This is a genomic window from Collinsella aerofaciens (genome assembly GCF_020709435.1).
GTDB lineage: Bacteria > Actinomycetota > Coriobacteriia > Coriobacteriales > Coriobacteriaceae > Collinsella > Collinsella aerofaciens_AU.
In genome coordinates this window covers 172,600-382,494 of the sequence record NZ_JAJFDP010000001.1, presented here as the reverse complement: position 1 = coordinate 382,494, position 209,895 = coordinate 172,600, and the positions used below count along the sequence as shown (strand labels likewise).

At 58.9% G+C, this 209,895-nt stretch carries 156 protein-coding genes, 3 tRNA genes and 2 pseudogenes (1 of these 161 only partly in view); 51 read left to right on the top strand and 110 right to left on the bottom strand.

The window, feature by feature from the left end; genetic code table 11:
* Window positions 1-697: 697 nt before the first annotated feature.
* The 12 genes from LK493_RS01615 to LK493_RS01560 form a co-directional block, all read right to left on the bottom strand.
* Window positions 698-1,054, bottom strand: a complete 357-nt coding sequence (locus LK493_RS01615) for a DUF2304 domain-containing protein (RefSeq protein WP_117840743.1) — start codon at window positions 1,052-1,054, stop codon at window positions 698-700.
* Window positions 1,054-1,800, bottom strand: coding sequence for a glycosyltransferase family 2 protein (locus LK493_RS01610; protein ID WP_117840741.1), 747 nt, complete (start codon window positions 1,798-1,800; stop codon window positions 1,054-1,056). The genes LK493_RS01615 and LK493_RS01610 overlap by 1 nt, the downstream gene beginning before the upstream one ends.
* Before the next feature lie 605 nt (window positions 1,801-2,405).
* The gene (locus LK493_RS01605) at window positions 2,406-3,551 is read right to left on the bottom strand and encodes a glycosyltransferase family 4 protein (protein ID WP_084591857.1); all 1,146 of its coding nucleotides are present in this window, start codon (window positions 3,549-3,551) and stop codon (window positions 2,406-2,408) included.
* 33 nt (window positions 3,552-3,584) lie between these two features.
* The gene (locus LK493_RS01600) at window positions 3,585-4,445 is read right to left on the bottom strand and encodes a LicD family protein (protein WP_158558654.1); all 861 of its coding nucleotides are present in this window, start codon (window positions 4,443-4,445) and stop codon (window positions 3,585-3,587) included.
* A 4-nt stretch (window positions 4,446-4,449) separates the two neighbouring features.
* Complete coding sequence (locus LK493_RS01595; protein WP_147326478.1) at window positions 4,450-5,694, bottom strand: MATE family efflux transporter; 1,245 nt, start codon at window positions 5,692-5,694, stop codon at window positions 4,450-4,452.
* A gap of 44 nt (window positions 5,695-5,738) precedes the next feature.
* Window positions 5,739-6,686: a glycosyltransferase gene (locus tag LK493_RS01590; protein WP_158554631.1), complete on the bottom strand. Its 948-nt coding sequence runs from the start codon at window positions 6,684-6,686 to the stop codon at window positions 5,739-5,741.
* Between the two features lie 108 nt (window positions 6,687-6,794).
* Window positions 6,795-8,864, bottom strand: coding sequence for a L,D-transpeptidase family protein (locus LK493_RS01585; protein WP_117655880.1), 2,070 nt, complete (start codon window positions 8,862-8,864; stop codon window positions 6,795-6,797).
* 42 nt (window positions 8,865-8,906) lie between these two features.
* Complete coding sequence (locus LK493_RS01580) at window positions 8,907-9,719, bottom strand: NlpC/P60 family protein (RefSeq protein ID WP_227789889.1); 813 nt, start codon at window positions 9,717-9,719, stop codon at window positions 8,907-8,909.
* Window positions 9,677-10,036 carry a response regulator transcription factor gene (locus LK493_RS01575; RefSeq protein ID WP_227789882.1) on the bottom strand — a complete coding sequence of 120 codons (360 nt, stop codon included), beginning with the start codon at window positions 10,034-10,036 and terminating at the stop codon, window positions 9,677-9,679. The genes LK493_RS01580 and LK493_RS01575 overlap by 43 nt, the downstream gene beginning before the upstream one ends.
* 19 nt (window positions 10,037-10,055) lie before the next feature.
* A complete protein-coding gene (locus LK493_RS01570; protein ID WP_227069889.1) occupies window positions 10,056-12,128 on the bottom strand; it encodes an FtsX-like permease family protein in 2,073 nt (690 codons plus the stop codon).
* Window positions 12,118-12,885, bottom strand: coding sequence for an ABC transporter ATP-binding protein (locus tag LK493_RS01565; protein WP_110442442.1), 768 nt, complete (start codon window positions 12,883-12,885; stop codon window positions 12,118-12,120). Before LK493_RS01565 ends, LK493_RS01570 begins: the two co-directional genes overlap by 11 nt.
* A 14-nt stretch (window positions 12,886-12,899) precedes the next feature.
* Window positions 12,900-14,258 (bottom strand): hypothetical protein, encoded by a 1,359-nt coding sequence (locus LK493_RS01560; protein ID WP_227789881.1) that lies wholly within the window; start codon window positions 14,256-14,258, stop codon window positions 12,900-12,902.
* A 165-nt stretch (window positions 14,259-14,423) separates the two neighbouring features.
* Between LK493_RS01560 and LK493_RS01555 the strand changes: the two genes are divergently transcribed.
* Window positions 14,424-16,196, top strand: a complete 1,773-nt coding sequence (locus LK493_RS01555) for a phosphotransferase (protein WP_227789880.1) — start codon at window positions 14,424-14,426, stop codon at window positions 16,194-16,196.
* A gap of 2 nt (window positions 16,197-16,198) precedes the next feature.
* Entirely contained in the window at window positions 16,199-17,140 is a 942-nt protein-coding gene (locus tag LK493_RS01550; RefSeq protein WP_117798349.1) for a DMT family transporter, read from the top strand.
* Between the two features lie 61 nt (window positions 17,141-17,201).
* Here the strand turns inward: LK493_RS01550 and LK493_RS01545 are convergent, their stop codons facing one another.
* The 10 genes and pseudogenes from LK493_RS01545 to LK493_RS01500 all read right to left on the bottom strand — a co-directional run bounded on the left by LK493_RS01545 (window position 17,202) and on the right by LK493_RS01500 (window position 32,213).
* Complete coding sequence (locus LK493_RS01545; protein WP_227789879.1) at window positions 17,202-19,343, bottom strand: C39 family peptidase; 2,142 nt, start codon at window positions 19,341-19,343, stop codon at window positions 17,202-17,204.
* 99 nt (window positions 19,344-19,442) lie between these two features.
* Window positions 19,443-20,396 carry a hypothetical protein gene (locus tag LK493_RS01540; RefSeq protein WP_227789888.1) on the bottom strand — a complete coding sequence of 318 codons (954 nt, stop codon included), beginning with the start codon at window positions 20,394-20,396 and terminating at the stop codon, window positions 19,443-19,445.
* Between the two features lie 27 nt (window positions 20,397-20,423).
* Window positions 20,424-20,987, bottom strand: a pseudogene (locus LK493_RS10320) (glycoside hydrolase family 25 protein); the annotation flags it as partial.
* A 454-nt stretch (window positions 20,988-21,441) separates the two neighbouring features.
* The gene (locus LK493_RS01530) at window positions 21,442-23,652 is read right to left on the bottom strand and encodes an N-acetylmuramoyl-L-alanine amidase family protein (protein WP_117786532.1); all 2,211 of its coding nucleotides are present in this window, start codon (window positions 23,650-23,652) and stop codon (window positions 21,442-21,444) included.
* An 80-nt stretch (window positions 23,653-23,732) separates the two neighbouring features.
* Window positions 23,733-24,989 (bottom strand): hypothetical protein, encoded by a 1,257-nt coding sequence (locus tag LK493_RS01525; protein ID WP_227789878.1) that lies wholly within the window; start codon window positions 24,987-24,989, stop codon window positions 23,733-23,735.
* A gap of 313 nt (window positions 24,990-25,302) precedes the next feature.
* Complete coding sequence (locus LK493_RS01520) at window positions 25,303-27,789, bottom strand: glycosyltransferase family 2 protein (RefSeq protein WP_227789877.1); 2,487 nt, start codon at window positions 27,787-27,789, stop codon at window positions 25,303-25,305.
* Window positions 27,790-28,857, bottom strand: coding sequence for a glycosyltransferase family 2 protein (locus tag LK493_RS01515; protein WP_117746658.1), 1,068 nt, complete (start codon window positions 28,855-28,857; stop codon window positions 27,790-27,792).
* Window positions 28,858-28,869: 12 nt separating this feature from the next.
* Window positions 28,870-29,988: a glycosyltransferase family 2 protein gene (locus LK493_RS01510; protein WP_158554610.1), complete on the bottom strand. Its 1,119-nt coding sequence runs from the start codon at window positions 29,986-29,988 to the stop codon at window positions 28,870-28,872.
* A gap of 74 nt (window positions 29,989-30,062) precedes the next feature.
* Window positions 30,063-31,103 (bottom strand): glycosyltransferase family 2 protein, encoded by a 1,041-nt coding sequence (locus LK493_RS01505; protein ID WP_195246958.1) that lies wholly within the window; start codon window positions 31,101-31,103, stop codon window positions 30,063-30,065.
* Window positions 31,104-31,109: 6 nt separating this feature from the next.
* On the bottom strand, window positions 31,110-32,213 hold the full coding sequence (locus tag LK493_RS01500; protein WP_195544759.1) for a glycosyltransferase family 2 protein: 1,104 nt from the start codon (window positions 32,211-32,213) through the stop codon (window positions 31,110-31,112).
* Window positions 32,214-32,469: 256 nt separating this feature from the next.
* Between LK493_RS01500 and LK493_RS01495 the strand changes: the two genes are divergently transcribed.
* Window positions 32,470-33,489 (top strand): glycosyltransferase, encoded by a 1,020-nt coding sequence (locus LK493_RS01495; protein WP_217750375.1) that lies wholly within the window; start codon window positions 32,470-32,472, stop codon window positions 33,487-33,489.
* 24 nt (window positions 33,490-33,513) lie between these two features.
* On the opposite strand, the gene LK493_RS01490 is transcribed toward LK493_RS01495, so the two are convergent.
* The 5 genes from LK493_RS01490 to LK493_RS01470 form a co-directional block, all read right to left on the bottom strand.
* Window positions 33,514-35,310 carry an AAA family ATPase gene (locus LK493_RS01490; RefSeq protein WP_227789876.1) on the bottom strand — a complete coding sequence of 599 codons (1,797 nt, stop codon included), beginning with the start codon at window positions 35,308-35,310 and terminating at the stop codon, window positions 33,514-33,516.
* 202 nt (window positions 35,311-35,512) lie between these two features.
* Complete coding sequence (locus LK493_RS01485; RefSeq protein ID WP_227789875.1) at window positions 35,513-37,315, bottom strand: VgrG-related protein; 1,803 nt, start codon at window positions 37,313-37,315, stop codon at window positions 35,513-35,515.
* Window positions 37,316-37,443: 128 nt separating this feature from the next.
* The gene (locus LK493_RS01480; protein ID WP_227789874.1) at window positions 37,444-37,863 is read right to left on the bottom strand and encodes an HI0074 family nucleotidyltransferase substrate-binding subunit; all 420 of its coding nucleotides are present in this window, start codon (window positions 37,861-37,863) and stop codon (window positions 37,444-37,446) included.
* Window positions 37,850-38,137: a nucleotidyltransferase family protein gene (locus LK493_RS01475; RefSeq protein ID WP_022094823.1), complete on the bottom strand. Its 288-nt coding sequence runs from the start codon at window positions 38,135-38,137 to the stop codon at window positions 37,850-37,852. Before LK493_RS01475 ends, LK493_RS01480 begins: the two co-directional genes overlap by 14 nt.
* 8 nt (window positions 38,138-38,145) lie before the next feature.
* Entirely contained in the window at window positions 38,146-38,577 is a 432-nt protein-coding gene (locus tag LK493_RS01470; RefSeq protein ID WP_117770222.1) for an RrF2 family transcriptional regulator, read from the bottom strand.
* A gap of 224 nt (window positions 38,578-38,801) precedes the next feature.
* Between LK493_RS01470 and sufC the strand changes: the two genes are divergently transcribed.
* From sufC to sufU, 5 genes are read left to right on the top strand one after another with little or no spacing between them, the layout of a single operon-like run.
* Window positions 38,802-39,602: a Fe-S cluster assembly ATPase SufC gene (gene sufC / locus LK493_RS01465; RefSeq protein ID WP_006235561.1), complete on the top strand. Its 801-nt coding sequence runs from the start codon at window positions 38,802-38,804 to the stop codon at window positions 39,600-39,602.
* Window positions 39,603-39,614: 12 nt separating this feature from the next.
* Window positions 39,615-41,027, top strand: coding sequence for a Fe-S cluster assembly protein SufB (gene sufB / locus LK493_RS01460; RefSeq protein ID WP_227789873.1), 1,413 nt, complete (start codon window positions 39,615-39,617; stop codon window positions 41,025-41,027).
* Window positions 41,027-42,298 carry a SufB/SufD family protein gene (locus LK493_RS01455; protein WP_215673612.1) on the top strand — a complete coding sequence of 424 codons (1,272 nt, stop codon included), beginning with the start codon at window positions 41,027-41,029 and terminating at the stop codon, window positions 42,296-42,298. The genes sufB and LK493_RS01455 overlap by 1 nt, the downstream gene beginning before the upstream one ends.
* Complete coding sequence (locus LK493_RS01450; protein ID WP_227789872.1) at window positions 42,295-43,620, top strand: aminotransferase class V-fold PLP-dependent enzyme; 1,326 nt, start codon at window positions 42,295-42,297, stop codon at window positions 43,618-43,620. Before LK493_RS01455 ends, LK493_RS01450 begins: the two co-directional genes overlap by 4 nt.
* A complete protein-coding gene (gene sufU / locus LK493_RS01445; protein WP_117770218.1) occupies window positions 43,613-44,047 on the top strand; it encodes a Fe-S cluster assembly sulfur transfer protein SufU in 435 nt (144 codons plus the stop codon). The genes LK493_RS01450 and sufU overlap by 8 nt, the downstream gene beginning before the upstream one ends.
* A gap of 661 nt (window positions 44,048-44,708) precedes the next feature.
* Here sufU and LK493_RS01440 read toward each other — a convergent pair.
* Window positions 44,709-45,521: a transposase gene (locus tag LK493_RS01440; RefSeq protein ID WP_227789871.1), complete on the bottom strand. Its 813-nt coding sequence runs from the start codon at window positions 45,519-45,521 to the stop codon at window positions 44,709-44,711.
* Window positions 45,522-45,924: 403 nt separating this feature from the next.
* Between LK493_RS01440 and LK493_RS01435 the strand changes: the two genes are divergently transcribed.
* From LK493_RS01435 to LK493_RS01425, 3 genes are all read left to right on the top strand, one after another.
* Window positions 45,925-46,659: an iron-sulfur cluster assembly scaffold protein gene (locus LK493_RS01435; RefSeq protein ID WP_006235554.1), complete on the top strand. Its 735-nt coding sequence runs from the start codon at window positions 45,925-45,927 to the stop codon at window positions 46,657-46,659.
* A gap of 18 nt (window positions 46,660-46,677) precedes the next feature.
* On the top strand, window positions 46,678-47,682 hold the full coding sequence (locus LK493_RS01430) for a GGGtGRT protein (protein WP_006235553.1): 1,005 nt from the start codon (window positions 46,678-46,680) through the stop codon (window positions 47,680-47,682).
* A 256-nt stretch (window positions 47,683-47,938) separates the two neighbouring features.
* On the top strand, window positions 47,939-49,465 hold the full coding sequence (locus tag LK493_RS01425) for an FAD-binding protein (protein ID WP_265333224.1): 1,527 nt from the start codon (window positions 47,939-47,941) through the stop codon (window positions 49,463-49,465).
* Window positions 49,466-49,682: 217 nt separating this feature from the next.
* On the opposite strand, the gene LK493_RS01415 is transcribed toward LK493_RS01425, so the two are convergent.
* Together LK493_RS01415 and LK493_RS01410 are read right to left on the bottom strand one after the other, a co-directional pair.
* Window positions 49,683-49,755: transfer RNA gene (locus tag LK493_RS01415), tRNA-Lys, on the bottom strand.
* 22 nt (window positions 49,756-49,777) lie between these two features.
* Window positions 49,778-49,854, bottom strand: a tRNA-His gene (locus tag LK493_RS01410).
* 166 nt (window positions 49,855-50,020) lie between these two features.
* On the opposite strand from LK493_RS01410, the gene LK493_RS01405 reads away from it, so the two are divergent.
* On the top strand, window positions 50,021-51,202 hold the full coding sequence (locus tag LK493_RS01405; RefSeq protein ID WP_227789870.1) for a pyridoxal phosphate-dependent aminotransferase: 1,182 nt from the start codon (window positions 50,021-50,023) through the stop codon (window positions 51,200-51,202).
* A 141-nt stretch (window positions 51,203-51,343) separates the two neighbouring features.
* Complete coding sequence (locus LK493_RS01400; protein WP_118405868.1) at window positions 51,344-52,234, top strand: ROK family protein; 891 nt, start codon at window positions 51,344-51,346, stop codon at window positions 52,232-52,234.
* A gap of 114 nt (window positions 52,235-52,348) precedes the next feature.
* Here the strand turns inward: LK493_RS01400 and LK493_RS01395 are convergent, their stop codons facing one another.
* The 4 genes from LK493_RS01395 to argS form a co-directional block, all read right to left on the bottom strand.
* Window positions 52,349-52,798, bottom strand: coding sequence for a VanZ family protein (locus LK493_RS01395; protein ID WP_227789869.1), 450 nt, complete (start codon window positions 52,796-52,798; stop codon window positions 52,349-52,351).
* Between the two features lie 7 nt (window positions 52,799-52,805).
* Window positions 52,806-54,206 (bottom strand): hypothetical protein, encoded by a 1,401-nt coding sequence (locus LK493_RS01390; RefSeq protein ID WP_227789868.1) that lies wholly within the window; start codon window positions 54,204-54,206, stop codon window positions 52,806-52,808.
* 313 nt (window positions 54,207-54,519) lie between these two features.
* Entirely contained in the window at window positions 54,520-57,075 is a 2,556-nt protein-coding gene (gene rho / locus LK493_RS01385) for a transcription termination factor Rho (protein ID WP_227789867.1), read from the bottom strand.
* A 528-nt stretch (window positions 57,076-57,603) separates the two neighbouring features.
* A complete protein-coding gene (gene argS / locus LK493_RS01380) occupies window positions 57,604-59,457 on the bottom strand; it encodes an arginine--tRNA ligase (RefSeq protein ID WP_118206450.1) in 1,854 nt (617 codons plus the stop codon).
* A gap of 342 nt (window positions 59,458-59,799) precedes the next feature.
* Here argS and LK493_RS01375 point away from each other — a divergent pair, with 342 nt between their 5' ends.
* Together LK493_RS01375 and LK493_RS01370 are read left to right on the top strand one after the other, a co-directional pair.
* Window positions 59,800-60,285 carry a CarD family transcriptional regulator gene (locus LK493_RS01375; protein ID WP_006235480.1) on the top strand — a complete coding sequence of 162 codons (486 nt, stop codon included), beginning with the start codon at window positions 59,800-59,802 and terminating at the stop codon, window positions 60,283-60,285.
* A 108-nt stretch (window positions 60,286-60,393) separates the two neighbouring features.
* Entirely contained in the window at window positions 60,394-60,993 is a 600-nt protein-coding gene (locus LK493_RS01370; protein ID WP_227789866.1) for an HD domain-containing protein, read from the top strand.
* A 70-nt stretch (window positions 60,994-61,063) separates the two neighbouring features.
* Here the strand turns inward: LK493_RS01370 and LK493_RS01365 are convergent, their stop codons facing one another.
* Window positions 61,064-62,350 (bottom strand): glutamate-5-semialdehyde dehydrogenase, encoded by a 1,287-nt coding sequence (locus LK493_RS01365; RefSeq protein ID WP_227789865.1) that lies wholly within the window; start codon window positions 62,348-62,350, stop codon window positions 61,064-61,066.
* A gap of 113 nt (window positions 62,351-62,463) precedes the next feature.
* Between LK493_RS01365 and LK493_RS01360 the strand changes: the two genes are divergently transcribed.
* Complete coding sequence (locus tag LK493_RS01360) at window positions 62,464-63,882, top strand: alpha/beta fold hydrolase (RefSeq protein ID WP_227789864.1); 1,419 nt, start codon at window positions 62,464-62,466, stop codon at window positions 63,880-63,882.
* 209 nt (window positions 63,883-64,091) lie between these two features.
* On the opposite strand, the gene proB is transcribed toward LK493_RS01360, so the two are convergent.
* The 5 genes from proB to LK493_RS01335 all read right to left on the bottom strand — a co-directional run bounded on the left by proB (window position 64,092) and on the right by LK493_RS01335 (window position 68,598).
* Window positions 64,092-65,219: a glutamate 5-kinase gene (gene proB / locus LK493_RS01355; protein WP_227789863.1), complete on the bottom strand. Its 1,128-nt coding sequence runs from the start codon at window positions 65,217-65,219 to the stop codon at window positions 64,092-64,094.
* 103 nt (window positions 65,220-65,322) lie between these two features.
* Window positions 65,323-66,828, bottom strand: a complete 1,506-nt coding sequence (locus LK493_RS01350; protein WP_227789862.1) for a nicotinate phosphoribosyltransferase — start codon at window positions 66,826-66,828, stop codon at window positions 65,323-65,325.
* A gap of 84 nt (window positions 66,829-66,912) precedes the next feature.
* Window positions 66,913-67,371: a hypothetical protein gene (locus LK493_RS01345; protein ID WP_227789861.1), complete on the bottom strand. Its 459-nt coding sequence runs from the start codon at window positions 67,369-67,371 to the stop codon at window positions 66,913-66,915.
* 64 nt (window positions 67,372-67,435) lie between these two features.
* A tRNA-Ala gene (locus tag LK493_RS01340) sits at window positions 67,436-67,508 on the bottom strand.
* A 151-nt stretch (window positions 67,509-67,659) separates the two neighbouring features.
* Window positions 67,660-68,598 carry a radical SAM protein gene (locus LK493_RS01335; protein WP_227789860.1) on the bottom strand — a complete coding sequence of 313 codons (939 nt, stop codon included), beginning with the start codon at window positions 68,596-68,598 and terminating at the stop codon, window positions 67,660-67,662.
* Between the two features lie 525 nt (window positions 68,599-69,123).
* Here LK493_RS01335 and LK493_RS01330 point away from each other — a divergent pair.
* A complete protein-coding gene (locus LK493_RS01330) occupies window positions 69,124-70,323 on the top strand; it encodes an MraY family glycosyltransferase (RefSeq protein ID WP_195568758.1) in 1,200 nt (399 codons plus the stop codon).
* 170 nt (window positions 70,324-70,493) lie between these two features.
* Window positions 70,494-71,543 (top strand): tryptophan--tRNA ligase, encoded by a 1,050-nt coding sequence (gene trpS, locus LK493_RS01325; RefSeq protein ID WP_227789859.1) that lies wholly within the window; start codon window positions 70,494-70,496, stop codon window positions 71,541-71,543.
* A 393-nt stretch (window positions 71,544-71,936) separates the two neighbouring features.
* Here the strand turns inward: trpS and LK493_RS01320 are convergent, their stop codons facing one another.
* From LK493_RS01320 to LK493_RS01295, 6 genes are all read right to left on the bottom strand, one after another.
* Window positions 71,937-72,257: an MGMT family protein gene (locus tag LK493_RS01320; RefSeq protein ID WP_035137247.1), complete on the bottom strand. Its 321-nt coding sequence runs from the start codon at window positions 72,255-72,257 to the stop codon at window positions 71,937-71,939.
* 79 nt (window positions 72,258-72,336) lie between these two features.
* Window positions 72,337-73,191: a DegV family protein gene (locus LK493_RS01315; RefSeq protein ID WP_227789858.1), complete on the bottom strand. Its 855-nt coding sequence runs from the start codon at window positions 73,189-73,191 to the stop codon at window positions 72,337-72,339.
* 119 nt (window positions 73,192-73,310) lie between these two features.
* Window positions 73,311-73,760 carry a MarR family winged helix-turn-helix transcriptional regulator gene (locus LK493_RS01310; protein ID WP_055310682.1) on the bottom strand — a complete coding sequence of 150 codons (450 nt, stop codon included), beginning with the start codon at window positions 73,758-73,760 and terminating at the stop codon, window positions 73,311-73,313.
* A gap of 170 nt (window positions 73,761-73,930) precedes the next feature.
* Entirely contained in the window at window positions 73,931-74,650 is a 720-nt protein-coding gene (locus tag LK493_RS01305; RefSeq protein WP_227789857.1) for a B3/B4 domain-containing protein, read from the bottom strand.
* Window positions 74,651-74,877: 227 nt separating this feature from the next.
* Window positions 74,878-76,548, bottom strand: coding sequence for a phosphoenolpyruvate carboxykinase (ATP) (pckA, locus tag LK493_RS01300; RefSeq protein WP_227789856.1), 1,671 nt, complete (start codon window positions 76,546-76,548; stop codon window positions 74,878-74,880).
* Window positions 76,549-76,826: 278 nt separating this feature from the next.
* Window positions 76,827-78,398 (bottom strand): L-lactate permease, encoded by a 1,572-nt coding sequence (locus LK493_RS01295; RefSeq protein ID WP_227789855.1) that lies wholly within the window; start codon window positions 78,396-78,398, stop codon window positions 76,827-76,829.
* A 180-nt stretch (window positions 78,399-78,578) separates the two neighbouring features.
* On the opposite strand from LK493_RS01295, the gene LK493_RS01290 reads away from it, so the two are divergent.
* Window positions 78,579-80,159, top strand: coding sequence for a lipopolysaccharide biosynthesis protein (locus tag LK493_RS01290; protein ID WP_321573255.1), 1,581 nt, complete (start codon window positions 78,579-78,581; stop codon window positions 80,157-80,159).
* Window positions 80,160-80,467: 308 nt separating this feature from the next.
* On the opposite strand, the gene LK493_RS01285 is transcribed toward LK493_RS01290, so the two are convergent.
* Window positions 80,468-81,307, bottom strand: coding sequence for a metallophosphoesterase family protein (locus tag LK493_RS01285; RefSeq protein ID WP_227789854.1), 840 nt, complete (start codon window positions 81,305-81,307; stop codon window positions 80,468-80,470).
* A gap of 253 nt (window positions 81,308-81,560) precedes the next feature.
* Here LK493_RS01285 and LK493_RS01280 point away from each other — a divergent pair, with 253 nt between their 5' ends.
* Complete coding sequence (locus tag LK493_RS01280) at window positions 81,561-83,162, top strand: potassium/proton antiporter (protein ID WP_227789853.1); 1,602 nt, start codon at window positions 81,561-81,563, stop codon at window positions 83,160-83,162.
* A 721-nt stretch (window positions 83,163-83,883) separates the two neighbouring features.
* Here LK493_RS01280 and LK493_RS01275 read toward each other — a convergent pair.
* Window positions 83,884-84,075, bottom strand: a complete 192-nt coding sequence (locus LK493_RS01275; protein ID WP_227789852.1) for a hypothetical protein — start codon at window positions 84,073-84,075, stop codon at window positions 83,884-83,886.
* Window positions 84,076-84,190: 115 nt separating this feature from the next.
* Between LK493_RS01275 and LK493_RS01270 the strand changes: the two genes are divergently transcribed.
* Window positions 84,191-84,547: a nucleotide pyrophosphohydrolase gene (locus LK493_RS01270; protein WP_227789851.1), complete on the top strand. Its 357-nt coding sequence runs from the start codon at window positions 84,191-84,193 to the stop codon at window positions 84,545-84,547.
* Window positions 84,540-86,282, top strand: a complete 1,743-nt coding sequence (locus LK493_RS01265; protein WP_227789850.1) for a DNA/RNA helicase domain-containing protein — start codon at window positions 84,540-84,542, stop codon at window positions 86,280-86,282. The genes LK493_RS01270 and LK493_RS01265 overlap by 8 nt, the downstream gene beginning before the upstream one ends.
* Window positions 86,283-86,368: 86 nt before the next feature.
* Here LK493_RS01265 and LK493_RS10270 read toward each other — a convergent pair whose 3' ends face one another.
* The 3 genes from LK493_RS10270 to LK493_RS01250 are packed head-to-tail and all read right to left on the bottom strand — an operon-like array spanning window position 86,369 to window position 96,504.
* A complete protein-coding gene (locus LK493_RS10270) occupies window positions 86,369-88,102 on the bottom strand; it encodes an ATP-binding domain-containing protein (RefSeq protein ID WP_227789849.1) in 1,734 nt (577 codons plus the stop codon).
* A 2-nt stretch (window positions 88,103-88,104) separates the two neighbouring features.
* The gene (locus tag LK493_RS01255; protein WP_227789848.1) at window positions 88,105-93,420 is read right to left on the bottom strand and encodes a DEAD/DEAH box helicase; all 5,316 of its coding nucleotides are present in this window, start codon (window positions 93,418-93,420) and stop codon (window positions 88,105-88,107) included.
* A gap of 12 nt (window positions 93,421-93,432) precedes the next feature.
* Window positions 93,433-96,504: a hypothetical protein gene (locus LK493_RS01250; RefSeq protein ID WP_227789847.1), complete on the bottom strand. Its 3,072-nt coding sequence runs from the start codon at window positions 96,502-96,504 to the stop codon at window positions 93,433-93,435.
* Between the two features lie 703 nt (window positions 96,505-97,207).
* Between LK493_RS01250 and serC the strand changes: the two genes are divergently transcribed.
* Window positions 97,208-98,332 carry a 3-phosphoserine/phosphohydroxythreonine transaminase gene (gene serC, locus LK493_RS01245; protein ID WP_227789846.1) on the top strand — a complete coding sequence of 375 codons (1,125 nt, stop codon included), beginning with the start codon at window positions 97,208-97,210 and terminating at the stop codon, window positions 98,330-98,332.
* 72 nt (window positions 98,333-98,404) lie between these two features.
* Window positions 98,405-99,568: a phosphoglycerate dehydrogenase gene (locus LK493_RS01240; protein ID WP_138374917.1), complete on the top strand. Its 1,164-nt coding sequence runs from the start codon at window positions 98,405-98,407 to the stop codon at window positions 99,566-99,568.
* 349 nt (window positions 99,569-99,917) lie between these two features.
* Here the strand turns inward: LK493_RS01240 and LK493_RS01235 are convergent, their stop codons facing one another.
* A complete protein-coding gene (locus LK493_RS01235; protein WP_227789845.1) occupies window positions 99,918-100,967 on the bottom strand; it encodes a hypothetical protein in 1,050 nt (349 codons plus the stop codon).
* 142 nt (window positions 100,968-101,109) lie between these two features.
* Between LK493_RS01235 and LK493_RS01230 the strand changes: the two genes are divergently transcribed.
* Both LK493_RS01230 and LK493_RS01225 read left to right on the top strand, forming a co-directional pair.
* A complete protein-coding gene (locus tag LK493_RS01230; RefSeq protein ID WP_227789844.1) occupies window positions 101,110-102,342 on the top strand; it encodes a M20 family metallopeptidase in 1,233 nt (410 codons plus the stop codon).
* A gap of 39 nt (window positions 102,343-102,381) precedes the next feature.
* Window positions 102,382-103,065, top strand: coding sequence for a DUF1015 family protein (locus tag LK493_RS01225; RefSeq protein ID WP_227789843.1), 684 nt, complete (start codon window positions 102,382-102,384; stop codon window positions 103,063-103,065).
* Between the two features lie 129 nt (window positions 103,066-103,194).
* Here LK493_RS01225 and LK493_RS01220 read toward each other — a convergent pair whose 3' ends face one another.
* The 3 genes from LK493_RS01220 to LK493_RS01210 all read right to left on the bottom strand — a co-directional run bounded on the left by LK493_RS01220 (window position 103,195) and on the right by LK493_RS01210 (window position 105,145).
* Window positions 103,195-103,830 carry a histidine phosphatase family protein gene (locus tag LK493_RS01220; RefSeq protein ID WP_227789842.1) on the bottom strand — a complete coding sequence of 212 codons (636 nt, stop codon included), beginning with the start codon at window positions 103,828-103,830 and terminating at the stop codon, window positions 103,195-103,197.
* 18 nt (window positions 103,831-103,848) lie between these two features.
* A complete protein-coding gene (locus tag LK493_RS01215) occupies window positions 103,849-104,391 on the bottom strand; it encodes a histidine phosphatase family protein (protein ID WP_227789841.1) in 543 nt (180 codons plus the stop codon).
* Between the two features lie 82 nt (window positions 104,392-104,473).
* Window positions 104,474-105,145: a nitroreductase family protein gene (locus tag LK493_RS01210; protein ID WP_227789840.1), complete on the bottom strand. Its 672-nt coding sequence runs from the start codon at window positions 105,143-105,145 to the stop codon at window positions 104,474-104,476.
* A gap of 235 nt (window positions 105,146-105,380) precedes the next feature.
* Between LK493_RS01210 and LK493_RS01205 the strand changes: the two genes are divergently transcribed.
* A complete protein-coding gene (locus LK493_RS01205; RefSeq protein ID WP_227789839.1) occupies window positions 105,381-105,983 on the top strand; it encodes an HdeD family acid-resistance protein in 603 nt (200 codons plus the stop codon).
* On the top strand, window positions 105,984-106,466 hold the full coding sequence (locus LK493_RS01200; RefSeq protein ID WP_227789838.1) for a YaiI/YqxD family protein: 483 nt from the start codon (window positions 105,984-105,986) through the stop codon (window positions 106,464-106,466). It abuts the gene before it with no gap.
* Window positions 106,467-106,634: 168 nt separating this feature from the next.
* Here LK493_RS01200 and LK493_RS01195 read toward each other — a convergent pair whose 3' ends face one another.
* Window positions 106,635-107,735 carry a putative manganese transporter gene (locus LK493_RS01195; protein ID WP_227789837.1) on the bottom strand — a complete coding sequence of 367 codons (1,101 nt, stop codon included), beginning with the start codon at window positions 107,733-107,735 and terminating at the stop codon, window positions 106,635-106,637.
* Between the two features lie 171 nt (window positions 107,736-107,906).
* Here LK493_RS01195 and LK493_RS01190 point away from each other — a divergent pair, with 171 nt between their 5' ends.
* From LK493_RS01190 to LK493_RS01170, 5 genes are all read left to right on the top strand, one after another.
* Entirely contained in the window at window positions 107,907-108,875 is a 969-nt protein-coding gene (locus LK493_RS01190) for a 3'-5' exonuclease (protein ID WP_152073679.1), read from the top strand.
* A 350-nt stretch (window positions 108,876-109,225) separates the two neighbouring features.
* Complete coding sequence (locus tag LK493_RS01185) at window positions 109,226-110,416, top strand: hypothetical protein (RefSeq protein WP_227789836.1); 1,191 nt, start codon at window positions 109,226-109,228, stop codon at window positions 110,414-110,416.
* 419 nt (window positions 110,417-110,835) lie between these two features.
* Window positions 110,836-111,201, top strand: a complete 366-nt coding sequence (locus LK493_RS01180) for an ArsR/SmtB family transcription factor (RefSeq protein WP_055285819.1) — start codon at window positions 110,836-110,838, stop codon at window positions 111,199-111,201.
* A gap of 63 nt (window positions 111,202-111,264) precedes the next feature.
* Window positions 111,265-111,483, top strand: a complete 219-nt coding sequence (locus tag LK493_RS01175) for a cation transporter (protein ID WP_006235433.1) — start codon at window positions 111,265-111,267, stop codon at window positions 111,481-111,483.
* Between the two features lie 100 nt (window positions 111,484-111,583).
* Complete coding sequence (locus LK493_RS01170) at window positions 111,584-113,536, top strand: heavy metal translocating P-type ATPase (RefSeq protein WP_227789835.1); 1,953 nt, start codon at window positions 111,584-111,586, stop codon at window positions 113,534-113,536.
* A gap of 279 nt (window positions 113,537-113,815) precedes the next feature.
* Here LK493_RS01170 and LK493_RS01165 read toward each other — a convergent pair whose 3' ends face one another.
* The 9 genes from LK493_RS01165 to LK493_RS01125 form a co-directional block, all read right to left on the bottom strand.
* Window positions 113,816-114,205 carry a metal-dependent transcriptional regulator gene (locus LK493_RS01165; RefSeq protein ID WP_006235431.1) on the bottom strand — a complete coding sequence of 130 codons (390 nt, stop codon included), beginning with the start codon at window positions 114,203-114,205 and terminating at the stop codon, window positions 113,816-113,818.
* Between the two features lie 182 nt (window positions 114,206-114,387).
* On the bottom strand, window positions 114,388-115,158 hold the full coding sequence (locus LK493_RS01160; protein WP_195363826.1) for a Cof-type HAD-IIB family hydrolase: 771 nt from the start codon (window positions 115,156-115,158) through the stop codon (window positions 114,388-114,390).
* 6 nt (window positions 115,159-115,164) lie between these two features.
* Window positions 115,165-117,024, bottom strand: a complete 1,860-nt coding sequence (locus LK493_RS01155; RefSeq protein WP_227789834.1) for an ABC-F family ATP-binding cassette domain-containing protein — start codon at window positions 117,022-117,024, stop codon at window positions 115,165-115,167.
* Window positions 117,025-117,187: 163 nt separating this feature from the next.
* Entirely contained in the window at window positions 117,188-118,060 is an 873-nt protein-coding gene (gene pstB, locus LK493_RS01150) for a phosphate ABC transporter ATP-binding protein PstB (RefSeq protein ID WP_227789833.1), read from the bottom strand.
* Window positions 118,057-118,983 (bottom strand): phosphate ABC transporter permease PstA, encoded by a 927-nt coding sequence (gene pstA / locus LK493_RS01145; protein WP_227789832.1) that lies wholly within the window; start codon window positions 118,981-118,983, stop codon window positions 118,057-118,059. Before pstA ends, pstB begins: the two co-directional genes overlap by 4 nt.
* Entirely contained in the window at window positions 118,976-119,884 is a 909-nt protein-coding gene (pstC, locus tag LK493_RS01140; RefSeq protein ID WP_195919138.1) for a phosphate ABC transporter permease subunit PstC, read from the bottom strand. Before pstC ends, pstA begins: the two co-directional genes overlap by 8 nt.
* A gap of 24 nt (window positions 119,885-119,908) precedes the next feature.
* Window positions 119,909-120,862, bottom strand: a complete 954-nt coding sequence (locus tag LK493_RS01135; RefSeq protein WP_227789831.1) for a phosphate ABC transporter substrate-binding protein — start codon at window positions 120,860-120,862, stop codon at window positions 119,909-119,911.
* A gap of 369 nt (window positions 120,863-121,231) precedes the next feature.
* Window positions 121,232-122,668, bottom strand: coding sequence for a M20 family metallopeptidase (locus LK493_RS01130; RefSeq protein ID WP_227789830.1), 1,437 nt, complete (start codon window positions 122,666-122,668; stop codon window positions 121,232-121,234).
* Between the two features lie 54 nt (window positions 122,669-122,722).
* Window positions 122,723-123,385: an HAD hydrolase-like protein gene (locus LK493_RS01125; protein ID WP_227789829.1), complete on the bottom strand. Its 663-nt coding sequence runs from the start codon at window positions 123,383-123,385 to the stop codon at window positions 122,723-122,725.
* 156 nt (window positions 123,386-123,541) lie between these two features.
* Here LK493_RS01125 and LK493_RS01120 point away from each other — a divergent pair, with 156 nt between their 5' ends.
* The gene (locus LK493_RS01120) at window positions 123,542-124,402 is read left to right on the top strand and encodes a DegV family protein (protein WP_138112862.1); all 861 of its coding nucleotides are present in this window, start codon (window positions 123,542-123,544) and stop codon (window positions 124,400-124,402) included.
* Window positions 124,403-124,570: 168 nt separating this feature from the next.
* On the opposite strand, the gene LK493_RS01115 is transcribed toward LK493_RS01120, so the two are convergent.
* Complete coding sequence (locus tag LK493_RS01115; protein ID WP_212746029.1) at window positions 124,571-124,714, bottom strand: hypothetical protein; 144 nt, start codon at window positions 124,712-124,714, stop codon at window positions 124,571-124,573.
* Between the two features lie 431 nt (window positions 124,715-125,145).
* On the opposite strand from LK493_RS01115, the gene LK493_RS01110 reads away from it, so the two are divergent.
* On the top strand, window positions 125,146-128,073 hold the full coding sequence (locus tag LK493_RS01110) for a TOTE conflict system archaeo-eukaryotic primase domain-containing protein (RefSeq protein ID WP_195234903.1): 2,928 nt from the start codon (window positions 125,146-125,148) through the stop codon (window positions 128,071-128,073).
* A gap of 121 nt (window positions 128,074-128,194) precedes the next feature.
* Here LK493_RS01110 and LK493_RS01105 read toward each other — a convergent pair whose 3' ends face one another.
* The 5 genes from LK493_RS01105 to LK493_RS01085 all read right to left on the bottom strand — a co-directional run bounded on the left by LK493_RS01105 (window position 128,195) and on the right by LK493_RS01085 (window position 132,210).
* The gene (locus tag LK493_RS01105; RefSeq protein ID WP_055285799.1) at window positions 128,195-128,503 is read right to left on the bottom strand and encodes a type II toxin-antitoxin system RelE/ParE family toxin; all 309 of its coding nucleotides are present in this window, start codon (window positions 128,501-128,503) and stop codon (window positions 128,195-128,197) included.
* 2 nt (window positions 128,504-128,505) lie between these two features.
* Window positions 128,506-128,805: a type II toxin-antitoxin system RelB/DinJ family antitoxin gene (locus LK493_RS01100; protein ID WP_227789828.1), complete on the bottom strand. Its 300-nt coding sequence runs from the start codon at window positions 128,803-128,805 to the stop codon at window positions 128,506-128,508.
* 114 nt (window positions 128,806-128,919) lie between these two features.
* Complete coding sequence (locus tag LK493_RS01095) at window positions 128,920-129,678, bottom strand: LOG family protein (protein ID WP_227789827.1); 759 nt, start codon at window positions 129,676-129,678, stop codon at window positions 128,920-128,922.
* A 213-nt stretch (window positions 129,679-129,891) separates the two neighbouring features.
* Window positions 129,892-131,031, bottom strand: coding sequence for a tRNA guanosine(34) transglycosylase Tgt (gene tgt, locus LK493_RS01090; RefSeq protein ID WP_055285790.1), 1,140 nt, complete (start codon window positions 131,029-131,031; stop codon window positions 129,892-129,894).
* Window positions 131,032-131,409: 378 nt separating this feature from the next.
* Window positions 131,410-132,210, bottom strand: coding sequence for an SDR family NAD(P)-dependent oxidoreductase (locus tag LK493_RS01085; RefSeq protein WP_006235414.1), 801 nt, complete (start codon window positions 132,208-132,210; stop codon window positions 131,410-131,412).
* Window positions 132,211-132,504: 294 nt separating this feature from the next.
* Between LK493_RS01085 and LK493_RS01080 the strand changes: the two genes are divergently transcribed.
* Window positions 132,505-134,280 (top strand): coiled-coil domain-containing protein, encoded by a 1,776-nt coding sequence (locus tag LK493_RS01080; protein WP_227789826.1) that lies wholly within the window; start codon window positions 132,505-132,507, stop codon window positions 134,278-134,280.
* A 335-nt stretch (window positions 134,281-134,615) separates the two neighbouring features.
* Here LK493_RS01080 and queA read toward each other — a convergent pair whose 3' ends face one another.
* The 3 genes from queA to LK493_RS01065 all read right to left on the bottom strand — a co-directional run bounded on the left by queA (window position 134,616) and on the right by LK493_RS01065 (window position 137,050).
* A complete protein-coding gene (gene queA, locus LK493_RS01075; protein WP_055285786.1) occupies window positions 134,616-135,827 on the bottom strand; it encodes a tRNA preQ1(34) S-adenosylmethionine ribosyltransferase-isomerase QueA in 1,212 nt (403 codons plus the stop codon).
* Window positions 135,828-135,897: 70 nt separating this feature from the next.
* Complete coding sequence (locus LK493_RS01070) at window positions 135,898-136,473, bottom strand: epoxyqueuosine reductase QueH (protein ID WP_117770603.1); 576 nt, start codon at window positions 136,471-136,473, stop codon at window positions 135,898-135,900.
* Window positions 136,474-136,483: 10 nt separating this feature from the next.
* Entirely contained in the window at window positions 136,484-137,050 is a 567-nt protein-coding gene (locus LK493_RS01065) for a DUF3267 domain-containing protein (RefSeq protein ID WP_227789825.1), read from the bottom strand.
* Between the two features lie 132 nt (window positions 137,051-137,182).
* Here LK493_RS01065 and LK493_RS01060 point away from each other — a divergent pair, with 132 nt between their 5' ends.
* Window positions 137,183-139,333 carry a methionine--tRNA ligase gene (locus LK493_RS01060; protein ID WP_117770605.1) on the top strand — a complete coding sequence of 717 codons (2,151 nt, stop codon included), beginning with the start codon at window positions 137,183-137,185 and terminating at the stop codon, window positions 139,331-139,333.
* 59 nt (window positions 139,334-139,392) lie between these two features.
* A complete protein-coding gene (locus LK493_RS01055) occupies window positions 139,393-140,496 on the top strand; it encodes an RsmB/NOP family class I SAM-dependent RNA methyltransferase (RefSeq protein WP_227789824.1) in 1,104 nt (367 codons plus the stop codon).
* A gap of 24 nt (window positions 140,497-140,520) precedes the next feature.
* On the opposite strand, the gene LK493_RS01050 is transcribed toward LK493_RS01055, so the two are convergent.
* A complete protein-coding gene (locus tag LK493_RS01050) occupies window positions 140,521-140,691 on the bottom strand; it encodes a hypothetical protein (RefSeq protein ID WP_156327664.1) in 171 nt (56 codons plus the stop codon).
* Window positions 140,692-140,882: 191 nt separating this feature from the next.
* Here LK493_RS01050 and LK493_RS01045 point away from each other — a divergent pair, with 191 nt between their 5' ends.
* Window positions 140,883-141,974, top strand: coding sequence for a beta/alpha barrel domain-containing protein (locus LK493_RS01045; protein ID WP_117770607.1), 1,092 nt, complete (start codon window positions 140,883-140,885; stop codon window positions 141,972-141,974).
* An 80-nt stretch (window positions 141,975-142,054) separates the two neighbouring features.
* Here the strand turns inward: LK493_RS01045 and LK493_RS01040 are convergent.
* A pseudogene (locus LK493_RS01040) lies at window positions 142,055-142,945 on the bottom strand (DegV family protein).
* A gap of 320 nt (window positions 142,946-143,265) precedes the next feature.
* Between LK493_RS01040 and LK493_RS01035 the strand changes: the two are divergent.
* From LK493_RS01035 to LK493_RS01025, 3 genes are all read left to right on the top strand, one after another.
* Window positions 143,266-145,182 (top strand): fructose-1,6-bisphosphatase, encoded by a 1,917-nt coding sequence (locus tag LK493_RS01035; protein WP_227789823.1) that lies wholly within the window; start codon window positions 143,266-143,268, stop codon window positions 145,180-145,182.
* Window positions 145,183-145,260: 78 nt separating this feature from the next.
* The gene (locus LK493_RS01030) at window positions 145,261-145,656 is read left to right on the top strand and encodes a GtrA family protein (protein ID WP_227789822.1); all 396 of its coding nucleotides are present in this window, start codon (window positions 145,261-145,263) and stop codon (window positions 145,654-145,656) included.
* A gap of 219 nt (window positions 145,657-145,875) precedes the next feature.
* A complete protein-coding gene (locus LK493_RS01025) occupies window positions 145,876-146,283 on the top strand; it encodes a GtrA family protein (RefSeq protein ID WP_035137329.1) in 408 nt (135 codons plus the stop codon).
* 159 nt (window positions 146,284-146,442) lie between these two features.
* Here LK493_RS01025 and LK493_RS01020 read toward each other — a convergent pair whose 3' ends face one another.
* From LK493_RS01020 to LK493_RS00985, 8 genes are all read right to left on the bottom strand, one after another.
* Entirely contained in the window at window positions 146,443-147,345 is a 903-nt protein-coding gene (locus LK493_RS01020; RefSeq protein WP_227789821.1) for a DUF4430 domain-containing protein, read from the bottom strand.
* Window positions 147,335-151,141: a DUF4430 domain-containing protein gene (locus tag LK493_RS01015; RefSeq protein WP_227789820.1), complete on the bottom strand. Its 3,807-nt coding sequence runs from the start codon at window positions 151,139-151,141 to the stop codon at window positions 147,335-147,337. Before LK493_RS01015 ends, LK493_RS01020 begins: the two co-directional genes overlap by 11 nt.
* Window positions 151,142-151,572: 431 nt before the next feature.
* Window positions 151,573-153,336: an ABC1 kinase family protein gene (locus tag LK493_RS01010; protein WP_195361059.1), complete on the bottom strand. Its 1,764-nt coding sequence runs from the start codon at window positions 153,334-153,336 to the stop codon at window positions 151,573-151,575.
* A gap of 8 nt (window positions 153,337-153,344) precedes the next feature.
* Window positions 153,345-153,761 (bottom strand): hypothetical protein, encoded by a 417-nt coding sequence (locus LK493_RS01005; RefSeq protein ID WP_227789819.1) that lies wholly within the window; start codon window positions 153,759-153,761, stop codon window positions 153,345-153,347.
* A gap of 99 nt (window positions 153,762-153,860) precedes the next feature.
* Window positions 153,861-155,384, bottom strand: a complete 1,524-nt coding sequence (locus LK493_RS01000; RefSeq protein WP_227789818.1) for a C69 family dipeptidase — start codon at window positions 155,382-155,384, stop codon at window positions 153,861-153,863.
* Between the two features lie 434 nt (window positions 155,385-155,818).
* Window positions 155,819-157,138: an IS256 family transposase gene (locus LK493_RS00995; protein WP_227789817.1), complete on the bottom strand. Its 1,320-nt coding sequence runs from the start codon at window positions 157,136-157,138 to the stop codon at window positions 155,819-155,821.
* A gap of 66 nt (window positions 157,139-157,204) precedes the next feature.
* Window positions 157,205-158,107 carry a bifunctional 5,10-methylenetetrahydrofolate dehydrogenase/5,10-methenyltetrahydrofolate cyclohydrolase gene (locus tag LK493_RS00990; protein WP_227789816.1) on the bottom strand — a complete coding sequence of 301 codons (903 nt, stop codon included), beginning with the start codon at window positions 158,105-158,107 and terminating at the stop codon, window positions 157,205-157,207.
* 2 nt (window positions 158,108-158,109) lie between these two features.
* Window positions 158,110-158,742, bottom strand: coding sequence for a cyclodeaminase/cyclohydrolase family protein (locus tag LK493_RS00985; RefSeq protein WP_227789815.1), 633 nt, complete (start codon window positions 158,740-158,742; stop codon window positions 158,110-158,112).
* A gap of 377 nt (window positions 158,743-159,119) precedes the next feature.
* On the opposite strand from LK493_RS00985, the gene LK493_RS00980 reads away from it, so the two are divergent.
* The 4 genes from LK493_RS00980 (at window position 159,120) to LK493_RS00965 (ending at window position 163,342) form a co-directional block, all read left to right on the top strand.
* Window positions 159,120-159,413, top strand: a complete 294-nt coding sequence (locus LK493_RS00980) for a hypothetical protein (protein ID WP_227789814.1) — start codon at window positions 159,120-159,122, stop codon at window positions 159,411-159,413.
* Window positions 159,410-159,715 (top strand): hypothetical protein, encoded by a 306-nt coding sequence (locus tag LK493_RS00975; RefSeq protein WP_227789813.1) that lies wholly within the window; start codon window positions 159,410-159,412, stop codon window positions 159,713-159,715. Before LK493_RS00980 ends, LK493_RS00975 begins: the two co-directional genes overlap by 4 nt.
* Before the next feature lie 241 nt (window positions 159,716-159,956).
* Window positions 159,957-160,550, top strand: coding sequence for a hypothetical protein (locus LK493_RS00970; protein WP_227789812.1), 594 nt, complete (start codon window positions 159,957-159,959; stop codon window positions 160,548-160,550).
* Between the two features lie 305 nt (window positions 160,551-160,855).
* A complete protein-coding gene (locus LK493_RS00965; protein WP_227789811.1) occupies window positions 160,856-163,342 on the top strand; it encodes a phosphatidylinositol-specific phospholipase C in 2,487 nt (828 codons plus the stop codon).
* 94 nt (window positions 163,343-163,436) lie between these two features.
* Here LK493_RS00965 and LK493_RS00960 read toward each other — a convergent pair whose 3' ends face one another.
* Complete coding sequence (locus LK493_RS00960; protein ID WP_227789810.1) at window positions 163,437-163,706, bottom strand: hypothetical protein; 270 nt, start codon at window positions 163,704-163,706, stop codon at window positions 163,437-163,439.
* A 228-nt stretch (window positions 163,707-163,934) separates the two neighbouring features.
* Window positions 163,935-165,272 (bottom strand): hypothetical protein, encoded by a 1,338-nt coding sequence (locus LK493_RS00955; protein WP_227789809.1) that lies wholly within the window; start codon window positions 165,270-165,272, stop codon window positions 163,935-163,937.
* Between the two features lie 218 nt (window positions 165,273-165,490).
* Here LK493_RS00955 and LK493_RS00950 point away from each other — a divergent pair, with 218 nt between their 5' ends.
* Window positions 165,491-166,672, top strand: a complete 1,182-nt coding sequence (locus tag LK493_RS00950; protein WP_227789808.1) for a cation diffusion facilitator family transporter — start codon at window positions 165,491-165,493, stop codon at window positions 166,670-166,672.
* A gap of 12 nt (window positions 166,673-166,684) precedes the next feature.
* On the opposite strand, the gene LK493_RS00945 is transcribed toward LK493_RS00950, so the two are convergent.
* The 12 genes from LK493_RS00945 to LK493_RS00890 all read right to left on the bottom strand — a co-directional run bounded on the left by LK493_RS00945 (window position 166,685) and on the right by LK493_RS00890 (window position 189,646).
* Complete coding sequence (locus LK493_RS00945; RefSeq protein WP_227789807.1) at window positions 166,685-167,677, bottom strand: hypothetical protein; 993 nt, start codon at window positions 167,675-167,677, stop codon at window positions 166,685-166,687.
* A 179-nt stretch (window positions 167,678-167,856) separates the two neighbouring features.
* Window positions 167,857-169,524: a formate--tetrahydrofolate ligase gene (locus tag LK493_RS00940; RefSeq protein ID WP_117655592.1), complete on the bottom strand. Its 1,668-nt coding sequence runs from the start codon at window positions 169,522-169,524 to the stop codon at window positions 167,857-167,859.
* 144 nt (window positions 169,525-169,668) lie between these two features.
* Window positions 169,669-170,736, bottom strand: coding sequence for a Holliday junction branch migration DNA helicase RuvB (gene ruvB, locus LK493_RS00935; protein WP_227789806.1), 1,068 nt, complete (start codon window positions 170,734-170,736; stop codon window positions 169,669-169,671).
* Entirely contained in the window at window positions 170,736-171,356 is a 621-nt protein-coding gene (ruvA, locus tag LK493_RS00930) for a Holliday junction branch migration protein RuvA (RefSeq protein WP_195621073.1), read from the bottom strand. Before ruvA ends, ruvB begins: the two co-directional genes overlap by 1 nt.
* Window positions 171,356-171,877: a crossover junction endodeoxyribonuclease RuvC gene (gene ruvC, locus LK493_RS00925; protein WP_118405685.1), complete on the bottom strand. Its 522-nt coding sequence runs from the start codon at window positions 171,875-171,877 to the stop codon at window positions 171,356-171,358. Before ruvC ends, ruvA begins: the two co-directional genes overlap by 1 nt.
* 137 nt (window positions 171,878-172,014) lie before the next feature.
* Window positions 172,015-174,000, bottom strand: coding sequence for an NAD(+) synthetase (locus tag LK493_RS00920; RefSeq protein ID WP_227789805.1), 1,986 nt, complete (start codon window positions 173,998-174,000; stop codon window positions 172,015-172,017).
* Window positions 174,001-174,117: 117 nt separating this feature from the next.
* A complete protein-coding gene (locus tag LK493_RS00915) occupies window positions 174,118-174,480 on the bottom strand; it encodes a desulfoferrodoxin family protein (protein ID WP_089572163.1) in 363 nt (120 codons plus the stop codon).
* A 150-nt stretch (window positions 174,481-174,630) separates the two neighbouring features.
* Window positions 174,631-178,104 carry a DEAD/DEAH box helicase gene (locus LK493_RS00910; protein WP_227789804.1) on the bottom strand — a complete coding sequence of 1,158 codons (3,474 nt, stop codon included), beginning with the start codon at window positions 178,102-178,104 and terminating at the stop codon, window positions 174,631-174,633.
* Between the two features lie 162 nt (window positions 178,105-178,266).
* Window positions 178,267-182,070 carry a DNA polymerase III subunit alpha gene (dnaE, locus tag LK493_RS00905; protein WP_117637344.1) on the bottom strand — a complete coding sequence of 1,268 codons (3,804 nt, stop codon included), beginning with the start codon at window positions 182,068-182,070 and terminating at the stop codon, window positions 178,267-178,269.
* A 272-nt stretch (window positions 182,071-182,342) separates the two neighbouring features.
* A complete protein-coding gene (locus tag LK493_RS00900; protein WP_227789803.1) occupies window positions 182,343-185,975 on the bottom strand; it encodes a UvrD-helicase domain-containing protein in 3,633 nt (1,210 codons plus the stop codon).
* 3 nt (window positions 185,976-185,978) lie between these two features.
* The gene (locus LK493_RS00895) at window positions 185,979-189,128 is read right to left on the bottom strand and encodes a PD-(D/E)XK nuclease family protein (RefSeq protein WP_227789802.1); all 3,150 of its coding nucleotides are present in this window, start codon (window positions 189,126-189,128) and stop codon (window positions 185,979-185,981) included.
* Window positions 189,129-189,346: 218 nt separating this feature from the next.
* Window positions 189,347-189,646, bottom strand: coding sequence for a YerC/YecD family TrpR-related protein (locus LK493_RS00890; protein ID WP_022094855.1), 300 nt, complete (start codon window positions 189,644-189,646; stop codon window positions 189,347-189,349).
* Between the two features lie 323 nt (window positions 189,647-189,969).
* Here LK493_RS00890 and LK493_RS00885 point away from each other — a divergent pair, with 323 nt between their 5' ends.
* The gene (locus LK493_RS00885; protein WP_227789801.1) at window positions 189,970-190,335 is read left to right on the top strand and encodes a phage holin family protein; all 366 of its coding nucleotides are present in this window, start codon (window positions 189,970-189,972) and stop codon (window positions 190,333-190,335) included.
* A 137-nt stretch (window positions 190,336-190,472) separates the two neighbouring features.
* Here the strand turns inward: LK493_RS00885 and LK493_RS00880 are convergent, their stop codons facing one another.
* Complete coding sequence (locus LK493_RS00880) at window positions 190,473-190,901, bottom strand: RrF2 family transcriptional regulator (protein ID WP_055250949.1); 429 nt, start codon at window positions 190,899-190,901, stop codon at window positions 190,473-190,475.
* 253 nt (window positions 190,902-191,154) lie between these two features.
* Between LK493_RS00880 and cysK the strand changes: the two genes are divergently transcribed.
* Both cysK and mnmA read left to right on the top strand, forming a co-directional pair.
* On the top strand, window positions 191,155-192,093 hold the full coding sequence (gene cysK, locus LK493_RS00875; RefSeq protein ID WP_195502781.1) for a cysteine synthase A: 939 nt from the start codon (window positions 191,155-191,157) through the stop codon (window positions 192,091-192,093).
* Window positions 192,094-192,150: 57 nt separating this feature from the next.
* The gene (gene mnmA / locus LK493_RS00870; protein ID WP_227789885.1) at window positions 192,151-193,374 is read left to right on the top strand and encodes a tRNA 2-thiouridine(34) synthase MnmA; all 1,224 of its coding nucleotides are present in this window, start codon (window positions 192,151-192,153) and stop codon (window positions 193,372-193,374) included.
* 136 nt (window positions 193,375-193,510) lie between these two features.
* Here mnmA and LK493_RS00865 read toward each other — a convergent pair whose 3' ends face one another.
* From LK493_RS00865 to LK493_RS00855, 3 genes are all read right to left on the bottom strand, one after another.
* The gene (locus LK493_RS00865; RefSeq protein WP_227789800.1) at window positions 193,511-194,554 is read right to left on the bottom strand and encodes a M42 family metallopeptidase; all 1,044 of its coding nucleotides are present in this window, start codon (window positions 194,552-194,554) and stop codon (window positions 193,511-193,513) included.
* 607 nt (window positions 194,555-195,161) lie between these two features.
* Window positions 195,162-196,328, bottom strand: a complete 1,167-nt coding sequence (gene fucO / locus LK493_RS00860) for a lactaldehyde reductase (RefSeq protein ID WP_022094861.1) — start codon at window positions 196,326-196,328, stop codon at window positions 195,162-195,164.
* Window positions 196,329-196,493: 165 nt separating this feature from the next.
* Window positions 196,494-197,210 carry a YoaK family protein gene (locus LK493_RS00855; protein WP_055310199.1) on the bottom strand — a complete coding sequence of 239 codons (717 nt, stop codon included), beginning with the start codon at window positions 197,208-197,210 and terminating at the stop codon, window positions 196,494-196,496.
* A 250-nt stretch (window positions 197,211-197,460) separates the two neighbouring features.
* Here LK493_RS00855 and LK493_RS00850 point away from each other — a divergent pair, with 250 nt between their 5' ends.
* Window positions 197,461-199,608 (top strand): YgiQ family radical SAM protein, encoded by a 2,148-nt coding sequence (locus tag LK493_RS00850; protein WP_227789799.1) that lies wholly within the window; start codon window positions 197,461-197,463, stop codon window positions 199,606-199,608.
* Here LK493_RS00850 and LK493_RS00845 read toward each other — a convergent pair.
* The 8 genes from LK493_RS00845 to LK493_RS00810 form a co-directional block, all read right to left on the bottom strand.
* On the bottom strand, window positions 199,605-200,516 hold the full coding sequence (locus LK493_RS00845) for a CPBP family intramembrane glutamic endopeptidase (RefSeq protein ID WP_227789798.1): 912 nt from the start codon (window positions 200,514-200,516) through the stop codon (window positions 199,605-199,607). The two genes, LK493_RS00850 and LK493_RS00845, sit on opposite strands and share 4 nt — an antisense overlap.
* A 23-nt stretch (window positions 200,517-200,539) precedes the next feature.
* Window positions 200,540-200,761: a type II toxin-antitoxin system RelB/DinJ family antitoxin gene (locus LK493_RS00840; protein WP_161144799.1), complete on the bottom strand. Its 222-nt coding sequence runs from the start codon at window positions 200,759-200,761 to the stop codon at window positions 200,540-200,542.
* Between the two features lie 215 nt (window positions 200,762-200,976).
* Window positions 200,977-202,353 (bottom strand): ATP-binding cassette domain-containing protein, encoded by a 1,377-nt coding sequence (locus LK493_RS00835; protein WP_227789797.1) that lies wholly within the window; start codon window positions 202,351-202,353, stop codon window positions 200,977-200,979.
* A gap of 3 nt (window positions 202,354-202,356) precedes the next feature.
* Window positions 202,357-203,412, bottom strand: coding sequence for an ABC transporter substrate-binding protein (locus tag LK493_RS00830; RefSeq protein WP_227789796.1), 1,056 nt, complete (start codon window positions 203,410-203,412; stop codon window positions 202,357-202,359).
* Between the two features lie 2 nt (window positions 203,413-203,414).
* On the bottom strand, window positions 203,415-205,226 hold the full coding sequence (locus tag LK493_RS00825; protein ID WP_227789795.1) for a [FeFe] hydrogenase, group A: 1,812 nt from the start codon (window positions 205,224-205,226) through the stop codon (window positions 203,415-203,417).
* Window positions 205,220-207,052, bottom strand: a complete 1,833-nt coding sequence (locus LK493_RS00820) for an NAD(P)-binding protein (protein WP_227789794.1) — start codon at window positions 207,050-207,052, stop codon at window positions 205,220-205,222. The genes LK493_RS00825 and LK493_RS00820 overlap by 7 nt, the downstream gene beginning before the upstream one ends.
* Window positions 207,053-207,392: 340 nt before the next feature.
* Window positions 207,393-208,094 carry a 4Fe-4S dicluster domain-containing protein gene (locus tag LK493_RS00815; RefSeq protein WP_227789793.1) on the bottom strand — a complete coding sequence of 234 codons (702 nt, stop codon included), beginning with the start codon at window positions 208,092-208,094 and terminating at the stop codon, window positions 207,393-207,395.
* A gap of 680 nt (window positions 208,095-208,774) precedes the next feature.
* Window positions 208,775-209,895, bottom strand: partial view of a DEAD/DEAH box helicase gene (locus LK493_RS00810; protein WP_161144803.1) — the final stretch only. Its footprint extends 1,129 nt past the window's final position; 1,121 of the gene's 2,250 nt are visible here — the last part of the coding sequence; its start codon lies off the right edge, out of view; the stop codon is at window positions 208,775-208,777.

The following is a 209,895-nucleotide window of genomic DNA, read 5'->3' as shown; positions in this document are numbered from 1 at the left end:
TCACGGTGCTTATTTCCCAGTGATCACTCGGACCACTTCTTAGTGAACATCAACACTCGAGCCTGGACCAGGCATCGAGGATCTGTACGGAAGGCCGCTCGAGGGCTCGCCAGTGCCCTACGTCTGGCTCGACGCGACCTACGTCAAGGAGCCCACTCTTCTTCGAGATTGTTTTCCGCAAGATAGCCAAAGCAATATCATTCCAAAGGCGTATTTAAAACCCAGCCCCACTGGGGCGTAGCGGTAGTGTGGTAGTAGTTCAGCCATCAGACCAGTGATATCGTCCTAATAAATTTAACGGGTTAAAGGGCTAGCAAAAACCGATACATCATCTGCATTATGCATTACAAAATGATGCGTAACTACACACCACATCGAAATTAACCCAAATGGCTCGATAATGGAATTACGCTCTTCTGTAATGGAGTCCTCCGGCTGATTCTATTATCTGTTCTACATTATTAATACAAAACTATTCGACCACGACATAACAGCTGAAACAACATTACAGCCGGAGCAGGGATATCGCCTCCATTGACAAGCAAATGGCAACCCGCGATGAGAATCATCGGATTTGGTACCGATCCAGACCTCAGCAAGGGGTATAAGCAACGTTTGTATAAGGCAGATTTCCACTTTCCTCAACTAGCAACATTGAAGAACTAAAAGTAAACTGAATCAAATAATTGTATCAAGCTCAGTCATAATAATCCAACCGATTCTCAAGCTCTTTTTCGAGCAAGGCAATCCTTTGTGTAAGGCTTTTGATTGCCAAAACATGACGGCTCACCGCAACGCTAAGGGATAGAGAGATTGCAAGCAACAACACAATTGCACCCAGGAAGAGGAAATTGGCCGGGTTAACAAACCCAATAGCCGTGGAGCAATAAAAAATAAGCTGAGGGAATAAATCACAAAGCAAGGCCGCCATGCACATTAAAATCCAAAGCAAAGAATACTTAAGAAGCATCTTTCCTTTGGATACGAGTCGAAGAACATAAACGAGGAACCCACCAAAAAAGATGGCTGCCCCAATCCTTAGAAAAAAATTCATTATTGGTCTCCCCTATGGATCCAACACACAAGGACAATAGCAAGCGTAACTTTAATCATGTAGTAGACGGAAGAGAGAACCCCAATGGATGAACGCCCGCCCTGGCGCTCATTCATCTTTACAGGTGCCTCCATAACGGGGAGACCAAGCTTCATAGCCAAAGCTATCGATTCCGGCTCCGGATAATCATCAGGATAGCTCTTGCAGAATAAGTCGATGGCGTCTTTATTGCAGGCTCTAAAGCCAGAAGTGGGATCGGTGACCGCCTTACCTGTAAGCAACTTAAGCAAAAAAGAGAGCCACCTGATTCCAACACGACGCATAAAGGTTGATTGGAAACCGTCGGTCTCGACCAAGAATCGAGAGCCTATCGCCAGACTCGCCCCACCCTCAATCAGCTTAACAAGCTCAGGTATATAAGAAGGATCATGTTGGCCATCGCCGTCAACCTGAATGTCAATATCATAACCAAATCTCTGAGCATACTTATGCCCCGCCTGGACCGCCCCACCGATACCAAGGTTCTGTGGGAGATCCAATATGTTGACATCATGCTCTCGACAAAGCCTAAGTGTCCCATCCTGTGAGCCGTCGTTAATTACGACATAGTCATATCCAGCAGCCTTAATAGAAGCAACGGTATTGAGAATGCATTCCTGCTCGTTATAAGCGGGAATAATTACCAGAACACGCGGATATCCTTTTGAATCTTTTGTTAAAGCAAATGACAATCGAGTTTCATCCATTCCAAATAATAGTTGGCCCTTAGCGACGCTCGAAGAAAATGCGGCCCTTACAGTCCAACGCACTGTCTAGTAATGAATAAAGTTTACAGCATCCGGACTAACCATCGCGAAGTTACATCTCAAGCTTGGATATTTAGTTTGCACGGCTGGCATACAGCTGACGTTCACCTGGAGCCCCCATCTGCCATCGCGAGATACAAATCCGCTGCGGCTCTCGCCCAATTGCGCGGTGCATAAGACTTCGACGCCATTCTAATCGGACAAAACTGCTCCAACTATCCCCCCCATCCCAACGATAGCCTTAATCTTTGGCACTAGCTTAAGGAAACGCGGTCTGGGTTGATACAGGCGAGGCCAACATGCAGCAGCGACGCGACGCCGGACGCTAGCAATAAATAGGCGCCGAGACCCATGTCGGCCCCAAAGCCAGGCGCAATAACAGCGGCGTGCTTCTTGATATTCAGCGGTGCTCAAGCGAGCAAATATTCATGAAATAGGAGGAATCGACAATACCAAAATCGGCACTTATATCCAACTTCACGCAAAAGCCGAACAAAAGCCCTTGATTATCAACTTCATCCGAACAAAAGCCAGCCAAGTATCACTTAGCAAATACAAAACGCCTTCTCGACATCCATAGCAGTGGCATCCCAGTTATATCGATTTTCAACAAGCGCCCTAGAGTTTCGAGACTGAAGAGAAAGCAGCTTTCGATCATCAAAAAGCCTGCATAATGCCGAAACCACCTCATCAGATGCCATGGACCGAATTATTGTGCCGTAGCTATCATCTAAGATAAGCTCGCGTGCCCCGCCCACGTCTGTTACCACTGCAGGCGTTCCGCAGGCTGAAGCTTCAAGAAGTACCGTTGAAAAGCCTTCGGAACGAGTTGGAAGACAAAGCACATCTGCTTGCTGAAGTAAGGAGGAAATATCCTCTGTGTTACATCTCCCAAGCCAAAACAAGTTAGACGAACAAGCTTCCTTGACCTCATTAGCCAGCGGACCATCCCCTGCAAGAACAAAACAAATATCACGCTTGGTAATATCTTTTGTGCGAGCCGCCTCAATAATTGAATAAATTCCCTTTTCAGGAATAAGCCGCCCGACAAAAGCTACAACCAAAGATGACTGAGGGATACCTAATTCAGATCGGAAATCTCTCCCCGAAGAAATACTCCTATAGAATGAGGCATTGATTGAGTTTGAAATTACGCCTTTTGCAGTGATATTAAAGTGCTGAAGCCATTCAACACTTTTAGAAGAAATCCCATAGAAATCAGGTTCAAACGACTTTACGCGATCAGTAATCCAATCTTCATATCGGCGAACAAAATAATCAAGAAATGGCTGATTGAAAGAGAGATACGCTGAGCCGTGGTCGAGAACAACAGCCTTAGCACTATGATCCGCAGCAAACTTCAGCCCTTCGAGCGAGAGAGGGAAAAGTCTCGTGTTTATCAGAACACCATTCCACTCATAATCATCAAGGGTTTGCAGGAGTCGGTAATAATCACTGGTTTTTTTGGGAAGAGGAAGTCTTCCATCAAGTAACGGAATGCAAGGAAGACGAATTACCTCCAGGCCGTTTTCGACTGAATGACCGACTCCCACGCGCATCGAATCATTAGTAACGATAACCACCCTATCGCCGCGTGCAGTCAAGGCGTGAGCGAGACCATCGACAAAATTACCAATTCCACTAAGTTGCGGGTGATAATGGTGAGTGAAAATACAAATAGAGGAGCTCATCACATAACCTCATCTGATATAGATGTCATATCCTTAATTCTGTGCCGTCCAGACTTCCCCATCTCCAAAGTCGAGCAAGAGCGGAAGATGGGTATGTCGATTATCCGGTGACGGTATTTTTTTCCAATCGCCATACATCGTTGTAAGATATTTATCCGTCATACGAGGAACAGGGAATTCACTGCCTTCGAAAACCGCACTGCTCAGAGGGAAAATCTCTGAAATAGGCACTGGCGCCATATTCGGCCAGCTTAACGTCAGACAGTAATCAGAGACCTCACCCGTATTTGAGTCGGCAATACAGGAATCGAACAAATCCTGGTAAGAGCATGCGCCTCGAGAAACCAGTTGTTCCACCACGTGCATAGCAGAACAACCAATTTGCTCGAGTTGACCAAGGAACCCTTTATGAGGGACAACAATGGAAGAAGAATGATATAAATAGGCTCTTTTCTGTGCAATTGATGCAGTTCGGACTTGCTTTGCACGAAGGCGTTTATCTGTATAGAGCTGGTCATATGGAAAGATGTCGACAAAAATGCCCATCGAACTGGAAGCCTCTCGAGCCTCTTGATTCTCGAAGCGAGTTCCATCGCGATACACCTTAGCAAACATCGCAGCATAGCCAGTAGTATTCCGCGATGTATGGAGCGAATATCCTTCCGGTAACCCACCCTCGGCTAAAGAGCAAAAGCGGTCATAATCTGAACGCATCATTCCGATATCTATATCATCATCCCAAGGGATAAACCCCCTATGACGCATTGCTCCTAAACATGTTCCACCGTCAAGCCACCACCTGATGCCGTGCTTAGAGCAGAATGCGGCGACAACCTGAAGGATATCCAATTCAGTGTTTTGAAGCTTTAATAGCGCGTGAGCTTTAGACATCATCGGCCTATCTCTTTTCCCCGAACCATTGTTGCGTCTGTTTCCCCAAAACAGAAGACTGATAAATAAGGCAAATGGCATTGGATATAAGCGCCGATACAGTAGGGCCATTTAAGCCAAACAGCATTTGCGCAGGAGCCATAACAGCGACAGCACTAATTAAGGACAGCATGCTGCCAACAAATACCCCTCGGTAATTATCAAGAGAAACCAACAAATCGTTGACAAACCAAGCGATGCCAGTCAAAAAGGCACAAGCCAACATAGGCTGAAGGAGATCGGTATGTTTAGCTATTCCAGCGCCATAAAACAGTGACAGCAATAATTTACCGAAAAAGAAAAGGGCAACTGAAGATATGACACCGACAAAAAAGATGCCAGCAAGTATTTTACCTATGAGCGAAAAAAAGGACTTTTCTCTAGAATGGTAACGCTCTACTAGATAACCTAATAAAGGATTATAAATATAGGTCGCACCCATTTGGATAATTGCCACAGGTGCAGCAACTGATGCATAAATACCCAGAGCAGAATCTCCGAATGAATAAGATAAATACTGCCTGGGAATATTCGGCGCCGCAGAAGCAGCAATGCCGCCCAGAACGATGGGCAAACAGCTACATAGGAAGGCTCTGACCTTCGCTCGGCTAATTCCAAGCTTGATTGCAGAAATCCGATTTGATCTTGGATAATCGTAAATAACTCCGATGCCTATTGTCACTACCGTCATAAGCAACAGTGCACCTTCGAGGCTATTAAAAAATCCAAAGACAAGAATGAATGAAAGGAGAGAGCCGATGCCCTGCATTATGAGGGATTTCCCAATATAGTCCATCCTATGACCAACCTGATCATTAGCATGCATGACATCAATGACTAAGCCAGCGGTTTTATAGAGAGCATACAGAAGAATAGCGGGCACCGTACCAATACGACACGTTGCAATGGAATAGACGGCTAACATTGCAAACGCTATAAAAGTAGTAAAGAAACGAAAAGTCAGGTATTCACCAGCAGAGTTTTTCCTTTCAACATCTGCAATTTGCACCGTGTACATCCTGTATTGGGCTAATTGAGAAAACATGTTGAAAATAGACATAGCCAGCGAATAAATGCCTGCAGCACTATATCCATCAGACAGCCGAACGACCAAAATGGTGATAAGCCACTGACAGCCTAAATTAGTCAACGAACCGACGGTATTCCAGAACATATTATGTTTAATCGAAAGAGTCTTCTCTGTGGCCTTCACAAATATAAGCGCCCTTCTAAACCTGTCGAAATGAGGATACGGAGCTATCTCGCAGCTTTAAGTTCTTTTAAAATCAAAATAAACAGCCAATTCGGCATAAGACGTATAATGATATCTGCTTTAGCGATAGACGGGCAAGCTCGTCGGTATTTAAGTAAACCAATTATGGAGCGCCGCTCCCTTGCTTCAGCGAACCCCAATATTTCCTTTAGATGCGGTGAATCGGGAAATCTATCGGCAAATCGCCTAGCAGTATCAACCCTGTTTTTAACTCTTGTCGAATACCAATCATCTTTTGAAGAAACACCTGCAAGGAATCCAGTTTCGTTACCACCATGTCGACGATACTTAACCAAAGGAGTCATAGTAAAGCTGCACTTCCCCAGTTCACTGCAACCCAATGTCAACCACAAGTCATGTGCAGTCGATTCCGGAAAGGGAATCATCGACTTCGCCGCACTCGCATCTAACATGAGAGCCATACCAATGCCGTAACATACGCTTGCGGCCTGTACAGTAATATCCTCTCCAGAGCACCAATTTACTTCCGGCGAATTAGGATGAGCTTTCCTATAACTCTTTACCAGAATATTTCCGTTTTCGTCAATTACCGATCTATCACAAACATCTAGAATTGAGCCTTCTTCTAGCATATGGTTGAGCGAAACTTCAACTCTATTAGGCTCCCAAATATCATCCTGATCGCAAAGTACTACGTAATCCCCTTCCGCCAAGGAGAGCAGCGCCTCGAACGATTTGACATAACCGAGATTATTATCACCGTGATAATACCGATAGGCGTTTTTCGTTATATGCGCTTGGATAAACCGCTCTAATGAATCCGATTCAGGGCAGTCATTTCTAACTAGAAGCGTAAGCGGAAACGTTTGTTTATCAATCGAATCAAGTTGTTCCGCGAAAAACTTAAGATCGGGTTTATAAGCTGAGAGAAGTACGCATACGCCAATATCATTTCCCATTTCTATTTCCAAAAATCCTCCCAAATTCATTGCTTAAAGATTATCAAAGCACCCTCAGTTAAAAGAAACTCTTTTAAAAATAGAGTATTTATCCCTGTCTCTTAAAACGAGTGCCTAATATCAATAAGTAACAACCTTTGTTCCATAAGGAATGTTATCGTAAATCCATTTTGCATTCTGAATCTCAAGGCGTACGCATCCAGCAGAGGATGGAACGCCCATCGTGGGATCCATCACGCGGTTGCTGTTGACGTAGTAGGGTGAGGAATGGAATAAGTAATCACCATAGAACTGCGTGTAGTAATAGCAAGTATATCCATGCCCAAAGGAGTATCCCTTACCGTAGACTTGATACTCCCCTATCACCGTAGGCGTGCTAGCTTTTCCCGTCGAACATACATATCGACGGTTTAAGGACCAGTTATTCCAGGATCCAGTGTAAATACTCGTAACGCAACGTGACGTATCGACAAGTATCAGCCAATTTGTATTGCTTGAATAACTTTGAGCCTTAGCATCCATATAGTCTGACACCCACGCGCCGTTAGCCATAAAGAAATTCCAGGATCCGTCCACAACGCGCCAGCCAGTAGCCATAGCTCCACTAGCATCAAGCCAATACCAGGTGGCGCCCAGATTGAGCCATCCTGTCTGCATATAACCAGACGAATTCAAGTAATACCAAGATCCGTTAACGGCAACCCAACCGGTTTTCATAGCATAAGTGGACGGATCTAAATAGAACCAGGAGCCATCCTTGTACAGCCAGCCAGATCGTGCATAGCCAGCGGTCTCATCAAAAAAGTACCATTTTCCGTTAACGTTCTTCCATCCAGCGCAGGGGGAGCCATCGGTTGAATCAGCATAGAACTTACAGCCTCCAAGCATCACAAACCCGTGAGCTTCGACCAATTCGCCATCGCCGTTTGATGTAAACAGTTTTCCATTACGCAATGCTCCACACAATGAGCAATCAGAACCAGCAAAAGCCTTAGATGGCTCATCCTGAACCGAGTCCTGGACATCTACCCATTCACGACAAGCAACAGCGCCTGAAGCTTTTGCATAATAGCTTTTCCCATTTACAGAAAAATGACCAAGAAGCATTTTACCGTCGGCGGCAGGATCGAGATAATAGTATTGACCACCGTCCTTCAGCCATTCAGTCTTTATAATGCCCGACGCTTGAGAAGGCTCAGCGTAATACCAGTCTCCATCGCTCATAAACCAGCCAAGTGACAACGCTCCCGTTGAAGAAAAATGATACCGGTTGGATCCGATGACATAAAAGCCGGTAGCCATTCTATTGTCATTTGCGACATCGAGCCAATACCAAACGCCATTCACCAAACGCCAGCCCGATGCAAGTGCGCCGGAACCGTCAGCGTAATACCAGTCCGTCCCATCAAACGCCCAACCAACAGTCATTGCGCCGGAATCCGATAAATAGTAACGAGACGAACCGACAGAAACGATTCCTCTAGACATAACACCATCATTGGCGGGATCAAGCCAATACCAGTTATTGCCAGTTTGAAGCCAGCCGGTTAAGACTTCACCATTGCTACCCCAATACCATAAACCGTTATCAAGGTACCATCCATTAATCAGTCCATAGGTTCCAAGAAGATAAGGGTGCCCATCAATAACACGTCGACCAGTAGCCATAGAACAGCTGTTAAGGGAGTCAAACCAGTACCATTGGTCTCCAATAAACTGCCAGCCACTTGCCAAAGCGCCTGACGGACCCGCGTAATACCACTTATTTTCAGTAAAAATCCAGCCGCAGCTCATTGCGCCGTCACGAGCGGGGTCCAAGTAGTACAGCAAGTCGTCAATATTCTGAATTCCGGTCAAACGACAGCCATCTAGATAGTAATACCAGGACAAACCGTTCCATTGCCATCCAGATAGTTGTTCTGTAGTCGACGGGTCATGGCTATCGACAACCTGTAGGCTCGAATCTTCCGTTGTTTTGCCGGCACAATCGCTGGAGTCTTGAGAGCAACCGCCACCGACCAATGCTCCCGGCCCTCCTGTCGAGTCGCGCTCTACGACACCGTTATCCGCCCCCTCTTCCACGGCATAAGCAGTGCAAGAAAATGCGGGGGCTGTAACTGAAAGTAAGGCGGAAAATAGCATCAAGCCAATTACTCGCCAGCAAATTCGATGATCAATCCGAGCATTCATTTCAAGCCCCCAACCGGTACCGACTGTCTTGCAGGGAATCTATTAAATAAACGGACGAGCTGCGCCGATTACATTTCCCCTTGCGCTAATAGGATGAATTCCGACACCTTGATGAGGCCAGGAATCAATCATCAAGCCGCCGCCAAGTGCAATTGCAATATGACCGCGGTAATAAATCACATCGCCGCGTTGAATCGAGCTCGTGCTCACGGGCATAAAGATATTGCTTCGATACCAATTCATGGAATTGTAGGTTTGGCTTGGATCCCAGCGATGGTTATAAGGGTTGTAAACACCCATATCCATGCCAGTAGCATAAAGGCACTGCAAGACAAAACCAGAGCAATCAACAGCTCCACCGGGAGCGGTAGACCAAGGCTCAATATATTGCGTACCGATATACTCATAGGCGCGCTGGATAAAGGCGTTCACGCAATCTTCCCGCGTTGCTTCGACAGAAATGCGAGAAGGGATCACATAGGTAAAGTATCCGGTGCAATAGCTAGGCAGCTGAACAGTCCAAGAACTGACCTGAGGATACTGGGATGGATTTTGCCAGCCAACTTTGTCGCACTGGCCATCGCTCCAGAAAATTCGGCGAACACCGTCGATGGTCCTTGCGCCCGTTGCCATAGCGCCGCTGCCGTCTAACCAATACCACTTACCCGAATCTTTAAGCCAGCCAACATGCATGCTTCCATTGGACTCAAGGTAATACCATGTTCCATTCAGGCATTTCCAACCAGTTGCCATTTTTCCGTCAGCGTTTAGGTAATACCATGAACCACCAGTAAAAACCCATCCGGTCTTCATCACGCCAGAATTGGCATCAAGCCAATACCAATCGCCGTCAATCTGCAGCCATCCAAGATGAATGGCACCCGTTCCGGGCTCAGCGTAAAACCTTGCAGTTCATCCTTTACCTGATCTCTGGAAGTCAGCACCAGGACGGGGATAGCAGTTTTATTCTTTAGCTCCTGGCAGATTTGAAAGCCACTGATCTCCGGCAAGTTCAGGTCTAAGATCACAAGGTCAGGGCGGAGGGCTGCCAGGAGCCGAGCGGCATCTTCAAACTCGGTAATTGCCTCCACAAGATAGCCGTCCTTTTGGAGCATATCGCAGAGTTCTTCCCGCATATAGACTTCATCTTCCACAACAGCAATTCTTTTCATGACAGCACCTCCTTCCAAATTATTCTTCTCTCTGCGGCTGCATCAGTGTCAGCAAATACCGATCACTGGAGCGCTTGACCACTCTCATATAAATATATTCTATCACGCAAAGTAGTAAAATCATAGCAGCAGATACAAGCAGCATTTCAGACACTGTCCCACGGGTTCGGGACGAGAGTATCCCTGTAAATAACGCCCTGACTCCAAACAGACTGCTGACAGCCGCAACCAATACAGGAAGTCCCATAAACCAGGTAATTTGCTTTCCAGCAGACTGGCAAAGGGTTTCGTAAGTAGCTCCCAGGCGGATCAGGGTCTGGTATCTGCGCCCGGTTTTCTGCTGACTCATCAGGAACTGAACACCCACGATGGTGTTGGCAACTACCAGGAAAACAATCGCAAGATAGAGGGTAATATAACTGGATGCTATGGTGTAGAAAAGCTGACGACCTATATTCTGAAGATAGCTTTCATATTCAATGCCAGTTTCGTCCAGCTTCTCGTTCAAATCCAAATATGCAGTCATAAGGCTATTTCCATCCAGAGCCTGCTCACTGAGCACCGCATTGACATAGGTATCATACATTCCCTGGCTATAATATAGGAATGCTTCATCCGGAAGAATCAATGCAAAGGACAAGGTTATAGAACGGTCCGTGACCAAATTCACAGACTGAACCTCTCCTGTAAGATGAATCGGACTACCATCCAGTTCCACCTTGGGCTGTCCGGCCAATACTTGGTTCAGCATTGCGGTACGACTTACCGTAGTAAACTCTGTATCAATATAGACAGCGGCCTCCTTTTCGCCTAATTGGAGAGCCGGTTTGCCGGACAATTCCAACAAACGATTATAGTCCGATAAACAAATCAAATATGGGTATGTGGCATAACCAAGATTGTTCAGAAGGACATCCCGGTCTTCCGACTGGGGCAGGCTCCGAAGAGAGTCCATAACAGCGTCCATGCTGTAGGCATTATCATAATCTTCTGTGGTGCGAATACGCCCAACCCTCATTTCAAAAAGCTCTGAAAATTGATTTTCCAAACCGTTTTCTTTCAGGGCTGCCTTTATATTCGGAAGAACCTGCGATGAATCTTCTGCAGTATGATCTTCAAAAGTATAGTCGATTACATGGCCAGAAGACAGGCTATTCGTTCCTGCAATTCCTACGCCCGCACCAAAACAACACAGCGCCGCCAGAATCAGCAGGGAGCTGATGGCCATGGAGGTTGACTGATGAATAACATTCTCCTGAATCTGCCGGAAGGTAAATACATGAAGCTGCTTATTTCCTTTTCCTTTCTTAACAATCAAAGCAATCAGCGCACGCATCCCATAGAAAAGCAGCATCGTACCAACTATGCCCAACAGCAAAGTCAGTCCCATCATACTTACCTTTGTCCATGCAATTCCCTGAATCGCCATGTAGTAAGCCACTGCCAACATCACACTTCCGCATATAGCAGCCAGTCCATAGATAACAGATGGCATTTGCTTTTTGGGGCGGTTCGTTGGCTGGGATAGCAAAGTACCGATCTCCTGGCGGCTGATTCGTCCACTCAAAATCAGAAGTGCCGTCAGCTTAATTGCCAGAAATCCTGCCAGCGTCCATTCAATTGCAGACCAGGATAAAGAAAACTGATGACCGATGATCCCCATGCCTACCAGCTTGGCGGTGACAAGACTGACAATTTCTGAAAGCACCACAGCCACAGGTAAGCCTATGAGCATGGCAAGAATACTGGTCAGGAAATCTTCCGCCAGAAGCATACCAAACAGTTTACTTCTACGCATCCCCAACATTAGATAAACACCAAGCTCATGCCGTCTGCGCTCGAACTGATACTTGCAGGCAAAATAGATCAAAAAGAACAGAATACCGAGGGTCATTCCATAAAACGCAGGAATCAGAAGCAGGAGTTTGTCAACTGCGTCACTCTCCATTTTCTGCAAAAAGAGCATCACATCTTGAGTGGAGATGGAAAGAATCATGTAAAAGGCAACAATAGAAATCACCAGGGAGCTGAAAAACAGACCGTTTTCCTTTCGGCTGCGGCGGCTGTTCCGAAGAATGAGATTAGAGAACATTTGCGCTGCCCCCTCCCAGTTGCGCCATCACCTTCAGGATGCGCCCGTAGAACTCCTGCTGGCTTTCGTCTCCACGCCGAAGCTCATGAAAGATCACGCCATCCTGGATGAACAGGATGCGCTTACAGAAGCTGGCGGCATTGGAATCATGGGTTACCATCAGGATCGTAGCTTGTTCGTCACGATTCAGGCCGGACAGCTTCTCCATAAGACTTCTTGCGTTCTTAGAATCCAGCGCACCCGTCGGTTCATCGGCAAGGATCATTTGGGGATGTAAGATCAGAGCCCTTGCTGCCGCAACACGCTGACGCTGGCCGCCGGACATCTTGGACGGAAACTTATCCAGAACATCAGTGATTTCCAGATAGTCAGCCAACTGCTTCAGCCGCTGGCTGCTTTCTGCTTCGGATACCCCATGCAAGGAAGTCGGGAGCAGGATGTTTTCCCTGCCAGTCAGGTTGTCCAGCAATTCAAAGTTCTGGAATAGATAACCAACTTTTTTGCCACGGTACTCTGCAAGAGCCTTTCCCCTGAGGGATTGCAGAGTATCGCCCTCCACCTGAATGCTTCCACCGGTGGGCTGAATCACAGTTGCAATACAGTTGAGAAGCGTGGATTTACCGGAACCACTGCTTCCCATAATGCCGAGAAACTCTCCCGGCATCACCTGGAGGGTGATCCCATTCAGTGCATTTGTTTGACTTGGCACATTGCCATAGATTTTTGTTAAATTTTCAATATTCAAAATGGGTTTCATGTGAATACCTCCTATCATTTGTAATAAAATGATAGCATGGGAACACAGCAAATACCACTTACAGTTAGATTTGCGACATTAACCCAGCCGGACGCAACCTGCCAACCATCAGCTCCAGCGGTTTTTAGAATAGCGCCGTTTTCGCGAATCACATCCTTGCAAAGATATCCATTATCATCGGCATATCTTTCAACGCCATCATTAACGGTAACCCAGCTTGAAACCACGAGCCTACCGCTCTGGTTTGCAAAACAATCGTTGCCGCTCACCTCAAATAAGCCCGTTTTCATTAGATGGCTAACAGGGTCCAGGTAATACCAGCTAGCGCCTTCTTTATACCAGTCAGAAATAAGCGCACCAGATTGAGAGGCTAGATACCAGCCGTTCTCGGACTGAGCCCAGCCAACAGCCATAACCCCATTGGGGTTCAAATAATATGCTGCATTGCCAAGGTCTAAATACCCAACGGACATCTTACCATCGGAGGCTGGGTCGAGATAATACCAAGCGCCGTTAACGAGTTTCCAGCCAGTGGCCGCAATACCGTTAGAGCAGTAATACCAATCTGCTCCGTCTTTGTACCATCCATTTGCGAGGCCATAGTCACCAAAAATGTAGGTTCTTCCATCAATCTTTTGACGACCCTTAAACATGATGAACGTCTGTGGGTCAAAATAATAGCGAGCCCCACCTATCGTTTGCCATGACGAAGCAAGGGCACCCGATGAATAAGCCCAGTACCAATTCCCGTCAACGAGAATCCAGCCGGTTTTCATAGCACCAGTGGCATCTAAATAGTATTTCCCGCTCCCGAGGTCGACAAAACCAACCTGCATTATATGGGTGGCAGGATCCAGGTAATACCATGTGCCGTCTTGATAAAACCAACCAGCAGCTAAATCGCCTCCAGCATTGGCATAAAACCAATTTCCATCTGAGTTACGTAGCCAGCAGTTCTGATATAGCGCGCCAAAAGGCGTTGCGGCATTGCCGTCATTCGCATAAAACGAAGCAGTCGATCCGCCAGCATCGGTCACATTGAAATAACGTGTCTGCATTGCACCATCATTGGCTGGATCAAGCCAATACCAATAGCCCCCGCTTTGCAGCCAGCCAGTTTGGTGTTTACCGTTTTTTCCGTAATACCAAACTCCAGACGACTCGTCTCGTTGCCAGCCATCTTTTATGACGGAAGAATTATCAGGTTGCAAATCATCGGAAACCACAGAAGAAAAATCCGCTTTTGACTCAATACTCTGAGCCTCAACGGAATCCTGTGCAAGCGCGACATTCGCACTCAGGGGCAAGCAGCAAGCAGTGATTAATGACGCAGCAGCACAAACAAGCGTGGCCTTCTTTTCGAATCGATACATAAGCGACCCTCCCAGATATCTCATTTATTTATTTTAATCCACATTCCAGGATTGATTTTCGTTACTGTCTGTTCAGTCTATGTAGATAAATATATTAAATTGAACATAACGTTCAATCATTCTATTCTTTCCCTAAGCAATGAACATCTTAATTGGAGGCCTGCAGTGGAACTGACCAAGCGTAACTTTACTGTTCTGTACGAATACCTAAAGAACCCATATGCCAGCCAGCGAGAAGTTGCCGAGCGCACTGGCCTCTCACTTGGATCGGTAAACGCAGCAAATAAAGAGCTTACGAATGAAGGCCTTCTCGAATCGGACAGCCTAACCGACAACGGTTACGAAGCACTTCACCCCTATAAGGTTGAAAACGCAGTGATATTGGCTGCGGGGCTTTCGAGCCGCTTTGCTCCCATTTCGTATGAAAAGCCCAAAGGCCTTTTAAAGGTACGTGGTGAGATTCTCATCGAACGTCAGATTAGGCAGCTGCAAGACGCAGGTATCAGCAATATCACCGTCGTTGTCGGCTATAAAAAAGAGTATTTCTTCTATCTCGAAAGCAAGTTCGGCGTTTCGATTGTCGTCAACAACGAATATGCATCCAAAAATAACCACGCATCGCTTATGTGCGTAAAAGAGCGGCTTGGCAACACCTATATTTGTTCAAGCGATGATTACCTTCTAAACAATCCGTTTGAAGCATACGTTTGGAAAGCATTTTATTCTGCTCAATATGCTGAAGGCGCCACCAAAGAATGGTGCATTCAAACCGGAGCAATGGACAGAATCACCAATGTTATGATTGGCGGTTCCGATGCTTGGTATATGCTCGGACATGTCTACTTTGATAAAGCCTTCTCGCTTGCATTTAAGCAGATTCTCGAAACGGAATATAACAAGCCCGAAACAACGGACAAGCTTTGGGAAGATCTATATATCGAGCACATCAAGGAGCTCGATATGGTGATCAAAAAGTATCCTGAGGGCGAGATCAACGAATTCGATTCTCTTGATGAACTGCGTGCCTTTGATCCGCATTTTATCGAAAACGTTGACTCCGATATTTTCGATAACATCGAGCAAGTGCTCGGCTGCTCCAAATCAGAGATTCACGACGTTTATCCCCTTAAACAAGGTCTTACGAATCTATCGTGCCACTTTAGAACCAATGACGGAGAGTACGTTTACCGCCATCCGGGAGTCGGGACCGAACTGCTTATTAACAGAAATGGAGAAGTAGCCGCACTTAAAAAGGCCAAGGAACTCGGCCTTGACGACACGTTCATTCATGAGGACCCAAAGCGCGGTTGGAAAATTTCGAAGTTTGTACCCAACGCAAAGCAGCCTGATCCGCATGATGATGCCCAAATGAATCGAATGATGCAGATGTGTCGTTCGCTTCACGAGAGCGGTGCAAATGTCGAAACCGAATTTGACTTCTACCTCGAAGCGAAGCGCTACGAATCACTTCTTTTGGAAAAAGGCCCTATCGACATTCCAGGCTACAGGGAAATGGCCGCCGAAATCGATGAATTGGAGCACTTTGTCCAGGCCGACAATGCGCCAAAATGCCTTTGTCACAATGACTTCTTTTACCTCAATTTCCTTATCGATGAAAACGACAAGTACTATCTCATTGACTGGGAATATGCTGGCATGAGCGATTATGCAAACGATTTTGGAACGTGCAGTGTCTGCTGCGAGCTTTCCGAAGATGAAGTCGACCGCGCGCTTGATGCATATTTTGGGCGCAAGGCAACAAACAACGAAGTTGCACATAACTATGCGCACATTGCCCTTGCAGGATGGTGCTGGTACCTCTGGTCTCTTCTGAAAGAAGCCGAAGGCGACTTCGTAGGCGAATGGCTCTATATCTACTTCAATTACAGTGCCAAATACCTTAAAAAGGCACTGGAGATCTATCGAAAAGGTGAGTAACGATGCAATTCGGCTTTTTTAGCGGTCTTCTTTGGGGCCTTGATACAGTAATACTTGGAATCGGTTTGGCGCTCGCGCCCTATATTGGATCGGCGGAAGCGCTTGCATGTGCCTCCATTGCGGGATCTTTTCTCCATGATGCCTTCTGTGCGATCTGGCTCTTTGGGTACATGGGAGTTCGAGGCAGATTAAAAGACACGCTCGCTGCACTTAAAACTCGTTCGGGCAAGGTCGTCATCGCCGGCGCACTGCTCGGTGGACCTATCGGAATGACCGGATACGTATTGGCGATTAATAATATCGGAGCAGCCTACACGGCAATTATATCCGCCTTCTATCCCGCTGTCGGAGCATTCCTTTCTTTCGTGCTGCTGAAGGAGAAAATGGGCAAAGGACAGATTCTTTCCCTTCTCGTTGCTCTTTGCGGCGTAATGACGATGGGCTATCTATCGGCCGGATCGAGCGAGATTGCAAATGCCCCCCTCGGCTTACTCGGCGCGGTGCTTGCTGTTATCGGATGGGGATCCGAAGCGGTGCTGTGCGCATGGGGAATGAAAGATGATGCCGTTGATGACGAAACGGCTTTGCAAATCCGCGAAACTACAAGTGCGCTTGTTTATGGAGTGCTTGTACTCCCCCTCTTCGGAGCATGGCATTTCACGTTGGGCGCTATCCCAAGCATGCCCACATTGATTATTGCACTCGCCGGACTCGCAGGAACTGCATCCTATCTGTTCTATTACAAGGGCATTGCGGCAATCGGAGCAGCGCGTGCGATGGCTCTGAATATCTCCTATTCGGCATGGTCAGTGGTCTTTGGCCTGATCTTGCTTGGAACAATTCCCGACATGGCATCCGTAATCTGCTGCGTTGTAATTGTATGCGGAACAGTTTTGGCAGCCAGTAACTGGGACGAACTATTTGGACGTAAGAAGACGGCGTAGCTAGATTAACAATGTAGCAAAAGGGGAGAGCTCGTCGAGCTCTCCCCTTTTAGCATCATGGCTATTCAATTACCACGGCCTGGCTATCCATCTGTTGCCACGTGCCGAAGAACACTTGGGCATTTCGCGTAACATTGCCGTTAATCGAATCCGAAAGATAGACAATTCCCTGCTCGTCATCATAGCCTTTAAGGACTACGGCATGATTACCGCCCCACAGACCATAGGAATGCCCGTTATACCAACGCGCAGCATAACGGCCTCCTGGCCAACTTCCCCATTCGGTATTCCACATCTCAACAGGTTGACCACAGGTCAGCCTGTTCTTAATGGAAGAAATTGACGAGAAAGAGACGTCTTTTGCCTGCTTGCCACTTCCAGCAGCACGCAGAAAGTTATTACCAGCAATAGTAATCGCAGGTGCGACGCATCCCATGAGACCCCCGCTGCTACGCCTTGGATTGCCATCAAAAGCGGTAACAAAATTGCCATTACTTCCCTTGGGCAAATAGTAATCCGCAATAATCGTCTTACCTAAACCGAAACCATAGTAGTTAAGCAAGTTTGTAAGGGCAACCGACTCACAGCCAGTAGGAAGTTCCGGGTACTGCGAATAGCACGGGACATCGACCCAAGCGCCAACCATTGCGCCGGATGAACTGAACTTGTAGTCAGTAGAGCCGATCCAATACCAACCGTTGCTCAACATTACTCCCCCACGTGCGGCATCAAGGTAATACCATGTGCCCCCACGGGAAAGCCATCCCGTTTTCATTATGCCAGAAGCGGAATCTAGCCAGTACCAGTTACCGCCATCGTTAAGCCAGCCGGTCGCCATTCGACCATCCGAGTTAAAGTAATACCAAGACCCAGCAATTTGCTGCCATCCAGTCAGAATTACCCCATTAGCAGAACAATAATATCGAGAACCCTGACTCTCAATCCAGCCCGTTCTGGCATTACCGTCATCGTCAATCAGCTGGATTCCCGAATCGGTCATTATGCCTTTAAGGTCAATTGCGCCGCTGGATGACGAATGATACATCCAAGACCCATCACCGTTTGACCAGCAATTAGCCATCATCTTGCCGGTACTATTAAATATGTATTCACATGATCCGATAGTTTGAACGCCCGTGGTCATGGCATGCGTCGAGGGGTCGAGCCAGTACCATGCACCGTTTAGGCTGAGCCATCCGGAGGCGAGGGCACCGGAGCCCGTCGCGTAGTACCAGGTCCCGCCGTCGAGCACCCATCCGGTCGCCATCGCGCCGGAGGCGCTGAACCAGTACGCTGAGTCGTTGCACACGTGAAGGCCCGTCACCATGGCGCCGCCCGCGTCGGGGTCGAGCCAGTACCAGGAGCCGCCGGTGTAAAGCCAGCCGGTCGAGGCGATGCCGTTCGCAAACCAGTACCAGGAGCCGTCGACGAGGCCCCATCCGTTAAGGGGGCCGCAGCTGCCGAAGTAGCGGCGGACGCCCTGCGCATCGGTCTGGTAGCCCGTCAGCATGGCCCCCGTCCGGGCGTCGAAGCAGTAGGGCACGCCGCCGACGGATACGGGGCCGCGCGCCAGCGCGCCGGATCCCGTCGCGTAGTACCAGGTACCGCCGTCGAGGAGCCATCCGGTAGCCATCGCGCCGGACGCATTAAACCAGTACAGTGAGCCGTTGCACTCGTGAAAGCCGGTAGCCATGGCGTGCGTCGAGGGGTCAAGCCAGTACCACGTACCGTTTAGGTTGAGCCAGCCGGAGGCGAGGGCGCCGGAGCCCGTCGCGTAGTACCAGGTGCCGCCGTCGAGCACCCACCCGGTCGCCATCGCGCCGGAGGCGTCAAACCAGTACGCGGAGCCATTGCACTCATGGAGCCCGATGGCCATGGCATGCGTCGAGGGGTCGAGCCAGTACCAGGCCCCATTGGTATAGAGCCAGCCAGAATGCAGCGAGACCGGATTAACTGAATCCACATAGAACCAGTTACCGTCAAACGAATTCCAACCCTGATTCCATTTAACGGATTCTTGAGCAGACCCATCATTGATTGAATCGGAAGAATTAAGAGTCGAGGAGACGGATTGCTGCTCAAAATCAGTAGGGATGGAGGAGCTTATGGATTCTGCGTTCGCGATATCAACCACACCGGGCCCAGCGAGCAGTAGAGTTGAAAGAATGATTAGGATTAATGTTATTCGCTTTTTCCTTGCCATGTCAGCCCCCAGTAGTAACCAATTTTTACATAAACATAGTCTACAAATGGATAGCTAAGAGCAATATGTAATTAGAAAAAAGCAATTAAAGAAGAGTTGCTAGCCGAGCCAAGCACCATTACTAGCAAAAGAGTATTGTGCCCCGTCGATCTGCTGAACACCAGTAACCATAGCGTGCGTCGAGGGATCGAGCCAGTACCAGGCGCCGCCGACATATGCCCAGCCGGAGGCCAGCGCGCCGGAGCCCGTCGCGTAGTACCAGGTTCCGCCGTCGAGGACCCATCCGGTCGCCATCGAGCCGGAGCCGTTGAACCAGTACATGGAGCCGTTGCACCCATGGAGCCCGGTGGCCATGACGTGCGTCGAGGGATCGAGCCAGTACCACGTACCGTTTAGGTTGAGCCAGCCGGAGGCGAGGGCACCGGAGCCAGTCGCGTAGTACCAGGTCCCGCCGTCGAGGACCCACCCGGTCGCCATGGCGCCGGAGGAGTTGAACCAGTATGCGGAGCCGTTGCATGCGTGAAGGCCCGTCACCATGGCGCCGCCCGCGTCGGGGTCGAGCCAGTACCAGGAGCCGCCGGTGTAAAGCCAGCCGGTCGAGGCGATGCCGTTCGCAAACCAGTACCAGGAGCCGTCGACGAGGCCCCATCCGTTAAGGGGGCCGCAGCTGCCGAAGTAGCGGCGGACGCCCTGCGCATCGGTCTGGTAGCCCGTCAGCATGGCCCCCGTCCGGGCGTCGAAGCAGTAGGGCACGCCGCCGACGGATACGGGGCCGCGCGCCAGCACGCCGGAGCCAGTCGCGTAGTACCAGGTCCCGCCGTCGAGGACCCACCCGGTCGCCATGGCGCCGGACGAATTGAACCAGTACAGGGAGCCGTTGCACTCGTGAAGGCCGGTTGCCATGGCACCGCCCGCGTCGGGCTCGAGCCAGTACCACGTGCCGCTCTGAAACAACCATCCGGCATACGCCTTGCCGTTGGAGGCTGCATAATACCAGGTGCTGTCAATTAGTTGCCAATGATAAAGGGAGACATCAACATACGCGTAGTTCATATCAACGTTGCCGTTGATTCCAGGGACTTTTCCGTTGCTCTTATACTGCCAAAAACTGTAATTGCCGGTATAGTCACATTGCGAGTTATATTGAGCAATCCAATGATCCCAAGAGCTACTCTTAAATACAGAGTCAGTCAAAATGTTGTTAAACCAATTTAAATTTGCATAAATACCAGGCTCATATCCTGCGGCAGAAATCCTATTACAAAAAACCTGCGCCCTCGATGCAATTCCGGTTTGACGTCCATTTGCAATTATCGAGTTATCCTCAAGATCGTAATACACCGGCAATCTTGGATTATGTCCAGAAAGGCAATTGATCACCATTGATGCCTCATCGGCTGCCTGCTGATTATCAAAAGCATATGAATAGATATAGACGCCGTAGGGAATTCCGAGTCGCTCGCACTCAGAAATATTTCGATTAAATTGATAGTCAACTCGACCGCCCCAAGATGGAGCGCCAAATCCAACACGCAGAATAGCGAAATCGATACCAGAAGCCTTAACAGCATTCCAGTCAATACGTCCTTGATGCTCACTGACATCGATGCCCTGCGCCGTAGCCCCATCGGGAAGAATGTCCATGGACAATAAGGCTATTCCATCTTCTTCGGAAGAAGCATCCTCTGCGACCAATTGCCCATCCTCATAACGCCAGGAATTCTCAACTAGGGACCGCGCAGCTTCCGCGTTCGAGGGGAAAACAAACACAGAAATGGGCGCAAGGACCATCAGCACCAACAATGCCGAAAAAAACTTAAGATGTTTGCTCATGTAAACCTCGTCATTCGTTCTTGTTTGCGTTTAGCTTACAGCATGGCTGTGAAAGATTTCCGAACATCCAACTGGACAAGATGCCATCTAGGACAATAAATAGTTGGGCGCAATGCTGCAAAGAAAAGAAGAACTTACCGGCAGGGTTGAACCCGCAGGCTCATTGCCCCCTCCTCTTGCCCCCAAGAATACCGACTTCAAATAAACTTTCAAACCAGATGTCAAAAAGGTAGGGGGCCCAGAGAGTCCCCTACAACTCGGAATTCTAACGAATCAGTATTACTTTCGATGGGCCCAAAGCGGTCAAACCGGAGATGCGATTTCCATAACCATCACTATGCCAGAACAAATTTTCGCTCGGCGAATTGCCCCAGAAAAAGCCAATGTGGCTATCGTCCGCATATGGGTTGTAAGGATTGAAGAACACAATGTCCCCCTTACGAGCCAAACCACTACGTAACAACTCATCAATAGAGTTGAAATAAGTCACGTTCGCACACGTATCGATAGCGTAGCCGTACCAACGATAAGCGTTTACGCAGCCGCCCCTTCCGGGACCTCCACTCCAAGGGGAATGGCTCTGCTCGGCGGCAATGGGAGCTAAATTCCCGCCCGCCTTCATATATGCATGCGATACAAATCCACCACAATTCATGCCCGTATAACCGTCCCAACGCGGATCACCCTTTGGGTACATGCACGTTTCCTGGCTGAGATGCGTGTCGTAGCGTGTTCCACGGTAATAGCCGTCGTTTTCGTGGCTCATAAGCCAATTGACCAAGCTGGACCTATTGACCCCCAAAACAGAACCAGACGTATTCAACCATGCACCACTTGCATTGAAGTAATAGTCAACGCCATCGATTTTCAGCCACCCGTTAGCAAACATGGCACCCGAAGGCTGGAGCCAGTACCACGTACCGCCGTCATTAAGCCATCCAGTTTTCATCTTGAATGTGGAAGGGTCCATCCAATACCACGCACCGTTGACATATTGCCAACCAGACTTAAGGACACCATTGGAAGATGCGTAGTACCAAGTATTGCCACTTTCGTCAGAAGCGTCTTTCGACATAATCCAACCAGACGCCACGTTAACGACACCATTCGCATCCGCATAGAAAACCGCATCTCCAATATGAATCACACCTGGCAATGAAGACGAGTCAGTACGATCAGCGACTACAGGAGATCCATCAGATGAAGTAGGCAACGGCTCGCTCAGTGCTCCAGACGAATTCGCCCATGCCATACCATCGTTCAAGTTGATCCAGCACGAAGATGCCATTGCACCGGAATCATAAGAAAAATAGCGCTTGCTTCCTACCGCAAATTCACCAGTACGCATTGCGCCGGATACATCATCAAGGTAATACCAGGCGCTTCCGGACTTTATCCATCGCCCTCGTTGAATAGCTCCGTTTGATGCGGCGTAATACCAAGTACCATCAGCAAGTGCCCAGCCTGTTGCCATGGCACCTGAGCTCGTAAGGAAATAGGTGGACGAGCCCACTTGCACAAAGCCCGTGAGCATAATATGGCTTCCTGGATCCAGGTAATACCAAGAATTCCCTAGAAGTAACCAACCTCCATGCAGTAAGCCGTTGGAGTCAGCGTAATACCAGTTGTTGTCAATAAGTGCCCACTGGGAGGATAGCATGGCCCCTGAACTGTTAAAGATATAAGAGGTGCCATTGCATTCATTCAGCCCGGTGGCCATAGAACCGTCTGCAGGATCAAGCCAGTACCAACGACCCCCATCCGAGAGCCAGCCCTTTACCAGAGCGCCAGAGCCGGAAAAATAATGCCAGACAGAAGCATCAAGATGCCATCCGATAAGCATTGCACCAGAAGAAGAGAATCCATACGTGGCTCCCCCAATCTGCAGCATCGCATCGTGGACCATCTTGCCCTCATCATCCAGCCAATACCAGTTGCTGCCGTCTGAAAGCCAGCCTTTTACCATGGCGCCAGAACCGGAGAAATAACGCCAAGCAGAAGTGGAGCCCGTAGAATCTAGGTACCAGCCGACACGCATTGCGCCCGAAGAGGAGAAGGCATACGTCGCACCCCCGACTTGAACCAACCCATCCTGAGCCATTCGACCTTCGTCGTCGAACCAGTACCAGCTACCGTCTATATGTCTCCAAGAAGAAACAGCGATTGTTCCGTCGGACAAGCCCCAACGCCAAAAACCAGCCCCTTCTTCGGGTGATATCCACCCCTGATGCCAAATAATTTGATTCGAAACCTCGGAAGGGGTCTCATTATCCACCTGAGAGTTCTGCTCGACAGCGAAGGTCGATTCGCGCTGAGCATCAACGCCTGACTCGACAGAAGCAATAGCAACGTTAGATGCGGGACCTTCGTCAGTGTTATTCGAATCAAGGGCGTATAACATCGAGGGCGAACCCAAAAGGAGCCCCAAAGAAACAAGGCCCGAAAAGACCAGCACCCCGAATGACCATTTCTTCATAGCAGCACAGTATCCAATCACGCAGTGGCCCCGTCACCTCAGGGCAACGGGGCCTCAATCAAAACTAGCTCAGTAATGTACTAGCCAATTTGCTGGCAGTTTTTGCACTCTCGTGAAGCGCCACGCCTCTGGGCCTCCTGGATAGAGATCTGCGAATAGCCCTTTGCGTCCTTGCCAACGGTACGGCACTTATGCGTATGGTAAACATGGCTACCGCTCTTATACCAAACTAAACCATAGCCCGGAATCCACTTGCCGTCCTCGCCGACATAGTAGGAGCCAACCCAGGCATTCGTAGCCATGGCACCGGAAGACTGGAGGTAGTAGTCGCCGACCCAGGCGTCGTGGGCCATAGCGCCGGAACCGCTAAAGTAGTACCAGGCGCCGCCGACCTGACGCCAGCCGGTAACCATCGCGCCGGAATCGTCGAACCAGTACCAAACTCCACCAACGTTAGCCCAAGAGTTAGAGGCCATAGCGCCCGAACCTCCGAGCCAATACCACGTGCCGCCATTGCTGAGCCAGCCGGTTGCCATGGCGCCCGAACCGCTCGCATAGTACCAAGAGCCGCCTGCCAAGAACCAGCCAGTGGCCATTGCACCGGAGTCGCCGAACCAGTACCAGGAGCCGCCGAGGCTGCGCCAGCTGTTAGCGACCATGGCGCCCGAACCGTCGAGGTAGTACCACGTACCGCCGATGTTGAGCCAGCCAGTGGCCATCGCACCGGAAGCGTTGGCGTAGTACCACGTCCCCGAAACGTTGATCCAGCCGGTCAGCATGACACCATACTCGTCGAAATAATACCAAGTTCCACCGATATTATGCCAACCGGTCAGCAGTTCGCCACTGGAGGTCGCATAGAACCACTTTCCATAGATGGAGTCATAGAGCCAGCCGCTATGCTGCATGCGGCCATCGGCGTTGGCACCAGGGGTGTTCAGGAAGTAGTTCTTGCCGTCAATCTGAACTCGGCCGTATGCCATATCATGGCTTTCGGGGTAGAAGTAATACTTGTCCCCACCGATAGACTGCCAGCCCGACACCGCGATCCCGTCAGCGCCAAAATAGTACCAGACAGCTTCGTATTCGTTATGCCACTGGTTCGTGACCATGGCGCCAGTTTCGGGATCGAAATAGCGAAGGTTGCCGTCCTCGCACCGAACGAGTCCAGTCTTCGGACGACCGTCGGAACACCATTCCGTAATCGGTCCACCGCCTCCGCCACCGCCAGCAATATCAGCAAATGAGGGCGCCGGGGCAACCGTCATGCAGACAGCGGCAAATGCAACAACTCCCAGCACTGTTAGTCCGCGCCATCTTTCTCGAACGTTTTTCATACGACATCCTTTCTCCGAGATTTAAGGCTCTCTTAAGTTATTTTTAAACTATCAATTCAGTATTTCAACGGGAAATCGATAAAAGGTGTCTTTGTGACTGCAATTTAAATATGAGTCGCCGAACCCCAACCGTTACGCCAAATAGCTTCTAAGGCAAACTGAGCGCATGAGCGAACCGATTTAATACAACCACCTGTAAAAATCTTGAGGCACGTTTTCGATATGACAAGAGCTGCTTGAACGAGGAGTACCTGAACCCCACCGCTCTTGCAGCTCTGGAGGATACTTTGCCGGACCTTGGCATTACTTCGCACTAAAACGAGAAGTACTCACTGTCGGAGGATAGGTTTGGTCCGAGCCACGGGTCGCCATCGAGGAAGAACTCAGGCCAGCGCTGCGTGAACAGTGCCTGTTCGCGTTTCCAACGGCGCAGCTTCTCCTCGTTGGCCTCTTCCCTGCCGCGCGAGGTGAACTCGTAGTGGTACAGCTCGGCATAGGGCGTAAAGATGGTGCGGTAACCCGCCTCCCACACGCGCAGGCAAAAGTCTGCGTCGTTAAAACCGACGGCGAATTCCTCGTTGTAGCCGCCGACGCGCTCAAATACGTCGCGTCGCACCATCTGGCAGGCACCCGTCACGGCGCTAAAGTTGCCCGGGCGCACGGCACGGGCAAGATAGCCCTCGCGCTTTGCCGAGAAGTCCTGGTTGGCATGGGCAAGTGCGCCACGCACGCCAATCAAAATGCCGGCATGCTGCACCAGATGATCGGCAAAGTAGAGTTTGGCGCCCACCACGCCCGCATCGGGACGCTGCAGATAGCCCATCATCTCTTCGATAAAGTCCGGGCTTATGACCTCGGTATCGTTGTTCAGCAGCAGCAGGTAGTCACCCTTGGCGTGCTTCACACCAAAATTGATGATCTGAGAGTAATTGAACTCGCCCGGCCAGTACACAACGCGCGCGATGCCCTTGCCTTCGGATGCTGCAGCCACGCGCTCTGGCAGGGTTTCGTAATACGCAAACGTCTCCGGGGCTTCGCTGTTGTTCTCCACCAAGACGATCTCGAAGTTGGCATACGTTGCCTTCTGGGCGATCGACATCACACAGGCATCGAGCGTCTCAATGTGATCCTTGGTGGGGATCACAATGCTCACCAGCGGCGCAGGCTCCGGCAGCGCATGGCGCATGCGGTAGACAAACGGCGTCTCGGTCTCCTCGACCGTTCCGTGAACGCCCAGCGCGTTAAAGTGGCGCTGCAGCGCAAGACGACCCGCTTCAATGGCATACGGCTTGCTATCGGCAGAGCCATCGGCGGTCGATCCCGGATGCACGCGCCAGTGATACAGCACATGCGCAACGTGCTCAAAGCGCGCGCCGGCTGCAAGGCAGCGAAGCGTCAAGTCGTAGTCCTGGGCGCCCGCAACGTCTTCTGGGGACATACCAATGTGATCGATGAGCGCCTTCTCCACCATCAGGAAATGCGTCACGCAGTTATGGCTATAGAGCAGGTCGACGTTGAGTACGGTCTTAAAGACCGGTTGGCCCCACTCCCCCGTTTTCTGGAACATGTCCTCATCACAGAACAGGACCTGGGGACGCTCGCCCTCGGCCGCCTTGTTCAGCGCGGAAACATACTGGAATAACGCGTCCGGTTCCAGAATGTCATCGTGGTCCAAGAAAGCGATGTAGTCGCCTGTCGCTTGCTCGATACCTGCGTTGGTGTTGACCACAATGCCGCCGTTGCCGGGAAGCTCGATGCGACGGATGCGCTCGTCGTTGGCACCTGCCGCAAGGGTGGCCACCGCGTCCCATTCGGGCGAGGCGTCCATAAGCAGCAATTCCCAGTTGTCATAGCTCTGGGCTTGCACCGATTCCAGCAGCTCGCGCAGGTAGACCCGATCAGTCTTGTAGCACGGCACCACAATGCTCACGAGCGGTCTATAGGCAAAGGCCGCCGAAGCGACACGCTGGCACGCCAAATCGCCCGGCTTTGCGCGATGCTGCTCAAACCAACGTCGATAAGCTGCGTCGTCTGCACGCGCGTCCTTCATACGGTTCCAGCTGTCGTCGACCATGCCGTTGTACAGGCGACCATCCATGGCGCAAAACCCGCTTTGGATCCGCTCTGTGGGATCGCTCACGATCGCGACAAAATCTCGTATATCCTGAGGCATCTCAACACTCAGATACGATTTATTGATGCGGCATCCGTTCTGCTGCGGAACATCGACCTGCGATTCAAACACATGCACGGTAACATCGATGGCATTCATATGCGTATCGAAGATCTGGAGCTCAGGCGCGCACTGGGGGTCTCCCGCCCAGGTAACCTCATAGCGCCACACCGCGCCGACGTCTGCCGGCAAATAGCGAATGGCATCGATCTCGTAGCGGCCGCAGTGTTCGCCACGCTGCGCATCGCGGATAAGCGCGCACAGCGCAGGCTTTGCTTTGTAGTTAATCTTGGATTCCAATTTGGCCACGCGGCTATCGAGACGAATAGAGCCCAACCTTTGGCCACCGGATGCAAAAACGGCATCCATCGACGAGCCATCCAAAAACGGAAGCACCAAAACGGCGAGCTCGCGCTCGTAATCGGAAACAGAAGGGCATAGCGCCAGCACACGGCCATGATCGACCGGGAGCACCAGTGACGGCAAACAAGAACCGCTCGTAGTCGCATGGGCAAACGCCTGAGAGGCCTCCCGCTCAATAAGCGCGGCGACATCCTGACCGGCAAAACGAAGCAGCACAAAAAGACGGCCCTGGCTGCGGCAAAGTGCCAAACGCTTGATACTCATCTACACTTCTCGCTTTCCCAGGGCGTTCGCTGCCACGCGCTTGCAGGCACCCAGGCGCCCAAACCTCAAGACATCGTAATCGAACATGAGCTTTTTGCACGCACGGACATTGGGGGCCTTGCTGGTAAGCGCCGCACGCACCATAGCAGCAACAGAAGGAGCGCATTGTGCGAGCGCAGCATCGCTGCCCACGGCAGAACCGGCAAGCGCCGTGGCAACGGCAGCAAACACCTTGCCGCAATCCGTACTCAACAGCCTGAGCGCATCGTACAGCACCAGATCGCAGAGGAAGTACGCCAGGTCATCGGCATGCTGAGCATCGAGACCGTCGCGCTGCCAGTCAGCCAGCACCGCAGAGTAAATCTTCACGTGCTCCAGCAGACGCGTCTCGTCGTCGTAGCGCATGGTGTCCATGAGCGAACCCTTGCGCGCCACGCGGTAATCATACAGCTTGTTCGAGATAAGCGCGGTCTTGTGCGAACGACCGTACACGGCAAAATCGAAGACCTGGTCCTCGCCATACTTAACGGTTTCGTCGAACACGATCCCGTTGCCCAGCAAAAACTCACGCTTGCAGGCGGTGCGCCATGCAAACGGGCGAGATGCTTCCTTAAACAGTAGGTCGGAGCTATAGCCTTCAAACGACACATCGCGCGGGCTCAGCACATAGTTAAGCCACGGATACCCCGCCTCAAGCGGATACGGATTCGCGCCAAAGGTCAAAACGTCGCAGTCCTCGCGCTCAAAGGCATCGACGATCACGCGGCATGCATCGGGCGTAAATCGGTCGTCGGAATCCAAAAACGCAACGATAGGCGCCGTGGACGCGGCGATGCCTGCATTACGCGCACTCGACAGGCCGCCGTTCTCCTTATCGACCAGCGTAAAGCGCGCGTCCTTTTCGCAATAGGCAGCCGCAATATCGCGCGAGCCGTCCGGCGAGCCATCGTTGACCAGCACGCCTTCCCAATCGGGCATGTCCTGCGCAAGCAGGGAGTCCAGGCACCAGGCCAGGCACTCCTCCACTTTATAGATGGGAACGACAACGGAAATCTTGGGGGTAGCCATAGTCACTCGCTCCTACTGTGCGGCCGGAACGTCATCGGGGTGCGGGTTGTCGCCGTAGGTGCACTGATACGTCAGCACACGCCAGACCAGCGGCAGGCCGCCAATCTTAAAGTAATGTTTAAACGTATTGAGCTTGCCCGGCTTCTTAAAGTCAAAGCGCGAATCGATATAGGCGCGGGGCGACTTGACCATCAGGCGCAAGTCGGTCTCGCCACGCGGATCAAACAGCGACAGATCAAAGCGACCGGCATCCCAGTCGGCCTTGAGCTCGGACGAGGCTTTCTTCCAAAACTGCTCGCGCAGTTCATCGACCAGGCGCTCATCGTTCCAACGGTACGTATCGACCTTCATGCGCATTAAAATACCCTGAAGCTGAGCCTTAAGCTCGGGGCGTTCATCCAAAAAGCGCTGCATCTCGGCGTATTCGTCGCACACGCAAAATACCTTGTTGGGCGAATTAACGGAGCTCTTCTCGTTGTCTTGGCGATAGCACAAAATGGGGTCCGCGATAAACGCAGCACGCTCGGCGCATGCCCAGACCTTAAAGTTAAAACCCGCATCCTGATACGAGGCACCCGGCGTGGGAAGGAAGCGAATCTGATTGTCGTTGAGGAACGCGCGCCGATAGATAGCCGACCAAATGGAAGGTTTGCGGTAGAAGATGCCCGGGCGATCGACGGGGCGATACGCGGCGCCCGTCATATGCTCGTCGATAATCCCAAACAGCTCACGTCGCTCGCTGGGCGTGGACCAATACAGATAAAAGTCGCCCTTTACCGCATCGGCATGCTCAGCATCGGCCTTGGCGACCAGCTTTTGAAGCGAATCCTCAAACATAAAGTCGTCGGACTCAAGGATGCCCACGTACTCACCGCGCGCCATCTCCAGGCCACGGTTCATCGAGTCGCCGTAGCCGCTGTTGGCCTTGTCGATCATCTTTACACGGGGGTCGTGCTCCATGTACTCGCGGATGATATCCGGCGAGCTATCGGTGGAGCCGTCGTTGATGCAGATGATCTCGATGTCATTGAGCGTCTGCGCCACGGCGGAATCGAGGCACACGCGCAGATAGCGCTCGACATTGCAAATGGGGACAAGCAGCGAAACTTTAGGGGTATCAGAGTTCTGCAAGAGAACCTCCCGTTGAATAGCGTGTAACAGGGTTATTTTAGCAGCCGAGTTGCGGCGGGCGGCAGCGCTTGGAATTATAGAAAGCGCTCCAGGCAGGCTTTGAGACCGCGAGTCGAAAGATAGAACAGCGTGGCGTCTGCCATCGAAACGCCCGAGGTCGCCGCAACGAGCTTGTGGGCAACACGGCGAACGGCACCCTTAGCAGGCATATCCGCCCACTCCGTTCCCAAAAACGTCGTGAGGTCCATGTTGACGCGAGCCGCCACGCGATGGAAGTCATCGGCATCCAAGCGCGCCAGATCGAACACAATTAGGTCCAAAAACCAAGTTATCAGCTCACCGGGACACAGGTCCAAAAGACCATAGGCCGCCCAGTCTTCCAAGACCTCCTCGAGCATCTTCATGTGGGCGTCAAGCTTTTTGGCGCGCGCCTCGGCACTGTTGAACTCGTGCGTCGCCGATTCGCTCTCCATCACGTAGTGGTAGAACTTGTCAGGCATGACGACGGTCCTGCGGGCAAGCGCATAAGCCGCAAATTGGAAGACGACGTCCTCGCCCAAAGCCAAACCGGGGGCGAAGCGAATGCCTTCGCGATTGAGCAGCTCGCGCGAAAAAGCCGCACGGCAGGCATAGGGCTGCGCATTCGAATGGAACAGCAGTTGAGGATCGCGGGCGCCGAAGGTACCAGCTTTGGGGCTCATGAGTTGCTGGACGCGTTTGGGGGCAGCATCGGCAGGTTCACAGACGCCGCCAAAAACGGCGGCCTCGGCATCCGCAGACTCCATGGCATGCAGCACGCGCTCGACCGTCTGGGCATCGATGTAATCGTCGGCGTCCACAAAAAAGACGGTCTCGCCCTCGGCGACATCGATACCGGCATTTCGAGCACACGAGACACCCGCGTTTTCCTGGTCAATCACCAGTACGCGATCGTCGGCCTGCGCGATCTGGCGCAACACGTTCAACGAATCATCAGTCGAACCGTCGTTGACGCAGACAACCTGAATCGAACACTCAGACTGGACCAACAGCGAATCGAGGCATCGCTGAATGGAGCGTGCAGAGTTGTAAACGGGGACGACAATGGTAACTTTAGGACACGAGGCCTCTCCCATGCCGACCTACCCCCTCAGCGATTCGATGAGGAAGGCGGCGACCACGCCTGGGCCTCCAACCGAGGCGTAATACTTAGCACGCCCCAAGGCACCATCCGTCGCAAAACTCGGATGCTCGTCAACCCAGCCCTCGGGATCTTTGAGGATGGCAGCGAGATTTGCGCGCTTCCACGGTTTGAGGTCGTCAAGCAAAAACTCCCCCGCGTCCAAGGCCGCCTGAAATTCCTTAGCCATCTGAACCAGGAACTCCTTATAGAACTTAGGCGCCAGGCGCACGTAGTTCCACATGTATGAATCGTACTTAATGAGCTGGTTGAACTTGAGCATGCGCGCGACATCGCCGCTTGCGTGGTCGCGGGCATAATCCTCTCGAATCCAACGCTCAATCTCGGCATACTCGGTATTGACGCAAAAGACCTTAGCTGAAGAATTGACCGAGGAATTCTCGTTGTCCTGGCGATACGACAACACGGCATCGTGCAGGTAAATAGCCTTATCGGCGCACGCGATCACCTTAAAGGCAAATGACGTGTCCTGAAAGGATGCCCCCGGAGTCGGCAGGAACGTAATGCCGTTGCGCTCAAGAAAATCGCGACGGTACACGGCCGACCAAATCGACGGCTTTTGCTTAAAGAACTGCGTCGTATCGCTCGGGTGCACTGGCTTGCCACAGTCCTTGGCTTTAAACATCTCGTGCAGCGAACGGCGCTCCTCGGGCTTAGACCAGTAGAAATCAAAGTTCGCCTTCGCAAAGTCGGCATTATTGCTATCGGCGGCCGAGACAAGCTTTTCGAGTGCGTCGGGCGCCATAAAGTCATCGGACTCCAAGATACCAACGTACTTGCCACGTGCCATCTCCAGACCGTGGTTCATCGAGTCGCCGTAGCCGCTGTTGGCCTTGTCGATCATCTTGACGCGCCCATCGCGCTCCATATACTCGCGGATTATCGCCGGCGAGTTGTCGGTCGACCCGTCGTTAATGCAGATGATCTCAATATCCTTGAGCGTCTGCGCCAGGGCGGAATCGAGGCACTCGCGCAGGTAGCGCTGAACATTGTAAATGGGAATAAGCAGCGACAGAACAGGGCTGCCAGAGGCGTTAGTAGACAAATGTGCTCCTTAGGAAATACCTGTCGTTTCATGGTATCAAAGGGTCAGCGCGCCAGCGGGCGTTTATATAATCTATGGAGCCTCTTGCGGGCAAAGCAGCCCCACGTCATGCGGCGGGCCCGTGGCAGGTTCCTGCGTTTTATTCAAAGCTTGCCGCCAAGGTGCGCCGAGCCTTTACAATAGGACAGTCCCAAGGACGTATTCGATAGCTTCCGCGCAGCACTCGCCCGCCGCGCGTGAAAGGATATATTGCCCCATGCCTTCAACCCTCCCCGCTCCCATCGATAAGCTCGCCATCGTCGTCGTTACGTACAAGCGCCAGGAACTCCTGGCCAACTTGTTCGACTCCATGACCGAGCTCACGGCAACGCCCTGGCGCATCGTGATTGTCGATAACGAGAATTCGCGCGAGACCGAGGCCATGTGCACCGCATTCAACGAGCGCTTGGCCAACCTGTGGGGCATCGACACCGAGCAGCCCGACGCGCAGGGCGGCACCGACCGCGTCATCTACGCACCGCAGCTCGAAAACGGCGGCGGTGCGGGCGGCTTCTCCGCCGGCACTAAATGCGCCTACGACCTGGGCGCCCAGTGGTTCTGGGTGATGGACGACGACGTGCTCGTCATCCCCGAAGGCATCGAGCGCTTGGCCAAGTGGACCGACCGCTACGATGTCATCCAGGGTTCGCGCCTGGACTTCGACGGCGGCGCGTTCTTTTGGCAGTACCAACTGATCCTTTCGCTCGGCATTCCAAACCCTGTCGCCAAGTGGGATCTGGGTCCCGAGGGCTACCGCACCATGAACCAGCTGTGCTTTGAGGGCGGCATGTTCTCGCGCCGCGTGGTCGACAAGATTGGCCTGCCCGACGCGCGCTTCTTTATCTACGGCGACGATGCCTGCTATGGCTACGTGGCCAGCCAGCACTTCCCCGCCGCCGTTGTTGCCGACGTGGTTCTCAAGCGCGCCCGCGCTGTCTCTAACTGGGATATCGCCGGCAAGCGCCAGCTCAACTCTACGAGCGACACCAACCGTTACTACATCATGCGCAACCGCGGTTATCTGGCCCGCTACATGCAGATCTACGGCGACTATCACCCCGTGCTGTTCCGTCTGGGCAACGCCGCGACCTTCTGCAAGGAATTTATTCGCCTGGCCGCCGTTGACAAGTGCTTTAAGACCGGAATTCCGGCGCTGCGCCGCGGCATGAAGGACGCCCGCAAGATCATCAAGGACCCCAACTGGAAGCCCATGCCGCCCATGAAGGACACCGAGTAACGGAAGTCGGAAACACCTCGGCGCTTAAAGCCGCTGGCACACCGTAGCCACATGCTGCCCATCAAAACCGAACCCCCAGCGCATGCGACCCACGCCGGGGCGTGGCACACGGATTTCGTCGATGCCGTCGCGCTCTATGTCGAGTAGCGACTGCACGGCCAGCAATTCCAGGCCCAGCGCATCCACACCGGGGTCATACATCATGTTGATCGTTATCAGCGGACGTTCATCGAGCATACCGATCGTATCGGCTATGTCGAACACGGCGCCCGTAGGAAAAACCTGGATGTCCCAGCGACCCGCGCCACACTTTCGCCTCGAGGCAGGATTGGCATAGCCCGGCAATCCAAAGCAGAGTCCTTGCAAGAGTAGGTGATATGGCAGCGGTGTATCTGGGTCGGTCGCACCGATTCCCGCATCTCCCAAGATGCGGCTTAGCGCCCGCCTCACGGTATCCTCGTTCCCATGGCACAGCCCGTCGCGAAACGCATCGACGTCTCGAATGTCTTCTGCAGCGCACTCAAACCACTCAATAATCACTAGACGCAAGGCCTGGCGAAGCTCGTTATTGGGCAATCGCAAAGCACGGAAGCGATCGCCATGCTCTGGCTCCTCAGTCATATCCGTCGTGAGAAAACCGGACAGATACAGCGCTGTCCACATGCCATCGTCAGGCGAGACATCTGGCTCTGCAGTGCCCAAACAAAGCGGGGCCTCAGCGCACCCATGGGCCTCGAGCAAATCAAACAAGACCGAAAGGCGGTCGAGATTCCACCCGGCAACTACCCTACTCAGGCAATCGGCATATCCATACAGATCGGCACGCACAGGCGCCGTGCAGCCTCGGCCCAGAAAACCGATCACACGCTCTGGACTCGAGCAATAGGCCCTGCCAAACCGATACCCCTCAAGCCATTCACGCGCATCATTCAGGTATTCCTCGCGCCCAGCATGATTCAAAAGAGCCTCGACCTCGGCATCCGAAAAACCGAACCAACGGTCACACCACGCCGACAGCGGCGTCGTCAGACAATACGAGCAGCCGCGCGAAGAAAGCGCCGCTTCGGCAGGACCGGGACACTCCCCCATCAGACACGTCAGCCGCAACGAACCGCGCGCAGTGGCAATGGCGTCAAACAGCGCACGGTCAAGTAGTTCTGCCGGATCGGCGTCGGAAGCGTCCCTCGCGCTCGCACGGCGAGACCACGCCGCATCGTACCCATCAACGAGCAATACAACCTGCTCATCGCAGGCAATCTCCAGCAGCTCTATGAGCACACCGAGCACCGAGTCAACCTCGTCCGCGCTCGCCACGCCACGCGCGACACGTTCGATGTGACGCACCTTATCTCGAGCTAAATCCGGAGCCTCCAAGAGCGCCAACAAGCGAGCGCACTCGCCCGAAAGGGCATCGCGCACGACGTCGGCAACAGCGGGGCCACGCCTCGCAGCGCCAGAAAAGTCCAGCGATATCACCGGATAGCAAGCGTACTCATCCCGATAGCGCCCGCCGTTCGCATCCCAAATCTGAGCATCGGCAAACAAACGCTGACCAGAGCGACCGACCGCTGGACGCTCCAGAAAAGCCCTGAGCATCGACAAGTTCATGCTCTTGCCAAAACCCTCGGGTCGACAGCACACCACAACGGACGCGTCGCAGTCCAACACATCGGCAATAAACATGGTCTTGTCAACCAGCATGCAGCAACCAAGGGCCTCCGCATAGTCGTGCATGCCAATGGGCAAAACCGCATCGTCGGCACAGCCGATCAAGCGCACGCCAAAGCCAGCAGCACAATCAACATTTGCCTGTTCAGACACCAAAACGTTCCCCCTAAATCGCTGCACGATGCCAATTGTAATGACCGCCTCGCGCGTACCGACGACGCCGCGCGAACATATCGGGCAACGGTAGCAACAAGAGGTGTGAGGGGGCATAACTAATCGTTGCACAACAAAACGGGGCCCAATGTATTAGCACCAGACCCCGTCCCAACTCTTTAGTTATCTAGCAACCGAGAGGCTACTCCTCCGAGCCGTCCTCCCCAGAAGTCTTCTTCTGCTGATCGAGCTTATGCTTACCACTTACGATAGACGTAGCGCCCAGTGTGGCCAAGCTTGCGCTGGCAAGGCTCGCCATCACAATCAGATCGCCCGTCTTGGGCATATTGCCGCCCGAAGTCTTAGTCGTTGTAGTGGTCACCGTCTTGGAGTCATTTTGCTCCTGGTTCTGGTTGTCGGTGTTGCCCTTACTGCTGTCCTCGCCCTGCTGCTTTCCGTCCTCGGTCTTGTCCTTGTTCTTGTCCTTCTCCTCAGATTCAGACTTCTTGTCCTCGTCCTTCTTCTGAGCGGACTTGTCGTCCTTCTCATCAGAGCTAGAACCCTTATCGGATTCAACCTTCTCGGAAGCCTTATCCTTGGAATCGCCCTTTACGGCTTCGGTCTTTTCCGCGGAAGCCTGATCAGAGTTGTCCTTGTTCTGGGTCGAGCCGTTATTGACGCCAGCCATCAGCGAAGAGCCCAGCGTAGAACCAAGCTGCACGGAGAAAGAAGGCTTCTTGTCCGGCGAAGCAACGGGAGCGTCCGGCGCCTTATTCGAGTCGTCCTTGGAAGCATCGGAATCAGGGGTTGCGTCAGAGCCGGAGCCGTTGTTAGAGCCGGTGTCAACGGACGAATCGCTCGAGCCGGTGGATGAGTTAGAGGTGCCAGCGCCGGTCGAACCAGAAGCGTCGCTGTCCGTATTGCCGGCAGAGCTTGAAGACGAATCGCCCGCAGCAGAGCCGTTCGAATCGGAGCCGTTCGAGGTAGAGCCGTCGTTGGTAGTGCCACCAGCAGAGCCATTACCGTCAGCATCGGTCGAGGGCGCATCCATCCTGTCATCGTTGGCATCGTCACTCGAGTCGTCATTCGAATCAGGTGTCGGCGAGGGCGCCGGCGTAGGCTCGGGCTGCACGGGCGTCGCAGCGGCAGCCTCATCCTCGGCGATAAAAACCAAGCAGTCCTTCAGCTCATTCTTATAACGATTCTTCCAGCCCTCATGATACTGGGGCTGACTCGAAAACTTAGTGGCGACATTGTTGGCCACGCTATTGGAGAGCGCCGTCACAAACTCGCGGTCGGACATATCGTTGGAAAGATTCGCCCAGCGGAAAAAGTCCCTGCAGCCACCGGTGCCGCACATGTTGGTAATGCTCCACACCATGCCCTTGACGCAATCGGCGCGGCCCGAAATATCAATACCCAGGCCGCTCTTGAGCCACGCCTCGGTCACCGCATAGTACGAGTTGTACGCATACGCATCCTGAAGTGCTGAGAACTCAACAGGATCGGTGTTGTACGCGCCTTGGAAGGCATCCTGCGCGATATAGCCCAGCTCGGTGAGCTGGCCGTTCTCGTACATAGCATTGCTCGCGTTAGAAATCTCGCTGCCGCGATCAATCGCATCCTTGAGCATGCTGTATTTTTCGGGGTTGTAGTTGTAGGCCTGCTTCATAAACGGGATGAGCGACCAACGCCGGTCGAACTGGTAATAGCCCAGCGCGTTATAACCGTCGCCATACGAGAAGCCCTGGTTGTAGTTGCCATGGCTCTCGTACTTGGTAAAGTACTTCATCTCGGGAGTCACGTTGACAAACGAAACGCCCTGGACCGACCTCAGCACGCCCGAGAAGGACTGCTGGGTGTAGAGACCCTTATCGATATCGGTGGCATCCGAGGCAACGCCCGGCGTGGGCTCCTCGGCAGCGGCGGGTACCGGCGCGGAAACGGCGCCAAACGAAAGCGCCAGCGTCAGGCCCGCGACAATCGCGGAATGCTTGGGCTGCATAAGATCCTCCCTGCTTTGGTGTAGTTAAAGTGCAGTTTGCAAAGATAAGAGTAAGTATTGCAGCTCGCCCGTTGTTGCACAACAACCCCTCGGTAAACGGCAACAACCCTCCGCGAAATCGTAAGGAATTAAACAAACTGGTCGTCGGGCGCCAACAGAAGCTCGCCGTAACGCTCCATCAGCCCGTCCCTCAACTGACAGAAAGCGGGGATATAGACGTTCAAGATGCGCTGAATCAAATCTTGAGCGAGCTTGTTGTCATAGATATGGACGTTCGTATTACGGTCTCTGAGCATGTCTAGCCAGGCCGCCTCATCAATAAAGTCGTAGAATCGGTACGACTCCTTCAAGATGGCACGAGGAGACCCCGACGCGGCAAGCGTGGCGCCCTCATACTCGAGCAGACGCTTAAGGAGCTTCCAGCTCAGTTCAAATTGAAGATTGAACTTATTAATCAATCCACTCTGAACAAAATCATTGTTGAGATCCTGATTGGGCGCATCCTCAAGATTCGCCAAGGCACTGGCAAAGTTCTCATATTTTTTCATACAGAATCACACCATCCCTGGCAATTTCATCGAGCAATTGCTGCGACAAGGACTCGTCGAGATTGACGACATCTACATCTAAAAGAGTATCAAGACGCTCCTCGATCAAATATGAGAAACGGCCGAAATCCCGACAACCTGCTACGGCGATGTCAATATCGCTCTTGGGTAAGTTGTCGCCTCGAGCACGAGAACCAAACAGCACAACCTTCTCGGCGTCACATTCCCGAGCAAAAACTTCGATTTGTTTGTACACCTTGTCGAGAGATGCCATTTGCAGCCCTACAGCTTAATGTCAAAGTTGATCTCGGGAACGGCGGCCAGGTCGGCCAACGTCACGCCGTCAACGTACTTTTCGATCACGTCGTCCAGACCGCGCCAGAACTTGACGGTCGAGCACAGATCACTGCGGGCGCAGCTGTTGTCGATGCCGTCGCACGCCACCGGAGCCGTGCTGCCCTCGACGGCGCGCAGGATGTCGCCAGCACGCACCTCGGCCGGGTCCTTGGCCATCATGTAGCCGCCGCCCTTGCCGCGCACGCTCTTAAGCAGGCCCGCCTTCATAAGCGGACGAACCAGCTGCTCCAAATACTTTTGCGAGATATGCTCACGGTCGGCAACCTCGCGCAAGGCAATCTTGCCCTCGGCGTCACCGAGCGCCGCAATGTAGATCATCAGCCGGAGGGCATAGCGGCCCTTGGAAGAAATGAGCATACCTACCCTCCCATCGTTCCTGGGACAACATAACCAGGTTTGTTTGTCCCAAATCTTAAGTAAGTGGGACAAACACAACAGGTTATTTTGTCCCAGAATTTGAAAAGTCGAGTGGATTAGTCGGGTTTTCCCTTGACTAACGCCGAACCCATAGTAACTTTATTCCGAGAAGATTCCTAGGGTTTAGTACACCTATGAGTACACCATATACAGAGAGGGACAGCATGAGCGCAAATCCGCTGCTTTCCATTGAAGGTCTTACCGCCTCCGTGGACGAGAAGACCATCCTCCACAACGTCAACCTTAACGTCGCCGCCGGCGAGACCCACGTGCTGATGGGTCCCAACGGCGCCGGCAAATCCACCCTTGGCCACCTGGTCATGGGCGACCCCGTCTATACCGTCAATGACGGCCGCATCGTCTTTGACGGCCAGGACATCACCGAGCTCACCACCGACAAGCGCTCGCGCGCCGGCCTGTTCCTGAGCTTCCAGGCCCCAGTCGAGATCCCGGGCGTGCCGCTGTCGAGCTTTTTGCGCGCCAGCATCGCCGGCCGCCCCGGCCTGGAGATGAAGGGCAAGGAGTTCCGCCGTCGCGTCAAGGAGCTCGCGGCCGAGCTCAACATGGATACCGCCTACCTCAACCGCGAGTTGGGCGTAGGCTTCTCGGGCGGCGAGAAGAAGAAGGTCGAGATGCTCCAGCTTCTGCTGCTGCAGCCCAAGCTCGCCATCCTGGACGAAACCGACTCCGGCCTGGACGTCGACGCCCTGTCCACCGTCAGCCACGGCATGGATGCCTACCGCAAGAGCTGCGACGGTTCCATGCTCATCATCACGCACAACACGCGCATCCTGGAGCACCTGGATGTCGACCGCGTCCACGTTATGGTCAAGGGCCATATCGTGCGCGAGGACGACGCCTCGCTCATCCCCTGGATCGACAAGAACGGCTTTGAGACCTTCGAGCGCGAGGCAGCCGAGCAGCGCGCCCAGGCCGAGGCCGCCGCTGCCGAGCAGCAGGCGTAAAGGGGCGACGCAATGACCAAGAACCGCACCGAGGTCGCGGACATCGACCGCAGCCTCTACGACTTCACCTATGGCGAGGAGGGATTCGAGCGCCTCGACGCCGGCATCACGCCCGACATCGTGCGCGAGATCAGCGCCAAGAAGGACGAGCCGCAGTGGATGCTCGACCTGCGCCTCAAGTCCCTCGAGATCTTCAACCGCTTCCCCGATCCGACTTGGGGCCCCTCCATCGAGGGTCTGGACATGGACAACATCGTCACCTACGTCAAACCCAACACCGACCAAAAGCACGACTGGGAGTCGGTGCCCGACGACATCAAGAACACCTTTGAGCGCCTGGGTATCCCCGAAGCCGAGCGCAGCTACCTGGCGGGCGTCGGCGCGCAGTACGACTCCGAGCTGGTCTACCACAACATGCAGGACACCGCGTCGAAGATGGGCATCGTGTACTCCGGCATCGAGGAAGCCCTGCACGACCCGCAGTGGGAGCCGCTCATCCACGAGAAGTTTATGACGCTCATCCCGCCCACCGACCACAAGTTTGCGGCCCTGCACGGTGCCGTGTGGTCGGGCGGCTCGTTTGTCTACGTGCCCAAGGGCACCAAGCTCGATTTCCCGCTGCAGAGCTACTTCCGCCTTAACGCCAAGGGCGCCGGCCAGTTTGAGCACACGCTCATCATCGTCGAGGATGACGCCGACCTGCACTTTATCGAGGGTTGCTCCGCGCCCAAGTACAACGTGGCCAGCCTCCACGCCGGCGCTGTGGAGCTCTTTGTGGGCAAGCGTGCGCACCTGCGCTACTCGACCATCGAGAACTGGTCCAAGAACATGTACAACCTCAACACCAAGCGTGCGCGCGTGGACGAGGACGGCGACATCGAGTGGATCAGCGGCTCCTTCGGTAGCCACGTGGGCTACCTCTACCCCATGAGCGTGCTCAGCGGACGCCGCGCCCGCTCGAGCTTTACCGGCATCACCTTTGCCGGCGCCGGCCAGAACCTGGATACCGGCTGCAAGGTCGTGCTCAACGCGCCCGATACTTCGGCAACCGTCGAGACCAAGGGCATCTCCAAGAGCGGCGGCATCCAGACCTTCCGCAGCTCCATCGTGGCCACGCCCAAGGCCGAGGGTTCCAAGGCAACCGTGAGCTGCCAGTCGCTCATGCTCGACGACCAGAGCCGCTCCGACACCATCCCCGCCATGGACATCCGCGCCAAGAATGTCGACATCGGCCACGAGGCCACCATCGGCCGTATCGGCGACGATAAGGTGTTCTACCTGATGAGCCGCGGTATCTCGGAGGAAGAAGCCCGTACCATGATCGTCAACGGCTTTGCCAACCCGGTCTCCAAGGAGCTACCGCTGGAGTACGCCGTCGAGATGAACAACCTGATCAAGCTCGAGATGGAAGGAGCGATCGGATAATGAAACAGACCACGAACACCGCTGCTACCACCCTTGAGCAGGTCAATGCGATGCCGGCTGCCACATGGGGCTGGCTGAAGATGAACCAGACCAAGCTCGAGCTCTCTGACGAGCTTGCCGCCGCTCCCGCCGAGACCGTTAAGGTTGAGGGCTTGGACGAGCAATTTGCTGGCGTGGCAGACGCGTTCGACGCCGCCATGGACGCCATGGCCGAGCGCTTCCCCGAGCGCCGCGCCTCCGCGCCCGGCGATGCCGCCGACCGCGCCCGCATCACGCCCGAGACCGAGCTCGACGTGCCCGCCACCTCCGTCTACCAGGCCGGTGCCATTAAGCTGGAGGAGGAGCTCTCCCCCGCTGAGGCCTTCGAGACTGGCATGGGCGAGGCTGCCTACACCTACCTGGCCGACCACGCCACCAAGCGCGTCGTCATCGATGTGCCCGCATACAAGCACGCCACGGTTACCGTGCGTGTGAGCGGTGTCGATGCCGCCGCGGCCATCGCCGCCATCGACGTCGTCGTCCGTCCCCAGTCGACGCTCGACCTGCAGATCGCCCTGGACTCCCCCGTTGCCGGCGAGGGCGTCGTGGGATCCGTGCTGCGCGTGTGCGCCCACGAGTACGCCACCGTCAACGTGGCCTGCACGCAGACGCTCGACGATAGCTGGATCGCACTCGACGATACCGGCCTGTTCCTGGACGAGGGCGCGCGCGTCAACGTGCAACACACCGTCCTGGGTGCCGGCGCCAGCGCCACCGGCCTTGCCGGCGACCTGCTGGGCGATACCGCCAAGGTCACCATCGATACTGACTACCTTGGCGCCCGTGAGCAGGTGCGCGACTTTAACTACGAGCTGCGCCACCGCGGTCGCAAGACCGAGTGCGAGATCGACGCCAACGGCGTGCTGACCGGCACGTCCAAGAAGGTCTACCGTGGCACCATCGACCTCGTGCACGGCTGCAAGGGTGCAACCGGCACCGAGCGCGAGACGGTGCTTTTGGCCAACAAAGGCGTCGACAACAAGACCATTCCCGTCATTCTCTGCGACGAGGACGACGTCGCCGGCAACCACGGCGCCACCATCGGTCACGTCCGCGACGAGCAGCTGTTCTACCTCGCCTGCCGCGGTCTTGACCAAAACGCCGCCGAGGACCTGTTCATCCGCGCCAAGCTGGAGGACGCCGCGCTTTCCGCCACCGACGAGCGCACCCGCGCCGGCATCGTCCGCCTGGGCAACAACCTGATCGACAACTTTGAAGAGGAGCTCGCATGATCGACACCGAGCACGTTAAATGCGACACCTGTACCGCACCGGAGCCTATGGAGCTCGACGCCAGCGACGAGGCCTCGCGCGGCTGGCCTACCGTCGACATCGAGACCAATCCCTACAAGGCGCAATTCCCGCTTTTCCAGCAGCACCCCGAGATCGCCTTCCTCGATAGCGCCGCCACCGCGCAGCGCCCCGCCTGCGTGCTTGACGCCGAACGCGACTTCTACCAGCGCATGAACGCCAACCCCCTGCGCGGCCTGTACTCGCTGTCCGTCGAGGCAACCGACGCCATCGCGAAGGTCCGCCAGCAGATCGCCGACCTCATCGGCGCCTCACAGGCCAACGAGGTCGTCTTCACCCGCAACACGAGCGAGTCGCTCAACCTGGTCGCCAAGAGCTTTGCGCCCACAGTGCTCAAACCGGGCGACGAGGTCGTCATCACCATCATGGAGCACCACTCCAACCTGATTCCGTGGCAGCAGGTCTGCCGCGAGACCGGCGCCAAGCTCGTCTACCTCTACCCCACCAAGACCGGCCAGCTCACCACCGAGGAGGTTCTTGCCAAGGTGGGTCCCAAGACCAAAATTCTGGCCGTGGGTCAGGTTTCTAACGTGCTGGGCGTCGAGAACCCGGTCAAGAACCTCGGCAAACTCGTGCACAAGTACGGCGGCTACCTGGTCGTCGACGGTGCGCAGTCGCTGCCGCACATGCCGGTCGATGTGGCCGACCTGGGCGCCGACTTCTTTGCCTTTAGCGCGCACAAGGCCATGGGCCCCATGGGCATCGGCGTGCTGTGGGGCAAGATGGACCTGCTCAACGCCATGCCGCCCATGCTCACCGGCGGCGAGATGATCGATTCGGTCACCGAGCAGGACGCCGTCTGGGCGCCCGTCCCCGAGAAGTTCGAGGCCGGCACGCAGGACGCCGCCGGTATCTTCGCCACGGGTGCGGCACTCGACTACCTGGTCAACACGGTTGGCTACGAAAACATTCAGGCCCGCGAGCAGGCACTAGTCCACTACCTGATGGGCGAGCTCATGCAGCTCGACTTTGTCCAGATCATCGGCTCCATCTATTGGGATAACCACCACGGCGTCGTGAGCTTTAACGTCAAGGACATCCACCCGCACGACGTCGCGAGCATCATGGACATGGACGGCGTCTGCATCCGCGCCGGCCACCACTGCGCGCAGCCGCTGCTTACCTGGCTGGGTGTCGAAAACCTTGCTTGCTGCCGCGCCAGCGTGGCCTTCTACAACGACAAGGCCGACATCGACAAGTTCATCGCCGGCCTGCATCACGTTTGGAGCACGTTCAATGGGTAATCTGTACACCTCCACCACATTTATGGAGCACAACTCGCACCCCGACTATAAATACGAGATGGATGCTCCCACGCACGAGCACGACGGCATCAACCCCAGCTGCGGCGACGAGCTCACCTTGCAGCTGCGCGTCGAGAACGGCGTGATCGAGGAGGCCTCCTTTACCGGCCACGGCTGCGCCATCAGTCAGGCCAGTGCCGACATCATGGCCGACCTCATCACCGGCGAGACCGTCGAGGAAGCTCACCGCCTGGCAGAGCTCTTCCTCGCCATGATCCGCGGCGAGCAGCTCTCCGAGGAGGACCTGGAAGACCTGGACGAAGCCGCCCAGCTCCAGGACATCTCGCACATGCCCGCCCGCGTCAAGTGCGCCGAGCTCGCCTGGCGCACCCTCGACGGCATGCTCGAGGGGCAAACAAACCAGTAGTTTATGCCCCGAATCCAAGGTTTTTGATTGCCGAGCCGCCCGATACGGGCGGCTCTGTTTTTACCTAATGAGCGCGAACGCACAAAGTCCGCGCGTCCGGCGCCCCGTCTGACATTTGCCACACAGCCAGACGCGAGCACGGGCGTTTTCCACAGCACCAAAGGCCTGCGGCAGGGCCCCGGGCCCGCCAAGCAATGCGCCAAGCCCCGTTCTGCGAAGCTCCGACTCGCTTCGCGCCTGCCGCAGACGGGTCCCATAGGGAGCGGCGTGCATATTTGCGAGTATTCAGCACGCCAAGCTGTGTGTATACGCATCGAAAGCGTTAATCAACGTCTTTAGGCGCATATATATTGTGTTTTAGAACAAGCATCGCGGTCTCAGGGATCACATACATGCGCTTCGGAGGCGCATCGGAAGGCATAAATAGCTTCGGAACCTGTATGTTGCAAGATTGCGGCAGTGCCGACAGCACCACGATGCTGAAAACTCCGTTTTTTGCACGGCGCAGACGGGGGTAGGCACGGGCAAACCCGGACTGAGCTGTTATTTTATGCAAGATGACGATTGTTCTATGCATATTAAGAAGTGCAGTTACCGTACCAAGCTTTTAGAACAATGGTTGTGGCATATGGGCGACCCCAGCTGCGGTGCACAGGCAGTCCTACGCCACGTTTCGGCCAGTCTGCACCGCCGTTCGTGCACAGGCACGCACGATACGAGAAACGGTACTTTTGCCAATCCCCGTATATCGCTCAATCTGACGCACCGTAAAACCGGCATCGTGCAATCCAAGAATGACGATATTGCGCTGCGCCGACGGCGCGGCTTTAACCCCGTGGAGCGGAACCCCGAGGCTCTTCGCCATCTTGTCGGCAAAGGCGTGGCGTTCCCACTCTGTCTCTTTCATATCGCACAGCGCCGGCTCGCTACCGTCGGGCGTCGAAAGCGAATAGGCAATAAAGCCCTCGGCAGAACCAAAAAGTTCAAGCACGCAAGAAGGATCAGAAAATCCCCTCGCGGCATATGCCGCATCACTGTCGTAAGCGCGCAGATGCTCCGCAAAGCTGCTCCAGGGGTAACGCTCGATTAGGCTCATGCCCGCCTCCTGCGGATCGGCGTGAACGGAGCGAATAGCCTCCATCACCTGCCAGTCGGTATCGAGCGAGCGCCGGTCAAAACGGTTCTGGAACAGATGGCCTGTGCGCCTCGTGCGTTTCTTGAACCGCCGCGCGTACGTCAAAAGCAGCCGGTGCATCGCCGCGCTCATCCTGTCCTCGTAATCTGCAAGCACCAAATGCACGTGATTGCCCATAAGGCACCAAGCGATAACCGTCACACCCTCCTCGCGGCAGCACTCGCGCATCAGCTCCAAAAACTCCCACCGGTCCTCATCGCCCTCAAAGATGAGCTGCTTGCCCGTACCGCGGGCACAGACATGGTAAAAGCCGGTAACCGTTCTCCAAACGCGCTGCATGGCGCTCCCTTCGCCGGGATCTGCTTGCCATCCAATACAGCACGATTGAAGCGTGCCATCAAAACATTCACGCAAAACAATACACTCGCGCGGCCAAAGGCAGTAATCAGGCGGCGAACGGCATCGTTGCAACAGGTCAACCCCCGCAATGCTTACAAGAGCTGACCAATAGCTTGCCCAAGACGGACCCCCTCTACGGAAGTTCACGACCACAGAACATAGAGTTAAACCGTTTCAATTAAAACTTCCGGACTTCTCGCTACGAAAACTGAGCCGTTCGCCGAATATTCCGTGCATTTCGCGGTATTATAGGGGCTGCATGTCATGTCCCTTTCGAAGGGTCGCCCGGCAATCGCCAGCCACGGCCCCCAGACGGGACGCCAACACGATAGAGAGGAGAGGCATGCAGTACTCACAGGAAGTGGAGAACATGTGCCCCGTTGCCAAGGGTGCATACCACGGCCCCGCACCCATCCCCGAGGAGGGCAAGTGGGTCCAGGCTAAGGAGATTTCCGACATCTCCGGTCTTACGCACGGTGTGGGTTGGTGCGCACCTCAGCAGGGCGCCTGCAAGCTCACGCTGAACGTCAAGGACGGCATCATCGAGGAGGCCCTCGTTGAGACCATCGGCTGCTCGGGCATGACCCACTCTGCCGCCATGGCTTCCGAGATCCTTCCCGGTAAGACCATCCTCGAGGCCCTCAACACCGACCTCGTCTGCGACGCCATCAACGTTGCTATGCGCGAGATCTTCCTGCAGATCGTTTACGGCCGCAGCCAGACCGCGTTCTCCGAGGGCGGCCTGCCCGTGGGCGCCTCCCTCGACGACCTCGGCAAGGGCCTTCGCTCTCAGGTCGGCACCATGTTCGGCACCAAGGCCAAGGGCGCTCGTTACCTCGAGCTCGCTCAGGGCTACGTCACCCGCATGGCTCTCAACGACAAGAACGAGATCATCGCGTTCGAGTTCCTGAACCTCGGCAAGTTCACCGACGCTGTCAAGGCCGGCAAGACCCCCGAGGAGGCCATCGCTGGCGCTATGGGCCACTATGGTCAGTGGGAGAACGCTGCCAAGTACATCGACCCGCGCACCGACGAGGAGACTCACTCCGTCGCCAGCGTGTTCCCGGTTCACGAGTAGAAAGGGAGGGAAATAACTATGACTGTTACGTTCGAAGGTTACGAGCGCCGCGCTGACAAGATCAACAAGTGCCTCGCCGACAACGGCATCGCCTCCCTCGAGGAAGCTCTGCAGATCTGCACCGACAAGGGCTTCAACCCGCGTGAGATCGTCAACAACACCCAGTCCATCGCCTTCCAGAACGCCGAGTGGGCCTACACCCTCGGTTGCGCTCTCGCTGTCAAGCGTGGCGCCAAGTCCGCTTCTGAGGCTGCCGCCATCATCGGCGAGGGCATCCAGGCCTTCACCGTTCCCGGCTCCGTCGCCGAGGACCGCAAGGTCGGTCTGGGCCACGGCAACCTGGGCGCTATGCTGCTCTCCGACGACACCGAGTGCTTCGCCTTCCTGGCAGGTCACGAGTCCTTCGCTGCCGCTGAGGGTGCTATCGGCCTGGCTCTGAACGCCAACAAGGCTCGCAAGAAGCCGCTGCGCGTCATCCTCAACGGTCTGGGCAAGGACGCTGCTCAGATCATCGCCCGCATCAACGGCTTCACCTACGTGAAGACCCAGTTCGACTACTTCACGGGCGAGCTCAAGGTCGTCGAGACCATCCCATACTCCGATGGTCCCCGCGCCGCCGTCAACTGCTACGGCGCCGACGACGTCCGCGAGGGCGTTGCCATCATGTGGCACGAGAACGTCGACATCTCGATCACCGGTAACTCCACCAACCCCACGCGCTTCCAGCACCCCGTCGCTGGCACCTACAAGAAGGAGCGCCTCGAGGCTGGCAAGAAGTACTTCTCCGTCGCTTCTGGTGGCGGCACTGGCCGTACCCTGCACCCGGACAACATGGGCGCCGGCCCTGCCTCTTACGGCATGACCGACACCATGGGCCGTATGCACTCCGACGCCCAGTTCGCAGGTTCTTCCTCCGTGCCTGCGCACGTCGACATGATGGGTCTCATCGGCATGGGTAACAACCCCATGGTCGGTGCCACCGTCGCCTGCGCTGTCGCCGTCGAGGAGGCCCTCAAGGCCTAATCGCGCCCGTGCGATGCTCATATAGCTGAGCTTTGGAGCCGCTACCCACCCGGGTAGCGGCTCTTTTTGTTTGCGCTGTCGCAGGGTAGCTAATGTCGATATATCAGCTGGGGCGAAATACGAGATGTGAAGAGATGGAGCGCCAGAGCGTCCATGACGCCCACCTGCCATATTTGCCCTTTACCGATTTGCCGGGTCTTTGCGGCCCCATTGCCGATCACCCGTGCGACAATGCGCCGGACGAGAAAGGAATCCGATGGAATCGACTGATGTACTGGTAATTGGATCTGGCATTGCGGGCCTTTGCGCCGCCATCGAAGCGGCACGCACGGGCGCAACCGTCACCGTGGCAAACGCCGGCAAGACTATGAGTGGATCGAGCTTCTTCCCCGGAACCTGGGGCCTGGGGCTTATCGGACCCGTTAACGAAGACGACGAACAAGACCTCATCGACACCATTCAGACCGTTGGTGGCGGCGTCGCCGACCCCGAGCTTGTCCAGACGTTTGTCCACGGCATTCCCCATGCAATTGAATGGCTCGAGCAAGACCTGGGCGTTGAGCTTCAGCGTCCGCAAAGCGCCGAGAGTGCTCAGCAAAAGCAGTTTATCCCCTGCTTTGACCACAAGACGCGCATGTGGCGCGGCCTCACCCGCAAGCCCCTTGAGGACGCTCTGACGACCTGGATCGAGTCGCTCGGCATTCGCCTGCTCCCCCGCCATGAGCTTATTGACCTTGTTGAGGACACGAACGGCAGAATAACCGGAACCGTACTCTACGACCTCACCGAAAATCGAATCGTGCCCTTTGCTGCCAAGGCCACGATCATCGCAGCCGGTGGCACAGGCGGCCTGTTCGAGCGCAGCCTTACGTCGGCTGATGTGCTCAGCTCCTCGCAGGCCATCGCGCTGGCGCACGGCGCAACACTTACTGATATAGAGTTCATGCAGATGATGCCCGGCTTCATCGAGCCCAAGCGCAACCTGGTCTTCAACGAGAAAACCTGGCGCTACGTACATGTAGACCAGCCGGTAGATATTGCCGACGACAAGCTGGACGACCTGCTCGAGCAGCGCTCTGGATATGGTCCCTTCACGTCATGCTTGGCCTCCCGCGCTATCGATCTCGTCATCGATCAGGCAGGTGCCGAAGGCCTGGCACTCCACTACGACTTCCCCCGCGAGGATGTCCCAGAGTTTGTGCAGACCTTTGCCACCTGGCTGCAAGACGAGCACGGCATCGCCCCGACTGACGAGATGCGCGTTGCGATGTATGCCCACGCCGCCAACGGCGGCATCAAGATCGATAAGACCGCGCACACGGGCGTTGAGGGCCTCTACGCTTGCGGCGAGGCGACAGGCGGCATGCACGGTGCCGACCGCATTGGTGGCTTGTCAAGCGCCAACGGCATCGTGTTCGGACGCATCGCGGGCGCATCGGCAGCCCTTGCAGCGCAGAAAGAGCCTGAGACAGCCCTGAAGGCGGATATCGCCCTCCCCCACTACGGCATTGCCACAACAGATGCCGAACGCCTGACACACGGCCTTAAGCACACGATGAGCACCTATTGCATGATCAACCGAACCGAGACGGGCCTATCCGAGGCTCTGCAACAGCTTGAAAGCCTGCAAGACAAGGCCATGGCGCTGAGCAAGCCGCATGCCGATGACAGCGAGATCGCAGCCCTCGCCCGCCTACAGTCGCAGATTCGACTAGCACAGGAAATGGTCAAAGCCATGCGCAAGCGAACTGAAAGCTTAGGTTCGCACTATCGAGCAGACTAAATCGATTCTCACTTTGAGTTTGATCACAACTTCTCAACATGCATCGAGCCCCGTAAGCATGATTCCCCTAAGGAGAACACGCCTACGGGGCTTTAGCCGTGTTTCCCTAAGGGAATCACGGTGCAGATTACTCAGCTCCGTGCCCTTTCGGGTTCGCCCCATGCGTGGTCAACAAAAAAGCGACCAGCCTGAGCCAGTCGCTTTAACAATCTTTGGGTGGGCCGTCAGGGGGTCGAACCCTGGACCTTGGGATTAAGAGTCCCCTGCTCTACCAACTGAGCTAACGACCCGATATCAACACGAAGCAAGAACTGGGGTGGGTAAAGGGACTCGAACCCTCGACCTACGGGACCACAACCCGTCGCTCTAGCCAACTGAGCTACACCCACCGTGTCCTGTGCGCTTCGCGCTCGACTATTATTGCAAGGAACGCCACGCGATGCAAGCCCCAATTTTCAAGAATTTTGAAAAGAGTTTTTCGAGACCATTTCGAGCAAATCCCACCGGTTTCATGGGAGTAAACTTGCCCCACTGCAAATCCTCGAAAGGACCGTCATGAAAGAACTCTCCAACCGCACGGCAAGATTTACCGATTCGGTCATCCGCCGCATGACACGCATCTCCAATAAGTATGGCGCTGTCAATCTCTCGCAGGGCTTCCCTGACTTCGATCCCCCAGCGCAGCTGCTCGATAGCCTCAGCGCCATCGCCAGCGACCCCAAGCCGCTCTATCACCAGTACTCCATCACCTGGGGCTCCCAGGCCATGCGCGAGGCGCTCGCCGCCAAACAGGGGCACTTTATGGGCATGCCGGTGAACCCCAACGAGAATATCGTAGTCACCTGCGGCTCCACCGAGGCCATGATGGCCGCCATGATGACGGTTGCGAACCCCGGAGACAAGGTCGTCATCTTCTCGCCGTTCTACGAGAACTACGGCGCTGACACCATTCTCTCGGGTGCCGAGCCCATCTACGTGCCGCTCAACCCGCCCACATTCGACTTTGACCGTGAGGTGCTCGAGGCGGCCTTCCGCGACAACGACCCCAAGGCCATCGTCCTGTGCAACCCTTCCAACCCCTGCGGCAAGGTCTTTACGCGCGAGGAGCTCACCTTTATCGCCGACCTCTGCAAAAAGTACGACGCCTACTGCATCACCGACGAGGTATACGAGCACATCGTCTACGCGCCCCACGAGCACGTCTATATGGCCACGCTGCCCGGCATGTTCGAACGAACCATCAGTTGCAGCTCGCTGTCCAAGACGTACTCCATCACCGGCTGGCGCCTGGGCTACACCATCGCCCCTGCCGAGATCACCGAGCGCATCAAGAAGGTCCACGACTTCCTCACCGTGGGTGCCGCCGCTCCCCTGCAGGAAGCCGTCGTCACCGCCCTCAATTTCGACGGCAGCTATTACGATGAGGTCCTTGACCTCTATACCGCCAAACGCGACCTGTTCTGCCAAGGGCTCGATAGTATCGGACTTAAGCACAACGTACCGCAGGGCGCCTACTACGTGATGATGGATATCTCTGAGTTTGGCTACGACAGCGACCTCGAGTTCTGCAAGGACCTGGCCTCAAAGGTGGGCGTGGGCGCCGTGCCCGGCTCGAGCTTCTTCCGCGAGCCCGTCAACCATCTGATTCGTTTCCACTTTGCCAAGCGAGACGAGACGCTTAACGCGGCGCTGGAGAACCTCAAGTCGCTACGTGATAAAATCAAGCCGCGCGGGTAAGGACGGCCCGGCAACTAAAGCAACCAAAGAAGCCCCGCACCGCCCGCCGCGTTGCGAGGCTTCTTTTTATAACGCTTTCTTAAATAGTTTAGAGCCCTATACTCTAGTCACGGAGCAACTCGTCCCAGAGAGAGGAATACTATGGCAGAACAGCAGCTTATCGGAGCGCTCGAGGCCGGCGGCACCAAGATGGTCTGCGCCACGGGCTATGCAGACGGTACGGTCCTGGAGCGTGAGCAGATCGCGACCACGACCCCGCAGGAGACCGTTGAGGCCGTCAATGCATGGTTTGCCGACAAGGGCATCACCGCGCTGGGCATCGGCGCCTTTGGCCCCACCGCAGTCAACCCCGCGTCGCCCCAATACGGCAAGATCCTGGAGACGCCCAAAACGGCATGGCGCTACTTTGATCTGCTGGGCACCATCCAAAACGAGCTCAATATTCCCTGTGGCTACGACACCGACGTCAACGTTGCCTGCTTGGGCGAGGTCACCTTTGGTTGCGCCCAGGGCCTCACCGACGTGGTCTACCTGACCATCGGCACCGGCGTGGGCGCCGGCGTGCTCTCGGGCGGTAAGCTCGTGCACGGCATGATGCATCCCGAGGCCGGCCACATCCTGGTCACGCGCGACCCGCGCGACACCATCGGCGAGCATAGCGCCTGCCCCTTCCACGACAACTGCCTAGAGGGCCTCATCGCCGGCCCCGGCGTTAAAAAGCGCTGGGACGGCAAAAGCGCCGGAGACATGGCCGATGACCCGGAGGCCATGGACCTGCTCGCCGGCTATCTGGCGCAGGCGCTCATGACCTACACGCTGTGCTACGCGCCGCAAAAGATTATCATCGGCGGCGGCGTGGCCGACCACACTCCCATCGTGCCGCTCGCGCGCAAGAAGTGCGCCGAGATGCTCAACGGCTATATCGTCACGCCCGAGGTCAACGACATCGATAACTACATCGTCAACAACAGCCTCGAGGGCAAGCAGGGCATCATGGGCTGCCTGGCCCTGGGCGCACAGGCGCTTCAGTAGCAGACGCACCCACAGGGCGTGGCGCGCTCGGCAAATCCAACCTACGGAACGACGCCACCACGCCTCATATAAGCCCTCAAATAAAAAAGGCCGCCTAGGACCAAACAATACGTCCTAGGCGGCCTTTTTGGCGCATATGAGGGATTGTAGTAGATATCGGAGCACAACGCCCGTTGCCGCTCCACAGTAGTCGATCATCACATCGGTGATCATGCCGGCGCGTCCCGGCACAAAGAGCTGAATCGTCTCGTCGATCGAAGGAATCAGCAGCAGGAACACCGCCGTGGGCAGCAGCACGTCAAAGGTACGCCGGCCCTCAAAATCAAAGGCGTGCGTTGCCAAGATGCCGAGCACCATATACTCGGTAAAATGCGCGCACTTGCGAACAACAAAGTTGGTCACCCATTCATATGGAAGTCCCACGCCGTGCAGGAAACCGCGGATAGCTTCCATGACCGTCAGGCTCAGCGAGCCCGACCCCGAGCCGGGAACCAGCGAATTGCCCCAGATCAAGAGCGCCGTCAGGCAGGTTACAACCGCCCATTTTCGATTGATCTTAACCATGCAGAAGTTATGCCTCCGCGCGGAGCGGCGCGAAGCTGGCGGTACCGCCCTCGATAACGCTCAGATAAGCACGGCCCGTACGCTTGGCGGTAGAGGACTGTAGGCGCTCGATCTCTTCCTCGAGGATCTGATTGACGCGCTCGTGACGACGATTTTCCATAATGCCGGCGGCAATAGCCTCGGCCCGCTCGATGCTCTCGCGCGAGATGCGGGCGGTATCCTCGGGGAACACAGCGCTGTGACGGCCGACATAGGCGGGGGCAGCAGGCTGAGGGGCAGCAACGGGAGCGGGCGCTACAACAGGAGCGGGCTCGTCAATCTCATCCAGAATCGCGGTGGCGGCGGCCCACATGTCCTCGTGGCCCGAGTAATCGGCCATGGGGACATCAACCTCGAGCGAGGCGTCCGGAAGGTCGCCGGTGTCGATGCGATCTTGGGCATCAATCGATGCGGTGATGGCTGCAGGCTCATCGAGGTCATCGAGATCGATGTCCGCGGCACCGGAGATGATAGGCATGCTGGCGAGGTTTGCGTTGTACGGCGCAGCCTCAGCCGCCTGCTGCTGGGCAGGAGCGCCCCAAAGCGAGCTTTCGGCGGCACGGCGGGCGGCAACGGCCTCCTCGTCCGCGGCCATGGCTTCATCAACGTACGAATTGTCGGCAGAAGCGTTCGCGTCCGCCGAGGTAGCGCTGTAGGCGTTATTGGCTGCCGCGTTGGCGACGAGCGCCACGAAAGCCGCCGTGCTGCCCGCAGGGGCGGCCTGGGAGCCAGACACGGCGCGTGCCGCGGCGGCGATGTCGTCGCGATTGAAGGAGTCGGTCTGCCCGCCGTTGGTGAGCTCGTCGATGGCGACTTGATAGACGTCGCGCGAGTGTGCAGGGTCGCAGCTCACCGGCGAATCGTCGTCGAGCATACTGTCGATCATGGACCAAGCCTCGTCCTCGTCCATAGCATCTGCGGCTCGAGCGATGGTAGGGACACCATCATCGGCATGACGGCGCTGGAACGCACCAGTCAGGCCGGAAAGGAATGCCGAGGTAGACTGCTCCGCCTGAGCCTGAGAAGCAGAAGCCGCAGCGTAAGGAGTCGCATCCTGCTGCTGAGCTGGAATCGAGGCGGTCTTGAACTCGCTTTGATGCTGATTGAGATTGGCGGCACCGCCCATGGCATCGGGCTGGAACAGACGCTCTTCACGCTGCGCACGATACTCGGAGATACCCAGCGAGGCGGCATAGATACCCACGCCCGCCACTGCGCCCACGGCGAAGGGAACCGCACCCGCCACGACCGTCTCGTTCACCGACGAAAACGGCAGCGTCGCGGCATACATAACCACGGGAGCGGCAAGGCCGATCCCGCACGAAAGTCCGGCAAGGACTGCTCGTTGTGTTGCATCAGAAGAAGCCATGAGCTCTCCCCATCTTCCAGCACCCAAATCGCATCATTCAGTTGGCTGCGCGAGAGAAGATGAAGCGGGGCTATGCCCCAAAGCAACGGTATATGGTTCGTTTCATCTGCGTTTTCCGTCGCGAAGCTTAAAAGCTATTATGCGAAACCGCCCTGTCGATTGCAAGCGACGATGTCGGATTGAAACGGGAAACCTGCTGCTTGCAAGTCTTATGGTCAAAAATAAGTGCGAAGCGGCGATATAGAAAAGGGCCGAGGCTCAAAGCCCCGACCCTTTATCGCATTGATGATTAACGCTGCGTGTGGATGACAACCTAGAACGTCTGCTCGTAGTCGCTGTGCTTTTTGGCCGAACGCACCAGGAACTCCTGGTTGCTGTTGGTGCCCTTAAGACCCTTGATAAATGATGCGGCTGCGCGCTCGGTGTTGTTCATGCCAGCAAGAATGCGACGCAGGCCAAAGACAAACGGGCGCATCTGCTCGTCAACCAACAGGTCCTCGTTACGCGTACCGGAGGCAACGGGGTCGATAGCTGGGAAGATGCGGCGATCGGCCAAGTCGCGGTCGAGCTTAAGCTCCATGTTGCCGGTGCCCTTGAACTCCTCGAAGATGACTTCGTCCATCTTGGAACCGGTGTCGATGAGGGCAGAGGCCAGGATGGTGAGCGAGCCACCGTTCTCGATATTACGGGCTGCGCCCAGGAAGCGCTTGGGCGGATACAGGGCCGCCGAATCGACGCCGCCCGAAAGGATGCGGCCTGAGGCGGGCGCCGCCAAGTTGTAGGCGCGGGCAAGACGCGTGATGGAGTCGAGCACCACCACAACATCGCCGCCCAGCTCCACGATGCGCTTGGCGCGCTCGATAACGAGCTCGGCCACGCGAGTGTGGTTGTCGGCGGGCATATCGAAGGTCGACGCCACAACCTCGCCCTTGATGGAACGCTGCATATCGGTGACCTCTTCGGGGCGCTCGTCGACGAGCAGGCAGATGAGGTGCACCTCGGGGTTGTTAATCGAGATAGACTGGCAGATTTTCTTGAGGATCGTCGTCTTGCCGGCCTTAGGCGGGGACACGATCAGGCCACGCTGACCCTTGCCGATCGGCGACACGATGTCGATGGCGCGACCGGTAATGGAGTCCTTGCCGTGCTCCATGCGCAGCGGCTCGTTGGGATAGACCGGGGTAAGGTCGCCGAACTTGGGACGATTGCGAATCTGCTCGGGGTCCAGACCGTTGACGGTCGTGATTTTGGCGAGGCCGGCGCGCTTGTCGCCGCCGCGCGAAGGACGGAGCGAGCCCTCGATGACGTCGCCCGTGCGCAGGCGCGCGGAGCGGATGAGGTAGGCGGGCACGAAGGCGTCGTCATTGGACTTCATGTAGCCATGGGCGTGGATGATGCCGGAGCTGTCCGGGCGAATCTGCAGGATGCCCTTGATGTCGCGGAAGCCCTCGGCCTTCGCGGCAGTGGTGTAGATCTCCTCGACGAGCTCGGCCTTCTTCTTGCCGGTCGTCTCGATCTCGAACTCCTTGGCCTTCTCGCGCAGCTCGGCGACCTTCATGGCCGCGAGTTCCTCGCGCGAAAGCGTGGGTTCGGTGGGGGCGGCGTTACGCTCCTTGTTGCGCTGTTTGCGATCGCGCTGGCGGTTGCGACGGTCGTTGTTGCGGTCGTCCTTGCGCTCATTGCGCTCCTCGTTGCGCTTGTGCTGGCGACGGTTGGGGCGAGCGCCGTCTTCGGCCTCGGCGGGCGCGGCGCCATCGGTTGCGGCGGCATCGGCGTTAGCCGCAGCGGCGTCATTGGCCTCGGCGCCGGAATCGACCTGTGCTTCGACATCAGTCTGCTGCTCGGACGCCTTGGCCTTAGCGGACTTCTTACGACCGCGCTTGGGCTTCTCAGACGCAGGCTGTTCGACGTCCTGGGGCTCGGCGGCATCAGTCGATGCATCGGCGGTCGTCTCGGCGGAATCCTCGGACGCACCCTTCTTGGCAGCCTTGGCCTTGGACGTGCGCTTAGCAGCAGTACGATGGCTGCGACCAGGACGGACGTCGGCGGGCTCGGCATCGGCAGAAACGGCCTCGGAAGTCGTAGCATCCAGGACGGGCGCGTCGGCAGCGGTTGCAGACTCGGCGGTCGCAGCAGCATCCCGAGCGGCTGCGGCTGCGGCTGCGGCCTTCTCGGCCTCGACGAAGGCCTTGGGCTTGCGACCGCGACGGTGCGGGCGCAAAGCCGGATCGACAACGGGAACTTCGCTGGCCTCGACAGGCGCAGCGGACTCAGCAGGCGATGCGCCCTCCCCTGCCGCGGAACGAACCGAAGCCTCGGTGAGCTCGAGGGTTACCTGATCGGCAACCTGCTCGGCCTTAGCAGCCGTGCGACGGCGTGTGCGCGGTGCCGGCTTCTCGGTCGGCTGGTCGGCGGCAGGTGTCTCGGGCGCAGACGGAGCTGCAAGCTCGGTCAGAGCCGCGGCCTCGCGCTCGGCAGCACGACGGCGGGCGCGCACCACCTGAGCCTCGCTAATCTGCGCCAACGCACGCGCCTGCGCGACCTCATCGGAAATCGGCTCCGAGGAGTCAGCTGCAACGGTGCGCTTGACGCGCGTCGTGCGCGTGGTACGGCGCTTGGGCTTGGTGACCTCCTCGCCGTCAGCAGCAGACTTGGCCGTGCGGCGCGTACGCTTGGGCTTTGCCGGAGCAGCCTCCTCACCAGTTGCAGGCACGGCCTTCTCAGCCGCTGAAGGCGTAGGCGTCGAAGCAGCCTTGGGCGTCTCAGGAGCCGAGGCTTGCGCGGGCGCCGCGACCTGGTCCAACGCAACCGGTGCAGCGGGAGCGGCTTGCGTCGTCGTTATTTCGTTTTCTTGCTGTTGATCAGACACAGTGTTTGCTCAACTTTCTTTTCAAGCCCTGTGATCACATGCTCCCTGCATAAACCTTCAGGGCGGCTAAACAGTCTAGCTCCGTCAAATACCGACGGACATCATTGATCTGTATCGAGATATTTGCGTCATATACGCAGCGTTAGTGTAACACAACCGCAACCACCTGCAACTTAGTCATTGAGGACGTTCTTAAACGACTAGTCAAAAGGGACAATCTTTGGTTTAACACCCACAAATCTGACTGCCTCCGCCAAAACTGTGGCGGTTTACTACGATGAATCGCTCAACCGCGATCACTCCGAAACTTGTTGAACTAAAACCACAGGTAGATGCCTTGCACTTTTTTGCGAAAAGCCGGCGTAGTTGGAATTTCTCATTTCATCGTAGTAAACCGGCATAGTTTCGTATTTCCAGCAGTTCCAAATTCGTCAATACGTCGGCGTTTGCAAAAAGCCCGACCTCCGTGGGAGATCGGGCTTTCAAGGCTTAGTTAAACCAAGTCTGTACGGTCAAATGACCCGTAGCTTACATCTGCTCGGGCGCGGAAACGCCAACGAGGGTGAGCACCAGGGCGAGCGTCACACGGACGGCATCGCAAGCGGCCAGACGGGCACGCGAAAGCTCGGGGTCGACGGGACGGCCCTCGCTCGGCAGCACCTGACAGGCAGCGTAGAAGCTGTGGAAGTCGCCGGCGAGTTCCTCAGCAAAGTGCGTCAGACGGAACGGGGCGCGGTCGCGAGCGCAGCTAGCGATGAGGTCGGTGAGCTCGTTGAGCTTGCGCGAAAGGGCGAGCTCGGTCGGGTCGGTCAGCAGCGAGTAATCGACGTTCTCACCGATGGCCTTGGCGGCGACGGCCTTCATGCCCATCTCGTCAGCCTGCTCGGGCGTAACGTCAGCGGCACGGCGCAGGATGGAGCACACGCGGGCGTGAGCGTACTGCACGTAGTACACCGGGTTGGAGTTGTCGCGCTTCTTGACGGCCTCAATATCGAAGTCGACCATCTGGTTGGAGCTCTTGGAGATGAGGGTGTAACGGGCAGCGTCGGAGCCGACCTCGTCGACGAGCTCCTGCAGGGTCACCATGGTGCCCTTACGCTTGGACATACGGACGGGCTTGCCGTTGCGCAGCAGGTTGACGAGCTGGCCCAGCAGAACCTCAAACTTGCCGGGGTAACCCAAGGCATCGCATACGCAGCGGACGCGCTCGATGTAGCCGTGGTGGTCGGCGCCCCAGATGTCGATGACGTGGTCGACGCGCTGGAACTTATCCCAGTGATAGGCAACGTCGGAGGCGAAGTAGGTGTACTCGCCGTCGGACTTGATCAGAACGCGGTCCTTGTCATCGCCCAGGTCGGTGGAGCGGAACCACAGGGCGCCGTCCTTGGTGTAGAGGTAGCCCATCTTGTCGAGCTTCTCAAAAGCGCGGTCGACGGCAGAGGTGCCGGCGGTCTCGCCCTCGGTGTCCTTCACGTACAGCGAACGCTCGGAGTACCAACGATCGAAGTCGCAATTGACGGCGTGGCAGAGGTCGCGCATGTTGTCGACCATCTTCACATAGCCGCGCTCGCGGAAGCTCTCCATGCGCTCCTGAGGATCGGCCTCGACCCACTTATCGCCGTCGGTGCGCCAGAACTCGGCGGCCTCGTCGATAATGTAGTCGCCGCCGTAGGAGTCCTTGCCCAGGGTCTCGGCAAAGTTGTCCTGATACGGATGGGTCTCGGGATGCTCGTCGTTCTCGTCGGCAACAAAGGCGTCGCGGTCGGCGATCAGCAGCTTGTGAGCCTCGTCGATATCCACGCCCTGCTTGGCGATGATGTCGGCAAGCTGCATATAGCGCGTGCTGATGGAGTTGCCGAAGGTGTTCATCTGAGAGCCGTGGTCGTTGATGTAGAACTCACGCTGGATGTCGTAACCGGCGTGATCCATAACGCGGCAGAGCGAGTCGCCCAGCGCGGCCCAGCGGCCGTGGCCGATGTGCATGGGGCCGACGGGGTTGGCGGAAACGAACTCGACCTGGGTCTTCAGGCCACCACCGACGTTGGACTTAGCGAAGTCCATACCCTTCTCACGAGCCTCGCCAAAGATGGCATTCTTGACGGCAACGGAGAGGTAGAAGTTGATGAAGCCGGGGCCTGCGATCTCGACCTTCTCGATCGCGGGGTCCTCGGGCATATGGGCAACGATGGCCTCGGCGATCTTGCGCGGGGCGCAGTGGGCCAGCTTGGCGGACTTCAGGGCCATGGTAGAGGTCCACTCGCCATGAGAAGTGTCAGCCGGTCGCTCGATAGCGCAATCGTCAAGTTCAAATGCGGAAAGGTCGCCGGCCTCCTGGGCCGCAGCAAGCGCAGCGCGTACCAGCTCTTCAATCTTCTCGGGCATAGATCCTCCTTGTGTTAAAGCCCCCGAGCTCTTGGTCACTCGTAGGGCAAAAGCCAGAGTTTGTAGCACTCTATCACAAGCGACGGGCACTGTCGCAGGGTAAAGCCAATCGATATTGCATATGCACAAAATTGACTACAGCTTGTATGGAGTCACTCAAAGATGCCAGTCTGCCTGCAAATTATGCACGCGTTGAAAATGCATAAAGGTGTGAATGAGCTGCGTCTGTTATCGAATACTCTTACCTATCAGAGTTGTGTGCTTTTCCTGCATAAAGTAAGGGTTTGAGCACGTCAGCGTGTTATTCTAAACATACGTAAATTCGTATAAGTTGGAGGTAGCATGTTCTCAATCGGTCAACACGTCATTCATCCGGGTCAGGGAGTCTGCACCGTCGTCGGCTTTAGGGACGACACACCGCAGCCCATGCTACTGCTCGAGACCAAGCAGGGACATGCGCAGACGATCCTCATGTACCCCGTGGCGCAGGCCGACCGTCTGCACGCCGCCATCTCTCAGCAAGATGCCGAGCACCTGCTGAGCCACTATGACGAGCTGGAGTGCGACACCTTTACCGAGCGCAACAGCTCGCTTGAGGAGACACACTTTAAGCAGCAGCTCAAGCTGGGCGCGCCCGAGACGGTCCGCGTGGCAAAGACCATGATGCACCGCATTCGCCAGGCCGAGGAAGCTGATAAAAAACCCAGCTCCTACTACATGCGCGTACTCAAGGAGGCCAAACGCCGCTCCATCGAGGAGTTCGCCGTGGCCTTGGGCGTCACCGAGGAGGCCGCCGAAGCCCGCCTAGCCCAAGCCGCCCTCAACTAACCCATCCGCGCCAAAAACCACCACAAAGGGAACAGGCACCTTTGTGGTGGTTTTCTTGTTCTAGTAGTATTCATTCTTATCGATACCCACGAGCACAAGGAGTCTCTTATGGCAGAGCCGCTTACCGCCGGAATCACCCGCGACCGCGCGTTCGAACTGCTCAATGAGCACAACAAGGACCCGTTCCATATCACCCATGGCGAGACGGTCGAGGGCACTATGCGCTACTTTGCGCGCGAGTTCGACCCCGAGAACGAGGAGTTTTGGGGCATCGTCGGTCTGCTGCACGACCTGGATTGGGAGGAGCATGAGGACGGCCCCATTAACCACACCATCTATGCTGCCGAGATTCTTGAGGGCGAAGGTGCGTCTCCCGAGCTCATTCGCGCCATCCAGACGCACACGTCGGACTTCAACACCTCACTACCCAAGCCCGAGCTGCAGATGGAAAAGATCCTGTTTGCCTGCGATGAGCTCACCGGCCTGATCGGCGCTGCCGTCATCATGCGCCCGAGCAAGAGCGTTATGGACTTTACGACTAAGTCGCTCAAGAAGAAGTTCAAGGACAAACGCTTTGCCGCCGGCTGCTCGCGCGACGTGATTTCGCAGGGCGCCGAGATGTTGGGCTGGGAGCTTCCCGAGCTCTTTGACCGCACCATCGCGGCCATGCAGTCCTTCGCCCCCGACCGAGATACCTTCCAGGCCTAACCGTCAACGCCACCTAAAACCACCACAAAGGGGACAGGCACCTTTGTGGTGGTTTTTGTTTGCGCGGGCGTTAGGGACGGACCTGGCCGGTGCCGCGGAGCTTGTATTTGTAGGTGGTGAGGGCCTCGGCGGCAAAGGGGCCACGGGCGTGGAGCTTTTGGGTCGAGATGCCGATCTCGGCGCCCAGGCCAAACTCGCCGCCGTCGGTGAAGCGCGTGCTGGCGTTGGCGTACACGGCCGAGGCATCGACCGCATCCAGGAAGCGCTCGCAAGCATCCGTGTCCTCGGCAACGATGGCCTCGGAGTGCATCGTGCCGTAGCGATTGATGTGTGCGATGGCCTCGTCCTCGTTTGCCACGACCTTCACGCTCATCTCGAGAGCCAAGTACTCGCGACCCCAGTCCTCCTCAGTCGCGGCGACGTAGTCATCGCCCTCCACAAAGCCGGCGTCGGCGCACGCGGCGCGCGTGGCCTCGTCACCGTGAATGAGCACGCCGTGGTCGTGCAGCACGGCAACGACCGCAGGCAAAAACGCATCGGCCACAGCACGGTCGACCAGCAGCGACTCGGCGGCATTGCACACGCCTACGCGCTGGGTCTTGGCATTAACGATAATGTTGAGCGCCTTATCAAAGTCGGCGGATTCATGCACGTAGATGTGGCAGTTACCCGTGCCCGTCTCGATCACCGGAACGAGCGACTCGCGCACGCAGCGCTGGATCAGGCCCGCACCGCCACGCGGAATGAGCACGTCGACGATGCCGCGGAGCTTCATGAGCTCGCCGGTGGCCTCGCGGTCGGTGGACTCGATCATCGACACGGCCTCGCGCGGGAAGCCCTTGGTCTCGAGCGCATCGGCCAGCAGCTCAGAAATCATGGCACACGAGTGATAGGCCAGCGAGCCGCCGCGCAGAATGCAGGCGTTGCCGGTGCGGATGCAGATGCCCGCGGCGTCGGCCGTCACGTTGGGGCGCGCCTCGTACACCATGGCAACCAGGCCCAACGGCACGCTCACACGGGTGAGGTCCACGCCGCTTGCGAGCACGCGGTGGTCGAGCACGCGGCCCACAGGATCGGGCAGCTCGGCGAGCTTCTCCAGGCCGGCGGCCATACCCTCAACGCGCTCGGGCGTCAGCAGCAGACGGTCAAGGAGCCCCGCCGAGGTCCCCGCATCACGCGCGGCGGACATATCGAGCTCGTTGGCGGCGACGATGGAGTCTACACCGTTGCGCAGTGCTGCGGCCATGGCGCGCACGGCCTCCTGGCGCTGCTCATCGCTCGCCGTGGCAAGCGAGGCCGACGCTGCCTTGGCGGCAACGGCAAGATCGTGGACATACGTGGCTATATCGACCGACATGGGCGGCCCTTTCTCTTAGTAGTTTGCCCACCATGGTAGCCGATTTGTGCATGCCCTCGCGCACGGCGGTAGAATTGGTCAACCCGAAACACCGCAACGAACGGAAGCATCACATGGCGCTCATCACTTCGTACCACGTCCCCGGCCTGTATGTCGAGGACCACAGCATCGACGTCCCCCTTGACTGGCGCGGCCTGGAGCCGATGCTCCTGGCCGTCGGCAGCACCATGCGCCGCGGCGCTATGCCGGCACCAATCGCCGGCGCGCCCGAGAGCATCAAGCTCTTCTATCGCGTGGTTTGCGCGCCCGACCGCATCAACGACGATCTGCCGCTGCTCCTGTTTTTACAGGGCGGCCCCGGCGGCGAGAGCCCGCGTCCGTTGTCGCCCACAAGCGATGGCTGGATCGAGGAGGCCGTCAAACACTTCCGCGTGGTCCTGCCCGACCAGCGCGGCACCGGACGCAGTAGCTGCGTGGACGGACGCACGATCGCGGCCTTGGGCGAGCGCGCCGAGGCAGCCGGCGCCGATGCGGACCGCTCGCAGGCAGACTTCCTCAAGCGTCACCTCGCCAGCTCTATCGTGCGCGATTTTGAGTACCTGCGCCTGGTGGGCTTTGGCGGCAGGCCCTGGGTCACGCTCGGGCAGAGCTACGGCGGCTTTTTGACGCTGAGCTATCTGTCGCTCTTCCCCGAGGGCGTGGCGGCAAGCTTTACCTGTGGTGGCATTCCGCACGTGCCGGCGAGCGCCAGCGAGGTCTACGCGCACACCTTCCCGCGCATGGCCGCCAAGACGCAGCAGTATTACGACCGCTACCCCGCTGACGTCGAGCGCGTGGCAGCCCTGGCCGATGCGCTCGAGGCTCAGAAGCCCGTGCTGCCCGACGGCTCGCCGATGACGGTTGAGCGCCTACAGCTCATGGGCAGCGACTTTGGCATGAAGCCGAGCTTTGAGCGCATGCATTGGATTATCGATCATGCTTTTGCTGACGGCGACGGCACGCTGAGCTGCGGTGCCTCAGTATCCGATAGCTTTTTGATGCGCGCCTTCGAGCGAACCAACACGCGCACGAATCCACTGTACTGGACGCTGCAGGAGTTCATCTACGCCGACGGCGACACCATGCCCATTCGCTGGGCCGCGGCAGAAGAGAAAGCTCATCGTGCCGAGTTCGACACACTCGCGCGCCCGCTCATGTTTACCGGCGAGGCCATGTTCCCGTGGATGTTTGAGCAGATGCCCGAACTTAAGCCCTTCAAGCCGGCGATGGATCTGATGATGGAAGACACCAGCTGGGACAAGATCTACGACCCGCAGCGCCTGGCCTGCAACGAGGTGCCGCTCCAGGCCGCCGTGTATTTCGACGACATGTACGTGGATTCGGGTCTGCAGCTCAACACGCTCAGCCGCGTGGGCAACTCGCATGCCTGGGTGACCAACGAGTTCGAGCACGACGGTCTACACGGCGGCGTGGTGTTCAAGCACCTCTTCAACGAAGCCCTCAACCGTGGAGATCTGCGCCAAATCTTCTAGCAAAGGAGTGTCCCCAACTGCCGGCACCAAAGGAACGTCCCCAAGTGCCACCCAAGTGCCGGTAACAGCAACATCGCAGGCAGAGGACGGAAAGCGAAAACGCCCCTAAGCGAGCAAGGTGACGTGAAAGAGGAGGGCATTGACCTTTTGGTCATGCCCGACGATTGAACGTCAGATTGCCGCTTAGGGGCGTTTGCAGCGTCGACCCGTTAGGCGAAGACGATCAGATTATCCCTGTGTATCGCCGGCTTCTCGGCCAGATCTGCGAGCAGGCGGTTGCTGGCAATCTGGTCCTGGCGGCGTCCTGCCGCAAGCTCCAGCACGTCCGAATCAGCCTCGGCGATACCGCGAGCAACGACCATGCCGCTCGGGTCGCACACGTCGAGCACATCGCCCTCGGCAAAATCTCCATCGACCTGGCGAATGCCCACCGCGAGCAGCGATGAGCCACGGCTGACCAGCGCCTTCGCAGCGCCGTCGTCAACCGTTACCGAGCCATGTGCCTTGTCACCCAGCGCGATCCACAGCTTGCGGGGCGCAATATCCAGGCGCTCCGCCGGCGGGTCGAACAGCGTGCCCACGCTCTCGCCACGGGCCAGACGCACGAGCGCATCGGGCTCCTCGCCCGAGCAGATCACGCTCTGAATGCCGGCCGTCATCAAAATGCGGCTCGCGCGAATCTTGGTGATCATGCCGCCGGTGCCCACCGACGTCGAAGAATCGCCCGCCGAGGCAATGATCTTGGCATCGATCTTATGCACGACCGGGACGAACTCGGCCGTGGGGTCCTCGTGCGGATTGGCGGTATAGAGGCCATCGATGTCCGAGAGCGTCACGCACAGATCGGCAGAAACCAGGCAGCTCACAAGCGCCGCCAGCGTGTCGTTGTCGCCGAACTTGATCTCATCGACGGTAACGGTGTCGTTCTCGTTGACGACCGGCACCACGCCCAGCTCCACCAGGCGCAGCAGGGCGTCGCGCGCGTGCAGGTAGGACGTGCGGCGCGCCGTGTCGTGACGCGTGAGCAGCACGAGCGAGGTGAGCAGGTCGCGCGCATGGAACTCCTCGTCGTAGGCCGACGAGATGATGCACTGACCGGCCGAGGCGCAGGCCTGCAGGCTCGGCAGGTCGCCGACCGGCTTGCGGTCGAAGCCCAGCACGGGATAGCCGCAGGCAATGGCACCCGAGCTCACCACGACCAGGCGCCAGCCAAGCTCGCGCAGCGCTGCGGCCTGGTCGGCAAGCCCGCCGATAAAGGCGCGGTTGACCTTGCCGTCGGCGCCCACCACCGTGGACGAACCGATCTTTACCACCATCGTTTTATAAGAAGTCGTCATACGTCAAACCAATCGAATGTCGAGCGTTCGGGCGAGCTGGGGCAGTCGGGGCGCCTAGTGCGGAACGGACGAAAATGATCCGTTTTCCTCCGTCCCCTTCGGATCATTTTGCCCAGGGGAAGGCCGAAGCCGCAGCCATGTTCTTGCGCACGAGCTCGTCGCGCACCTGAGCCAGGCCCTGCTCCATGCCCACCACATAGGTCTGCGGGTACAGGAAGCGCTTAAAAGCTGCGTCCAGATGATCGAACGCCCAAGCACAGCGCTCGCGCGCGTCCTGGATGCTCTCACGCGGAGCCACCGCACTGCCATCGCGCACGATCGGCACCAGCAGCTCGCGATACTCAAGTTCGGACACGTCGGTCACCAGGGCGGCATCATTCACGGCCACAAGGGTATTGCCGCGCGCGGCGCCCTCCCCCGCCAGATGGTCCTCGTCGTAGATCATGTCGCAGACCGGGCCGCCAAAGCCGTCGTAATAACGGCGCACGCGTTGCACACCCGGGATCGTGCGCTTGTAGGGCTGCTCGGAGAGCTTGACAACCGGCGTCCATGGATCTGCCTCGCTCGCACGGCGGGCGGAAAGCTTGTACACGCCGCCCAGCGCCGGCTGGTCGTAACAGGTCGCAAGCTTGGTACCCACGCCAAAGCTGTCGATGGGCGCGCCCTGGTCGAGCAGCGACTGAATCGTGTACTCATCCAGATCGTTGGAAACCGAAATCCCCACATAGGGCAGGCCCTCGGCATCAAAACGGCCGCGAACATACTTGGAGAGCTTGGCGAGGTCGCCGGAGTCGATGCGAATGGCCGACAGACGCTCGCCCACCGCCTCCATCTCCTTGGCAACCGTAATGGCATGCTCGCAGCCCTCGCGCACGTCATAGGTGTCGATAAGCAGCGTACAGTTCTTGGGACTCGACTTGGCAAAGGCGCGGAAGGCCTCGAGCTCGGAATCGAAGCTCATCACCCAGCTGTGCGCATGCGTGCCAAAGACGGGAATACCGTAGCGGCGGCCGGCGAGCACATTGGACGTAGAGGAGCAGCCGGCAACGTAGCTCGCGCGCGCAACGGCCAGGCCGCCATCGGGACCCTGGGCTCGGCGCAGGCCAAACTCCGCCACGGGGCGACCGTCGGCGGCGAGCACCACGCGCGCCGTCTTGGTGGCGACAAGCGTCTGGAACCCGACAATGTTGAGCAGCGCCGTCTCGAGCAGCTGGCATTCCAGCGCGGGACCGGTGACGCGCACCATGGGCTCGCGCGGAAAGACGAGCTCGCCCTCGGGAACGGCGTCGATGTTTACATGCGCTCGAAAATCGCGCAGGTAGTCGAGGAATGCAGGCTTGAACATCGCGCCGCCGGCCGGGGCCTGGAGTGAGGCGAGGTAGTCGATATCCTCGGGTGTAAAGCGCAGATTCTCGACCAGCTCGGGCAGCTCGGCGGTGCCGCACATGACGGCATACGCGCTGCCAAAGGGATGGTCGCGGTAAAACGCCGTAAAACAACCCTGCTCATTGGCCTTGCCGTTCTCCCACAGGCCCTGGGCCATAGTGAGTTCGTACAGATCAGTGAGCATTGCAATGTCGGTGGGATGCGAGATGTCGGTCAAAGCCATGGGGCGACCTTTCGGATGCGTTGTGCAGAGGTTGAGGGTTGGAGAAGGGCAGAGTGTTCGGGCATGGCACCCGGCGCGAATCGGCTAGAGCAGGCCCATGCTGGTCAGGATCGTGTAGCCCATAAAGATGACAAACGCGATGAGGGCAAGGACAATGATGATTTTTTGAGCCGGCGCCATGCCAGGGATCTCGTTCTCGCCCGTAGGCTCCTTGGAGGTAACCATGCGCTGGGCAAAGCTCATCTCGTCGCGGCTCGGCTTGGGATCGACGGACTTGGGACGAGCGGCCTTTTTAGGCTGAGGTTTGTGCGCGGCAGGTGCAGGCTTCGCAGAGGCGGGCTTGGGTGCGGGCGCAGGCGCCGGTACGGCTGCGCCCTTCGCAGCAGCCTCCTCGGCCTTCGCACGCTCGGCACGCAGGGCGGCCAGCTCCTCACGCTCGCGGCGTGCCTCTTCCTGGGCCTCGCGACGAGCTTTCTCGGCGCGGAGCTCTTCCAACTCGGCGCGTTCCTCGGCAGACAGTGGTTGGGACTCAAGCTCGGCCATGGTACAGCCCTTTCTTTTAAAAAAAGCCGCCGACACAATGTCAGCGGCTTATCAAATCCAAGGGTGGAGACGAAGGGAGTCGAACCCTCGGCCTCTGCCATGCGACGGCAGCGCTCTCCCAACTGAGCTACGTCCCCAGGACAAGTTGATATTTTACCTACGGCTCGCCAACTGTCAACGCCCAATACCCAGTCTTTTTGGAGCGCGGCTATTTTGACAACTTTTCGAACAGGCGATCCTCTCGATGATTTTTTAATCCCCGTCCCAGAAAAATCATCGACGAACGTCCTACTTTGCGCTGGTGAGGACGCCGGTGGTGTCGAAGGCCGGGGTGAAGCTCTCGTCTACCGCGCCGCCCTCTTGCCAGAACATCGTCGTAAAGCCCAGGTCGTCGGCATGGTCGAGCACCTGCTCGTACTCCTCGCGCGTCACGGCGCGTGCCAAGTCGCCGCCCTGCTCGCGCATAAGCGCATTGGGCGTGTACTGGTTCATGACCGAGATCGGCACATCGCCCACCGTCTGCCACACTAGGTCCAGTACGCGACACGAATCGTCCGCATGCCCCGGAAGCACCAGGTGGCGCACGATGATGCCGCGCTTCATGAGCCCGTCCTCATCCACCAACTCTCCCCCGCGGCGCTCGATCTCGCGCGCCATCTGGGCCAGACCCGACACGGCCACGCGCGGGTAGTCCTTAATATGAGAAAGCGACTGCGCAAGCCCGGCATCGGCATATTTAAAGTCGGTGAGCCACACATCGACCAGGTCGCCCAGCGCCGCCACGGCACTCGCACGCTCGTAACCACTCGTGTTGTAGACGATCGGGATGACCAGCCCGCGCGCCCGTGCCGCGGCAATCGCGGCAGGCAACAGGTGCGCATAGTGCGTCGCCGTCACCAAATTGATGTTGTTGGCACCCTGGTCCTGCAGTTCCAGCATAATCTCGACCAGACGCTCAGACGAAATCTCAAGGCCAAAATTGCTGGTCGAGATCTCGTGGTTCTGGCAGTAGATACATTTAAGCGAGCAACCGCTAAAGAAGATCGTGCCCGAACCGGCCTCGCCCGAGATAGGCGGCTCCTCCCACATATGAAGCGCCGCGCGAGCGACCTTAAGCGTGTCGTCGGCACCGCATACGCCGCGCGCGCCCTCATCGCGCGCCGCACCGCAACGGCGCGGACACAAATGGCAGGCGGGCGAAAAAAGTTCGGTCAACGACATCAGCATAAAAAAAATGCTCCAAAACAACGATTCAGCAGCTCAAACGTAAAGGGCCAGACCGGGTAGACGGCTCCGTCCCTAAGGCGCCGTAATCGTCCGACACGATTTTTGTAATGTCAAGACTGGAATCGATAAAGTGCCGCTTTATAATGTAGGTATTCCGCCCCCCGCGGAGCAACTGGGTGAACCGTCGCGTTTATTTAGGGAGCCCACACAGTCGTACCCAGTACAGGTATCCTTCGTTGTTAAGGACGCTGGAACAGTCGATGAGGGCACCCACCTGTTTTAGGTGGGTTCATTTTCGTAACGTGGGGGGTGGTTTTCTTTTGCCGAAAATCACCATTACAGTCCATATGGATCCCCGCCGGCATCCCGACAAGCCATCGACAACATCCCAATATCTGGTATGCGCGTGATAATCGCACGGTGCAAACCTCCGCACCCCCTCGGTCGAGTATCATGGGACAGCTATGCCATTTCCGCGTAGCAACCTTTGACCTTTTCCTTCGACGCTTGGCGGTTTTTAGATTCATGGCTTCATCCCCGAGCTACATACCGTACCTATGCGTGGCAGCGGCGGCCTTTATCACGACCTTCCTCGCGGTGCCCCTGGTCAAGCGCTTGGCAATTAAGCTCGATGCCGTCGACTATCCTTCTAAGCGCCGCATCAACACCAAGCCCATCCCGCGTTTGGGCGGAACGGCGGTGTTTTTGGGCCTGGTCGTTGCCTGCATTGTGCAAATCCTAGGCACCTGGTACCTGGGCTGGCCGCCCGTTTTGGTGCCGCACCCGCGCCTTCACATTAGCTATCCCATGCTGGCGCTCTCCTTTACCGTCATCTTTGCGACCGGCGCTATCGACGACGTCTTCCAGCTCAAGCCCAAGCAAAAGCTGGCCGGACAGGTCCTCGCCGCGCTTATCGCCTGCATGGGCGGCCTAAAAATCGGCGTCATCGTCAACCCGTTTGCCCCCGGCGAAATCATGCTCGGATGGCTCGCCTACCCCATCACCGTGATCTATCTGGTGGCATTCACCAACATCATTAACCTCATCGACGGCCTTGACGGCCTGGCGACGGGTATCTGCGGCATCGCGTCGTTCACCATGTTTTCGATGGCCGTTCTCTCGGGCCGCATCGACGCCGCCGCGCTCTCCATTGCGCTCTTTGGCGCCTGTCTGGCCTTTTTGCGCTACAACTTCAACCCCGCAAGCATCTTCTTGGGCGACTCGGGGTCGCTGCTTCTGGGCTTTGCGCTGGGCTCCATCTCGCTGCTCAACGTGAGCCGCACCGCCGCGCTCACCTCGCTCATCATCCCGCTCATCGTTGCCGGCGTGCCCATCATCGACACGTTTAGCGCCATTGTGCGCCGCAAGCGCGCCCACATTAGCATCGGGCAGGCCGACAAGGGCCACATCCACCACCGCCTGATCCAAGAAGGCTACAACCAAAAACAGGCTGTGCTGCTCATCTATGCCTGGTGCATTATGCTTTCGGCCGGCGCCGCCGCGATTAACCAGGTCGAGGTGCCCATGCGCGTGCTCATCTTTACCGTGCTCGCCATTGGCTCGGCGGCCTTTGCCAAGCATCTACATCTGTTTGAGCCCGTACTGCGCCACCATTACAACAAGCGCACGCACGAGGACGAGCTGGTCACCCCCGACGACCCCGCTTTTAAGCAGGAGGAGCAGGCAGCCGAGGAGCGCAAAGAAGAGCGCCACCACAAGCTCTAGGGCAAGCTGCCGAGGATGTGCCAAGGCACCGTTAGCCAAGCGCGGCCGCGCCGCACCCATCGCACATGCCGCACCACGCGCGCCCCTCTCCCGCCCCTCGCCTACTTACGCACCACCCCTCCAATAAACGCGTTATCATCTTGACCCATGAACATACGTTAGGAGCAATCATGCCAAACGAGAACAGCTACGAAGTCACGCTGCAAAAGAGCAACGCCATTCGCGAGGGCCTGGCCAAGACGCCCGAGAAGTTCACCATGCTCACCGGCGACCGCCCCACCGGCCGCCTGCACCTGGGCCACTACTTTGGCACCCTCAAGGGCCGCGTTGAGCTGCAGAACATGGGCGCCAAGACCAACGTGCTCATCGCCGACTACCAGGTCATCACCGACCGCGACACGACCGAGCACATCCAGGACAACGTGTACAACATGGTCATGGACTACCTTGCCTGCGGTATCGACCCCGACAAGACCATGATCTACGCGCACTCCGCCGTGCCCGCAGCAAACCAGCTCATGCTGCCGTTCCTGTCGCTGGTGTCCGAGGCCGAGCTGGCGCGCAACCCCACCGTCAAGGCCGAGATGGAGGCCTCGGGCCACGAGCTCACCGGTCTTCTGCTCACCTACCCGGTGCACCAGGCCTGCGACATTCTGTTCTGCAAGGGCAACGTCGTGCCCGTCGGTCGCGACCAGCTGCCGCACATCGAGCTCACCCGCACCATCGCCCGCCGCTTTAACAACCGCTACGGCAAGGTATTTCCCGAGGTCGACGCATTGCTGTCCGAGACCCCGCTGCTTCCCGGCCTTGACGGTCGCAAGATGAGCAAGAGCTACGGCAACGCCATCAATATCTCGATGACCGCCGAGGAGACGGCCAAACGCATCAAGAAGAGCCAGACCGACTCCGAGCGCATGATCACGTTCGACCCCGAAAACCGCCCCGGCGTGTCCGGCCTGCTTTCGACAGCCGCCATCTGCACCGGTCGCTCCGAGGTCGAGATTGCCGAGGAGATCGGCATGGGCGGCTCCGGCCAGCTCAAGAAGTACGTGACCGAGGCCGTCAACGAGTACTTCGCACCGATCCGCGAGCGTCGCCAGCGCTACGAGAACGATCTGGACTATGTGAAGGACGTCCTGCACGAGGGCAACCGTCGCGCCAACGAGATCGCCGATCAGACCCTGGCAGAGGTTCAGGACGCCATGGGCATGGTGTACTAGACCGATCTACTGGCTTGAGCTTTCGATTGCTATAGGGCGGGCGCTGCGGCGTCCGCCTTTTTTGGAGCCGGACCGCTTCGGCTCCGTCCATCGCACCCCCTCGACAAACGGGAACAGGCCCGCCGGCAGTTAGCTGCCAGCGGGCCTGTTCCCGAAGTACACCGTTGAATCGCACAGAGGGGAGGGATGCGAATCAAACTCAACAGGGCAGGCTTTTTCATCGCCTATTGCCTGCTCCGTTGCTGAAACCAATATAGTTCACCGTGGTTTACTTTCTGACGGCAAAGTACGCCGCCACACCTTCTCCATAAGTTAGCTCTGGTAAACCTACAGTGTAAAACCACCACAAAGGGGACAGGCGCCTTTGTGGTGGTTTTCGCCACGGCAGAACCGCTAGAGCCCGGCAGGCCAGCGACAGGCGGCCAAGTCGACGTGCATGTCGTCCTTAAACGCCACACCTTCCCCTAGCAAAAGCTCACGTTGAGCATCGGGACCGCCAAAAGCGAAGCCCTCGCATATGTGCCCGTCGGCAAACACCACGCGGTGACAGGGAATCTCGCCGGGGCGCGGATTACTATGCAGGGCATACCCCACGTACCGCGCACTTCGTGGACGACCGGCAAGCAGCGCCACCTGGCCATACGTGGCGACCATCCCCTCGGGGATCTGCTCGACCACCTCGTACACCCGTTCAAAAAAGCCCTCAGACGCCATTGCTCGCTCCCTTCCACCCGGAAAAGCATAAACCACCACAAAGGTGCCTGTCCCCTTTGTGGTGGTTTTGACCGGAAAGCTAGTTGGCGGGGCGGAAGAAGGCTACGGCTACGGCGCCGGGGCCCACGTGGGTGCCGATGGTGGCGCCAATGGTGTGGATGGACAGCTCGCCCTCGGTGTGACCGGCCCACAGTGCCGCGCTGTCCTCGATATATTTCTTGAGCACGGCGTCCGAAAGGCCTGTATAGCCCAGCGCCAGCGGCATGGAAAAGTCGACGCCGCCCGCCTTTTCTACCTTCTGGTTGAGCAGGTTACGACCGTTCTTGGAACCGCGCGCCTTGCCCAGCTGCACGATCAGGCCGTCCTCGGCGGCCACAACGGGCTTTACGTTGAGCAACGTGCCCACAGCGCCGGCCGCAGCAGACAGGCGACCGCCGCGCACCAAGTACTCCAGCGTCTCAAGCAGACCGATAACCACCACGCGGTCACGGACTGCCTCGACGGCCGCCGCGATCTGGGCCGCACTACGGCCCTCGTCCACCAAGCGCAACGCATACTCGACCAGGACACGCTCGCCCAGGGTGACGTTATTGCTGTCCACCACGAACACGTCGCCGCCCGGCGCCTCGGCAAGTGCGGTACGGGCACTCTGATTGGTGCCCGAAAGCTTGGCGCCCACGGTAATAATCACTGCCTCGTCGCCGGCCTCACGTGCCTCGGCAATCGCCTGCGAAAACGCGTACGGGTTGACCTGGCCGGTCTTGGGCAGCTCATCGCGCTCCACGAGCATCTCGTAAAAGCGCTGATGATCGATGTCGACGCCATCCATATACACATCGGTGCCAAAGGTGACGGACAGCGGCAAAACACGCAGAGCGGGGTGCTCCGCCGGCGACATATCGCTTGCGGAATCGGTAATAATACGAATGGACATAACAAATCCTTTCTTGCGCGGAGCTCGCGCGGGGAATTTTGACAGCAATGCCCCGGCACGGTATACGCGCTCAAACGGGACTATGCAGTTGTTAATGGGAAGCAAATGCCTTGGCGGCCTTAGATCTCGCGCAGGGTGTCGAGAATCGTACGCAGCGATGCATACATCTGCTCGCGCTGCTCCACACCCATAGCCTTACCGGTGGTATCGAGCACCTCGCGAATGATGCGGTCCGCCTCGCTCATGCTCTCGCCGCCCAGAGCGGTCAGGCGAACCGGAGCACGATACTTAACGGCGGCATCGCCCGAATCATCGACTTCGACGTAGCCGCCCTCCTCCAGATGCGCGAGCGTACGCGAGACGGCGGCGCGGGTCACGCCTGCCATGCGAGCCAGGTCGGCACCAGTCAGGCCGTCCTTGCTGCGCTCAAGATAGTACAGGCACATAACGTCGGAGCCCTTGAGGCCCAGCCTTGCGCCCTCAGACGTCTTAATGCGCTGGATCTCCTTGTAGAGACCGCTGATCAGTCCGACAAAGTCCTCGAAACGTGTCTCGTCGCTCTGCTGCATGGGAGACGACCGCCTTTCGCTTGCATAATGCTAACGGGTAAACATCTTAGTCGCATAAGGCGACACCCGTACCCAAATACCCCATTTGTTAACCCATCAACATAAAAACCACCACAAAGGGGACAGGCACCTTTGTGGTGGTTTGGGGCATCAATAGGTTCTAGGCGCCGCTACAGCTCCACGCAAGGATTGTCGCGGGTCACAAGCGTCTTAATGACAACCGTCGCTCCCAGATAGCGCTCAAGCAGCTCGGCTAAGCGATCGATCGCAGCCTGGCAATCCCCCATCCGCTCGGGCTCCACGCACTCAATCGCTAGGAACGCATCGGCCGAATCATCGGACAGCGCCGTGCGAACGCCGTCGCGCCAGTTCCAGCAGCGGCACACAGCGCCCGCATCATCGATGTAGGCGAGCTCGCCGGGCAGCGTCGGATCGTCCGTCTCCTCGCCAAGCGGCAAGAACGCATCGCCACCGTCGGTCACCTTCAGGCGAAGGTCCCCCTCGATCGCATGCAGATCCTCGCCTCCCACGGGCAGCGCGTAGGTCAGCGACACCGTGTTGTAAATATCCACCGCGGGCGTAATGTGGCCCACCGGCTTGCCTTTGAGCACGCGTTTGAGCAAGTTCTCGATCGAGCAGCGCGCGCCTTTCTTGGTCTTGAACAGACGATAGGCCTCGCGCCATGCCCTGACCGGTGCGTTCTCGCTGATAGTGTCGCTGGTCAGATGACGCTCCGCATCGATATTGGCGCGGTCGAGCAACGCGGCGATCGCATCCACGTCCTCCTGGGGAATCTGAGCCGCGGGCTTCATGCCCTTTACGACCACCACACCGACCGCTGCCTGCGGAAACAGCTCCCAGAATGAATCCTCAGCAATAAAGCCCTTCATACGTGCTCCCTTCATCGTGCGCGCCCGAGCGAGGGCGCCTAAACAAAAAGCGCCCTCACGACGGCCACCTTCAAAGTCCTACGGTGCCGTCACAAGAACGCTTGCGCTGTCCCCATCCGGAGAAGGGGACGATATGTCAGGCGTATTGTAACCCGAGTCATCCACGCGAGCAAAACCACCACAAAGGTGCCTGTCCCCTTTGTGGTTGATATGGACTCACGGCGAAGCTAGTGGCGAAGTCCCAGCAGCCCGCGGCCGCGATGACGGGCGTCGGCGTGTACTTGAGCGTGCGGACCGGCGGCCTTGACGGACTCGGGCAGGTGCGAGTACTTCTTCTCGAAGTTCTCCTCGAACATCACGGCCAGGTTGTGTGCAGCCTCGTCGTAACGAGCGGTGCTCTGCCAGTACCGGCGCGGCGCCAGGATGCCGTCGGGCACACCGTGGCACGTGGTGGGAATGTCGACGTTAAAGATGTCGTCGTGCACGAACTCGCTGTCCTCGATGGTACCGTCGAGGGCGCGCGCAACCAGCGAGCGCGTGTAGGCCAGCTCGATGCGATGGCCTACGCCGTAGCCGCCGCCGATCCAGCCGGTGTTGACCAGGTACACGCGCGTGCGGCCGTCGGCAATGCGCTCGCCGAGCATCTTGGCGTAAACCATGGGGTCGAGTGGCATAAACGGCTCGCCGAACAGCGAAGAGAACGTGGGCGTGGGCTCGGTGACGCCGACCTCGGTGCCGGGAATCTTAGCCGTAAAGCCCGTCACAAAGTGGTACATGGCGGCGTCGGCCGTCAGACGCGAGATGGGCGGCAGCACGCCAAAAGCGTCGCAAGTCAGGAACAGCACGACACTCGGAGTGGTGCCCATGCCCTTAGTCCACGCGTTAGGAATGTGCTCCACGGGATAGGCCACGCGCGTGTTGTGCGTGATCGAGATGTCATCGTAGTTTGGCTTGCGGTTCTCGTCGAGCACCACGTTTTCGCAGATCGCGCCAAAGCGGACAGCGTTGAAGATCTCGGGCTCGTGGAAGGCGTCCAGGCCCTCGCATTTGGCGTAGCAGCCGCCCTCGATGTTGAAGATGCCCATGTCGGACCAGCCGTGCTCGTCGTCGCCGATCAGCAGGCGCGTGGGATTGGCCGAAAGCGTGGTCTTGCCGGTGCCGGACAGGCCAAAGAACACGGCGGTCTCGTGCGTGACGGGATCCATGCTGGCCGAGCAGTGCATGGGCAGCACGTCGTCCTCGACGGGCAGCAGATAGTTCATGACGCTAAAAATCGACTTTTTAATCTCGCCGGAGTAGCCGGTGCCGGCGACCAGAATCACGCGTTCCTGGAAGTTGATGACCACGGCAGCGCTGGAGTTGAGGCCCTTGATGGCAGGGTCGCACTGGTAACCGGGCGCTGCGAGCACGCAGAAGTCGGGCTCGCCGGTGCGCGCGATTTCGCGGGCGAGCGGGCGGGCGAGCATCTGCTTAATAAAGAGTGCCTGGCTGGCACGCTCGCAGGCAACGAGCAGTCGACGCGTGTGGTTGCGGTCGGCGCCTGCCATGCCACGGGTGACGAACACGTCGCGCTCGTTGAGATAGTCGACGATGCCGGCCTTGATGGCCTCATAGCTCTCGACGGACAGCGGACGGTTGACCGCGCCCCAGGCAATCTTGTCGTGAACATCGGGGGTGTCAACGATAAAGCGGTCATTGGGGGAACGGCCGGTACGCTCCCCCGTCTCGATCACCAGCGCGCCGTTGGACGCCATGCGGCCTTCTTCGCGGCGGATAGCGTGCTCGACGAGCTCCGCGGCGGGTAGATCGACCAGCAGGCGGGGCTGATTCTCGGCGGGATCTTCAACGAGCGTAATACCAAAGTTGGACAAAACTTCTGCAGGGGTAACACCAGGCATGGGGCCTCCTTTAAAAACGCGACACGTGGACGCGGCGCGCACTTTACTCACGTAAAGCCCGTTGTACCCGATATGCAAAAACGTTTTTGCGACAAGGGCGGCAAGCCCGCCCAACGGTCAAAAATCGCAGGCAAGCGGCCTAGTCATTGGGGACGTTTTTAAACGCCTAGTCATTGGGGACACTCTTGAACAGGCAACATTCAAGGAGTGTCCTCGGATGCCGGCACTTAGGGACGTTCCCAAAGTGCCGGCACATAAGGAACGTCCCTAAGTGCCGACTACAGCGGCAGGTTTTGGCCGAGTATGGCTATGACGCTCATGAGGACCAGCATGCCGGCAGCGTAGGGTAGCACCGCGCCCAGGAGTTCGGCATCCTTACCGCGCACGTGCACGGCGGCAAGACCAATGGCGAGGGTCTGCGGCGAGATCATCTTACCAGCGGCGACGCCCAGGGCGTTCAATGCGACCATCCAGTAGTCACTCACGCCCAGCGCGGTGGCAGCCTGGCTCTGGATGGGGCCAAACAGCATGCCCGAGGACGTGCCCGAACCGGTCACGAAAGCACCGACCGCACCAATCCACGGAGCCAGAATCGGGTACAGACCGCCAGCGACCGCAATGCAAAATGCGCTGATCGACGAAATCATGCCGGCATAGCCCATCACCTTGGCGCAGCCCAGCACCGAAAGCATGGTGATAACCGTCGGCATCATCTGCTTCACAGTCGCGGCCAGCACCTCGCCCATCATGCGCGGCGAAGCGCCCTGAATGGCACCGCCGACAAACGCCGCCAGGAAAATCCAGACGCCTGGCGTGTTGATCCACGAAAACGTAAGCATACCGGGATTCTCACCGCAATACACCTGCACATGGCTCGCAAACGGCGCGAGCGCAGCATGTACAGCGGGCACCAGGTTGGACGTACCCAGCAGCAGTACAAAAATTAGAATGAAGCACGACCAGGCCGAAAGCGCCGATTTAACGGTGAGCTGTTCGCCGGCCTCGATATTCATATGGAAGCGTGCGTCCAGATGCCCCGACTTCTCGGCACGCATGGCAAGCGCAGCTGTCAGCGCGAGCGAAACGATGGATCCTACGACCACGGCCAGCTCGGGGCCCACAAACATGGCAACGACCAGAGCCGCGCCGACAAACGACACGCCGGAGAGCAACGCCACGCCGGCAACACCGTGCAGACGCTCGCCCACACTCGCGGCATTGCCCTGGTCATCGGCAACACGGCCCGCAACCAGCACAATAAATAGCGGCATCACCACAAAGAACGGTGCGAGCTGCACCAGCTGAACGGTCGCTAGGTGAAGGGAATCCAAACCCACCAGGTCGGCAACGGACACCGTGGGGATGCCGATGGAGCCGTAGGGCGTGGGCACGCCGTTGGCCAGCAGGCAGATGAGCACGGCAGGCACGGCCTCAAAGCCCAGGCCCGCGAGCATGCCGGCGGGAATGGCGACAGCGGTACCGAAGCCGGCCATGCCCTCCATAAAGCCACCGAAGCACCAAGCCACGAGCAGCGCCAGCAGACGGCGGTCGCTGCTGATGGAGGTGATCATGCTGCCGATCACGTCCATGGCGCCCGTACGAACGCACAGGTTATACGTGAACACCGCGGCGATGATCACCAGGACGATGGGCCACAGAGCCATCAAAAAACCTTCGAGCGAGGCGGTCGCGATCTGCGCTGCCGGCAGGTGCCACCATGCGAAGGCAAGCAAGCACGAAAGGACAAACGATCCGATAGCGGCCTTCCAAGCTGGCCATTTAAAGCACAGCAGCATCACGACCAGCCAAATAATCGGCACAAGAGCCAGTAAGAATGCGGCGACGTCCATAGGTAGAAGCTCCTTGGTACCGCATGGGCGGCATCGGGGGTGTCACAAAACTTCAACAGGATACCGCACGTTTACCGACAAATTACAGCCGCCCGCCGAAATTATTGAACAATCCGTTCAAAAACACGAACGAACACCGTCGCGTCTATACTAAAGCGCAGCAATAGAAAGGACTCCGCTTTGAGCATCACGCCCCTCGATAGCATTCGCCGCGCCATCGCCCGCCGCAACGGCGTCTCCAACCCCGCTGCATCGAGAGACGGCGCCGCGAAGGCCCAGGGCGGCCGCATCGAGAACGGCCTCTTCCCTGCCTCGCACACTGCCGAGGAACTCGCACGCATCCAAGAGCTGAGTCAGCGCAACGCCGGCGGGCCCGATAGCAGCCAAGCCACACGTCGCCGGCGCGAACGCGATCGCAAGCCCGGCCCCGTCCGCCGCATGGTCAACGCTTGGTGGAACCGTCTGCTCGGCGCCGTCTACGGCGGCGGCTTCTCCATGCAGGAAGCGAAATACGAGGAGCACGCCACCAGTCGCGACTATCTTTGGAACACCCTGGGCACCGCCGTATGGGGCATGGCGTTTCCGCTGCTCACCATTGTGTCGACGCAGCTCGTGGGCGCCGAGGAGGCCGGCAAGTTCTCCATCGCCTTTGTTACCGGCACGCTCATCATGATCGCGTGCAACTACGGCGTGCGCAACTTTCAGGTCTCGGACATCGACGAAAAAACCTCCTTCGCCTCCTACCAGCTCAACCGTTGGCTTTGCGGAGCGCTCGCACTAGGCTGCGGCCTCACGTACAGCAGCGCACGCGGCTACGATGCGCAGATGGCCACGATCGGCCTGGGCGTCTACCTCTATAAGGTGATCGACGGCATCGCCGACGTGTACGAGGGCCGCCTGCAGCAGGCCGACAAGCTCTATTTGGCCGGCATGAGCCAAACGCTGCGTTCCGCCGGCGTCATCGCGGTCTTTAGCGTGGCACTGTTCCTCACGCGCAACATGCCCATCGCGGCCATGGCCATGGGCATCGCCGCGATTGCCTCGCTCGTGCTGGTCACCGCCCCGCTCGCCCTGCTCGAGACCGAAAAATCACGCCGCATGAGCCTGCGCGAGGCTGGCCACCTGTTTATCCAGTGCGCCCCGCTCTTTGGCGCACTGTTCCTGTTTAACCTTATCGAGAGCATGCCCAAGTTCGTGATGGAAGGCGCGCTGGCCTACAAGTATCAGCTGTACTTTAATGCCCTGTTCTTTCCGGCGCAGGGAATTTTGTTGAGCATTGGATTTATCTATAAACCGCAGCTCCTGCGTCTGTCGAGCATTTGGGCGAATCCGCGCAAGCGTCGCCGCTTTGACCTGATTATTGTTGCCGTTATGGCGCTGATCGTGGTCATCACCGGCGTGTGCGCCGCATTTATGGCAGGTCCCGGTATTCCCCTCATGAGCTTTATGTACGGTCTCAGCTTTGAACGCTACCGTACGCTGGCGCTGCTGATGGTCGTCGCCGGCGGCGTCACCGCGGCCATCGACTTTATCTACGCCATCATCACGGTGCTGCGCCACGCTGGAGATGTCACCAAGATCTACCTGATCTGCTTTGCCGTGAGCGTGGTGCTCCCGGTGATTCTGATCAATCTGCTCGGCCTGATGGGCGCCGTCGTGAGCTACCTAGCCATCATGGCCCTACTGCTGGTACTGTTGATTATCGAGTACGCCCACATCCGCCAACGCATAGAGAGGGACCGGAATCCGTACGGCGCCTAATTGCGGCGATGGGAGAAGCAAATTTGCGGTGGAATCACCCCGGCTGGAGTCTCGTTGCGGACACGCAAAACTAAGTGAGTAGACTTTTACCGAATCCCGGACCACACCGACAAAGCACAAGTCCGTGACCAGCGGTTTTATTGAGGCAAATATGTTGGGTGCTCGGCATTTCCAAAAAAGTCTACTCACTTAGCCAGCGGGCAGCCAAATGATTATTTAATCCCCGTCCCTGAAAAATCAATTTGCGGGCAGAAGGGCAAAAGTAGTCAAAAAAGGCCCCGTCCAAAATTAGCTACCCCTTGCACCGATTATTCGCCCGGGTTGATATTCGCGTAGAACTCCGCCCCATCATCGAGCCGCAGGATGCCCACGCGACCGAACTCGGAGCCGGTGGCGGCGGCGCAATCGATATCGATGCGATCGGGCACGCCGGCAGTGTCCTCGCCGCCCAAGCGCACGATCTGCCCTCGTCCCGATTCCTCATCGAGCCCCGCAAGACCACCGACCTCGCAATAACGCCCGAGCGACACCGTTGGCGTGTGGCCACTCACCACGACCGGGCCCTTGCCCTCGGCAGAAAGCAGCCCGGTCGGCGCATCCCAATAGCCGTGACGAATCCACAGCAGGTCATCGGCCGACTGCACCGCGAGCATCTGCTGCAGCAGCTCGCGATCGGCACCCACCGCTCCAACGCCATCGGCACAATCGACGCCATGCTCAAGCAAAAACGCGCGCGCCGCCTTCATCTCGATTCCAGCATGTACCAGCAGATACGGGCGCTCCTCGGTCTCGGCCACCGCGTAGAGCGGCAGCGCGGCCATCCATCGCACGAGCTCCTCGTATGCCTCAAATTCCATGTCGTTGAGCTGCTCGCGCGTCGTCCAGCCACCGTTGATATCCCAGGTCTCGGCATCGAGCGGATCCTGGCCAATGATGGCATCGAGCATGATCTGCTCGTGATTGCCCTTGAGAACGCGGGCGTTAGGCAGCGAGCGCACGAGCTTAATAACGCCGACCGGATCGGGCCCGCGATCGATCATGTCGCCCAGCACGTACAGCGTGTCGTCGGACGTCAACGAGATCTTAGACAGGGCCTCGTCAAGCGCATGCACGTGTCCGTGAGCATCAGATGTCACATAGATCGCCATGGAACGCCTTTCCCTACCTTGCGACCGAAGCCCGGAACCGCAACTAAAACTTCAAGTTGAACTTAAACGTTACCCATTGTACTCCGTTGCAATAAAGCTGGAAAGGGTTTCCGAGCAGAGGCAAAGACGGAAGCCGTCTATGACGATATCGCGCACGCCCGCAATCCAACCCCATAAACCCACCATCTTTGGGTACAAATAACCGCAGACAACTGACCGTGCCACGCCAACCACCCAGGAGCGGACACTACCCATGAACCAGATCCTTCTTTTTATCGGCCTCGTCATCATTTTGTGCCTGACCATCAAACCCGTCGGCAAAAAGCTCCCCTTCCCCACCCTGCTTATCTTTATCGCGCTCGGCATGCTGCTGGGCGTCAACGGTCCGGCGCACATCGACTTTAGCGACTATGCGCTCACCGAAACCGTTTGCAGCACGGCGCTGCTGTTCATCATGTTCTACGGCGGCTTTAACACCAACATCGACCGCGCCAAACCTGTCGCCGTGCCAGCGGTGCTGCTGAGCACGCTCGGCGTCGTCATCACCGCTGGCATCACCGGCGTGTTCGCGCACTTCGTGCTGGGCTTCGACTGGATCGGCGGTCTGCTGCTGGGCTCGGTCGTGGCGTCGACCGATGCGGCGAGCGTCTTTAGCGTGCTGCGCGAGCACAGTCTTTCGCTAAAAGGCGGCACCGACTCGCTGCTCGAGGTCGAATCGGGCTCCAACGACCCCGTCGCCTACATGCTCACCGCCGTGCTCGCGACCCTCGCGGCGGGCGGCGACGTTAACATCCCCGTGCTGCTGGCCAAGCAAATCATCCTAGGCGTGGGGCTGGGTCTTGCCATTGGCTGGACATCCAGCCGCCTGATCGAACGCGCGCAGGCAACAGCCGAGGGGGCGCAGACCATCTTCTTGTTTGCCGTGGCCATCGTCGCCTACGCGCTGCCGAGCTACCTGGGCGGTAACGGCTTTTTGGCCGTGTACCTTGCCGGCATCGTGCTAGGCGCGAGCGACATCACCGGCAAGGTCGAGCTGGCGCACTTTTTCGACACCCTCACCGAGATGGCCGAGATGACAATCTTCTTTTTGCTCGGCCTGCTCGTGACGCCCGCCCGTCTGCCGCAAATGCTGCCGACGGGCTTGGCACTCATGGCGTTTATGCTCTTTGTGAGCCGCCCCATCGCCGTCGGCCTGCTGTTGGTGCCCTTTAAGACGAACCCTCGCCAGGTGGCGCTCGTAAGCTGGGCGGGCCTGCGTGGCGCGGCTTCGGTCGTCTTTAGTCTCTTTGCCGTGGTGGCCGGCGTTCCCGGTGGGCACGATCTGTTTGACCTGGTTTTTGTAATTGCCGTGTCGAGCATTGTGGTGCAGGGCTCGCTGCTGCCAGCAGTGGCGAAGAAACTCGATATGATCGATGCGGAAGGCGACGTGCGCCGCACGTTTAACGATTACCGCGACGAGGACGGTATGTCGTTCGTCAAGCTCAAGGTGGGTGCGGGCCATCCGTTTGCCGGTCGCTCGCTCGCCGATATTGGCAGCGCTACGAACATGCTCGTCGTCCTGGTGCTGCGCGATGGGGCGCACCCCGTGCTGCCCAACGGTGATACCGTCATCGAGGAAGGTGACCTGCTGGTGATGGCCGCGCCGACGTTTGAAGAGCGTGCCGAGGTTACGCTGCGCGAGGTCACCGTGATGCCCCACGGTCGCTTAGCTGGACAGCGTCTGCGCGATGTGCCGCAAGGCAAGCACCCGTTTATCGTGGTGATGCTCAAGCGCGACGGCCAAACCATCATCCCCGACGGCAACACCCTCATATACGCCGGCGACGAAGCCGTCATCGCCACGCTGGCGTCGTAGCCATCCCCACCCATAAGTTGCGGTGAAATAGCGACTGAATAGGCCTCCTAGCAGCCTAAACAGTCCCTATTTCACCGCAAGTTATTAAGGGGATGGGTTGAAAAACATTTGAATTGACACCGAAATGAAAAAAGCCGGGAAAACGTCCCCGGCACTTGGAAGCATTCTCTTTTGAGATGACCGACTTCTTTATATCACGACCGCTAGTTAGATGCCATTCATTGAGGGCTTTATCAGGCGCGCCATCCCATCCACATGGCGCCATTTGAAAGCCGTCCGATCTCATGCTATAAAGAAATCGGTACCCTCCAAAAAGAGGGGCCTCCAAGAGCCGGGGTCTTACCCCCGGCATTTTTTGTGCGCAAAGTCACCGCAACCCCTGCCTTGTCCCTAAGAGGGGCGGGGCGGCCGTCCCGAATTGGCCACTCTTGAGCATCAATCGCCCCGGCTGGGGTCTCGTTGCGGACAATTAGCGTCTCTCAAAACTAAGTGAGTAGACTTTTGTCGAATCGCCGACCACGTCACCAAAGCACAAGTCTGTGACCTGCGGGTTTGTTGAAGCAAATTTGTCGGGTGTTCAGGATTTCCAAAAAAGTCTACTCACTTAGCCAGCGTGCAGTCAAAACAGAACCGTCGCGAGGTCATTAGACTCCATTGCGCCGGCTTATCGTGCATTTTCGCGCAGCTGCGGGTGCAGACGCCCCATCCCAAATTAGCTACCTTAGTCGTCGTCGACGGCAAAGTCGCGGAGGTCGAGACCTTCGCGTTCGGCTCGGTCTAGAAGCTCTTGAGGGGACTCATCCTCGATATCCATCATGTCGAGCATGGCAGCAGGAAAACCCACGCCCGCCGCGCTCCCCGCGCGGTCGAGCTGGCTCTCGCGCAGCTGATCTACATCGACTTCGACCTTCATGGTGAAACCTCCTACCGGGCAATCGCGACCGAACAAACCGTACGCCCCAAATGATGTGCAATAAACCCCAAATATGGCCATAATAAAACAATGGACATCAGGGAGGCTGCGGACGATGGATAAGCTCGATGCCATGACGGCACAAGTCAGGGACTTTTGCGATGCACGCGACTGGCGCAAATATCACACGCCAAAGGAGCTTGCCATCGGCATGGCAACTGAGTCCTCCGAGCTCCTTCAGCTCCTTCGTTTTATGAGCGACGAGCGCATTGCGGAAATGTTCGAAGACACCGAGCAACGCCAAGCCATCGAAGACGAAGTCGCTGACACGCTCATCTTTCTCCTACGTTTTGCCGATTTAAACGGAATCGATCTCCCAACTGCGCTCTCGTCCAAACTGATGCGCAATGGCAAGCGCTACCCCATCAACGCATCATCTGTCGAATACAGAAAGGCGGGCCACCGTGAGTAATGAGTTCGCCCTTCGGCAATACACGCTTCCCCTACCCCAGCCCTTTGAGACAAGCGAATCGCTTCAGGACTTTGGCACACCAAGGCCCGGATCCCACCATGACGAGAGTTGGCCCGTTCTCTACATTCTGACCAACAGTAAAAAGAAGACGGCATACATTGGCCAAACAACCAACTATCAACGCCGCATGAAGCAACACGCCGCAAACGTTGACAAGGATTTCGATCGAACGCTTCTGATCGACAACCCGACCTTCAATCAATCAGCGACATTTGAATTTGAAAACAGACTCATCGAACTGTTCTGCGCTGACGAAAAATACCAGGTAACCAATGGCAACAATGGCTATGCCCAATTCGATTACTTTGAGCGACCTCAGTACCGCCAGAAGTTCCGAACGCTATGGACAAAACTACGCGAAGAAAACTATGCAATTCACCCCATCGAAGAGCTCGAGAACTCCGATCTGTTCAAGTTCTCGCCTTTCAAAACGCTCACGCCCGATCAATATGAAACGATTGAGACGATTTACAAGCGTCTCGAGCAGGAACAGAAAGACGTTGAGCACGGCAGTCCCAAGAAGAAACGCGTAACCGTCGTAAACGGCGCGCCCGGAACAGGCAAAACCATCCTTGCCATCAGCCTCATGTTCAAAATCAAAAACGAACCCAAGCTATCCGGCCTGCGGGTCGGTTTCGTGACACCCATGGAGTCTCTGAGCAAGACACTCAAAAAGCTTACGCACTTCCTTCCCGGGTTAAAGCCCGGAGATATCCTGAGCCCCAGCGATGTTACCAAAAACGATCGGTATGACATCCTGCTTGTCGACGAGGCACATCGACTAGGAAACTGCTTAACCGCCGGCGCCGGCATCGGGGCTTTTTACAACACCTGCGATCGCCTCGGCCTTCCGCGTACGAGCAACCAGGTTGACTGGATATTCAAATGCTGTGACAAGGCGTACCTGTTCTATGACCCCAAACAGCAGGTTCGCGCATCCGGACTCAATCGAGACGGCCTTGAGCAGCGACTTAATCAGCTCGAAGAAAAGGACATTGAAACTGAAGAGTTCAGTCTGAGCACGCAAATGCGCGTGCGCGGTGGTGACGAATACCTCGATTTTGTCTACGACTTACTCGACAACAAGGCATACATGCATGCCGGCATGAAGTTCAAAGAACTCTTTTCATCGGAGCCTTACGATTCGCGAGCCGGCGATCCGGACAGCGATGTTCCCAGATACCAGTTTGGAATCATCGACCGATTTGAGGATTTCTGTTCCCTGCAGCAAGCCAAGGAAGAAGAAGTTGGTCTATCCCGCATGACGGCAGGTTTTGCGTGGAAGTGGGAAACGAAGAAACACAAAGACGCATTCGACATCGTCATTGAGGGCATCCCCAAACGTTGGAACTCGAGTCAAAAGGATTGGGTTAACTCCACCAACGCCATAAACGAAGTTGGATGCATCCACACGGTGCAGGGCTACGACCTCAATTACGGCTTCGTAATTCTGGGGCCAGACATTTACTACGACTACGACAAGGGGGCCGTCTGCATTAACAAGGCAAACTTCAAAGATGCCGTCGCCAAGAAAAAGGCGAGCGACGAAGACCTGCGAAAGATTATCGTCAACGCCTACTACGTCCTGATGACGCGCGGCATGCTAGGAACGTTTCTTTATGTATGCGACCCGGCGCTCAAGGAGTATTTGTCACGGTATATCCCGGTGATTTAGCGGCTGCCCACGCATGACATGAACAGCAGCGAAACCCCCAGGACACAATCCCGGGTTCACGAAGGGCTGCGGGGCGCGCCGGCACCCTATCCAACCAATACTGCCCCCAGAAGATTTGCGAACTTCTTGGCGGGGCGCCTATTCGCTTTTTCGCCCATCGCCACGAGCGCGTGGTTGCAGGCATCCTCATTCATGTCGCAAACAATTCTGAGCTCATGCCGCGCCCTTGAAGCAGCCGTATAAAACAAAGTTCCAGGCTCTGGCATGTAGCTCATGGACGGCTGTTCCCATAAGGCTTGATCAACATCAATCATAATTACCGCAGCAGCCTCCATCCCCTTGAACTTCCTCACCGTATGGACGGGAATCTTCTGACCTTTCCACCTCTTTAGGTTCTGGTCACCAGCGAAACAGCACGACAGCTTAGAGTTTTCCAGTGTCTTGCATGTGATAACCACAATGTCATTAATACCGGCGTTCTTGAGTAAATCAATGTGCTTATCCACAAATGCCTCTTGCGCGGCGGCGTCACAATTAATCATAAGCAATGGAGGTTTTCCGAGCCTAGCCATAACCTGCATTCTAAAACCGTGCGCTTCACCAAGAGCACTCAGGGAAGACTTCTCGATAGCCTCCGTATTCCGGCAGTTTACATAAAGCGTTAGCTTGCAATCGGCATCCATAAGGAAGCTGGGCATAGTTGAGCCTTGGACAAACTGCCTTTTATCGTAAAAGAGATACATCGTGCTTTCCGGCCTCGAATCCACGATAGAACGCAAGGTTTCGAGCACCATCGCATCTTCAATGGCTTTGAGGCCAAAGTCTTGGCCTTCGTCTATTACGATGTGCTGATAGGGAAACGAGTCAGGGTGCTCCATGAGCTCTTCGGTCAGGCAGGCATAGTTTGGCTCGAGAGAATTGCAGGCCTTGCAGGCGTAGCCCGGAATTGTATAGACGTCAATTTCCGGGACATCGTTGCACCTTCTAGTAATCTCTTCCTTCAAAAGCGAGTTAAAGCACAAAAAGAGAACCCTGCCCGTACAGGCGGCCTGCTTAGCTCTCTCAATTGCAATGAGAGTTTTGCCAGTTCCTGCCGCCCCGTTAATTACCGCTGTCTTCTGATCCTTTATGAAATTCAACACGCGAGCCTGCGAGTCCAGCAGCCTTGCGAACACGAAGTCGTTATATCGATAGTCCACCGAATTCGTCGGGACGATATCGAACTCCGGCAGGAGCACTTTATGCAAGACCTCTTTAGCCTCATCATTGGAAAGCCTCGTCTCCCTTCCTCCGACATCCATGCTCATGATGCGAACTATTTGTTGAGTTGGATCCCCAAGGTCCGTCTTGCACAGAGTAATATCGCGAGAAGCCTCGGGAGAGTAATCAATAAAACCAAGTTCATGTGCCCCCAGGGACGGAAGCCAAACCGCATGAGCGACCTTGCACCTACCGCAAAGCTCCCCTAATCCCACATCCTCAAAGCGTTTAATAAGCTTCCATTTAATACTATCAGCCTGTCGGAAAGGGCCACCGTGCCTCCTCATCGATATGCCACTTCCGTACAGCCACTCACCGTTTTCGCAGCGAATTCTCCCCGCTTTCGCCTCGATAACAAGAATGCCGAGCTTGCGATTAAACACGACGAAATCGGCTTCCCTCTGTTCAATAGCGTTTCCATCCACAATATCCAACATCTTGTATGAATGGATAACCGTAAAATCATCGGGAAGCTTACTCAACGCGTAATAAATCTCCCCTTCACGACTCCGATCGTCGAATTCAGCCGGGCCAAGGCTCGGTATCATTCTTGCAGCCACAGTTATGCCTCTTTATAAATCGCGCCCATCACATCTTCGGCAGAGCACTCGCCAACGACAAACAGGCTCCAGCCCGAAACGTTGCGCCAGGCGGACCCAAATACCTTTTTAAAATCGCCCGCTGACTCCTCGTCAAGAAGAATGACCTTGGACTTGCGCCAAACAAGCGTGGCGTAAGCGCTGTCGCCGTCAGCATCAGATAGCTCCACATCTTTGTCCGGAGTCTCCCAGCGCAAATGCGAATCGCAGCTCGTCATTTCACGAATCAACTCGATCCACTCCTCCGAAGAATTAGATCGGATTGACAGCTTTATCGCTTCAGCCAGCGACAGCGCCTCGTTGTTCGCACCTTCATCAGAGGCCCATAGCTCAAATCCATCAACTGGGTTGGGGACACCAGCCTTGTAATCGAGCTCTTTATCCTCATCGGCATTACCAGCAAAACGGCCGGATGACGAGGCAGTAAGAAGAGCTCCCAAAATTCGTTTTGCAGCCCCGCGGGAAAGATTCGCCTGCACAACTTGGTTGTAATAATTTGCAATACAACCGTAGCAGCAAGTTTCTTCACCACAACCGCAATGGCCATCTACGACCTTATAGGCTTCTTCAATTAGATCCGTCACCTCTTTGCTGAGCTGGCGTACATGACCGGCTCCTCCGGGCACGTCATCATAGATGAGTATTGAGAAGCTGCCTGCATCATTTTTGTATGTAGTCCCTCCGAGTTCGGTCTCGGGAACCTCGAGGATTTTGGCCGCAGCGGTAAACAGTGCCCACATCACAGCTTCCCAGTCGCCATCGCTGCAAACTGTCGCCTCATCGAAATCAAATACGAGCTCGAGGACGTCGCTCACAAATGCCGTACCCAGTGCACTGAACCTATTAATCTTTGGAGCAGTGCCGCTCTTCTCGCACCAGTAGGTATGTTGGATCTTCTCCCCACCAACAGCAGCGCGATTGCAGTAAGAGCAGACTTGGAAGCCCTTAGCAGGGCTATTGAGCACACAAAGTTGCCCGTTCTCGGCATATTTTACTTTCACCGCACCGCCAGGAAAACAAAACTCCCTGGTCGCAGTCTCGTTAGGCCAGTGCTGGCTAAAGTGCACCGATGCATACCCCTTTGGCCTCGGCCTTCTAAGCCCTATGCCTTTTTTGTTTTCCGTGCCGACAAAACCATAGGAAGGTATGAGCATATTCTTTTCGAGAGCAAACTCGGTATGGCAAACGGGACACTCGCCTTTATCACTGTAGTTTTCAATGGGCCATACAAATGTTTCGCAATTTGGACACTTTCCATACCTGCGCTTTCGCAACTCTTGCCCTTTCGGCTTTCTGAGTCCAACGGACTTCCAAAGCGTCTTGCCGGCAACGATTTCCGCCCCCGGTGCATATTCCCTAATGGCTTGACGCATACCCCTAGAAAGCTCGAGCCTGTTCTCACCTACAGAATTCTCGATATCAAGAAGATGGAGCTCTACGAGATCAGTCGGAAACCCGTACTTAGGCAATACTCCGCTCTCGGCAAGAATTGCGATAGTTCTCTCCTTCTTGAGCGCATCCCTAGACTTTAGAAGCTTGGATGCGAGAATGTCGTTGACGCCCATATTCAGCTCAATACCATCCTGAATACGCTCAAAATCAGCATGCTTAAGGCTATGCGCAAGGAGAAGCCTGCCACCGCTTCCGCTCTCAGCCGAATCGATTGGCCCAACGAGCTTTGCTATCCACCCCCACTCGTTTACGCCAACTTCTTCCGCCACAGGCATGCCTTGCGGAACAACGCGGACGAGCTGTTCATAGACACTCTTTGGCCGCGATGCAAGGAAGCGGCGAAGATCTTCGAGGCCTTCCGGCTCCGATTTAGAAAGATCCATAAAGTCGTTGTATCCATGAGAGTAGTCTTTGCCCAAGCTCCGGCTCGCGTAGCGAAAGAACTCAGACATAGCGACGGCGAAAACATGCCGTATCGCAATGGCATCGTTATTCAGATAACACATTGGCACTCTCGTGTTGCCGCCAATTATCTTGGCTGGGTCCTCAAAGTACGCGACATCATGGGGCCGCAAGCGAGCAAACGTGATGGCATATCCAGGCTTGCCAGCGCGGCGTCCAACGCGACCGGCTCGTTGCGTATAATTCGCGGTACTAGGTGGAACGTTTCTCATAAAAATGGCCCTCAAATCGCCAACGTCCACACCCAGCTCAAACGTAGTCGTGCAACTCAAAACATTAACGTTGCCTTTGATAAATTCGCTCTGTATTTCTCTAGCCTTTTTGGATGACAGCTGTGCCGTATGTTCCTCAATGTCGAGGGGAAGCGCCTCATCTTGATATACCGTTTTATAAAAGCGGTCCTTGTTTTTTGCCTCTGCGAAGCTCATTTTCACCATCGTACCGTTGCATTTCGTTGTCGTGCAAACGCCACGTGTATCTAGGTGAGTCTCACATCCACACGCATCGCAACGATAGACAATATCATCGTTGGAGTGCGGATACATAGTCCAAATATCTCTGCTGAGCCTAAAGTGTTCAGGCGAATCAATCAAATATCCTTCGCCCTTAAATAGCCTGCAACTCAGATACTCCCCCATAAACTGGAAAAGACTTTGCAGAATCGGGCGAACGTCCTCACGGGTCAGCTCGATACCGTGGACCCTTTTGACGTACTTGCGAATAAAGGCGCTGCGCTTGTTTTCTGTACCACGTACAGCATCTCCCGCGAAATAAACGATATCCCTAGACGCAGAGCTGCCTCTCTCAAGCACGACAAGGTTGCCGCGCTTCTCATGATTGTTTCTGAGCTCAGGGACCCCTTCAGGAACCTCGATAACGTTTTTCTCTCGGAGCAGTTCAAGACAGGTCCTTACAAACAAAATGTAGTCTTCGCATGAAAGCCAGGTGACCCCATCGGCATTAAGTATATCCACTTGCCTTGCGACAAGCTTTTTCGCCCCAGGATGGGAAAACCCCTCGTTAAATTCAGTAGGCTCGATCCTTACAACGCCAAGGCCTTCAAGGCTGTTCCGCGAATCCTCAGCCGCAAGCTCATCGAGAATCCAGGCCGTCGCCTGGCCCCTCTTGTTGGAACCCAAGACCCCCGGATATCGCCTCTTTGCAACACTTGTTATCCAATCAATAACTGAGCTCGGCTTACAGCCCTCACCGTCGCGGGACAGGGCCTCCACCGCTTCTCTTATCAGCTGACGACGTGTGATGTTTCCATAAGTTCTGTCCATTGCGGGCGCGAAGAAAGCCGCGTCCTGGCGCTTGTCCAAGAAGCAAATAACACTTCCGGCCCTGCGCTCTTCATCGAGGTCTGCGAACAAATCATCCTCGTCAGCTTCCTCCTCATCAAAAGGCGGAATATCCCTGACCAGGTCGTAACAGACGACACTGCCTGCAGCTTCAGGCGAAACGCGCATTGGCTGAATTGCCACAACGGACTGATATCCACAATGACGACAACGCGCCTCTGCTTCATCTGCTTGTTTTTTCTCGTTTTGGTTGAGCGCAATTGGGATGCGCGCAACAATCTCATGCTCGAAACGATGAGCACCACCCTCGGCTTCATGATACAAAGACCCGCATATCGGGCACAGCCATTGGATCTTCTCATCGGGATCTCTCTCCGATTCGCCAGAGAGAAGACGGTAGTAGACTCTCGGAAGAAACTCGTCGTCGGAATCCGTTCCTTCGTGTCGAGGACTTAGCCACGCAGTCTTCACCTCGGGATCAGAGCTCTCCTCACCAAGGATGTATGCCTGCCCACAATGGCGACAGACCGACACCTCATATACAGGAGTATCGTTTTCATCGTCATAATGCTCCGCAATCGTTTTATGAGGAGTCAGCTTACGTGTATGCAGATTTAAATAGATGCCCTCAGGAGCACGCAAGAAGGAATGGTAGCGACTCGTAAGAATGGGAACATCCTTGGAGCGCTGCGCAGAGGAAAGCACCTCAACCATAGCAGTGAGGATTTCCACACCCCTCTTATCTCCCGCGAGCTCTTCGATCTCAAGCTCCTCAATGGTGTCAAGATCAGTGAGGTCGAAAAGACGCTCGCAGCGTCTCACCAGTTTTGCCGCAGACGATTCACCCAGAAGGATCTTTCCTAGTCCCATTAGGGGGGACTCGCCGTCTAGTCTCGCTACAACCTCTTCAGGAGCTCCACCAGACGTGAGCGTGCTGCGAATGTCTTCTACGCTTGCGTTTTCAGGATCGGAAAGTTCCCTGCGAAGTTCCGCCCAAGTGTCTAAAGAAAGCGTGCCCCAAGGCTTTTCGTCAAGGGCATCTTGGGGCTGATCTTTCTCGCTCGTGATGACGTCAAGATTCGCGGGGTCACTTGAGAAGACCTCTCCAAAAAGATCCTGAGCAAATATAGCTACCTTAGGCATATCCTCTTCTGAGCCAATTGTTGCGGAGGTTGCATAACAATGAAGCTTGGGCAGTTCTCCCGTTTCCGATTCGATACGAGCCTTTACTCGTCGCAGCAAATATGCGATTTCGGTGCCAAGCGCGCCTGAATAAACGTGCGCCTCATCGATGGCGACATGCCGCCAGTTTGCACCAAATGCCCCTTCGAACAGCGGCGCATCCTCCGGACGTAGAAGGAGATACTCAAGCATAGAGTAGTTTGTAAGCAAAATGTTGGGTGGGTTCTCACGTATTTTCTCGCGAGAGATGATTTCATTTGGCAGTCTAGTTTGATCCGGGTTTTCGTCTTTCCACTTACGGAGAGCCACGGACTCTTTCTCCTCAGTGTCGCCGGTATAACGCCCGAAGGTGACATCGGTCCCCTTCAGCAACTGACGCAATCGTTTAAGCTGATCGTTTGCAAGGGCGTTCATCGGGTAAAGAATCATGGCACGGACGCCAGCGGAACGCCCGCTCTTTTCGAATTCTGAGAGGATGTCATTCAGAATCGGAAGCAAAAAGCACTCAGTCTTGCCCGAACCCGTACCCGTAACGACGGCGTAGTTACGTTCGGCAACGCTCTTTTCAATAGCCTTAACTTGATGCACATATAAGGGGCGATAGGGGTCAAAGTTATGCGTCTCCCCTCCGCCTAAACTCATCATGCCCTTGCAAAGTAGCCCCTCGTCCACCAGTTCGGCCACAGTTTTATCCTTGCGGTACGGAGGCGCCGCCTCAAGAAAAGGTCCCTTTGCAAGATATCCCGGCTCGCAAAGAATCGTCTCAAGCTGCTTCTGCAAATCCGCGTCATCAAAGTGAATAGTGGTAGCGATGTACTCGCGATAAGAGTCCTCCACTTTGCGCGCGGTCTCAATGGGATTGAATTCTTTCACATTCGTCATTATTTGCTCCCGCTAGTTAAGATTGATTCTTGTCGCATATTCTCTCCGGGAGTCCCCAAAGAAGTCGCTCGGAGACATTTCGACGGCAACCCCCCTCTTGCTGCTCAGCTGCCTTACCACGCTGGGTGGAAGAAAGACCTCTGTAGAGCCCTTTTCTGCAGAGGCTGTAGCAATTGGCTTATCGTCACTTTCCTCATACTTAGAAATCCTAAAGAACCTGAAATGGATGTCGCATAAGGGCTTGCCTTCAAACCGAAGAACATATCCAAGGGATTCGGCTGGCAATAGCTTCCACCCGTTAATGCCGAGCCCTTCGGCACAGTCAAGCATTTGAACATCGGTCCAGGCTTGCTTCAGTTCTCCCGTTGACACGTCATCGCCGTAGCACAGAGACAGCTTCAGGGGAAGACTGACGGACGCCTTATAATCAGCTTGTTGAAAGAGGCTTGCATGCCTAAAGAGATTGAATCCGTATTCGCCAGGCTGCATGAGGTTCTTGAAGAAAAGAGGTTTTGAACCGAGCATCACTAGCACGGCCCTGTTGTACCTCCAACCATAGGAGACAATCTTGAAGTTTGCCGCACTGGGACCGAGCTCCAACGCATCTGCCAAACAGATTGGGCGCTCTTCGGACAGATTCGCAAGTCTGCCTGGCATGTCAACGTCTATTGCAGCAAGGGCCAGTTTGGCATCGGTCTCTTTACCACTTTCTCTCGACCTAATGCGAACATGCAAGAAATCATCCTTCAGAAGCGCCTTCGCTTCATAGTGCTCCCATGCATTGAGAGAATCGAGCCTCCCACATTCGCCTTTCGCGTCGTCGTCTTCGTAAACGGGCGCGACATCAATGGGGAGGCACGCTTGGAAGCCATATTCCGCCACAGCGCGCCCATGATCAATGCTGATGGACAGAGGCCTAAAAGCTTGTATGGGCACCACCGTAAATCGGTAGCGAAAAACGACCTTGCCAGCGGCAGATTTCTGCCTCGCCTCAATGATGCACTCTTCGATATGCCGACTGAATAGACTCGTTTTTGAGGGATCGAATACTATTCTTGCAGAACCCGAATTATCAGCATCGTCTTCCCATATGGCAGAACGCGGCATCGACACCCGCTCTCCATCGCAGCAGCATATAATGTCCAAGTCTTTTAGGGCACTCGCGCCATCAAGCGCCTCAATGCTCACAGAGGGAAGGCCGTCGTTTGTATTAAGCTCGTTCGGAATACACCCATACAAGTCAACGCCGTCGCTCGTCTCTCCGATAATGCGTTGTTTATCAATCTTTGCGACATATCGTTCTTGCCAAAAGGCAAGCTCCTCGCCCGAAAGCACGTTAACAACCGAACCTGACGAACCGGGTTCAACGTCATAGATATAAATCTGATTATCGTCCCAATCACCAGAAGTCTCATACTCCGAGACGGCTTTCATGCCTTGACCGGGAACGATTTTGTACCCATCTTTTACAATATACGCGATGCGACGCTTTTTCGTTAACCGCTCGCTCTTGCCGCGCAAACGGTAAAAGCCCTTACCATCCTTTATAAATTCAAAACACCCGGGCTTATTCCTACTAAACGACTGGCTCAACGAACTAAGCTCGATATAGTCACCTGCTCGCTCATCTTTATGCATGAGCTTCAATTCCACGTCGTAACGAGCGCGAGGGTTAACGGCAATGCTAACGGCATTTAAAATGCATTTTCCGACACTCATATCGAATTCAGAACTTGCCTTTAGCTCGCCGTCAACATAATAGTCGATCTTGTCGCCAGCAAAACGCAGCGGAAATTGTTGACGCGGCCAGCGCATGGTCACAACACCCTCGGATAAATCCAGCTGCAAGCTGGCAATAGGAAGATAGATCAATCGATGGGCGCCATTTCTCCGTCCTTGGGAAGAACCAGTGGCCTTTCCTTCGGTCGTCGAGGACGGCACGCGTTCTTGATTGTCACGAAGAGCCTGCATTGCGGCTTCAGGCAGACCGAAACTAGACAGCATCGTGTAGCGGCTTCCGACCCTATTTGAGTCCACAATTTGCGCCGCCACACGCATGGACGCCTCAAATAATGGAGCAATGGTTGAATCGGGAGCTTTCTCAAGAATGTTAAGAACCGCCTTTTCGGGAGCATACCGACTCTCAGGGTTCTTTAGCTCCCTAAGAACAGAGTGACCGTCCATCTCTCCGCCAAAACCTAAACCGCCTTGAGAGACTTCCCGCGCGAGCGGAAGTAATTTTTCCCACAGGTTTGACCAGGAATCTTCCGATAAGCCTCCGTGGAGAAGAGTAGTGTAGAAGTAGTAATTAACCTCCTCATCGCGGCCATACAAAGGCATTCCACGCTCTTCAACATGTTTAATAAAAATGTGCTTTACTATCCCCTGCACGCCGCCGTCGCGAATGCCAAGACTGGCAAAGAAGTTGCCCCACAGATTATGGCCATTGAATACCCTACGCGCCTTGTCGGCAACATAAACCATAAAAGCGTTAGGCAAACACCTATCAATCAGCATCAGAACAATGCAAGGTTTTGTTGGATAACGTTTTATGAGCTCTTCAAAAGCTGCGCTGAGGTCATCAAGGTCTGTTGAGAATTCCTCAAATACCTGATAAACCATGACGTTTTCAGACCTAGATTCCAGGTCGTCGAAGGCACCCCGAGATCTTTCTTCAAATTCCTCCAGCTTTGCTGAAAACAGCCCATGGGAGCGCGTAAGCGGAAAGCGGCTCAAGTCATATTCATATTGCTCAATCGAAGACGTTGCCTCGGCCTTTGGCTCGTGAGGAAGTCGGCATTTCAGCGGGGCCTTCACGCTCGCTGGTTTCTCGACCATCTTGGGCTGAAGCATAGAAGCAGCAAAGGCGTCCGGGGCCGCACGGTATTTCTTTCGCATCTTAATGATTGAATCGGCATATCTGCTATCGAAACGAGCGTCTATCTCTTTATCGGTAAGAGACAAAAGATCGGGCAAGTAGCAAAAACCAGCATTCTGGATTGAACGCTTTAGCCGCACATCGTCAAAACTAAGCTCCGAGATGGGCGCCTTCTCCAGACTCTCCAAGTAGTTCGCTTCGCTCATCAGCATCCCCTATGCCACAATCGCATTTGATGCCACCATTTTTGACCTTTTATTAACACTGGTCTGGCGCAACGTGCTTTTAATCATACCGTGAGGCACTCATGTAGCCCGAAGAACAAAGACGCCCAATAGGGCTGTTTCTGCAGACGGTCGCTATCATCCGGCGAACAGCCTATGGGAGTGCCGGCCATAACTCGAGCGCACTTTTATTGCGCAACAAAACCGAAGCAAATATGATCCAATTATGAAGCTAGGAACGTAAATCAGCAGTCCGGGAGCCCGAGTACTCCCAGTGGCACTACGTTTTGCCCCATGTCTGCGCGATACCAGCGCGTTATCATCGATATCGATTGAAGAGGACGGCGTTACAGAGGGATTCCGTATGCCAGTTGAAAGAACAGATCCATTCTTGCCAAACATCCCTGGCTTAATAATCGACAACCGCCACGGGATGAATAGAACCATCCAGCAATCCATCGCTCGTGGCTACGACGACCTCACCAACGGCCGCGTGCGTCCTTGGAAGCAGGCGAAGGTCGAGGCGGATCGGATGCGAGCCATCAGGTAAGGTCACCCCTCCCCCATGTAACCATCCTGTAAATCATAGCGGCGCAGTCCAGTTTTACCGTGATACGGTCGCGCCTTGCGCTCCACTATGCTAAAGTATCCCGAACGTTCAAACGACTACGAGGGGAACTAGAAGATGGCACGTGTGCACAACTTCTCAGCTGGCCCGGCCGCACTGCCCACAAGCGTGCTCGCCGAGATCGCCGACGAGATGATGGACTACCGCGGTTGCAGCATGTCCGTGCTCGAGATGAGCCATCGATCTAGCATGTACCAGCAGATCATCGACGACGCCGAGGCAACCCTGCGCCGCCTGCTGAGCATCCCCGACAACTACCGTGTCCTGTTTTTGCAGGGCGGCGCCACGCTACAGTTTGCGGGCATCCCCATGAACCTCATGCGCCGCGGCCGCGCCGGCTACGTCGTGACCGGCAACTTTGCCAACAAGGCGTACAAAGAGGCCGCCAAGTACGGCGAGGCCGTGCTGCTCGCGAGCTCCGAGGACACCAACTTCGACCGCATCCCCGACATGGCCGACATCAACACGTGCATTGCCGCCGAGGCCGCGGGCGACGGGCTCGACTACGTCTACATCTGCCAGAACAACACCATCTTTGGCACCATGTTCCACGAGCTGCCCGATTGCGGCGACGTACCGCTGGTCGCCGATGTCTCGAGCTGCTTTTTGTCGCAGCCGCTCGACGTCGAGCGCTACGGACTCATCTACGCCGGCGCGCAGAAAAACGCCGGCGCCGCGGGCGTAACCGTGGTTATCGTGCGCGACGACCTGATCGCTGACGGCCCGGCCTTTGCGCAGACGCCGCAGTACCTGGACCTTAAGACCCAGGCCGCCAAGGGCTCCATGCTCAACACGCCCAACACCTTTGGCATCTACGTGTGCGGCAAGGTGTTCCGTTGGGTGGAGCAGACCGGCGGACTTGCCGCCATGGCCGAGCGCAACTGGGCCAAGGCCAACCTGCTCTACGACCTGCTCGAGCAAAGCGAGCTGTTCCATGGCATCGCGCAGGAGGACAGCCGCTCCATCGCCAACGTCACGTTCCGTACCGGCGACGCCGAGCTCGACGCCGCCTTTGTTGCGGGCGCGGCAGAGCACCAGATCCAAAACGTCAAGGGCCATCGCCTCGTCGGCGGCATGCGCGCCAGCGTGTACAACGCCGTCACCATGGAGGACGTGCAGGCACTGGCCACGTACATGAAGGACTTCGAAGCGCAGCATGGTTTGAGCCCGCGATCTAACTAGCCCGCAACCCGCGGGCCGACCAGCCACCTCAGACCACCCTGTTTAGATCAAAACCTGCTAAGGAGTTTTTCCATGCGTAAGATTAAGACCATCGACGACATCACTAAAGACGGCAAAGTCGAGTTTGGCGAGGGCTACGAGTTTGTAAGCACCGCCGAGGAGGCCGACGCGATCCTGATGCGCTCGACCGACCTGCACGGCTACGAGCTGCCCGAGGGCATCCGCGCCATCGCCCGCTGCGGCGCCGGCGTCAACAACATCCCCGTCGAGGAGTACGCCAAGAAGGGCGTCGTCGTCTTTAACTCCCCCGGCGCCAACAGCAACGCCGTCAAGGAGCTCGTCCTGGGCATGCTGGTGCTTTCGAGCCGCGGCGTCGTGCAGTCGATGAACTGGGTGCGCGACAACGCCGACGACCCCGAGATCCAGGTCGACGCCGAGAAGGCCAAGAAGGCCTTTGTGGGCCGCGAGCTCAAGGGCAAGCGCATCGGCGTCATCGGCCTGGGCAACGTGGGCTCCAAGGTCGCCAACGCCTGCGTCGATCTGGGCATGGATGTCTACGGCTACGATCCGTTCATTTCCGTTGAGCACGCGTGGGTGCTGAGCCGCGAGGTGCAGCGCGTGGGCACGCTCGAGGACCTGTGCCGCGGCTGCGATTACCTCACGGTGCACGTGCCCAGCAAGGCCGACACCATCGGCATGATCAGCACCGAGCAGATCAACCTGCTGGCCCCGGGCGCCGTGCTCATCAACTACGCGCGCGAAACCATCATTGACGAGGACGCCGTCGACGCCGCCCTGCGCGAGGGCAAGCTGAGCTGGTTTAGCTGCGACTTTGCCACGCCCAAGACCGTCAAGATGCCCAACACGTTTATCACCACGCACTCGGGGGCCGGCACTGGCGAGGCCGAGGCCAACTGCGCCGATATGGCCATCAGCGAGCTCAAGGATTACTTGGAGAACGGCAACATCGCGCACAGCGTCAACTACCCCGCCTGCAGCATGGGCAAGGCGCGCGCCGCGAGCCGCATCGCCTGCCTGCACGCCAACGTGCCCAACATGATCGGCCAGATCACGGCCATCCTGGCCAAGGACAACGCCAACGTGCAGCGTATGACCAACGAGTCCGCCGGCGAGAACGCCTACACCATGTTCGACACCGACGAGCACCTGGACAGCAGCACCATCGAGGCACTCAAGCAGATTCCGTCGATGTATCGCGTGCGCGTGATCAAATAGCGACGGCGCCAAGCCTGCTAGACAGGCCATGAAGCCCATTCGCCCCCCGTTTTCACGAAACGGGGGCCGATTTCTTTGCTCCGGCTGGTTTTGAAAATGCTACCAAGAAGAAGTTTTTTCGGATAATCGACAGTCATGTCCAAATCACTGAGCGCACCTGCTTTGATAAACAGATTTATCAGGGGCTTTAGTAGGTAAAAATCGATCTCTATATACCACATCCAAGTTGACTGTCTATTTTCCGAAACAACTTGTTCTGGATAGCATTTTTAAAGCCCTTCCAAGGCGAAACTGAAGCCTTTTTTGCGCCCAAAACTCTAGCTCGCGCGACCGTTTTCCACCCGCACGACTACATTCCCGCCCAATCGATAAAAATCTCCTCACGAAGCCGACGTTCAAGCTCCTGCTGCCGCGGCGTCTTGTCTTTCAACGGCGCATCGAGATAGGACATGATGAGCTCCATCACCACGCGGAAGGCATCGGGGTCGGCCAGCTGGCCATAGGTCATCAGAACGACGGGATATCCCATCGCTTGCAAGGCCGTCGTTCGGTCGGAGTCAGAGATCTTGGATTCTATCGATCCGTGTATGGCTTTACCCTGGCATTCAACAAGGCACTCTCGGCTGCCGTCCTTATTTGCCAGCAGGATATCGGCATAGCGCCTATCAAGCCCCGAAATCAGGCGGGCGCTGCGCGTCATACGAATCTCAACGTTATTGGTAAGGCGCAGCCCTTCGCCGCCGCGCAACCTCGTAAGGCCAAACAGCATCGAAGCCTGGACCTCGAGCGGCGATGCCGCCACCCCCGTAATGCATTTCGCGGCTCGTATGAACGATTTAGCGCCGCGGAGCCCCCGGATCTTATCGACGAACTCTGCAAGCTCAGAGAGCTCGATCAAGGGCGGTCGTTTCCACAAGTCCGTTGGATTCCCCGAGACGTCCTTTACGTTTTCCCAGCCCAACCGTGCGTCACCCCACCGGCCCCCATATGCCTGCACAAGTGCCGACTTTACCTGAGGCGCAATCTTGCACACGGCAAAGGTGCCGCACATCTCATACATGCACATGATCAGGCGCTCATTTGAGACCGAGGAAGCCAGGGTCAGCAGGGTAAAGAGTGGAGACGCGACATCGAGGCCAAACTCTGTCTGCCGCACGGAGCCAAACGGCCTCTCCCCGTTCCAAACATGCCTGACAATGCGATCGCCCTTACGTCCGCAGCTGCCCTGCGCCAAAACGCGTAACGGGGTGCCCAGGAAATGCTTGACGAGCGGGTGCTCGCAAAGGCGCTCCCTGCGCGGATCGTCCGCAGAATCGGGCAGGTCCGGCATTATCGCCAAGACCTGTGGAGGTATCCGGTGATACCGAAAGGCAGAAATGTCGCACAGCATGTCGTCCATAAAGGCTACGTACCCACTGCTCCGTTTGTGAACCCACTTGGACGGCAAGCGCGTTGGCTCGGCCTGCGAACGGTAAATACTGCTGCGCGCACGCCGCGGATCTCTCAGGAGGCTTACAATCGGTTTGGAAAGCAGACTGATTGTGAGGTTGCATATGGTTGACGAGGACTTTGCCTGGCGGCTTACGCAAGGGCTCGTGCGGATCGACAGTTCCGACCCAGGTGCGTATGAGGGCGAGATCGAACAACATATCAAAGGCCTGGTCGAGGCGTATATTGCCAAACTCGATTCGCCTGCGTTGGACGCCGCAGAGGTACGCGAGCTCGAAGTACTCCCCGGACGCCGCAACCTTATGGTCACCGTGCCCGGTTTGAGCGACGAGCCATGGCTCGTCTACATCTGTCACATGGATACCGTCACCTTGGGAGACGGCTGGGGCGCAGGCATTCCGCCGCTCGGAGCAATCGTGTGTGACGATAAACTCTACGGCCGCGGCGCCTGCGATATGAAGGGTGGCCTGGCCTGCGCCATTGCCGCACTGGTCCATACGCTCGAGCGCGTGGCGACAAGCGGTAAGCCGCCTCAACGTGGCTTTTCGCTCATCTGCTCGGTCGACGAGGAAGACTTTATGCGCGGCTCCGAGGCCGCCATCGATGCCGGCTGGATCGGCTCGCGCGAATGGGTGCTGGATACCGAGCCCACCGACGGACAGATTCAGGTGGCGCACAAGGGACGCACATGGTTCGAGATTGAGATGACCGGCGTGACGGCACATGCGAGCCAGCCTTGGAAGGGCGCCGACGCCGTCGCCGCCATGGCCGAGGTCGTGTGCTCACTTCGTCGCGCGTTTGCGGCGCTGCCTCTGCATAAGGAGCTGGGGCCTTCGACTGTCACATTTGGTCAGATCGAGGGCGGCTATCGCCCCTATGTCGTGCCCGACCACGCCAAGGTCTGGGTCGACATGCGCCTAACGCCGCCGACCGATACGGCCGCCGCGACACGCATGGTCGAGAAGGCCATCGCCGGCGCTGAGACCGCGGTTCCCGGTTGCCATGGAAGCTATACCGTGACGGGCGATCGCCCCGCCATCGAGCGCGATCCAAGCTCTCCCCTTCTAGCCGCGCTCAAGCGTGCCGCCGATGACGTGACGGGCGCGGACACGACCATCGGCTTCTTTACCGGCTACACCGACACTGCCGTCATTGCCGGCAAGACAGGCAACCGAAACTGCATGAGTTACGGCCCCGGCTCGTTAGCGCTCGCGCACAAGCCCAACGAGTATGTGCCCCATGCCGATATCATTCGCTGCCAGAACGTACTCATCGCGCTTGCCGACAACACGCTCTGGGGCGCGAACGGGCAAGTTGGGGCATAATAAGCCGCGAACAAACCGATTCACACGTTAGGACCGCCCATGAAAGCACTTCCGTTTCCCTGCATCCGCCCGGCTCAGGACCGCGTGCTCGAAGCGCTGCCTGCGATGGGCGGCATCCTGAGCGGCAACGATGCCCTGCGCGGCGCCATCGCCGACGGCCTGATGCTCAAGGATCCAGGCGCGGCGTATTACGTGTACGAATGCTCGGACGAGCCGGGTCGCGTGACGGGTGTCGTGGCTATTTGCCCGATGAGTGTACTTGCGGGCGGCAAGGGCGACGCCGGTGATGAAGCACTCGCCGCTGCGCACGCGATCGCCGAACTCAAAGTTCAGCCCCGCCCCGTGTCGCTCGCCTACGAAGCCTCGCCCGTCATGGATATCATCCTCGGCGCCGCCAAAGAGGGCGCTTCGCTCTACGCCGTCACCGACCCCGCCGGCATTACGCACCGTGTGTGGGAGGTCAAGCGCGAGGACGCCGTTGCCGCCATCCGCGCCATGCTCGATCAGGCACCGAAGCCGACGCCGGCAGACGACCCCGCCTACGCCGCCGCTCTGACCGGGGCGTCGCAGCTGCTAACCGATGAGGCCCGTGCTGCCGGAACGTACACCGGCAAGGAGCCGTTCAACTTTACCGTGGCCGCACTCTTCCCCGCCGCGCAGGTCGCCGGCGGCGCACCGCAGGTCCCGACGGGCCTGCTCACTCACCAGATCTCGCGGTTCTAGCGGACTCAAACGCGAAGCTGAAAAACCCGGCATCCAAACAAACAAGGGGCGGAGATGCAGCAAATGCATGCATCTCCGCCCCTTTCGCATCAAACAATTACGCCGGCAAACCGCATCGCCACGTCCGCGCTACCCCCGCTGCGGGCCTGCTGCCGCCACGAGCGGCTCAAGCCCCAGCTCGCGCGCGTAGTCTTCCTGCGTAAAGATCTCAACCAGTTCAAACGTATCGGTCGCATCATCAAACACGAAGTGCAGCACCGAGCAGTTGCCCGGCACACGGTCGCGCTCGTCTGCCGCCGCACCCTTCACGTGGTCCATGAACTCCTTGATAGCCGAGCCGTGGCTTACCGCGAGCACGCACGTATGGTCCGGACGCTGCATAAGCTCGGTCAACGTCGCCACCATGCGCTCGCGCACTTGCATCTGGCCCTCGCCGCCAAACTGGCAATAGAAGTCGCGCCACGGGCGCTCGGGCATGAGCATCACGCGCTCGGCCTCAAAGTCGCCAAAGAACCACTCACGCAGGCCGTCCAGGCGCTCGTACGCCAAGCCCGGCCACAAGTTGGCGATAGTCTGCTCGGTGCGATGAAGTGTGGAGGTGTAGGCATGATCGGGCTCAATGCCGCGCGCACGCAAAAACATGCCGGCACGCGCCGCCTGGTCGCATCCCAGCTGCGTAAGCGGCGAGTCACTCCAGCCCTGAATAATGCGCTTGAGGTTAAATATCGTCTGGCCATGACGGACCAGATGCAGGTCTTTATTCATAGGGGGTCCTTTCGTTTGTTACCAATCCAAGAGCGAAAACGCCCCGTCGCAATAGCCAAAATGAAGCACGGCGCCGTTGTCGGGTTGCTCTCCCCCGCCAGTCACGCATCTAAGAAACTCCTGACAGGCTGAGCCGTGGGAGACGGCCAGCACGCAGTCGTGCCGGGGCCGGGCCATGATGCGGGACAGCGCCGAGACCATACGTGCGCGAAGCTCACTTTCCGACTCGCCACCAAAGGCAACCGGATAATCACCCCAGGGCTGCGGCGGCATCTTGCGATTTGATGTACCCTCCAGCGAGCCCAAATGCCACTCGCGCAGGTCGTCGACCAGCTCTATCGAACGGCCCTCACCAGCAATTAGCTCGGCCGTACACCGCGCCCGCCCCAACGGAGACGAATACACATGGTCAAAGGTCACGCCGCGGTCCTCGAACGCCGCACGCGTCGCCAGCGCTTGCTCGCGCCCGCGCGCCGTCAACGGCGAATCGTGCCAGCCCTGCAAAATGTTCTGCACATTGAGCTCGGTCTGCCCATGCCGCACCAAATACAGATCTGCCACACGCCCTCCCCTCGTACCACCACAAAGGGGACAGGCACCTTTGTGGTGGTTTACCGCCGAATCACGCCGCGGCGACGCTCAACTACACCAGTACGTCGGCAAGCGGGCGCTTGGGTACGTGATGCACCTGCGCCTCGTCACGCCAGTAATTAATTGAGCCGTCGGGGTTGGAATCGATCGCATCGATCATCTGCGTCTCGGCCGGCACGCCAAAGGCCATGATCAGCTTGAGCTCATACTTGTCGTTATCGAGCCCCATGGCATCAATCGCATGGGGCGTAAAGGCCTTGAACATGCAGGCTGCCACCTCGGGCGTTGCGCTGCGGGCGGCGAGCATCATCGTCTGCGCGGCAATGCCCGTGTCGACCTCGGTAATGGGAGCGGCAGACTTGCCCGGAACGGCGCGCTCGGCCAGAATCGCGATGTAGCCGGTCGGGCGCTCGCCCTCGGCAGGACCCGGCCAATCCTTAAGCGCACCGGCCCAGGCGAGCTCATCAAATACGCGGGCGCAGTCCTCTGCGCCGCTCACCACATGAAAGCGCAGGCGCTGAGCGTTGGCGCCGCAAGGGGCCAGGTGCGCCAGCTCCGCCAGCTCGAGCAAAAACTCGCGCGGCACGCGCATGGACTCGTCAAATCGGCGGCACGTGCGGGCGCGGCGGACCAGCGCGTCAAATGTGTCCAAGCCAAGCTTTTCGCAACCCTGCTTTGCCATCGACTCAGCGCTTACCGGCGCCGTGGGAACTGTTTCGTTCATAGGGACCCCTCAATAAAAGCCAATTGTCCTTAAGAAAATCTAACCTAAAACGTAGGCAATAACGAACAGAGCTGCAATGTTCTACATCTGTTGAATATCCCACATCCAAACGGGAACAAAGATAACAATTCGGGAAGGTGAGGCTCCCATTCGCCCTTCCCGCCCCACGCGACGGTGCCCTTGGGCGATACTGGTTGCGAGAGCTACGGCTTACGCCGCACGGAAAGGAGACATCATGAGCATCTTTAAGAACGATGACAAGCGATCGAGCGCGTTTGGATTTGACGAGAAAAGCATGGCCGGAAAGGCCGTCAAGGCCGTGCGCTGGATTTACGCCATCACGGGCGTCTTAGCGCTCGTCGCCGGCATCGCACTGCTGTTTGCGCCCGCCAAGTCCCTCGTCTTCCTGACGACCGTCCTGGGCTTCTACTTTGTGATCACGGCCGCGATCAGGCTGTTTACCGCTGTTTTCGAGCCGCTGCTGCCCACCGGCTGGCGCGTTACGAGCATCATCTCCAACCTGCTCATCATTCTGGGCGGCGTCATAATCCTGCGCAATCAGGCCTTCTCGACCGCAACGCTCACCACGCTCGTGGTGGTCGTCGCCGGCTTTGGCTGGATTGTCGAGGGCGTCATGTCGATTCTGGAGTCCGAGCTTTCGTCCAACCGCGCCCTCGCCATCCTGAGCGGCGCGCTCTCCATCATCGCGGGCATGTTCGTGTTTATCTATCCGCTGTGGTCGGCCAAGATGCTCGTCATCTTTAGCGGCGCGGCGCTGCTGGTGTTTGGCGTGACGCTCATTGTTCGCGCCATTCAGTTTGGCAAACTGGTGCACTAGATGCCAAAGACGCTCTTTATTGATGCCGACGCCTGCCCGGTTACGCGCGAGTCGATCGACTGCGCGCGGCGGGCGGGCGTCGCCGTTGTTATCGCCGGCAACAGCACGCAGAACCTGGAACGCCACATTCGCCGCGACGATCCGCGCGATGCCGAGCACGCGCGTCGGGGCTTTTGGGTCACGACGCTCGATGTGAGTGTGGGAGCCGATAGTGCCGACTTTGCCATTGTCGAGCGCCTGCAGGCAGGCGACGTGGTCGTGACGCAGGACATAGGCCTGGCGAGCATGGTGCTCGGCCGCGATGCCGCCGCCATCGGCGTGCGCGGGCGCGTCTACGATAAGGCGACCATCGACATGCAACTGTTTATTCGCCACGAGGAAAAGAAGGTGCGCCGCGCCGGGGGACGCACCCGCGGGCCGGCAGCCTTCACCAGCGAGGACCGAGCCCGCTTTAAACACAACCTCACCGAGCTGCTGCACTAACCAAGGTAGATTTTTGGGACATGCCCAAAAATCTACCTTTTTGTTTTGAGCGGTATGAGCACTCAGGATCCATGGCTCAACAAAAAAACGGGCTTCAAAATGCCATGCGTCGCCGCACTGCGCAGGCGCCGAGCATGGCTATTTTGAAGCCCGTTTTGTTAAGCCTACTTAGAGGCCAAAGGCGGATAGGATGAGGCCCCAGCCGGCGCCGATGACGTACATCATGATCAGGAACAGGACGTTTTCGCGAGCGCTGCGGTTGGTGCGGAACAGGACCAGGTAGCCCACGCCGGCGGAAATGAGCGTGCCGGCGAGCATCGGCGCCAACTGTAGCGCGCCCTCCAGGTACAGCTGCGTGATGACCACGCTGGCCGAGCAGTTAGGAATCAACCCGACAAGCGCCGAACCCAGGACAGCGAGCGTCTCGTTGCCGCGCAGGAACTGCTCGATTGCAGACTCGCCAAAGGTCTCGAGGACGGCGACCAGAATCAGCGTCACCAGGAAAATGAATACCGATACCTGAACGGTGTGCGAGATGGCGCTGCGGATGATTGACAGAACGGGCGCGCCCTCGTGGGAGTGGCTGTGGTCGTGGCCGTGGTGGTGCTCGTGCTCGTCCGCGTGACCATGGTCGTGGCTGAGGTCGTGACCGTGCCCATGCCCGTGGCCGTCCTCATTCTCGTCACAGCCGCAATGGTCGCGCTCGCACAGCTCGTGGATGTGATCGGCGCTCACGCCCGCCTCGGCCACTTCGTCGATGATGTCACCACCCGTGTGGTCGTCGTGCGCGCAGTTCACATGGGCCGGATTGGCAGCCGTCGCCAGCACGGTACGGCGAATCGCCGCATGCGCGCGGGCATTACGACGAAGGCCGCGGATGGCCGCATCCACGATAAAGCCCGTGACCAGCGCAATCAGCGCCTTCGAGGCGAGCAGCATCGCCATGGTCTGCACGGGAACCTGCTCGGCAAGCAACAACGGCAGCATCTCGTCTGAGGTCGAGAGGAAAACCGCAACCAGCGTGCCCAGCGTCACGACGCGGCCGGCGTACAGCGTTGCTGCCATGGCCGAAAACCCGCACTGTGGCACCATGCCCAACAACGATCCGACAACCGGACCCGCGGCGCCGGCGCGCTTGATAGCGCCGTTGACGCGGTCGCCAGCAACGTGCTCAAGTGTCTCGAGGGCAAGATACGTAACCAACAAAAACGGCACCAGGGACAGCGTGTCCTTGCCGGCGTCGAGCAGAATATCAATCAGCAAATCCATGACGGATGGAACCTTTCGTGTCTTTCGGCAGCATTGTAAAAGTCCTAGCGGTCAACTAGGGTATTGTAGTTGTCCCGGGCGTGGTGCCAATAGTTGCCCATGGTAAACTATCATCTCGCCACAACTCAGTAACCCCGAGCCGCGCAACGCGGCCCGTCCAAGGAGCAGCATATGAATGTTTCGCAAGCACTCGAATACGAGCGCCAGCCGTTTATCCCCATGTTTATCTACGGCGACCACGGCGCCATGGAGTCCGAGCGCCAGAAGGGCGAGGAGGCCCTCAAGGTGCTCGAGACCGAGTACTTTACCGCCGAGGGCGACCCCGGCTTTGACTTTGCCACTGTGCGCGACCTGGCCGACCGCAACCGCGACCTGTGCGACCAGATTGGCGAGGCGCGCCTGCGCAACGTGACGCCCGCGACGCTCTCGCGCGGTCTGTCCGACGCCGACACCTGCGCCGCCATCGGCAAGATGCAAAAGCGCACCGCCGCGTCCGTTATGCGCGAGATCCGCGGTGACCGCGACGCACTCGGCGTGGCCTATGCCCGCAAGCCCATCCAAGGCACGGTGCTGGGCATCGACATCGAGACCACCGGTCGCGCGCCCGAGCGCGGCTACATCATCAACGTGGGCTGGGAGATTATGGATCTCACCAGCGACGCCGTGCCGCATGACGCCGAGGCGCACTACTGCGGCCTGCCCGACATCTACCGCGGCGAGGATGTGCCGCTATCGAACATCCATCACATCACCTGGGACGACATCGACGGCAAAAAGCCGTTCCGCGAGAACAAGGAGCTGCAGAAGCAGCTGCTCAAGCTCATGAAGAAGTATCCCTATATGGCGCATAACGCCGCCTTCGAGGACAGCTGGTTCAAAATCCATCTGGACGGTTACGCCGAGGCACGCCGCGCAGGCAAGATCATCGTCATCGACTCGCGCCAGATTTGCCGCAGCCTGGACGCCGACGTGCGCTCGCTCCCCCGCGAGTCCGCGCCCGCTGCGCTCGAGAACTGGGCGCGCCGCCGTGGCACCCTCGCCGCCGACGCCAACGAGCAGCACCTGGGCCTCGACGACACCGATCTCATGCTCCGTACCGTCCAGGCCGAATTCAACCTCAAGAACCTGTTTGCGAAATAGCAACGCCTGCGACAGACACTGCTTGCTCACGAGCGGCCTCGCAGCGGGAAACCCCGCGGCGGGGCCGCCCTACGTTCCACAAGCAGGCCCGCTCTTCACAAATTATGAACCCTATTTTTTAACTATTTCGGAACTTTCCCGACACGTGATTTATGTTCAGAAGGCGATGCATCGATACCAAATGTGCAGCAATTGAGTGTTTCTATGCTATAGCCAAGCTGCGAAAACATTTATTTAGGGCGTACCAACCCATAATTGCGTCAAGCTTTTGGACAGCATTTGGTTAGACCTCTAAAATGACTTTTCCGCTCAGCGTCATCAACACGACATTAGCTGACACGATATATACCATGAGTATCGTATTGTCACATACCACGGCAAAAGCGGTCTACCAGGCCGCGCATTCGGTGTCTGCGAAAGGCATCGAGTCCTGCAGCCCTGCCGCAATTTACGGATCGTGCCCCACCGGAACGCTCCTCGACGCGGCCAAAGAATGGCTTGCCAAACATGATGTTGCCCGCGACGCAAACGATCCCCTCGAGGTAATGGTGTTTGATCGCAGGAACGCGCGCTACGCGATGAACTGTCAATGCCATGTTTCGTCAAAGCGATTCTCATGCTCGCGTTTTTTAGAGCTAGAAGATGACATCTACATTGTTGGCGTTGAGCTATGTGCACTTCAGGCCGCCACCTATCTTTCTTTTCGCGAACTGGTGGAGTACTACTTTGAGCTGTGCGGCGCCTATTCCCTTGGAACCGGTTCTTCTAGCTCTTATGCCGAGCGTTTCCCACTTACCTCAACCGAGAGGTTAAAGCAGTTCTTTAATTCCATTACCAGATGCGACGGTTTGGCCCTTGCCCGAAAGGCTATTCAATGTGTACGCGACGGATGCCGATCTCCCATGGAAACGGCATTTATCATGATGCTTACGCTGCCCAAAAGCGAAGGTGGACTTGGTATTAAGGGAATTGAGACCGATTACGAATTACAGGTCACCGCCGCCGCAAAAAATCTCACGAGACGCAGAAAGTTCTTTTTGGATGCATATCTGAAGAAATCTCGAACAGATATTGAATACAACGGTTTTTATCACGACGCGGAAGAAGACCGCGCCATCGACGAAGAACGCAAGAACGCACTTGCGTCCATGGGGTACGGAATCATCACCGTCAGCCGTTATTCCTTTATGCATGCCAGCTCTTTCGTTAGGGTCATGGAAGCAATCCAGCGGAAAGAGGGCGTACGCCCCTCGCGTCTGCCAAAAGACTTTCAAATCATGCAAGAGGACCTGAGACAGTTTGTGCTCAGAAGGTTTATAGAAGAGAAAAAGCGAATTCAGAAGCAGCTTCGCCAGGATTCCGAAGATCGTCAACGAATCGACCTCGAAAAAGCAACGCTCGAAGGCATCACGCTGGATGACCCGACAATTAATGAAGTTCCGGCAATCGATGACATGCAGACAGTCGAATCCGACAGCCCATCATTTGCCCAAACAAGCAGCCTCGCGCCCGAGGGCAGGATCTTCGGGGCCGGGAGCTAGACCGGCTAACAAGGTGGGCACCTTAGCGACGTGCAAAATTGCGAGTATTCAGCAGAGCCGGGTGTCTATCACCCTCGAGTGGATCCAAATGTGAAGCGAAATCACTCTTGCGTGAGAGCGTTAGGCAACATTTGAGGAAGAACTCATCGGATTAACACCCTAAGATAACTCTTTAGCTGCATTATTTGGCCTGCAATAAATTAACGGACCCCCTATCGTTGCAGAATACTCCAATTTTTGCACGGCTCAAGGGCACCCACCCCGGCATCGGCTATCAAAACCGCTCAGTCCGGGATCTCGTCCACTATTCCCCATCATTTTGTGCAACGAATTACCTGAACGTCATTGACACATGAACATACACTCATATAATCGGAAGCAAGTTATATGAGCGCATGTTCATATGAAAGGATATTGCAATGAGCATTCGCGTTGATGAAACGAAACCCGACATCGAGGCCACCGAACCCGCGATCCCCACCACCTGCTCGCCCGAGGACCTTCCCGACGAGGAACTTCTCTACGACCTCGCCGACCTGTTCAAGGTCTTCAGCGACACCACGCGTATCAAGATCCTTTACGCCCTCATGGGCCGCGAGCTCTGCGTGGCAGACATCGCCGAAGCGACCGAAACCTCGCAGTCGGCAGTATCGCACCAGCTGCGCACACTCAAGCAGTCGCACCTGGTTAAATTCCGGCGCGACGGGCGCAATATCCTCTACTCGCTCGCCGACGACCACGTCTACACCATGCTCAACCAGGGCATGAGCCACATCTGCGAATAGCAGCCAACCACGGTACCAGCGCGGCCTGCACCCAAGCCGCAAATACAGGGAAAGGAACCCACCATGAAAAAGCAGTTTAAGCTCGATGAGATCGACTGCGCCAACTGTGCGCGCGAGCTTCAGGACGAGCTGGCCAAGCTCGATGGCGTCAAGTCCGTTTCGGTCAACTTTATGACCCAGAAGCTGACGCTCGAGGCCGATGACGCCGAGTTCGACGAGGTCCTCGACCGCGTTGTGGAGTTCACCGCCGACGCCGAGCCGGACTGCGAGATTATTCTCTAGCCCAGGTTTACGCCAACCTGCAAGGCCGCGCTTGCTGCGGCCTTTGCTCGCGAAATTATATGAGCGAATGTTCATACATTCAAATGGGAGGATACGAGTCATGGCCACCGCCGACCCCAAAAAGAAAAAGAAGAAGCGCAAGAAAAAAGAATCACTCGAGCATAAGCGCAACCGCATCCTGGTAGCGCTGGGCATTTTTGCCGTGGTGTACGCCCTCGATGAGTTCGGCACCCTTACCGCCGCATTCGGCACCCCGGGCGACATCTACGCCAGCTTTGTGCTGTTCCTCGTGCCGTTTTTGATTGCCGGCTACGACGTACTGCAAAAGGCATTCAATAACATCCGCCGCGGCAAGGCCTTCGACGAGAGCTTCCTCATGGCCGTCGCGACCATCGGCGCGTTTGCCATGGTGCTCTTCCCCGATACCGACCCGCACATGGCCGAAGGCGCCGCCGTCATGCTGTTCTACCAGGTCGGCGAGCTGTTTCAGGCGTACGCCGTGGGCAAGAGCCGCAAGTCGATCAGTGCCATGATGGACATCGCGCCCGACTACGCTAACGTCGAGCAGCCCGACGGCACACTCGAGCAGGTCTTCCCCGATGACATCGCCGTCGGCACCGTGATCGTGGTCACGCCCGGTGAGCGCGTGCCTATCGACGGCGTCATCGTCGAGGGCGAGACACAGCTCGATACCGCCGCCCTTACCGGAGAGTCGGTCCCCCGCCCGGCCAAAACTGGAGACGATATCATCAGCGGCTGCATCAACATGACGGGTCTCCTCCACGTGCGCACCACCAAGCCCTTTGGCGAGTCCACCGTCGCGCGCGTCCTGGAGCTCGTAGAAAACGCTAGTGAGAAGAAGGCACGCACCGAGAACTTCATCACGCGCTTCGCCCGCGTCTACACGCCCGCTGTCACCGGCGCGGCCGCGGTACTCGCGCTCGGCGGTGGCTTGGTCACCGGCGCCTGGTCCGACTGGATCCTGCGCGGCCTGACCTTCCTCGTCGTCAGTTGCCCATGCGCGCTCGTGATCAGCGTGCCGCTCAGCTTTTTTGGCGGCATCGGTGGCGCATCCAAGCTGGGCGTCCTCATCAAGGGCTCTAACTACCTCGAGACGCTCGCGGATGTGGACACCGTCGTCTTTGACAAGACCGGCACGCTCACCAACGGCACGTTTTCGGTCGTGGCGGTACACCCCGAGGCAGACTATACCGAGCAGTCGCTGCTCGAAGTCGCGGCCCTTGCCGAGTCATTCTCCGACCATCCCATCGCGCAGTCGGTACGCACCGCCTTCCAGGGCGAGCTCGATCCCAAACGCGTAAGCGACTCCACCAATGACGCGGGCCATGGCGTGACGGCGATTATCGACGGCAAGCGCGTCATCGTCGGCAATGCCAAGATGCTTGCTGTGGCCGGTATCGAAGCGCCCAATTGCGAGATCGTCGGCACCATCCTCCACGTGCTGGTCGATGATACGTACGCCGGCCACATCGTAATTGCCGACACCATAAAGACCGATGCCGAGCAAACGATTCGCGACCTGCACGCCGCCGGCGTCAAGCGCACCGTCATGCTCACGGGCGACCGTGAGGAGGTTGCGGCGTCTGTAGCCAAGCAACTCGGTCTCGACGAGTTCCACGCGCAGCTGTTACCGGGTGATAAGGTCGAGCGTGTCGAGGCGCTGCTTGCAGCAGAATCGGGCAAGGGCAAGCTCGCCTTTGTAGGCGACGGTATCAACGACGCACCCGTGCTTACCCGCGCAGACGTTGGCATCGCCATGGGCGCTATGGGCTCGGACGCCGCAATTGAGGCGGCGGACGTCGTGCTCATGGATGACAAGCCGTCCAACATCTCCCGCGCGATCCGCGTGGCGCGCAAGACCATGTCGATTGTTTGGCAGAACATCATCTTTGCGCTGGGCATTAAGTTGCTGATTCTGGTGCTTGCGGCACTGGGCATCGCCAACATGTGGCTTGCTGTGTTCGGCGACGTGGGCGTGGCGATTATCGCCATCCTGAATGCCATGCGCGCGATAGGTGTCAAGAACCTGTAGCGTTCGTGGGCTGTCCGGCCGGGACCGGGCTTGGTTTTGAAAACGTCCTCGCGCATGAGGCCCGTCTTTCCTGCTCCTGCGGAGCAACGGAAAGGCGGGCCTCGCGCTGTGGAGTGTTTTCAAAACCAAACCCGGCCCCGGCCTGCGGTGACGTAGGTGGCAGTTCTTGGGCATCGCTTGCTGGCGGGGTTCCTTTGCTGAAATGGACTTGGCCGAAAGGACCGCTGGTCCCGGTCGCTGGTTCGCGCTTTGCGCGAACTCCGCGCTACTGGGGGTTCGTTAGGATTCCGCCGCTTGGCCCGTCGCCTCGCCCCGGTTCAGCATCGCCCTCAGTTTCTCGAAGCTTTCCTCGCTCAGGCAGTGCTCCATGTGGCAGCCCTCTTGCGACGCGACCTCAGCCGAAACACCCGCATCCTCCAGCAGCCCCACGAAAAAGCAGTGACGCTCCCACATTTGGCGAGCGACCTCCAGACCACGCTCCGTCAGATGAACGTCGCGCTTGCCCATTTCGACATAGCCGTTGCTTTCCAGCGTCGCCATGGCCTTGGAAACGCTCGCCTTGGTTACGCCGAGGTACTCCGCAACGTCGATCGAGCGCACGATGCCCTGGCGTTCCGACAGAACGTAGATCGATTCGAGATAGTCTTCTCCGGATTCACGTAGGGCCATGGGCCGCCTTTCGCGATGATTGCTAGTTAGCCTTTGGATACTTTCCACGGCTTACTTTACCGCAAAAGTTGCCCATGTCTTACTACTTTGCCTAAAAGTTAGCCGTGTTTCACAAAACGAGCGGGACGAAAACAAAATGGGAACACGCCCCGCAAGGAGTGTCCCCAAGTGCCGAGCCGCAGCTATAGCAGTCCAAAGTACTTCGCGGCGTTGTAGATGCCGTCGTCGTCCACGGCGGTCGTCACATAGGTCGCCGCAGCCTTCACCGTGTCCTGCGCGTTGCCCATGGCCACGCTCGTGCCCACGGCGGCAAACATCGACAGGTCGTTCTCGCCGTCGCCAAAGGCAATCGCCTCGCTCGCGTCGATACCAAGCCGCTCGAGCGTCGCCGCCACGCCCAGGTCCTTGCCGCCGTTAGCGGGAATAATGTCGCAGAATAGGTCGCACCAGCGCGTGGTGAGCGAATGCGACACGGCGTCGGTCACGATATGCTCGTCGACCGGGTCCACAAAGGCGCAAAACTGGTAGACCGGTGCGTCAAAGGCGTGCTCAAACGGCTCCTCGTGGTAGACGATTCCCGCGTTGCTGCCAGCCGTCACCACGCGCTCGGACAGGCGGTTCACAAACGAGTTCTCGCCCTGCATGCACAGCGAGTCGTAGCGCCCCTGCGCCACCTGGTCCACAATCACCGCGACGTCGTCCGAATCGATCGGGCAGCTGCGGTAAACCCCCTCGGCATCAAAGCAGTGCTGGCCCGAAAGCGTAATGTACGCATCCCAGCCCAGGTCGAACAGCCAGTCCGGCATCTGGTAGGTCGGACGGCCCGTGGCGATCACGCACGCAATCCCCTGCTCGTGAAAGCTGTCGAGCACCTGCTGCGCCGACGCCGGAATCCGGTGGGTCTTAAAGCTCAGCAGCGTGCCGTCGATATCGAAAAATGCGGCTTTGATCATTCTCGCCTACTCCTCGCCCTCGAGCTTTTCGCTCGCCTCGAGCCACGCCATCTCCAGCTCGTCCATGGCAGCGTGAGCCTCGTCGATCTTTGCCTGCTGCTCGCCGAGCGCCGTGTAGTTGGTGGGATCGACTTGGGCCATTGCTGCCTCGGCCTCCTCAACGCGGGTGCGCTGCGTCTCCATCTTGCGCTCGAGCGAACTCACCTCGCGGCGGAGCTTCTGGCGCTCGGCGTTGGACAGGCCGTTGGGCTGACCGCTCGACTTGGGCTTTTCGGCCGCAGCTGCCGCGGCACCGGTGTCGAACGTGCCGGTCTTGGCGCTCGGCGCGCCCACGGGCTCGCCCTCGGCGGTAGCGTTGCACAGGCGCAGGTACTGGTCCACGCCACCGGGCATATGCGTCAGGTGGCCGTCGAGCAGCGCCCACTGCTGGTCGGTCACGCGCTCCATCAAAAAGCGGTCGTGCGTCACCAGGATCAGCGTGCCGGGCCAGCCGTCCAGCAGATCCTCGACAATCGCCAGCATGTCGGTATCCAGGTCGTTGCCCGGCTCGTCCAGGATAAGCACGTTCGGCTCGTCCAGGATCGTCAGCAGCAGCGACAGGCGACGGCGCTGGCCGCCCGAAAGATCGCCGATGCGGCTCCAGAGCTGCTGCGTCGTAAAGCCCAGGCGCTCGCAAAGCTTCTCGGGCGAGGTCTCCTTGCCGTCGATGACGTAGTACTTCTTATAGTTGCTCAGCACCTCGCGGATCGTGTCGCCCATGTAGGGTTCGAGCTCCTCGAGCTGCTGCGACAGCACGCCAAAGCGCACTGTCTGGCCAATCTTCACACGGCCGCGCGTGGGCTCAATCTTGCCCTGAATCACATCGAGCAAGGTCGACTTGCCGGCACCGTTCTCGCCCAGCAGGCCATATCGGTCGCCCGCACCGATGAGCCAGGTCACGTCGGAGAGCACCTGCTTGGGCGCACCGTCGGTATCCGCATAGCCGGCATCCACGTCGATCACGTCGATGACCTGCTTGCCCAGGCGGCTCACGGCGAGGCGCTTGAGCTCCAGCTCGTCACGCACGGGCGGCACGTCGGCGATGAGCTCGCGAGCGGCATCCACACGAAACTTGGGCTTGGTGGAGCGCGCCTGGGCGCCGCGGCTCAGCCACGCGAGCTCCTTGCGCGCCATGTTGCGGCGGCGCTCCTCGGTGACGGCGGCCATGCGGTCGCGCTCCACGCGCTGCAGGATGTATGCCGAGTAGCCGCCCTCGAAGGGATCGACCTGGCCGTCGTGGACCTCCCACATGCTGGTGCAGACCTCGTCCAAGAACCAGCGGTCGTGCGTGACTACGAGCATGGCACCCTGGCCGCGCTGCCAGCGGGCCTTTAAGTGACGCGCGAGCCAATTGATGGTGCGCATGTCCAGGTGGTTGGTGGGCTCGTCGAGCATGAGCACGTCGTAGTCGCCGATCAGCAGGCGCGCAAGGTCCACGCGACGGCGCTGACCACCCGAAAGCTCGCCCACCGTGCCCTCCCAAGGCACATCGCTAATAAGGCCGGCCAGAATCTGGCGCGTACGCGGACTCGACGCCCACTCATACTCGGGCGTGTCGCCCACGACGGCATGATGCACGGTATCGGTGTCGACAAGCTGGTCCTTTTGGCCGAGCAGACCGATCGTGGTGCCGCGACGATGCGTCACGCGGCCATCGTCGGGCTCCAGCGTGCCGGCAAGCACGCTCAGCAGCGTCGACTTGCCGTCGCCGTTTTTGCCGACGATGCCAATGCGGTCGCCCTCGCCCACGCCGAGCGTTACGCTATCGAAAATATGCTTGGTGGGAAACTCTAGGCTGACGGAATCGCATCCCAAAAGAATCGCCATATGCCCTGCTCCTTCGTAGAAATTCAACGTTGTCCATGATAGCAGCGAAAAGGCGGGCTGCACGCGACACAAAAAGGCGGGCCATCTCCCGAAAGAGATGACCCGCCTCTCCAATCAGTCCCGTGGCGACCGTGGCCGCCGCGGGCCTCAAGCATGTCCCGGACTAGGAGAACATGCCGGTGAGGTAATCGTTCAGCCGCTTGTCCTTGGGCCGTTGGAAAATCTCGTCGGTCTCGTCGTACTCGACCATATCGCCCATGTAGAAGAACGCCGTGCGGTTGGACACGCGCGACGCCTGCTCCATGTTGTGCGTCACGATAACGATGGCACGGTCGGCAACGATCGATGACATCAGGTCCTCGATCGCCAGCGTCGAGATGGGGTCGAGCGCCGAGCAGGGCTCGTCAAACAGGATCACGTCGGGATTGAGCGCCAGCGTGCGCGCGATGCACAGACGCTGCTGCTGGCCGCCCGAAAGCGCGTAGGCGCTCTTGTCGAGCTTGTCCTTGACCTCGTCCCACAGTGCCGCGCCGCGCAGACTCTCCTCGACCATACGATCAAGCTCGTCGCGGTCGGTGATGCCGTGACGCCTAGGCGCAAATGTAATGTTGTCGCGAATGGACTTGCGAAACGGGTTGGGCTGCTGGAACACCATGCCAATGGAGCGGCGCAGCTCGTAGGTGTTCTCGGTCTTGGTGTTCACGTTGCGCCCGCGGTAGTTGATCTCGCCCTCCACGCGGCAGCCGCGAATCTCGCGATTCATAAGGTTGAGGCTACGCAAGAAGGTCGACTTACCGCAGCCCGAAGGCCCGATGAGCGCCGTGATCTCGCCCTTGTGAAAGTCGAGCGACGTATTGTGCAGGGCATGGTGGTCGCCATAGTACACGTTGACGTCCTTGGTGGAGAGCACGACCTCGTCGCTCACGGCCCTGCCGCTCACGCGAACGCGCTTCTCGCTCTCCCCCACACTCCACAGAAAGTCCTGGGCCTCGGACGTGGCCGCCTCGGTTGCGGGCGTTGCATTTATCTCGCTCATTCGGCCGTCATCTTCCTTGCCAGTTGCTTGCCCACGATACGGGCGACTACGTTAAACAGCAGCACGCAGATCATCAGCAGCGCCGCGGTGCCCCAAACGATCTGCTGGGCCTCGGGGCTGCCCTCGCCATAGATCTTGTAGATGTGCACGGCGAGCGACTCGCCGGGGCGGAACACGTTCCAGGCGCAAGTGGGGCTCGACAGGTTAAAGCTCAAGAAATTCAGGCGAACCGGCGAACTCATGCCCGAGGTAAAGAGCAGTGCCGCGGCCTCGCCAAACACGCGGCCGGCCGAAAGCACGATGCCGGTCACGATGGCGGGCATGGCCTCGGGGATCAGGATGTGCAGCGTGGCTTCCCAACGAGTAAGGCCCATGGCCAGGCACGCATCGCGCTGGGTCTGCGGCACGTCCTCGAGCGCCTGCTGGATCACGCGCACCAGGATGGGGATGTTGAACATGGTGAGCGCGACGGCGCCGGAGATGATGGAGTACTTCCAGCCCAGCTGAACCGAGAACACCAGAAATCCGAACATGCCGACGACGATGGAAGGCAGCGAGGACAGCGTCTCGATGGCGGTGGAGGCGATGCCGCGGATGGGCCCGTCCGGCGCGTACTCGACCAGGAAGACCGCGCCGCCCAGGCTGATGGGCACCGAGATGATCAGGGTGATCAGCAGCAGATAGAACGAGTCGAATAGCTGGTAGAGTACGCCGCCCTGGGTCCCGTTGGCGCGCGACGGCTGCGTGAGAAAGCCCGGCTGGAACAGCGTCGAGATGCCCTCGAACAGGATGTAGGCCACCATGGAGATGACGATGAGCATGACGATGGCGACGATTGCCGTCAACACGCCCGTAGCGATGCGGTCCTGTTTTTGGACGCGCTCGAGTCTCGCCTCGTCGATGTGGATGCGCGTGCTAGCCACGAGCCTTCGCCCCCTTGCGGCCAATGAGATGGATGATCAGGATGAAGATGAGGCTCATGCCCATCAGCAGCAGACCGAGTGCCCACAGGACGTCGTCCTGGGCCGAGCCCTCGGCGTAGACCGCCATGGACGTGGTGAGCGTGGTGGTGATGGTGGACGCCGGCGACAGCAGCGACGTCGGCATGGCCTCGATGCCGCCGATAACCATGCGCACGGCGAGCGTCTCGCCAAAGGCGCGGGTCATACCCAGGATGACCGCAGTCATGAGCGACGGCATGGCAGACTTGAGCACCACGTGCCAGATGGTCTGCCAGCGGGTGTAGCCCAGCGCGAGCGAGCCCTGACGGTAGCTGTCGGGCACGGCACGCAGGCCATCGACCGAAAGCGTGGTCATCGTCGGCAGGATCATGACGGCCAGCACGATGGCGCCGGGCAAGATGCCCAGACCCGTGCTCACATGGAAAACGCTCTTCATAAGGCCGACGACCACGTGAAAGCCAATAAGGCCAAAGACGACCGAGGGAATACCGGTCAAAAGCTCAATAAGCGGCTGAAAGATCTTGGAACCAAACTTAGGGCTAATCTCGACCGCAAAGATGGCAGAGCCGATGGCGATGGGCAGCGCGATGAGCGTGGAGAGCACCATGACCGCAAACGAGGTGACGATCAGGGGCAGGGCGCCGGTGTAGGGCAGGCCGTTTTTGGCCGTGTTGGCCAGGTCCCACTTGGTGCCGGTGAAGAACTCGACGACCGAGACGCCGTCCTTGATAAAAGCCGAGAGGCCCTTTTGGGCGACCATAAAGATGAGCGCGGCAACGACAAGCGTCACGAGCGCTACGCACGCGCCCGTGACGCCCAGGCCCACGTTCTCAAGATCGCGCTTTGGCAGCTGTTTTGCCATTGCAAACCTTTCCGGGGCGATTATTTATTTAGCAGAGACCTTGCCGCTGGCGTCCTTGACGACCTTCATGGCAGAGACGGGGATGAAGCCCTGCTCCTCGACGAGCTTGCCCTGGACGTCGTCGGAGAGCATGAACTCCAGGAAGGCCTTGGTGGCCTCGTCGGCGTCCTTTGCGCAGTACATGTGCTCGGTAGCCCAGATCTTGAAGGAGTCGTCGGTGACATTCTTGCTCTTGGGCTCGACACCCTCGACCTTGATGGCGTTGAACTTGGAGTCATCGAAGTGCGAGAAATCGAGGTAGGAGATGGCGTTGTCGGTGCTGCCCATCTGAGTCTGGACATCGCCTGATTTGTCGAGCTCGGCGTCGCCCTTAAAGTCGACGGTCTCGTCGCCAAAGACGGCGGCCTCGAAGGTGGCGCGGGTGCCGGAGCCAGCCTTGCGGTTGAGAACGACGATCTTGGCGTCGTCGCCGCCGACCTCCTTCCAGTTGGTGATCTGGCCAGAGAAGATGCCCTTGAGCTGCTCGAGGGACAGGTCGTCGACCGTCACGTTCTTGGAGACGACGGGACCCATGCCAACGACGGCGACCTCGTAATCGACGAGGTTCTTGACCTGGTCGGCCTCGAGCTTGGTCTCGGCGAAGACGTCGGAGTTACCGATGGTGACGGTGCCAGCAGCGACAGCGGTCAGACCCTTGCCCGAGCCGTTGCCCGAGCCGGAAACGGAGACGTCCGGGTTGGCATCCATGAACTTCTCGGCAGCAGCCTCGACGAGAGCCTGGAACGAGGAGGCACCGTCGTAGGTCACCTCGCCGGAGACGGACTCGGCAGCAGCGCTACCCTTGTCGGCGGCGTCGGATGCGCCGGAGCCGCCGCAACCAACGAGACCGAGACCGACGATGCCGGCAAGACCACCAGCGAGGCCGAGGAACTGACGACGAGAATAAGCCTGATCGAGCATGATCTTCCTTTCGTACATGCGACTCGCGGGCACCCTGCCCGCTTTGCTGTTTGGAAAGATACGACCCCGACCGGGCAGCACCAGCGCCAACTGCGGTTTCTTACGGGCTATTGATAGACCTTTACCGCAAGCTCTGCCCAGCCTTTACAAACGGATAACAATCCAGCGCCGAACATGGCGCACCTTTTACACCAAAGGAACGTCCCCAATGACTACCCCACCGCAACAGAAAAAGCCCGGGCCGAAGCACCGGGCTCGTAATGCAAGTTTGTATCCAAGCAGGATATAGGGGTTTCCCGAGTGCCCGAGATTGCCCCGAAAGAGGAGCGCCGCGTACTTTGACGCAAGCGACGGTTTGAGGGGCAAGGTCGGGTGCCTGGGGAAGCCCTAAAGTTCCAGTTCGTTGAGGCGCAGGATCGCCACGATATAAATCTTGAGCGCCTGCTTGAGCTGTTCTTCGCTGGCACACTCGTTGGGGCCGTGCATCTGGCCGCCCCACGCGGGCAGCTCCAGGCCGGTCTCTTCGGGGCCAAACGAGACGGCGCGGGCAAAGTTGCGCGCGTACGTGCCGCCGCCCATGGCAAAGGGCTCAGCATGCTTGCCCGTAAACTCGTTATAGGTATCAATAAGCGCCTTCACGGCCGGATCGTCGGCAGACACCGAGAACGGCACCTTAGCGCGACCCAGCTGGCACGTCACACCAAAGCGGCCCACGAGCGGCTCGAGCTGCTCGCAGATGGTATCGGCGCTCGTGCTGTCGGGGAAACGCACGTCGATGACCTGCTCAATGTGGCCATCCACCACGCGGATGACGCCGGGGTTGCACGTGAGCGGGCCAAACGCGGGGCTCGTCGCGTCGATACCCAGACCGCGGCCATAGGCATCCGCATGCACAAAGGCCAAAAACTTGACAAACTCGTGCTCGGCAGGCGTCAGCAGGCGCTCGTCACGGGCACCAAATGCGTCCTCGGCCTCGCGCAGATACGCCACGATGAGGCCGACGGCATTGATCGTTCCCTCGGGCATTGAGGCATGACCGCCGATACCGTGGGCGAAAATCTGCGCATGCCCGTTATCGAGTGCCGCAATCTCCAGGCGGTCGGCGTTCTCGACCGGCGCCGGCAGCTCATCGGCGGCAATCGCGAGCTCGCAGACAGACTGCGACGGAATGGCGTTGCTCGCCTCGGCGCCGCTCCAGGACACAATGCGGCCGCCGTCGATCTTGGAGCTCACAAACGTCGCCCCAAACTGGCCCTTCTCAGCATTGCAGACCGGGAACTCGGCATCGGGCGTAAACAAAAAGTCGGGGTCTGCGTTGTTCTCCAGATAATGGTGAACGTCGGACATGCCCACTTCCTCATCGCAGCCCAGCAGCGCGCGGAAGGTGTAGCGCGGAACAATGCCGTGCTTGAGCAAGTAGGCGCCGGCGTAGAGTGACAATACCGCCGGGCCCTTGTCGTCAATCACGCCGCGACCGAGCAGCCAGCCCTCGCGGCGCTCCATGGTGAACGGGTCGGTGTTCCAGCCAGGGCCGGCGGGAACCACGTCCACGTGGCAGATAGTCGCGAGCTGTTTGTCGCCGCGGCCCGGGATATCGGCGATTCCCACATAGCCCTCGTCGTCGCTCGTCTGATAGCCGAGCTTCTGCGCGATGCCGAGCGCGCAATCGAGCGCGTCACGGACCGGGCGGCCAAACGGCGCGCCGGGCTCCGCATCGGCAGAAACTGCCACGGACGGATAACTCACCAGCTGCTCGATATCGGCGACGACATCCTCCCAGACCTCGTCGACATACTCGGCAACGCTCTGCTCCACCTGATTCATGGACGACCTCCTTACCAATGAGCGGCGAGCGTGCCCGCCCCTCACATCAAATACCTATATAGCGAAAAGTTTAGCAAGCTCGGCCACCGAGTGCACCACTGCATCGGCACCCGCCGCCTCGTGCTCGCCCGGCGCCGCCGCGCCCGAATAGATACCAATGCACGGCACGCTCATCGCGTGCGCGCCCTCGACGTCGTTAAAGCGATCGCCGATCATCACGGCATCGCCCGCGGCCGCACCCAAGGCCGCCAACGCGTCGCGGACCGAATCGGCCTTGGTCTCGCGCCCCTGCGGCGAATTCATGCCAACCACCGCCTCAAACTGAGAAAGTCCCAGCTCTCCCACCATGTCAACGCACTTTGCCTCCATGCGCGACGTCGCCACGGCCAAGCGCTTGCCCTGGGCGACCAACCCATCCAGCAGCTCGGGGATCCCGTCAAACACGGGATACTCCTCCGGTCCCAGCTCGTCAAAAAAGGCGCGGTACTCGTCGGCCACCACAAGCGACTCCTCGCGGGAGAAGCCATAAAAGTCGTGAAAACTCTTCCACAGGGGCGGCCCGATCATGCGACGCAGGTCACCCATCTGCGCCTCCGAAAACCCGCGTGCAGCCAGCGTCTTGCGCGTCGAGGTCATCACCGCCCGACCCGTATCGGCCACCGTGCCATCAAAATCAAACAGCACGACCGGCCGTTTGCATATCTCCAGCGCCTCCATCGGCATCCCTCTTCCCCAGTTGACGATTTCCACACCGACACTTCAAACTGTTGACTATTCAACAATTGAACCTAGAAATGTGGAACGACTCCACTATACTTGTCGCACTTTGCTCTCAGAAGGCGGCGCCGTCGCGCCCCAACGAAAGGTGCAATTATGTCTTTTGCCATCATAACCGACTCCACGTCGGACATCTCCCCCGCCCGCGCCCAAGAGCTCGGCATTTACGTGATTCCGCTGCATGTGATTATCGAGGGCGAGGACCTGCTCGACCAGGTGCAGATTACCGCCCAAGAGTACGTCGCCCGCATGGCCGGCTCCGAGCAGCTGCCGCACACCTCGCAGCCGAGTGCCGGCGAGTTCAAGGAACTCTTTGACCGCGTGCGCGCCGACGGCCACGATAGCGCCATCTTTATCTCGCTGTGCAGCGAGTGGTCCGCCTGCTACGCCAACGCCAGCCTGACGGCCGAGACGCACGAGCTCGACGTGCGCTGCATCGACTCGCGCACCGGCTCGGGCGCCGAGGGCCTGCTGGTGGAGTACGCGCTGGCCATGCGCGAGGACGGCCGCAGCCTGGACGAGACCGAGGCGCAAATCCGCGCGACGCTGCCCGACGCCCACCTGCTGCTGATTCCCCGCACGCTCGAGAATCTCGTTAAGAACGGCCGCGCGCCCAAGCTCGCCGGCCAGCTCACGCAAATGCTCAACATTCGCCTGGCCGTTTCGCCGGAGTGGAAATCGGGCGAGATCAAGGCCATAAAAAAGGGCCGCGGTGCCAAGCGCATCGTTACCAACACCATGGCCGATTGCCTCGCATTTTTGGCCGAGTATCCGGGCTCCAGCGTGCGCGTGCTCACGACCGGCGCCGCCGAGGAGCAGGAGCTTGTCAACGAGGCACTCGCGGGTCAGGATTACGTAGACGCCGGCACCGGCCCCATCGGCTGCACCATCGCCACCCACGTAGGCGTCGACGCCATCGCCATCAGCTACTGCCCCCGCTACCAGCCAACTCACTAGGGACGCCCACATCAGTTGCGGTGGAATAGGGACTGTTTTTGGCTTATTAGCCGCCAATCAATCCCTATTCCACCGCAACTTAGAAGCAGTTCGTTTGGGACGGGGCTAAAAAGACTGGTATCAAACGTTTCAGACCAGTCTTTTTAGCCCCGTCCCATTTTAGCTACTCTACATCAGCCCGCTCAGGGCGATGTCGACGGCCTCGTTGAGGTCGTCGGTGATGTGGACAAGGTCTGGATCGAGTGGGCTGATCATGCCGGCATCCATCACCGGGCCGTTGAGCCAGTCGAACAGGCCCCTCGCGGTACCCACTGGACAAAAAATGGCAAATATGAGTACCGCCACCAAATTAGTAGCAGCAAAATCTCGCCGGAATTGATCATTTCGATCAATTCCACGTCTTGCCAAGGCTCAAAATTCCGTGTTTAGTGGGTTAGATATATAGAATAATGTGGAATTGGTATTCTATTCTTACCAAATGTTATGAGACTACATTAACAACAGTACTCATATTTGACGTTATTTGACCACGGAGTCATTCGAGGACCCCTCCCCACGCCGCCAACACGCCCCATAGCCGCCAAAACACCTTTAACAACAGCCGCCGCACGTTTTGGCACCGGCTAATTGCCACTCACGGATCGGTACCCCACTATTACCGAACCAAAATCGAAGTCGCATATCTCATAAAGCTGAAATGACGTACCCTCATCCCAATGAACGCTGACAAGAATGGCATTCAAATGAGCAACGCCGTGCATCAATACGCCCTTTTCGGGAACGCCTTATTCAAACTCAATAAAACGGTTGTCCACGCTTCAGATCCGCGTAAGCAGATCGTAATCTGTAGCAACGGTCCAGACATCCGTTACGCAACACTCGAAGAATGGGACAAAGCCGGCAAATCTTTCGGCGAACGTGCACAGACCGAGGGCATCGTTACCAGCGCGAGCCCAGCGCGCGACAAACTCGAGCTCTTTCGCAATCTTTTTACCGGCCGCAAAGATGTGCACGCTCACGGGTATCGCAGAAAAGACGGGGGCATCGGCTATACACCCGCCTGCGCAAATGAGTGGAAGCCAGGCATTTGCCCCAAAGCAAACCATCACAGAATTAAATGCGCTGAATGTCGCAGCCGCACATTCCTTGAGCTGAACGATGCCGCCATTATCGCCCATTTCAAAGGCAGCGACGACAGGCTCCGGGACGTCATAGGTCAATATGTTCTCGACAAAGACTGCAACACAAATGTCCTTGTCATTGATTTTGACAAAGCCGATTGGAAAGAAGCGACAAACGCTATCAGGCTTGTCGTAAAAAACCATGGAATTAACGCTGCGGTCGAGCGATCAAGGTCAGGCAACGGCGCGCATATCTGGTTTTTCTTCCTAGAACCTATAAACGCAAAGACAGCACGAGATTTCGGTAGCTGCCTTATCGCCGAAGCAGCGGCACTCAACAAGACAATCACCTTCGAAGCCTTTGACCGAATGATACCCGCGCAGTCCACCATTCCTGAAGGCGGCTTTGGAAATCTCATTGCGCTGCCCTTTCAGGGAAAAGCGCAGCGGGAAGGAAACAGCGTATTTGTTGACGAACGATTCGAGCCCTTTCCCGACCAATGGCTTTACCTTTCGCAAATCCAACTAATCTCGCGTGCGACGGTGGATCGTCTGATCGAGGACACCAAAAACAAACCGCTTGGAATAGCAACAGCTGCAGCGACAAACAAAACCAGGCGCAATGTCCAAAAGCCACGAAAGCGGCTCCCGCTCACGCCACGAGACTTCCCCTCGAACCTGCTCGTCACACAAGCCGATATGCTCTACATCCCCGAAAAGTCTCTGAGCCCGGCAGCTCAAATGGAAATCCGCAGGCTTGCGACATTTGCCAACCCGGAGTTCTTCCGTGCGCAATCTATGCATCAATCAGTATTCGGCAAACCGCGACTCATAGACCTCAGCGAACTTAGAGATGGCCGCGTCGCGATTCCCAGAGGCTGCAAAGCCCAACTTGAGCAGCTGATTCAAGAAGCCCACGTTACTGCCCATTATTCAGACGAACGTAGCACAGGCAATCCAATTGAGATGGCATTCAAAGGGACCCTTCATCCCGAACAGCAAATTGCCGCCGACCAGATGCTTGAATACGAAGACGGAATCATGTCTGCGCCAACGGGCTTCGGTAAAACCGTCATCGGAGCTTATCTTATTGCCGCCGTTGGTCTTCCGGCGCTCGTCATTGTTCCAAAGACCGCGCTCATAGCCCAATGGAAATCGCAGCTCGAACGATTTCTCGACATTACGGACACCAGAGAGCCGGTCCGAACGCCAAAAGGACGAATCAGCAAAAAGCAACCTCCCCTTATTGGACAAATCGGAGGGGGCAAAACCGCCGTCAGCGGCCTTATCGACGTCGCTTCCTTTCAGTCGCTATCTGGCAAAGACTCCCAAACCGGGGAGCCGATAGTTAAGAACCTTGTTCGTAATTACGGCCTCATTATCTGCGACGAATGCCACCATGCTGCCGCGCCACAGCTCGAGCTCGTCCTCAAGTCCGCTCCAGCCAAATATATATATGGCCTCTCCGCGACACCCGAGCGCTCCGACGGACTCACGCGGGCGCTCTCGATGCTCTGCGGCCCGCTTCGCTATGTCATCGATCCAAAAACGCAGGCAATTCAGCAGGGCATCCAGCGCATCGTTCGACCGAGATTTACCGGCATTCGGCTATCCGCCTACGAGCCGGATGCAAGCTTCAATCAGATTCTCGATATGCTGTGTGCACATGCGGCAAGAAACGAATTGATTGTCGATGACGCCCTCGAAGCAGCGTCAAACGGTCGACATCCGCTCATACTATCCAAAAGGAAAAAGCATGCTGAGGAACTGTTCAGGTTGCTTAATGATCGCAGACACGAGCCCATACTCTTAACCGGAGAAATCGGCGCCAAAGAAAGAAAAGCGATACTGAACAGTCTTCCCGGCTTTGAGCATGAACATCGAATCATCGTCGCCACCGAAAGCCTTCTGAGCGAGGGCTTCGATCTGTCCTACCTTGACACCCTTTTCATTGCCACGCCGATATCTTGGGACGGCAGCGTAACGCAGCAGGTGGGCAGACTGCATAGAAGCCACGAGGGCAAGCAACAGGTTGAGATATTCGACTACATTGACCTGTCGATACCCATGCTCGCCCGCATGTACCAGAAAAGACTCAAGACGTACGCCAAGTTGGGGTACGAAATTTATTCAGCAGAGGACAGCGAGCAACCCGATTACAACATTCTCATAGAGCCGGCAAACGCTATTGAGGCATTAATTAAAGACATCACCGGTGCCACAAAGAGTGCCTTCATAGCCGCATCCTACGCATCCGCCGCATGCCTCACGAAACTCACCACCACACTCGCAGGCGCAGCCGCCCGTGGGATTACCCTTGAGGTTTATGTTGCCTCACCTCCGCGCGATGACGCGAAAGCGATTTTTGCCGAGATGAACGTCGACTATTCCGTCAAGGCCAAAGGGCGGCTGTGCGCGGCCGTGATTGACGAGGAAACTGTCTGGTACGGGACTATCCCGCTGCTGGCATTCCCCAAGAAAGAAGACCGTAGCATCCGTTTCAAAAGCAACGAAGTCGCCGCTGAGTTTTTGAGCGAAATCCAGCAATGAGGAGAACCGGGGGCCGCAGCAGCGAACGGGGCGCCCACATCAGTTGCGGTGAAATAGGGACTGTTTTTGGCCAATCGACCGCAAATCAGTCCCTATTCCACCGCAACTTGGAAATCGGCGATCAGCCCAGCGGACCCTGAAACAGTTCCTCATGCGAGCCCATTCTCACCAGCCTAATCACTGGGTTAGTCTTATGGGGAAGATAAAGAACGACCACATCGACCAAGCCATCGGATAGGTGGAAATCGATGTGGCCGTTGTAGTTTCCGCCCGGGTTTGAGAGCTCGTGGGCGCCATACTCCGCCGGAAGTGACCCATGAGCCACAAGCTCTGCAACCGCCGCTTTAAACTCACTTTTTAGCTGCGGATGCATGCGCATCGTTCGTTTGTAGTCCGCCTTAAATTGAGCCTCGACTTTAATCTCAAACATCGCTAGTCCTCATCGAGGAACGATATAAGCTCATCAGCGTTATTGAATGACGGGCTGTCGTCCGTCAAAATCCCCAACTCATGAGCCTCGGCGATCACCATGGCACGCCTCGTCGCCTCGTTGGGCATCTCCGCCCTTCCTACAATCTCAAAAGGAATCTTTCGCTGATTTACCAGCTGCCGAACGGCAAGATTGAGATAGGAATTGAGGCTGAGGCCGACCGAATCCAAGAACTCAGTCGCCTGCTCCTTGAGCCCCTCTTCGAGGCGAACCGTCGTAGGCTTAACCGTTGCAGTAGACATACGCGACCTCCTTGCCCTCGTCTTTTGCATCAGTATACCCAATATAAATGGCAACCTGACGTTAGATAGCATCAGATTGCCATGCATATTCATGTCGCGGTAGACACGATTGCTCTACATCAACCCGCTGAGCGCAATGTCAACGGCCTCGTTGAGGTCGTCGGTAATGTGTACCAGATCCGGGTCGAGCGGGCTAATCATACTGGCGCTCATTACCGGGCCGTTAAGCCAGTCGAACAGGCCCTGCCAGTACTCGGTGCCCACCAGCACAAGCGGCATGCGCTTGACCTTGTGCGTTTGCACCAGCGTGAGCACCTCGAACATCTCGTCGAGTGTGCCAAACCCGCCGGGAAAAACAATAGCGCCCGAGCTGTATTTGACGAACATGGTCTTGCGCACAAAGAAGTAACGGAAGTCCATACCAAGGTTCACGTATTTGTTGAGCCCCTGCTCGTGCGGCAGCTCAATGCCCAAACCAACTGACTTGCCGTTGACGCTCGCCGCCCCCTTATTAGCCGCTTCCATGACACCAGGACCACCGCCGGTGATAACCGCCACGCCGCGCTGGGCAATCTTACGGCCGACTGTGCGCGCCGCCTTGTAGAGCGGATCGGTCTTGGGCGTGCGGGCGCTGCCGAAGATGGTCACCGCAGGACCAAGCTCGGCAAGCGCGCCAAAGCCATCGACGAATTCTGCCTGAATACGAAGGACGCGCCACGGATCGGCATGCAACCAGTCGGTTGAATCTTCGGGCGCCAGCAGGTTGGCGTAGGTGTTGTCCTTAGGAATCATGGGGCCGCGCATAACCACGGGGCCGCGGCGGTACGTCTCGTCGTAGGCGGGCTCGCCCTCGACGTTCTCATTCTTAATCATGGGTACTCCTATCGAGAAAAAGAAAAGCGGGCGGGGTCGACGCCATGCGCCAAACACCCGCCCGAACATCAACTATTCGGTATGGTACCCACGTTGCATCAAGCGCTTGCAAGGCATCGGTCAGCGGTCGCGCAGCCGGCGTCAGCGAATGTGACGAGCGGCTGCCGCTCAACCTTTGCCGTTGCCCACGCTCTGCAAGCGTGCCTGTCGCCCTTAGTAATCCACCGCAGCAGGACTGTTCATCCAGTCGCTCACGAATGCACCGTAACGGCCCTCGATAATGGCCTGGCGGGCACGCTGCATAAGGTTGAGCAGGTAGTAGATGTTGTGCATCGACAGCAGAATGCCGCCGAGCATCTCCTTCTGCGTGACCATGTGGCGGATGAGCGCGCGGCTGTAGCCGCCCGTGCACACCGGGCAGGTGCAGGTGGGATCGATGGGGCCGTCGTCGTGCGCAAAACGCGCGTTGCGGAAGTTGAGGCGACCCTCGCTGGAGAACGCCGTGCCCATGCGGCCGGTGCGCGTCGGCAGCACGCAGTCGAACATGTCGATGCCCACGCCCACACCGCGCACGAGGGTGGTGGGGTTGCCGACGCCCATCAGGTAGCGTGGCTTGTGCTTGGGCATGTACTCGCTTACGAGCGGTGCCAGGGTCTCGAACATGGTCTCGTGGTCCTCGCCCACCGAGTAGCCGCCGATGCCGTAACCGGGGAAGTCGCCGCACTCCTCCAAATGGCGCAGCGAGCGCAGGCGCAGATCTAGGTGCATGCCGCCCTGAACAATGCCAAAGAGCGCCTGGTCGTCGCGGGTATGCGCCTTATAGCAGCGCTCGGCCCACATGCTCGACAGCTCCACCGCGCGCTCAACGTAGGCGCGCGTGGCGGGATAGCCCGGGCACTGGTCCAGCTGCATGCAGATGTCGGAGCCGAGCTTCATGGCGATCTCCATGTTGTCCTCGGGTGTCCAGAACACGTGGCGGCCGTCGTAATCGTTGACGATAAAGCGCACGCCCTCGTCGGTGAGCTTGACGGCGTCGTTGTGGCTGAACACCTGGAAACCGCCCGAGTCGGTGAGGATAGGACCGTGCCAGTTCATAAACTTGTGCAGGCCGCCCAGCTCGGCGATAGTGTCCTCGCCGGGACGCATGGACAGATGATAGGTGTTGGCAAGCACGATCTGGGCGCCGAGCTGTTTGACGGTCTCGGTGGGGATGCCCTTGACGTTTGCCTTGGTGCCCACGGGCATAAAGATCGGCGTCTCGATGTCGCCGTGCGGGGTGTGCAGCACGCCGGCACGCGCATGCGTCGTCGGATCCTCGGCGATCAGGTCGAATTTAAAAAGGCTCTGGTCCATAAACTGGAACTCCTTGGTTGCGGTTCATACGCAAACCATTATACGGGCAACCCGCAAGAAGCACCGACTCGACAGAAACTGATGCAAAGGGGTCATAGTCGTTTAAGAACGTCCCCAACGACTACATCCAACAGCCAAGGCAACGCCGATGCTTTGTCAACGACAGCGAAAACCCGCCAGATCGAGCAAGGTGCCTTCAAGCAAAATGGCGCCGCAGGTTGAGCATAAGTCAGCGAGCGGGCCGCATTTGAGACAAGGTGACGTGAAACGAAAGGGCGCTGACCTTCTGGTCGCGCCCTTGAAGTTGAACGTCAGATTGTCCAAATGCGGCCCGCGCAGCGTCGAGCCGTTACGCGGTTTGGTAAAACCGCGTAACCCCTAAGGACGCTGGCCCATGCCACCCTCGAGGGTGACGGTCTCGCCGTTCATATACTTAAAGTCGGGACCGCAGAGCTGAACGACAACGCGGCCGATTTCCTTCTCGACGTCGCCGTAGTGGCCAGCCGGCGGCATGTGGACGTTGGCCTTGAACGCCTCGGGATAGGCATCCTGGAAGTTCTCGAGCGCAGCGGTCCAAGCAAGCGGGCAAACGATATTGACGTTGATGCCGTCCTTGCCCCACTCGTTGGCAGCGACGCGGGTCAGACCGCGGATGCCCTCCTTGGCAGCGGCGTAGCTGCACTGGCCATAGTTGCCAAACAGGCCGGCGCCCGAAGCAAAGTTGACCACGGAGCCCTTGGTCTCCTTCAGGTGCGGATAGGCCTTCTGCATGTACAGATAGGTAGCATACAGACCGGAGTAAATGGCCAGGTTAAACTGATCCATGGTGTGATCGGCGATGGTCACACCCGAGGCGCTGGCCTGAGCATTGTTGACGACGGCGTCGATGCGGCCGAACTCCTCAATGGCCTTGTCGATGACGTTCTGGACAACGGCCTCGTTATCCTGGCCAGCCGAGACATCGGCCTGAACAGGCAGAACCTTGACACCGTACTCGGCCTCGAGAGACTCCTTGGCGGCCTCGAGCTTGGCGACGTTGCGGCCGGTGATGACGAGGTTCGCGCCCTCCTTGGCAAATGCGATATCGATGCCGTAGCCGATGGAGCCAGCGGAACCGTCCTTAAGCGTGGCCTTGCCGCCGCCGGTGACGATCACGGTCTTACCAGTGAAAAGTCCCATACAAAGTCCTTTCAAATCGCGACGGGCACGCCCGCCGACTGCGCGTATCCAACTTCACGCGCCAAAAGCTGAGATGCAACTTTAGCGTGTTCAAGCGAAAATAAAAGACCGCGGTAGGCGAACGGCACCACGTCGTTCGGCGAAGGGATTGTCAAGTACAAACTGGATAAAGCGGCCGAGTTATCGTTATCAGATCGAGCCATCGAACACGTTTTGAAACTTTGCTGCAGCGCGTGGGATGTCGGCGTGAGACTTTATCATAGGGTGACAAACAACGATGAGGAGCACATGCCTATGACAGACGAGCTGGACCCCCAGACTCAGCAGCATATTGATCATTCCGAAGACGCCGTCGACGACTGCGATACTCCTACCTGCGTCGACGCCTCCACCGATGCGCCCGCCACCGCAGATGCGCACGCCGGTGCGGATAAGGCAACAGACACAGACGATACTGTCGAGCATGATGAAAGCGAGCAGCCGGAGCCGAGCGATGCCGAACCTGACACGGACCCCGCCCCGCAAGCAGCGGGCCCCATCGAGGTGTCTTCGGAAGAAGAGCTCGATGCCGTCATGGACTCCATGATGGATGCCGTCAAAGCGATGAAAGACGCCGTGGCCGATGCCGATATTGATGCCGAGGAAGAGGAGGCCGCCGAGGCGGCCTCGACCTTTGTACCCGGCGAGACCCCCGTTGCCGACCAGGGCAGCACCATGCCCTCGTTTCTGCAGCTCGAGCACCCCACGATTGGCGCCGATGCGGTCGATCCGCACGCAGCGGGCTTTTCTGTGGTCGAGGGCGGTACCGGCAATATCGCCGCGCCGCAGGCTGCCGATGCGGACGCTGTCGACACCGCTCGCCCGATCGCCCCGCACTCCCCCGACGCGAACCGCGATCTGGGGACCGCTGTCTCGAACACCGCGAACGCCGTGGGCACCTTTATTGCCCAGGGCGCCTCGGCCATGCGCGAGATGAACGCCGCGAAAAAGGCACTTGCCGATGCCCGCGCCCACCTGGCCGAACTTGAGCAGCGCATTGTCGATCAGGCCGAGGAGCTCGAGACGCGCCAGGATATCGCAGGCCGCTACGACCAGATCGTCGCCGACCAGCGTCAGGCGATCGCCACAGCGCAAAAGACCGCTGCGGCAGCCGAGATTGACCGTGATGCCCACGCCGCCAAAGCGACAGAGCTCAAGAGTCAGCTCGAACAAATGAAGACAGAGGATGACGCGACTGAGCTCCGCCTGAAGGCCGCGCTCGACGCCGTGGAGGCCCGCGAGGCAAGCTCGCGCGAGACCGGCAACCGCCTCGTTCGACGTCTTGAGGATTCCAAGCGCATCCGCGACAAGGTGCAGGCCGAGCGAGACGCCGGCATTGCCGCCGCACAACAAACCGTCGACGCCACGCGCGCCCAGCTCGAGACGCTGCGTCATGAGTATGCCGAGCTGCAACGCAATCCCTCGGCAAATCCCGCCAACTATACGGTGCGCACCAGCGAGCTCTCGATGCAGATCTCCGACACGGCAGATGCCCTGCGTAAAGCCGAAGAAGATGTCCCGCGCATCACCGCCGACCTTGAGCACTCGCTTGCCGCAGCCGAGCAGGCCGTCGAGCAGGCTCAAGCCCCCATTGCCGAAGCCAAACGCGCGCACCAAGCCGTGACGACTGAGGCTGATGCCGCGCGCGACGAGCTGCAGACGGCGAAAACTGCCGCCACGACGCGCCAGCGCGAACTGCGCGAGAAGATCGCCGCCGAGGACAAGGCACGCCGCGACCAAGAGCAAAGCATCGCCAACGCCCAAGCAGATGCCGCACATGCACAGTCGATCATCGAGCAGGCGACCGAGGTACATGACCATCCAGAGATCACTGAGTCGCTTGCAGGATCCTTGGCCCGAGACAAAGCCGAACACGCCGAGACCGAGCGAGAAGTCGCCCAGCTCGAGGCCACCGAGGACGCGGTGCGCGAGCGCACCCGCGACTCACGCATCAAATTCACCGGCGCCATCGTCTGCATCGTCGCCGCAATCCTGGTGATCATCCTAGTCTGGCTGTTCGCGAGCAAGTAAACCAGCCGCCAAAAAAAACGCTCAACGCAGTTGCGGTGAGATAGTTCCTGTTTAGCCCAAAAAGGCCAATTCAAGAACTATCTCACCGCAACTTATTTAGATTGATGCAAGGTAGTCGTTTAAGAACGTCCCCAATGACTACACCGATGTTTTGTTGACAACCAAAGAAATGCCGGTGTTTTGGCAACGACAGCGAGCGGGTCGCATTTGAGGCAAGGTGACGTGAAACGAAAGGGCGCTGACCTTCTGGTCGCGCCCTTGAAGTTGAACGTCAGATTGTCCAAATGCGGCCCGCGCAGCGTCGACCGGTTACGGCGTTTGTAAAACGCCGTAACCTACAAGATGAGCATGGCGTCACCAAAGCTGAAGAAGCGGTAGCGTTCTTCGATAGCAGCGGCGTAGGCATCCATGATCTGGTCGCGGGTGGCAAGTGCGCTTACGAGCATCATGAGCGTGGAGCGCGGCACGTGGAAGTTCGTGATCAGCGCGTCGACCACGTGATAGGTCGAGCCGGGCATAAGGTAGAGCTGCGTTGTCGCGTTCTCGCGCACCACGATGTCGCCGCGGCCGAGCGTGTCGGCCCCGTCCTCGCGGCCCTCAAAATAGCGCGCCGTCACAGCCGGATCGGACACCGGCGCGTCCGCGTCAAACGCGCTCTCGAGCGAGCGCACTGCGGTAGTGCCGACGGCGATCACACGATGGCCCTCGGCCTTCGCCTTATGCACGGCGTCGACAACCTCCTGCGACACGTGGTAGCGCTCGGTGTGCATCACGTGCTGCGCGGGGTCGTCCTCCTCCACCAGACGGAAGGTATCGATACCCACCTCGAGCTCGACGGCGGCAAACTTGGCACCCTTGGCCTCGATGGCAGCCATGAGCTCGGGAGTAAAATGCAGACCCGCCGTGGGAGCAGCGGCCGAGTGCTCCTCCTTCATGGCGTAGACGGTCTGGTACTTCTCGGGATCGCCCTCGTAATCGGTAATGTAGGGCGGCAGCGGCACGTGGCCGGCAGCATGGATGGCCTCGTCGAGCGTGCGCGGCTCGCCGGCGGCATTGCAACCGGCCGGCTCAAAGCGTACCAGGCGGCCGCCGCGGCTATCGGTGACAAAGTCGACAACCTCGGCCGTCAGCACCACGGGAGCCCCCTCGGGCGCATGGGCGCCACCGGCGCGATACTCAATATGAGCACCGGGCTTCAGGCGCTTGCCCGGCTTGACCAAGCACTCCCAAACATGGCCCAGCGGATCCACGTCCTCGCGGCGCTTGAGCAGCAGGGTCTCGACCACGCCGCCCGATCCCGTTTTACGACCGATCAGACGGGCCGGCATCACGCGCGTCTGATTGATGACGAGCACGTCGCCCGGCTCGATATAGTCGATGATGTCGCGGAAGATGCGGTGCTCAACGGTACCGCCGTGCTCCAGCGGCGTTCCCGCCTGGGAGCCCTTGCGATCCACCACCAGCAGGCGGCAGGAGTCGCGCGGCTCGGCTGGAGCCTGGGCGATCAGTTCCTCAGGAAGGTTGTAGTCAAAATCATCGGTACGCATAGACACGTCGGATACTCCTTATATAGCTAAAGTCCGCTCTACATCCTAGCAGGCTGACGTCCCAAATGAACTACTTTTTGGACGCTTTGCGCTCGTCGCGGATGCGGGCGCGGTCCATGGCCGCCTCGACAGCCGAGAAGCGGCAACCACAGTAGTTCTGCCGATACATGCCCAGCTCGCGCGAACGGCGTGTCGCCTCGGGGTAATACGGACGAAAATCGCGAATCACCGGAGTGAGACCGCGGGCGGCAGCCAGACGCTCCAACACATCATTGCAGGTTTCGAACAACTGATACGGCGAGACGGCGAGCGTCGTACCCACAAACTCAAACCCACGCTCCTGGGCCACGCGGCACGCCTCGGCCAAGCGCAGGGCATAGCACGCACGACAGCGACGGGGCCGATCGGCACCCAGCGGTGCCACGCCGGCCTCCCAGCGCTCACGGTCCTCCCCCGCCTCGATAAGCTCGATGTCGCCATCGGCACACCACCGGCGCAGCTCGTCCAAACGCCGCTGCCATTCATCGTGCGGCTGAATATTGGGGTTGGTCCAGCAGATTGTGGGCTCAAACCCTTCCTCGCGCAGCAGGCGGACCGGCTCAAGAGAGCACGGCGCACAGCAGGCGTGCAACAACAACGGCTTCATCGACATCTCCTCACCCGAAAAAGCGCACGCCGAAGGACGTGTCCTCGCAGGCGACAATGCGGCGGTCGCGCAAAATGGTCCGCACGTAATACCAGTCGCCCACACAGCCTGACAAATGCAAGCCGGCCGCCAGATAGCACAGCAGCGGATAGCCCGAAAACGCAAACCCCAGGGCAAGCGTTGTCGTCACAACAGCCGTCGGTGCCAGGCAAACCGCCATGTACCGCCGGCGCGAATACACAACGCCCTCGGCGCAGGCATAGATCATCGCCGTCTCGCGATTCGCCCCAAAGGTCACCTGCGCGCCCGCAGGCGCCAGCAGCTTAAAAAACACACCGTGCACCAGCTCGTGCACGGCGAACGACGCCATTGAGATCGCAGCCAAGCCGACTATCCAGCCCACGACAGCCATCCAGCCGCCCGCGTCAGCCGCATCCAAGTCTGCAGGCCCGCCCAGCAGCATAAACACCGGCACCAGGCACACGGCAAACACGCCGACTACGACCATCCCCCACACGAAGCAAGCGTGCAGAAATTCCTCGTCTTCAAACGCATGTATGTTGGAAATCTCATTCATAGCATCTTAGGATAGCGCCCCTGCCACGTACCCGTCCGCATGTGCGATAATGTCGAACGATATGCACGAATTGACCACCGCGTCGCCAGGCCTTGCGCCCGGCCGCGCTCTCACCATATGCGAAGGAGTCCCATGGCATCCAAATACTCCATGAACGACCGTCCCAGCTGGCCTCGCCGCGCCATCGTTACCGCCGGCGAGCCCTACGGCAACAAGGGCCTTCACTTTGGCCACGTCGGTGGCGTCTTTGTCCCGGCCGACTTCTTCGCCCGCTTCCTGCGCGACCGTCTGGGCCGCGAGAACGTCATCTTCACCTCGGGCACCGACTGCTATGGCTCGCCCATCATGGAGAGCTACCGCAAGCTCAAGGAGAACGAGGGCTACGACAAGTCCATCGCCGAGTATGTCGAGTCCAATCACTCCCGCCAGGCCGCGACCCTCAACAACTACAACATCAGCTGCGATATCTACGGCGGCTCGGGCCTTGAGCCGGCTGCGCAGATTCACAACGAGGTGACCGCCGAGATTATCGAGCGTCTGCACGAACAGGGCACCATCTCCAAGCGCTCCACGCTGCAGTTCTACGACGCCAAGGCCGGCACGTTCCTCAACGGCCGCCAGGTGATCGGCCGCTGCCCCATCCAGGGCTGCAAGTCCGAGAAGGCTTATGCCGACGAGTGCGACCTGGGTCACCAGTTTGAGCCCGAGGAGCTCATCGCGCCCAAAAGCCAGCTCACCGGCGAGGTGCCCGAGCTGCGCCCGGTCGACAACCTCTACTTCGACCTGCCGGCCTACCTCGACTTTATGAAAACCTATACCGCCAAGCTCGCCCAGAACCCGCAGGTTCGCTCCGTGGTCTCCAAGACCATGGAAGAGTGGCTGCTGCCGGCCCAGCTCTACATCCAGAACAAGTTCCGCGAGGCCTTCGATGCCGTCGAGGATCAGCTTCCCGAGCACACCGTGCTGGAGCCCGAGGGCAACAAGAGCAGCTTTACCGTCACCTTCCCCAGCTGGAAGGAGCGCGACGATGCCCACGCGGTGCTCGCCAACGGCGGCGTGCGCTTCCGCAGCGGCAAGGCGCTCGTACCCTTCCGCATCACCGGCAACATCGACTGGGGCGTTCCGGTGCCCGAGGTCGATGGCGTCTCCGACGTCACCTGCTGGTGCTGGCCCGAGAGCCTGTGGGCTCCCATCAGCTATACGCGCACCGTGCTCGCACGCGATGCCAAGGCCGCCGGCGTGACCGAGGGCGTCGCCGCCCAGGATGCCGCCCTCATGGGCGAGCCCGCCGCCGATTCCACGCAGGTCCCCGCGCCCACCTACCAGCACAGCTCGCTCGACTGGCGCGACTGGTGGTGCTCGGATGACGCACAGATCTACCAGTTCATTGGCCAGGACAACATCTACTTCTATTGCATCGCGCAGACCGCCATGTGGGAGGCCCTGGGTTGGAACCTCACGCAGAGCACCGTCAGCGCCTGCTACCACCTGCTCTACATGGGCAAAAAGGCAAGCTCGTCCTCGCAGACTCCTCCCCCGCCGGCAGACGACCTGCTCAACCACTACACCTGCGAGCAGATGCGCGCGCATTGGCTGTCGCTCGGCCTGTCCGAGAAGCCGGTGAGCTTTAGCCCCAAGGCATACGACACGCGCGTGACCGGCAAGGACAAGGACGGCAACGAGGTGCGCGCCTGCGACGACAAGCGCGTTATCGACCCCGCCCTTAAGGAGAGCGCGCTGCTGACCGGCGTGTTCAACCGCCTGGCCCGCAGCTGCTTCTACGGCGTCGCCGTCAAGGAGGGCGACGAGAGTCCCTATCGCAACGGTTGCATCCCCGCCGGTGCCGCTTCTGACACCGTGGTCGAAGCCGCCCAGCAGGCAGCCCTCGCCTTTGAGCAGGCCATGTACAAGTTCGAGACGCACCGAGCGCTCGCTGTGTGCGACGACTACCTGCGCGCCGCCAACAAGCGCTGGAGCGATGCCTCCAAGGCCGCCAACAAGCTCGAGGGCGAGCCGGCCAACGCCGCCATGACGCAGGCCCTCGTCGACGCCTTTACCGAGCTGCGCGTAGCGACCGTGCTCATGCACGGCATCGTGCCGGCCGGCTGCGAGCTCATCTGCGAGTACTTCGACGTTGACCCGGTCGCCTTCTTTAGCTGGGATAACATCTTTGCCTCCACGGATGAGTTTGTGGAGAGCCTGGGCGAGAAGCCCGGCGAGCACCGCGTGAAGCCGCTGCCCCCGCGCTTCGACTTCTTTAGCAAGCACGAGAGCCAGTACTAAAGCACGCCAGCAGCGGCGTGCCCGGAAAGTAGTCAATTTGGGACGGGAAGGAAAGACGGATGTCCAAGCCGCGTCGTCGTAAGCAGAAAAAGCAGGTCAAGGCCGAGCTCAAGCTCAGGCAGTTTGCTGCTACCGAGCTTTCCGACCAGCTTGCCGCCCAACACTCCGCCGCCGACCTGCCGCGCTTTATGGTCGACACGGTCGCCGGCGCCTATGCGCCCGCCGATGCCAAGCTCATGATCGAGGGCTTCGGCGCCGCGGCCACACGCCCGGTCACGCTGCGCGCCAACACGCTCAAGGCGACCGCCGAGGACATCGCTGCGGCGCTCGATGCCGCCTGCATCGCCCACCAAACCGTTACCTGGTATCCGGACGCCTTTATCCTGCCCGAGGCCCAGGTTTCAGATCTGTGGGATCTCGACATCTACCGCGACGGCAAAATCTACCTGCAGAGCCTGTCATCCATGATGCCGCCGTTGGTCCTGGGCGCCCAGGCAGGCGAGGACATCCTGGACATGTGCGCAGCCCCCGGCGGCAAGACGACGCAGATCGCCGCCCTCACCCAGGGACAGGCGCACCTCACCGCCTGTGAGATGAGCATTCCCCGCGCCGAAAAGCTCGAGTCGAACCTCCATCGCCAGGGTGCCAAAAACGTGCCCGTCATGCGCATCGACGCACGCGAGCTCGACGAGTTCTTCCGCTTTGACCGCATCCTGCTCGACGCTCCCTGCACCGGCACGGGCACCGTCATCAGTGGCAACGAGAAAAGCCTGCGCGGCCTCACCGAGCAGTTGCTGAGCAAGTGCGCCCGCTCGCAGCGAACACTTCTGGACCGCGCCATGGGGGCCCTCAAACCGGGCGGCACGCTCGTCTATTCGACTTGTTCGATCTTGCCGCAGGAAAACGAGGACGCCCTGCAAGAGGCCCTCGACAAGCATATGGACTGCGAGCTCATCCCCCTCGACGGCACGCCAAGCGAAAGTGAAGCACGACGCACCCAGGAAGCTGGTGAGGAGCCGCGCATCGAGTCCAACGCTCTGACCGAAGCCATTGCCGCGGGTCAGGTATCGGCCATCGTCAACGGCCTGCCCGGCACGCTCACCATTCCGCCTAGCCGCGACTTTGAGGGCTTCTACATTGCCCTGATCCGAAAACGCAGCTAGCGCACGGATCCAAAACTCAACAAGCTATCTCTGTGCGCGTTTGCCCTGCTGGTCGCGATGCTGTTTAAGCATCGCGCGCTCCTTGCGTTCGGCCCTTTTGCCCTTAATGGCCGTGACCACAAAGTAGATGACCGCGGCGGCAACGATTGCGGCCACACACAGGCCGATCGAGCCAAACATTGCTGTCAATTCCATACCGCGTCACCTCTCTTTTAAACGGGGCTTTCAAGATAGCACCTCGATACCCGCCACCACAGCTCCTTCACGTTCGCCGGCCCTTCGGTCTAACGGATGGCGCGGCGGGGAAAAATCAACTCGTCAAACGATTTAGCATTCGCAATTCCGGCTGCATCGCGCCGGCCATCATCACATAGAATCGAGCCTCCATGGATACCCTCAACGATCTAAATGAGCGCGTCGACGCCTTCGTCGGCACCAGCTCCTTCGACACGCCTGCGGCGGCAAACGACCAAGCTCCCATCGATGTGCCCGCCGAGGTGCACGAGGACATCGTCGCCTCGGTCGATTTTTCCGAGGTCGAGCTTGCAGACGAGTTCACCGAGCCCCAAATAGCCGTCACGCCCAACGGCCTGCTCCCTATGGAGCCCCTGCCCATCGACGGACGCCTACGCAAGGCTGCCCTTCGCATGCCCGACGAGATCGAGGAGGCCAGCGGCTTCACGCTCTTTGGCCGACGCATCAAGTCGCTCATTTACACCACCGATGTCGCGGTTATCCGCAACTCCAACGCCGACGCCGTCTTTGCGGTCTACCCTTTCACGCCGCAGCCCGCCATTACGCAAGCGCTGCTGACCGTCGCCGAGTGCCCGGTCTTTGTAGGCGTGGGTGGCGGAACTACGACCGGTAAGCGCTCCGTGCAGATGGCAGCCGTCTCCGAGATGCAGGGCGCGGCGGGCTGCGTGGTCAACTCCCCCGCTACTGCCGAGATGGTCGAGCACATCACCAACATCGCCGACATCCCCGTCATCGCCACGGTCGTTCGCTGCGACGACGATGCCCACGCCAAGGTGCGCGCTGGAGCCAAGATTCTCAACATCGCCGCCGGCAAGAACACGCCCCAGGTCCTACGCGAGCTGCGCGAGCACTATCCCAACCTGCCGCTTATCGCGCCGGGCGGCAAGACGCCCGAGAGCATTCGCGAGACCATCGCCGCCGGCGCCAACGCCATCATCTGGACACCGCCTTCGGCCCAGCAGCTACAGACCGACATGATGCAGCGTTATCGCAAGATGAAGGAAGACGCCACACCTGTCATCTCGCGCGACGACGTGCCCATTATCGACCAGGTCGCCGCCGCCGAGGTCAGCCAAGTCGAGAACATGAATCCCGATGTGCCGATTCCCGACGAAGTCATCGAGCGCGTCGCTTCGATCCACGAGCGCGTCGAGGAGCATCGCGCCAACCGCGGCCTCAAGCCGTCACTGCACGGCTTTTTCTTCCGCGGAAAGAAACGCTAGCAAAACATCTTGGCCCGCCCCACAAACGTGAGGCGGGCCGTTTTCGTTTGAGCAATCATGCAGCGACGTGATGGGGCAAATTAATCCACGCGCTTGTCGCCCATAAAGAAGAGCGCCACCGTACCAGGTCCGGTATGCGAGCCAATCAGAGTACCGATGTCATTGATCTCAATCTTGCCTTTAAGCTGCGGAACCTGTTCCTCAATCAGCGCCGCGACCGCCTCGGCATCCTCGCGGCACGCCGACTGCGACATGATGCACTTACCCGAATAATCTGCACCGTCCTGTACGTGTGCCATCATGGTCTTAGCCATCTCGGAAATCGCGCGCTTCTTAGTGCGAATCTTCTCACGTGGCGACAGCTTACCTTCGCAATCGACCGTCATAAGCGGGCAAATCTTAAGCGCCGTGCCGATGATCGCGCTCGCGGCCGAAATGCGACCGCCGCGCAGGTAGCTCGACAGATCGGTCGAGAAGAACCAGTGGTGCAGGTTGAGCTTGTGCTCCTCGATCCAGGCAGCCGTCTCGTCGAGTGAAGCCCCACTATCGCGCACATCGGCGGCATATTCCAACAACAGGCCAAAGCCCGAAGACGCCGCCAGCGAATCGATGACGCGCACCTTGCCGCCCTCGGGATAGCGATCCGCAAGCATCTGCGCCGCGACGCAGGCCGATCCATACGTGCCCGAAATACCCGACGACAACGTCAGGTGCAGCACGTCTTTACCCTCGGCAACAAACGGCTCCCAAAACTCCTCTTACTCACCCACGCTCACCTGAGACGTCTTGGGCATGGCGCCCGCGGCAATCTGGGCAAAAAACTCGTCCGGCGTAATCGACTGATACAGATCGTCCGTATAGACAACATCGTCGATCTCGTAATGAAAACACACGACAGGGATATTGCGCGACGCAAAGAACTCACGGGTTCGATCGGCGGCGGATTCACAGGTCAGGACAAAATCACTCATATGAGGCTCCTTACTCATTGCTGCGCAAATTATCGCACAGTGAGCCTACATGCGGTACATATGTCCACTATTTACCAAATCGAACCAAAAATAGTGAACATCTTTACCACCATCGTCTCCACCGACCCGACGCATAAATATCTGAGAAAACACCCTCTGTCGTCTCCACCCGACCAACACATCTACCTCAACTAAATCGATTTACCAAACCGTTCGGCCAACAATTCGACCTCCCACCCCCAATCGAAACAAAAGCGGCGCATACTGATAAACGTTTGACGCTGTTTATCAGTTTTACCAACCCCATCGGAAGGTGTTTCATGGTCGCATTCGATCGCAATCCGCAAGACTTTAAGTATCTGCGCCTGCTGTCGAGACAGTTCCCCACCGAACAATCCGCATTTACCGAAATTATCAACCTCTCGGCCATCCTCAACCTACCCAAGGGCACCGAGCATTTTATGAGCGACGTGCATGGCGAGTACGAAGCCTTTATGCACATCCTCAACAACTGCTCGGGCGTCGTGCGCGAACATGTCGACGAGATCTTTGGCGACACGCTCTCCTTTGACGAAAAGGGCGAGCTGTGTACGCTCATCTACTACCCGCGCGAGAAGATCGACCTGGTCCGTAGCCAGCGCGAGGACTCGCCAACCTGGTACAAGACGATGCTTGACCAGCTCATCATGGTCGCACGCTCGCTTTCGAGCCGCTACACGCGCTCCAAGGTGCGTAAGGCCATCCCGCGCGACTACGCCTACATCATCGACGAGTTGTTGCACACGCACCCGGACGAGAACAACTATCGCGTGCGCTATCACGAGCGCATCGTGGAGTCCATCCTGGAGACCGCCAGCGCCGACGACTTTATCGAGTCGCTCGCCTCGCTCGTCAAGCGCCTGGCCGTCGATCACCTGCACCTGGTGGGCGACATCTTCGACCGCGGCGGCGGCGCGGCCAAGATTATGGACCGTCTGCTCACCTACCATTCGCTCGACATCCAGTGGGGCAACCACGACCTGCTGTGGATGGGCGCTGCGGCCGGTGAGCCCGCCTGCATCGCCACGGTGTTGCGCAACAACCTACGCTACGACAACTACGAGATCCTGGAGAACGACTACGGCATCTCGCTGCGTGAGCTTGTCGCCTTTGCCGATGCCACCTACACCGCCGGTGAGTCCATCACCCCGCTGATCAAGGCCATCAACGTGCTGCTCTTTAAGCTCGAGGGCCAGATTATCCAGCGCCACCCCGAGTTCGATATGACCGACCGCCTGTTACTCGACAAGATCGACCACGACACCGGCACGGTCACGCTCGCCGACGGCAGCGTGTGGCCGCTCACGACCAACGACTTCCCCACCGTCGACCCGGCGGACCCCTACACGCTCACGTCTCAGGAGCAGCACATCATCGACAAGCTCGTGTCCGAGTTTGTCACCGCCGATCACCTGCATCGCCATATCGATTTCCTCTACACCCACGGCTCGATGTACAAGGTCGCCAACGGCAACCTGCTCTTCCATGGCTGCGTGCCGCTCAACGAAGACGGCACCTTTAGCAGCATGAACTGCCTGGGCACCTGGCACGCCGGCCGCGATTATCTCGATTTTTGCGACCACATCGCCCGCCGCGCCTGGCGCGTGGGCGACCGCGACGCTCTCGACTGGATGTGGTACCTGTGGATTGGCTTTAACTCACCCGCCAGCGGACGCCTGGTGCGTACCTTTGAGCGCGCCTATATCGCCGATAAGAGCACCTGGGTCGAGCCGATGGACCCGTACTTTACGCTTACCAAGTCGCCCTCGGTCTGCGATGACATCATGCGCGAGTTTGGCGTCGCGCCCATGGCATGTTCACCGACCGGTCACATCATCAACGGCCACACGCCCGTTAAAACCACCAAGGGTGAGCAGCCCATCCGCGCCGAGGGCAAGCTACTGGTCATCGATGGCGGCTTCTGCCGCGCTTACCATCCCAAGACGGGCATCGCTGGCTATACGCTCATCTCGAGCTCGCGCGGCTGCCGCCTCAAGTCGCACCAGGCCTTTACGACGGTTGCCGAGGCACTCACGCGCAACGTGGACATCGAGAGCGAGACCAACCGTTTTGACCAAGCAGACCGTCGCCGCATGGTGAGCGACACCGATACTGGCGCCAAGATCCGCAGCCAAATCCAAGACCTGCGTCAGCTGCTCGATGCATATAGAAACGGTGCTATCGAAGAGCGCGTCTAGCCCCACCCGCGGGGATTGGCTAAACTTGCTGAGTTTGTCATCCCCGCGGCGCTTCGGCGCCACCCTAAGGCAGGTACCATGCAAAAGCTCCTTGCGCAGATCATGAAATTTGGCGTCGTCGGTGTCATTGCCACGGTTATCGACTTTGGCATTATGAATCTGCTCCACTACGGTCTGGGCCTCAACATCCTAATCGCCAACACCAGCGGCTTTATCATCTCACTCATCTTTAACTACCTCGCAAGCATGAAGTACGTGTTTGCGCACAAGGAAGGCATGAGCCGCCGCCGCGAGTTCATCATCTTTGTCGTGCTGTCCGTGATCGGCCTGGCACTCAACGACGGTATCGTGCTGACACTCAACGCCGGTCTGGGGCTCGAGGCCAATATCGCCAAGATCTGCGCCACCGCGCTTGTTATGGTCTACAACTTCGTGACCCGAAAGATCTTCCTGGAGGGCGAGGAGACCAAGTAGCTCGGCCTCCTCGTTGCACTACGGGGCCCACGGACGACGTGCGTCGAGCGCTGCGTTGTTCGTGGGCCTTGCTCGTTTACGGAAGGATTTACAACGTTTGCGGATTGTCTCTTGCAAATTTGGCGAGTTCGTATAGTTCTTGGCAAAGCCCTTACGTTTCCCTTGCAAAAGCTCTAAAGTATCCTCTGCTCGATTCGTCAACGCATTGGATGTGATTACGTGCGCAAGGCACTGGCACAACCTCATACTAAGCAATTCCTCAAGTTCGCTGTCGTAGGTCTTATCTCCTTTGGCATCGACTGGGGCATGCTCATTGCGCTCGTCGAGCTGTTCCATCTCGACTTTTTGATGAGCACCACGATCTCGTTTATCACGTCCGTCGTGGTCAACTACTGGCTCAGCATGAAGTACGTGTTCGACCATCGCGAGGGCATGAGCCGCAAGCGCGAGTTCACGATCTTCACCATCCTGTCGGTGATTGGTTTGGGCCTCAACGACCTGTACATGTTTGTGGGCGTCACGTTTTTGAGCATCGGCTACCAGGCCATGAAGGCCATCGCCACGTTCCTGGTCACCTGGTACAACTACTTTAGCCGTCGCTTTTTCCTCGAGGGCGCACGGTCGTAGTCGATTCACTATTTGCTTGAATGTATAACCGGTTGGAATTCCCGTTCCAACCGGTTTTTTGTTTGCCGAGAGACCCGGCGACCCAGTCCCATTCGCATGAAAAACGGACGGTCCGGATGTTGGTCCGAACCGCCCGTCTGGCGCGCTATGTCGAGGCCTCTAGCCCGTTACGTAATACCAAACGACGTTGTCGCCATTGGAGAGAACGTAGTTACTGCAGGCCGTCATGGGCGTTGTGCCGTTGACGGAGTACATCCAGCCGCTCGTGCCGCCGTACTGTTTCTCGGCCAAACCACCAATCGCAGAAACATACGTGCCGTACGATGAGCCGTGTGCGTTGACAGAAAGGCCCAGCGCGCACAGGGCATCGTAAACGGTGGCGCCTTCGTTAAAGGTAAAGGTGCCGCCAGAGGACACGGGATTGCCCACAGCGCTCGATGTGAGCGAAACCGTCACCGTAACGTAGTTGGACTCCTGTGAGCCGTTTTGGCTGCCCGAGGAGGCGTTTCCACCATTAGAGGATGAGGCTCCATCAGACGACTGGCCACCGCCCGAAGAAGCACCGCCAGACGCATTGGAAGTATCACCGGCTCCCGTATTTTGGGCAGCGGATTTATCGCCAGACTTCTTGCCGCCCCGGTCCTCGGACTTCTTGCTATCCGAGTTTTTGTCCGATTCCTTGTTTGAAGACTCGGAATCGTCCTTGGCGTCGTTCGAACCCTTGGGCTCGTCTTTTGCATCATTCGAAGATTTGGAATCCTTGGAACTGGCCTCGCCCGAAGTCGTAGTCGAGCCAAACCCCTTGGTGTCCTTGGCGACGACGCTCTCCCCCGTCACGGTCTGAATGATCCAGTCGATGGACCAGGCGCCGCTCTCGGAAGGATGGACGAAACCCAACGAAACGACGATCAGAATGGTGCACGCGGCAGTCAGAACGCCGAGGAGCGTCTTGCGACGAGGGGCGGACGCCGCCAAAGCGGCGCCCTGTTGCTTTGCATCGTCAAGCTGGATAAACGAGGAGTCAGGCTGTTGCCCGTTGGTCTCCTTGGGCTTATCGGGCATTACCGTCACCCTTGCCGCGCTTGGTCAGCACGAAGACAGCGATGAGCGCAAGGCCAATCACGCCGGCGGCGATGCCAACGATGGCGAGCGGGTTGGTGCCAGCCTCCTGCTCGGAGGCACTAGAGGACTTCTTAGCAGTGGTCGTGGAAGCAGCACCCGTATCGGACTTGGAATCGGACTTCTTGTCGGACTTGTTGTCCTTCTTGTCAGACTTCTTGTCAGACTTCTTCTCGTCCTTCTTGTCGGACTTATCGGAGTCCTTCTTGTCGGACTTGTTGTCCTTGGTCTCGGTCTTGGTCGACACCGTCGTCTTGGTCACCGGCTTCTGACCCGGGGCGACAGCGCCGCCAGCCTGCTGGCCCTTCGTGCCGGAGCCGGAACCCGTGCCAGCGCCAGCACCGGAACCGTTACCAGCGCCACCATTGCCGCCATTGGAGCCAGAACCGCCATTGCCGCCAGGGTTAACGGCATTCTTGGTCCACTTGGCATACAGCGTCAGATCGGCCGTCACCGGCGTACTGAAGTCATACGCCTGCGTGCAAGCCTCATCGGTATACCAACCGCCGAAAGCGTAGCCATCGCGCGTCGGATCGGCCGGCTTGACCAGCTTGCCATCGGCCGTAGCAACAAACTTAGTGTCGCAAGCAGACCCGCCGTTGGAATTAAAAGCAACCGTCCAAGACTCAACGGCCCCAAGCTTGAACAGCGTGCCCGAGTCATTGATGTAGTAGAGATTGCCAGAAGCATCGGCAATGACCGGAGAGTCGCAGTGCTGGTAATGGCCAGCCGCATCATAAATCTGCGTCGCCTCTGCATCGCCGAGCGTATAGCGATACACGCCGCCACCAGCAGAGTAGTTGACGTAATCCTTGCTATCCGCGCTGTTAACGGTGAAGTACACATAGGTCTTGCCGCCCTGAGCACTCACCAGCGGAGTAGCAGCAATACCGTTAAATCCGGCCGGCAGTTCTTTCCCGTCAGCAGCGGTGACCATCGTGGTCTTGCCGGTCTTCAGATTATAGAGAGCCAGAGCAGAGCCAGTAGCCGTCTGTCCGCCGACAATCAAGTTTTCGCCAGCCACCGCCGGTGCGCTCATGTTATTAGTAAGACCCAGATCGACCGTCTTCTGCTCGCTCAGTACGCCCTTCGCCGAAAGCGAAATCACATGGAGCTTTCCATCGTGCGTCATCTGATAGAAGGTCGAACCATTGGACGGATCGGCGACGCAGTCAGCGTTCGCAAGGGCGCCGAGCTTCATGGTCGAAACGACATCGCCCGTCGTCTTATCAATGCACTTAAGCGTACCCGCGCTCGTAGGAACGATGGCATACTTATCCGTCAAAGCCGCACCAGTCCAGTAATAGCCCTCGGCAGGGTCGATGTTCTGCCAAGAGACTTCGCCCGTGGCAATCTTGATACGCTTAAGGGAGCCGTTGCCGTAGGTCGCGTTGTAATTCTCGTCATACGAAATATCGACCGAGCCTACATAGACGTACTCGCCGTCCGAAACGACGGTGCAGGAGCTCTGCGTCAAATCCGTCAAACCAGGCGTCAGCCACTTGCAGATCAGCTTGTCTGCAGTAATCGCCTGGACCGCACCGCCGTTGAGCGGAACGATGATAAGGCCATTGGTATAGATCGGACGAGAGGTATAGCTCACCTTGGAGGCAAGCGGCGCAGAGGCAACCTTTTTGCCCGTGGACAAATCGATCTTAATGAGCTCGTTCTCGGTCGCGATGTACACAAAACCGTTAGCGATGACAGGCTCGCTGCAGTTGGCATACTGCTGGCCAGACTCGGCCTTCCAATCGAAGGCCCACTTAAGACCGGCGGCCTGCGCAGGCGTCTTGGCATCCGTTACGGTCGAACCGTTGCCACTGTTGCCGTAGCCAGCCCACTCGGCATCCCAATCAGGAGTCGTCGCACTCGGGTCCACGACAATCTTGTCGGGATCGGGCATGGCCGAATCGTCGGTGGTATAGGCAAGCGTAACCTTATCGCCGCTCTTGAGCGTAATCTGATTGGCGCAGAGTAAGGAGGGCTCTCCGTTGATATACAGGTGCCAATATTTATTGGTCGCAGCATCCCAGGCATACGGCTTGTGATCGAACGGCGAGTTGATGGAATTGAGGAACCAGTACTCACCACTCTGGGAGCCGTTGTACGTAACGCCCTTGGCCTTCAGGACCGTCTCAATAAGGTTCTGGGCAGTAGAGCCTTCGGGCAAAGAAACATTGCTTGCCGAGCCCCAGCGAGTATTGTTGCCGTTGACGTCGGGACCGATAACATCGACAGACCCAAGAACCTGGCCAGGAAGGGCATCGGCGTCAGCACCATACATAAAGGTGACGGCATCGCCCTCTTGGAGCTCATAGGCACCGGCGCCAACGTCGGCGAACTTGCCATTTACGTAGAAGCGCCAATAGCTATTAGTCACAGCATCCCAGCCATAGGACTTACCATCGAACGGCGAAGTTATGCCGTTGAGGAACCAGCCCCAAGACGATTCGCCGGCATCGAGAGTAAGGCCGACCTGCTCAAGGAGATCCTTGGCAGTGGAGCCTGCCTTGAGACTCGTCTGACCCGTCGAAGCCCAAACCTGCTGCTTGCCGTCCTTGTCCTTACCGAGAACCTGAACAGAAGCATGGACAGAATCGGACGGCAACTGGTCGCCCCAGCCACCGTAGAACCACGTGACGGTATCGCCGGCATGGATGGTGACATTGTCCGCCGTATAGTCACTCGACTTGCCGTTGATGAACAGCTGCCAATAGGTCGAATAATCTTGGGGCGTACCCAGCTCAACACCGTTGTACTTAAGGCTCAGAATGAAGGAGCCCGCAGCAACGGCGTCAATGTCGTTCGCCTCGAGTGCGACCTTCGTAAGATCAAGCGCGCTCGAACCGGACGTCACCACATACTGCGTATTATCGACCCAAGTCTGAGTCTTGCCCTGGGCATCGCGACCAATGACGGTCACATTTGCGGCAACCTGGTCTTTAACGACAGGGGACGAGCTACCAGCCGTATAGGCAAACTCAATCTTCTGCCCCTGGGTGAGCTTGACGCTGCTCGCGCCAACCGAGGAAGACGCGCCGTCGACGAACAGCTGCCAGAAGGCATAAGTCGTCGGATCGTAGGCAAGCGTGCGACCATCGCTCGGGGATGTGATGCTTTCGAGGTAGAAACCGTATGCCGTGTTCGGTTCGTACTTCGCCTTGAAGCCCGTCTTCTCCTGCAGCTTAATGAAGGCATCCGCAGCCGTCGCGCCCTCGTCGAGCTTGAGCTGCGTAGGTGCCACCCAGGTCTGAGCCTTGCCGTCGGCATCGGTGCCGATAATCGAGAACGAGACCTCGACCTGCTTCTTGGCGACATCGCCGGTTTCTGTCGGGTTCTCTGTCTGGATGGCAGCCGCGGCGGCAGATCCTGCTTGGCCAGCGGATGCCGTCGAAGACTGCTCGCTCGTGGCAGGACTCTCCCCCGTCGCCGAGCCTTCGTCGCCAGTTGCCGCCTCAGTTGTGGCGACACTAGTTGCAGACGCGCTCCCAGAATCCGAAACCTCGGCGCCGCTCTGCTCAGCGGCACCGCCCGCAAGCGCTGCGTCCTCGCCCGGCGTAGCAGCCTGAGCCACAGCCTCGGCAATGCCCTCAGCGCCCTCGGCCCACAGCTGAGCCGGCGTGGTGCCAAAGGCCATCGCGAAGGCCAGGAATGCCACCAGGCCGCGCTTGGCTACACCGCGCGCAATCGCGCCACGGCGATGCGAGACGCGCTGGCGCTCGTCCTCAAACATATCCATTTGTCTCCTACTGTCTGTACTTGGAGCGTTGCCTTGAGACTGCCCCACGTCATCGCGCATGTTGCGCTCGAGTTCCCCCATCGGGGACCCCCTTCCCTCCAGAGCCCTATGCACACCGGCGGCAAAAGCCGCAGCCGCATGCAAGACGGGAGGCGATCCGACTTAACCTTAACGGCTCGGGCACGCCGTCCGATCTGCGACGCGAACATCCCGAGCCAAGAGGAATTACGGTTACTGGTACAGCCGGGGACTTGCACCCCGATTCTCCCAAACGCGCAGGAAAACCGCGCATTCGTGCGTCTCCGCACCACCATCTAGGCCATCGATTATTACCGTCAAAATGGTATCACGCAAAAAGGCCTCGCACGCAGGCGAAGCCCAAGGTAAAAGCTATTGTTTGCGATAGGAAAATGCGGTGACGGCCGCAGCCTCTAGTGCTTGCCGCCGTGACTGTTGAGCCAGATATTGCGGCCCAGCATAAGCGCCAGCACCAGCGCGCTCACGTAGCCCATAAAGCCAATGACTGGGATACCAAACACAACCGGCTCGATACGCGCGTAGTACACCACCGACGAACCGATAAACAGACCGGCGATCACAATTGCCATCGACATGCGGTCGATAATTCCGCCCAGCTGTCGCAGCGCCTTATCGCTGCTCATGATCTGCGTGTTTACCTTAAGCTGGCCGCGCGTAAGCATACGCGAAGCCAAGCCCAGATACTCGGCCGCCTCGAGCGAGCCTTTTGCCGCGCGATAGCTGCTCGCGGCAAGATCGCGGCTCATCTCGCGCATGCGGGCGTAGGTGCTCTTCTCGTTTTTGATGTGCGTCTGGATGATCTGGATCATGTTGACGTTGGGCATGTACTCGGTCAACAGGCCCTCGAGCGTCACCATGCCGCGGGCGAACATCGTCACCACGCTCGGCAGCTCAACGTCATTTTTGCGCGCGAGGTTTAACAGCGAAGTCAAAAACTCGCCGATATCCAGGTCTTTAAGGTCGAGCCCGGCAAAGTCGGCAACAATAAAGTCCAAGTCGGACAAAAAGGCCGAATGGTCAAGCTCGGCCGAATCGCCGCGCGTCACGGCAAAGCGCATGAGCGAATCCTTGAGCTTGGGCACGTCACCCTCGGCCACGGCGAAAATCATGTCCTTAACGATACCGCGGTCATGGCTCGACATACGTCCGACCATACCCAAGTCGATAAAGTAGACAATACCGTCCTTGAGGATGATGTTTCCCGCATGCGGGTCGGCATGGAAAAAGCCGTCATCGAGCACCTGCGTCGAGTAGTCCTCGACAATTGCGGCACCGATCTTTTCCAAGTCATAGCCCTCGGCCACCAAGCGTTCAGGATCGGCGATCGAAATGCCGTCGACGTAGTCCATAACCACCACGTGCTCGGTGCACAGGTCCAGATAGGATTTAGGGCACGTCACGCCATGAACGCTCTTATGGAACTCGTAGAAGTCGTTGAGGTTTTTTGCCTCGGCCAAAAAGTTGGTCTCCTCGCGAAACGAGGTCCACAACTCCTCGACTACGCCGTGCAGGTCAACGAACTGATCGGTGTTGACGAACTTGGAAACGATACGCACCACCGAGCGGATGATATCGATGTCCTGCGCCATAACCTGCTGCGCACCGGGGCGCTGCACCTTGACGGCTACGTCCTCGCCCGTCACCAGACGAGCGCGGTGTACCTGCGCGAGCGATGCGCTACCGAGCGGGTTGGGGTCGATCGCATCGAACATCTCCCCCAGGCGCAGGCCGTATTCTTCCTCCAGACAGCGAAGCACCACCTCGTACGGCACCGGCTCCACGTCGGAGCGCAGACGACGCAGCTCGTCGCAAAAGCGTTGCGGCAAAATCTCGGACCGGTTGGCCAGAATCTGCCCCATCTTGACGAACATGGGGCCGAGTTCCTCGAGCAGGCGGCGCAAACGAACCGGCGTGAGGTTATCCCACACGCGGTACTTTTTGACCAGGCGAACAATCTGCCCGATGCGTTCGCGACGACCCGCCGGCGTGAGCTGGTATTCCTCGTCCGGTGCCATCGCGTCGGGCTCCTCGGGCACCATATCGACAGCGCGTGGCTTCTTGCGAGCGCCCGAGACGGCAGCGTCGACCTCATCGACAACCGCCGCCTCGTCACCCAGAGGATCTAGATTGTTGTAATCGGTGGTGGAATCTGCCATCTGCGCTGCTACTCGGCCTCTTCGGTATCCTTCGCATCGTCGGGCTCAACAGACTCGACGGGCACCGAGGTCACGTTGTCCTCGACCGAATCGACGATGTCGCGCACATGAGCCAGGAAGGCCGTGCGCTCGGGCGCGGTCATAACGCGGACGCGAGCCAGAATGAGCTCGTCGAGCACGCGTTGGGCCGCGGTCTCGCCCTGCATGCCCAGACGCTCGGTCAGGTCGGAGATGGTGCCGCCGGCCTGCTCGAACATGTCGGACACGCTACGGGCGATATCGGGGGTGCCGGCGTCCTTGCGAACCTGCTCGCCCTTGGTATTAAGGTCGTCGAGGACCTTCTTGCCGCCTTCGACAGCAACGGCGGCAGCGCCAAAGCCCACGTTAATGGCGCCGTTAACAAGCTGATCGAGTTTCATAACCATGGTTGTCTCCAATCACAAACAACTGCATTGGCGTTCTTGTACCCAAGATTGAGCGAAAGCGACAAAGCGTTTTAGCACTATTCGATCGACGGGAAATCCCTACCTCACGTTGTCGTTCATCGCGAAAGAGTTCTTCATGGCGCAGCTCGTGGTGTAGAGCACCTTGCCCAGCAGGGCATCGGTCTCTACGCACACAAGCTCGGCGAAGGCCTCGTTGGCGCGGGCAAGCTCGGCGGGCACCTCGGCCTCGGGCAGCGCGGCAACAGCGGCATCGACGTCATGGATCTGCTTGTGGCCCATGCCACCGACCTTCTCCTGATAGTCCTCCACAGCGCGGCCGCACTCATGGAAGCGGACGTCGGCCAGAGCGCCGATCAGGCGGTTGGCCCAGTAGAAGTTTTCGGACGTCACGCGAGCCTGCGTGTCGGCATAGTACTCGGGCATGGTCTCGACGTTGGCGTACAGCGGGACCAGCGCGTTAAACGAGTTGGAGCCAAAGGCCATCCACTGCACGGCGCGATAGGCCGGCTGCGCATAGGGACGCAGCTGCAACACGGCGAGCTGGCTATTGCGGTTGATGCCGATGGGGCGATAAGCGCCGCGCGTGGCGGGCGTGCCCTTGCTACCGTAGCAGTCGTACTCCGTGCCCTGGTAGTGGCTCGAGAGTACGTACTTGATGTCCTCGATGGTCACCTTACGCTCGGGCACGCGGCTCCAGGGGATATCGTCGCTCTCGGGCGTGTAGTCGGCGTCGGGGCCATCCCACACGTCGCTGGGGTTGAGGCAGCGCTGCATGTACCAGGCGCGCGGCGTGTTGTAGACGTGGTCGCTGTCGCTGTGCGAGCCAAAGGCCTCGCGCGGGTTAAAGACCGCAGCCGGGCCGTAGCCCTCGACGCCCAGCGTCAGGTCCAGATGCCACTCGGTCATCCAGGAGCGCAGGTCGGCGGAACACATGTGGTCGGCCTGGGCGCCCTCGGCGTCATCCAGGTCAAAACTGTCGATGCCCAGCTGGTTGGGCATGGTTACATAGGCGTCGTCGGGCACGCGCTTGGCGATCCAGTGGTGGCCGCCGATGGTCTCGAGCCACCAGATCTCGTCCACATCACTAAAGGCGATGCCGTTGTTCTCGTAGGTGCCGTAGCGCTCGAGCAGGTCGCCCAGGATACGAACGCCATCGCGGGCGGACTTGGCGTAGGGCAGGACCAGGGTCACCATATCCTCCTCGCCCAGGCCACCAAGCTGCGCCGGCACATAGCCGTCCTCACCCTCGTTGCCCTTGGCGGGCACGTAGTCCACAAGCGGGTCGGCACCGCGAACGCGCTCGTTGGTAGTGAGCGTCTCGGTTGCGGACATGCCCACATTGAGCTCGTTGAAACCGGCCTCGGCCCAGATGCCGTGGCCCGGGACAACATCGGGGACGCTCGTGTAGCGCATGGGGTTATTGGGCAGTTCAACGGTCAGGTGGCTCAGGACGCTCGTGTAGACGCGCGGCTGCTCGTCGGGATGCACCACGCGCATACGCTTGGGCTCAAACACCCCGTTGGACGAGTCCTCGTTACGCGCGACCAGGGTCGACCCGTCGTAGCTCGCGTTCTTACCAACCAAAATCGTTGTGCACGGCATGCGCATCCTCCTTGAGCGAAGAAATCAAACGGCAACAGTGTATCGCTTCGGCGCAGAAAGGGCGAAACCACGGCCTCGGCAGCCCCCGTGGTCAAAAAATGCCAAATATGAGTACTGTCACCAATTTAGTGGCAGCAAATTTCCTTGTAATGAGTGCCAGAAATCCCCAATTGTCCAAAAGCAAGACAACGTTATTCCCCATAGGTTTAATAAAATGGGTTTCCTAACGAGAATGAATATCGTTAGGAAACCCAAAAGACGTAAAACATATGTGACTATCATGGCAACAGTACTCATATTTGGCGCTTTTTGACCACGTGGTATATGGCTAACCCCTCAAACAGCCCAAAACGCCTATTTCGATGCGCGCTCCGGGTCGCGCGCGCAGACATGGTGTAAGAGTGTCCTGAGGTCCGTCGCTGCAAGTCCCGATGTTACTCCTTCTTGAGACCGCGCTTCTCGACTATCTCGTCCACTATCTCCCTGGCGCGCCGCCCGAGCGCGCGGCGCCTCCCCTCTGTCGGGGCCGGCCTGTCCGCGGGCTCGGCGAAGCCCTCGGCGGCCGAGGCCTCGGAGAACACGCGCTGCTGGGACCACTGCCCCTCGGTCTCCATGAGGCTCGCGCACGTCAGGCGCAGCATCGACTCCCTCGAGGGGAAGGACTGCACGACCCTGTAGCGGCGCTTGATCTCGCGGTTGGCGCGCTCCTGGACGTTGTTGGTGCGGAGCTTGGCCCAGTGCGCCCTGGGGAAGGCCGTGAACGCCAGCGCGGAGTCCTCGGCCTGCTCGAAGACCTCGCCGGCCCTGGCGGACACCGACGCCACCCAGGGTGCCGCCTCGGCCCACACGCAGCGCGCGAGGTCGGGGTCGTCCTGGTAGACCGCGGCGTGCACGAGGTCCCTGACGGCCGCCTTGGAGTCCTCGGGCCTGCCCGAGCAGGCGCTCTGGAGGTTGCGCTGCAGGTGCGTCACGCAGCGCTGCCAGGCGCAGCCCTGGAACAGGCGCGAGACGGCGGCCACGAGCCCGGCGTGGCTGTCGGAGACCACGAGGCGAACTCCGGCCAGCCCGCGCTCGCGCAGCCCGCCGAGGAATGCCGCCCAGGAGTCCTCGCTCTCGGTGTCGACCACGTCGCAGCCCAGGAAGTGCTTGCGCCCGTCGTCACCCAGCCCGATCGCGGTCACGACGCCCTGCGAGACGACCGACGAGCCGACCCTGCAGCTCATGTAGGTGGCGTCGAGCCACAGGTAGCAGCACGGCGTGCCCGACAGGTCGCGGCGGCGGAACTCCGCCACCTCGGCGTCGAGGTCGGAGCAGAGGCTCGAGACCTCCGAGCTCGACAGCGAGGATATGCCCAGCTTGGACGCCACGCGCTCGACCTTGCGGGTGGACACGCCGCACACGTACATCTCCTGCACGATGGCGGCCACCGAGGTGTCGACGCGCGACCATCGCGCGAGCATGCCCTCGGGGTAGTAGGTGCCGTGCCTGAGCTTGGGTATCTCGAGCTCCACGTCGCCCACGGCGGTCTTGAGCGACCTGGGGCGGTAGCCGTTGCGGCTGTTCTCCCTGCCGTCGCTGCGCTCGTTGCGGCCCGCGCCGCACATCTGCTGGGCCTCGGAGTCCATCAGCGCGTTCATCACGCCGCCCAGCACCCTGCACGCGAACTCGCGCGCGTCGCCGCACTCCTGCCAAAGCCTCGCCGCCTCGAGGGCCTCGTCGCGGCCGAGGCGCAGTACACTCTCTTCTTGGGGCATCGCCTTTCCTTCCATTCGTCACCTTCATTACTCCAACGACGAATTCTAGGCGGTGTCCCCTCCCTTTCAAGAAAGGGAAGAGGCGGGGTATGCCCCGCCTCTTACACCACATCTCTGCGCGCTACCGCGCTCCGCCGCCTCAATCACGTGTTTGGCGAGAATTGCGGTGGTCACAGCCCCCACGCCGCCCGGCACGGGTGTGATGGCGCCAACGATCGGTTCCGCAGCATCAAAATCCACGTCGCCGACCAGTTTTCCGGCAGCTTCGTCCCAATTAATGCCAACATCGATGATCGTCTGGCCCTCGCGAACCGCATCCGCGCCAATCGTGCGCGCGCGTCCAACCGCGGCAACAACAATGTCGGCAGAACAGCACTCGGCAGCTAGGTCACGCGTATGCGTATGGCACGTCGTCACCGTGGCATTGCGAGCCGTAAGCATGGCGGCTACGGGACGACCAATCACCAGCGACCGACCGACGACCGCGACCTTGGCCCCATCCAGCTCAACGCCGTAATGGTCCAGCAATGCCAACACGGCTTCAGCCGTGCAAGGAGCAAAGCCCTCGCCGCGCCCCGAAAGCGTGGTGAGCAGCGAGGCCGGCGTCATGGAGTCGACGTCCTTGGCGGAATCGAGTGCCGCGGCAACCGCATCCTCGTCAAGCCCAGCGGGCAACGGACGAAACATCAGACAGCCATGAACAGCGGGGTCGGCATTGATGTCTTTAATAGCCGCCAACAGCTCGTCCTGCGAAACATCGGCGGGAAGCAAAAGGCGGCGAGCCTCAATGCCAACCTTCTCGCAGCGCTTGAGGGCGCCGCGCTCGTAGGACAGGTCGTCCTCGCGCTCGCCCACACGCACGATGGCCAGCGTCGGAACAACGCCGCGCTCGCGCAAAGCCGTGCAGCGAGCGGCGAGCTCCTCGGTCAAAGCACGGGCGACGGGAGCGCCCTTCAACAGCTCGGCCATGGCTACCCCCTCTTCCTTGCGGCGTCGGCAGCACGGCGCGCCAGCGCATCGGCGCGCGGCAGCCACGTATCCAGCAGATCGTCGCACGCTGCCTCGAGTTCCTCGGCGCGCGCCCGGTCTTTCATAGATGTGGTGTTGGCGAAGAGCGTCAGGCTCGCACCCTGCATGGCGGCGCGGCAGAACACGGCACCGCACGCCACGTCGGACAGCAGTTGGCGCGAGCCTTTGTCTGCCATGTCCTCGAGCAGTGCCAGCGCACGACCGCAGGCACCCATAATGCGGTACGGCGGCATGGCTGCCACATGCAACGCATCTTGAATCGCAGCCGGTCGAGCCGGATCCTCGCGCGAAATACCGTACGCCGCCGACACCTGCCCGTAGGCTCGAACATCCTCGGCAACCAAGTCGACAAGCTCCTGAGCCAGCTCGTCTGCCTGGGCAAACGCGTGCGTCAAATCGTCCGCGCGATCGGCAAGCGCGGGGTTCGTCGCCCCGTAGCGAGCAACCATCCCGCAAAGCGAGGCGCCCAGCGCGCCCACAAAGGCGCTCGCGCTACCGCCGCCGGGAACCGGCTCGCGCGCGGCCAGCGCCTCGGCAAATCCACGGCAGGTCTTGTCCATCATCTCTTGGCTCATACGTATGCACCTTCAAGTCATATAGATCGGTCGGGCGGCAACCGCCGACCAACCGCATCAAACACGTAATGATGCTAAGTCTAGCCCATAAGCACATGAGCGTCAGCACACCTGGCCATCGCGGATTTCTATGACGAACGATAGGCGTCGGCGCCGCAAACATGGGACACATGGCCCACCTTTCGAGACTTCCGGGCAGCGGCAACTGGGGCATACATTATAGGTAAGGAGCCCTATGTTGGGGCAAGCTCATCACGGCACCGGACGACGAATGGAAGAATAACCGCACAGTAAACAAAGACATCATGGACATGCGTAACCGCCGCCCCAGCGATCCGCGGCACACGATGTCCCTGGCAGACAAGGAGGACGCCACCATGAAGAAAAAGACCCTATCGATCCTTTCCCTTTGCATCGCCCTCTTTGCCGCGTTTGCCCTTGTCGGCTGCGGCGGGAGCGCATCGGGCGGCGGCAGCGCCCCCAAGAGCGAGAGCAAGGAAAAGGTCCCCGTCGCCAAGAAGACCGACTTTATCTGGTTTAAGGTCGAGATGCCCGAGAGCGTTGGCGTGAGCGACTCCGCCGGCAAGAACGCCGACAGGGTCCAGCTCACCTTCCCCGAGAACGAGAACACCACGGTTGACCGCTTCATACCTGTCGGGAAGAGAAGATGACGGCAGAAGAGGCTCTTGCCGATGAAGGTCGAAAGAGCAGCATGTTCCAGTGGGAAGTTGGCGACCCCGTCGAGTACAACGGCAGGACATGGCTCACCGGAACGTGCAAGGACAACCGCGGCACCCATACCTATCTCTTTACCGACGTTGAGCCGGGAAGCGTCTGCGTTCTCATCGCGAACTTCGACCTGCACAAGAAAGAAGCCGAGGCGCTTCTCAACTCCATCGAGTTCCCCGACGACATGAAGAAAGCAGTTGACGAGGCACGTGAAGTCGAGATTTCGAGCATCGAGATCAAGTAACGGGGCACCCGTACGCGCCTACGCGAACCCGCGTAGGCGCGCCCCATTAAAACAACGGGCGCCCAACCCGGGGAGAGCCGACAGCACCGGCCCTCCCCTCTTTTGGACCCGTGCATATTGCCACTTAACGGCGCAAATCCGGCCCTCAGAATGGGACACATGGCCCACCCGAAGGAGCCGTCCACGCGTACAGTAAAGGGAGGTAACCCATGGACGATTACAGATCGAGGAGGACACGACCATGGAAAAGAAGGCCTTTGCGATTCTCACCCTCTGCATCAGTCTCTTTGCCGCGGTTGCCTTGGTGGGTTGCGGTGGCAGCGGCGGCGCTACCGGCAGCGGCGGTGGCGGTGGAGCGGAAAAGCCAGCCGTGGATATGAGGACTGACTTCATTTGGTTTAAAGTCGAGGTGCCCGAGGGCGTCGAAATCACGGACGTTGCAGGCGATACCGCCGACAGGGCCCAGTTTAAGTTCACCGAGAGCGAGCATGCCAGCGACCGCTTCATCCCCGTCTTCGACTCTGACAAGAACGCCGACGAGCTGTTCGACTACGAGGCAAAGTGGAAGACCAACTCCGGATGGACCGAGAGTGATCCCGTTAAGTACAACGGCAAGACCTGGCGCAGCGCCTACTTTACGCACTCGGGCGGCGTGACGACCGAGTACTTCACCGACGTTGACGGTGGCAGCGTGTATGTGCGTATCGACAACGTCGAGGAACACAAGGACGCCGTCGAGACCATGATGAAGTCCCTGGAGTTTGCCGACGACATCGCCGAGGCCAAGACCGAGGCCATGGACGTCAAGCTCGACGATATCGAGATCAAGCGCTAAGCGACTGGCGAGTGCAGCGGGAAACACGGGCGCAGTGCAAACAAGCGACGGTACCCCAGCGCTTCGTACCCAGGGAGGGCCGGTAAACCGACCCTCCCTTTCTTATGCCGGTAGCCAACGAACGCGAGGATGCCGGACGCCGGAACCGCTCCAAATGTAGCAACAGTACGAAAACGACAAGCACCCCAACACGTCCGCCCGCCGATTTATTGCGCCGCGCAGACAATTAAACCAGCATCTTTAAACATCTGAGCAGTATAGTGACCAAAACTATCGCATAACCGCACCCTGCGAACGGAGGAGTTATGACCGAACACCACGCCATCAGCCGTCGAGCATTCACGTTGGGCCTAGGACTCGCAGCATTGTCGCCATTTGTAAGCCTGCCCGAAACCGCGGGATTGGGCCTTCCCATGCGCGCGGCATTTGCAGAAGACACGCCCACACCGGCGGCCAACCTCGACAAGTTCGTCATTCGCCTTCGCCCCGCGGGCTATTTTCGCACCGCGAGCGTCAACGAAGACGGCAACGTCATCGGCAACGTCTGCCACCTATTTAATGACGGCACGTCCAGCAAGCTCATCCTTGAGAACGTAACGACCAAGAATGACGATACAAACTGGTATGCTATCCGCACCTTGCTCAATTTCGAAGAGCATAAAAAGACGGGCTACAGCATTTGGTCGGTCGACGACGACTCGGACAAAGATGGAAAGGTCATCCACGTATGGGGCGGCGAGTATGACAACAAGCCCAGCCGCGCTTTTGCGTTCGAGCGTCAATCAAACGGAACCTACATCATCCGAGACCGCACGGTCGAGAAAGAAACCGAGAAAAAAGACATTAAGTACCTGGCAATAGAATCGAACGGCAAAGACCAGGACAACAATAAGATCTGCCATAAGAGTAAGAGCATTCCGTGGGAGCTCGAACTTATCGGTTACGACATGAAAAAGAACGATGCCACGGTTAGCAGCCTCGACTGGATCACGTACAGCAGCTACGTCGACGGACCATGTTGGATGAAATACGTCGAGGACAACAAGTTCCTCGACGAGCTGAGCATCCCGGGTACGCACGATTCGGGCACCTGCAGCGTGGACAACGACACTGAGCCCCAATCCTCGCAAGTAAAATGCCAGCAGGATTACATTCCCACGCAGTTGCTCGAAGGCATTCGCTATTTTGATATCCGGCTCGGAAAGGGCGATGACCCCGGCATCGACCACGGGATTTTCTACCTACTCAAAAAAGACGGGAACTATCTGCATCTCTCCGATGTCATCGGGTACTTCAAAACGTTTTTGAACGAAAACCCGTCAGAAGCGCTCATCATGCTCGCATCGCGCGGCAACGATGAGGCTACCGACGAAAGCATAACGACGGCCTTCGCCAAGGTTATGGCCGATAACCCCAACCTGTTCTACACGTCGAGCCACGTCCCCACGCTGGGCGAGGTGCGCGGAAAGATCGTCCTGCTGCGTCGATTTGGGCTCGCCGGCAACAGCGTAAGCGGCCACACGTGGGGCCTCGACCTCACCCAATGGGATGGCAAGATCAAGGCGCATTCCGGGCAGTCGATGTGTCTCGTCCAAGACGCGCGGGGATTTGAAGCCATAGGGGAAACGGGCAATGAAGAGCCCTATTGCACCAAGGTATATGCCCAGGACAAGTACAAACTCACGGGAACCGACAAGCTCAGCTGGGTCGATAATGCGCTGAAGGAAACGACCGGGCGCACGTGCAACAAGGTAGACGTCGTGGACGATGCCGGGGCCGAGGTGCAAGTCCAGGAGCGTTGCTGGTCTATCAACTACACCAGCTGCACGGGCTTGTCGCACGGAGGCAATCCTTTTACCTCGGCACGAGTAGTCAACGAGCATCTGTACAAGAGCCCGTACATCAATCCCAGCGGCACCGAGGATACAAAGTCAGATTACCTCAAGCACATTGGCATCATCGCATCCGACTTTGTTGATGCGGCGCTGGCCCGGAGCATCTACCAGCGCAATTACAATTACGATACGAAGCACACGCAGTCGGCTTCGTGCTGCCTCCCGACCCGCATGCGCATGACGTACGGCGACTCGCTGAGCGATGCCTCGCTCCAGGATGGCAAGACCGTTGGCGAGGGCCATTTCCGCCTTGTCGACAGCAGCAACGTACTCAACGTGGCGGCTTCGGGCCATGCGTTTGCCATTGAATACGTGGATGTCGACGCCCTGGGCAACGAGACCGTTACGGGGCTGCAGGGCTCTGTGCCCATCGATATCGATCCACGCGCGCTGACGCCCCATTTTGAGGGACTCGAAGGCCTTAAGGCCGGCGAAGACGTGCGCGCCAAGATTGCGGCATCACTCGAGGGCAAGCTCGAAACCGATGCCTGCACGGCCCAGCTCGAGTTTGTGCACGACGCGAACGGCGCTCCGGGCACAGCAATGGCCGAGGGCGAAACATTTGCCGCAGGAACGTACTGGGTGCGCGTGAACGGTCTCTTGGGCAACGCGGCGCAGAACTACACGCTCGCCAGCGACGGAGCCGCAAGCTTTACCGTAGCGGCCTCGGACAGTGCTGCCGGCGCCGGCACCGGCAGCGGCACGGGTTCCAACGCAGGCAGCGCTGATAAGAACGGTAAGGGCAACAAGGGCAAGAGCTCGGGCGGAAAGCTCGCCGACACGGGCGACAGCTCTGGCGTTGCCGCCGGGCTCGCTGCCGCCGCCGTGGCGACAACGGTCGCCGGCGCGGCGATGCTTGCCAGTGACGGTGAAAACAACGAGGACGTTGTCGAATAGGCAAGCCGGCCTTTTAGACACATCGACTCAATCGGGGGCGCAGAACACCGTTCTGTGCCCCCGATTTTTACCTTGGCCCGAACGCCGCTATCGGCTACATCACCATGTTCAGCGCGTTAACAAACTCCTGGGCCTTCGCACAGCTGTTCAGGCTAAAGACGCAAGCGGTCAACAGACGATTGCGCAGAAAAACATCGCGGCCTTTGATTCTATTGACGCCCGTAATGTCCTTAAGATAAACAATCTCGGTGTGCTTGCCGCCAAAAGTGCCCTTCTTGAGTACCTCAATGCGGTTAGGGTAGATCTTGACGTCTTTATACCTACCCGAACCTTTGTCCTGGAATAGCAGCGTGTTGTTGTCCATACACGTCACTCCCGTGGGGTTCGTTAAAACTGTCTCTATGGCCACATTTTAGTCACTTCGGGAATCCTGCACGAAGGCGCTAGACGACATTGAAATTCGAGTCCGTGCGAAGACCTTTAATGAAGTGCCCAGTACTTCCCCGCAACACAAAAACGGGGCAGTCCGCACTTCTGCGGACTGCCCCGTTCCTCTAACTATCGCATCGCAGCGCCAACCGGCTGCGCTTCCCTACTTCCCAAATAGCGCACCCAGCAGGCCGCGACGTTTGGGCTTCTCCTCTCGGTAGGAACCCTCGACGGCGGCTGCAACCTGGCGCGGTTGCTCGCCGCCTCCACGGCGCACGATCTGGTACAGGAACGGCGATTTAACGTATTTGACCTCGACGGGCGTGGCGTGCACGGTGCTCTCACCGGACAGATGCAGACTCGGGCTGAGCGGCGCCACAATATGCGTCTCGCGCTTGTCGCTAAACACCACCGCGGCCGCGCGGCCCGTCTGGCCGTTTACGGCGATGCGCACCTGCTCGCCGTCGCGGCTATCCGTTGCCGGACGGTCGACAAAGTACACCGGCACCATAACTAGGCCGTCCTTGTGCTTGCGGGCCTTGCGCGCCCAGGTGCGGATGCTCTTTTTATTGAGCCCCAGTACAGCCTCGGCGTCGTTGCCCGCAACGTCGAGCGCCAGCTTATCAATGACCACCTGGTCCTTGGTAGACGCATCGACGGAGACGACGCGAAAGTCGCCTTCCTGCATGGCGGGATCGAACGGACCGACCTTGGCAAAGTCCCACGGCTCCAAAATGCCCAGGAGGCGAACGTCCAGGTAGTTTGCCCTGGGATACGCCCAGTCGAGCACCTCGTAGTACACCAGGGTCTCCTTGCTCAGGCCCTTGACCGGGAAGGACGCCATCATGCGCAGGTCCGCCAGCGCCATGGGGAAATAGAAGAGCATCATGTCGTTTTGGATCGCATCTTCCACGTCGTGCCCGGCAAAGGCGTCGGGGTACTGGCGCACCAGCTGCAGTGCGTTGGCACGTGCCTGCTGCGGCGAGATTTCGCAGGGAATGCCCTGCTCCGGCACATACTCTGCACCCACGCCCATGGTCAGACGCTTGCTGAAGGTACCGGGCTTGAGCAGGTCGGCAATGCCGATCTTGTTGCCGCAGGACGGGCACTCAAACACACGCTGCGTTGACTCGCCCTCAAAGGACGCTCCGCAGAAGGGGCAAGGAATGCTCACATGCGTAGCCTCTTGGAACTCTTGCGCCGTGCCGCGATCCTCCCACAGCAGATGTTCCAGGACCGACTGATTGCGCCAGTGCGAATTGAAGAAATACCAGTCCGGGTCCTCCGGGCGCTCGAGTTGCGACACATGCGTGAGCTTGAGCAGTCCATCCACCACCGTCAACGGCGTATGGCGAATGCCCAAAGCGCTCTTGGGCTCTCCGGCGTCCGCCTGCCACGGAATGACCGCACCGCAATAAGCGCACTCAAAGCTGCGCTTAGCTTGGTGTGTGTACATAGGGCCGCCGCAGTTTTGACATTTAATGGCAAACATCTCGTCCATGGAAACGTCCTCCTTTGCACAGGGGCTGTCGGCATTAAGTATGTCGATCAAACAGGCACATGCCCATACCCATGTGGCCCAAAATGGACCACCCAGGCAGACGAGAAGGCTCGCTCGTTAGCACCGGCAGACTATTGCTGCATTTTCTGAGCATCGGTGCACGGCGCCCCCGCGCGAGCTACACTATCCCCTTAAACATGATTGTGAGGACGACCGCTATGCTATTTGTAAATCGGCTGGTACATACGCTTGTTCCCGGCAGCGAGGACGAGCCGGTCGATGCATCTTGCCGCACCAACGCGGGTTTTACCGCAAGCCTCATCTGCATTGGACTCAACATCACCCTGTGCCTGGCCAAGGGCATCGCGGGCCTGCTCGCCGGCTCCGTCTCCCTCATCGCCGACGCTTTCAACAACCTCTCCGATGCCTCGAGCAACATCGTGAGCCTGCTCGGGTTCCGCCTTGCCAGCCGCCCGGCAGACGAAGGCCACCCCTATGGTCACGGCCGCTATGAGTACCTAGCCGGCCTGTTCGTCGCCGTCCTGGTTTGCGCCGTCGGCATCAACCTGATCCTCGAGTCGGTCACCAAGATCATCAAGCCTTCCCCCACCGCTTACACGTTCATTTCCCTTGCGGCACTGGCTACGTCCATGCTCGTAAAGCTCTGGATGGCCGCGTTCAACCGCACGCTGGGTAACCGCATCGATTCCGAAACGCTCATCGCCACGGCGCAGGACTCCAAAAACGACGTCATCACCTCGGGCTCGGTCTTGGTGGCGGCGCTTATTTCGCAGACGACCGGCTTTGACCTCGATGGCTGGGCAGGCCTGGGTGTGGGCATCTTCATCTGCATCAGCGGCATGGGCCTAGTGCGCGACGCCATCAGCCCATTGCTGGGGCAAGCGCCCGACCCCAAGCTCGTCCAGGCAATCCGCGATAAGATCATGTCCTATCCGCAGGTCTTGGGCACACACGACCTGATGGTGCACGACTACGGCCCCGGTCGTCAGTTTGCCAGCGCCCACGTGGAGATGCCCGGCGAGGGCGACGCATTTGAGCACCACGAGATTTTGGACACCATCGAGCACGACATCAAGCGCCAAATGGGCATCGATATCACGCTGCACTGCGACCCCATCGCCACCACCAGCGACGACCTGCGCAGCTGGGTCAAGCGCGGCGTCATGCAGATCGATCCCGCGCTCTCCATCCACGACCTGCACGAGCACGACGGGTTCGTTTCGTTTGACCTGGTGCGTCCCGACGGCTTTGACATATCCGACGAGGAGCTGCTGGAGCTCGTCACGCGCATCGTGCACGGGCGCCGACCCGATGCCTCATGCGTCGTCACGTTTGATTCGGGCTTTAGCTCGCCCGAGCGTCCGGCCGAGCAGTTGTAGCCTGCTTAACAGCTAGTTTCCCTGCGCGCCCGAGATGCCGTTTTGCAGGGCGTTCCAGGCATCCGTCGCCAAGCCGCCCAAGTTCTGCGCGGTATCGCCCAGGTTTTGTGCCGTGTCGCCCAGCTCTTGCGCCTTGTCTCCCAACTCCTGCGCCTTGTTGCTCAAGTCCTCCAGCGTATTGGAACTCGAGCTGTCCGCGCCGCCCTGGTCGCCGGACGCGTTGCCCGACGAGCCGTCCTTGTGCGTGAGCTGAATTTCGAGGTTGCCGCTGTCGTTATAGTAGGCAGAAGTAACGACCCAGTTGGCATCGACGACGGGCGTTGAGCCATCATCAGTCAGGACCACGGCATTCGAAAGATCGGCGCCGCGCGACTTGAGAAGCTTCTTGGCGTTGGACCAATACTGCCCCGGGATATCGCTCAGATCGACGGTGCTAGACGAGGCGGACTCGGTTTGCTCGGCAGCGGTATCGGCCGTTGAGCTCCCCCGCTTGTTGAGCATGCCCGACACGATGGCAAACACAACCGACAGCGCAAAGAAAATCGCCAGCACGATGAGGATCTTCTTGATCACGCTCGACGAACGCGACGGCCTCTTCTCCTCGTCTTCGCTATATTGCGGAATCGACTTGGGGTACTCGCGATACGGCTCGCGCGACTCGTAGCGAGGCTGCGCCGTGCGAGGCATATACGTCGTCTGCTGAGGCTGCGGAATGGGATTCTGCGGCAGGTTGTCATAGGGATTCGGCGTCGAGGCAGCATAAGAATCCTGCGGCGTGTAATCAAACGGATCCGGAGCTGCGTTGCCATAGGGGCCTTGCGAAGATGCAGCGTAAGAATCCTGCGCCGTGTCGCCATAGCCCATAACCCGGGTGGGCTCGGCAGAAGGCTGCGTCGCGGCGGGGTCGGCATAACCGGGGTTGGGAACAACGCGGGTCGCATCGGCGCTATCGCCAGCCTGCGCGGAACCGTAGCCGCCCATCACGGTTGTCTTGTCCTGATCCATGCAACGATTCCTTTCCGTCGCGCGTGAGCCTCAAGTTATCCATGCATTCTACCCGCGCAAAAGCCTATGATGGGCAGAGTCCGTCGGTATCTACAAGACATGCGCGGGCCTAAGGATCAAAAAGCCCCGCCGGGCCTTGTGGGCACGGCGGGGCGGACAAGCAGCTATGGACAGCAGACTTAGAACAGGCCGGTGATGTTGCCGTCGTTGTCGACGTCGATGTTCTCGGCCGCGGGCACCTTGGGCAGACCCGGCATGGTCAGAACGCTGCCGGTCAGCGCGACCACAAAGTGGGCACCGGCGGAAACCTTGAGCTCACGCACCGTGATGCGGAAGTTCTCGGGAGCGCCCAGGGCCTTGGCGTTGTCGCTAAAGCTGTACTGCGTCTTGGCGACGCACACCGGCAGGTTGCCAAAGCCGTTCTCGCGCAGCTCGGCGAGCTGGCGCTTGGCGGCCGGCGTAAAGTCAACGCCGTCGGCGCGGTAGACCTTGGTGGCAACGGCCTCGAGGGCATCAGCGACATCAGCGCCGTCCTCATAGGCAAACTTGAGCTCGCTCGGCTGCTCAATCAGACGCATGACCTCATCGGCAAGCTCGAGCGCGCCCTCGCCGCCCTTGGCCCAGACCTCGGAAAGCTTAACGTTGACGCCGAGCTTCTGGCACTCGGACTCAATGAGCGCAAGCTCGGCCTCGGTGTCCGTCGGGAAGCGGTTGATGGCGACCACGCAGGGCAGACCATATACGTTCTGGATGTTGTCGACGTGACGCAGCAGGTTGGGCATGCCAGCCTTGAGTGCCTCGAGGTTCTCCTCGTTGAGATCGGCCTTGGCGACGCCACCGTTGTACTTCAGCGCGCGGGCAGTGGCGACGACCACGACGGCGCTGGGGCGAACGCCCGTCATGCGGCACTTGATGTCGAGGAACTTCTCGGCACCCAGATCGGCACCAAAGCCGGCCTCGGTAATGGCAACATCGCCAAAGCGCATCGCCATACGCGTGGCCATGATAGAGTTACAGCCGTGGGCAATGTTGGCGAAGGGACCGCCGTGGACAAACGCGGGCGTGCCCTCGAGCGTTTGCACCAGGTTGGGCTTGAGCGCGTCCTTAAGCAACGCGGCCATGGCACCCTGGGCCTTGAGGTCGCGGGCACGGACGGGCTCGCCGGCATAGCTGTAGCCGACAACGATCTCGCCCAAGCGCTCCTTAAGATCGTTGATGCTCGTGGACAGGCACAGGATTGCCATGACCTCGGAGGCAACGGTGATATCGAAGCCGTCCTCGCGCGGCACGCCCTGGGCCTTACCGCCAATGCCGTCGATGACGTGACGCAGCTGACGGTCGTTCATATCGACGACGCGCTTCCAAGTGATGCGCTTAACGTCAATACCGAGCTGATTGCCCTGCTGGATGTGGTTATCAAGCATGGCGGCCAGCAGGTTATTGGCGGCACCGATAGCGTGGAAGTCGCCGGTAAAGTGCAGGTTGATATCCTCCATGGGGATGACCTGAGCCCAGCCGCCGCCGGCAGCACCGCCCTTAACGCCAAAGACGGGGCCGAGCGAAGGCTCGCGCAGGGCCACGGCACTCTTGACGCCGCGACGACGCAGGCCATCGGCCAGACCGATGGTCGTGGTGGTCTTGCCCTCGCCCGCAGGCGTGGGGTTGATGGCGGTCACGAGGACAAGCTTGGCCTGGTGATCAGTCGGCTCGTTGAGCAGTGAATAGTCGACCTTAGCCTTGTCGAAGCCGTACGGAATAAGGTGCTTAACGTCGACGCCGGCGTTCTTGGCCACCTCGGTAATGGGCAGCGGCGTGACAGAACGTGCGATTTCGATGTCAGTAGGCATGGGCGGTCCTTTCGTTACCGAATGAGAAAAAGACCAATTCAGCATAGCACGGGCGCGCAATAGTAAAACGCCCATAACCGATGAACGGCGATATGTTTACCCGATGCCCAGCGATAGCCCAACAGCCCGCCAAAATAAAGCGCCCTAAACGGTAGGTTCAATCCCCAGGTGCTCAAAGGTGCGAAGGGTTGCCTGACGGCCCTGCGGCGTACAAATCATCAACCCGCACTGCAGCAAATAGGGCTCATAGACATCCTCGAGCGTGCCCGGGTCCTCGCCCACCGCGCTGGCAAGGGTCGTAAGTCCCACGGCACGACCGGAGAACGTCTTGGCAAGCGTCTCCAAAATGCGAATATCCATCCAGTCCAGACCGAGCTCGTCGATCTCAAAGAACTCGAGTGCCTGACGGCAGATATCGAGCTCGATGGGGCCGTTGCCGCGCACCTGCGCATAGTCGCGCACGCGCTTGAGCAGGCGGTTGGCAAGACGTGGCGTGCCGCGCGAACGCGAGCCGATCTCGAGTGCACTGGGGTGGTCGATCGTCACGCCCAGGATGGTTGCCGAACGCGTCACAATCTGGGCGAGCTCCTCGACCGTGTAGTAATCCAGGCGATATGAAATGCCAAAGCGGTCGCGCAACGGGCCGGTCAACATGCCCGAGCGGGTCGTTGCCGCTACCAGCGTAAACTTGGGGATATCCAGGCGAATCGAGCGCGCCGCCGGACCCTTGCCAATCACGATATCGAGGGCAAAGTCCTCCATCGCGGGGTACAGGACCTCCTCGACCGAACGGTTAAGGCGGTGGATCTCGTCGATAAACAGCACATCACCCGGCTGCAAGTTAGTAAGGATGGCCGCCAGGTCGCCGGTGCGCGCGATGGCCGGACCACTCGTCGTCTTGATCTGAGCGCCCAGCTCGTTGGCGATAACGGTGGCCAGCGTGGTCTTGCCCAGGCCCGGAGGACCCGAGAAGATCACGTGGTCGAGCGTCTCGCCGCGGCTCTGCGCTGCCTCGATGAGCACGCGAAGGCTCTGCTTGATATGCTCCTGACCGCAGTAGTCATCCAAGCGCTGGGGGCGCAAAGTGCGGTCGACATCGAGGTCCTCGGCCGTCAGCTCCGAGCCCACCATGCGCTCGCCGTGCGCCATGGATGCCGCCGGCGAGTTGCCGGGCGTCGCCCACAGGTCCTGAGAGTCATCGGCTTCCCACATCACGCATCCATTCCGAGTCGCTTAAGCGCCGCGCCGAGCAGATCCTCGACACGCATATCCTGCCCATCATACCCGCTCAGGGCAACATCGGTCTCCCGCGGGCTAAAGCCCATGGAAAGGAGTGCCGCACGGGCATCATCAATCGCCGAAGGAGCGGCGGCGGGAACCGGCATCGCAACCTGGCCGGGAATCACGTCGACCGGCACAAAGCCCTTATCCTTGGCAAAGGTGCTCTTGAGTTCCAGGATCAGGCGCTGAGCTGTCTTTTTGCCCACACCGGGTACCTTGGACATGCCCTTGTCGTCCTCGGCCATCACCAGCGAATACAGCTGCCCCACGGTATAGGTGGAAAGCACGGCGAGCGCCAAGCGCGGGCCAACGCCCGAGACGGACACGAGCCGGTCGAACATCGTGCGCTCATCCTTTGAGGAAAAACCGAAAAGTGTCATGGCGTCCTCGCGCACCTGCATACGCGTGTAGAGGCGGACCTCGCCGCCGGGCGTCGGCAACGTGGCCGCAGTGCTGCCCGAGATGCCGAGCTCAAAGCCAACGCCCGACACATCGACGACAGCAGAACTCATCGTGGACTCGACAAGCGTTCCGTGGAGCTGGGAAATCATCAGTATCCGGTTCCTCTCTGTTGATAGAACTCGCCACCGGTGAGGGCGCGGGTGCGGCTGAGGTTTACGTGGCATATGGCGCAAGCCAGGGCATCGGCGGCATGGTCGGGATGCGGGTCGTGGTCGAGCTGCGTGAGCGTGCGTACCATGTAGGCGACCTGCCGCTTGTCCGCGGCGCCGGTGCCCACCACAGCCTGTTTGATCTGCATGGGCGTGTACTCGCCAATCTCGAGCGCGCACTCCGAAAGCGCCACGAGCGCAGCACCGCGGGCATGCGCCGTGGGGATGGCCGAACGAACGTTGGCGCCAAAGTAGATGCTCTCGACAGCAGCCGTGTCGGGTCGATAACGCTCGACGACATCCTTGAGGTCGCGGGCGATATGCGACAGGCGCACCGCGAGCGGACTTCCGGCACTGGTCTCGATGCAGCCATAGGCACGGCAGCGAACCTCGCCACGCCGCTCCTCGATAATTCCCCAACCCGTATGAGCCAAACCGGGGTCAATGCCCAAGATAACCAAGCCAACCTCCCCTCGCCACAAGCACAACGCAAGACAAGGCCCCGCGCATCATTCACGAACGTCTGTTCTAGAATAACACAACGGGGCCAAGATGCTCAGTTGAAGTGTCGGGGTTGGAAGCGAATCCTATCCCATAGTTAGTTCTGCGAGAAAAAGGGGAACTGCCTCGGATCCACCGGCGGATGCGGCATCGGCGTGCCCTGGGGTCCACCCTGCGGGCCACCCTGGCCGCCCATCATCTTATCGATGGCGTCCTGAACCTCGCCCTCGAACTTTTTCATGCCCTCGTGCAAACGACGCTGACCGTCCTCAGAGCGCAGCTCCTCCATCTGCTCGGGCGAAATACCCAGCAGCTCACCCAAAATGCCCATCATCTCACCGCGCATACGGTCACTCGTATCGTCGTCGGCAAAGCGACGCACCTCGGCGCGCGCCAGCGAATCAACCGTCATGCGCTCCTTGCCGTTGAGCCCCAGATCGGACCACGCAAGCATGTACGGCCAGGCGCGCTCGGCAAACGAACGGGCAGAGACGATCGGCGCCATCGGCAACATGCGGCGGGCAGCCTCACCCTGACGCACGAGCATCAGCAGCAGCGAGCAGGCCTCAGGCTTGCCAGCGGCCATCGGGATGTCGTCGAAAGATCGATTGCGGTCCACGTGCGACTCGAGCGCACCATCGACCTCACCCGGCTCGAGCCCGCCGAGCAGCTGTGCCGCGCGGTCGAGCATATCGACCGGACCGTCGAGCGTCGAGAGCGCCTGCGCCAGCACTCGCTCCATACAATCTTCCACCGCGTTGAGCGTCACGAGCTCTTGGGGCACCACGGCAGACGTGCGGTTGCGCACGCGCGCCACAAACTCAAGCGTCGACAGGTACACATCGCCAAAGGGCGCGTAATCACCCTGGTAGCCGCCGCAAAGCGCCGGCGCCGCCAGCGCGTACTCGGTTTTGGACAGCGGACTCAACGCCATCGCACCCAGCTCGAGCGCCGTGTCCTCCAGCATGAGGCCCAGCGTGCGAGAGCGCAGGCGCTCGGCGTCGCCCGCCGACACATCGCGGTCGAGCACGCGCGCGGCATCCGGCGCATCGCGCTCAACCGTGCGAATATGCAGGCGCTCGGCAATGGCGCGAACGGCGGCACAGCGAGCAGCCTCGGCCTCCTCCTGCGCCGGCGTAAAGATGCGGTTGCGCCCCAGCACCAGGCCAATCACGTTACGTGGGCCCAGAGCGTCGACGGCCAGCGCCGCCAGCAGGGACGACGGCAAGTCGCCCTCGAGTGCCACCACGGCGCGCGACGCACCGTGGGCCCGGGCGTTGTCGCGCACGGCGAGCACCAGCGCCCGCCACAGCCACTCCTCGGAACGGAACTCGGGCAGTTCGTGATCTTCCAGGGCATCGAGCATCACGCCGCGCTGAATCTCCTGAACCAGCAGGCTCTCCTCAAAACACGGCGCTTGGGCCACCACGCGACCGCAGTCGTCGAGCACAAACGAACCGCCGGTATACACCGACTCGTCATAGGCACCGACCGGCGCCATACAGGCAAACCACACGCTGCGCTTGGATGCGATCTTGCGGTAGGCGCCGCTGCGAACGGCGGCAATGGCGGCAGTCTCGCGGTCGGTCATGTCAAACGCATTGAATTGGAAATACGCAATGAGGTCAACACCGGTCGGCAACATCTCGAGTTCGCGGTCCAAGTCAAAAATCACGGCGATGCGCACGCCGTCCACGTCGAACACCGGCGGCGCCCAACGCGTGTCGTTGTTCTCGCCACGCTGCAGGGCAATGCTCGAACGCGCCGGCACCACATGACCGTCCTTGAGCATCATGTAGTCGAGCAGCGGCTGACCCTCAAACGAAACCGCCGCGGGCACGATGCAGATCATGTCAAGCTCCTGGATGCGCTCGGCGACACCAGTCAAGCCGGCAAGCATGTCGTGCTCAAAGTCGGCAGCGCCCACCAGGCCACCGGGCATGGCGCCCATAAAGAGCGGAGCCGGAACGCACAGCACGCGCGCCCCGCGCTCGTGGGCCAGACGAGCCTGGTCCTCGATGCGGCCGCAAATGCCCTCAATATCACCCAGGCGCATATCGATCTGTGCAAGCGCGAGCTTCATGGCTCAGCCCTTTCCGTCGTAAACCATCGAAATCGTAGTAAAAGCGCCGGCCGCATGATGCAGTCGGCGCTCGCATGTGCATATGCTAGCTATGATACCCCGAGCGGGGGCGCGCTCCTAGAACGTCGCGGACCACAGCCCGTGCAGGTTGCAGTAGGCATAGACGGTACCGGTCTTGGAACCGCCGGCAAAAAACGTCGCGGGCTTCATGCCGGGCTCAAGGTAATGGACCTCTAAGCGGCCCTCGGCCTCAAGGGCGATCCACTCAATATAGTGCTCGGGCAGGCTGGGGTGCTCGACCGAGCCAACGCGTGCGCGAATCACGTGACCGTCGCGCTCGGTCTCGACAACAGGCACATGCTTCTCGTGCGCCGCGTCCTCAGTGTTTGCGGTCAGTTCCGTGCAACCGGCAGGGGTTGCAACGTCGTTGCCAAGGGCGGCAATGAGCTTACCGTCGGGGTCCTTAAAGAATTTCGCCATGATGTTCTCCTTTGCTGACGTGCCAATGTTCTTGATGGTTCTTATGCCCAAAGGCAGACAAACCATCCACGGCATTGCAAATGAACACATAACGGGCGGGGACGATGGGGCAGCGTGCGCTATCCGCCCTGGCGGCCCCACCCGAGCGGGTTAGCGCCCGTCGCCGCCCAGCAGCGCCAGAACATCTTCGCGGGTAAACAGCGCCGACGAGATGCCGTCGCCGCCGAGCACGCTGTTGACCAGGTCGCGCTTGGACTCCTGCATCTGCATAATGCGCTCCTCGATCGTGTCCTTGGCGATGAGCTTGTACACGGTCACGGTATGTTGCTGGCCAATACGGTGCGCGCGGTCGGTCGCCTGGTCCTGCGCTGCCACGTTCCACCACGGGTCGTAGTGGATGACCACGTCGGCCGCCGTCAGGTTAAGGCCCACGCCGCCCGCCTTGAGCGAAATCAAAAAGACCGGAACCTCGCCCGCTTGGAACTGCGCGACCATCTTGGCGCGGCTCTCCTTAGACGAAGCGCCCGTGAGCTTAAGGAAGGCGATGTCCTCCTTGGCCAAGCGCTTACCGATGATATCGAGCATACCCGTAAACTGGCTGAACAGCAGAATGTGGTGCCCGCCGTCGAGCGCACCGTGCACGAGCTCCATGCAAGCGTCAAGCTTGGCGCTCCCCGCCTTGTAATCCTCGTAGTGTAGACGCGGGTCGCAGCAGATCTGGCGCAGCTTGGTGAGCTCGGCGAGCACCTTGAGCTTGTCTTTTTTAAACTCGGATGCCTCGCGGTGCTGCACCTGTTGGGCGATGCGGTCCTGGTTGGCCAGGTAGAGCTTGCGCTGCTCGCCGGCGAGCTGAGCCACGACGGTGTCCTCGATCTTTTCGGGCAGATCGGCCACCACGTCCTCCTTGACACGGCGCAGCACAAACGGCGACACGAGCGCCTGCAGGCGAGCGGCGCTATCGCCCTCGGCATGCTCGACGGGGCTCTCAAAGCGCTTGGCAAACGACTCACGCGTGCCGAGCAGGCCCGGCATCAAAAAGTCGAAAATGCTCCAGAGCTCGGACAGGCGGTTTTCGATGGGCGTGCCCGTCAGGGCAAAGCGCACGCCGGCCGGCAGGCACTTGGCGGCGCGCGCTACCTGCGTGAGCGGATTTTTAATGTACTGTGCCTCATCGAGCACCACGCGGGCAAAATCCTGCTCGACGTACTCGTCGATATCGCGCCGCATAAGGTCATACGACGTCACGACCACGCTATGCTCGGCCACGCCGGCGATCTGCACGCGGCGTTGAGCCTTGGCGCCCACAATGGCGCACACATCGAGCGACGGGGCAAAGCGCTCCAGCTCGGCAGTCCAGTTGTACACGAGTGAGGCCGGGCATACCACGAGCGTGGGCTTGGTGTCCCCCGCCTCCACGCGCGCCAGAATATGCGCAATCATCTGGAGCGTTTTGCCCAGGCCCATGTCGTCGGCCAAGATGCCGCCAAGGCCCAGGTGTTCGAGCGAGCCGAGCCACTGGTATCCGTCGACCTGATAGCCGCGCAGTGTGGCCTTGAGCGAGACCGGCACCGTAAAGTCCATCTTGCCGAGCGTGTCCAGACGCTCGACGGTACGGCGGAACGCAGCGTCGCGATCGGCCTCAAGCGCCGGCGTGCGCGCAAGCATGCTATCGACGAACAGGGTACTCGACGCGGGGAGCGACACGCCGTCGAGCAGGTCGACAGCATCGACACCCAGGTCCTCGGCAAGGCCAAACGCGGCGCGGGCGCCCTCGTCCAGGCGAATGATGTCGCCGGACGTAAGGCGCGCAAACGTCTGGTGGCGCTTGTACGAGTCCAGATAGATGGCAAGGTCGGCCGCCGAAAGACCGCTCGCGCCCAATTCAACATCGAGCAGGTTGCTCTTGACGGTCGCACGCACCGAAAGCTTGGGCGCAGGGCGTACCGAGATCTGGCGCAGGCGATCGCTGAGCATGACCTCGCCCAGCTCGGACAGGGCAGACAGGCCCTCGGTCAGCAAGTGGAACAGGCTCTCGTCATCGCGTTCCTCAAACGCCAGGCCGCCCTCGTAAAAGTCGAAATACAGGGCCGCCGTATCCATAACGCGAAACTCTGCTACCTCGTCGCGGGGCGGCACGCCGGGGCGTTGCTCTTCGAAGAGACTGCCCGGAGCGCCCAGGCTAAAGAGATCTGCCGACCAGTCGCCGTAGGTAACCGTAATTTTGCAGGTCACAAGCCCATCGTCGACGCCGATCGCCATAGCAAAGCTCGGCTCGGGCGCCACGGTATCGAGCGCGGCGGGCGCGGTAAGGTCGGTGTAGTCGCGCAAAATGGGCAGCGCCATACGACAGAACTCCCCCACCTGGTCGGCAGCGATATGGACCGGCGTGCGACAGGGCAGCAAGCGCGATAGAAACGGCGCCGCATGCTGGGCAAACGCTACATCGGTGCGGCGCGCACGGCGGGTGTCGACCAGATAGGCAACGTCGCCCGAAGCAAAGCAGTATGCATCGACCGGCAGGCGCAGATCGTAGCTGCCGCCAGCCGCCGGCGCGATTTTGGCGGCAAGGAGCGGTGGGCGCTTAGACAGCGCCTCGTCCTCCCCTTCCGGAGGCATCTCAACCGCCACGTCATAGGTGCGATGCGTCGTCGCCCCCCGCGACCAAGCGGGCTCAAAGGAGATGGTCTGGCCGCGCAGCAGGTCCAGCACATATACGATGCTATGCTCGGACAGCGGCAACTGACGCTCGGCGACAAAACCGCTGCGGGCAAAGTCGTACGACGCCGAACGCGAGCTTGTGATGTCATCGAGATAGGCAACTGTCGTCACAACAAGGTTGAGCAGCTTTGTCGACACGTCTTCGAAGGCTTCGGGCGTATGGGCAAACGTGAGCTTCTTGCCGTACGAGAAGGTGCCGCCTCGGACATAGGCGTCGGCCATGCCGTCGATATCCTTGACCACGTAGGACACCGAACCGCAGCGAATGCGAAACTCGAGCGCCCAGTTAAAGCGATCGGCAAACAGCGGATTGTAGTACGGCACCAGCGAGGGCTCCAGCACCGCTTTGGGCGCATCGGGGTCAATGGTGCCGGCGAGCTTGCGACGCATGGCCGCGAGCTCGTCCATGCGCGCGTCCGAAAGATCGGAAAGCGCCGCCACAAGGCTCGGGCTCGTGGGGACGGGCGCAGGGAAGGGAAAGTTGGGGTTGACCGAAGATGCGCTAGGCGCGGGGCGTGCGGACTGTTTGGATTGTGCGGGCGGTGCCGTAAACGTGCGGACCGGCGTACGCAGGCCCTCGACAGGCTCGGCGCCACTGGCATCCAGATACGCCAACGCCGTGGCGATGGCGTGCTTGCACATGCCGGAATAGCGGAAGGCAGCGGGGCAATCGCAGTCGTAGTCAATAACCTCGTGCTCGTCCATATCGAGCGCCACGTGCGTCTTGTACAGGTCGCCGCGCGAGCCACGCACCGTGCCCTCGATGTTCACGTTTTTGGAGAAGCGCGAGCCGGAGTCCTCAAACGACAGCACGGCACCGTTGAGCATGAGCGAGCGCCCCTTCATAAAGGTGCTGCTAAGCGCCGCCTCCTTACGAAGCGCCTGCACAAACGTCCCCTGCGCCATCACTTCCTCCAATCTCACCCGGGGTAGCTAATTTGGGACGGGGCTATTTTAGCTACCCCCATATGTCGGTTGAGATGCATTCCGACCCCGACTCATTCGCCGTCAGTCAAAGGGTAGCTAAAATAGCCCCGTCCCAAATTAGCTACCCCGCCAACGCCGTCCTTAAATTACCGTCACTCTGCCTTGGTTACCCACAATCGCCTTTGCCTCTGCCAGCAGCGGAATCGAGCGTGCGTTGACCTTGGCCGGCACCTCGGCACGCAGTACGCGCCCGTCCACCTGCTCGATAAAGATCTCCACGCGGTCGCCGCCCGGGTTTGCGGTAAGCACCGTGGCAAGACGCGCCATATTGCCCTGGCTAAAGCGGCTGTTGGGCACCATGACCTCAAACACCTTGGGCTTGTTGTTCTCCTCGTTAAGCTCAAGCGGCACGATCTCCTGCGCGATGATCTGGTCGCCGCGGTCCGAACGCTCGAGCTTGCCCTTAATGCGAACAAACGCATCAGACAGCTGCGCACCGGTCTCGGGATCGACCTCGCCGTACAGGTATCCCTCGGCCTCTTTGTAGGTCTTGGGGAACACCACGACCGTGGCTTCGCCTTCCATGTCCTCGAGCTGCACAATACCCATGGGGTCGCCGTTTTTGGTCACGCGCTTGGACACGCTCGAGACCATGCCGGCCCACCACAGCGCCTTGCCCTCGGGAATCTCCTGGTTGATGGTACCGCCCGTGGGGTTTTGCACCTCGTAGCCGGTATCGATCTGCGAGAACGAGAAGTCGCGTGCCTTGGCTAGTGCATACTCAAACGGGCGCAGCGGGTGGTCCGAGACATAGATGCCCAGAACCTCCTTCTCCTGGCTCAACTTAAGGTGGCGGTCCCACTCCTGGCCATCCGGATCGGGCACGCTCACCTCAAAGCCCGAGCCCTCAACGTCGCCAAACATATCGAAGAACGACGTCTGGCCGCTCGCGCGATCTTTCTGGCGCTTTACCGCTGCATCGATGATGTTCTCGGGGTTGTTCTTGTCCACGAAGTGCATCATCTGGCGACGCGGATACCCCGTGGAGTCGAAAGCACCTGCCTTGATGAGCGATTCGATCACGCGACGGTTGGCCTGGCTCGAGTCCACGCGCTCGACAAAGTCGTGCAGTGTCTTAAACGGGCCGCCCGCCTCGCGCTCGGCGATAATCGCCTGCGCCACGCCGGTGCCCACGCCGCGAATGCCGGCCAAACCAAAGCGCACGCCTTCCTTGGTAGCCGTGAACTCGGTACCGGACTCGTTAACATCTGGCGACAGCACGGGGATGCCGTCGTGACGGCACGCCGAGACGTAGTGAACGATCTTGTCGGTCTTGCCCGTGTAGGACGTCAGAACGGCCGCCATGTACTCGTGCGGATAGTGCGCCTTAAGCCATGCCGTCTGCATAACCAGGATGGCGTAGCCGGCGGAGTGCGACTTGTTAAAGGCGTAAGATGCGAACTCGAGAACATCGTCCCAAATCTTCTGGGCGACCTCGCGCGTGTAGTTGTTCTTGATAGCGCCGTTCATCCAGTGGTCGTAGGTGGTCTCGTCCGAGCCATCCTCCCAGTGGAGCACCGTCGAGGTGAGCAGCTTGATCTTTTTCTTAGCCACGGGCTTACGGATACGCGAGTCCGATTCGCCCTTGGAGAAGCCGCACATCTCGACGGAGATGAGCATAACCTGCTCCTGGTAGACCATGGTGCCGTAGGTTTCGCCCAGGATGTCGTCCAGACGGTCGTCATAGGAGACGGCCGGCTCTTTGCCGTTCATACGGTTGATATAGGACGAAACCATGCCGGCGCCCAGAGGGCCCGGGCGGTACAGGGCAATCAATGCCACGACGTGCTTGTACTCGGTGGGCTTCATGTTCTTGATCGTGGCCGTCATGCCGGCGGACTCGACCTGGAAGACGCCGGCGGTGTGGCCGGAGCCCATGAGCTTAAAGATCTCGGGGTCGTCAAAGGGAATCTCTTCCTCTTTGATGTCGATGCCGAAGTTCTTTTTGATGTTGGCCTTGGCCTTGGAGATAACCGTCAGCGTACGCAGGCCCAGGAAGTCCATCTTGAGCAGGCCCATGTCGGCAACGGTATGGCCCTCGTACTGGGTAATCTCGACGCCGCCCTTGGTATCGAGCTTGGTGGGCACGTGCTCGTTGACGGGGTCGCGGCAAATCAGAACGGCGCACGCGTGCACGCCCTCGCCACGGGTAAGGCCCTCGATCGAGAGCGCCGTGTCGATGATGCGGCGGGCGTCGTCGTCCTTTTTATAGGCCTCGGCAAAGTCGGGGTTAAACAGATCCTCTTTGCCGGGTTGTTTTTCGAGTACCTGCTTGAGCTTGACCTTGGGGTCGCTCGAGACCATCTTGGACAGACGCTGGCCCATGTAGACCGGGTAGTCCAGGACGCGCGCGGCGTCGTTGATGGCCTGCTTGGCCTTGATGGTCGAGTAGGTGATGACGTGGGTGACCTTCTCGGGACCGTAGAGCTGGCGAACGTGCTCCACGACCTCGAGGCGCCGCTCATCGTCGAAGTCCATATCGATATCGGGCATCTCGGTACGCTGCGGGGACAGGAACCTCTCGAACATCAGGCCGTTCTCGAGCGGGTCGAACGCGGTGATGTTCATGGCGTAGGCGACGATAGCGCCGGCGGCAGAACCACGGCCGGGGCCGACGCCGATGCCGTTGTCCTTGGCCCATTGCACGTACTCGGCAACGATGAGGAAGTAGGCGGCAAAGCCCTTGTCACAGATGACCTTGTATTCGTACTCAAAGCGCTCTTTGATGTTGACGCCACCGATCTCGCGTGTGGCCCAGTCGTCGCCATAGTGCTGGCGCAGGCCCTTCTCGCACTCACGGCGGAACTGGCTCTCGTGCGTCTCACCGGGATCGAGCAACGGAAAGCGCGGCAGGATGATAGAGTCCCAGTCCAGCTCAACGTAGCACTTGTCGGCGATCTCGAGCGTGTTGTCGCAGGCCTCGGGGCAATACGGGAACATCGCCCGCATCTCCTCCTCGGTCTTCATGTAAAACTCCGAGCCGGTCATGCGCATGCGGTTGGGGTCATCGACCTTGGCGTTCATGCCAATACACATGATGACGTCCTGCACGGGCGCATCCTCGCGGCGCAGGTAGTGGAAGTCGTTGGTGGCGATGACCTTGACGCCCACCTGCTTGGCGATATCGATGAGCGTGCGGTCCATCTGCTCGTCGGTCAGGCCGTTGTCGGTGGTGATGCCATGTTCCTGGATCTCGATGTAGAAGTCGCCGGGGTCGAAGGTATCGCGGAAGGTCTCGGCCCACTTGATGGCGCCCTCCATGTCACCGCGGTCGATGTATTTGGGGATGATGCCCGCGATGCAGGCGCTCGTGCAGATCATGCCCTTGGCGTGGCGGCGTAGGTTGTCGAGCGTCACGCGCGGCTTGTAGTAAAAGCCCTGCACGGCGGCCTCGGAAACCGTCTGCATCAGGTTGACGTAGCCTTCCTGGTCTTTGGCCAGAAGGATCATGTGGTAGAGCTCGGGCTTGTGGTCGCGGGCAAGGGTCTCGTCCGGCGTAAAGTAGACCTCGCAGCCAAAGATGGGCTTGATGACCAGAGGCGGCTTGAGCTCGTCGATATTGCCCTTCTCGTCCCACATGGCCATGTCCTTCACATACTGGGCATGCTCGCGCGGGTTTTCCTCGGGGTCGGGCTCCACCAGCTCGTCGCGGCGGTCCTTTTCCAAGAAGGCCTTGTCGTGGCTCCAGGTTTTGTACTCGGGCGTGTTGTGATTGACGGCGTCGCAGGCCAGCGCCAGGTCGGGCACGCCATACATGTAGCCGTGGTCGGTAATGGCCACGGCGGGCATGCCAAGTTCAACGGCACGATTGACCATATCCTGGATACGGGTTGCGCCGTCGAGCATGGAGAAAACAGTGTGATTGTGCAGATGGACGAATGCCATGTGATGAGCTCCGATGCGGGTTCGTGTTCTGACTGAACGATTTTACCGCACGGCGCGGACGGCACCCGAACCTAGCCAAACCAACATGGGCAGTCAATTTTGGACGGGGCTATTTTGGCTACCCTTGCCCTCATCTACCCGATGATTTTTCTGGGACGGGGATTAAAAAATCATTCCGTACCTAATGATTTTTTAATCCCCGTCCCAGAAAAATCATCGCTATTGCAGTTGCGGTGGAATCGAAAAGGATTCCACCGCAAGTTATCTGAGGACTAGAAGTTGTAGGTGACTACTTGGGGCTCGGCGGGATTGACGAAGAGAGTCGGATCGGCCTGCTCCACGCGGACGAACTTGACGGTCACAGCCTCAAAGCCCGCCTTGCTCAGAACATCAGCGTAGACGCGCGCCTGCAGGGCGTGCTTCTCCTGCAGCTGGTCCGGCGTCTCGTCCGGCGTGCCGCCCGTCTTATAGTCGATGACCAGCGCGCGTGACGAATCCGCCGGGTTCGTCGCCAGTGCATCGATGGCGCCTTCGGCATATGCGCCGTAGCGAGCGATGTCCTCGTCCTCGCAGCCCAGCGAAAAGAACGGCACCTCGGCGCGAACGCACGGCCACGCGAGCAGGTCGGCACGAACCGACGACTTGAGCCAGCGCTCCAGAGCGACATCGAAGCGCTCGCGCTGTTCTGGCGTCAGGTGCCACAGGCGAGCCAGGGCGTCGGCACGCTCAGCGGGCAGCGCATCGGCACCCATCTCGATGAGCCACTGGCAGGCGGCGTGGAAGGCCGAGCCCAGCGCCATGGGATTGCCGGCGGGCTCGACAGCGGCCACGTCTGCATCCGTCATCTCCGAGCCATCCGACTCTGCATCATCGCCGGACTCGTCCATGGGCACACGCGCCTCGGCGGCACGGTCTTCTGTCTCGGCATGGAGCGCCGCAGCGATTGACGAGTAGCTATACGAGTCACGCACCGGAAACGGACAGATGCCCATGCGCACGCCCACCGCCTGGGGATACACGAGCTCAAACGCATCGGGCTCGGGGTCGGCAGGACCGGGGACGATTGTACTGGCCGAATCGTCGGCAGCATCTGCATCGGCATCGCCACGAACAAGCCTGCCCTCGGCATCCAGCGAAGCGTTGGCCTCAAACGCCTGCTCGCCAAACGTAAAGTCTGCTAGCGATATGAGCTCGTAGTCGCCCGGCTGGGAGTTGTCGAACACCAGGCGGTCGGCATCGAGCTGCGGCATGTCCAGAGCGTCCGTCGGCAAAATACGGCGCAGCACGTCGTAGGTCAGATCGGTCTCGACATCGAAGGTCGGCGCCGTCACCTTGCCACGGCTCACGCCGGCATCCATCGCCAAGATCACCAGCTCGCGCGCACGCGTCATGGCAACATAGAGCAAGCGGGCCCGTTCCTCGAGCGAAAGCTGCAGGTCGGCGTTGCGCAGGCGAGCAAATGCCTCGGCGGGAGAACCCGTCGCACAGACGTCCTCCATGAGCTCCGGCGGCAGCCACAGCGACGTGCCCTTGCCCTTAAACGCGTGCTCAAACTGCTTTTTGACGTCGTCGCCCTTCACAAAGGTACCGTCGGCAAGCTTAACGCCGTCGAAGCGTGCCGGCAGTGCCACGACCTGCGCTCCGCCCTCGACGCGACCCATCTGTGCCGCACCCGAGGACTTACGCACGCCAAAGCACTCGGCGACCGCCACGACCGGATATTCCAGACCCTTGGAGGCATGCACCGTCATGATGCGCGCCGCGCCGTCGCCTTCCTCGTTGAGGGCACCCGGGGCTTCCTTGCCCGCCAAGAAGCGGTCGAAGGCAAGCGCGATGGAACGCGGCGAGTTGCCGAACTCGGCCTCAGCCTCAGCCACGGCGTCGAGCGCCTTGAGCACGTTGGCGGCAATGGCCTTGCCCTCGGGACCACGCTGTCCCAGACGCACAAACCAGCCGGAGGCGTTGACCACGTCGCGCGCGATGGCGGCGAACGAATCGCGGCCCACGCGACGAAGCGCATACCGCAGCACCTCGCGGGCGCGCGTCACAAGCGGCAAGTCTTGCAAACCCGGCACGTCGAAATCGCTCATGATGCCCATGTCGATATTCCGGCGCGAGGTCTCCCCTGTCTCGCTATCGAGCTTGGTCGCCAGCGCCAGGAACTCCTGGGCACCGAGCGCAAACATCGGCGAGGCGAGCAGTGGCATAAGGCCCTGCGCCGTATCGGCCGGATTGGCGAGCGCGCAGACCAGGGCACGCACCGTCTGCACCTCGGCTGCCTGGGCAAAGACCGAGCCGCCTGCGATCACGCAGTCGAGCCCCTGATCGCGGAAGGCCTGGGCGTAGACGTCGGCGTTGGTCATGCGGCCCAGTAGCAGTACCATGCCGCCCTGGGGCTGGCCGGCATCGGCAAGCGCGCGGAATCGCTCGGCGATCGCGCGGGCCTTGGCCTGCGTGCGCTCCTGCGTACTGCCGCCGGCAACAAAGAGGGCCTGGCGACGCGAAGCGTCTGCCACCAGCGTGTCCTTGCGGCCGTCGCTCGCCTCAAGATCCAAAAAGCCCTGCATCAGGCCGCCGTCATCGCCGTCGAAGACGCGTGCCACGTAACGCAGCACCTCGTCATGGCTGCGGAAGTTGCGCACGAGTTTGACGAGCTCGCCGGCAGGGGCATCGGCCACGGCAGTCGCCTCGGGCGCGGCAGACGAGCCCACCTTGCGCTCCTGACGACGGAACACCTCGACCTCGGCGCCACGGAAGCGGTAGATCGACTGCTGCGCATCGCCCACGGTGCACAACGCGCGCTCCCCCGCGCCCGTCAGATAGCGAATCAAATCGACCTGCATCTGGTCGGTGTCCTGGAACTCGTCGATCATGACCATCTTAAAGCGGCCCTCGTACGCAGCACGGATGGCAGGGTAATCGCGCAGGGCCTCGTAGGCCATACGCAGCAGGTCGTTATTATCGAGGGCGGACTGGGCAGCCTTCAATGCGCGATACTCGGCCTCGACGGAACGGGCCAGACCCACCAGCGCATCGAGCGCCGGGCCACCGCAGGCAAGCACGATATTGATAAACGCATCGGCGGCCTCGGCCTTGAGCAGCTCGACCTGCTCCTTGGGGAATGCCTTGCTCGCGCGCGACATGGTGCACGACATCATGAGTCGCGCCGCATCGACCATGGTCTTGCCGCTCGCCTCGAACGCGTCGATGGCATCGAGCGCCACCTGCGCCTTCTCGGTCGCGGCCTTGCTTGCGCCCAGCGCCGCGCGATAGGCATCGGCGAGTGCAGAGGTATCGGCCTGGCCGCGCGCCACGCGCACGTCGTCCATACCGCCCGGCAACTGACTCGACAGCTCCAGCAGGTCGCGCACCAGACCCTTGATGGTCGTACCGGCGCCAAAGGAACCGCCCTCGCCCGCCATGGGATACCAGGCGTAGAGGGCCTTGAGCGATGCCGCGAGCTCGGGGGCGGCATCGGGCGCCGTTGCGCGACCCAGCACATGCTCGACAGCCTGATCCATGAGCTCGTCGGTATCGGTGAGCACTGTGAACTCGGGATCGATGCCCAGCTCCAGCGCGTGCGCGCGCAGGATACGCGAGCACATGCCGTGAATGGTCGAGATCCACGCGTCGTCGACGGTCAGTGCTTCCTCGTCCATGCCCTCGTCGATGAGCGCGCGGCGCACGCGGTCACGAATCTCGGCCGCGGCATCTTTGGTAAAGGTAATAGCGAGCACCTGGTCCAGATGCTCAACGAACGGACCGGATTCGGGAGAGAGTGCGTAGACGATGCGGCGCGTGAGGGTAAAGGTCTTGCCCGAACCGGCGCCCGCCGAGACAAACAGCGGACGGTCGAGCGTTTTGACGATCTGCAGCTGTTGCGGCATCAAAGTCGAAAGATCCATGGTCTACACGTCCCTCCTTACGAACGTTCCTTCGTGGTTATACGAGCAGCGCGCATGCGCGGCCTGCGCCGACGTCGGATCGACAGCGGCGACGTCGCCCGCCTCGAGCTCGCGCAGGCGCTCGGCAATGCCGGCCTCCACGCGGTCGAGTAGCGCATCGAAGTCCATGTTGCCGCCCTCGCCCGGAAAGCCCTTCTTGAGGCCCGGGATGCGACCGTCGCCGCGCTCTTCCTCGAGCAACTCGGCACTTGCGGCACCACGCAGCGCGGGCTTGCCGCCCTTGGTCGAAAAATAGAGCGCAGCACGGGTATCTAGGCCCAGCGCCCGACGCATGGCCTGGGCGTAGATGAGTGTCTGGGTATGGGGCGGCAGCCAGCGCGGGTCGTCGATGGGGGCCTCGCCCGACTCCTCGTCGCGCACCGTGGGGTCGGCGAGCTTAAACTCCTCGACACCCGAACGATGCTTGTAGTCGATTACCACGGCGCGATTCTCGGCATCCACGTCAACGCGGTCGATGCGCCCACCGAGCGGCCAACCGGCATACTCGACCTGGAGCTCGTTGAACGCAAACTCCAGGTAGCGCGGTGCGAAGGGCGCGAGCGCCTCGGACTCGTAGGCGAGCACGCCCTCCAGTTGCGGCAAGATCTCGGCCGCCTGGCGCTCCTCCACTGGAGAGAGCGGCACCAGCGGGCCCTCGGTACCGCGCTTGCCGGCGTGCTCGGCCAGGGTCTCGGCAAAGACCTCGTGCAGCAGCTCCTTCGCGCGCGGCAGATTCATGGGCGTCACGCGCTCCATGCCCTCCTGCGGAAGACGTGCATGCAAGTGCTCCAGCACGTCATGGACAAAGTTGCCCTTCTCCATGTTGCCAAAGCCCGCATCGATGGACTGAGGTTTGACGCGATACGAGACGAACCAGCACAGCGGGCAGGTGGAATAGGCCTCGATCTGCGAGGCGGACGTCAGGCGCGGCACGAGCGGCGCGTCCTCGCCCTCGCCATCGCGACGACGCAGGACCAAATACGGCACGGCCTCGGCACTCAGATGCTGAGGGGCTTCACAGGTCACGCGCTCGCGCTTGAGACCTTCGCCTGCCGCGGGATCGAAGTCCTTTACGATATCACCCTCACCCACGCACTTCGCCTTGTCGGCGCCAGCGGCTTTAGCGTCACCAGCGGTCTTAGCGTCGTCAGCGATCTTAGCGCCGTCAGCCTCGGCATGCGCCCGCAACTCGGTCCACACGGCAGCCGGATAGCACTCGCGCGCCTGGCGATCGTGGGTCACACGGGCGAGCGTAACCGGGCCGCGTGACGCCTGCATCGCGTGGCCAAAGCGCGCGCGCAGCAAGGCCGCGGGCTCAAGCGTCACGCCCTCGCGACCAAGGCTCGCCGTCAGCGTGGCCAGCGGCCCCTCCTCGTGCGAGAGCGGATAGCTGTCCAGATCGACATCGGCAAACAGCACGGCATCGTAGCTGCCGGGGCGCAGAGCTGCCGCATCGGCAAGCGAAGCAAAACGAACCTGAGCACGTGGCGCACGGTCAACCTCGTAGGTCTCGTAATCGTAGGCGGTGCTACGCTTGTCCACCTTGGTGCGAATGCCATCGAGCACGGGCACGGTCGCGGCCTGCGACACGTCGAGCACGCGGGCGCCATTCATAAGGATGTCGATGACGTGGCGCAGCAAGGCCACCTCCGCCTGGCGACGAGCCTGACCGTCAAGGCCTCCAAGGGCGCGATCGGGCAACGCCTCGGCAACGGCAAGCATGGCCTTGAGCGCCGTCACGGGCTTGTCACGCCACAGCGCCTGGAACACGTCCGAAACCACACACGGTACGTTCTTAAACCAGTTGTCGTCGCTCGCCGCCTTGCGCGCGCCCCTCACCTGGCCTTGGACACTCTGCAGCAGGCTCTTAACGCTCGCGGTAGTCTTGCTACGCGAGAGACGCATATTCTTATCGAAGGCACGGGCATTGACGGCATCAGCGCCCGAAAGCGGACTGTAGATCCAGTCGGTAAGCTCCGGCGCGGGCCACCACTCGGTCTTTGACGCCGTGCCCTCATCGGCGGCCTTCATGCGCTCGATCAGGCCGGCAAGCGCCGCAAACTGCCTGCCCGCAATGGATTGGGAAAACGCCGTGAACTCAGTTGTCTCGGCAGCGATATGGCGAGCCGCCAGACGAGAGGCGAGCTCACCGAACAGCTGGGGTGCCCGGGCAGAAACGACGAGCACGCGCACGGGGTCGGCAGAGGCGCCGGCGGCGGCGTTGACCTCGGAACCCCGGCACGTTTTTACCAGATCATCAATTGCGTCCGCATAGACATGAGCACGGGCATGGGGACCGGCGACCTCAATAAAGACAGGCTGAGCGGCAGTCCCGCAAGCGACATCAGACGCGACGGCGTCCTCCCCCAGCGGCGCGATCTCAAACAGCACACCGCGGGCATCAAATGCCGCGGCAAGCTCCTCGCGCATCGCCGCCTGCTCGCGGGCAAGCAGCACGACGACCTCTCCCCCATTGTTCGCCACGGCAGACAGCAGCTCGAGCAGGCCGTGCGTAAACGACGTGATACCGCGCACGCATACGGCGCGGGTACACGCCGGCAGGTTATCGGCCAGGGCACCGGCCATAATGTCAGCTGCCTCGCAGGGCTCGACCATGTCTCGACGGTCCAAACCGCCCGCGTAGGCACGCAAAAGCTCGAACACACGAGCCTCGGCATCGCTTTTTGGCTCAGGCTGGCAATTGTTGCCACGGCATCGCTCGGCACCCGTCCCCGCCACACCCGGCAGCACATCGCGGGCCATGCGCGCAAGCATGCGCACCGTGCCCTGGCTGCGCGAAAGCGGCTGCAGGTCGGCATCGTCGAGGCGCGTGACCATGTCCGAGAACAGCATCTGGCGCTGCAGGTTGTCGACAAAACCGCGCCCGTCGCCCAAAAGCTCCCAAAGCGAGCGAAGCCACGATGTAGGCGTCTTGTAGTCGATACCCAGCGAAATCCCGGCTTCCGCCGCATCATGACGGCACAGGTCGAGCTCGGCAAACGTTGGCGCCAGCAACACGGCACGCCCGTGGCGGGCAATAAGGTCGGCAAGCAACGCCGACTCGGCATCGCTCAAATCCGTGCCGGCATTGGTGGTATAGATTCGAACAGGCATGGTCCTCCGCTCAAACTGTTCGCAATAATCAATGTATCCATCCTACCCGCCCAAGCGGACACATTTGCCCCACGCCAACAGATTTGATCCCTTGGGGACGGAGGAAAACGGATCACCGGGTTAGACTGACCCCCTCGATGATCCGTTTTCCTCCGTCCCCAAGGGATCAAAAAACCGCCCCCGAAGGAGCGGTTTTACACAATCCGTTTTGGCGCGGCCTACTCGCCATCCTCCAGCTTGATGAGGATCTTGCGGTAGCCACCGTACTCGCCGTTGAGCGCCTTGGACACACGGCTCACCGTGGTGGACGAAGCGCCGGTACGTGCCTGAACCTCGACATAGGGCTCGCCCTCGTCCAGGTAACGCGCGACCTGCAGACGCTGCGATAGATCGCAAATCTCGCGCGGCGTGCAGATATCGGTCAAAAACGCTTGGATATCCTTCTCGTCGTCCAAAAGGCTAAATGCGTGGACCAGCTGCTTGACATCAGGCTTGTCAAACATGTTCTCGATATTCATCGATCACCGCCAAACCCGCCAAAAGGCATCGAAGTTGATACTGACATCGGGCATCGTTCGCCCGTTCTATGCAATAGGGCAACGCCTGTGGCTTTTGCCCGTAGCAGTTTAGCACACCACCAAACTAAAGCGACAAGACTCTCTGCCAGCGGCGCGTTTTTTAGGACGAACGCCGGTTTGAAACCGAATGCGCACGCAAGCTCCACGAATATCTGAGACAATGGGCGCCCAAACAGGACCGTGCCCGCGCATCTATCCGAGTTGCAAAGGCATGCGCCTCTCACGCCTCTTTGCCACGTCTTGCGCAAGAAAGGATCTCCACCATGCGCTTTTTGCTCAACTGGCTTTTGACCTCAATCGCCATCGCGATTGCAACGTTTCTCGTCCCCGGCATTCAGCCCTTCGGCATGGCCGATGCCTGGGTCTGCTTTGCCTTCGTGGGACTGTTCCTCAACATCGTCGACTCGCTCGTCAAACCATTCCTGACGGTCATCTCACTGCCGCTCACTATTATCACGCTTGGTATTTTTCAGCTCGTAGTCAACAGCTTTATGCTCGAGCTGGCCAGCTACCTGTCGGTCAATCTGCTGGGCGCGGGTATCTCCATTGCCGGCTTTGGATCGGCCTTTATGGGCAGCATCCTGGTATCCATCATGCGCAGCATTCTCGACAGCGTCGCCAGGAACTAAAGCGACCGGATACGGACCGCCACAACACGCCAAAACGAAGGCCGCCCATCGCAACGATGGGCGGCCTTGTCATTTGCCAAGCCTCAGAGGGCAAGAAAATCGATCATTTCTACCCCGTCCCCAAATGGCAGGTGGGACTAGATGACGTAGTCGTAGCCCTCGTTGGGGGCGACGAGCGCATCGAGCGTCACGCCGTCGAGGTAGTCGTTGATGAGCTTGTCCAGGTTCTTCCACACGTCGAGCGTGGGACACTCATCCGAACGCGAACAGCCCTTGCAGTCGCCGTCCAGGCATGCGACCGGCGCCAGGCTGCCCTCGGTCAGGCGCAAGATCTCACCCACCGTGTACTGCTCGGGCGGGCGCGTGAGCACGTAACCACCGCCCTTGCCGCGCATGCCCGAGAGCATATTGGCGCGCACGAGCGTGGCCAAAATGTTCTCCAGATATTTCTCCGAAATCCCCTGACGCGCAGCGATCTCTTTGAGGGGAATACGGCCCGCCGCCTGGTGCTCGGCCAGGTCGACCATAACGCGCAGGGCATATCTGCCCTTTGTGGAAACCAACATATATATTGCTGCCTTTCGGTCTTTTAATCCGTAGAAATTCTAGCCGAAATATTGGTATTGAAAATACCTATTCCCGTCAAGATGGTTAATCGACTCGTAATAATCTTCTATTTCCTATTGCATTACTAGGCTTTACTGTCTACTATGCTTGCCAACAGCAAAACGAACAACCTATAAGGTTTGTGGGTTTCGCTGTTACACACACCGTAAAACCACACGGTATCCAGTCATTCGAACACTTTGGAGGTTCACCATGAGCAATGTTTACACGTCCATCGATCAGCTTATCGGTCACACTCCGCTTCTGGAGCTCACTCACTTTGAGGCCGATGAGGACCTCAAGGCCCGCGTGCTCGTCAAGCTGGAATACTTCAACCCCGCCGGGTCCGTCAAAGACCGCGTCGCCAAGAACATGATCGACGAGGCCGAGAAGGCCGGCAAGCTTGTGCGCGGCGGCGACTACACCATCATCGAGCCCACGAGCGGCAACACCGGCGTCGGCATCGCCTCGGTGGCGGCCGCCCGCGGCTACAAGGTGATCATCACCATGCCCGAGACCATGTCCGTCGAGCGCCGCAAGCTTATGCAGGCATATGGCGCACAGCTCGTACTCACCGACGGTTCCAAGGGCATGAAGGGCGCTATCGCCAAGGCCGAGGAGCTGCAGAAGGAGACGCCCAACAGCATCATCGCCGGCCAGTTTGTGAACCCCGCCAACCCTGCCATTCACAAGGCCACGACCGGCCCCGAGATCTGGGATGACACCGACGGCAAGGTCGACATCTTCGTCGCCGGCGTTGGCACCGGCGGCACCGTGACCGGCGTGGGCGAGTTCCTCAAGGAGCAGAACCCCGAGATTAAGGTCGTCGCCGTTGAGCCCGCCACCTCCCCGGTGCTCTCCAAGGGCCAGGCCGGCCCGCACAAGATCCAGGGCATCGGCGCCGGCTTTGTGCCCGACGTCCTCGACACCCGGGTCTATGACGAGATCATCCCCGTCGAGAACGAGGACGCCTTTGCCACCGGCCGCGCCGTGGGCCACAAGGAGGGCGTGCTCGTGGGCATTTCGTCCGGCGCCGCCGTGTGGGCCGCACTGCAGCTGGCCAAGCGCCCCGAGAACGAGGGCAAGACCATCGTGGCGCTGCTCGCCGATACCGGTGAGCGCTACCTGTCCACGGCACTCTTCCAGGACTAGGGCCCGTCGCCCATAGGTTGAGCTCAGGGACGAGCCGGCCTCCTCTCTCCCGGCAGTCTGAGCCCATCCCATCAGGGTGTCCCACGAGACGTCCGAACTTGCTACAATGTCTGCGGCGCGGAACCAGCCTCCCGCGCCGCTTTTCTTTTTTGGCCACATGCCACCAAGGAGAACCTCCCCATGCACAACAAGCGCGTGCTCGTCGCCATGAGCGGCGGCGTCGATTCCAGCGTGACTGCCTATCTGCTCAAAAGCCAGGGCTACGAATGCGTCGGCGCCACCATGCGCCTCACCTGCCCCGTGCCCGATCCCATCACGGGCATGAGCAAGGTCGACCGCGACATCGCCGATGCAAAGGCCGTCGCCGAGCGCCTGGGGATACCCCACCATGTGCTCGACCTGCAGCAGACCTTCGACCGCAATGTTATCGAGCGCTTCGTGACCGCCTACCAGGAGGGGCTGACGCCCAACCCGTGCATCATCTGCAACCGCCATATTAAGTTTGGTGCGCTGCTCGATGCGGCGCTGGATATGGGCTGCGACTACATCGCCACAGGCCACTACGCCAAAACGAGCCAGTCGTCCGACGGCACCTGGCAGCTGCACCGCGGCGAGGACCCTAAAAAGGACCAAAGCTACTTTTTGTATTCGCTCACACAAGAGCGCCTGGCACGCACGATCTTTCCGCTGGCAGGCCTAGACAAAGAACGCGACGTGCGCCGCATTGCCGCCGAGCAGGGCTTCATAAACGCCAAGAAGGCCGAGAGCGAGGATATCTGCTTTATCGCGGACGGCGACTACGCGGGCTATATCGAGCGCCGCTGCGGACATGCCGCCGAGCCAGGCGACATTGTGTGGCGCGACGGCAGCGTGGTCGGACGCCATAACGGCGCGCTGCGCTATACCATCGGTCAGCGCAAAGGCTTGGGCGTCGCGATGGCGCATCCCGTGTACGTAACGGGCGTCGACGCCGCCAGCAACATTGTGCTTCTGGGCGAGGCCGAGGACCTGACGGCCACAGCGCTCACGGCCAATGACTGGATCTGGAGCGCGCCGGACGCACGCATGGAGGCCGAGCTGGATGCCGGCGGCATTCGCGTAGGTGCCAAGTACCGCTACCGTCAGAAAGACCAGGCAGCGACCCTTACGCGTGACGAAGACGGGCAAATGCTGCTAACTTTTGACGAGCCGCAGCGAGCCATCGCCCCCGGCCAGGCCGTTGTAGTCTACCACGGCGACATCGTCCTCGGCGGCGGCACGGTGACCGGCGCACTTAAGTAGCCCCATCCCCTTCATAAATTGCGGTGAAATAGGGACCGTTTAAGCGTTTAAAACCGCCAAACAGTCCCTATTTCACCGCAACTTAGAGAGGACGGCCTCGGTCGGTACTGCCGTATCAGCCGAGGCCGCTGCATCGCTAGCGCTGTACGTAGGCGCGGACGAGCTCGAAGGTGTTGCGCACGCCGTCCATGTGGCTACGCTCGTAGTTGTGGCTCGCATACACGCCGGGGCCGATCAGACCATGGCGAATGTCGTAGCCGGCAGAGAGCGTGGCTTCGACGTCCGAACCGTAATGCGGATACACGTCGATAGCGTAATCGAGCTCAAGCTCGCGCGCGATATTGGACAGCGCCGTCACCAGGTCGTAGTTGTACGGACCGCCCGAATCCTTGGCGCAGATCGACACCATGTGCTCGGTGCAGCCTAGGTCGTCGCCCACGCAGCCCATGTCAACGCTGATCATCTCGCGCGTGTCGGCCGGCACGAAGGCGCCGCCGTGGCCCACCTCCTCGTACACGGTAAAGAGCAGCGAAACCTTACGCGAAAGCATCACCTCGCCAGCGGCGACGGCACGCGCCAAGCCCAACAAAATGGCGGCCGATAGCTTGTCATCCAGGAAGTGGCTCTTAATGTAGCCGCTCTCCGTCACCGTCGTGCGAGGATCCATAGCGATGATGTCGCCGGTCTGAATACCCAGCTCGAGCACATCGTCCTTGCTGTCGACGTTCTCGTCGAGCAAGATCTCCATGTTCTTCTCGATGGTCTTGACCGGCTCGTCGGCCACGTGCGCCGAAGGCTCGGTGTTAAGAACCACGCCCGTGTAGACATTGCCGTCGCGCGTGTAGACGGTGCAGTTCTCGCCATCGGCCGTAGACCACTGATGCCCACCGAGCGTCGTGGGGCGCAGGCGGCCATTGTCCTTAATGGAACGCACCATGGCGCCTAGGGTATCGACATGGCTCGCCAGTACGAGCGGCTCGCCCTCGCCGCCAAGCTCAACGAGCACGTTACCCTTATTAGAACGCTCAGGCCCAAACCCCATATCGCGCAGGGTCTCCATCAGATAATCAGTCGCCGCACGGGTATAGCCGGTAGGCGAAGCAATAGAAGTCAGCGTCTTAAGCTGTCCTGCGATATAGGAGAGCGTCTCCTCTAGAGAAGCATCAAAATTAGAAGTCATATGCATCCTTCCAAGTAAAACTAAGACCGAGTCCCGATTTTAACCGTTCTGCACGTGCAATGCCCCAGGAGCCGAGCCGCCTCCAGACGTCCCCGCACCGGTTTTGTGCACGTGCACGGTTTACAATCTCAATCTTGCATAAATCCTATTGGTATTTGCATAGAAATGAGGTATCTTTTTGCTTCGTCTCAGGGTGCCCCACCTTGGACCGTGCAAAAAACGGAGTATTCAGCACCGTGGGCCCCAACGGCCCCATCACGAACGACAAAACGACGCGGTTACAGCAGTGTTGCAGGTCGTCGCAAAGCAGAAACTCAGTAACAACCCCCTCCACTCATCGATAGCCCGCCCACAATGGCTGTCGATGGGCGCCTGCGGATCACTACCGCCCATTCACAACGTTATGCATTTTTAAGAGCTTGTTGAATACTCCCAAAAATGCACGCAGGGAAGTGCACCACCTATCCGCAGCGGGCAGTACGCCTTGGTTTTGTCCGCCTCAGGGCATCGACGCAGCACAAAAAGCCCCGCCGTGCGTAGCACGGCGGGGCCAGCGGCAAGTCAAAAAGCGACCGCACACCTACAGGCGAAAGAACACCAAACGAGGCTAGGCAGCCGGGCAGATCTTCTTGAAGAGCTCGATGACGTCGTCGAGCGTCGCCTCGCGCGGGTTACCCGGGAAGCAGGCGTCGGCCATGGCGTCCTTGGCCAGGACCTCGATCTCGTCAGCCTTCATGGCCTCGCAGACGTGCGGGATGTTCACGTCGGCGGAGAGCTGCTTGACGGCGGCGATGGCGGCGTCGGCGGCCTCATCGGTGCTCATGCCCGTGGTGTCAACGCCCATGGCAACGGCAACCTTGGCCAGGCGCTCGGCGCAAACCGGCTTGTTGAACTCCATGGCAATCGGCAGCAGCATGGCGCAGGCGACGCCGTGCGGGGTGTCGTAGTGAGCGGACAGGGTGTGAGCCATGGCGTGGTCGATGCCCAGGCCAACATTGGAGAAGCCCATGCCGGCGACATACTGGCCAAGAGCCATGCCCTCGCGGCCGGAGCCGGGCTGACCGGACTTGGCCTCGGCGACAGAGTCGCGCAGGTTCTCGCTGATCAGCTTAATAGCCTCAAAGTGGAACATGTCGGAGAGCTCCCAAGCGCCCTTGGTGGTGTAGCCCTCGATGGCGTGGGTCAGAGCGTCCATGCCAGTGGAAGCGGTCAGGCCGGCAGGCATGGAAGCCATCATGTCGGGATCGACGACAGCAACCTCGGGGGCATCGTTGGTGTCGACGCACACGAACTTGCGGACCTTCTCGGGGTCGGTGATGACGTAGTTGATGGTCACCTCAGCGGCGGTACCGGCGGTCGTCGGCACGGCGATGGTGAACACGGCGTGGTTCTTAGTGGGAGCAACGCCCTCGAGGCTGCGGACATCGGCGAACTCGGGGTTGTTGATAATAATGCCGATGGCCTTAGCGGTGTCCATGGAGGAGCCGCCACCAATGGTCACGATAGCGTCAGCCTCGGCGGCCTTGAAGGCCTCGACGCCGTCCTTGACGTTCTGGATGGTGGGGTTGGGCTTGATCTCGGAGTAGAGGCTCCAAGCGATGCCGGCGGCATCGAGCTCATCGGTCACCTTAGCGGTAACGCCAAACTTGACCAGATCGGGGTCGGAGCAGACGAAGATCTTCTTGTAGCCGCGACGCTGGAGCTCGCCGGGGATCTCCTTGATGGCGCCGGAACCATGATAAGAGATGGTATTGAGAACGAAACGATTAGCCATTGATAGCCTCCCATCGTGTGCGGGGCATCCATTACGCCCCACGCTATGAGTCCCATCCTAACGCTTTTGAAACAAAAAACGCGTGAGAACGTCAAACTATTTAAAGCGTTTCAACAGACGATGAAAAATATTGCGGCAAAGGGACAGCCCCTTTGCCGCATTCGGTTACTTTCGGCAGCCCTCTTTCCAAGCCTCGGCCGCAACCTTCCAGCGTAAGCGCAAGTCGCGCTCGCGGTCGATGAACATGATGGCAAACGCGACAAACAGCAGCAAGCTCGCCACGACGATGGCGTGCAGGCCCATGCGCTCAATACACCAGTTGCCCAACACGGCGCCAAACACAAAGGTAAAGATCACGCCAAAGTACAGCAGGCCGTTTTCCAAAAAGCCGCGCCTGTGGGTGATGATGTAATCGTCCACGTTTTGCAGCGCGTTGCGCAAGTTGCCGATGCACATGGTCGTAGCGATGCCGTGACCGTGGATCTTGCGGAAGCTCTCAACTTGCATACCGCAGGCAAACGAGGTGAGGCAGTTGGCGAGCAGGTTGAAATTGCCGCCGGGGATAAAGCTCACGCCCAGCAAGATAACGGCTTCAAAGAACACCGTCACTTGGCGCCAGTGAATCACGCTGCCAAACCGCTCGTGTACCAGATCGGCAAGCATAATGCCCACGGCAAACGACACCACGGGGAAGAAATAGCGTCCCGCAAGTGCCCAGTTGCCCTCCGAGATGCTCACGCCCACGAGCAGGATGTTGCCTGTCTGCGCGTTGGCGAAAACATGATCGCGCCCAATGTACGAATAGACGTCCATAAAGCCACCGGCGAGCGCCAAGATAATGCCCAGCTCGATGGACTCCGATATCTGTTTGGCACGCTGCATCGTCGTGCATCCTCCTTGTTGACGACTCTCTCGTGCGTTGGCGGAAACATAGCCGCCGTTCATACTGTAACCCATTGACAACATGGCGTGCGCGCGAGACGGGTTCTCCAACGCGCAGATACACAGTCTGGAAACAAACAGCGGGCGCGGCGCCGACACCCGACGCCTCGTGTACTCCACCAGTCTTTTTAGCGCCGTCCCAAAAAGACTGGTTACAATTACGTGCAGCATACAGACACCGGGAGGGATCGTGGCAAAAAAGCCTCAGCACGCTCAGAACAACCAGCGCAGTCAACAGGGCAAACAGGGCCAGCAGCAAAAGCGTGGCGGTAAGGCGCAGGCCACGGTCGCCCGCACCAAGCATTCCCAAGCGACGCCCGCCCGCCCCTGGCGACCGGGCCGCGATAAGTTCCTCCCCGTCAGCCGCGCCGACATGGATGCGCGCGGCTGGGACCAGTGCGACTTTGTCTACATCTGCGGCGACGCCTACGTGGACCATCCCAGCTTTGGTATGGCCATCGTCAGCCGCGTCCTCGACGCACACGGCTACAAGGTGGGCATCATCTGCCAGCCCGATTGGACCGACCCCGCCAGCATCACCGTGCTCGGCGAGCCGCGCCTGGGCTTTCTCGTCAGTGCCGGCAACATGGACTCCATGGTCAACCACTATTCGGTGACCAAGCACCGCCGCCACACCGACGCCTATACCCCCGGTGGCGAGGAGGGGCACCGCCCCAATCGTGCCGTCACGGTCTACGGCAACCTCATCCGCCAGACGTTCAAGGACGCTCCCATCATCATCGGCGGTATCGAGGCAAGCCTGCGCCGCCTGGCCCACTACGACTACTGGCAGGACAAGCTCAAGCGCTCGGTGCTGCTCGACTCGGGCGCCGACATCCTCATCTACGGCATGGGCGAGCACGCGGTTGTCGAGATCGCCGACGCGCTCGACGCGGGGCTGCCCGTCGATCAGATCACCTATATCAACGGCACCGTCTACCGCACGGGTTCGCTTGACGAGGTCTACGACTACGACCTGCTGCCCAGCTGGAACGACCTTGCCGCCGACAAGCTCAACTACGCACGCAGCTTTAATGTGCAGCAGCAGAATATGGACCCCATCACCGGACATCGCCTGGTAGAGCCCTATCCCAACAACGTCTATGTGGTGCAGAACCCGCCATCGGCGACGCTCACCACCGACGAGATGGACGAGGTGGCCGAACTCCCCTACGCACGCGATTGGCATCCCGACTACGACGCGGCGGGCGGTGTGCCGGCCTTTGCCGAGATCAAGTTTTCCATTAGCTCCAACCGCGGCTGTTTTGGCGAGTGCTCGTTTTGCGCCCTCACCTTCCACCAGGGTCGCGTGCTGCAGATGCGCAGCCACGACTCGATCATACGCGAAGCCGAGCTGCTCACGCGCGATCCTGAGTTTAAGGGCTATATCAACGACGTGGGCGGACCGACGGCAAACTTTAGCCGCCCTGCCTGCGACAAGCAGCTCAAGCATGGCGTGTGCAAGAACAAGCGCTGCCTGTGGCCGAGCGTATGCAAGAACATGGTGGTCGACGAGAGCGGCTATACGCAGTTGCTGCGCGACCTGCGCCAGCTGCCGGGCGTCAAGAAGGTCTTCGTCCGCAGCGGCATCCGCTTTGACTACACCATGGCCGATGCCTCGGACGAGTTTTTGCGCGAGCTGCTGGAGCACCATGTCTCGGGCCAGCTGCGCGTGGCACCCGAGCACGTGAGCGACGCGGTGTTGTCCGTGATGGGCAAGCCGAGCCGAGCCGTCTACGACGCGTTCTGCCGTAAATTTGAACGCCTGAACCGCGAATACGGACTCAAGCAGTACGTAGTGCCGTACCTAATCTCGAGCCATCCCGGCTCAACGATGAAGGAAGCCGTGGACCTTGCCGAAGCCGTGCGCGACATGGGCTACATGCCCGAGCAGGTGCAGGACTTCTACCCCACCCCGTCCACCATGTCAACCTGCATGTACTACACCGGCGTGGACCCACGTACCATGCAGCCGATCTACGTGGCACGCGACCCGCACGAGAAGGCCATGCAGCGTGCGCTCATCCAATACCGCAAGCCCGAGAACTACAAGCTCGTGCGCGAGGCGCTGGAAAAAGCCGGGCGTCGTGACCTGATCGGCTACACCAAGCATTGCCTGATTCGCCCCGTGCCGCCGCGACCGGGCGAGACGTCTGCTGGCGGCGGACATGGCGCCGGCAATAAGGGCGGCAAGGCCCACGGTGGCGCTGGCGGCGCCGGCAAGGGGCCTAAGGGCAGCAAGGGTCACGGCGGCATGTCGCGCGCGCAGAACACTGCCGGCCGCAACCGCGCGGCCCAGGGACGGCAGGGCGCCAACGGAGGCGGCAGGCGCAACTAAGGCAGCGGTGCCGTCGCTATGTCCGTCTCGCATGCGTGGCGCAGTGAGCGCATCGCCTCCACGAGGATGATGCCGGCGATGGCAACCGTGACCGCCACGTCGAGCGGCGTGTTCACAAACCAGAGCATCGTCATGAGATACGACCCGGCATTAAAGGCAAAGTGCAGCAGAATCGTGTAGCAGAGCTTTCCGGTGGTCACGAGTACCCAGCCAAAGATGAGGCCGGCGGCACCCGCATAGCAGCCCTGTACCCAATTCATGTGCATAAAGCCGAAGATTGCCGCCTGCAGCACAATCGCCGCGGCGACGCCCCAGGTACTCGGGGCCGCCCAGGGCACTATGGCGCCGTCCTGCGCGTTCGCGCGGCGCCGGCGCTTCCAGAGCGAACGGCACTGTGGATTAAACGCACGCAGCGAAAACTCAAAGATGATGCCGCGCACCAGGAGCTCTTCGCAAAACGGAGCGCCGAGCACTGTGGTCAAGACCGCAAGAAGGCTGGTATCGCCCATGCCCGTCTCCTCGACGAGATCGCTATAGTCTGCCGCGACCTCGGGCAGCAGCGACAGTACGCCGTCGCATAGGTAGCTAATGACCACCTGCATGGATAGGCCGATCACAACAATGCAGACAATGCGCTTCCATGCCGCGCCTGCTCCCCCGCCGAGTGGGCGTTCGCCTTGCCGGCGCGCCATGAAGGAGCGGGGCCACAGATAACGCCACCACAGCAGCGCCATCAAAAATGACGCCGTCTGAGCGGCAGCCTGAAACCATTGGATATCGAGATTGTCGACCGGGAAACCTGTCAGCGCCGACACGATGTCCAACGCGGAGAACAAAACCATGCTCAGGGCAATATCGGCAGCGACGACGCCAAAACAGGCAAGCGCCCAAATCATCGCATTGAGCATGCCAACCTCCTCCCGACGACTAGTCATTGGGGACGTTCTTCAACGACTAGCTGTTGGGGGCACTCTTTGCCAAAGGCCCCGTTGGGCGAGATGTCAAACGGAAAGGTGCCGCAGCGATTGAACGCGGCGATAAACATGCGGATGGCGTTGGACGGCGTGGTGCCCACGAGCTGGGTTGCCGCCGCGAAGGCTGCCTTCTCCTCGGGCAAGACCTTCGCGACTACGGGGGTCATGTGTTCTGCCATGGCGCTTCCTTTTTGAAACGACGGTGGTGCGGATAGATGCGGGCCACGCGGCTGGGCGACGGGCTGTGAAGGCAACCCGATTGACCCGCATCTGGAGTTTGTTTCTGCGGCGTTGGTATTACTTGGTATTCCTAAGTATTACCCCGCAGATAGAATACCACACCAGACCCCATGGGGACGGAGGAAAACGAATCATTTTGTTGCTGAGTTAGTTTTTAGAGCGTGATGATGTCCGAGATATCGAGGGCCTGAGCGTCGGCGGCGTCGTGCGTGGCAAGCAAGAGCGTGCGGCCGTCGAGCAGGTCGAGCACGACCTTGGTCGTCGCATCGCGCGCGGCGGCATCCAGGCCGGTAAAGGGCTCGTCAAGAATCACCGCGCCGCCCGGGCACAGCAGGGCTCGAGCGATCTCGACGCGACGGCGCTGCCCGCCCGAAAGCTCGGCCACGCGAGCATCCACATCGACTCCCGGCACCAGCAGGCGCAGCAATGCCGCGGCGCTCGAAGCATCCACGCGCGCATCGGCGCACACCAGCACGTTATCCAGCGCCGAGGCGGACTCGGCCAAGCGTGCATCCTGAAACACCATCGAGCACGGCGCGGACTCCCCCGCCGCTAGCGCAAGCAGCGTCGACTTGCCCGCACCCGAAGCACCCATCACACAGATACGCCCGCCCGCGGGCACGTTGAGCGCCAGACCGTCCAGTGCCGGAGCCCACGGCGCACGATCGCCCACGGCAAGCGCAAGCTCCGCTGCAGTGCCATCGCTCGCAGCCCCCGCACGCCCGCGCAGTCCATGCCCATGCGCCCGCACGGCCGCGCTCCACGCCACGGGTCCCGAAACCCGCAGCAGCCACACCAGCACGCGCTCACACGCCCACGAGGCGGCAACGACCAGCACGGTCCACGCCAGCAAATCAGCCGTCTCAATCAAAAGCTTTGCCTGATAGATGCGCTCACCCACGGTGCCCACCGCCATGCCGATCAGCTCGGCTGCCACGCCGGCCTTCCAGCTCATGCCGATCACGGCGCGGGCGCACGAAAGCACAAACGGCAGGACTTCGCGCCAGGTATGGGCGCAAAACAGGCGCCAGCCGCGCACGCCATGCAGACGGAACATCTGCTCCAGCGGTTTATTCACCCGTGCCAAGCCCTCGGCCAGCGAAAAATACACGCCCGGCAGCGCCATCAAAAAGACAGCGGCGATGCTCACGCGCGCCGATCCCAACCAAATAAGCAGCAGGACCACCACGCAGGCGACCGGCGTCGCCTTTACAAACGACAGCGCCGGAGCCACCAAGTGCGCGAACGCCCGCGACCGTGACGAAATCCCGGCAAGCACGCCACCACACACCGCGGCAAGCGCCAGCCCGCCCAGTATTCGCGCGCCCGAGCCCGCCAAAATCGTCCAGGTGCCGCCATCGCACACCAGGCGCAGCAGCGCCAAGGCAACAGCACCCGGACCCGGCAAAATCAGCGGCTGTGCCACCAGCGCCGCCGCGAAGACCCACACGGCAAGCCAAAAGGCGGCGACGGCACCTGCTGCCGCCACCGCCTTCATACGCTCTGTCATTTGTCGAGCAAACACACGCACGGGCTACTCCATGTAGTAGAAATCGTCAGCCGGAAGTTTACCACCCACGGCGCTCGCGCCCGCGTCGGCCAGCACCTGCAGATACCCACTAAGTGCCGCCTTCATATCCTTGCCCGTCTGGCACACAAGCATGCACCCGGGAATCGCCTTCTCGGCAATCTTGGCGTTGTCCACGATGCCAGCATCGACCACGGCCTGCGCCCAGTCTGCCGGCGCCGCATTGACGGCCTTAACGCTCGCCGCATGGCAGCGCAAGAATTCCGCCACGGCCTCGGGATGCTCCTCGGCAAAGGCACGGCGCACCACGGTTACGCCCGTCAGCAAACGGGAGCCCGTGTCGCCCGCCAGCTCATCCCACACATCGGTCAGGCTTACCGGCGCCGACAGCTTGCCTCCGCTCTTTGCAATGGCAGCGGTCTTGAAGGGCTCGGGCAGCACGCCCACAGCAGACGGATCGGCAAGCAGCGCCGAGAGCACCTCGGTGGGCTCGCTCTTAAACTCAAGCGCCACCTGACCGGTCAGGCCCGCGCGCTCCAGCAGATAGTTCATGACGTACTCCGGCGTGGTGCCCTTGCCCGTCATATAGACGGTATGGCCCGCCAGATCGCCAAACGAGGCCACACTCGCGTTACCCGTCACCACGTTCAGCACGCCCAGCGTGTTGATGTCGATGACCTGCACCGCACCCTCAGTCTTGTTGTAGAGTACGCTCGCCACGTTGGCGGGCACCAGGGCGATATCGATATCGTCCTGAATGACCTTGGGCACAATCTCATCGGCGGCAGTATTGATCGCAAAGTCGAACTCATTGTCCGTCTCGCCATCGGCTGCCCGGTCCATAAACTGCACCAGACCAATCGAGGTCGGCCCCTTGAGCGAGGCGACGCGCACCTCGACCGGCTCTGCAGCAGCACCGGCGCCGTCCGTGGCAGCCGAGTCCGCGGCGGACCCGGCACCGGCAGCCCCGCCGCCACAGCCCGCGAGTGCAAGCGACAGCGCACCCGCGGCAAGCGCCGAGGCAAACCCCCGGCGCGACAGCTCAAAATCAAACGCGCGCATCGCTAGCACGTCCCCTCGTTAGGCATCGTCCATGCGTGATGGTCGGTATGCAGCAGATCCTCAGCCAGCGACGAGAGCGGCTCGCCCAAGAACTCGCGGTAGCACGCCTGGACATCGGGATTCTCGTGCGAGAAACGAATGTCCGCAGCGGCATCCAGACCCCACAGCACCTGGCCACGCTCGGCTGCCAGCTCGCAGCCGTCGTGGATGGGCTGACCGCCGCCACCGACGCAGCCGCCCGGGCACGCCATAACCTCAACGAAGTCATAGCTCACGCGGCCGTCGCGAATCGCGTCGAGCAGACGGGCAGCGTTGCCCAGCCCGTGTGCCACGGCGACGCGCACCTTGGTGCCATCGATATCGGCCACGGCCTCCTTCCAGCCGTCCAGGCCGCGCACATCGGTAAAGAAGTCGGCGTCGGGGTTCTTGCCCGTCACCAGGTAATAGGCCGAGCGCACGGCGGCCTCCATCACGCCGCCCGTGGCGCCAAAGATCACACCCGCACCCGTGCCAAAGCCCAGCGGCGTATCGAGCGGCTCCTCAACTAGCGTATCCACGCTCACGTGGCTCGCGCGGACCATGCGCACCGTCTCGCGCACCGTCAGCGCAACGTCCACATCGGGCGTGCCGCCCTCGCCCACCATGCTCGGCAGCGCGCACTCGGCCTTCTTGGCCGTGCACGGCATCACGGACACCACAAACAGGCGCTCGGGCTCCACGCCCAGCACCTTGGCGTAGTAGGTCTTGGCGATGGCGCCGAACATCTGCTGCGGCGACTTGGACGTGGACAGGCTGTCGACAAACTCCGGGTAGCGCGCCTTCACAAAGCGTACCCAGCCCGGGCAGCAGCTCGTGAACATGGGCCAGCCGCGGCTGTCGCCCTCACCCTTAGCGGCGGCGCCCAGGCGCTCGAGCAGCTCGGAGCCCTCCTCCATAATGGTGAGGTCGGCCGAGAAATCGGTATCGAACACATACTCAAAGCCTACGCGGCGCAGCGCGCAAGCCAGACGCTCGACGGTTGCCTCCTCGCGCGGAATGCCGAGCTCCTCGCCCCAAGCACTACGCACGGCCGGCGCGATCTGCACCAGCACGATCTTGTCGGGATTAGCGAGCGCGTCAAACACGGTCTCGGTGTCGTCGCGCTCGCGCAGCGCGCCCGTCGGGCAATGCGTGATGCACTGGCCGCACGCGACGCAATCGGTCTTGCCGATCGGCACGCGCCCGCGGGTGCCCACGGCGGTATGCGTGGCGCGGTTGGTCAGGTCCCAAATCCCTAGGCCCTGTACGCTCTCGCACACCTTGATGCAGCGCATGCATTTAATGCACTTGTCGTTTTCGCGGATGATGGGGAAATCGAAATCCCAGCCCTCGCCCGCCAAATGCCTTTGATACGGCAGATAGAAAATGCCCAGGTCGTTGGCAATGGTCTGCAGGTTGCAGTTACCGCTGCGCACACAGCTCGTGCAGCGTGAATCGTGCTGCGAAAGCAGCAGCTGCACGTTGGTGCGGCGCGCCTCGCGGGCCTTGGGGCTGTTGGTGTGGACCACCATGCCATCGAGCACGTAGTTGTTGCAGGCGGCAACCAGCTGGTCGCAGCCCTCAACCTCGACCACGCACACGCGGCAGCCGCCGATCTCGTTCAGATCGCGCAGGTAGCACAGGGTGGGAATCTGGATGCCGACGGACTTGGCCGCGTCCAGGATCGTGGTGTGCTCGGGCACCACGACCTCGCAATTATCGATAGTGAGCTTGACCATATTGAGTGCTCCGCTTTCGGTGTTATCGCTGACAGTGGGGTTGTTGAGCTCTACCATTCCAGGTTCCTCCCTCCGCGGAACGCGCCAAAACCAAAGTGGTCGCAACGCAGGCAGCGGCTTGCCTCCTGGCGCGCCTCCTCCTCGGTAAGGCCCTGCTCGACCAGATTCCAATCGTGAATACGCTCGCCGGCCTCGCGCTCAGCCAGCTCGCAGCGGCCGCACTCGTGCTTGCCCTTAAACTGAACGGTCGGCAGCTCCACGTCGAGCTTGATCTTGTGGTCGAAGCCCAGATAGCGGTCGATGTTTGCCGAAGCCACGCGGCCGGCGTTGATGGCACGGATGACGGTGGCGGGGCCGGTCTGGCAGTCGCCGCCGCTAAAGAGGCCATCGAAGTTGGGCACGGCACCGTCCGAGTCGGTGACCACGCAACCCCACTTGCAGGCGATGCCCATGTCCTCAAACGGCTTGGAATCGATGTCCTGGCCAATGGCGACAAACACGCGCTCGCAGGGGATGACGCGCTCGGGCGTAGCGGCGGCACGCGGAGCCGGACGACCGCGGCGGGGCTCGCCGATAATCTGCGGTTGCACGCGCAGGCCGCTCACGCGACCATCTTCGCCCGTCTCGATGGCGAGCGGCGCCGTGAGCTCCAAAACCTCGCAACCCTCGGCCTGGGCGCCGGCAATCTCGGCGTCCTGGGCCGTCATATCGCAGATGCGACGGCGGTAGACGATGCTCACCTTTTCGGCACCGCAGCGCACGGCAGAGCGCGCCACGTCCATGGCCACGTTGCCGCCGCCGATGACGCACACGCGCTGGCCGCTCAGGTCGGGCAGCTCGTCGTCTCCGATGGCGCGCAGCATCTTGACGGCCGACTCCACGCCGGGCGCCTCTTCACCCGGAAGGCCGAGCTTCTTGTCGCTATGGGCACCGATGGCCAGGTAGACGGCATCGAACTCGTCGCGCAGGCGAGCGAGCTCCTCGCCGTTCACGGAGTGATCGAGCTCAACGTCGATGCCGGCGCTCAAGATCCAGTCGATCTCGGCCTGCAGGCGCTCGCGCGGCAGACGATAGCTGGGGATGCCGTAGCGCAGCATGCCGCCCAAGTGGTGGCGCTGCTCAAAAATGGTCACCTTGTGGCCCATCACGGCCAGGTAGTAGGCACAGGAAAGGCCAGCCGGGCCGCCGCCGATCACGGAGACGCGCTTACCGGTGTTGTCCACTACATGCGGCTTGTGGTCGTTGAGGTCACTGTGCTCAACGGCAAAACGCTTGAGGGCGAGGATGTTCATGGGGTCGTCGACCATGCCACGGCGGCAATGCATCTCGCAGGGATGCTCGCACACCAGGCCGCAAACGAGCGGCAGCGGGTTATTCTTGCGGATGACCTTGACGGCATCGGCATAGCGGCCGGCCTCGACGAGCGAAATGTAACCGGGAATGTCGACATGCGCCGGACAGCCCGAGACGCACGGGACGCGGGCCTCGCGGTCAAAGCCACAGGAGTGCTCGCGGATGTGGTGCTCAAAATCGTCACGGAAACCGCGGATAGCCGTAAGCGCCATGGCGCCGGCCTCGTAACCGATGGCGCAATCGCTCGAAAGATAGATGGTGCGGGCGGTGCGCTCGATCAGATTGAGCGTGGACTCGTCGGCGCGGCCCTCGAGCACATCGGCGAGCAGATCGCTCAGCGCGCTCAGGCCCACGCGGCAGGGCGTGCACTTGCCGCAGCTCTGGGTGGAGCACAGGTTGACGAGCGCTGCCGTAAACTCAACGGGACACGGGGCGAGCGAACTCACCGCCAGACGACGTCCGAGCGCATCGTGCAGGTCGTCCATGACGGCCTGAGCGTGGCTGCGTTCCATTACGTGCAGTCGAGCCATAAGATCCCCTCTCACATGGCAGCCCGGAGGCGAGGCCGGGCGAAATTGCTACACGCACAACACTGACCTAAAAAGTTGTGAGGTCTCCATACGGTTCGGCAGGCGGTATAAAATGTCACCCTCAGCGGTGAAATAGAACATTACCGCAGATAAATGCCATATTTGATAAAACGCGTTACCAAATTGCAATATTCAATGTGAAAAAGAGCGCCTTACTATTTTTCCTTTTTGATCCGTTTTCCTCCGTCTCCTTCGGATCACATGATCCCTTGGGAACGGAGGAAAACGGATCGTTTTTGGTGCAAAAGGGCCAGGTTTGTTTGCACCAATCTCACTTGCGCTAGATGAAGAGCTCGCATTCCTTCCGCGCGACGCAAACCTTGCTCAGCATCTGGGAAACAGCGGATAGTTTGTTGGAATCAAGCTTGCGAGCACCTCGCGGACATACGGCGATGCAGCGCATGCAGGAGATGCACGCCTCGCCAGCTGCTCGTTTGGGGTCACTCTTGTCGATAGCGCAAACGGGGCACGCCGCGGCGCATGCACCGCAGGAGACACAATCCTCTGTTGCCTCGGGTGCCATGCGGTGACCTCCGGCTTGTTTATAAGGACGATTGCCGGGGATAGAGGGCCCGGACGCATCCTCAGCCAACAGCTTTTGCTGAATTTGCTGCGCAAACTCTGCGAGCTGCGCCGCATCCTGCGCATCCGGTCGCCCAGCAGCAAACTGACGAGCAACGGAATGCTCAGCAATAGCAGAAACCGCTGTAACAACCCTAAATACGGCGCGCTTCGCAACGTCCTCCAGCTCTACGAGCGTGTCCTCAAACGCGCGGTTTCCGTATACGCAAACCAAAACAGCCCGAGCCCCGTTGCCGCGCACCATGCCCAACCGGTCAGCCACCACAGCCGGGATTCTACCGGCATACGCCGGCACAGAGATTACGGCCACGTCGTCCTCAGTCATCGAGACAGCGCTGAAATCTAGCCCGCTATCGGCCAGATCGACGGTAACGGTATTCTTGCCCAGTGCCCCGGCCACAAGGCCAGACACCTTCCGCGTTCCACCCGTCGGACTAAACACAATTTCGAATACGCTCATCGAGGCACCCTCCCCTACGCCTGGCAACGCGTCAAGCCGCTTTCACATCCAGCCAGAGTATACGGCGCATGGGATCCCCGTTTTGGTGCACCAAGCACCCCAATGCACCCACCCTACGCTGTCTGCCTCTTCGTTTTGTATAAATTACGGTACAGATTGTATATATTTACGGGATACCGCCGTGTTCTCCCGAGGTACCCCATCCTGGCCCGTGCAAAAAACGGAGTATTCTGCAACGTGACCGCGCCAGCAATACCCCGAGCGGGCAAACCTTTAGGGCGCTGCGTCATTTTGGGTTCCGACATGGCGAGAATGACGCGCCCCTGCTCCGGAAAACGACGAAATCTGACTCAGAACGCTCGCTAGGGATATCCGAAAGCCACCGTTGGCGACGTCAAATCATATGCAGACAACTCGAACTGCAGAATACTCCAAAAAATGCACGGCGCACCCCATGGGACCCATTGCCGCATGGTAGGAAACAGGCCCACGGCATCCTCTAGATGCATTCCCGAGGAAATCACATTTGAACTAGCGATCGGATACGGCAAACAAAAAGGGCCCCGAGCGTAGTTGCTCGGGGCCCTTGGTTCACCTCGCTCTAGCGGGCGATGCGTATGTTACTTGCGCTTGCCGCCGCCGTCACCGGGGCGACGGGAGCTGCCGCCGCGCTTGCCGCCACGACTATTGCCATAGCTACCACGATTATCGCGACCGCCGGCACGGCCGCCGCGGGAGCCGGCCTGGTTGCCGCCACGCCCGCCACGATAGCCGCCACGACGCTCCTCGCGGGTATCGTCGTAGTTGCGCCAGTCATCGCGACGATCGCGGCTGGCACGCGGGTCACGACGATCACGCGACTCGTTAGAACGACCAGCGCCGCCGCGGCCGCCATTGCCGCGAGCACCCTCGCGACGCTCGCCGCCGCGGCTACCGCGCTCTTCAAAGCGCTTGCCGCCACGGGACTCACCGCCACGGGCAGTACGCTCACCGCGACCCTCGCCGCCGCGACGCTCATCACGGCCGCCGCGCTCGTCATCACGACCGGAACGCCGGCGGTCGCCCGCACCGCGCTTGCCACCGCGCGAACCGCGGCCCTCGTCCTCGCGCTCGACACGACGACGACCGCCGCGGTCCTCGTCCTCACGACGACGGCGGTGTGCCTCGCCCTGGAACTGCTTGGCACGACGCTCGGCACGGTTGCCGCGCGCAGGCTGCTCAGCGGCACCAGCACCGCCGCGCTCCTCGGCAGCTACCTCGCGAGCCACGCTCTCAACAGCCTCGTCCACGCGAGCCTGAACGCCCTCGCGCACGCGGGTCTTGCCGCCGCGCTTGGGACGGCTCGGACGCTCGCCGTCGCCGCGGCGCTCGTCGCGACCGCGGTTGGAACGACCGGCAACATCGCCGTAATCGTCGCCGTTGCGCTTGCCGTCGCGACGCGCCTGCTCAAGCTTCTTCTTGCTCTTGGACTTGCCGCGCTTAGTCTTCTTCTTCACCTTAAAGGCCGCAGGGTCGCGCTCGGGATCAACCGCAGGCGGGTTGGGACCCACATGCAGGTCGCCGGCTTCGTAAATATCGGCCGTCTTGTCCATGAGCTTCTCGATCTCGTAGAACTCATCGACGTCCTGCTCGGTCACAAACGTAATGGCCCAGCCCAGCTCGCCGGCGCGGCCCGTACGGCCAATGCGGTGGATATAGTCGGTCGGCTCGGCCGGCACGTCAAAGTTCACGACGTAGCGCA

What these genes read in the sequence shown, in the direction of transcription:
- LK493_RS01615 (WP_117840743.1), bottom strand. Translation starts at nt 1,054, where the DNA reads ATGAATTTTTTTCTAAGGATTGGGGCAGCCATCTTTTTTGGTGGGTTC.
- LK493_RS01610 (WP_117840741.1), bottom strand. Translation starts at nt 1,800, where the DNA reads ATGGATGAAACTCGATTGTCATTTGCTTTAACAAAAGATTCAAAAGGA.
- LK493_RS01605 (WP_084591857.1), bottom strand. Translation starts at nt 3,551, where the DNA reads ATGAGCTCCTCTATTTGTATTTTCACTCACCATTATCACCCGCAACTT.
- LK493_RS01600 (WP_158558654.1), bottom strand. Translation starts at nt 4,445, where the DNA reads ATGATGTCTAAAGCTCACGCGCTATTAAAGCTTCAAAACACTGAATTG.
- LK493_RS01585 (WP_117655880.1), bottom strand. Translation starts at nt 8,864, where the DNA reads ATGAATGCTCGGATTGATCATCGAATTTGCTGGCGAGTAATTGGCTTG.
- LK493_RS01575 (WP_227789882.1), bottom strand. Translation starts at nt 10,036, where the DNA reads ATGAAAAGAATTGCTGTTGTGGAAGATGAAGTCTATATGCGGGAAGAA.
- LK493_RS01570 (WP_227069889.1), bottom strand. Translation starts at nt 12,128, where the DNA reads ATGTTCTCTAATCTCATTCTTCGGAACAGCCGCCGCAGCCGAAAGGAA.
- LK493_RS01565 (WP_110442442.1), bottom strand. Translation starts at nt 12,885, where the DNA reads ATGAAACCCATTTTGAATATTGAAAATTTAACAAAAATCTATGGCAAT.
- LK493_RS01560 (WP_227789881.1), bottom strand. Translation starts at nt 14,258, where the DNA reads ATGTATCGATTCGAAAAGAAGGCCACGCTTGTTTGTGCTGCTGCGTCA.
- LK493_RS01550 (WP_117798349.1), top strand. Translation starts at nt 16,199, where the DNA reads ATGCAATTCGGCTTTTTTAGCGGTCTTCTTTGGGGCCTTGATACAGTA.
- LK493_RS01545 (WP_227789879.1), bottom strand. Translation starts at nt 19,343, where the DNA reads ATGGCAAGGAAAAAGCGAATAACATTAATCCTAATCATTCTTTCAACT.
- LK493_RS01540 (WP_227789888.1), bottom strand. Translation starts at nt 20,396, where the DNA reads ATGAACTACGCGTATGTTGATGTCTCCCTTTATCATTGGCAACTAATT.
- LK493_RS01530 (WP_117786532.1), bottom strand. Translation starts at nt 23,652, where the DNA reads ATGAAGAAATGGTCATTCGGGGTGCTGGTCTTTTCGGGCCTTGTTTCT.
- LK493_RS01525 (WP_227789878.1), bottom strand. Translation starts at nt 24,989, where the DNA reads ATGAAAAACGTTCGAGAAAGATGGCGCGGACTAACAGTGCTGGGAGTT.
- LK493_RS01520 (WP_227789877.1), bottom strand. Translation starts at nt 27,789, where the DNA reads ATGAGTATCAAGCGTTTGGCACTTTGCCGCAGCCAGGGCCGTCTTTTT.
- LK493_RS01515 (WP_117746658.1), bottom strand. Translation starts at nt 28,857, where the DNA reads ATGGCTACCCCCAAGATTTCCGTTGTCGTTCCCATCTATAAAGTGGAG.
- LK493_RS01505 (WP_195246958.1), bottom strand. Translation starts at nt 31,103, where the DNA reads ATGGGAGAGGCCTCGTGTCCTAAAGTTACCATTGTCGTCCCCGTTTAC.
- LK493_RS01495 (WP_217750375.1), top strand. Translation starts at nt 32,470, where the DNA reads ATGCCTTCAACCCTCCCCGCTCCCATCGATAAGCTCGCCATCGTCGTC.
- LK493_RS01485 (WP_227789875.1), bottom strand. Translation starts at nt 37,315, where the DNA reads ATGCAGCCCAAGCATTCCGCGATTGTCGCGGGCCTGACGCTGGCGCTT.
- LK493_RS01480 (WP_227789874.1), bottom strand. Translation starts at nt 37,863, where the DNA reads ATGAAAAAATATGAGAACTTTGCCAGTGCCTTGGCGAATCTTGAGGAT.
- LK493_RS01475 (WP_022094823.1), bottom strand. Translation starts at nt 38,137, where the DNA reads ATGGCATCTCTCGACAAGGTGTACAAACAAATCGAAGTTTTTGCTCGG.
- LK493_RS01470 (WP_117770222.1), bottom strand. Translation starts at nt 38,577, where the DNA reads ATGCTCATTTCTTCCAAGGGCCGCTATGCCCTCCGGCTGATGATCTAC.
- sufC (WP_006235561.1), top strand. Translation starts at nt 38,802, where the DNA reads ATGAGCGCAAATCCGCTGCTTTCCATTGAAGGTCTTACCGCCTCCGTG.
- sufB (WP_227789873.1), top strand. Translation starts at nt 39,615, where the DNA reads ATGACCAAGAACCGCACCGAGGTCGCGGACATCGACCGCAGCCTCTAC.
- LK493_RS01455 (WP_215673612.1), top strand. Translation starts at nt 41,027, where the DNA reads ATGAAACAGACCACGAACACCGCTGCTACCACCCTTGAGCAGGTCAAT.
- LK493_RS01450 (WP_227789872.1), top strand. Translation starts at nt 42,295, where the DNA reads ATGATCGACACCGAGCACGTTAAATGCGACACCTGTACCGCACCGGAG.
- sufU (WP_117770218.1), top strand. Translation starts at nt 43,613, where the DNA reads ATGGGTAATCTGTACACCTCCACCACATTTATGGAGCACAACTCGCAC.
- LK493_RS01440 (WP_227789871.1), bottom strand. Translation starts at nt 45,521, where the DNA reads ATGCAGCGCGTTTGGAGAACGGTTACCGGCTTTTACCATGTCTGTGCC.
- LK493_RS01435 (WP_006235554.1), top strand. Translation starts at nt 45,925, where the DNA reads ATGCAGTACTCACAGGAAGTGGAGAACATGTGCCCCGTTGCCAAGGGT.
- LK493_RS01430 (WP_006235553.1), top strand. Translation starts at nt 46,678, where the DNA reads ATGACTGTTACGTTCGAAGGTTACGAGCGCCGCGCTGACAAGATCAAC.
- LK493_RS01425 (WP_265333224.1), top strand. Translation starts at nt 47,939, where the DNA reads ATGGAATCGACTGATGTACTGGTAATTGGATCTGGCATTGCGGGCCTT.
- LK493_RS01405 (WP_227789870.1), top strand. Translation starts at nt 50,021, where the DNA reads ATGAAAGAACTCTCCAACCGCACGGCAAGATTTACCGATTCGGTCATC.
- LK493_RS01400 (WP_118405868.1), top strand. Translation starts at nt 51,344, where the DNA reads ATGGCAGAACAGCAGCTTATCGGAGCGCTCGAGGCCGGCGGCACCAAG.
- LK493_RS01395 (WP_227789869.1), bottom strand. Translation starts at nt 52,798, where the DNA reads ATGGTTAAGATCAATCGAAAATGGGCGGTTGTAACCTGCCTGACGGCG.
- LK493_RS01390 (WP_227789868.1), bottom strand. Translation starts at nt 54,206, where the DNA reads ATGGCTTCTTCTGATGCAACACAACGAGCAGTCCTTGCCGGACTTTCG.
- argS (WP_118206450.1), bottom strand. Translation starts at nt 59,457, where the DNA reads ATGCCCGAGAAGATTGAAGAGCTGGTACGCGCTGCGCTTGCTGCGGCC.
- LK493_RS01375 (WP_006235480.1), top strand. Translation starts at nt 59,800, where the DNA reads ATGTTCTCAATCGGTCAACACGTCATTCATCCGGGTCAGGGAGTCTGC.
- LK493_RS01370 (WP_227789866.1), top strand. Translation starts at nt 60,394, where the DNA reads ATGGCAGAGCCGCTTACCGCCGGAATCACCCGCGACCGCGCGTTCGAA.
- LK493_RS01365 (WP_227789865.1), bottom strand. Translation starts at nt 62,350, where the DNA reads ATGTCGGTCGATATAGCCACGTATGTCCACGATCTTGCCGTTGCCGCC.
- LK493_RS01360 (WP_227789864.1), top strand. Translation starts at nt 62,464, where the DNA reads ATGGCGCTCATCACTTCGTACCACGTCCCCGGCCTGTATGTCGAGGAC.
- proB (WP_227789863.1), bottom strand. Translation starts at nt 65,219, where the DNA reads ATGACGACTTCTTATAAAACGATGGTGGTAAAGATCGGTTCGTCCACG.
- LK493_RS01350 (WP_227789862.1), bottom strand. Translation starts at nt 66,828, where the DNA reads ATGGCTTTGACCGACATCTCGCATCCCACCGACATTGCAATGCTCACT.
- LK493_RS01345 (WP_227789861.1), bottom strand. Translation starts at nt 67,371, where the DNA reads ATGGCCGAGCTTGAGTCCCAACCACTGTCTGCCGAGGAACGCGCCGAG.
- LK493_RS01335 (WP_227789860.1), bottom strand. Translation starts at nt 68,598, where the DNA reads ATGCTGATGTCGTTGACCGAACTTTTTTCGCCCGCCTGCCATTTGTGT.
- LK493_RS01330 (WP_195568758.1), top strand. Translation starts at nt 69,124, where the DNA reads ATGGCTTCATCCCCGAGCTACATACCGTACCTATGCGTGGCAGCGGCG.
- trpS (WP_227789859.1), top strand. Translation starts at nt 70,494, where the DNA reads ATGCCAAACGAGAACAGCTACGAAGTCACGCTGCAAAAGAGCAACGCC.
- LK493_RS01320 (WP_035137247.1), bottom strand. Translation starts at nt 72,257, where the DNA reads ATGGCGTCTGAGGGCTTTTTTGAACGGGTGTACGAGGTGGTCGAGCAG.
- LK493_RS01315 (WP_227789858.1), bottom strand. Translation starts at nt 73,191, where the DNA reads ATGTCCATTCGTATTATTACCGATTCCGCAAGCGATATGTCGCCGGCG.
- LK493_RS01310 (WP_055310682.1), bottom strand. Translation starts at nt 73,760, where the DNA reads ATGCAGCAGAGCGACGAGACACGTTTCGAGGACTTTGTCGGACTGATC.
- LK493_RS01305 (WP_227789857.1), bottom strand. Translation starts at nt 74,650, where the DNA reads ATGAAGGGCTTTATTGCTGAGGATTCATTCTGGGAGCTGTTTCCGCAG.
- pckA (WP_227789856.1), bottom strand. Translation starts at nt 76,548, where the DNA reads ATGCCTGGTGTTACCCCTGCAGAAGTTTTGTCCAACTTTGGTATTACG.
- LK493_RS01295 (WP_227789855.1), bottom strand. Translation starts at nt 78,398, where the DNA reads ATGGACGTCGCCGCATTCTTACTGGCTCTTGTGCCGATTATTTGGCTG.
- LK493_RS01285 (WP_227789854.1), bottom strand. Translation starts at nt 81,307, where the DNA reads ATGGCGATCTATGTGACATCTGATGCTCACGGACACGTGCATGCGCTT.
- LK493_RS01280 (WP_227789853.1), top strand. Translation starts at nt 81,561, where the DNA reads ATGAACCAGATCCTTCTTTTTATCGGCCTCGTCATCATTTTGTGCCTG.
- LK493_RS01275 (WP_227789852.1), bottom strand. Translation starts at nt 84,075, where the DNA reads ATGAAGGTCGAAGTCGATGTAGATCAGCTGCGCGAGAGCCAGCTCGAC.
- LK493_RS01270 (WP_227789851.1), top strand. Translation starts at nt 84,191, where the DNA reads ATGGATAAGCTCGATGCCATGACGGCACAAGTCAGGGACTTTTGCGAT.
- LK493_RS01255 (WP_227789848.1), bottom strand. Translation starts at nt 93,420, where the DNA reads ATGACGAATGTGAAAGAATTCAATCCCATTGAGACCGCGCGCAAAGTG.
- LK493_RS01250 (WP_227789847.1), bottom strand. Translation starts at nt 96,504, where the DNA reads ATGAGCGAAGCGAACTACTTGGAGAGTCTGGAGAAGGCGCCCATCTCG.
- serC (WP_227789846.1), top strand. Translation starts at nt 97,208, where the DNA reads ATGGCACGTGTGCACAACTTCTCAGCTGGCCCGGCCGCACTGCCCACA.
- LK493_RS01240 (WP_138374917.1), top strand. Translation starts at nt 98,405, where the DNA reads ATGCGTAAGATTAAGACCATCGACGACATCACTAAAGACGGCAAAGTC.
- LK493_RS01235 (WP_227789845.1), bottom strand. Translation starts at nt 100,967, where the DNA reads ATGGACGACATGCTGTGCGACATTTCTGCCTTTCGGTATCACCGGATA.
- LK493_RS01225 (WP_227789843.1), top strand. Translation starts at nt 102,382, where the DNA reads ATGAAAGCACTTCCGTTTCCCTGCATCCGCCCGGCTCAGGACCGCGTG.
- LK493_RS01220 (WP_227789842.1), bottom strand. Translation starts at nt 103,830, where the DNA reads ATGAATAAAGACCTGCATCTGGTCCGTCATGGCCAGACGATATTTAAC.
- LK493_RS01210 (WP_227789840.1), bottom strand. Translation starts at nt 105,145, where the DNA reads ATGAACGAAACAGTTCCCACGGCGCCGGTAAGCGCTGAGTCGATGGCA.
- LK493_RS01205 (WP_227789839.1), top strand. Translation starts at nt 105,381, where the DNA reads ATGAGCATCTTTAAGAACGATGACAAGCGATCGAGCGCGTTTGGATTT.
- LK493_RS01200 (WP_227789838.1), top strand. Translation starts at nt 105,984, where the DNA reads ATGCCAAAGACGCTCTTTATTGATGCCGACGCCTGCCCGGTTACGCGC.
- LK493_RS01195 (WP_227789837.1), bottom strand. Translation starts at nt 107,735, where the DNA reads ATGGATTTGCTGATTGATATTCTGCTCGACGCCGGCAAGGACACGCTG.
- LK493_RS01190 (WP_152073679.1), top strand. Translation starts at nt 107,907, where the DNA reads ATGAATGTTTCGCAAGCACTCGAATACGAGCGCCAGCCGTTTATCCCC.
- LK493_RS01185 (WP_227789836.1), top strand. Translation starts at nt 109,226, where the DNA reads ATGAGTATCGTATTGTCACATACCACGGCAAAAGCGGTCTACCAGGCC.
- LK493_RS01180 (WP_055285819.1), top strand. Translation starts at nt 110,836, where the DNA reads ATGAGCATTCGCGTTGATGAAACGAAACCCGACATCGAGGCCACCGAA.
- LK493_RS01175 (WP_006235433.1), top strand. Translation starts at nt 111,265, where the DNA reads ATGAAAAAGCAGTTTAAGCTCGATGAGATCGACTGCGCCAACTGTGCG.
- LK493_RS01170 (WP_227789835.1), top strand. Translation starts at nt 111,584, where the DNA reads ATGGCCACCGCCGACCCCAAAAAGAAAAAGAAGAAGCGCAAGAAAAAA.
- LK493_RS01165 (WP_006235431.1), bottom strand. Translation starts at nt 114,205, where the DNA reads ATGGCCCTACGTGAATCCGGAGAAGACTATCTCGAATCGATCTACGTT.
- LK493_RS01160 (WP_195363826.1), bottom strand. Translation starts at nt 115,158, where the DNA reads ATGATCAAAGCCGCATTTTTCGATATCGACGGCACGCTGCTGAGCTTT.
- LK493_RS01155 (WP_227789834.1), bottom strand. Translation starts at nt 117,024, where the DNA reads ATGGCGATTCTTTTGGGATGCGATTCCGTCAGCCTAGAGTTTCCCACC.
- pstB (WP_227789833.1), bottom strand. Translation starts at nt 118,060, where the DNA reads ATGAGCGAGATAAATGCAACGCCCGCAACCGAGGCGGCCACGTCCGAG.
- pstC (WP_195919138.1), bottom strand. Translation starts at nt 119,884, where the DNA reads ATGGCAAAACAGCTGCCAAAGCGCGATCTTGAGAACGTGGGCCTGGGC.
- LK493_RS01135 (WP_227789831.1), bottom strand. Translation starts at nt 120,862, where the DNA reads ATGTACGAAAGGAAGATCATGCTCGATCAGGCTTATTCTCGTCGTCAG.
- LK493_RS01130 (WP_227789830.1), bottom strand. Translation starts at nt 122,668, where the DNA reads ATGAATCAGGTGGAGCAGAGCGTTGCCGAGTATGTCGACGAGGTCTGG.
- LK493_RS01125 (WP_227789829.1), bottom strand. Translation starts at nt 123,385, where the DNA reads ATGGAGGCGCTGGAGATATGCAAACGGCCGGTCGTGCTGTTTGATTTT.
- LK493_RS01120 (WP_138112862.1), top strand. Translation starts at nt 123,542, where the DNA reads ATGTCTTTTGCCATCATAACCGACTCCACGTCGGACATCTCCCCCGCC.
- LK493_RS01110 (WP_195234903.1), top strand. Translation starts at nt 125,146, where the DNA reads ATGAGCAACGCCGTGCATCAATACGCCCTTTTCGGGAACGCCTTATTC.
- LK493_RS01105 (WP_055285799.1), bottom strand. Translation starts at nt 128,503, where the DNA reads ATGTTTGAGATTAAAGTCGAGGCTCAATTTAAGGCGGACTACAAACGA.
- LK493_RS01100 (WP_227789828.1), bottom strand. Translation starts at nt 128,805, where the DNA reads ATGTCTACTGCAACGGTTAAGCCTACGACGGTTCGCCTCGAAGAGGGG.
- LK493_RS01095 (WP_227789827.1), bottom strand. Translation starts at nt 129,678, where the DNA reads ATGATTAAGAATGAGAACGTCGAGGGCGAGCCCGCCTACGACGAGACG.
- tgt (WP_055285790.1), bottom strand. Translation starts at nt 131,031, where the DNA reads ATGGACCAGAGCCTTTTTAAATTCGACCTGATCGCCGAGGATCCGACG.
- LK493_RS01085 (WP_006235414.1), bottom strand. Translation starts at nt 132,210, where the DNA reads ATGGGACTTTTCACTGGTAAGACCGTGATCGTCACCGGCGGCGGCAAG.
- LK493_RS01080 (WP_227789826.1), top strand. Translation starts at nt 132,505, where the DNA reads ATGACAGACGAGCTGGACCCCCAGACTCAGCAGCATATTGATCATTCC.
- queA (WP_055285786.1), bottom strand. Translation starts at nt 135,827, where the DNA reads ATGCGTACCGATGATTTTGACTACAACCTTCCTGAGGAACTGATCGCC.
- LK493_RS01070 (WP_117770603.1), bottom strand. Translation starts at nt 136,473, where the DNA reads ATGAAGCCGTTGTTGTTGCACGCCTGCTGTGCGCCGTGCTCTCTTGAG.
- LK493_RS01065 (WP_227789825.1), bottom strand. Translation starts at nt 137,050, where the DNA reads ATGAATGAGATTTCCAACATACATGCGTTTGAAGACGAGGAATTTCTG.
- LK493_RS01060 (WP_117770605.1), top strand. Translation starts at nt 137,183, where the DNA reads ATGGCATCCAAATACTCCATGAACGACCGTCCCAGCTGGCCTCGCCGC.
- LK493_RS01055 (WP_227789824.1), top strand. Translation starts at nt 139,393, where the DNA reads ATGTCCAAGCCGCGTCGTCGTAAGCAGAAAAAGCAGGTCAAGGCCGAG.
- LK493_RS01050 (WP_156327664.1), bottom strand. Translation starts at nt 140,691, where the DNA reads ATGGAATTGACAGCAATGTTTGGCTCGATCGGCCTGTGTGTGGCCGCA.
- LK493_RS01045 (WP_117770607.1), top strand. Translation starts at nt 140,883, where the DNA reads ATGGATACCCTCAACGATCTAAATGAGCGCGTCGACGCCTTCGTCGGC.
- LK493_RS01035 (WP_227789823.1), top strand. Translation starts at nt 143,266, where the DNA reads ATGGTCGCATTCGATCGCAATCCGCAAGACTTTAAGTATCTGCGCCTG.
- LK493_RS01030 (WP_227789822.1), top strand. Translation starts at nt 145,261, where the DNA reads ATGCAAAAGCTCCTTGCGCAGATCATGAAATTTGGCGTCGTCGGTGTC.
- LK493_RS01020 (WP_227789821.1), bottom strand. Translation starts at nt 147,345, where the DNA reads ATGCCCGATAAGCCCAAGGAGACCAACGGGCAACAGCCTGACTCCTCG.
- LK493_RS01015 (WP_227789820.1), bottom strand. Translation starts at nt 151,141, where the DNA reads ATGGATATGTTTGAGGACGAGCGCCAGCGCGTCTCGCATCGCCGTGGC.
- LK493_RS01010 (WP_195361059.1), bottom strand. Translation starts at nt 153,336, where the DNA reads ATGGCAGATTCCACCACCGATTACAACAATCTAGATCCTCTGGGTGAC.
- LK493_RS01005 (WP_227789819.1), bottom strand. Translation starts at nt 153,761, where the DNA reads ATGGTTATGAAACTCGATCAGCTTGTTAACGGCGCCATTAACGTGGGC.
- LK493_RS01000 (WP_227789818.1), bottom strand. Translation starts at nt 155,384, where the DNA reads ATGCCGTGCACAACGATTTTGGTTGGTAAGAACGCGAGCTACGACGGG.
- LK493_RS00995 (WP_227789817.1), bottom strand. Translation starts at nt 157,138, where the DNA reads ATGCCCCAAGAAGAGAGTGTACTGCGCCTCGGCCGCGACGAGGCCCTC.
- LK493_RS00990 (WP_227789816.1), bottom strand. Translation starts at nt 158,107, where the DNA reads ATGGCCGAGCTGTTGAAGGGCGCTCCCGTCGCCCGTGCTTTGACCGAG.
- LK493_RS00985 (WP_227789815.1), bottom strand. Translation starts at nt 158,742, where the DNA reads ATGAGCCAAGAGATGATGGACAAGACCTGCCGTGGATTTGCCGAGGCG.
- LK493_RS00980 (WP_227789814.1), top strand. Translation starts at nt 159,120, where the DNA reads ATGAAGAAAAAGACCCTATCGATCCTTTCCCTTTGCATCGCCCTCTTT.
- LK493_RS00975 (WP_227789813.1), top strand. Translation starts at nt 159,410, where the DNA reads ATGACGGCAGAAGAGGCTCTTGCCGATGAAGGTCGAAAGAGCAGCATG.
- LK493_RS00970 (WP_227789812.1), top strand. Translation starts at nt 159,957, where the DNA reads ATGGAAAAGAAGGCCTTTGCGATTCTCACCCTCTGCATCAGTCTCTTT.
- LK493_RS00965 (WP_227789811.1), top strand. Translation starts at nt 160,856, where the DNA reads ATGACCGAACACCACGCCATCAGCCGTCGAGCATTCACGTTGGGCCTA.
- LK493_RS00960 (WP_227789810.1), bottom strand. Translation starts at nt 163,706, where the DNA reads ATGGACAACAACACGCTGCTATTCCAGGACAAAGGTTCGGGTAGGTAT.
- LK493_RS00955 (WP_227789809.1), bottom strand. Translation starts at nt 165,272, where the DNA reads ATGGACGAGATGTTTGCCATTAAATGTCAAAACTGCGGCGGCCCTATG.
- LK493_RS00950 (WP_227789808.1), top strand. Translation starts at nt 165,491, where the DNA reads ATGCTATTTGTAAATCGGCTGGTACATACGCTTGTTCCCGGCAGCGAG.
- LK493_RS00945 (WP_227789807.1), bottom strand. Translation starts at nt 167,677, where the DNA reads ATGGATCAGGACAAGACAACCGTGATGGGCGGCTACGGTTCCGCGCAG.
- LK493_RS00940 (WP_117655592.1), bottom strand. Translation starts at nt 169,524, where the DNA reads ATGCCTACTGACATCGAAATCGCACGTTCTGTCACGCCGCTGCCCATT.
- ruvB (WP_227789806.1), bottom strand. Translation starts at nt 170,736, where the DNA reads ATGTGGGAAGCCGATGACTCTCAGGACCTGTGGGCGACGCCCGGCAAC.
- ruvA (WP_195621073.1), bottom strand. Translation starts at nt 171,356, where the DNA reads ATGATTTCCCAGCTCCACGGAACGCTTGTCGAGTCCACGATGAGTTCT.
- LK493_RS00920 (WP_227789805.1), bottom strand. Translation starts at nt 174,000, where the DNA reads ATGAAGCTCGCGCTTGCACAGATCGATATGCGCCTGGGTGATATTGAG.
- LK493_RS00915 (WP_089572163.1), bottom strand. Translation starts at nt 174,480, where the DNA reads ATGGCGAAATTCTTTAAGGACCCCGACGGTAAGCTCATTGCCGCCCTT.
- LK493_RS00910 (WP_227789804.1), bottom strand. Translation starts at nt 178,104, where the DNA reads ATGGCGCAGGGGACGTTTGTGCAGGCGCTTCGTAAGGAGGCGGCGCTT.
- dnaE (WP_117637344.1), bottom strand. Translation starts at nt 182,070, where the DNA reads ATGGCATTCGTCCATCTGCACAATCACACTGTTTTCTCCATGCTCGAC.
- LK493_RS00900 (WP_227789803.1), bottom strand. Translation starts at nt 185,975, where the DNA reads ATGGATCTTTCGACTTTGATGCCGCAACAGCTGCAGATCGTCAAAACG.
- LK493_RS00895 (WP_227789802.1), bottom strand. Translation starts at nt 189,128, where the DNA reads ATGCCTGTTCGAATCTATACCACCAATGCCGGCACGGATTTGAGCGAT.
- LK493_RS00890 (WP_022094855.1), bottom strand. Translation starts at nt 189,646, where the DNA reads ATGAATATCGAGAACATGTTTGACAAGCCTGATGTCAAGCAGCTGGTC.
- LK493_RS00885 (WP_227789801.1), top strand. Translation starts at nt 189,970, where the DNA reads ATGCGCTTTTTGCTCAACTGGCTTTTGACCTCAATCGCCATCGCGATT.
- LK493_RS00880 (WP_055250949.1), bottom strand. Translation starts at nt 190,901, where the DNA reads ATGTTGGTTTCCACAAAGGGCAGATATGCCCTGCGCGTTATGGTCGAC.
- cysK (WP_195502781.1), top strand. Translation starts at nt 191,155, where the DNA reads ATGAGCAATGTTTACACGTCCATCGATCAGCTTATCGGTCACACTCCG.
- LK493_RS00865 (WP_227789800.1), bottom strand. Translation starts at nt 194,554, where the DNA reads ATGACTTCTAATTTTGATGCTTCTCTAGAGGAGACGCTCTCCTATATC.
- fucO (WP_022094861.1), bottom strand. Translation starts at nt 196,328, where the DNA reads ATGGCTAATCGTTTCGTTCTCAATACCATCTCTTATCATGGTTCCGGC.
- LK493_RS00855 (WP_055310199.1), bottom strand. Translation starts at nt 197,210, where the DNA reads ATGCAGCGTGCCAAACAGATATCGGAGTCCATCGAGCTGGGCATTATC.
- LK493_RS00845 (WP_227789798.1), bottom strand. Translation starts at nt 200,516, where the DNA reads ATGCTCAATGCGATGATTTGGGCGCTTGCCTGTTTTGGCGTCGTCGCT.
- LK493_RS00840 (WP_161144799.1), bottom strand. Translation starts at nt 200,761, where the DNA reads ATGGCAGAACACATGACCCCCGTAGTCGCGAAGGTCTTGCCCGAGGAG.
- LK493_RS00830 (WP_227789796.1), bottom strand. Translation starts at nt 203,412, where the DNA reads ATGCGCGCGTTTGATTTTGAGCTGTCGCGCCGGGGGTTTGCCTCGGCG.
- LK493_RS00825 (WP_227789795.1), bottom strand. Translation starts at nt 205,226, where the DNA reads ATGGTAGAGCTCAACAACCCCACTGTCAGCGATAACACCGAAAGCGGA.
- LK493_RS00820 (WP_227789794.1), bottom strand. Translation starts at nt 207,052, where the DNA reads ATGGCTCGACTGCACGTAATGGAACGCAGCCACGCTCAGGCCGTCATG.